Origin of the sequence: Selenomonas sputigena (assembly GCF_026015965.1) — a bacterium.
GTDB lineage: Bacteria > Bacillota > Negativicutes > Selenomonadales > Selenomonadaceae > Selenomonas.
On record NZ_CP110383.1, the window covers coordinates 1461201 to 1688822 of the forward strand.

The window sequence follows — 227622 nt, forward strand, 5'->3', positions numbered from 1 at the left end:
CGCGAGATCGCACACCGCGTCGCTGACTATAAGGAAAAGAATCCCGCAGCCGACGTCATCTCGCTCGGCATCGGCGACGTGACGCAGCCCCTGCCGCCCGCCTGCATCGCCGCCATGCACAAGGCGGTCGACGAGATGGCTGCAGCCGAGACCTTCCGCGGCTACGGGCCCGAACAGGGCTACGACTTCCTCATCGAGAAAATCATAGAAAACAACTTCCCGGGACTCGGCATCGAGCCGGACGAGGTGTTTATTTCCGACGGCGCCAAGAGCGACTGCGGAAACATTCAGGAAATCTTCAGCGAAAAGGCGAAAATCGCCATCACCGACCCCGTCTACCCCGTCTACCTCGACACGAACGTCATGGCTGGACGCACGGGCGCACTGCAGAAAAACGGACACTTCTCGGGCGTTGTCTACCTGCCCTGCACGGCGGAGAACGGCTTCCTGCCCGAACTGCCCACGGAGCATGTCGACATCATCTATCTTTGCTCGCCGAATAACCCGACGGGCATGGCGATGACGCGCGAGTCTCTCTCCCGATGGGTTGCCTACGCGCGAGAGAACGAGTCCGTCATTCTCTTCGATGCCGCTTATCAGGCCTTCATCACCGAGGACGATTTGCCGCACTCCATCTTCGAGATCGAGGGCGCGAAGGACGTCGCCATCGAATTCCGCTCCTTCTCGAAGACAGCGGGCTTCACGGGCACGCGCTGCGGCTACATCGTGCTGCCGAAGAGCGTGCAGGGCAGGAGCGCCGACGGCACGAAGAAGAGCCTCAACCCGCTCTGGAATCGCCGCCACACGACGAAGTACAACGGCACCTCCTACATCATCCAGCGCGGCGCAGAGGCCATCTTCACACCCGAAGGGAAGCGAGAGACGGCGGCTGCCATCTCCTACTACCTCGAAAACGCCCGACTCATCCGCGAGGGCCTCGAATCCATCGGTCTTGAGGCATACGGCGGCATAAACGCGCCCTACATCTGGCTCAAGACACCGCACGGACTCTCCTCGTGGGACTTCTTCGACCGCCTTCTCACAGGCGCGGACATCGTCGGCACGCCGGGCGCAGGGTTCGGTCCATGCGGCGAAGGATATTTCCGCCTCACGGCTTTCGGCAACCGAGAGAATACGAAGCGAGCGGTTGAGCGCATCAAGGAAAAACTGACGTTCTGACGAGAGGAGAAAGACATGCTCAAACCTCGCCTGCAGGAACTCTGCATCTGCCGTCCCATATTAGAGGATACGCTCATCGGGAAATTCCTGTGCTTTCTGGAAAATCCCGAGAACACTTCGCACGCTTACGATTTCACCGCAGGGCTCATCGAGAAGGCGGAATTGCTCGGCCTTTCCGGAAATATCCTGCGCTCCTATTTTCTCCATGTGCTCGCTCATGTGGAAAACACCTTCGCATGCACGGTGGAACAATCTTCCGGCAATGTCGGCAAGAGTCTTCGCCGCGCCTTCGTGCGCGATATGGAAATCCTCGCCGACGTCTTTCACGAGCCGCCAAGCGCCATGCTGCCATGCGACCTCCTTGACGACTACGAACCGACGAAGCGCTGCACGAGCGAAGCGTCCTCCTTCCTCCACGAACGCATGGCATCTGCGGCATCGGCAGAGGAAGTCTCAGACGCCTTCCTCGATTTTTACCGGCGCTACGGCTGCGGCGAGATTTCGAGCTGCAAGGCGTTCTCTTGGAACGACAAGGAGCACAAGCTTCAAGGCGTCGAGCACTTCGAAGCGCTCCCTCTCACTGACGTCATCGGTTACGACCGCCAGAAGAAGCAGCTGACGGACAATACGGAAGCCTTCCTTGAAGGGCGTCCTGCCAACAACGTCCTTTTGATCGGCGCGCGCGGCACGGGCAAGTCCTCCTCCGTCAAGGCTCTCGCTCACGAATACTATGGTCGCGGTCTTCGGCTCGTGCAGCTCACGAAATCGCAGCTCGGCGAACTGCCGCGCATTCTCGCGGCGCTTCGCCGATTTCCCTCCAAGCGCTTCATTCTCTTCCTCGACGACCTCTCATTTGAGGCATTTGAGACGGAGTACAAGTATCTGAAATCCGCCATCGAAGGCAGCGTCGAGGCGCGTCCCCAAAACGTACTCATCTACGCGACATCCAACCGCCGCCACCTCATCAAGGAAAGCTGGCGCGACCGCGATCAGGCGCAAGACGAACTCTATCGTCAGGACAGCGTGAACGAGACAGTCTCCCTTTCCGACCGCTTCGGTCTCATCATCACCTTCCTCGCCCCCAACCAAGAGCAATATCATGCTATCATCGCCCACTACCTTGAAAAAGAGGGCGTCCGCCTCGCCCCCGAGGAGCTTCGCATCCTCGCGCATCGCTGGGAGCTTGAGCACTCCGGACGCAGCGGCCGCACGGCGCAGCAATTCGTCGTGCACTATCTAGGACAAATGCGGAAATGAAGAATCCCCCTCGCTTCTCTCAAAAGAGTCGCGAAGGGGATTCTTCTTCCTGTGGGGCGCACGGAGCAATGCTCCATAGCTTCGGCTTTATCTGCGATCGTAAGTGCAGTAGCCGTTCTCGTCACAGTAGGGGCCGCTCTGTTCGCTGTCGCGATAGTATCTGCTGCCGCAGCAATTATAGCGCTGCACGCCTGCCGTATCTTTCGCCGATGACATCGAAGCCGCAAAAACAGGAGCCGCACTCACCGCAAGCATAGCCAGAAGGGCGGCGCAAAGCATCTTCTTCATGGAATCACCTCCTATTACTATTATACCATGGAAGCATCTTCATTACAAGGGAAGCTATGATGCGCAACAAAACGGGACAGCCTTGCAGCTGTCCCGTTTTGTATATGTATCCTTTTCAGATTCCCGCAGCTTTCTTCAAGGCATCCGCCTTGTCTGTCTTCTCCCACGGCAGATCAGCATCGGTGCGGCCGAAGTGTCCGTAGGCCGCCGTCTGCTCGTAGATCGGGCGGCGCAGGTTGAGGTTGCTGATGATCGAGGCCGGACGCAGATCGAAGTTCTCGTGCACAAGCTTTTCGATCAGAGCTTCGTCCACCTTGTTCGTGCCGAACGTATCGACCATGATCGAGACGGGACGCGCGACGCCGATGGCGTAGGCGAGCTGGATCTCACAGCGATCGGCGAGTCCTGCGGCGACGACATTCTTCGCCACATAGCGCGCGGCGTAGGCAGCGGAGCGATCGACCTTCGTGGGATCCTTGCCCGAGAAGGCGCCGCCGCCGTGACGTGCCATGCCGCCGTAGGTGTCGACGATGATCTTGCGGCCCGTGAGACCCGAATCGCCCTGCGGGCCGCCGATGACGAACTTGCCCGTCGGGTTCACGAAGTACTTCGTGTCCGCCGTCAGAAGTTCTGCCGGAATGATGACCTTGATGACCTTTTCAATCATATCCTTGCGGATCGTCGCCAGATCGACTTCCGGATCGTGCTGCGTGGAGATGACGACGGTATCGACGGCGACGGGCTTGCCGTCCTCATAGCGCACCGTTACCTGCGTCTTGCCGTCGGGGCGCAGGTAGCCGAGTTCGCCGTTCTTACGCACCTCTGCAAGGCGACGTGCCAGACGATGTGCGAGTGCAATCGGCAGCGGCATGAGCTCAGGCGTCTCGTTCGCCGCATAGCCGAACATCATGCCCTGATCGCCCGCGCCGATGGAGTCGGCGACATCGGACTCACCCTCCTTCGCCTCAAGCGCCTTGTCAACACCGAGTGCGATGTCGGCAGACTGCTCATCGAGCGATACGAGAATGCCGCACGTCGCTGCATCGAAGCCATACTTCGCACGCGTGTAGCCGATCTTCTCCACAGTCTTGCGGATGATGTGTGGGATGTCGATGTAGCACGAAGTCGAGATCTCGCCGACGACATGCACCTGCCCCGTCGTCACCAATGTCTCGCACGCCACGCGCCCCTGCGGATCTTTTGCGAGGATCGCATCGAGAATGGCGTCAGAAATCTGATCGGCCATCTTGTCGGGATGACCTTCCGTCACCGACTCGGAAGTGAACAACATCGTTTTGCTCATGGTATGCTCCATTCCGCCGCTGCCGCCTGCGGCAAATATCTGAAAAACAAGGTGCGACCTTCCCTGTCCGGCGGCCTCAAAGCGCCGCTTTCATGAAATCGTCCGCGAAACATCTTCAGCAGAAGCCGATTCGCAGCATACATCATCCATCAAAAAAGACTCTCTTCCTACGAAAAGAGAGTCTTCCTTCGCTCCCATCTCATAGGCAATACCTATAGGAATTGGCACCTTTTTGGCCTACGCCAACGGTTGCCGCAGTTTCATAGGGCCAGTCCCTCCACTGCTCTTGATGAGTGATATTCGATTCGGCTTTATTATACGAGAAAACATTTCAATTGTCAACTATTTTTGTAGGGATTCGATGCGGTCGAGGAGAACCTCTGCCACCTTCTGCTTGCTCATCAAAGGAACTTCCTCGACGGAGCCGTCACGCGCCACGATCTTCACGAGATTCGTCTCCGTATTGAATCCCGCGTCGGGGCACGTCACATCGTTCGCCACGATGAGGTCAAGATTCTTCTTTTGGAGCTTCGCCTTCGCATAGTCGAGGAGATTCTGCGTCTCTGCCGCAAACCCCACAAGGATCTGCTTCTCCTTTTTTCGGCCGCCCAGTTCCAGCAAAATATCGGGATTCTTCTCCAAGACAAGCGTGAGTTCAGCGTCGTTCTTCTTGATCTTCTGCGCTTGCCGCGTCTTCGGGCGATAGTCGGCGACGGCGGCCGCCTTGATGACGATCGCAGCGTCCTCGGCTTCCTGCAGCACGGCATCGCGCATGGCGAGCGCCGATTCCGTACGCAGGACGCGCACACCGTCGGGATCGGCGAGCGCGACGGTGCCGCCCGCGACGAGCACGACGTCAGCGCCGCGCCGCGCCGCCTCCTGCGCGATGGCATAGCCCATCTTGCCGCTCGAACGATTGCCGATGAAACGTACGGGATCGATGGCTTCAAGCGTGCCGCCCGCCGTCACGAGCACTTTCTTGCCGGCGAGCGTCCTGCCGCGCGCGCCCGCTTCTTCCAGCTCGCGCACGATGTCCTGCGGTTCCGGCAAACGCCCGACGCCCGAGACGCCACAAGCCAAGTATCCCGCTGCCGGCTCGATCTTATGCCAGCCACGCGCTTGGAGCTTTGCCATATTTTCCTGCGTCACGGGATTTTCGTACATCGCGCTGTTCATCGCCGGAGCGAAGAAAATCGGCGATGTGACAGCAAGCAGCGTCGTCGTCAGCATGTCGTCAGCTATGCCCGCCGCCGCCTTGGCAATGATGTTCGCCGTAGCGGGCGCGATGAGCACAAGATCCGCCAGACGCGCCAGAGCGATATGTTCGACGTTCCAATGCGCAGGCTCTTCCCACATGTCGAGCGACACGGGCTGTCCCGTAATCTCGCGAAAGGTCAGCGGCGTGACAAAATGGGCGGCCTCTTTCGTCATGACGACGTGAACCTCCGCCCCTTTCTTGCGCAGGCGGCTCGCAATCTCCACCGCCTTGTAGGCGGCGATGCCGCCCGTGACGCCTAAAAGGATTTTCCTGCCCGCAAGAACCATTACTTTATGCCGCCTTTGCTGCGTCGATAAAGGATGTCGCCTTCAGAAATCTCTTCCAGAGCAATCGTCACATCTTTCGAGGACTTCGCCACCACCTTCGGCTCATCGCCGCTCAAAAGCTGACGCGCCCGCTTCGCCGCCAAGACGACGAGCGTGTAGCGGCTGTCGACTACCTCCAGGAGTTTGTTGATCGAAGGATCTGCCATGCTCATATCGGATCTTCCCTTCCCTTTTCTATTTCGTCAAAAAGCTCTCCATTGCGTGCGACAAGGCGCCTCTCCGCCGCAAGGATGGCGCAGACGGAATCGACCGCGCCATCGACCTCGTCGTTCGTGACGACGTACTTGTAGCACTTTCCCGCTTCAATCTCATCGATCGCCGCAGCGAGGCGCTTCTGCAAGACCTCCTCCGTCTCCGTATCGCGTCCGCGGATGCGCCTTTCCAGCTCGGCGAGCGACGGCGGCAAGATGAAGATGTAGACGCCCTCAGGAAACTTCTCGCACACCTTCATCGCGCCCTGCGTGTCGATCTCAAGCAAGATGTCCTCGCCCGCCGCGAGCTTTTCCTCCACCTTTTTCAATGGCGTTCCGTAATAATTGTCGTAGACCTTTGCCCATTCGAGCAATTCGTCCTTTTCGATCATTTTCTCGAACGCCTCGACCGAGAGGAAATAGTAGCTCTCGCCGTCGACCTCGCCCGCACGCGGCTTTCGCGTCGTAGCGGAAACGGAGTAGGCAAGCGGCGTCTTTTCCAAGAGCGTCTGACAGATCGTGCCCTTGCCCGCACCCGACGGGCCGGAAACGACGACCAAAAGTCCTTTTCTCATTTTCCGTCCTCTCTTCCTTTCGTTTCCGGAGTGTCTGAATCAAGAACGCGATGCGCCACGGTCTCCGGCTGCACGGCAGAAAGAATCACATGATCACTGTCCATGATGGCAACGGCACGCGTCCGTCTGCCGTAAGTGGCGTCAATGAGCCTGCCGCCGTCGCGCGCCTCCTGAATGATGCGCTTGATTGGCGCCGATTCAGGGCTGACGATCGCCACGACGCGGTTCGCCGAAACGATGTTGCCGAACCCGATATTGATGAGCTTGATGTCCATATTGACCCCTCACTCGATGTTTTGCACCTGCTCGCGCAGCTTCTCGACCTCACTCTTGATCTCGACGACAAGTTTCGCCGCCTGCGTGAAGTTCGCCTTCGCACCAATCGTGTTCGTCTCGCGATTGATCTCCTGAATCAGAAAGTCGAGCTTCCTGCCGATGGGCGCTTCCTCCACCTCGATCGTCTCACGGAACTGAGCGATGTGGCTCTTGAGGCGCACGACCTCCTCGTTGTAGCTGATGCGATCAGCGTAGAGCACCGTTTCCTGCAGGATGCGCATCTCATCAATGCCCTGCCCCTTGAGCATTTCGCTGAGGACGTTCCTCAGGTGCGTGCGGTAGCGCTCGACGATCTCCGGTTCGAAGGCCGAGAGTTTCTCGATTGCCTCGACGAGAAACGCGAGGCGCGGCTCGAAGTCGAGGCGCGTATGCTCGCCCTCCTTTTTTCGCATTTGGGCGAAATGCTCCAAGGCGCTTTCCAAGGCGTCAAAGACGAGTTCGCGGGCGTCAAGCACATCGCGGCTCTCCTCGTGCACGCGCAGGACGTCGGGATACAAGGCTATTTTACATACATCGGCGGGCGGTGTCAAATGCAGGAAATCGCCAAGTTCGTAAAGCGCCGTCTGATAGGCGCGTGCCAAGTTCTTGTCAACGACGATGGTCGCTTCCTTTTCACGCTTGTCATGAAAGGCGATGTTCACATCGATCTTGCCGCGCGCCGAGAATTTCTTGATGGCATGGCGCATATCGTTCTCAAAGACATTGAGAGCGCGCGGCATGGAAAACGATATGTCCAGATACCGCTGATTGACCGATTTCACTTCCACATGAACCTTGTAATCCTCATTCTCCCGGCCCGCCGCGCCGAACCCCGTCATGCTCTTCATGCCAACAGCCCCCCATTCCTGCTCATTCAGGGAACCGCCAATCTCCTCAGCGTTTCCTTCATTTTGTTATATCAAGGTATTCTACCACACTTTTCGCCTCTTCGACAAGGCTTTATGCCTCCGTACGGTCGACGGGTACGGCATGAAGCAGGAGGTCGGGATTGTTCTCCGTGATCCAGCCGAGCGCCCATTCGTTGCTCACGAGCAGCACGGGATTGCCCCGGCGGTCGCGCACAAACATGCCGCGGTCTGCGCCGCGCAGGGTTGCGGGCGTGATTTCGCGCCCATCGGCGAATGTCATCCAACGCGCGACCTCGTAGGGCTGCATCTGCAGCACGATATCGACATTGTACTCGTTCTTCAGACGGTATTCGAGCACTTCAAACTGCAGCGTGCCGACCGTGCCGACGATGTATGCGTCCGCGCCCGCGCCCTCCTGCATGAAAAGCTGGATCGCGCCCTCCTGCGTGAGCTGCTCGACGCCCTTGACGAACTGCTTGCGCTTCATCGTGTCCTTCGCCGAGACGCGTGCAAACTTCTCGGGCGGAAACACGGGAAAATCTTCGTACTTGAACTTGTGCGAGGCGTCCGTCAGCGTATCGCCGATCGAGAAGATGCCGGGATCGAAAAGCCCCACGATGTCGCCCGGAAACGCCTCGTCGATGATCTGCCGATCCTGCGCGAGGAACTGCTGCGGCTGCGCGAGCTTGATCAGCTTTCCGCTCTTTTCGTGCCAGACGCTCATGTTGCGCTCGAACGCGCCCGACACAATGCGAATGAAGGCGAGGCGATCGCGGTGCGCGGGATTCATGTTCGCCTGGATCTTGAATACGAAAGCCGAGAAGCGCTCGTCCGTCGGCTCGATGATGCCATCGGACGAAGCGCGAGGCGCAGGCGCGGGCGCGAGTCGCAGATACTCTTCCAGAAAATTCTTGACGCCGAAATTCGTCATGGCAGAACCGAAGAACGTCGGCGTCAATTCGCCGCGATCGACCTTCTCGCGGTCAAAGTCCTCGCCCGCCGCATCGAGAAGCTCGATGTCGTCGGCGAGCGTCCGGCGCTCCTCTTCCGTCAGCTGTGCCATGAAAGCCTCGTCGTCGATCGAGCCGCAGACGGAGACGCGTTCTGTCTGCCCGTGGCTCATATCGGCAGCGAAAAGCTCGACCTCGCGCTTCGCGCGGTCATAGACGCCTTTGTAATTGCCGTCCGTACCGACCGGCCAATTCATCGGATAAGAGCGAATGCCCAAGACATCTTCCAGCTCCGCCATGAGGTCGAGCGGCGCCTTGCCAAAGCGGTCGAGCTTGTTGACGAAGGTGAAGATTGGAATATGGCGCTCGCGGCAAACCTTGAAGAGTTTCTTCGTCTGCGCCTCGACGCCCTTCGCCACGTCGAGAATCATGACCGCGCTGTCGACCGCCATCAGCGTGCGGTACGTATCCTCACTGAAATCCTGATGCCCGGGCGTGTCAAGGATGTTGATGCGGCAACCGCCGTAGTCGAACTGCAGCACGCTCGACGTGACGGAAATACCGCGCTGCTTCTCGATCTCCATCCAATCGGACACGGCATGGCGCTGCGTCTTGCGCGACTTGATCGATCCTGCGAGATGGATTGCCCCACCGTAGAGCAGGAGCTTCTCCGTCAGTGTCGTCTTTCCCGCGTCCGGGTGCGAAATGATGGCGAACGTGCGCCTCTTCTCTATTTCCTTCTTCAATTCTTCCTGCGACAAAATACATCCTCCCACACCGTTGTCATTTGAAAAAAAGACTGCTGCAGAATCTCTGCAGCAGTCTTGCCTATCGTTTTGGAGGCGACACCCAGAATCGAACTGGGGAATGAGGGTTTTGCAGACCCCTGCCTTACCGCTTGGCTATGTCGCCGTATGGAGCGGAAAACGAGGCTCGAACTCGCGACCCCCACCTTGGCAAGGTGGTGCTCTACCACTGAGCTACTTCCGCATGAAGTGGCGACCCGAAGGGGACTTGAACCCCTGACCTCCGCCGTGACAGGGCGGCATTCTAACCAACTAAACTACCGGGCCATCCATCGCCTTCCGTAAGGTCGGCAACAAGTAGTATTATACAGAGCGATGGGGGGCTTGTCAAGGAATCTGAAAGAAATATTTCAACCTTCCGTTTCCCGTGAGTGCCTGCGCTCGCGTTTTAGCTAATTGCTCGACGCAAACCCGCATAGCCTTTCAGAAATGACCGAGCAAAAGCAACTGAATCATAGTTGCATACAGCACCCCATTCTGCTATAATCTCCTTGAGGTGAAACCATGCCTACAAAAGATATACTGCTTGAAAAGATCTGCAGGAAACCCGCACCCGCGAATTTCACGGTGCGTGAGCTTGACGCCTTGATGAAGAAATGCGGCTGTGAAAAATTCCAAGGCGGAAGAGGCTCCGGCATCGGTTATTTTCATACGGCAAGCAAGCGCATCCTGCAGTTTGACGGCCCGCATCCCAGAAAGGAACTTTATCGGTATCAAATCAAGAAAGTCCTTGCGTTCTTGAAGGACATCGAGGAATTTTAAGGAGGATTCATCATGAATCTGTTGGAATACAAAGGCTACCATGCGAAAATTTCGTTCGATGCACAAGACTCTCTCTTCATAGGCGAAGTGTTCGGCATCAATGACTCTCTGAACTTTCATGGCGCGAGCGTCGCCGAACTGAAAGATGCTTTCCATCATTGCATTGACAATTATTTGGATGTCTGCAAAAAGATTCAAAAGAATCCCGATAAGGAATTCAAAGGCAATTTCAACATCCGCATCCCGAGCGAGCTTCATCGAAAGCTGGCGCTGGAAGCGACGAGGCATGATGTGTCTTTGAACCAATTTATCAAGGATGTCTTGACGCAGGCAACGACGGTGCCGCAGGCATGAACTGTCTCTCTAGGAAAACCCATGATGCTTCCATACGACAAGAGCGCACTCCCCGGCAATCGGGAAGTGCGCTCCTTTTATCTTGGGACGATGGCGAAGAATTCGCCGCCGTTCCTTTTTTTAGTTGTTGAAGATATTCCGCAGCGCCTGCTTGTTGACGTCGCGGTTGAGCTGTGCGAGGTGCTGCGTGAGCTTGATGTTCTTCGGGCATGCCTGCTCACAGTTCTGACTGTTGCCGCAGCTCGTGATGCCGCCCTTGCCCATGAGAGCTTCGAGGCGCGTCGGGGCGTCGAACTTTCCGAGCGGATGCAGGTTGAAGAGCAGCGTCTGCACCGTCGGCGCAGGTCCGATGAAGTCGGACTGCGGGCCGACGTTCGGGCACGCCTCAAGGCAGCAGCCGCATGTCATGCAGTGCGAAATCTCGTAGGTCGTCTGCGCCGTGTAAGGATTCTGCAGCGGAGCGTCGGGGTTGTCCCAAGAGCCGTCGATCTCGATCCAGCCATGGATGCGCTTCAAGCTCTCGAACATGACGGAACGGTCGATGAGGAGGTCGCGGATGACGGGGAAGGTGCGTGCCGGCGCGAGCGTGATCGGCTGCTCAAGCTCGTCGACGAGCGAGCAGCATGCCTGACGCGCCTTGCCGTTGATGACCATCATGCAGGCGCCGCAGACCTTCTCCAGGCAGTTGCACTCCCAAGTGACCGGGGCGACCGTCTTGCCGTCGACCGTCACGGGATTCTTCTGGATCTCCATCAGAGCCGCGACGACATTGAGGCCGGGACGATAGTCGACATCGAATTCCTGCTTGTAAGGGCTGGCGTCAGGGCTGTCCTGACGCTCTATGATGAATCTTACCTTTTTCTGTTCTGCCATTTGCTATCTCCTCCTCTTACTCTTTCTTCGCTACCGCGTAGTTGCGAGGACGCGGCTTGATGAGCGAATGGTCGAACTCGTCGTAGCTGACGATCGGCTCTTCCGTCTTCGGGTCGTAGTCGACGATGGAGATGCGCATGAAGTTCTTGTCATCACGCGGCATGAAGACGAGCTCTTCGCCGTCCATCATGCGCTTGCCGTTCGCGTCGAGGGCAATCTTGGCATGGGCGCCGCGGCTTTCGTCACGGCAGCGAGCCGCCTTCGTGATGCACATCGCGTAGAGGATCATGTTGCGCAGCTGGCGCACGAACATGGCTTCCTGGTTCGCCCAATGGCCGCGATCCGTCAGGCCGATGTTGTCCCAACGCTTGAGGATTTCCTTGAGCTCCACGAGGCACTGGTCGAGGCCGTTGTTGTCGCGCTCGATGGAGACGTACTTGTACATGATGTCGCCAAGCTCGTGATGAAGCTTGTGCGCGTTCTCGGGGCCGTCCATCTTGAGGATGCCTTCAAACTGGTCGACGACCTCCTGACGAGCCTTGTCAAGCTCCGCCTGCGTGAGGGCGTCGCCAAGCTCGCCGGACTTCGCCATGCGCATGGCTTCAGGGCCGGAGACCGTGCCGGAGTAAGCGGCGGAAAGGAGCGAGTTCGCGCCGAGGCGGTTCGCGCCGTGGTACTGGTAGTCGCACTCGCCCGAGGCCATGAGTCCCTTGATGTTCGTATGATGCAGACGGTCGACCCAGATGCCGCCCATCGAGTAGTGGACGGACGGGAAGATCTCCATCGGCACCTTGCGCGGATCTTTTCCGACGAAGTCCATGTAGATTTCGAGGATACCGCCGAGCTTGCGCTCCAAGTAATGCGGATCGATATGCGAGAGGTCAAGGTAGACGCGGTTCTCGCCGTTGATGCCAAGACCCATGTGCACGCAGACCTTGAAGATGGCGCGCGAGGCGACGTCACGCGGCACGAGGTTGCCGTATGCCGGATACATGTCCTCAAGGAAGTACCAGGGCTTACCGTCGCGGTAGACCCAGACGCGCCCGCCTTCGCCGCGGCACGCCTCGCTCATCAGGCGGTTCTTGTCCGAACCCGGAATCGCCGTCGGATGAATCTGGATGAACTCGGGGTTGCCGATGTGCGCCCCCTGCTGGTAGACGGCGGATACGGCCGAGCCGTTGCAGATCGTCGAAGCCGTGCAGCGGCCAAACACCTGGCCGGGGCCGCCCGTCGCAAGGATGACGACATCGGCGGGGAACGCCTTGATCTCCATCGAGTTCATGTTCTGCGCGACGATGCCGCGGCAGATGCCGTCCTTGTTCTTGATGATGCGGATGAATTCCCAGAACTCGTACTTCTTGACGCCGCCCTTGACTTCCCAGCGGCGAACCTGCTCGTCGAGCGCATAGAGGAGCTGCTGACCCGTCGTCGAGCCGGCAAAACAGGTGCGCTTGTTCTTCTGACCGCCGAAATTGCGGAGGTCGAGGTTGCCTTCCGGCGTGCGCGTGAAGGGAACGCCCATGCGGTCGAACATCTTGATGAGCTTCGGCGCCGCCTCGACCATGCCCTTGACCGCGACCTGATCGGCGAGGAAGTCGCCGCCGTAGACCGTATCATCGAAGTGCTCATAAACGCTGTCATGCTCGCCCTTCGTGTCCATGCAGGCGTTGATGCCGCCCTGCGCACACAGCGAGTGGGAGCGCTTTACGGGGCAGTAGGAAAACAGGTCGACTTCGCCGCCGAGCTCACAGACCTTGATGGTCGCCATGAGACCCGAGAGACCGCCGCCTACAATAATGATTTTCTTCTTTTCAGCCATGTAGGTTCTCTCCTTATCTATACATCACAATCAATCGATCAATGCATGGGAACGAAGTAGCTCACCATGAAGGCAATCGTCACGAAGCTCAGAGCCACGCAGAGCAACATGGAGAGAAGCCCCGCCGTCTTCTGGGCGCGAGGCCCCTTGACGACGCCCCACGTCATGAGGAAGGTCGTAATGCCGTTCGTGAAATGGAAGATCGCTGCGAGCATGCCGATGAGGTAGAGGACGAAGACGATCGGGCTGCCCGTGACGTAGCTCTGGATCAGTTCATAGGTGATCGGCGTGCCGAGGACACCCTTGACGTAGCAGCGCAAGTAACCGACGTGCCATACGAGGAAGACGAGCAGGAACCATGCCGTCCAGCGCTGGAAAGCAAAATTCCAGTTGTTGAGGTAGCCATACTTCGTCGGGTTGTTCTTCGCCTGCATGCAGATGTAGATGCCATAGATCGCATGGAAGAGGAACGGGATGGCGACGGCGCCGACCTCAAGTCCGAGGAAGATTGGTTTCGGAATCAGCTCCATCATGGCGAGCTTGCCATTCAGGGCTTCAGCACCGCCCAGAGCCGAAGCATTAGTGAGGATGTGCTCCATGAGGAATCCTCCGAGTGCCAGCAAGCCGACCAGGGAATGCAGGCGGCGGGCGTAAAAAGTTGTGTTAATCATTCTATACCTCCTATAAATTCTTTGCGCCCCGCATCGTGCGGGGGCGGATTACAGGAAGCGCCGATAAGTTCAGCGCCTCCCATGAAAGCGCCAAACAGGCGCTTTCTATAACTTACGATACGGCGCCTGGCCAATCTCGTAGAAGTTATTCCCCTCGCAGTCGATGCCGACGATCGCCGGAAAGTCGACAACGGTCAGACGAGCCACAGCCTCCGGGCCGAGTTCCGGATAGGCGAGCACTTCGTACTTCTTGACGGACTTGGCGATCAGAGCCGCCGCGCCGCCGACGGCGACGAAGTATGTCACGCCGTTCTTCTTCATCGACTCGATGACCTTCGGGTCACGCGATCCCTTTCCGATCATGCCCGTGATGCCCTGTTCAAGCATCGTCGGCGTGTAGGCGTCCATGCGGCCGGCAGTCGTCGGGCCGCACGAGCCGATAGGATCGCCGGGCTTCGCAGGCGTAGGTCCGAGGTAGTAGACGATTTCATTCTTCCAGTCCACGGGGAGCTTCTCGCCGCGTGCCAGAGCTTCGCACATGACCTTGTGCGCCGCATCGCGTGCGCTGATGATCGTGCCTGTGATGAGCACGCTGTCGCCCGCCTTGAGCTTCTTGGACTGCTCCACGGTAAACGGTGTTTCGATACGAATCTTTTCAGCCATTTTTCTTATCCTCCCATCCCGAGCAATTAAAGGACGCGATCCTTGTGGCGCATCGCATGACAGCAGATCGTGACGGCCACGGGCAGTCCCGCGATGTGCGTCGGGCCCCATTCGATGTTGACGGCGAGAGCCGATACGGAGCCGCCTAGCTGAGGGCCGATGCCCGTCTTGTTGATCATCTCAAGAAGCTCGCCTTCGAGCTTCGCGTACTCGGGCATGGGGTTGCGCTCGTTGATGGAGCGCACGAGCGCCTTCTTCGAGTAGTAAGCGGCGCGGTCCATCGTGCCGCCGATGCCGACGCCGACAACCATGGGAGGACAGGGGTTGCAGCTTGCGTGCAGGATGATGTCGAGCACGGCCTTCTTGACGCCTTCGACGCCATCCGCAGGAACGAGCATCTTGACGCCCGACTTGTTCTCGCTGCCGAAGCCCTTGGGTCCGACCGTGATCTTGAGCTTGTCGCCCGGCACGATGCGCGTGTAGATGACGGCAGGCGTATTGTTCTGCGTGTTCTTGCGGTTGAACAGCGGCTCGGCAACGACGGACTTCCTCAGATACCCTTCCGTATAGCCCTTGGCGACACCGGCATTGACCGCCTCTTCGAGATCGCCGCCTGCGATGTGCAGATCCTGACCGATCTCAAGGAAGACGATCGTCATGCCGGTGTCCTGACAGATGGGGCGATCCTCGGCCTTGGCGATCTCCGCATTGCGGATGATCTGGTCGAGCACGTCGCGCCCTACCGGCGACTCCTCTGCCTCGCGTCCGCGCTTCAAAGCCTCGTAGACGTCGTCCGGCAGATAGTAGGCAGCCTCTTTGCACATCTCGGCAACGGCTTCCGTAATCTGTTTCGCTTCGATTGTACGCAAGATAAACCCTCCCATAAGAAATTGTAATACTCACATAGCTTCATCATATCATATTTTCATCGCACATTCAACACCGAAACCCTTGTGTTTCTTGAGTTTCTGCAGAGAAAAAGATGAATCCCGTTCGCTTTTTTGCATGCCGAAAACCGGCGAAAAAGTGACCGGAATTCCCTTCCAATATTCCTTTCGTGCACTTGCCAGCAAGCCCTCTGCCGTCAAGCTCTTCCCAAGCGGATGAGTTCGACCTGCGGCGGCTTCCCCGTCTCAAGCTCGGCGAGCATGAAGGAAGGACGCGCCTCATCGCGCGGACGCGCCACGCTTCCGGGGTTGAGGACATGAACATCTCCCGTGACCTCCTGCGCCACATGCGTATGACCGTAGACGGCAATGTCCGCCTGCGCCTCCTTCGCCGCTGTCACCAGCATTTCAAGCGTCGAACGCACGCCGTAGATGTGACCGTGCGTGAGAAAGATGCGGTGTCCTGCCGCTTCGACAACGATCTCGTCGGGCGTCTTGCCGTCGGGCCAGTCCGTGTTGCCCGCGACGTTTTCCACGCGCACCGCCGAGACGAGCGCGAGGTACGCCGCATCGGGAACGCAGTCTCCCGCATGAAGCCAGAGGTCGACCTTGCCCGCACGTTCCACAGCGCGATCGATCGCGCGGCGGTCGCCGTGGCTGTCGCTCACAATGCCGATCTTCATGTGAGATGCTCCTTCATCTGCGCCGCCATGAGACGAAGCGCTGCGCCGCGATGGCTGACCGCCTGCTTTTCAGAAACCGTCAGTTCCGCCAGCGACTTGCCGCTCGCGAGATAGAAATACGGGTCATAGCCGAAGCCGCCCGCACCGCGCGGCTCTTGGCGCACGCGTCCGACACACGTCCCTTCAGAGATGAGTTCCGTGCCGTCCGTGTCGTGCAGGACGAGCACGCAGCGAAAAGCGGCAGCAGATTCGACAGCCCCCCTCTTTTGAAGCTCTGCCACGAGCTTCTCGTTGTTCGCCGCATCATCGTGCCGCCCCGAGTAACGCGCCGAGTGAACGCCCGGTGCACCGCCCAAGACTTCGACCTCCAGTCCCGAGTCGTCAGCAAGGCACGCGCATCCCGTCCTTTCTGCATAAAAACGCGCCTTGATGCGCGCGTTCCCCTCGAAGGTCGAAGCGTCCTCAACAGCATCGGGAAGCTCCCCAAAATCCTTGAGGGTCAAAAGCTCCACGGGGAGCTTTTGAAAAGCTGCAAGGATTTCCTTCACCTTGCCCTCATTCTTCGTAGCGACTACGATCTTCTTCATCCGATTCGCCCCACTTTCCAGACGAGCTCGCCGCCAAGCGCGTCCTTTTCTCTTGCTATCAATTCGTCGATGCCCTTTTCCGCCAGCGCGAGGAGCTCCTCCATCTCCTTGCGTGAGAAGGGCCGCCCCTCGCCCGTGCCCTGCACCTCGACGAAGTCATAAGCGCCCGTCATCACGACGTTCATATCGACGAGCGCCGTGCTGTCCTCCTCGTAGCAAAGGTCGAGGATCGGTTCGCCGTCCTTCGCAAGACCGACGCTGACCGCCGCGAGGAAATCTTTGACAGGAAACGTCTTGCCCTTCTCATAGAAGCTCGCACATGCCTCTACGAGCGCGACGAAAGCGCCCGTGATCGCCGCCGTACGCGTGCCGCCGTCCGCCTCGATGACGTCACAGTCCAAGGCGATCGTGCGCTCGCCGAGCGCCGCAAGGTCGACGACGGAGCGCAGCGAGCGGCCGATGAGCCGCTGAATCTCCTGCGTGCGCCCCGACTGGCGGCCTTGGCACGCCTCGCGCGGCGTGCGCGTCGAAGTCGCGCTCGGCAAGAGCGCGTACTCCGCCTTGATCCATCCCGTGCCCGTGCCGCGCAGAAAGTACGGCACGCGATCTTCGACGGACGCAGCGCAGATGACGCGCGTGCGCCCCATCTCGATGAGCACCGAACCCGCCGGCCCCTTTTGGAAGCCGCGCATCATCTTCAAGGGACGCAGCGCGTCAGCGGCACGTCCGCGGTTTCTTTGCATAGCGCATGTTCCTCTCCTCTCACTTGAAAAGGGCAGGGCGTCAAGCCCTGCCCCAACTCAGTCGCAGCCTTCCTGATACTGCCGGAAGTTTTTTATGATGCAGATCGGCGTCTTCTGCGACGCATTGCCGAACGGGTTGTCGATGAGGAGCTTCGCGACAAGCTCGCCCTTCGTACCGTCCGTCACGCCGACGATGCGCGAGCGCTTGAGGTCGTTGACATCGGCGATGACGGCGCCGAAGCAGCCGAGCCTCTCTTTGAGACGCGCGACGACATCCTCCGGATCACGCGGCCCGTAGACGATATGCTTGTCGAAAGGCGGCATCGTCCCCGTCACATCGTCGATAAGCGCCGTCTGCTCGCCGCCCCATTTATAAAAAAGGCCGCTCTTTCCCACAAGCTTGCCCAAGGAGCCCGCGAAGAGCGCGGCGGCGACGCGCCACTTGCCCTCGACGTTCATCAAGGACTGCATGCCGTGCGGACTCGCGAGGCTGCCGACATCCGGGATGAAGCGGCAGCAGAACTGCGCGACGCGCGAAATCTTCAGATCCTCGGGACGCACGATGCGTCCCTGCGTGATGGCGACGACGCTCTCTGCCACAGAAATCACGTCATCCTCGCCGATCTTGCCGCGCGTATACCTCTCCACGCAGTCGATGATGTCATCCCTGTCCGTCAGAATGCGCGTAGGAACGGGCAGAATCTCTACTTTCTCTTTCATGTTCGCCCCTCCTCAATCGTCCGCCAGCGTCACGCCGACGAGCGCGGCAACCTCCGCCGCATGCACGGGAATCGTCACCTTCGAATAACGCCACGGCCGTCTGCCTGTCTCCTGATAGATGAGCTCCACTGGGAAATCGACCATGTGTGTGACCGCCTCCTTGATGCTCCTGCCCTTTCGTGCCGTAAGCGTCACATACGCTTTGACGAAGATGCTTTCCCCCGCTTCGATGAGCACCGCCTCGAAGTAATCATCCTCGCGCGGCGCGCCCTCTCGCTCGGCTCTGCCGCGCACTTCAAGCCCGTCGTACTGTTCGTAGGGCACGAGCGGACGCACAAGGGCGTCCATGATCGTGCCGACCTGCTTGCCGACATTGGCGAACTCCAGCTTCGTGACGAGCGTCACGCTTTTTTCATCCTGCGCCGTTACTTCGAGGGGCGTGCGCTCCGTAAGCTTCACGACGACCTCTTCCGTTCCCTCCTTGGCAAAGAAGAGTTTCACCACGATGATGCAAAGGAAAATCGTAGCGAGAACAACACCGATTGCAATATACAACTTTCAAGACCTCCCAAAGCTTCCTGGCGAACGTTCAGAGATTTTCTGCGCCCATCGGCGCATCCTCCGAAAGCGCGGCATGAAGCTTTTCATAAAACTCTGCAGGCAGTTTCGTGATGCGCCCCGTCTCTCGGCTCGTGAAGACGTTCTGCGTATGACCGAGGACGAGCAATGCGTCGTCCGCCACGCGCCGCACTTCGTAGTCGAATGCCATCTTGACCTTTGTCAGCGCCGTCGGGCGCGTGACGATGGCGAGTTCATCGTCGAACTTGCCTGAGGCGACGAATTTTGCGCTGACATCGGTCAGCGGAAAGACGTAGCCCGCCTCCATCAGATCGCCCAATGTGATGCCGAGCGCGCGCAGGAACTCGACCCTGCCGATCTCGAACCAACGAATGTAGTTCGCATGATGCACGACGCCCATGGCGTCCGTATCGTAGAAATTCACACGATGGTATGCCTTGACCTCCATGACGCTCTCCATCAGCGAAACAGGTGACTGACCGAACGATGCTCCTGTATGCTGATGAGCACGTCGCCGATAGCGTCCGCCATCGAGAGCACGACGATCTTGTCTGACTTCTTGTCGCCCAAAGGAATCGTGTCCGTGACAATCAGCTGCTTGAGCACCGACGCGTTGATGCGCTCGATGGCAGGATCGGTCAGGATCGCATGGGAACAGGCGGCGTAGACTTCTTTTGCACCAAGCTTTGCAAGTGCCTTCGCCCCCTCGCAAAGAGAGCCTGCCGTGTCGACGATGTCGTCGATGAGGATTGCCGTCTTGCCCTCGACGTCGCCGATGAGGTTCATGACCTCCGCCACGCCCGGCTGCGGGCGGCGCTTCTCGATGATGGCGATCGGTGCGTGCAGGCGGTCGGCAAGATTTCGCGTGCGCGTGACGCCGCCGAGATCGGGTGAGACGACGACGGCATTTTCGAGATTGTGCTCCTTCAGATACGCGGCGAGGACGGGAGCCGCTCCGAGATGATCGACGGGAATGTCGAAGAAGCCCTGGATCTGACCTGCATGCAGGTCGACCGTCACGACGCGCGAGACGCCCGCCGTCTCCATGAGGTTCGCGACGAGCTTCGCCGAGATCGGCTCGCGCCCGCGCGTCTTGCGATCCTGACGCGCGTAGGCGTAGTACGGCACGACGGCCGTGATGCTGTGCGCCGACGCCCTTTTACAGGCGTCCGTCATGATGAGAAGCTCCATGAGATTGTCGTTGACCGGCTGCGAGGTCGGTTGAATGATAAAGATGTCCTTGCCGCGAATGCTCTCGCTGATCATCACCTGCGTCTCGCCGTTATTGAAATGACCGACGTATGCATCACACAGCGGCACGCCGATGTGCGCTGCGATTTTTTTCGCGAGATCGGGGTTGGCGTTGCCCGTCATGATGCATAGGTTGTCAAGGTTCGTCATTTTCTGGTAGCCTCCATTTCTTCTTTGCGCTTGTCCGCCCAGCCCGTGATATTCTTCTGGTGGGCGCGCGCGATGGCGAGATCGCCTGCGGGGATGTCCTTCGTGATCGTCGACCCTGCGCCGATGTAGGCGCCGTCGCCGACGCTGACGGGTGCGACGAGGTTCGAGTTGCAGCCGACGAAAGCGCCGTCGCCGACCTTCGTGCGGAACTTCTGCCTGCCGTCGTAATTGACCGTGATCGTGCCACAGCCCATGTTGACGCCCGCACCGATGTCGGAATCGCCGATATACGAGAGATGCGGCAGCTTCGTCCCCTCGCCGACGACGGAGTTCTTGACCTCGACGAAATTGCCGATCTTGACGTGCGCGGCGATTTTCGTCGCGGGGCGAAGATGAACGTACGGGCCGAGCGTCGCACCGTCGGCGATTTCGCATTCATGCGCATAGCAGAAATGCGCCGTGACATGCGCGCCGACCTTCACGTCCTGAAAGCGCGAATTGGGGCCGATCTCACAGCCCTCGCCGATGACCGTCGCACCCTCAAGCCACGTGCCCGGATAGAGAACGGTGTCGCGGCCGACGATGACATCGACGTCGACATAGGTCGTATCGGGATCCATGAGTGTCACGCCCTCTGCCATCAGCGCCTCATTCTTGCGGCGGCGCAGGATCTTCTCCGAAGCGGCGAGCTGGGCGCGCGAGTTGACGCCGAGCGTTTCCTCGTAGTCGTCGGCCGTGGCGGCGAAAATCTTCTCGCCCTTCTTTCGGAGGATTTCGAGCACGTCGGGCAGATAGTACTCGCCCTGTGCATTGTCATTTTTGACCTCGTGCAGAGCGGCGAAAAGGTCAGGCGCTTCAAAGCAATAGATGCCCGAATTGACCTCGCGCACATTGCGCTCCTCTTCCGTCGCGTCCTTGTGCTCGACGATCCTTTCCACCGTGCCGTCTGCGGCGCGGATGATGCGGCCATATCCCGTCGCATCGGGCATGACAGCGGTCAGCACGGTCGCCTTCGCGCCTGCTGCCGCGTGTTCTTTCGCGAGCTTCTTGAGGAGCTTCCCCGTCAGGAGCGGCGTGTCGCCGCAGAGCACAAGAACCGTGCCCTTTTCCTCGCGCAGCAGCGGTTCCGCCTGCAAGACGGCATGCCCCGTGCCGAGCTGCTCTTCCTGTGTGACGAAATCCGCCTCGCCCGCAAGCGCCTTTTCCACCGTCTCGCCGCCGAATCCCACGACGACGATATTGCGCACGGCGCCCGCCTCCTTCGCGGCCGCGAGCACATGGGCGAGCATCGCCTTGCCGCCCGCCTTGTGCAGCACCTTCGGCAAAGACGACTTCATGCGCGTCCCCTTGCCCGCCGCCAATATGACTGTTGTCAGATCTGCCATTCGTTCAGCCTCCATTGCTCAAAGACATTTCCTCAGCATCGTTCTCAGGAAACTCCGCAGCCAATCCCTGCAGAGTTCTGGACGCATCCTTTCCTGCCATCTTTTAGATGCCGGCATTCTTCGCCGCCTCCATGCTCAGAAGAAGCGTACGCTCCGCCTTTTCCATATGGGCTTCCGCCGCCTGCTTCGCGCCCTGCACGTCACCCTGCGCAATCGCGTCGACGATCTCTCTATGCTCCTCAAGCGTCTCCTTGAGACGACCCGGAAACGACATCGAGGCGGAACGAAAGCGCGTGAGCTGCTCACGCAGGTTCGAGATGATGCCGACGAGACGCGTGTTGCGGCTCGCCTGATAGAGGAGGTCGTGAAAGCGCATGTCCGTTTCCACGATCTTTTCCATGTCGCCCGCCTCGATCTGTCCGCCGATGGCGACGAGGAGACGCTGCAGGCTTTCCAGCTCATTCTCCGTGATGCGCTCTGCCGCAAGGGCGCAGGCGAGCGAATCGAGCGCCGTGCGGATCTCGAAGACATCGTTGACGTCGCGAATGGAAAGGTTCGCGACGTAGGTGCCGCGCCGAGGCATCATGACGACGTAGCCTTCGAGTTCGAGCTTTCGGATCGCCTCGCGCACGGGCGTGCGGCTGACGCCAAGTTCTTCGGCGAGCTGGATCTCCATGAGCCTCTGTCCTGGCGCAAGCGTGCCGCTCTTGATCGCATCGCGCAGAGCCTCAGCAACCACCTCGCGCAGAGGCTGGTAGCTGTCGAGGCGGATCGGTGCGAGCTTTGTTTCCTGTCCCATCGTTTTTCCCCCCCGCACAGGTACGGCGCTTCAGAACATCTGCGCCCCCTGCGTCTTTGTGCAAAAGACGGCGGCATCCGTCTCTTCGCGCAGTCTCTTCGCCAGATTCTGCGCCGCCCCCTCGCTTTCCATCAGTGCGAAGACCGTCGGCCCTGAGCCGGACATCATGGCAGCGAGTGCGCCCTGCTCCAGCATCCTTTCCTTCAGACGACGGACCTCCTCATGCTCCTCTATGGTAACACTTTCGAGCACATTGCACAACTCCCGGCAAATGCGCAAGCGATCGCCCGCACCGATGGCGGCGAGCATCTTCTCCGTGTCCGGGTGCCGCACCGCCTTCTGCGCATCGTAGCGCCCGTACGCCCAGGCGGTCGAAACGTCGACGGGCGGCTTCGCCAGCACGACGGGAAAAGGCGGCAGATCGGCAAGGCGGCGCAGAATCTCGCCGCGCCCCGTCGCCAGCTGCGTACCGCCCGCAAGACAAAAGGGGACGTCAGAGCCGATCTCGGCTGCAAGCTCCGCAAGCGCCGCCTCATCCAGCCCCTTCTCAAAAAGATCGTTCATCCCGAGGAGCACGGCGGCAGCGTCCGCAGAACCGCCCGCAAGTCCCGCCGCCATCGGAATCGTCTTTTTCAGGCGGATCGCTATGCCGCCCGCCGACGGAAAACGGCGCAAAAAGAGCGCCGCCGCACGCCACGCGAGATTGCTCTCGTCTGCAGCGAGCGTCGCGCCTTCGATCTCCAAAGAAATGCCCTGCGCCGTCTTTTCCAGCTCGACCTCATCCGCGAGCGCGACGGACTGCATGACCATCTCCACCTCGTGATAGCCGTCGGGACGTTTCCCCAAGATATCGAGCGTCAGATTGATCTTCGCCCGCGCCAAAAGCTTCAGCAAAAGAAATGCACCATCCTTCCCTCATATACCGCCATAAATTCTATCAATTTTTTCTCTTTACAGCAAGCCTTAGAAAAAATTTGGTAGGAATTAACCAGCAAAAGGCGAATTAGATAATGTGAATTCTATTTTATTACACCTTGGAAAAGAGGGAATTTTATTATGGATGAAAAGTCTGCAGCACCAGAGGAGGCGGAACGCATCAAAAAGGACGTGCGCTCCTCCCTCCTCATCGTCCTGCCCCTGACGCTTCTGGCATTCGCCTTTTCGCCGGGACTGCTCGCAGCCTCCACATTTGGCATAGACCTAGGGCCGCTCTCTCCCGAGGAGGCGCCGCTCCTCTTTGCAGGAATCGAGCTCTCCCTCGCGCTCGCCATGCTGCTCGCGTGCAAATCCATCCTCGTGCGCGGCGTCCGCCTGCTCTTCAAATCGCCGTGCGCCGATTCACTCATCGTCGTCAGCGCCATCTCCGCCGTCATCGCGAGCCTCCTCCTCATGGTGCAGATGATGCTGACGGGAGAAGCGCTCTTTCACCAGCTTCTCTTCACGCCGCTCGGCCTCTTCCTGACCTTCACGCTCGGCGGCAAATACCTCGAAGTGCGCCTCGCCGCACGGAAGCTCTCGCTCGACGAGGACGAGGGCGTCATGCCGCCGGGCGCAGAGGAGATGATGGCGGAGCATGAAGCCGAGCGCCAGAGGCGCGAGGAGGAGGAACGTCGAAAGAAGGAGTCCGAGGCGCGCTACCGCGAACTCGAAGCGCTGCGCGCCGAGGAGCGCCGTCTCGCCGAGCGGGAAGCGAGGCGTGCGCGAGGCGAGGTGCTGCCCGCAGAGGAAGAGGAAGATGAGCCTGCCGCAAGCGACGCGCCCAGGCAGGAGGAAGCGGCGAAGACGCCCGAGCACACGCCGCTGCTCGCCGTCACGGACAATGCCGCCCTGCGCTTTCTCGCCTTCGGTCTGCTGCTCGCCATCGCCGATGCTGCCCTCTGGCAGACCATGGGACTCGATCTTCTGCAGACGGCGATCTTCTTTTTCTCCGTGCTCTTCTTCGCTTGCCCTGCCGCACTCTTCTTTGCCTCCTCGTTCGCCCTGCCCGAAGCGCTGAAAAAGTGCCGCGCCCAGAAGATCTTCGTGAAGAACGCCGGCGTCTTCGGCACGCTCAAGCACATCAGCGCCATCGCGCTCTCGAAGAGCGGCGGCATCACCGAAGGCAGGCCGTTCCTCGCGACCATCGTCGGCGAGGGGCTTTCCGACAGTGCGATCCTAGGACTCGCCGCGAGCGCGGAAAACGGCGTCTCCCATCCGCTCGCACGCGTCCTCGTCGCCAGCGCTGTCAGTCGGGGCGCTCGCCTCATGCGCGTTTCGGCGACGAGCAGCATCCCCGGCAAAGGCGTCGAGGCGCTGATCAACGGCAGAGCCGTACGCCTCGGCAAGCGCGAATGGCTCGAAGAAGAGGGCGTCCAGATCAGCAATTCCCTCTTGACGCAGGGCGATCAATTCGCCTCGCGCGGCAAGATCGTCATCTATCTCGCCACGGGCAAGATCGCCAAGGGCCTCCTCGTGTTCTCTGACGAGGCGCGAAGCGACATGCCGCGCACGATCCGCCTGCTGGAATCTCTGGGCGTCCAGACCGTGATGATGACGGGCGACTGCCGCACTGCGGCAAAGCGCACGGCAAAGGATGCCGGCATCTCCGTCTACCGCGCCGATCTTGCGCCCGCCGACAAGGCGAAGGAGGTGCAGATGCTTCAGGCGCACGGTCACTCTGTCGCCCTGCTCGCCGCCAAGAAGGAGGACGCGGAGGCAGCCTCGATGGCTGACGTCGTGCTCGCCATGCAGACGAGCGAGAGCGAGATCGCACCCGACATCCTCATCGCCTCAGGAGATCCCTCGCACATTCCCCAGCTCATCACTCTTTCACGGAAGATCGTCCGCGCCGTGCACCTCGCGCTTTCTCTCGCCTTCCTCGCCGCCGTCCTGGCGGCCGTCCTGCTGCATGCCTCGCTCTTCTTCCTCGGCGACCTGCGCTTTTTGCCGCTGCTCTCCGTCCTCTCCATGCTCGCGGGCATCGTCGCAGCGACGCTCGTACCGCTCGGACTCAAGGGCTTCAAATTCGCGCCGCACACGCTCGACTACTGAGCTTCAAGGAGCACGAAACATGCGAGTATATCTCCTCTTCGCGGGGGCGGCTTTCTTCAACAATTTCAAGGAAACGCTGAGTTTGCCTGAAATCCCTTAAAAAAGTACGGTGATTTCCTTATCCAAAGATTCAAATTCACCGATACACTTATGCCTTGTTTTTTGCTGTCCCTTGTTTTATAATGGACGCATAAAAAATAATTATTTTCTGAAAGGAAGGGGTATCATCCTATGAGCACGGCTGTCCTATCACAATGGCAGTTTGCCATCACCTCGACGTATCATTTTCTCTTCGTCCCGCTGACGCTGGGGCTGACATTCTTCCTGGCACTTCTCGAAACCTGTCATGTCCGCACGAAGGACGCGCAGTGGAAGAAGGAAAGCCGCAAGCTGCTGCAATTCTTCAGCACGGTCTTCCTCATCAACTTCGCCATGGGTGTCGTCACGGGCATCGTACAGGAGTTCCACTTCGGCATGAACTGGTCGGAGTACGCGCGCTTCATGGGCGACATCTTCGGTGCGCCGCTCGCCTTGGAGGCACTCTCCGCCTTCTTCCTTGAGTCGACGTTCCTCGGCATCTGGATCTTCGGCTGGGATAAATTGTCACCGAAACTTCACTGCGTGACGATGTGGCTCGTCGCCATCGGCGGCAACCTCTCGGCGCTCTGGATCATCGTCGCCAACTCCTTCATGCAGCATCCGACGGGCTATGCCATCGAAGGCGGCCGTGCCGTCATGACGGACTTCGGCGCTCTCCTCTCGAATCACTACGTCATCGGCGAGATCACGCATACGTTCTTCGCGGGCATGTCGACGGCGGGCGTCCTGCTCGCAGCGATCACCGCCTATAAGATCCTTCAGGGAGGCCCTGCCGCCGACCTCTTCCAGAAAGCCATGAAGGGCATCCTCGCCTTCACGCTCATCGGCCTTCTTGGCGTCGCGGGCGCCGGCCACATGCACGCCCAGTACCTGAAGGACGTCCAGCCCATGAAGCTCGCCGCCATGGAGGCTCTGTGGGAGACGGAAGATCCCGCGCCGTTCGCCGCCTTCGCCATCATCAACGAGGACAAGATGCAGAACGACTTCGAGATCACGATTCCCGCGATGTTCTCCTTCATGGTCTACAATAAGCCTGCCGGCGAAATCAAGGGCATCCGCGACCTGCAGGAAGAAGCCGTCCAAATGTACGGCTCGGACAACTACGTGCCGAACGTCACGGCGCTCTTCTGGGCGTTCCGCATCATGGTCGGCACGGGCGGCCTCATGATTCTCATCACGGGCGCAGCGCTCCTCCTCGCGATGCGCGGCAAGCTCGCAGACAAGCGCTGCATGCTCAAGGTGCTGCTCTACAGTCTGCCGCTTCCCTTCATCGCCAACTCCGTCGGCTGGTTCGTCACCGAATCGGGACGTCAGCCTTGGATCGTCGTCGGCCTGCAGAAGACGGTCGACGCCGTCTCCCCGAACCTCACCGCAACGGATATATGGCTGACGATCATCGGCTTCACGCTCATCTATCTCGTGCTCATCGTCTTCGCCCTCGGCGTTGCGATCCGCTTCATCAAGACCAGTCCTTCGCCGGAAAGGAGTGCAGCATAATGGATTTGAACATCTTATGGTTTGTCCTGATCGTCGTGCTCTTCACGGGCTTCTTCTTCCTTGAGGGCTTTGACTACGGCGTCGGCATGCTGCTGCCCTTCGTCGGCAAGACCGATGAGGAGCGCCGCATCACGCTGCGCACGATCCTGCCCGTATGGGACGGAAACGAAGTGTGGATGATCACGGCGGGCGGCGCGAGCTTCGCGGCCTTCCCGCACCTTTACGCGACGATGTTCAGCACGTTCTACCTCGCGCTCTTCTTGATGCTCGTCGCGCTCATCCTGCGCGGCGTCGCTTTTGAACTGCGCGGACACAAGGACTCCGCCGTCTGGCGCAGCGGCTGGGACAAGTGCATCGTCTTCGGCAGCGTCGTTCCCGCCTTCCTCTGGGGCGTCGCCGTGACCGACCTCATCGCAGGCCTTGCCATCGACGCGAACATGACGTACACGGGCGGCTTCTTCGGTCTGCTCTCGCCCTATTCCATCGTCGGCGGCCTCGCCTTCGTCTTCGTCTTCGCCTTCCACGGTGCGGCATTTTTGACGATGCGCCTCGCCGACCGCCACCTCATCATGCGCGTGCAGGACGTGGCGAAAAAGGCCGGCGCTCTCGCCGTCGTCTTCTTCGTCTTGTGCATGGGACTCACCTACGTCTATACCGACCTCTACGCGAATCCCTTCGCTGCGGGCGCTCTCGTCCTCGCCGCCGTCGTCTTCCTCGCTTCCTATGCGAATGTGATCAACAAGGCCTCGACGAAGGGCTTCGTCTGCAGCGGCCTCGCCGTCGCCCTGACGGTCGTCGCCTTCTTCCTCGGGCTCTTCCCGCGCCTCATGGTGTCGAGCCTTTCGCCCGAGTACAGCCTGACGATCTACAATGCGTCTTCGACGCCCTACACGCTGTCGATCATGACGATCGCTGCCGGCTGCCTCGTCCCGATCATACTCTGCTATCAGATCTGGACGTACTACATCTTCCGCAAGCGCGTGACGGCTGCCGACGCCAACCACCACGGCTATTGAGCAGCACATGAAGAACAGTCTGCTCTTCCTCACGCTCAAGGAAAAAAAGCATATCGTCCTCTGCCGCGCCTTGCTCGAAGCGCTCTCGGGCGTCTTCGTCATCGCGGCGGCATGGCAGACGGCTTCCGTCGTCAACGCGGTCTTCCTCCATGGCGCGGGAATGCACGAAACAGCATCAGATTTTCTGGTGCTGTTTTTGTGCGTCCTGGGCGCGGCTCTCCTGCGTCTGCCCAAAAGCAGCCTGGAAGACCGTCTGTCCGAGCACATGCGCCTCTTCTGCCGCAAGACGCTGCATCGTGCGCTTCTTGCCGAGGGGCGCGATACGCACGGCGTCCTGACCCTGGCGTTAGAACGCGTGGATGCACTCGAGCCGTGGTTTCATACCGTCGTTCCGACGGCCATATCGTTCGCCGTGCTCGTGCCCTTCATCCTCGCAGTCAGCGCCGTCTTCGATCCGCTCTCGGCATTGCTCTTTTTCGCGACGCTCCCCATCGCGCCCTTCTTGCTCATGCTCATCGGCAAGGCGACGCGCCGCGCGAGCGAGCGCCAGTGGTCGAAGATGGAGGCTCTGACCGCGGGCTTCGGCGAGATGATCCGCGCGGCGATGACCTTGAAGCTCTTTCGCCGCACGGAATCTGAAGGTGCACATCTAAAGGCAAGCAGCCGCTCCTTTTCCGAAGCATCACTCGCCGTCCTGCGCCTCGCCTTCGTCTCCTCCTTCGCGCTCGAACTCATCACGACGCTCTCGATCGCACTGATTGCCGTATCGATCGGCCTCAGACTCATCGACGGACAGATCAGCTTTCCTACGGCATTCTTCGTGCTGATTCTCGCGCCGCTCTTCTACCAGCCGCTGCGAGAAGGCGGCATCGCCTTTCACGCCGCCATGGACGCGCACACGGCAGCAAAGGCGCTCCTGCCGTGGCTCGCCGCTCCCCTCGACAGAGAAGACGGCAGGTGCGATCAGATTCTCGTGCCACCGCGCCTCCTTGCCGAAAAACTTTCCTATCGCTATCCGCTGACACAAGAAGCCGTCCTCCAAGGGCTCGATCTCAACTTTCGCGCGGGCAAGAAGACCGCACTCATCGGCGCGAGCGGTGCGGGCAAGACGACCCTGCTCAATCTTCTCGCCGGTCTTCTCACGCCGACCGAAGGAACGATCGTCCTGCAGGACGGCGCAGGCGACGGAAAGTCTTATGACCTCGCGCATCTTTCGCCTGCCTCGCGCCGCGCGCTCATCACCTATGTGCCGCAGGAAACGCATGTATTCAACGCGACGCTCGCCGAAAACATCAGCCTGTGGCAGGAGGGCGCGACGAAAAGCGCCGTGAGCGCCGCCCTTGAGCAAGCGGCGCTCGGCGGCTTCCTGGCAGCGCTTCCCCACGGGCTTGCCACGCCGCTCGGCGCGGGCGGACATCCGCTGTCCGCCGGCGAGAGGAGACGTCTCGGCCTTGCGCGCGCCTTCTTCCAAGCTCGCCCCCTCGTCATCCTCGACGAAATCACGGCAGGGCTCGACGAAGAGACGGAAAAGGCGGTTCTCGCCGCCCTCGACGATTTCTCTCACCGCCGCACCTTGATCCTCGCCTCGCATCGTCCCGCGCTCATCGCTTGGGCCGATCATATCATCGACATAGGAGGTGATGCCGAATGACGGAAATCCTGCATCTCATGCGCCTCGCTTCTCCTGCCAAAGGACTGCCCGCGCTTCTCGCGGCATTCTTCGCCGCACTCTCGGGTATCGCGCTCATCGGCGCCGCCGCGTGGATCATCGCGAGCGCCGCACTCGCGCCGCCTCTCTCGGCGCTGACGCTCGGCATCACCTGCGTGCGTGCCGCAGGCGTCGCGCGCGCCGTCTTCCGCTACCTCGACCGCCTTCTCTCGCACCGTCTCGCCTTCGCCTGCTACGAAAAGCTGCAGCTTCTGACCTACCGTCAAGCGGCAGAAAAGCTGCCGCTCAAGGAGGGCGCAATGCGCGAGGGCGAATTCCTGCACGACCTTCTGACGGGCTGCGAGACGCTGCGAAACTTCTACCTGCGCACCGTGCCGCCGCCGCTCCTCGCGGGACTCGTCGCGTTCTTCACCGCTGCCGCGCTCCTGCCGCTTTCCGCACTCGCAGCGGCCCTCGTCGCGGCGCTTTACCTGCTGCACCTCGCCCTGCCCCTCCTGCTCAAAGAAGAAAGCCTGCGCGAGGAAAGCGCTGCCTATCGGGACACGCTCCTCGACCTCGTCGACGGGCGCACCGAACTTCATCAGGCGGGCGCACTTCCCCTTGCCCGGCAGATGCTCGACGACGCTGCCAAAACCTTTCAGGAAAAACAGTCGGAAAAGCGCCAAAAGCGCGAGCGCCTGTTCACGCTGCTCGACGCCTCGCGCGTCATTCTCTGGGTTGGGCTGCTGCTGCTCCTCCTGCCCCATGCGCAGGCCGGCGAGATCAGCGGCATCGAATACGCCGTCTGGGCACTCGCCCTTGAGGCCGCTCTCGCCGAATACCGCGCTCTTCCCGCCGCCATTCTCGGCGCCTCAGCCGCACGACAAGCGGCACAGAATATCCTGCCCTCGAAAGGCGAGATGCAGCCGGAAGCAGCTCCAACGAAAGAAATGGCGACAAGAACGCCGCCAATGCCGGCGCTTCCCGCCGCCGACAGCGCCGTCCCCCTCTTGGAAGCACGAAACATCAGCTTCGCCTATCAGGCGGGACTGCCTGTGCTCGAAAACCTCACCTTCTGCATCCGACGCGGCGAGCACACGGCGATCATCGGCGAGAGCGGCGCGGGCAAGACGACGCTCGCGAGCCTTCTCCTGCGCCTCTGGGACATCGACAGCGGCACAATTTTCTATAGCGGCGTAGCCCATACTTCTCTGACGGCAGACGCAGTGCGCTCCCTCTTCGGAGTCTCCTTGCAGGGCAGCTATCTCTTCAGCACGTCGGTGCGCGACAACTTCCTGCGTCTGCACGAAAGCATCACGGAAGACACGATGTGGCAATCGCTCGAAACGGCACAGCTCGCCGATGTCGTGCGCTCCCTGCCGCAAGGACTCGACGAACCGCTCGGCGAAAACGCCTCGCGCCTCTCAGGCGGCCAGAGAAGCCGTCTCTTAACGGCACTGGCGCTCGCCGCAGACGCTCCCCTGCTGCTGCTCGACGAGCCGACGGCAGGCCTCGACGCCGCACGCGGCGCAAAACTCATCGCCGCCGTGCTCGAAACCCTCGACAAAAGGGGCGGCACGCTCATCGTCATCACCCACGACCTGCCGCTCCTCAGCCGCATGAAACAGGTTATTTCGCTCTGAAGCGTACGGATCATCAACTTGCACACCAACGAGAGTATGCTATACTAAAGGTGGCAAACATGGATAACATCAAGGCACACGAAATCCCCCCAAGCTGCCATCTTTGGGGGGATTTCTAGTCTCATTGTGCAGAAAGCCCATCGTGTCCACTGTATAAATACACAAAGGCAGAAAAAACTTGCATATTTTCTGGCTTTATACTATACTGTCAAAGTACTTTACAATTATTAAAGGAGGAATTTCTTTGTTCAGTTCCATCGGCAGAAAGTATCAGGAAACTGCCTTGATCAAGCTCATCGCCATCGGACTCGTCCTCGGCATCATCGTCGCCGTTGCCTTGCCGCAGGTCGTTCCTGCGATCTCCATCCTCGGCGACCTCTTCGTAAAGGCGCTCAAGGGCGTCGCGCCCGTTCTCGTCTTTGTACTCGTCATGAACGCCATGGCACAGAAGAACGCGGATGCCAGCGCTTCGATGCGCCCCATCGTGCGTCTCTACATCATCAGCACCTTCCTCGCCTCGATGGTCGCCGTCAGCTACTCGTTTCTCTTCCCGACGACGCTCCATCTCGCCGTCGCCTCGTCTGAGGTGTCTCCGCCGAGCGGCATCATCGAAGTTCTGCACAACCTCATCCTGAGCGTTGTCGACAACCCGCTGCACGCCATCGTGACGGCGAACTACATCGGCATCCTCGCATGGGCTGTGCTCGCGGGCGTCGCACTTCATTCAGCGAACGACTCGACGAAGGAGACGATCGCCGACCTCGCCAAAGCTGTGACGAAGATCGTGCAGTGGGTCATCCGCTTCGCCCCCTTCGGCATCTTTGGCCTCGTCGCGAACGCCATCGGCGAAAGCGGCATCGCTGCCCTCATCGGCTACGCGCAGCTCCTCGCCGTCCTTCTCGCCGCATTCTTCTCCGTCGCGCTCATCATGAACCCGCTCATCGTCTTCCTGCACATCCGCCGCAACCCCTTCCCGCTCGTCTGGACGACGCTCCGGGAAAGCGGCATCTACGCCTTCTTCACGCGCAGTTCTGCGGCGAACATCCCCGTGAACCTCTCGCTGTGCAAACGTCTCGGACTGTCGGAGGACACCTATTCGCTCTCCATCCCGCTCGGCGCGACGATCAATATGAGCGGCGCCGCCATCACGATCGCCGTCCTCTCGCTTGCTGCCGCACACACGCTCGGCATCGAGGTCGACATGCCGACGGCGCTGCTCCTCTGCGTCATCTCGACCGTCGGCGCCTGCGGCGCCTCGGGCGTTGCCGGAGGCTCGCTGCTCCTCATCCCCGTCGCCTGCTCGAGCTTCGGCATCCACAACGATGTCGCTATGCAGGTCGTCGGCGTCGGCTTCATCATCGGCGTACTGCAGGACTCGTGCGAAACGGCTCTGAACAGCTCCAGCGACGTCCTCTTCACCGCCACCGCCGAATTTGCCGAACGCGCCAAGGAAGGCACCCTCGAATCCACTGACCTCGTACCGCATCACGAAAGCTGAACGGCATACATACGAAAAGACCTCGGACTGCAAGTTCAAGTCCGAGGTCTTCTCATTTCATTATCGTTCCACACGAATGTCCTTGATGCCGTAATACTGACAAAGGCCATCCTTCGTCACGCCGTTGTCAAAGTCGACGAAGAAGACGTGGCGCAGAGCGCGATTTTTCAAAAGGATGGGTTTCATATAGGCGATCTCCTCGCCATTTTCTGCTGCCTGCTTGACGATGGCGAGGCGCACGTCGTTCTCCTGCTGCATCGCCGCCGTAATGAAGAGCGCAGCGGTCATCGTGAAGAGGCCGATGGATAGAGATGCCACCAGGAGCGTCTTCTTCGCGCGATTCCACAGGCAGTCGCGGACGACAGGATCGCGCAGCACGGCACAGGCGGCGATGAGGATCATGGCGACGGAGCTGAAAGTCGCCCGCGCCGGAAATGTCGGCGCGGCAATCATGACAAAGTTGTTGAAAAGCGCCAGCGCGATGAGGAACGTCGCATAGCGTGCTGCAGGAAAAGCATGGAGCACACTGCGCCACGGAACCGTTCGAGCACTGGCAAGCGTTTCATGCGAGAAACCCAGAGCACGCTTCAAGAGACTGTAGAAGAAGAAGATCGCGAGCCAATAGATCGCCATCTCCTCGAATCCTGCCATGACATTGGTAAAGTGCTCGACGGTGCGTGGCTTATCAAGCCCCAGCGGTGCGAGCACATGGGCGACGAGAAAATCGCGCAGCACATTGGCAAAGAAGCTGCCGTTGAAATAAGAAACGACGAGCAGAACAATGACGGCAAGGCAAAGCATCCTGCCCCAGCCAAAAGCTTGCCCGGAAGGTTCCGCCGTCTCACCGCCAGCCCTTGCATCCTCCGCAAGATGCAGTCGATAGATCCGTCCCGCGGCGATCAGCAGCAAGATGACGGGCAGGAGATAAAGTACCATCTCACCGTTTCCCGCAAACTGGTTGCCGATATGGGTGAAGATTCCTTTGCCGCTTCCCTGCGCGTCGTAGCGCACGAAATTACCGGGCGCCGCCACGAGCAGCACGAGTCCTGCGAGTGCGCCGAAAGCCCCCGCCGGCATCCAAAGGGGCAAGTCGCCCTTGCGCCTCGCCCACCAAGAAAGTCCCGCCGCCAATACGAACACCGTAACGGCAAGGTTTTCCACCGACCAACCCGCCAGGACGCCAAGCGCAAACATCGGCGCGATGAGCCAATGTCTTGCAGGCGTATCTCCCTTATCGATTGTTTTGCAATGAAGATTGTACGGCACGAGAAAGAGGGCGGCAAAAACAGACGACCAAAGGTAAACCGTCGACCCGCTCTTCCACACAGCTACTTCTCCAAAATGAGGAAGCGCGAGCCAGGCGAGAATTCCCATGACAGCTAGGAGCCCCGGCTCCTGCCAGAATCTCCAATCGCGTCGGGCATGAATCACAAGCAGCACAATAAAGGCAAGAAACACCAACGCATTGGCAAAATCAAAGAGCCCCTTCCCGCCCCACAGGAACAGATCGAGGCAGAATACCGTCACCATACGTCCACCGTGAAAGAGATAGTGACGCCAAAGAGATTCCACTACATCGGAAAAGGATATGATATGCTCATGCGTCAGCCAAATCATCGAGTAGTCATAATCATCACGATGCAATGGCATCAGATGATTGAGTCCATACATCAGCAGGAAGATAACAGCTGCCACGAGCACAGTACGCCAAAATTCATTACGTCTCATCCGAGCGACTCCCTTCCTCCCAAGAACTCGCGATCTGTCTCTCCAGAGGATCTGACGGCGTATACAAGATTTTTTTGCCATCGGCTTCTGCAACGAGATAAATCGGGCGTTGCTTGCTCTCCATAAAGACACGGCTCAAATACTCTCCCATAATTCCAAGGGAAAGCAACTGCACTCCGCCCAAAAAAAGCATCACCGTCATCAGCGTCGGATAACCAGCCACGGGATCGCCATAAAGCAGCGCATTGATAAGGACGACAAACATATAAGATATAGCGAGAAGCGAGACGGCCAGTCCCAAAAAAGTCGTCATACGCAAAGGCGCTGTTGTAAACGAGGTCAAACCTTCTACAGCGAGATTATAAAGTGCAAAATAATTCCAAGTCGTCTTTCCTGCCGCCCTCGGCTGCACATGGAACGAGAGTTCCTTCTTGCGAAAACCAATCCACGTGAAGAGCCCTTTCGTAAATCGCTGATTCTCGCGCATAAGGCGCAATGCAGCAACGCAGCGGCGATCCAAAAGGCGGAAATCTCCCACATTGCGTTGTATCTCACAGCGGCTGACAGCCTGAAGAATACGATAAAAAAGATTTGTCATCGTACGCTTAAAAACAGTCTCATCACTTCGATCCGTGCGCTTCATGCATACATCGTCATAACCCTTGCGCCACCAAGAAATCATCTCGGGAATACGCTCTGGCGGATGCTGGAGATCTGCATCCATGAGGATGACAGCATCTCCCTCGGCAGCATCAAGACCAGCCAGCATTGCTGACTCCTTACCAAAATTGCGTGAAAGACTTCTATAGTGAACATTCGGATCTCCTGCGGAAAGTTCCCGCAGGATCTGCAAGGTATCATCCGTACTTCCATCATCCACAAAAAGGCAGGAAAAAGAACAATCGTGCAAATCCCGCAGCACATTCGATAGCTTCGCATAAAACTGCCGCAAAACCTCTTGCTCATTGTAACAGGGAACAACGATCACGATCTTGTCCATGAATCTATATCATCCCCTTTCCCAATGCCTGAAAGTTCACGATCTCAACGCCCTCTTCTGCCGCCAGCTTCGCGACCTTCGGCGAGAGGATCGCGCCAAGCTCCGCTTCGAAGTCGTGCTGCCAACCCGAGGCGCGCACGATTTCCTCATTCGCCGTGCCCGGATGCATCATGACCTCGGTCACACCCTCTCGAAGGTTCTTGATCGCATGAAGCAGCTCCGTCTCATCGACGGCCTCGCCCGCGACGATGCCCGCAAAATGATTGGGCACAAAAATCCCCGCCTTCCTCGCCAGACTCGCGGCGTTCCTCGCGAGGAGCGCAAGTCCGGCGCGGCCTGCGAACTGGCCGATGCCGCCGAACTTTCCGGCAAAGAGCGGCGCAAACGGTGCGCGAAGCGCGGGGATCCCCGCCTCGCGGCAAAGCCCGATGACGATTTCGATGATTCCCGGCAGGACGTGCATGTGCTGATGGCTGTCGGCATGATCGAGCGAAAGTCCCGCCGCCTCAAACTTTTTCAACTGCGCGGCAAGCTCGGCGCGCACCTCCGCCAGGTGCACGCCGCCCTTCGCATAGCGCTTGGAAAAAGCGCCATAGTTCGGCAAAAAGACGCCGCTTTCATCGACGAGTGACGGAATCTCCTCGGGTGGCAGGACGGGAAAACCATCGACCAGCGTGAAGTGTATGCCAAGACCGAGTTTCGGCAGGCGTCGCACGCGCTCCGCTGCGTCCTCGAACGCCGCGCCGCCCGCCATCAGCGTCGCCGAACGCAGCACGCCCATCTCGACACCCTTTTCCACCGCCTCATTGATGCGCACATGGCGACCGAAATCATCGGCATTGACGATCATCCGCTTCAATATTTCCTCACATCCATTCATACAGGACAGATTTTTTCCTTCGTACATCTTGATTATACCGCAAGAAGAAGATGTTTTGCAAACGGCAGGGAATCGCAGGCGAAGGTCGAATATAAAAAGGTCGAATATAAAAGTGTATATGAGAGATTCAAGGGAGGATTCATCCGTGACAAAAGAGGATTTTGATGCGCTCGTCGCCCTTGTGCTCGCGAGCAAGAGGAAACCGCCCGAGGCGCTTTTTGCGAGCGGCTTCGGCGACTGGCATGCGCGCGCACGGCTCGGCCATTTTCTTGCCATGCAGGAAATCGGCAAAGCCCAGGAGGCGCGGGAGCTTTTCTGCTCCGTTCTCGATGAGGACGTCGACGAGGGAAACAGCGAGGATATCGAAGAAAAGATCTTCGCCCTGCAGCGCCTCAGCGAAATCGAGCATGCGGCGAAGGAGAACGAAGATGCGCTCACCCATATAAACCTCGCGATCGAGCTTGCTGAAGAGACGGACTATCTCTACAAGTTCATCCTGCGCGGCGAGCTTTGGGCAGCGCGTTGGAACATCCTGCACGCGATGGGACGCGCCGCCGAAGCCGAAGCCGAATGTGATGAGCGCATCGCCGCCTACGAGAATATTCCTGTCAAGCACAACAGCTATCTCTATTACGGCTACCGCTTCAAGGCACAGCTCGCCGCCGAGCGCGGCGTCGTCCTCGTCGCAAAGGACTACATGCACATGGCGCTTCACGAGATGGAGATTCCCGCAGAATACGAAGACGCACTCGAAAAGGCGTTCTCCGCCACGCATGAGAACGCCTCTTGGATCTTGAACGAAATTGACCGCGCAACACCGCGCCCCGAGCTTCTTGCCTGGGATATTTAAGAAAGCATCCGATTACTCGGGCGCATCGAACGCTTGATTCGCACGATTCTTCAAAGCACTGCTTTTTTGCGCCGCTGCCCGAAGAATCGCTTCATGATGGCTCTGCATTCGTCCTCTAGGACGCCTGCACGCATCTCCAGCTGATGGTTGAGCGCGGGATGGCAGACGATGTTGAAAAGCGACTCGCACGCGCCCGCCTTTGCATCCGTTGCACCGTAGACGACGCGATCGACGCGGCTCATGACGAGCGCGCCCGCACACATCGGGCAAGGCTCGATCGTAACGTAGAGCGTCAGCCCCGAAAGGCGCCAGCGGCCAAGCTTCTTCGCCGCTTCCTGCAGAGCGATGATCTCGGCATGTGCCGTGCCGTCGTGCCAAGTTTCGCGCATATTGTGCGCACGCGCGACGACCGTGCCAGCCGCATCGACGAGCACGGCGCCAATGGGCACCTCGCCCGCTTGGAAGGCCTCCTGCGCCTCCTTGAGCGCCTCCTTCATAAAAGTGACGTCATCCAGCATGAATTCGACTCACAAGCCCGCGCAGGTCAAGCGCCTGCCGGTTCCGATAGAAGAGCGACTGCGTAGCGCGGTGCACATCGAGATGATAGGCGTCTTGCTCCGCCTCTTTCTCCCTTTCCTCGCGATTCTTCTTATTCTTCTCCATCGCCGACTCGAGCATGCGCTTGAAGTTTTCCTTCTTGTTCCCGCTCTCGCCGTCCTTCGCCTCGCGGCGACGTACATCATAGACGGCGCCCTTCATGCGTGCGATCTTTTCAACCTTGTCAATCATGGCGGACACCTCCTGAAAATGAAAAAGGATTCCATCAAAGGAAAATCGTTTTCCCTTATGCCCCTTATATCGTTCAAAATAGTCTGCACCTTAATAAAAAACCTACGTTTTTTAGGCTTTTTGTCTTATTAGATTTCTCCAAGAAAGGAGTCATTCATGACCACAGTTCAACCACAAAACACACTTCCTGCCAATACGGCGCAGCTTACCTACCGTTTCCTCGCGGCAGTCTGCCTCATCGTCTTCCTGCTCTGGCTCGCAGGACTCGTCTTCCTTGAGCCCGATCCCTACGCGCTCTACATCTTCACAGGAATCATTCTCGCCGTCGTCACGCTGGCCGCCGGAAGCAGTGCACGCGGACCGAAGGCGGCCACGATGAAAAGTTCGGAAAAAGTCGAATTTCTCAAGAGTCTGCCCGAATCCTTCCAGATCTTCACGAACGTGAGCATCGGCGTGCGCACGAACCTCGATGCTGTCATCGTCGGAGCGAACGGCGTCTTCATCGTCGACGTCAAGACGCGCTCGGGCAAGATCGAGCCGACGGCAGGCAGCGACTGGATTCGTCACAAGGTCGGCAGCAAGGGCACGCCGTATCGCGTGCCGATGAAGAATCCCCTGCAGCAGATGAAGCGCAACATCCGCGAACTGCAGTCGTACCTCGCCTCCTGCGGCGTTCGCCCGTGGATCGACGGCAGCGTCTGCTTCACGCGTGCAGAATTCGAAGAACAGATCGAGGGCTGCTACACGTCGGAAGAGGCGGTGCTCGAGCATATCAAGAGCTTCCCCGACGAGCATCCGCTGTCCGATGAAGAACAGAAAACGGTTGCCGCAGCGCTCGCGGAACGACTGTAACCTGCGCACGCCAGCACTCGCTTTGCGTGCAGGAAAAAAGGAGCCGACCGGCTCCTTTTTTCATATCCCTTTCACACTTTCCGGCAGATGGAACTTCATCACGTCGCCTCCGCCTGCAGGCTGGATCGTCAGCACGGAGGGATGCTCGTCCGCATCGAGCTTGAAGACGAGGCTCGCCGTCGCCGCTGCCCCCGGTGGGATGTCGACGGCGTTGAACACGGGCGTCTGTCGCGCAGCGAGAGCCGCCATACCGTCCTTCGATACACTGTGACGCTCCTGATCGCTGTCCGTGAGCGATATTCCCTGCGGCACGACGCTCACGGGCTGCTTGTCAGCATTCGCGATCGAAGCCTTGACGATGAGGAATGGCCCATCCTCCTTCGCGCCCTCGATCGATTCGGCGCGCTTCGCCTCCACGATCATGACCTGCAGCGAATACGGACTCTTACCTTCCTTCTTTTCCTTTTCCTTGTCCGCTTCTTCCTTCGCCTTTTCCTGCGCTTCCTTCACGTCCTTGGCGTCCACAGCGGCCGCTTCGCCGCCCTTCGCCGCCTTCCCTTCCTGCGCCTTCTCCTGAGACGATGTGCTCGCCGCCTGCTGCGAACTGCCTGCAAGAAGCCTTGCACTGCCGCCCGCAAAGAAGAACCAATAGCCGCCAACGCAAAGGACGACAGCCGCCAGCGTGATGGCGGCGAATCTCCCTGCCAAAGCCTTCATACATCCACTCCCCTTTTTCCACTCTTATGACATTATATCGTCAAAAAAGCCATTTTTCCAAAGAAAAAGCTCCCGCAAGATGCAGGAGCTTTTTTGACGTATGAGAGATTACTTCAGCGCATCGCCGAGCTTCGAGTTCGTGTTGCGTGCAGCAGCGACGCTCTCCTCGAACTTCGCCTTCTCCTCGTCGGAGAACTTGACCTCGATGATCTTCTCGCAGCCGCCCTTGCCGAGGATGACAGGCACGCCAATCGCGAGATCCTTCTCGCCGTACTCGCCGTCCAAACCGACGCAGCACGGGATGAGCTTCTTCGCATCGAGAGCGATCGCCTCGACCATCATCGCCGCCGCAGCGCCCGGAGCCATCCATGCGGACGTGCCGAGGAGCTTCGTGAGCGTTGCGCCGCCGACCTTCGTCTTCTCGACGACGTCCGTCAGCGCTTCCTTCGAGAGGAGCTGCGTCACGGGAACGCCGCGCAGCGTAGCATGGCTTACGAGCGGAACCATCGTCTTGTCGCTGTGGCCGCCCAGAACCATGCCGTCGATGTCCGTCGGCGTCGCAGGATAGCCGGCTTCCGTCAATGCGACGGAGAGGTAATAGCGGAAACGGCTGCTGTCGAGCATACCGCCCTGACCGAGGATGCGGTTGCGCGGCAGGCCGGAATCCTTCAGCGCCAAGTACGTCATGGCGTCCATCGGGTTGGAGATGATGATGAAGTACGCATCGGGGGAGAACTTCAGAGCCTGATCGACAACGCTCTTGACGATCTTTGCGTTGACGCCGATCAGATCCTCGCGGCTCATGCCCGGCTTGCGCGGCATGCCGGACGTGATGACGACGACCTCGGAGCCCGCCGTAGGAGCATAGCCGTTCGGATCGTCCGGCAGAGCCGTGACGCCCTTCACCGTCGTGTCAAAGTTCAGCATGTGAGCCGTCTGCATGATGTCGATGGCCTTGCCTTCAGGCACGCCTTCCTTGATGTCAACGAGGACAACCTCGCTGCAGAACGCCTTCGTCGCAAGAACGTTCGCAACGGTAGCTCCGACATTACCTGCACCAACAACTGTTACTTTCATGTAAAATCTGCCTCCTTTGAAATTCGGCGAGACATCCCCCACTTGCCGGGACGCATCTCCAGTGCTTGGATAATAAGTAAAACCCAAGTTCATCGCCTTTGATTATACCAAAATTTACAGAAATAATCAATTTGTTTCATGCAAATTTTGATGAAATCATTACTCCCATTTATCAGTATGCGCAAAGGCTATGCTTGTTCTTCAAACATATCCTTGCCCACACCGCACAAGGGACAGACGAAGTCCTCCGGCAGATCTTCAAACTTCACGCCCGGAGCGAGATCATAGTCGGGATCGCCCTTCGCCTCATCGTACACCCAGCCGCAGACCGTGCAAGTCCAAGTTTTCATAAGAAATTCCTCCTTGTCAGAATGAAATCTTCGGGGCAGCGCCCCGCTACGCTCCTATGATACTATGCACGGTCAGACAAAGCAAGCGTTTTGAAAATCATATTTTGAAATTCTTGATGTCGTCCGTGAACGACACGGCGATCTTTTGGAAATCTTGGATCTTTTCCATCATGTCCTGCAGCTTCCCGTGATGGTCGCTCACCGTCTCGTTGACGGACTTTGCTGCAGCGGAATTCTCCTCGGAAAGACCTGCGACGTTTTTCACCTGCCCGATGGCGTCATTCATGCGTCTCATCTCGTCGTTGAGACGCTCTATGATGCCGCCGATGCTCGCCGACACCTCGCGGATGTTCGCGACGAAAGCGTTGTTGCTCTCGACGACCTGCACGAGTTCGCCGCTCTCCTTGCCGAGCGCATGGTATTCCGTGTCGATGCTCGCGACGACGTCATTGATGATGCGCGTGATGTTGCGCACGTCGGATGTGATCGTGTCCGCCTGATCGCGCGATTCGGCGGCGAGCTTGCCGATCTCCTGCGCGACGACGGCAAAGCCCCTGCCCTGCTCGCCGGCGCGCGCCGCTTCGACCGAAGCGTTGAGGGCGAGGAGATTCGTCTGCGAGGCGATTTCCGTCACCATGTTGGCGATGGAGATGATCTTCTCCGTCTCGCTCTTCAAGGAGTCGGCAGCGTTGCGCACGGCGGCGAAGTTTTCCATGCTCCTGCCCAGCGCATCGCTGGAGGCGCGCACGCCGTCGAAGCCGCGCGCCACATTTTCCACGGCTTCCGCAAGGCTCCGATTGTTCTTCTCCTGCGAGGAGACGACCTGCTGCAGCGCCTCGACGTTTCGGTTCAGAACCTCGGCCACCTGCCCCGTCGAAGAAGCGCTCTCTGTCGTCGCTTCCGACACGCTGTCGACGACCTCCGCGATGTGGGCGGAGGCATGACTCATGTTGCTCGCCAGTTCATTGAACTTGCCGCCATAGGCGATGAGCTCATCCCCCATGCCGCGAAATCCAGTGAAGTCTGCACGCACCGACTTCTTGTAGGCGTCGATCAGCGCCCCCAGCTCCTCAAATTCATCGCGCGAGGTCAGCACGAGATCAGCGGAGAAGCGATGCTCGGCGATGTCCGCAAGCTCGCGGCGCAAAAGACGCAGCGGTGCGAGCAGCAAAAACGCGCCGGCGCCGCCCACGACACCCATGAGAAGAGGAAAGGCGAATACGACAGAAGATGTGCCGAAAAGCCAAAAGAGCACGCTGAGCACGAGCGAAGCGGCGAAAGACATGACGGCGAACTTGACGGGCAACGAGCGAGAAAACAGGCCAAGCGCACAGCTGAACGAAAATCTCCGCTTTTCCAATATGCGCTCCTTGAAGCGCAGCCGCAGGCGCACGACGCCGTTCCCTTCCTCCACTACCTCGACCTCGACCGGTTCCTTGAAGTAGTCGATCGCGCCCTTCAACAGGCCGCGGAAGTACGGGATGAGGCTGCGCTTCGACTTGTAAAGAAGCTCCGCCTCGTGCTCGGACAGCGGCGTCACCTTCAAGAGCGGCGGATTCGCGCCCGGAATCTTCTTGACGATTTCCACATGCACATTGTAAATGGACGCGAGGAACGTATAGATGTTCTTGCCTTCAAAAAAGGACGGATATACAGCAGCAAAGGTCAGGATGTTGTCGCGCCCCACTTCGTACCAAACATCATCCGGCGTCTGCCCCGTATGCCTTGCCAGAGCATCGACAAAGGTGCGAATCTCACTGTCCGGCACATCTTCCAACGGGGTGAAGATGCGGCCCGGCGCCCATCCCGCCTCCCGGCATGATTCTTGGACGGCCGTTCCATCCCAAAGCTTCTGCGCCGTATCCATCCACGTCGCCACAACAGTTCCCTTCATGATCCGCTCCTCTTCTTTCATCATATCCTGCGGCGCATTTCCTTTCCTCTCCTGCCCTTCTTATGCTATACTGACAACAAACAGCAAGGGGAGGATTTTCATGTCCGCATTTTCCAAGACGATGCGCCGTCACTTCTTCACACGCGAGTTCCTATTGTTTCTCGCCGTCGGCTGCCTCAACACGTTCAACGGCAGTCTGCTCGCCAAAATTTTCGAGCTTCTCGTCGATACGAATCTCGCGTTCAACATCGGCTACATCCTCGCAAACATCATCGCCTACGCGCTCAACAGCCGCTTGATCTTCCACGAACCGATGACGCTTGAAAAGTGTGTGAAGTTCGCGATTTCCTATATTCCGAACTATGTGATTCAGAACGTCATCGTCTTCCTCTTCTACAACCAGCTCGGCTTTCCCAGTCTCGCGGCTTTCATATTAGCCGCCGTCCTCGGCGTGCCCATCACCTTCCTCGCCGTAAAGCTCTTCGCCTTCGGCAGGAAGTGAGCCGCCCTCAAAAAGCTCCTTCATTCGCCTTCGTACCAGCAAAAGATCGCCTGCGTGCCGCAGTCTTCCATGCCTCGCGCGGAAAGCTCCTCGTAGAGCTTCTTGGCGAGTTTGAGCCCCGGAAGGTCAAGCCCCATCTCCTCAGCCGATTCGACGGCGATGCGCATGTCCTTGAGGAAATGCTTGATGAAGAAGCCCGGCGACCAGTCGCCCGCGAGCATCTTCGGCGCGAGGTTCGTCAGCGACCATGAGCCTGCCGCGCCGCCTGCAATCGTCTGCTGCACCGCCAGAGCGTCCAAGCCGCTCTTCTTCGCATACGCCATGGCCTCGGCGACGCCGAGCATGTTCGAGGCGATGGCGATCTGGTTGCTCATCTTGACGAACTGCCCGCTGCCCGCCGCACCGAAATAATGCGCGGTCTTTCCCATGGCGGCGAAGAGGTCTTTGCACCTCTCGAATGCTTCTTGCTCTCCGCCGACCATGATGGCGAGCGTCGCGTCCCTCGCGCCGATGTCGCCGCCCGAGACGGGCGCATCGAGCGCGGCGACGCCCCTTTCCTTCGCCGCAGCGAAAATCTTCTTGGCGAGCGCAGGGCTTGACGTCGTCATGTCAATGACGATGCCGCCCTCCTTCGCTGCGAGGACGCCTTCAGCGCCCAGGTAAATCTCCTCGACGTCCTTCGGGTAGCCGACGATGGAGATGACGATGTCCGCCTCCTTCGCCAGTTCTTTCGGCGAGGCCGACCAAGCCGCCCCTTCCTCAATGAGTTTTTTTGCCTTTTCCTTCGTGCGCGTGTAGACGCTGACGGGATAGCCGGCCTTCATGAGATTCCTCGCCATACTGCTTCCCATGATGCCCGTGCCGATAAAACCGATGTTTTCTCTTACCATACGATTCATCCTCCCTTGAAAAGCGCGGTTACGTCCCGCACTTTCCTGGACGCTTCTTCCTGTTTCCTACATATTGCAAATCCCCGCCGCCTGCCGCTGCTGCGGAGTGTCGTGGATTCTTCTCTCCTCTCACGAACGGAAATACGGACTCCGCCTGCGCTGCGCCTTGGGACGCCCGATGATCTCGGCGAGCACGACCGCCTGCAGCAGGCCGGCGGGCGCAAGATCGAGCGCGAGGGCACGGGGGCGCGCCGCCTCTTCCGGCGAATTCTGCAGCTTTTTCCCCCTGCTTTCCGCATGGCGCAGAGAAGCGGGCGAGCGGGCAGCAGAAGCAGACTCGATTTCGGAGAGCGCCTCGCTCGGTACATCGCTCGTCTCAACCGCTGCCGCCCGCTCATCCAAGAAGCGGCGCAGCAAATCCCGCACCTCTGCGGGATTCTCGGCCATGACCTGCGTCGTTTCAGCCGTTCCTCCCATTTCGTCCGGAGATGCCGAGGATTCGGGCGCTTTCTGCCGACGCGCCTCTTTTTTCTTCTTGTCCAACAGACTTTTTACGAGGAGGAATATGACGAAGAGGACGATGCCCGTGACGCTCATGCCGACTGCCTCCTTCCCTCTTCCATCTTACTTCGCCGTATGCGGCGGATTCGCGCCCGCCTCGCTGATCGCCGTGCGCATGTCGGTGTCCGCCTGCACGTTGCGCAGGTTGTAGTAGTCCATGACGCCGAGGTTGCCGCTCTTCAAGGCTTCCGCCATCGCGTGCGGCACTTCCGCCTGCGCCTCGACGACCTTCGCTTCCATCTCCTGCGTGTAGGCCTTCATCTCCTGCTCCTTGGCGACCGCCATGGCGCGGCGCTCCTCGGCCTTCGCCTGCGCGATGCGCTTGTCGGCCTCGGCCTGATCGGTCTGCAGCTCCGCGCCGATGTTGCGCCCGACATCGACGTCTGCGATGTCGATCGAAAGGATCTCGAACGCCGTCCCTGCGTCAAGCCCCTTGCCGAGCACGGTCTTCGAGATGACGTCGGGATTTGCGAGCACCTCGCCGTGGCTCGCCGAAGAACCGACCGTCGTGACGATGCCCTCGCCGACGCGTGCGATGATTGTCGGCTCGCCCGCGCCGCCGACGAGGCGGTCAATGTTGGCGCGCACGGTCACGCGCGCCTTGATTTTCAGCTCGATGCCATTCATGGCGACGGCGGAGACGATCGGCGTCTCAATGACCTTGGGATTGACGCTCATCTGCACGGCGTCGAGCACGTCGCGTCCCGCAAGATCGATGGCAGCCGAGCGCTCAAACGGCAGGGGAATCTGCGCGCGGTGCGCGGCAATCAGGGCGTCGACGACCTTGTCGACGTTGCCGCCCGCAAGGTAGTGCGCTTCGAGCTGGTTGACCTGCACATCAAGCCCCGCCTTGTTCGCCTTGATGAGCGGCATGACGATCTTGCCGGGCGGCACGCGGCGCATACGCATGCCGATGAGCGTGATGATGTTCACGGGAACGTTCGCCGCAATCGCCGAAATCCAAAGCCCAATGGGCACGAAATGCAGGAACACCATGACGACGAGGACAGCGACGACGAAAAGAAATGCCAATGCTATGACGCCTTCCATAAAGAACCCTCCAATCAATCCTTTTCCCTGACGCGGCGCACGACGATGCGGCTGCCGTGCACCTCCGTCACACAGACGCGCTCGCCCTTCTCGATGTAAGCGCCCTCGGAGACGACATCGACGGGCACGCCGTCGACGAGGATCGATCCGGCAGGACGCACGTCGGTCAGAACAAGAGCTTCACGTCCGATGAGATCCGTGCGCTCCTCAGCGCTCACATAGCCCTTTGCACTCGTCGAAGCGTCGTGCAGCACGACCCTCTTCCAAAGGCGGCTCTCGGGCAGAAAGCGCGCGATGAGTGCGAAGAGAAAAAGCGCGAGCGCGAATGCGGCAAAAAGCGCGTAGACGGCATTGACGTCGCCGCCAAGCGCGAGAACGACGCTGTAGAGCATCGCCGCGACGCCGAGAGCGCCCAAGACGCCCGTAGCAGGCAGGAGCACCTCGGCTACGATCAAAAGGATGCCCACGAGAAAGACGGCGACCTCGTAGAGACTCACGAGTCCCTTCACATACTGACTGCTGAAGAAGACGCCCGCCGCAATGAGTCCGAGCAAGACGCCGAATCCCGTGCCGCCCGTCTTGACCTCCATGAGCACCGCAAGAAAGATCACGGCGACGAGGAGCACCTGCAGGGCGGGAGTCCCGCCGACAAATTCCATACGATCACATCCTTTCTCACGAACCTTCTCCCTATATCTATTCCATGAAGAAACACAAAAACCTGCCGAAAATCCTTAAAATCACAGGAGAAAATGCCCAGTACAAGCCAACGGAAGAATCATTTGCCTGTCGACTTTCGTAGGCGTATAATGGCAGAAAGGAAAATCTTCCGACAAAAATCGTTCTGGGAGGCTCACTTTCTATGGCAATTTCTACAACACAGCTTGCACTCATGCTCGCGACCATCGCACTCGTCCTCGCGAGCGGTCTCTATGCCGCCCGCTCCATCCGCTCGGCGGAAGGCTTCAGCCTCAATGGGCGCAGTGCTGGTGCGCCGCTCGTCGCAGGCACGATCGCCGGCACCTGCGTCGGCGGCGGCGCGACCGTCGGCACGGCGCAGCTCGCCTACTCGCTCGGGCTTTCCGCGTGGTGGTTCACGCTCGGCACAGGAATCGCTCTCGTCGTCATGGGGCTTTTCTATGCGAGACCCTTGCGGCGCACCTCGCTCGAAACGATCCCCGAGTTCCTCGGCATCCGCTACGGCAAGAGCGCGAGTGTCTTTTCGAGCCTCGTCTCCTCCGTCGGCATCTTCTTCAGCGCCGTTGCAAGCATGCTGCCGGGGCTTCATCTCATCTCCACGCTCTTCGGTGTCGGCTACGGCACGGCGGCATTCGCCCTCATTACCCTCGTTGCCTGCTACGTCTTCTTCGGCGGCATGAAGAGCGCCGGCGTCGGCGGCATCTTGAAGATGATCGTCCTATGGCTGAGCCTTTGTCTCGCAGGCGTCACCGCCTGGCGCGGTCTTCCCGCGCTCACAGCGGCGGCGCCGCTCGCGTCCGGTACATGGAGCCTCGGACATGCCGGCGCCCAGAGCATCGCCGCCGGACTCCTCTCACTCATCGTCGGCATCATCTCCACGCAGTCCTACATCCAGGCCATCTTCTCCGCCGCCAACCCACGCACGGCAACCGTCGGTGCATTCACCGCCGCGCTCATTGTCATCCCCGTCGGGCTGCCGAGCTCGATCATCGGCATCTACATGCACGCGGCCGCGCCCGACATCGCGCCCATCCTCGCACTGCCCACCTACCTTTTTACGCACGCGGGAACGCTCATCGGCAGCATCGCCATGGGCGGCATCGTGCTTTCCCTCGTCGGCAGCATCGGCGGACTCTCGCTCGGCATCGGCACAATGCTCTCGCACGACGTATTCGCACCGCTCCTCGCCGTGAAGAGCGAAGGTCGGCTTCTCCTCTTAAACCGTCTCATGGTGCTCCTCGTCATGGCGCTTGCCGCCCTCTTCGCCATCTGCTTCATCGACAGCGAGGTGCTCGTCTGGAACTACCTGTCGATGGCGCTTCGCGGCGGCGGCATCTTCCTGCCGCTGACACTGGCGATTTTCTTTCCTGAGCGGCTTTCCCCTCGCTGGGCCATCGCCTCCATGCTGCTTTCTACGGCAGCCGCTACGGCGGCAGCCGCCTTTGAAAGCGCCATCCATCCGCTCTTCATCGGGCTGATCGTCAGTGCGGCACTCATCCTGCCGGGAATTCGTAAGCTTTAAGGACATACACGGAGGAATCTCTCATGACAACTACAGCCATACCCACAGCGGCAGAAGAACTGCTCGGTTTCATCCAGTGCTCGACCTCCCCTTTCCACGTCGTAGCGGAGAGCGCCAAGAGACTTCTTCATGCGGGCTTTCAAGAACTCAAGCCCGCGGACTCGTGGCGTCTTGCCGCCGGCGGACGCTACTTCCTGCGCGTCTACGGTTCGACGCTCCTCGCCTTCGTCGTCGGCAAGAAGCCGCTCAAGAGCCACGGCACGCCTCTCCTTATGGCGGCGGCGCACACGGACTTCCCGTGCTTTCGCCTGAAGCCCGAGGCAGGCATGACACGCGACGGCTGCGGCACGCTCAACGTCGAAACGTACGGCGGACTCATCCTGCGCACCTGGCTCGACCGACCGCTCTCGCTCGCGGGCAAAATTGTGCTGCGCGGCAAGGACGCCTTTCATCCCGAGGTGCGGCTCGTCGACTTTCAAAAGCCGCTCATGACGATCCCGAGCCTCGCCATCCACATGGATCGTGACGTCAACAAAGACGGCGCGCTGAACGCGCAAAAAGACATGCTGCCGCTCGCCGCGCTCCTCGGTAAGGACGCAGAAGAGGACTTCTTCCTCGCTTGGCTCGCCGAAGCCTGCGAAACAGAGCGGGACGCCATCCTCTCCTACGATCTCGGCGCTTACCCTTGCGAGACGGGCTGCACCTTCGGACTTCGCGACGAATTCATCTCCTCGCCGAGGCTCGACAACCTCACCTCCGTGCTCGCCTGCCTCAAGGGCATCGAAGAAGCGCATCCCACACAGGGCATTCGCCTCATCGCGCTCTTCGACAACGAGGAGGTCGGCAGCCGAACGAAGCAGGGTGCCGGTTCCGCCGTGCTCGGCGATGTGCTGCGCCGCATCTATCAAGACCTTTCGGGCGAAAGCGACGCCGTCTGCCGTGCGCTCGCCGACGGCTTTTTGCTCTCCGTCGACGTGGCGCACGCCGTCCATCCTTCGCACGCGGCGAAGAGCGATCCCGTCGTGCGTCCCGCGCTCGCAGCAGGCGTCGTCCTCAAGCAGGCGGCGTCGCAGAGCTATGCGGGAGACGCCGAAGCCTCCGCCGTCGTGCGCGCGCTTGCCGAAGAGCATGAGATTCCCTGGCAGAGGTTCGTGAACCGCGCCGACAGCCGCGGCGGCTCGACGCTCGGCGCCATCGCTTCCTCCTTCGTCCCCGTTCGCACGATGGACATCGGAGCGCCCATGCTCGCCATGCACTCGGCGCGCGAGACGATGGGCGCTGCCGACCAAGAATCGCTTGAACGGCTTCTCAAAGCGTTTCTCGCTTGAAGAAGCAAATACCATCCTGCGCGAAACCGCAGACACGAAAAGACGCCCCCGAAAGCCATCCTCGGCTCTCGGGGGCGTCTTTCGTCGCGGTCTTGTACCATGTTCAAATGCCAAGCCCGCGTTCCAAATACTTGCGCTGCAGCAGGAAGATACATCGAACGAGCTGGTTCTGCTGCCTCTTGTCAAGATATGCCGCGAAGTGTGCGCCGATATGATAAACGGGCGTCGCAAGCGCCGTGCGGTCGAGCGAGCGCATGACGATGGCCGTCGTCTTCAGCTCGCCGACGGCGGGCAGATCCGGTATGGCGATCTCGATTTCCATGCCGTCTTCCAGCGGCTCTTTCCACACGAAAGAAACGCCGTTGCCGCTGATGTCGACGAGCGTCGTGTCCTTCGCCTTGTTCTTGCCGCCGTAGAGATTCGACAAGGTCACCTGCATGGGAAGCGGCACGGGCACGCGCACGAAATCGCGCTTCTGCTGGCGCTCGACCTCCGCCGGAAGTTCCATGTACCAGATATGATCAGGCAGGGGGCTGCTCGCGCAAAACACCGAAGAAAAGCGATAGGTGCATTTCTCACTCGGCATGGCACAGTGAAAACGTGCACCAGACTCAGGGCCGTGCGCATACTCGGCATCCGTCAGGCGCATCTCGACGATCAGACGGTCTGCCGTCATCTCCTTGAGAATTCCTATACGCGTCTTCTTTCCGCCCTCCTGCAAAAAATAAATCTTCTCCTCCAGCACGAGCACTTCTTCGGGCGCAAAGCATTCTGCCGCCATACTCTCCGTCGTCATATCTCCTCTTCTTCCTGTCATCACTTCCGCAAACTCACTTCATCGACAAGGCTTCCGTCGGGCAGGAAGCACGAAAAGCGCAGATGCTCCGCCGACGCCTCCAATGTCATATAATTGCCGCGCTCAGGCTGGGCAAGCACCTTCTTGTCGAAACGCGCATTCACAGGCACATCGTAATAGCAGTTGCCGCAGTTTCCCGTATCGATATAGAAAGGCCCTTCTTCGCTCGGCGCAAAATTCACGATAGACCCTAGCCGCCGATACGTATGCTGATGCGCCGTCAAAACGACATCGGGACGCAATTCATCGAAGAGCGGCATGAGAAGCCGCCCCGTCGCACTGATGTCACCCGTGACGGGATCGCTCAAATCGGGGTAGTCGTACTCGATGACGTCCTTGTGCATCAAGACGATCTTCCACTTCTTGCGGCTCGCCGCCATGTCGCGGCGCAGCCAAGCCATCTGCTCCTCCAGGAGTCCCGCACGCAATGCCTCGACTTCCTCCCACTGCGTGTTGAGCGCGACGAAGTGGCACGGCCCGTAATCGAAGGAATAGTACCAATGCGAGAAGCGCAGACTGCCGTTGCCGGGCACGGGAAAGTAGCCGAGCCAAGCCAAGGGCAGGCGACATTGCCAGTCGAGATCATACGCTTCATGATTGCCCATCAGCGGAGCGCACGGCAGACGGCTCATGATTCCCGCCGCCCCCTCGAACCACTGCCGCCACTGGTAGGCGGCCTCCCCGTTGTCGACGAGATCACCCATCATGATGAAGAAGTCCGCGTCCGGGTGCTGCACCGCCGCACTTTCCGCCGTCTTCTTCCATGTGCGATATCCGTCCGAGCACTGCGAATCGGGAAAGATCAGCGCCTTGAATGCGCCGTCCCCCGCCGTTCGCAGAGAAAACCAAGGCGACGATGTATCGCCCGTGCGCAGGCGGTACTCATACGAAGCGCCCGGCGAAAGCCCTGTCAGAAACGCCTCGTGAGAAAACAGCCGCTCGCCGCCGTCATCGAGAAGTTTCTCGTTCGCAGCGAAAGAAGAAAACCCTGCTGCACCCACAAGTCGCAGATCGACGACAGCCTGCACCTCACTCACCGTGGACTCCCAGGCAATCATGCGCGAGGTTCGACTGTCCTCGGTGACGATCTGCCGCACGAAGAACGCTTCCAGCCCCTCAGCGGCAAAAGCCCTGCGCCAGCGCGCGGGGAACAGACTGCCGATTCCCAGCGAGAACAGCGTCCGCAGCGATATTTTCAAAAACCCGCGGCGCGACAGCGCCGGTAAAGAGGCGGACAGCATGGCGAAACCTCCTTCGCACCATCCGATGCAGGCCTTCTGCATCCGTTGCCCTCAAAAACGCTTGCTCTCTGCCGCGTCAAGCAGCGCCTCATACGCCTCGGCTGCCCGTGCCGCAAAAATTTTGCGCACGGCGGCGTTCTCTCCGATGCCCTTGAGAATCGTCTGCACGCAAAAGCCTTCGCGCTCCAAAAGCGATTTGTGCGAATCCGGCTCGTCGCCCGCCATATCGTTCGTCGCATGATCGCCTGCCACGAGCATCAACGGGGCGAGCGTGACCTTCCTTATGCCCGCCTCCTTGAGCTTCGGCACGACATCATCTAGATGAGGCCGCCCTTCGACGGTGTAGATGCAGACGCGCTCTTCACCGAGATTTTCCAAGCGCTCCTGCATGACAGCGTAGTAGGCATTTGCCGGATGCGGCGTACCGTGCGCCATGAGGAGCACGGCTTCGTCTTCTGCACGCGCCGGCAACTCCCTCACAACGGCCGCCATGACCTCTGCGACATCATCGCGCTTCTCCTCCTGCCCTTGCCAATAGACGAGCGGTGTGCCGAGCGTCATACGACGAAACCACGGCTTACACTCGTCGAAGACTTCCCGCTTATAGGCATACTCGATGCCTGGGATGATGTCGAGCGAGACGAGAGCGACGCGTGTACAGCCCTCTTCCTTGAGCTTCTGCAGCGCCTCTTCGGGCGTTGGATAGCGGACGCCCTCGTTCTTTTCCACACGCTCGATGACGATGTGCGACGTGAAGGCGAGCATGACCTTGACGGCGGGATGCATGCGCCGCACCTCCTCCGCCACGGCGTCAATCGTCTTCTCGCGCGTCTCCTTGAACGTCGTGCCGAAACTCATGACGAGGATGGCATCACGTTCCTCACCAGCAGCGAGCGCGGCATTGTCCGCCACAAGCACGCCGAGGCTTGCGGCTCGCCGCAAAGCGGCGCCCGCCGTCTTGACCTCCTCGTGGAGCTTGTAACCTGTATGTGCCATAGATTTGCCTCCTTTCTTCCATCATAATTCTCTCAAGAATTCCCTGTCGAATCGCCGTTCTCCGACAAATCCTTGACAAAGCTCACGGTGTCCTTTATAATTTCTTTATTGCGCGATGCGATACATCGGCATTTTCGGGGCATGGCTCAGTTTGGTAGAGCACCTGGCTTGGGACCAGGGGGTCGCAGGTTCAAATCCTGCTGCTCCGACCATCGCGTCAGTAGCTCAGTCGGATAGAGCAACGGCCTTCTAAGCCGTGGGTCGGGGGTTCGAATCCCTCCTGTCGCACCATGAACATTGCAGGGCTTGGCATTTTGCCAAGCCCTTTTGTTTACTATGAAAGTCCAAGAAGTCAAGCCCGAAGGGCGCAGACTGATTGGGTAACTTTCATTAAGGGCGGCACACAATGTCCACAAGGTGGACGTTTGTGCGTGTAGTTTACTCTTCGTGCGCACGCTTTTCCATGTGACGAACGAGTTCGATGGCGCCGAGTCCAAGTCCCAGTCGCTGAGAAATTTCCTCCGCGCTCATTCCTTGGCGCAGGAAGGCACGGATCTGTTCTTGCTGACGGCTCGGAGGCACATCAGGCGACGGGCTTTTCACATCGTCTGCCTCGTCCGCTTCCTGCACAGCGGTCAAATCCTCGTCCGAAAACTCCGGCGGCTCTTCCTCGTCCGCCGGTTCGTCCTCTTCGTATTCGTCCGCCTCTTCTTCCATCACTGCCTCTTCGTCTTCTTCCTCCGACTCGTCTTCCTCGTACTCCTCGTACTCATACGCCTCATCATCCTGCGTCTCATCGGGCATTTGGGCCGTCGACAACGCAAGAGATGCGGCATCTTCTTGGACGGGAATCTCCCGACGCATATTCTCCTGCACCGCCTGAGTGCCATGCGCGATGTTCGCCGCCGCGTCCGTCTCCATTTCCTCAGGCGGCAGCTGCAAATCCACCGCACCGCCAATCGGGCTTCCGGCCATCTGCTTCATCAGGGCTGCCTGAAAGCTCGACGCCGTCTCTCCTGCACCGACGGTGGAAGCCGCAGCGGGCGCAATGGCTGCAGCGGACGGTGCGGCAACTTCGACGGCAGAAGGGGCGGAAACAGCGGGCGCCGCAGTGACGGGAGAAGCAGTCGGAGGCGCCTGTGTCGCCGTGCGGGGCGCAGAAGACGCGAACTCCATCTGCTGCGGCAAAGCACCGAGCCGTGCGCCGTAGACCTTCTCCCACTGCGCGAGGGCAGCGAGGCGCTCATCCAAAGCCGCCTTCTGCGCGTTCGCCTCCGCCAAAATACGCTCCAATCGTTCGACATGGATCTGCATCCTACCGATGACGGCGTCACCCGATCGCTCGATCTCATAGCGCAGACGGCTCGCAGAAACTTCGACCGACTCCTTCTCCTTGGCCTTTCCCTTGCTTAAAAGGCGTCGCATGATGAGGACGAGCACCGCCCCCAAGACAATCAATGCGCCCAGAATTTCCGTGATCACTTCTCGCAGCTCCCCTTATCTCCAAGAATCGCTGACTTCAGCTTTCCCCTCAAAATGGGGCTGTCATATGAGTCGACTACGACTTATGACAGCCCCGTTTCATTACCTACGTAGATATATCGATATTGCGTCCGCGGAACACATCGACGGCGAACCTCTCTGTTGGCGCTTCCTCCTCCTGCTCGGCATGCCTGTCGCCGCCAGAGCCTCGCCGGCCGCGCCCCTGCTTTTTGCGTCGATCGGGATCGTCCTTGATGCGTTCTTCTTCTGCCTGATCCTTCTTCCTGACCTGCGTCTGTTTCAACGCCGTTTCCTGCTTGTCACGCACGGCCTGAAAATCCTGCTGCACAGCCGACTGCTGATTCATGTTATGCTGTACCTGCGTCGCTTCGGAAGTGCGCGGCACGATTGCTTGCAAACTCATCGGGGTTACATCCATGCATCCCACCATCCTTTCCAAGCGCAGTCAAGGGGACACGATCTGCAAGAACGTCGCTCGTATCAATAAGCGCCCGTGCGGATCTGATCGCCTTCCACGCTCAACGTGCAGCGTTTCTCCTCCGAATGAACATTCTTGATGACGTTGTTGATCTTGAGCTTCACGCCTGGATATATCGTATCGGCAGCACGAATACGGCCGCGCTTCATGCTCTGAATTTTCTCCTCAAGTCCGTCCATCTCTTCCAGAAGACGCTCCAACTGGCCCTCTACTTGGAAGCGCACCTTCCCCAACTGTACGACCATTTCCTGCCTCTCGGGCGGCAGTTTGCTGATATCAACCTTGCCGAGCGTCGCGAGCGTCTTCTTGATCTCATCGAGCTTTTTCTTCGTATCGCCGTACTCCTGGCACACTGCCTTGTACTGACGCTGCACCATCGGATTGACGCCGACTTCAAGTTTCGTCGCGACATTCGCGGGATTGCCGATCTGCGTCGCCTCGATTTCTTCCCCGGCGAACGTCGATCCTCCCATGATCTGCCCGCGCCTGCCGAGCACTGTGACCTTTTTGCCTGCGCGCACCTGTGAATTCAGTACAACGTCAGCAATCGTGACATTATGTCCCGCTTCGATCTCTGCATTTTCTGCAAAAAATGCCATGAGCGTCCCCTTCGCCTTGACGAAGCCGCGATTCATGCCCTGGATACCGCCCTTGACGAGAATATTATTTCCCTCGACCTCGGCGCCCGAAACGATGCCGCCGACCTCGATGTCGCCCGTAGCCTTGACGACGAATCCCGCCTGCACGCTTCCCTGGACAGCGACCGCCCCCGTGAAGTCGATGTTGCCCGTGCCGACACCCACATCCTCCTTGATGACGAGGCGAGGGTCGACGCCGATGACTTTTCCCGTATCAACAATTTGACCGTCGATATCGGCATAGAGGAAATTCTCATCGCGAATCGAAGCGTTTTTCCCCGCCTTGAATACGAGCGGCCTCCCCTTCTTTTGGTTGACCTTGCCACCGAGCACGTTCATGCCCGGCTCTCCGTCCGTCTGCAGAACGCGTTCAGCGAGAAGCTCGCCCTGCTTCACGAGCACGAAGAGGTTCATATTCTTGTAGTCCGCACGATCATATTCGTCGGTCTTGGGGCGTCCCTTGACCCCGAGGTCGTAGTTCTTCTTCAGATAGGCATCCTCGCCATGCTGAGGCTCCTTGCCAAGCGCCGCTTCGAAATCCTGGCCATCCTTCGCGCCCTGCTCGATCGCCGCCTCGTCGAGGCCGAATACGACACCCTTGTCCTGGAGCGCCTTCTTGATCATCTCGGCCGTCGGATATGCGTTGGAATCCGTGTGGTCAAACCCGACCGTAGCCACCATCTTGTCCGAACTGACATGGATATTGATCTTGCTGTAGACTGGACGCTCTCCGTCAACCCTTTCCTGTTCGCTCATGCCCTTTTTTGCCTCCTTCTTGCCTCACTCCATGAGGCTTTTTTTCCATCTCGCCAAAAAGCCCCGAAGCCGAAAGACAGCCTTCGTATGGAGCTGAGAAATCCGCGCCTCCGAAAGATGCAGGATGAGGCTGATTTCCTTTAAGGTAAGTTCCTCATAATAATAGAGAGAAACGACCGTGCGCTCCTTCTCCGGAAGCTGGTCGATTGCTTCCGCTAAGGTGTCACGCAATTCGTTTTTCTCGGCATTTTCTTCGGGATCGATCGTCTGTGAGGACGGGGATTCCGTGCGGACATACTCTTCAAGCGGAATGACCGTCGCGATATTCGTCTGCGAAACGAGATCGTGCAGCTCCTTCTTCGATATCTTGAGTTCCGCGGCAAGTTCGTCGTCCGTCGCCGAGCGCCCCAGGCGGCCTTCCAATGTCGTCACCGCCTGCTCATAGCGCCGAATCTTCTGCCTTTTCGATACGGGAATCCAATCCATCGTACGCAAATAGTCAAGCATGGCGCCGCGAATGCGCACGCCGCCATACGTTTCAAATTTGTTGCCGCGCTCGACGTCGTATCGCTCGATTGCGTCAAGCAAACCAAAAAAGCCGCTCGAAACGAGATCGTCCCGATCAACATGTGCGGGCAGGCCGACGACGACACGTCCCGCAATGATATTGACGAGCGGCAAGTACTTTTCGACAATCTTGTCACGAACTTCCGGTGCGCGCGTTTCCCGGTAAAGCGCCCAAAGATCTTGAATTTCTGCGGAGGGGGTCTCTGCCTTTTTCATCAATCAGCCGCCTCCTCGTCTAGTCATTCTCCGCGGGGAACCGCAGCGGCGGGCTCTTCCATGACCTCAAAATCCGCATCCTGCTCTTGACCGTCCGCTTGCGCGTCTGCTGCTTCCCCATCTTCTCCGGCATTTTCCGAGCCTTCCGACTCCTCTTTATCATTCGCCGTCTGCGTCGCTTTTCCCTCTTTCCTCGTTGGAATTTCCTCCGACTGCGCTTGCGCAAAAAGGGCAGGGAACTGCTTTTCCAAAAAAAAGGCAACGAGAAAGATGAGCGCGGTGACGACGAGAAACACCGCAAGGCTTCTCCCCGCTGCAGTAGAAAACCGTGCGCCTGCCGAAACGGCGGTCAGAACGGTGAGGAAGGCAGCGAGGACGCCCGTGACGAGTGCTGTTCCAATCTTAAACAAAGTCCATCCCCCGTTAAATAATCTTTTCCCCGCGATCGATCGTCTTGACCTTGTAATCTCCCGTTGCCAAATCGACTTGTACCGTGCGGCCGTACGTGCCGCCCGTATCCTCGGCAACGATGCGTATGCCTTCCTTGGCGAGCGCCTTCTTTGCAGCCTCCGCATTTCTCAGACCCACGCGCATGACGTCGGACGCATTGGCGAACGAGAACATCTGTGCGCCTCCCGCGATCTTCGCGACGAGACGGTTCTTCGCCGCACCGAGTTTCAAGACCTCGCCGAGCAACAAAGGCACGCCCGTATCAGCAAACTTCGCATGATTCTCGTGCGCTCTCGCCTGCGTGCTGTCCGGCAGCATGATGTGCACGAGGCCGCCGACCTTCGTCTGCGGATCGTAGAGGGATATGCCGATGCAGGAGCCAAGACCGTAGCTGATGATCTGCTGCGGAGCCTTACCGACCTTGTAATCCGCGATTCCTACGCGTAACATATCAGCCATGTCATCCAACCCCCACTGCAGAAAGAATCATTTCCATGGAGCCTGGATCCGGTACAAGGAAGAAGTGCCCGCGCAACTCATCATCTTCGGCAAGGAACTCCGTCTCGATGACCATGGCGTGATCGCCCATCTGGCCGAGCTGTACGAGCACGACGTTCAAGATGGCGCCTGCCATATCCATAGCGAGCGCCGGAATCGACGGAATGAGCGAGAGGTTCGTGAAGCTGTAGAGCGCATTGAGGTAAGCTCCTGCCAAGATGTTGCCGATTTCCATCAAGGCGGACTCTGCCATCATGTCGAGATGCGTCGTCTCTCCCGACTCCTTGCCCATGAGGGCGTCGACAAGGTAGAAAGCGCTGTCCTTCGGCATGAGGAACAGAATGTTGCTCGGCGCCTTGCCATAGACGCGCAGAAAAACACCGACGACGATCGTCTCCGGCCCGCCGACGAGGTCGGGAACCTCGTCGAGAGGGACGACCGAAACCTTCGGCACATTCATATCAATGCGGCGGTTGATGAGCTGCGACAAGGCCGTCGCAGAGTTCCCCGCACCGACATTTCCTATCTCCCGCAGCACATCAAGCTGTACCGGGGAGAGATCGATAATATCTTCCGTCATAACTGCACCTCTAGCATACTGGCATGATCCGATAGAAATATCCATCTCCCGTCCTGCCGGGCAGGAGAAGGAAGCAACTTCTTATTTCATATCTTCCGGCAGGTCAACGATCTCATCGAGATTCAGCATGATGATCAGTCGTGCATCAATGTTGCCGATGCTGCTGACAAAGCGGTTGCTCGTGCTGTCGCTGACGTCCTTCGCCGGATTGATGTCACGTCCGGAGATCGTCAGCACTTCCGTCACAGCGTCGACGATCATGCCAATGGAGAACTCGCCGATCTTCATGATGATGATGCGCGTCGCATCCGTGTAGGGAGCGTCCTCAAGACCGATGCGGCGCTTGAGGTCGATGACGGGAAGGACGCTGCCGCGCAGATTGATGACGCCCTTGATGTAGTCGGGGGCGAAGGGCACGCGCGTGATGTCCGTCAAAACCTTGATTTCCTGCACGTTCAGGATGTTGACGCCGTACTCTTCCTTCAAGAGCTTGAACGCGGCCACCTGAACGTCTTCCATGATTGTCTTCTTTTCCTTAGCCATGTCTAATCCTCCCCCTTACTGCTGCACGACCGTACCGACATCCAAAATCAAGGCGACACGGCCATCTCCGAGCACGGTGGCTCCGGAGAAGAGCTTGAGTCCGGAAAGGAGTTTTCCGAGCGTCTTGATGACGATTTCCTGCTGACCGATAAGGTTGTCTACGACGATACCCGCCTTACGCTCGCCGACATAGACGACGACAACGAAGATGTCGTCGTTGTCCTCGTCCGTCGTGCGCGGCACCTGGAGCGCCGTGCTGAGGTTGATGATCGGGATGATCTGCCCGCGCAGTACGATGACCGCTTGATTCTGCACCGTCTTGATGTCGTCCGGATGAATGTTGATCGTGCTGTCGATCGAGCCGAGAGGAATCGCATACATCTCCTCCTGCACCTTGACGAGGAGAGCCTGGATGATGGCGAGCGTCAGAGGCAATTTGATTTTGAATACCGAGCCTTCATCAATCTTCGTCTCAACATCGACGTGACCGCCCAACGACTCAATCTTGCTGCGCACGACGTCCATGCCCACGCCGCGGCCCGAAATGTCCGTGATGTGATCGGCCGTGGAGAATCCTGGCGCAAAGATGATGCGCACAGCATCCGTATCGGAAAGTGCGTCAGCTTCCTCCTGCGTGTAGAGACCCTTCTCCACAGCTTTTGCGCGAATCTTTTCGGCGTCGATGCCCGCACCGTCGTCCGTGACCATAATGACGACGTTATTTCCCTCGTGACGCGCGATGAGTCCGACCTCGCCCGTGCGCGGCTTGCCCTTTTTCTCACGGTCGTCAGGATGCTCGACACCATGATCGAGCGAATTTCTCAGAAGGTGCATCAATGGATCGCCGATCTCGTCGATGACCGTGCGATCGAGTTCAGTCTCCTCGCCCTCGACCGTGAGGTTGATGTCCTTGTTGAGCTCCTTGGCGATATCGCGCACCATGCGCGGGAAGCGGTTGAACACCTGGCTGACAGGAACCATGCGCACCTTCATGACGACGTTCTGCAAGTCCGTCGTCACGCGATCCATCTGCTCCAACGTCTCCGTCAGTTCCGGCATGCGGTTCGTCGTGCCGATCTGCTCAAGGCGCACCTTGTTGATGACGAGCTCGCCAACGAGGTTCATGAGGTTGTCGAGCTTCTCAATGTCAACGCGCACGGACTGGCTCGCATGATGCTTCTTCTCTGCGGGCGCGTGCTTTGCCGCGGGCTTTGCTGCCGGTTTCGCCGTAGGCTTTGCCGCGGGCTTCGCCGCAGGAGCTGGTGCTGCGGGGGCGGGAGCGGAAGCCTTCGGCGGCTCTGCTGCTGCCGGAGCAGGCGCAGGCGCTGCGAGATTGTCGGGGTCGACTTCCTCGATCTTCACCTCTTCCAATTCAGAAACGGGTGCAAGCGCATCGGAAACCGCCTGCGTATCGGATGTCGTTACGAGAACGAGATCGAAATCATGATCGAACTTTTCCGCCTCCAGATCTTCCGCCGGCGGAACCGACTTGATGACGTCGCCGATCTCGTCGAGGGCATTCATGACCATGTAGGTGCGCGCTGCCTTCAAAAGGCATGTATCGGCGAGACGGATGTGTATGTGAAAGACAGCCATGCCGCCCTGCTTCGCCGCGCGCATCGCATCCTTGTCATCCTCGGTATAATCGAGCGAGGATGCGGGCGCTGCCTCAGCCGCCGGCGCATCCGCTGCGGCCGGCGCCGCTTGCGCCTCCGGCTGCGGCTCGCCCTTGGAAATGGACGAGAGCTTCTTCACGAGATCGGAAACGTCGACGAGATCCTCGGGGTCGCCGTTGCCGACGTTCTCGATCATCTCCTGCAGGGAGTCAAGGCACTTGAAGATCGTCTCGATGATGTCCTCCGTCACCTTGAGCTGGTTGTTGCGGATGAGGTCGAGGACGTCTTCCATCTCGTGCGTAAGTTCGGCGATCTTGTTGAACCCCATCGTCGCCGACATGCCTTTCAGCGTATGCGCGTTACGAAAGATCTCGTTGACGACGGACACATCGTTCGGGTCATTCTCGAGGCTCAGCAGACCATCGTTCAAGGACTGCAGATGTTCGCGCGACTCGTCCAAAAACATGTCCATGTACTGATTTGTTTCCATTTCAAATCCCCCTGTTTGTTTTCTGCCGCCTCCGGGCGTCTTGCTCATTGCAGTATCTGCGCAAGAGGCACAGCAGCCTGTCAGTTTGCTCCGCAACCTTCGCCAAGAGCCCTGGTACCAGCCAGGCAGAACGCGAATCGCGAATCACTTGCATCATTCTTTAATATTCTTCGCCGTCACCGCTAAAAATCCTGCTTTTATTCCCGAGCGGGACTGTCAGGGTGCAAGGTGAGTTGGCGGCGCAGTTCACTGAAAACGAAGTGAACAATTTTATTCATTGTTCCCCGATCAAGCTCCAGAAAGTGCGCCCCTAGCTGCCAGCCGCGATCGCTCGGCTCAAGCGGTAGGGAACGTACGATGCGAGCCATGACGGACAGCGTGCCGATATTTGGGAAGTTCGTAAACACGATGGACGCACGGCTGTTGACCTTGACGTGACGCGGCACAATGAAGGAAACACCGCCGCCACTGACGTCCGTAGTGTAAAGCTTCATAAGCTCGCTCTCGCGCCCCTCCGTATCGATGATCCGCACCTGAATCGGCAGGCGCACCATTGCACGCACAAAGCTGCGGTTCTGATGGCGCTCGACGACTTCCGGCTTCGTGATCATCCAGACAGGAATCGGATCGCGCGCCTTCCCCTTGAATACGGAAAAAAATCGGTAGCGACATGCCTCGCCCACAGCGAGGCCATAGAGCTGCTCACCCGCCGCCGGTATGATGGGGCGGCGCCTTTCGTCCACGGGCATGGCGACGATCAATCGGTCTGCAGTGATATCTTCTATGCGGCTCGTATATCTTATATCGTCATCTTCCAGGTAAAACTCAACCCTCTGCCCAATTTTCAACACCGTTGCCGCATTCATCAAATCGCCTGCCATGGCAAGGCACCTCCCCATCATCGTGTAAAATCAAGGAAATATTGCAGAAATGATTTCCAACCTTTTTTGATAAAGACCTTTTCCCCATAGAGCATGGATCTCGCAATCGCCTTGATGCACTTTGCCGCAAGCGCGTCTGGATACGCCTCAAGAATCGGCTTCTGCTGACGCACCGCCTGGATCATCGTGCGATCCTCGTAAATCGCCCCGAGGGATTGGATTTCCATGTGCAGGAAACGCTCCGCCGTCTTCCTGAGCTTTTCCGCCACTTCGAGACCTTCTGCCTCGTCGTAGACACGATTGACGACGAGGCGCATGTTCGGCTTCGCCGCATACATGCTGTACGCCTTCATGACGGCATAAGCGTCGGTCATGGCCGTCGGCTCGGGCGTCGTCACAAGGATCACCTCATCCGCCGCCAAGATAAAATCGAGGACGTTTCTGCCGATGCCTGCACCTGTATCGATGAGGATGACATCGGCTAATTCCCCGCAGCCTGTGAGTTTTTCTTCGAGCAAATCCCGCTCGGCGGGCGTGAACTCGCCCGCCTGTTCCATGCCCGAGCCGCCCGAGATATAGCGAAGCCCATAAGGCCCCTTCAAGATCACGTCGTCGAGCACGACATCCTCATCCAACAGATGCAGAAGATTATATTTCGAAGAGGTTCCCAAAAGGACGTCGACATTCGCCATGCCGAGGTCAGCATCGATGACAAGCGTCTTCTTTCCCTCGGCAAGAAAGGCGAGCGCAAGGTTCACGGTCAGGTTCGACTTGCCAACACCGCCCTTGCCGCTCGTGACGGCAATGATACGTGCACCCTCCTTTGGCACAGGGCGCGCCGCACTCGGCTCTGGCCCCTCCCGGGCAGCGTCCGTGCCGGAATCCGCAGCGGCAGAGTCCTTTTTGTTTTCTACGAGCTTTCGAAGGCTCGCTGCCTGGTCCTGCATAATCTACCTCAAAAAAAGTTCCGCAAGCTTTCCGGCCTCTGCCGGTACAATGTCATCGGGAACGCTCTGTCCGTTCGTCAGATAGGAGAGCCGCATTTCCTTCCTGCGCAAGATGTTCAGAATGATGCCGAGGCTCTTCGTTTCATCCGTCTTCGTGAAGATTACCTTGTCTGGCTTGCAGACGGAGAACTTGTCGATGATGTCTTTCGCATCCTCATTCTTCGTCGTGGCACTGAGGACAAGATACTTCTCAATATTCTGGTTAACGGCAAGAAATTCCTTGAGTTCCGCCATCTGACGACGGTTGTGTTGACTGCGCCCCGCCGTGTCAATGAGAATCAACTGCTTCTGACGAAATTTCTGTATGGCTTCCTTGAGTTCATCAGGCGTATAGACGATGGCGATGGGAAGTCCGAGGATATCGGCATACGTCTTGAGCTGCTCGACCGCCGATATGCGATACGTATCCGCCGTGATGAACGCCGTGCTGATGCCCTTTTCCAAGACGCACTGCGCGGCGATCTTCGCGAGCGTCGTCGTCTTGCCGACGCCCGTCGGCCCCAAGAGAGCCGCGATCTTTCGCTTGCGGCTCTTGAGTTCAAGTCCATCCGCCATCTGCACGTTGTCGGCGAGATACTTCTTCAGCCCTTCTAAGGCAAGCGGCGTATCCTTGTCGGCCAGAATGGCTTCAGCGGGAAGCTGCAGTACGACGTCGTCGATGATGTCCGATTCGACCTCTTGCTGCTTCAACACCTGCTGCAGGGACATCTCGTCCTCGGGCGTCTTCTCCTTGCTGACGACCTGGACGAGCATCGCCTTCATTTGAGCCAGCTCATTTTGCAATTCCTCGATGGTTTCGCGCTGGCGCTCTTCCTCACTCTTGGAAGACGGCGACTCGTCTTCTCGCCGCTTTTCCTGTGAAGATGCGGCTGCCTCGTCCTCCTCACGCTTCCCCCTGCGCGAAGATGACGCCTCCCTTTCCACCTCTACTCCTGCAGTTTCTTTCGCCTCCGCTGCATGCACTTTTCTTCGCTTTGGCTGTGCAGGCTTCCTGCGCCGCGCCTTGCGTACGGGCGGTTCTTGAGGGGCTTCCCCGGCAGACGGCACGAGCGGTTGAAAGGGAGCTTCCGGCGTCTTTCCCGAAGGAAACGATGGTACGAACGACTCAGCCGAAGCATCACCATGCGCGACGGGCGATGCTGCACGCGCCTGCCTCGCAGCCTCAGCAACCGCAGCTTCCGTGCCTGCCGTTCGGTAGCTTTTGGCCGCGCTCTGCGAAAGCCGAGGCTGCTGCATCGGCTGCTGTGACTCGATCGGCGGAGGCTGCTGCATCGGCTGATGTGACTGCATAAGCGGCGGCACAGGAGCGACCGGCGAACCTGCAGGAACTGGGACAGGCGCCTGCTGGGCGGGAGCAACAGGCGCCGCTTGCGTCAGTGCAGCCGCATGACCTTGCGGCAGCGGCACCGCGCTCTTCGGCTTCGTTTCTCCGCCCGCTGCCTCAGCCTGCAGTTCGGCAAGCGTCGGCAAACGCTCAGACCGCTTCTTGGGGGGACGCCGCGTCACCTCGTCGAGAGCCGCCGTCACCTCGAAAATCTCTTTTGCACCATAGCCAAGGATGCCGCCCTTCTTTATTTTTTTTGTATGCAGAATCACCGCGTCGTCGCCAAGCTCATCTTTCACCTGAGCCATGGCATCCTTCATTGTGGCGGCCTGAAACACCTTGATGCGCAATTAAATTCTCACCGTCCCAAGAATCTGAAGTTCAACCGTCTGCTCAATTTCCGCATGCGAGAGTACGACGAGCCCCTGTACGGAACGTTCGACAAGCTGTCGGAAGTAGGTGCGCACGGCGGGGCTTGTTAGCACGATCGGTTCGTAGCCCATGTTCGTGAGCTTCGGCAATTCCGCATTGAGCGACGCCAAGAGGCGCTGCATCGCATCGGGATCGAGGCTGACGTAAGAGCCGTGCTCCGTGCGCTGCACTGCACCGGCGATTTTGTTCTCCAATCCCGGGTCGAGCGTGATGCAAGGCAGCACGTTGTTCTGCACATACTGCTGCGAGATCTGCCGCGCGAGTGCATGGCGCACATACTCGGTGAGGATGTCCGTGTCCTTTGTCGCGCGCCCGTAGTCGGAGAGTACTTCGAGAATCGTCTCCATGTCGCGTATGGAAACGCGTTCCGCCAGGAGGTTTGCGAGAACCTTCTGCACCTCGCCAACGACGAGAACCTCGGGCACAACCTCGTCGACAAGCGCCGGATTCGTCTTTTTCAAGTTGTCGAGGAGGTTCTGCGTCTCTTGACGTCCGAGGATCTCCGCAGCATGCATCTTGATGACTTCCGTCAGATGCGTCGCGAGCACAGATACGGCATCAACGACCGTATAGCCGTTGAGCTCTGCCTGCTCACGCTGATCTTCAGCAATCCACAGCGCGGGAAGACCGAAGGCCGGCTCCGTCGTCTCGATGCCCGGTACTTCTTCGAACACCGTACCCGAGTTCATCGCGAGGTAGTGATCGAGCATGAGTTCGCCGCGTGCTGTTTCGATTCCCTTGAGCTTGATGATATAGTTGTTCGGCTTGATCTGTATGTTGTCACGTATGCGAATCGTCGGCACGACGAGTCCGAGTTCCAACGCGCACTGCCGTCGGATCATGACGATACGTTCCAAAAGATCGCCGCCCTGCCCCGTGTCGACGAGCGGTATGAGACTGTAGCCGATCTCAAGCTCCATCGGATCAACCTGCAGCAGATTGACGATGTTCTCAGGCTTCGTGGCGTCCGCCTTAGCCTTCTCCGCCTTCTTCTGCTCGGGCACTTCCTCAACCACCTTTTCCGAGCCCTTGAGGCGGCGAGCCGCGATGAAGCATAGGACGGCAAGCGCCCCGAGTGGGATTCCCGGCATGCCCGGAACGATGGCGAGGAACAGCAGCACGCCGCTGACGATGTAGAAGATGCGGCTGCGGTTGAAGAGCTGCAGCGCCACGTCGAGTCCGAGGTTGCCCTTCGAGGATGCCGAGCGTGTGACGAGTATACCCGTTGCCGTCGAAATCATCAGCGCCGGAATCTGACTGACGAGACCTTCGCCGACCGTCAGCAGCGTGTAACTCTGCAGAGCCTGCAGCGCCGTCATGTTGCGCGTCAGCATGCCGATGACGAAACCGCCCGTGATGTTGATGATGATGATGATGATGGCCGCGATGGCATCGCCCTTGACGAACTTCGAGGCGCCGTCCATCGCGCCGTAGAAATCAGCCTCCTGCTGAATCTTCAAGCGCCTCTTGCTCGCCTCGGCGTCCGTGATGGCGCCCTGGTTCAGATCAGCGTCAATCGCCATCTGCTTGCCCGGCATCGCATCGAGAGTGAAGCGCGCCGACACCTCTGCGACGCGCTCCGCGCCCTTCGTGATGACGATGAACTGAATGATGATGAGGATTACGAAGATGATGAAGCCGACGAGTGCGTTACCGCCGACGACGAAGTTACCGAACGCCATGATGACATCGCCCGCATAGCCGTTCAACAAGATCAGCCTCGTAGCGGATATGTTGAGCGCCAGCCGAAAGAGCGTCGTCACAAGGAGCAGCGATGGAAAGACCGAAAAATCAAGAGCCTCCACATTGTAGATCGTCACCATGACGATGACAAGCGCCAGCGTGATATTCACGCAGATCAACAAATCAAGAAGAGCCGTCGGCAACGGGATGATCATCATGACGACGATCGTGACGATTGCCACAGCTATGAAGATGTCGCTGTATTTCGTTATGAAGCCATTGGAAAGCGTCGGATTTTCTGTCGCCATGCTGTTCTTGCTCCTCTATCCCTGGGAAACTTCTCCTCAAGCAAATTTTTTCTTTTTCAATCGGTAGACGTAAGCGAGCACCTCTGCAACCGCTTGGTAAAGTTCGGGCGGCACGATGCCTCCGACCTCCACCGCCGCATAGAGCGCCCGCGCCAGAGGCTTGTTTTCCACGATCGTCACGCGGTGTTCTCTCGCGATATCCTTGATCTTCTGCGCGACGAGATCCTGCCCTTTGGCAACGACTTCCGGCGCCTTCATGCCCGCCTTGTACTTCAAGGCGACGGCGTAATGCGTCGGGTTCGTCACGATGACGTCGGCTTCCGGCACTTCCTTCATCATGCGATTCATCGCCATCTGCTGCTGCTTCTGGCGGATCTTGCCCTTGATCTGTGGATCGCCTTCCGTCTGCTTGAACTCTTCCTTGATGTCCTGCTTGCTCATCTTGAGATCCTGCGTCGTCTGCCATTTCTGATAGGCAAAATCCGCTGCCGCCATGACGAAGTAGACAATGATGATCTGAAATACGAGTGAGAAAATGATGTCGCCCATACGCGCCATGCTGCTCTTGAGATCGAGATAGATAAACTCCGGCATGTGCATGATCTCTCCGGACAAGTAGACGTAGAGAAACGCGCCGATGATCGCAATCTTCAAGAGGGACTTCAGCAGTTCCACGAGCGAGCGCTTCGAGAAGATGCGCCCGAATCCCGTGATGGGATTGAGCTTGTCCAGTTTGAAAGAAAGCGGCTCCGTCGTGAACATGAAGCCAACTTGGTAGAAATTGATGGCTAGCCCCATGACGAGAATGGCGATCATCACAGGAAACGCCGTCTTCGCCAGAACGATCATCCCATCGATGATGAGGCGCATGACCGTTTCCGCATCGATCGTCTGGTTCATGTTTGCATAGATATGAATCGTGTACGTCTCGATTTCTGTTAAAATCGTGCTGCCGAGCGCGCGCATCACGAAGAATCCCGCCAAGAGCACGAAGGCGCCGCTGAGCTCCTGGCTTCTCGCGACCTGCCCTTTCTGCCGCGCATCATTGCGCCGTTTCGCCGTAGGCTCTTCCGTCTTCTCTCCGGCAAAGAGCTGAAGGTCGAAGACGAACTCGGGCATTTCGCTATTGTATTGCATGGAGGGCGGTAGTGATCTGCGCATACGTTTCATTGAACAACACATCCAGAAACAAGACGTAGAACGGCATGAGGATCGAGAGAACGAACATGCCGATGACAATTTGAAGTGGCAGGCCGACGACAAAGATGTTGAGCTGCGGCATCGTGCGCGCCAAGATACCAAGACCGACGTTCGTCAAGAGTATGGAGAACGTCACGGGCATCGCCAGCTTCATGCCCGTAACGAAAACGCCGTTGACCAGATTGACAGCAAACCCCGCAAGGTTCGACGAAGGAGAAAGCCCCATCATCGGCACGGATTGAAAGCTCTCAAACAGCGCCGCAATGAGCATATGATGTCCATTGACGACGAGAAAGACGATGATCGCCAAATTATAAAGAAAACTTCCGATAAGCGGAATTTGCTGACCGGAAGTCGGGTCCATCACATTGACCATTGCGAATCCAACCTGCATATCCATGACCTTGCCGGCGAAATGAATGGCCGAAAAAGTCACATATGCCACAAAGCCGATCAACCAGCCAACAAAGAGTTCTCCTGCTGCTGCCGCCGCATAAAGGAAGACATTGTCCGGCGCCGACACAGGGCCGTAGCTGTCCACGATGGGGAACAGCACGAAGGAAAACGCAACAGCAGTCCCCACACGAATATGCGCGGGAATGTTCAGACTGCCAAAAAAAGGCGCGATGACGAAAATTCCCGTAACGCGCGTCAGAACGAGCAGATAAGCTGCCGCATGACCCTGGAGCAGGGTGTAAAAATCCACGGCGCATCTCCCCTCGTTATCCGATATAGAGCGGCAAGTTCACGAAAATATTCGTGAAGTATTCCACGAGGATGCTGAGCATCCACGGCCCAAAAATCAAGATGGCGACAAACACCGCAATGATCTTCGGAATAAAAGCAAGCGTAGCCTCCTGAATGGACGTGGTCGCTTGAAAGACGCTCACAAGGAGTCCAACAGCAAGACCGAGGCCAAGCATGGGGGCGGACACCAAGAGCACGATCCAAAGGGCGTTCTGCCCGATCTGTATGATGAGATCGCTGGACATCCGCGTCCCTCCTACCTAAAGCTCATGATGAGCGACTTAATCAGAAGATGCCAGCCGTCGACCATGACAAAGAGCAGGATCTTGAACGGCAGGGAAATCATGACAGGCGGCAACATCATCATGCCCATTGACATCAAGGTGCTCGCCACGATCATGTCGATCACGATGAACGGGATGTAGATCATGAAGCCGATCTGAAACGCTGTCTTGAGTTCGCTGATGACGAAGGCCGGTATCAAGGTCGCCGTCGAGACGTCCGCCTGCGACTGAGGCCGCTCGGCATCGGAAAGATTGACGAAAAGCGCCAAATCCGACTCACGCGTCTGGCGGAACATGAACTCCCTGAGAGGCGCAAGCGTGTTGTCAATCGCCTGCTCCTGTGTGATCTGCCCTGCAAGGTACGGCTGAATTCCCTGCTGATTCGCCTCGCTCCAATACGGCTGCATGATGTAGAACGTCAGAAAGAGCGACAGGGCAAGCACCACCTGATTCGGCGGCACATTCTGCGTCGACATGGCGTTCCTCAAAAAGCCGATGACGACAACGATGCGCACGAACGAGGTCGTCATGACCAAGATCGACGGCACAAGCGAAAGGATCGTCAGAAGCGCCAGAACCTGCAGGGAGGCCGCGACGTCCTGCGGCCCCGCCGCCTCGCCGACACTGACGCTGAAACTTGGAATCAGAGGCGCCGCAAGAGCTTCCTGTGCAATGAGCAGCAAGGAAAAGAAAAGGAAGCTTCCCAGCAAAATCGGCCGCTTCTCCATCAACGCTTCACAACTCCTCTACTTCCGAAATACGTCATTCTTGAATATCGTCGGGATTCTTTCGGCCAGCTTGTCAAGAGAGCCAAACTGCCGCTCAAACCCCGCTGTGCTGGGAAACGGCGTTGGCGACGCCTCCATGCTCTTCTTCAAGATTGCCTCCGCCTCCGCCGCATCCTCAACCTCTCCCAAGAGAGTGATCGTATGTTCCGTCACGCCGAGTAGCAAAATTCTGCCCGCCAACTCAATGACACAAGCAGAGCGGCCAGGGCCAAGTGGAAGATTTTCCAGCAAGCGCCCGCCGCCACCTGACATCGCACGCCCGAAACGTCCACCCAAGATCTTGGAAACGTAATAGGCAAGACCAGCCACGAAGAGAAACACGACAACGAGGCTCGCGACATAGGCGATGGTAGACCACCATGAAACACCTGGTGTACCGTTCGGCGCCGGATCCTGGTTTTCATAGCCCGAAAGATATCCTCCGCCGTCTGCGGCCAAGCCGACGGATGGAAGGACAAGGGTAAAGAAAACCCACAGGAGGAGGCAAAGGAAGTACCCCTTTCTTCCCAACATCAGCCAAGCGCTTTACGCACGGCCTCAAGGACGCGATCCGCTTGGAACGGCTTGACGATGAAATCGCGTGCGCCCGCTTGGATCGCCTCGATGACCATCGCCTGCTGGCCCATGGCGCTGCACATGACAACTTTCGCATTCGGGTCAACCTTCTTGATTTCCTTGACCGCACTGATGCCATCCATCTCAGGCATCGTAATGTCCATCGTCACGAGATCGGGTTTGAGCTCCTGATACTTCTCCAAAGCCTTCATACCATTTTCCGCTTCACCAACGATCTCATAGCCGTTTTTGGACAAGATGTCCTTGACCATCATTCGCATGAATGCCGCATCATCCACCACTAAAACTCTGCTTGCCATAAATATCTCTCCTCATCTGATCTATATGCCTGTTTTCCACGCGCAGATGCCGTTCATGCACATCCGCGTTGGACTGCACAAGAGCCGCCCGCGGCTTTTGGCGCAGTCTGCGATGCAAATCACATCGTATATCCTATTGTATATGAATCACCCGAAAATGTCCAGTGAGGGACACGCTTATTGCAGTTGCTGCGCCCTTTCCGCCGGACTTACGATGTCGGTGATGCGCACGCCGAAGTTTTCGTCAATAACGACGACTTCGCCCTTTGCTAAGAACTTACCGTTGACCATGATGTCAACCGGTTCGCCTGCGAGCTTATCAAGCTCGACAATGGAGCCGTTCGTAAGTTCCAGAATATCCTTGATTGTCTTTCTCGTGCGTCCTAGCTCCACGGTTACCTGAAGCGGCACATCGAGAATCAAGCCGATATTCGCATCATTCACTTGCACGGGAGCTGTCGAAAGCGGTGCAAACATCGCAGGCTGTACGGGCACATTCGACGCCACATGCGGCGTCGGTGGCGCACCGTAGGCCGGAGCGGCGCCCGTCATCGGCGCTGCCGGCGGCGGAGCCGCTGCTGCCGACGTTGGCGTGGGTGCTGCCGGTGCCGGTGTTGGTGCTGGCATTGGCTCTTCCTCCTCTGCTTCGTTGTTCAACAAATATCCCACCATTTCCTTCGCGACAGGAATCGGCAGAATTTGCATAATCTCACTGTCGATCAGACCGTCGACTTCCATGCGAAACGAAATCTTCGCGATTGGGTCATCCGCCGAAACGATCTCCGTGACCTTATCTTCCGATCCAAGATCAATCATATTGACCTTCGGCGGTGAGATATCAATCTTCTTGTTGAACATCGTCGACAACGATGTGGCGACCGATCCCATCATCTGGTTCATTGATTCGCCGACGGCGCTCATATGAATCTCATTGAGTTCCTGCGTCGGGCTGGTGCCGTCGCCGCCCATCATGAGATCGGCAATAATCGATGCGTCCTGCGCCTGGATGGCGAGCACGTTGTTTCCGTCGATGCCGACCGTATAGCCGACCTCCACGATGAGGTAAGGCATCGGGTACTGGTCTTTGATCGAGGCCAGCGTATCCACCGACACTGTCGGTGTCGTGATCGAAACCTTGTGTCCTAAGAGAACCGAGAGCGTCGTCGCCGCGCTCCCCATGGAAATGTTGCCTATTTCTCCGAGCGCGTCGCGCTCCATATCCGTCAGAGCATCCCCTTCTTGAGATGGAGAACCTTCCGCGGGCGCCGGGTTATCCGCCGGGGCATCGGCTGCTGCCGTGCTGTCGCCGCCGCCGTTTAATAACGCATCAATTTCCTCTTGCGAAATTAAATCATCACTCATCCGTATCTTCATCCCCTTCAAAGGCTACTTGTGTAATCTGGACTGCCGAACGCTTGCCTTGAGTGCCCGGCCGGCAAAGGAACTTGGGCTTCTGCCCGACGAGGATCTTCAGTTCATCCTTGACCTTCGTATCGAGCTGCAGCACATCGCCGAAGCCCAAGGTCAAGAACTCGCGAATCGTCATATTGATGGTGCCAAGTTCCACAATCAAAGGAATCGGCGACTTATGAATCTTCTTCTCAAGCGCACGAATCTTGTCCGGATTATGATCCTTCGCAACGGAAGCCGCCACCCAGAAAGAAGTCGAGAGCTTCGACATGACAGGCTCCAAGACAAGGTACGGTATGCAGAGGGTCATGAAGCCCTCCACCTCACCGATCTTGACCTGCACAGTAACGATGATGACCATGTCGCTCGGCGGCACGATCTGCACGAATCCTGGATTCGCCTCGATTGCCTCAAGAATCGGATTGATCTCAGTCACATTCGACCAAGATTCCTTGAGAAACTCGCTCGCCTTCGCGATAAACTTGCGCATGACCGCTTCTTCAATCTCCGTGAGGATGCGTGGCTTTAGCGTGTTCTCACCCAAGCCTCCAAATACGCGGTCGATGTAGGCAAAGGCAATGCCCGTGTTGACCTCCATGATGACGTTGCCCTTCAAAGGCGGCAACGCCATGACGCCGATGACACTCGGATTGCTCAAAGACTGCAGGAATTCCTGGTAAGTGAGCTGCTCCACGGAAACGACTTCCACGTTGACCATCGTCCGCAAATGGGTAGATAGGTGGGTGTTCAAGAGACGCGCGAAGTTCTCATAGAGCATATTCAGCGTGCGGATCTGGTCTTTCGAGAACTTGTCCGGCCGCTTGAAGTCGTATGTCTTGACCTTCCTCTCTTCCTCCTCCGCCTGCACTTCTTCGGCGGAAACCTCACCGGTCGACAGAGCTGAGAGAAGTTTGTCTATCTCGTTTTGTGACAAGACATCTTCTGCCAATCTTCCTCCTCCTTTCTCCCATGCTCAGATGACCCATCACTGCATGAGGAAGCTCGTGATGTAGACCTCATACACCGACCCTTCACCCAATGCCTTGTTCAGGCTATCGCGCAAGGTCGTCTTCAACTCATCCTGCTTGCCCGCATCAAGTTCCTCCACCTTCAGGGAGCGCAGCGTCTGCAGTGTCACATCCATGACCTTCGTCTCCGCCGGCGCCAAGAGCTTGCCATCGGCAATATTGTCCTTCTTGCCAGGGTTCATCTCCAGGACAATGCTCGTCTTCAAGAAGCGCCCCGCTTTGAGGCCGCCGACGTTGACGAGTATACCATCCTTGGGATCGCCGAGCTTGATGAAGACGCCTGGATCGTGGCTCAGCCTCGAGGGGCCGCCGTCACCAGCATTGTTCGCCATCATATGCTGCGTGATGAAAAAGGAAATACCGACTGCCGCGGCCAACGCCACGACGACGATGACAACGATCAGGATGATCGGGGACTTCTTGCTCGGCTCTGGAGCAATGGCCTGCACTTCTTTTTCTTCCGCCATGAAACTTCCTCCTCCTAACTCTTCTCTCTATCATCAATCATCCGAGAAAACCCCGGAATCACAAACCATGCACGCCGCGGCGGTATTCCATGACACGCCGCACGATCTCCTCCATCGATTCTTCCACGATGAGTTTCTTTCCATTCGTGAGGGTGACGACCGTATCGGGCGTTTCCTCCACCGTTTCTATTATTTCGGCGTTGAGGACGAATTCCCCTTTTTTGTGCGCCTCCGACTTGAACTTTGTCAGTTTGATCATTCGCCCATCCTTTCGCCGTAAGAAGTACGGGCAGAAATCCAGCCGTGCTCCTTAAGAATAAGTGCGGGGACAGGGCGGAGGGAAGATCCCCACCTCCCTGTCCTTATAAGAGCTGAGATGCCGCGTACACTGCGGCCTCTCAGTTCAGACTGTCATCAACGCTTCATATTGATGACGGTTTCAAGCATCTCATCGCCGACCGTGATGACCTTTGAGTTGGACTGGAAGCCTCTCTGCGTCACAACCATGTCAGCGAACTCGTTAGCGATGTCGACATTCGACATCTCAAGCGCCGACGGCGTGAGCGTCAGCCCCAGGGCACTGACCGTCTTGATGTTCGCTGTGCCCGAGTTGTTCGACTCGCTGTAGAGATTCGCCCCTTTCTTCGTAAGGCCCTGTGCATTATCGAACTGCGCGACGGCAACCTGTGCCAGCGAGCGCTTCTCACCATTCGTGTAAGTGCCCGTCAAGATGCCGCTCTGATCGGTGTTAATCTCCTTCAGCGTACCCGCAGGATGTCCATCGTAATCTGCCTTGATCGTATCACTGCCGCTGTACTGTGTGAGATTCGTAAGGTCCACCGACACATTCATCTCGTTAGAGGCACTCGGGCTAAGTGGACCGGAACCTGCGCCATTTTTCAAGGTCAATGTCGGATTGCCCGAGCCATCTCTGTATTTGCCATTTTGATAAAATCTCAGCACTTGCGCCTTCATCGTCACAGTCGTGTTGCCATCAACTTCCTTGATTGTGCACTTGCTGTCCGTAGTGGCCGCCGGGTCTGGATTGTAGGGATCAAGCTTTCCTGCAGCATCCGTTCCCGGACTCAAGGTGACACGCCACTTATCGACGCCCAGCGGCGAAGATGAAGTGTCGGGAATCTTTGTAAATAGGAGTGGCACCTTGTGTTCGTTGCCCAAGCTGTCATAAACCGTCGAAATCGTCGTGATTGGCAGACTCTCACCAACCTTGTAGCGGTAGCTACTCTTTGCCGTAATCGTACGCGTCGTACCGTCTGATAACGTCAAAGTAAGGGATGTGCTGCCCGTTACACCCGTAGGCAAAGAACCGCTGGTAAAATCAGTAGCCTGCGCCACGACTGCCTCTCCCGTGATCGAAGTTCCTGTCTGATCGACAATCTTCGTAATCGTCGGCACCGACGAGTTCATATTACCCTTGTAGGTGACCGTCGTCGTCTTCCGCGCCCCCATGCTGCGCATCGCATCCTTGATCTGGATGCCCTCAGGCGTGCTCTTCGTATCGATGTTGCCGTCTTCATCGGCGTTCCACCCAACGACATGATGCCCCGAGCCAGGGACAACATAGTTGTAATTCGCATCAAAGGAAAACGCTCCTGCGCGCGTATAATACTTGTCTTTGCCACCCTTATCGGTCGAGACAACAAAGAGTCCGTTGCCCGACAAAGCAAGATCCGTATTCTTTCCCGTCGACTGCGTCGAAGCGTCATTGAAGAGCAAGTCAATGCTTGCAACGCCGACGCCGAGGCCGATCTGCTTGGGGTTTGTACCGCCGACAGTATCCGTCGGCGCGGCAGCGCCCGTCTGCGTCTGATAGAGCGTGTCCGCAAATGTCACACGGCTCGATTTGAAGCCGATCGTATTGACATTCGCGATGTTGTTGCCTATGACGTCCATGCGTGTCTGGTGGCTCTTAAGCCCCGATACGCCGGAGAAAAGAGAACGCATCATAATGTATCAATCTCCTTTATTTGGTGCAGCTGGAAAGGCGGGCGAATCCGCCTTCCCCGGCTCGCTTCTGTCAGTCGGCGAGCAAAAGCCTCCCGAAGGACCAGCTCAGAGAATCGCTGCACTGTCGATGTTCGTGAAAATATTGTCCTTGGCGCTCATGCCGTCCATGGCCGTGATGACCGTCCTGTTCCTGATACTCACGACGAGCGCGACGTCGTTCATATAGATCAGGGATTCCCTTGCCCCCTTCGAAGCCATCTTGTTGACGGCGTCGCCAAGCCTTGAAAGTTCTTCATCGCTGAGGTCGATGCCACGCGCTCTCATGCGTTCTGTGGCATGAGCCGAAAAGCTGACCTCGGATTTGGCCTTCTCAAGCTCGGCAGCAAAGGAAGGGGCATTCTTCTGCGATGCCGGCTGTTTTGCAGCAGGCATCTGCGGCAGGAGCGGCTGGGACGGAAGGTAAATTCTTGCGTCAGCCATATTCTCCTCCGTGCTTCATGTTCCCGATGCGGAGGCTTTCTTCGTCGGCGGATCGGCAATCGCTTCAATTTCCGAAACCTCGACCTCATGCAGCTTGCCCTTCGCATCCTGTGCGACGACCATCGGCTTGCCGTTCAAAACCTTGACGCCTCGGACATTTCCTGCAAAGGTTTCCGAATTGGTTTTGGGATTGCCCTCCGCATCCTTCGTCTTCGTCACATGTGTCCACTGGATGTTCTTGCCGATCATATTGCTCAAAGAGCCGACGAGCACGGAGCTGTCGATGTTCGACACGAGTTTCGATACATTCTCGAAGCCCTTGACCATCTGTGTCATCTGCTCAAGCGACGAGAACTGTGCGAGCTGGGCGATGTACTGCGTATTGTCGTCCGGGCTCAGAGGATCCTGATGCCTAAGCTGCGTCACGAGAAGCTGCAGGAAGGCGTCCTTGCCGAGCGAGTCGTTCTTCTTTGCCGTTTTCGTCTGAGACGCTTCATACTTGGCACGATCGTACTTCACACCGTCGACCGTGACGGTATTCAGATTCGTTCCGTTCATACCTTTCTCCTTTCTTCATTGTCTTAAAATCATCAGATGCGATAGTCCACGCCGTCCTGCGCGAGCACGCCCTGCTGCGCACCTGCCGCGAGAGCCTGCTGCTCCTCTTCAAAGGATGCAAGCGCCTGCTGGGCGTCGCGTCCCTGGCTGCTGCCCTGGCCGCCGTGCTGTGCATAATGAGCATCCGCGTCCTGCTGACCGTTCATCATGGAATGTTCTCCAAGACCTGCGTAGACGCCAACGTTGTCCACCTTCAGTCCCTGCGCCTGCAGTTCGTGCTTGAGCTGGATCATCGAGGTTTCGATGATGGCACGCACGGAAGCATTGTCCGTATGGAACGCTGCATTGACCGCGCCGCTTGCGGCGACGGAAACCTTGAGCGTCAGTTCGCCAAGGTGCTCGGGCTTCAGACGGATGACCATCTCTGTCTGTTCGGGCATGCGCAGAAGCCTTGCCTGTTCGACGATCTGTTTCGCCACCTCGTAGTCTTTCTGCGGGGCTGCGGGTGCTGTCGGCTGCGCTTCGGCAGTTTCCTGCAATGCGGTCTGGAACGTCACGCCGGGATTCGCCTGGGAAGCATGACCCACCTCCTGGCCTCCTTGCGGAGTCTGTGCGGCTTCTGTAAAAAGCTGCATGGCAGAACTCGCCTTCGGTTTCGCTGCGCTTCCACCCAATGTCTGTGTTGCTGCAGTCTGGAAAAACGCATTGTTTTCCTGCGCCCTGTCATCCTGCGATGCCTGTTGCTCGTTAAAGAACCCGGCAAAGTTCCCATTCGAAGAACTTTGTGTCAGATCTTGCCCCCCTTCTGCCAGATTAGCAGACTGTATCGGAGCGACCTTGGTGTCCACAGTCGAAACAGGCAACGGCGTCGCTTCTCCATTCAGAGTCGAGGAAGCTGCAGTCTGACGCGAGTTTTCTACTGTCCCCGTCGTGACCGAAGCCATCGGCTGTCGGGCCAAGGTACGCAAAAGCACATCGGGCAGTTCCGCGTCAGCTTCCACCATATTTAGATCCGCCGGCAGAGAAGCCTCTACCGATTCCGCAGTGAAGATGTCTGCTTCTATCTGCGATGGATATTCTGTCGCTGCAAGCACTCCTGCTTGCGACGTCGGCAACAAGGTTCTGTGAGGAAGCGCTCGGAGCAAGTCCTGTTCCGTCCTTTCGCTGCGTGAAAGCAGTGCAGCAAGATGGTTTATATCCGCAGCCTTGTTCTGTGGCACCTCCTGCATCTTCGCAGCGCCGTCACCGGCCTTGTCCTGCGAAACTGCCGCCTTTGTTTCATCCACGGGCATCTCGTCCTGCAGCGAAAGTTCCACGTCCCCTTGTTGTATTGCAGCTTTATCCAACAAAGCGATTGAGGCAGGGTCCGTTGTCTCCTCCACGGAGGCAGGCAACACCACCAAGACGGACGTTTCCGACTGTGCGGCTTCGCCAACAGCAGCGACATTCTTCACCGAGGCATTTTTAACGGCCTCCACGGTTTCCACCGCTTCTGCCGAATTCCCAGTACTGAGATCTGCTTGTTTCGTTTGCTGCGAAGCAGCAAGCGATGCGGCCAAAGGATCCTTTCCCACAACTTCTACCGCCTCCGCAAGACTCTGTTTCAGCGTCTTGAGCTTTGCAAGCGTCCTGTCGAACGACGGATTCTTCGCCCCACGATCAGCCGTCGTCCCCGCCTGACTTGCAGGACGCACAGCCTCGACGGCGTTTGTCTTCACCGTCGTATTTGGTGCCGGTGCAACGTTCATGAGATTCACCTGTACATCATTCATCTTTATCACCTCCTTTCAAATAAGCTTATATAGCATCAGGCAGAGCCTGCTGCTTACCGTCTTCACTGCGCCGTCTCATCTGTCGTCTGACTTTCATCCGCTGCATTCTGTGGATTCTGTCCTTGACGGTCGAGCGGCGAGATGACCTTCTTCGGCACACCTGTATACATAAGTTTCGTCAAGCGAGCCGACTGGTCGGCATCCATCGCAGCAAGCGTTTTCGCCGCCTGTGATTCATCCATCTTCTGCAGGATGGCGACGGAGAGATCGTCGTCGAGATCTTTCATGACCTCGGCCGCCTGCTGCGGTTTCATCTCGTTGTAAACGCGCGCGAGCTTCGAGACACGCTTCTTTTCCTGCGCCTCGCGCTCCTTCATCTGCTTCTCAATTTCTTCCTTCGTCAGCACTTTGGGTTTCGATGTCCCCTTATCCTTGTCTTTGTCAGGATTCGGCTTGCTGTCCGTCATTTCTTCCTTCGTCTTTCCCACCGCCTCTTCCTTCGGCGTCTCTCCCGTCTCAGGCGCAGGCTTTACGAAGAATTCCCCGATGATAGGCATATCGTATAATTTCAGTTTCTCATTCATCGTACTCGCATCAAAGATCTGCAAGTACACGCCGAGCAGGAAGCCTCCCACGACAAGCACGAGCAGCAATATTGCGGCGAGTGCGATTTTGACCATCTTCTTCATTTCGGGCTTCTGCTCCTTTCGGGACTGCGCAGGACTCTCCCAGCGAAAAGTCCCTCCTTCATTCCCCGCATCTCTTTATCGATAGAGGTCGAGAACCTTATTCACGTAATTCTGCGTCTCAGCGTAAGGCGGTACGCCGTCGTAGTCCTTAACTGCCTGAGGGCCTGCATTGTAGGCAGCAATCGCTTTCTTCATGTCGCCGCCGAAAGTGTCAAGCATCTGCTTGAGGTAATGCGCACCGCCCTCGATATTCTGCTTCTCGTCGTAGGGATTGACGCCGAGCGCTGCCGCCGTATCTGGCATCAGCTGCATGACGCCAACGGCTCCGACGTCGGACACCTCACTCTGATTGCCGCTTGATTCCGCTTCTGCGACAGCAGCGACGAGGCGCGAGTCAAGTCCGTACTTCGCCGCAGCTTCCTGGATGAACCGCGTCGTCTCATTCGATGCGCCAGAAAGCTGTGTGGAAGCCTCGGTGGGCGTCACCTTTGCGGCATCCGTCTTTGTTGTCGCTCCCACCCCAGTCGTCTGCGGCGGGGTCGCGCCGTCGTTCTTCTTGAGTTCAGCATCCAATGCTCGCTGGAAGCCAACCGCCGTGCCGGGCACGGGGCCTTCAATGCCGAATCTCCTCTGGATTTCAGATATTCTCGCCTGTATTGCCTCAACGCCCGAGAGTTCCATCACGTTCATTCTCCTTATCCTACATGTTTATGCCCCGCATATAGAGCTGCAAGCCAATCTCATCCAAAAGCTTCTGCTCCTCGAGAAGTGCCTCTTCCTTGTATTGCTGAAGCCGCTTCGTCTTGAGCTGCTCGATGCTCTTAAGCTTGTTCATAATCAGCAGGAGCGCTTTGAGTCTTTTTTGCCGTTCTGCGCGGCTTCTGAGAATCTGCTCCTGTTGATTTTCAATCTGTCCCCTTTTCCATTCGAAGAAACTGTTGAATGTCAAGAGCCGTCCGAGAGAAATCGTATGCCCATCCGTCAATCGATCATAATCCTTCTTGCCTTGCTGCATTTCCGCCAGAAGTTCGCCGAGCTTCTCCTTGTCTGCTTCGAGCCTCCTCGACGCCTCAGCAAACTGCACTTCAGCCTCTTCCTTTTTCGAACGCGTGACCTTCAGCAGGGTTTCCAATTTGAAGCGAAATCTCTTCATCAGGCGCACCCCTCATCAGATTGCTTCCAACGCCTTTTCCGTCTCTTCGTAGGAACTCTGCTCGAAGATCCCTTGGCAGAGAAAGTCGTTAATCGCATCGATCTTCGCGACTGCTGTATCGATCTTTTGGCTCGACCCCTTGACATAGGCACCGATGTGAATGAGATCCTCCGCCTCCTTGTAGACCGCCATCAAGGCACGCAAGTTCTGCGCCGCCTTGAGGTGTGCATCATCGACAACCTCGTTCATGACGCGCGAGACACTTGCGAGCACGTCGATAGCAGGGAAATGGTTCTGTGCGGCAATGGCACGCGACAGGACGATGTGACCATCAAGGATACTGCGCACGGCGTCAGCGATTGGCTCGTTCATGTCATCGCCATCGACGAGCACAGTGTAGATGCCTGTGATCGACCCCTTGCGGCTCGTCCCTGCACGTTCCAAGAGGCGCGGCAGGAGCGCGAACACCGACGGTGTATAACCGCGCGTCGCCGGCGGCTCACCAATTGTCAGACCGACCTCGCGCTGTGCCATGGCGAAGCGCGTGACGGAATCCATCATGAGCACGACGCGCTTGCCCTGGTCCCGGAAGTACTCGGCGATGGCGGTCGCCGTCATCGCGCCCTTGATGCGTACGAGCGCCGGCTTATCCGACGTAGCGACGACGACGACGGAGCGCTTTAAACCCTCCTCGCCGAGGTCGCGTTCAATGAACTCCTTGACCTCGCGCCCGCGCTCGCCGACGAGCGCAATGACGCTGATGTCGGCTTCCGTATTGCGCGCGATCATGGAGAGGAGCGTCGACTTGCCAACGCCCGACCCCGCCATGATACCGATGCGCTGCCCATCGCCGAGTGTGATAAGTCCATCGATAGCACGCACGCCGACGTAGAGCGAGTCTTGTATGCGCGGCCGTTCGAGCGGCGACGGTGGATCGGCCTGCAGCGGATAGTCGCGCTTGCAAAGGAGCGGCCCCTTGCCGTCGATCGGCTCGCCGAGTCCGTCGAGGACGCGGCCCAGAAGTTCCGGGCCAACTTGCACCTGCAGAGTCCTCTGCGCCGAAACAACCTCGCAACCAGGACCGATTCCCTGCATCTCGCCGATGGGCATCAAGAGCACATGTCCATCGCGAAAGCCCACGACCTCTGCCGGTATCGGTTCGACATGCGGGAAGCGTGACTTCACATAGCAAAGTTCGCCCATGCTCACGTTCGGCCCCGCAGATTCAATAACGAGTCCGATGACCTGCACGATCTTGCCGCTCATTTTAATTGACTCACAGGTACTTACGGCGTCGAGGAACTTTTGCACGTTGATGCGCAGACGCCCATCGCCCGTCAGGACGGCGTCGCCTCCGTCGTCAAAGACGACAGGCTGCACCTCGTCCTCCCATGATGAAGTTTCCCATTCAGAAGTCCCGCGAACTTCCTGCAAGTCATTCATAAACACACTTCCTGTATTGCTTTCTTCACCAATTCAATCTGCGTCGCCAAACGCGCATCAACATTGCCATTCGGTGTCTCAAGCACGCAGTCGCCAGGTTTGAGTCCGGCATCCGACTTGACGAGGAGCACCGCCTGTCCTTCAAGCATCTGCTGAAACTCCGACTGTGCCATAAGCACGAATTCGTAGGAGTCCGGTGCGACGTAGACAACGACTTCCGCCTGATCGCGTACCTTCATCAAAGCCTTGCGCACGAGAGGCAGGACGATCTGCGGCGCATCGATGAAATGCTGCGGCAGAATCTGCTCGACGACATGCATCGCTATACTTGTGACATCCTCTTCTGCCATTTGCAGATAGATTTTGCGAGCCTCAAGCGCCGCGTTCATCAAGGCGCCCGCCTTATCGTTCGCTGCTGCAAGGATGTCCTCGCAGTCTTCTGCGGCCTTCTTCATCCCCGCTTTGTGCCCTTCTTCGAAGCCCTCCGCTTTGCCCGCTTCGTGCGCCTCTTCCTTGATCTCCTCGGCGAGATTGCGCGCATCCGCCTCGCTGCGTTCGCTCGCATACTCGGCATCTTGCACCATCATCGCACACTTCTCGCGCGTCTCCTCAAGCAAGGTATCCGCCTTCAGCTCCTTTTCCCTTACATAGGCAAGGCGCTCAGCAAGCGATTCCTCCGTGACATCCTCTAGTTCCTTGGGGAGCACCTTGGGCTTCGGCGGCGGAGGCGGTGGCTCAACGATGCGAGCTTCTTCCTGCCACATCGTGGTTCTGATTATCCTAGACAATCATCTCGTCACCCTTTCCGCGTGCAACGACGATCTCACCCTTGTCCTCCAAGCTGCGGATGACATTGACAACCTTCTGCTGCGCCTCTTCGACGTCGCGAATCTTGACAGGCCCCATAAACTCGATTTCTTCACGCAGCATATCGGCTGCACGCTTCGACATATTCTTGTAGAGCTTGTCGGCAACCTCTTTCGGCGTAGCCTTGAGGGCGAGTGACAAATCCTTCGTGTCGACCTCTCTGAGCACCATTTGCAGCGAGCGATCGTCGAGTACAACGATGTCCTCGAAAACGAACATGAGGCGTTTGATCTCTTCCGTAAGTTCGGGGTTGTCGACCTCGAGTGTTTCCGTGATCGTCTTTTCCGTCGTACGGTCGACGCGATTCAGGATCTCGACGACAGCCTTTACGCCGCCCGCCGAGGTGAAGTCCTGCGTGACGAGCGAGGACAGTTTGCGCTCCAAGACCTTCTCCACCTCTCGTATAATGTCCGGGGACGTGCGGTCCATCGTCGCGATGCGCTTCGTGACCTCCGCCTGCTTGTCGGGCGGCAGAGATCCCATGAGAATCGCCGCCTGATCGGGATCGAGGTAAGCCATGATCAGAGCGATCGTCTGCGGATGCTCGTTCTGGATGAAATTCAAGAGCTGACTCGGATCGGTCTTGTGCAGGAAGTCGAAAGGACGTGCCTGCAGACTTGCCGTCAGGCGACTGAGAATGAGCTTCGCCTTCTCTGCACCAAGAGCCTTTTCCAAGATGTTCTGTGCATACTCAAGGCCTCCAGCCGACAAATAGCTCTTCGCCATGAGCATCTGATAGAACTCACTGATGACCGCTTTTTTCTGGTCGGCTGGCACTTTCTTCTGATTCGCAATCTGCAGCGTTACAGACTCTATTTCTTCCTCATTCATATGTTGAAAGAGGAGTGCCGAACTCTCGGCGCCAAGTGCGATGAAGAGGACTGCCGCCTTCTGTCGCCCCGTCAAGGGCGGATTCTTCTGTTCAGCCATATCAATCATCCCCCGCCAGCCACTGCTTGACCAACATAGCCGCGTCTTCCGGTGTATGCATGATCATCTCTTCAATTGCCTGCATCTCATTGAGCTGGCGCTGCTCTTCTTCCGTAAGCTCTTCCTCCGTAACCTCGCCTGCCTCGATCTGCGCAGCACGTTCCTCGGCGAGGCGTTGTCTCTCGAGCTCTTCCTGACGACGCTGCTCTTCGATGGCCTCCTGCTCCAAACGCTTCTTGCGGCGATACATGAGGATGCTGCCAACGATCAGCGCAATGACGAGGAGGAAAGCGGCGAGCTGCAGGTAGAACTCGCGATCAAGTCGATCACGTTCCGCCTGTTCGTCGGCAAGCTTCTTGTCACGTGCCTCGGTGCTGAACGGCAGCGGCTCGACGGAGACCGTATCGCCTCGGTCAGGATTGATACCGGCCGCGGAACGCACGGAGCGCAGGATACTCTCCTGCTGTGCTTGCGTCACATCGTCGTTGACGAGGACAGCGACCGTCAAGCGGCGAATTGAGCCGGGCGAAGCGACAATCTTGCGCTTCTCCTCGTTGACCTCGTAATTCGTCGTATTTTCCTTGCGCTCATACTGTGCCTGCGAGTTGTTGTTCTGCTCCACATAGCCAGGCACATTGGACTGTGTGCCGGCAGGGCCGCCGGGCTGCGTCGATGTGCCCGCATAGCTCTCGCTCGTGGTCTGCTGACTGCGTACGATGCCCGACTCATCTACGACAGGCGTGTAAGTTTGCGAATCCGTCGTCTTCTGATCGAAGTCAAGCTCGACGCTGATGCGCACGAACGACTTTCCCTCACCGAGCGACGCGTCGAGGAGGCTCTGGACATTCTTCTGCAGATTGTCCTGAACTTTCTTTGTCATCTCCATCTGCGTCAGCGTCTTCTGTCCCACGCCATCATCATTGTTTTCATCGGGGTCATTCAAGATCTTCCCCGACTCATCGACGATCGTGATATTTTCGGGCGTCAGTCCCTGCACGCTGTGCGCAGCAAGATTCACAATACCCTTGACCTCTTTCTTGGACAGCTGCATGTTCGCCTTGAGCTTCAACATGATGGATGCCGTCGCCGGCTTTTCATTTTTCTTGTAAAGGCTGTCCTCCGGCAGGACAATGTGTACACGCGCCTTCTCAACCGCGTCGATCTGTTCGATCGTGCGCGTAAGTTCACCTTGTAGCGCCTGCAGGTAATTAACCTTGTTTTGGAACTCCGTCACGCCGAGCTTACTGTCATCAAAAAGTTCGAAGCCCTTATTACCTCTGGGCAGACCTTCGGCAGCCAAATCCAGGCGCGTGCTGTCAACGCTCTTCGCAGGAACGAGGATTGTCGTACCCTGCCCGCCTTCCTGTATCTCGTAATTCACCTTGTTCTCTTTGAGCTTCGCCGCGACTTCGCCGGCATCCTTCGCTTCCATATTTGTGAACAAGGGCACCATGTCCGGCTTACCGCCATAAATGATGCTGCCGGCAACAATGGCAATGAATACGAGAGCTGCGGCGCCGATGATCATGTATCGCTGCCGCTTGCTGTAATTATTCCAGAGCTCCAGGTAGCGCTCTTTCCACTCTGCCATTTCCTCAATCCCTTCGCCTCAATATGCTTGCCGAAGCCCTGCCTGGCTTTGGCTGATCGTTCCTGCCCAAGGCTCAGACCTGCATGCGCATAATTTCCTGATAGGCCTCAACCGCACGATTCCGCACCTGCATCGTGAGCTGCGTGGCAATGCCCGCTTTCTCACTCGCAATGACGACTTCGGACACATCGGTGATGCGTCCTGCCGCAAGTTCCATATTGAGTCGTTCGGACTCCTTGATCAGTCCGTTGACCTCGCCAAGGGAATCCGTAAGGAACTCATGAAAAGGCTTCACTTCCCTCTGTTCGGTCTCCCCCAGATGACTTTGGCCAGTCATCTGCACTGGCGTCATTTGCAGCGCTTCCACCTGCATGTTCTTTCCACCTCAATCCGTAACCGCTTACTGTTTTCGGCGCACACGTCGTGCAGCCTTCTCTTTACTTGCCGATATTCAGCGCATTCTGCGCCATGCCCTTGGCGGCGTTGATCGCCGTCACATTCGCCTCGTAGGCACGCGAAGCCGTGATCATATCCACCATCTCTTGCACGATGTTGATGTTCGGGCGCTCGACATAGCCATCCGCATTCGCATCAGGATGACCAGGGTCGTAAACCAGTGGTCCCTGTGACCGATCTTCTTCAATCTTCATGGCACGCACACCATTTCCTGCCTGATTATCGAGCTTCTGGCGCAAGGTAGAAGCGAAGTCCTCCTTACCCCTCTCACGCGGCTGAAAAACGACGTAACGCCTGTGATACGGACCGCCCTCAACTGAACGTGTCGTGTTCGCATTCGCGATATTGTTTGAAATCACGTCCATGCGCAGACGCTCCGCCGTAAGTCCGGAAGCGGAAGCATCGATTCCTCCAAACATGCTCATTTTTCTACTCTCCTTGCATCATCCGAAATCTCGCATCACACCCCCGGCGAATCACTGCCCGGTAATGACGCTTCTCATCTGAGAGAACCCGGCTCCGACCTGCCTGGCCAAAGCGTTAAAGTACAGGCTGTTCTTGGCCAAAGACGCCATCTCGACATCAATATCCACATTGTTCTTGTCGTAACGCATGGAAGACGACTGGTCCAGTTCAATCTTCGCCAAAGCCCTACCCCGGAAAGGAATGGGCATGTGGCGATCATGCGTACGCACGATCTTGAGCCCGCCCTCAGCATCGAGATCAAGCTCCTTCGCAAGAAGATCCTCGAACACGACGTTGCTCTTCTTGAAATTCGGCGTGTTAACATTGGCGATGTTGTGGCTGATGACCTCCTGTCGAAGGTTCGCCGCCCCCATACCGCGCTGCATAACGTCGAGCGCCCTGTTGCCTACGATTTGCTCCAGCATTGCGGTGTTCCACATCCTTTCCCTATAACTCTCTCTAAAGTTCGACGAAATGAGAAAAAATCCTTTCCCGCCGAACTTCTTTTTTCAAAAAGGCGAAGCAAAAAGCAAATGTGCTTCGCGTACAAGCTGAAAATCATTGCCCAAATCCATACATCATGATTAACAAATTTATCCATCGTGATTTTGCACTTTCTATTCTACCATAAAATCGGAAATGATTCACTCCATTTCTCAGTTTTTTTTAACGACTGTAAAATAGTCCTATAAGGGGCAAGAAAAAAGGGGCGGGTTCATGCCTCGGCATGTCCCAGTCCCCTTCCTTGCTTCTTCAGTTTTCCACCCGTTGAAGTTCTTCGAGCAAATAAGGATTGAGCACCTTGATGTGCGTTCCCTTCATGCCGAGCGACTTCGATTGAATGAGCCCCGCCGACTCGAATTTTCTCAGCGCATTGACGATGACGGAGCGCGTGATCTTCGCGCGATCCGCAATTTTCGAGGCGACGAGCAGTCCCTCGGATCCTTCCAGTTCGCCAAAGATGCTCTTCGCCGCCTTGACCTCCGAGAAGGAGAGTGTCGCCAAGGCGATCTGCACCGTCGCCTTCTTGCGTGCCTCGATCTCGATCTGCTGCGTGCGGTCGCGCAGCATCTCCATGCCGACGACCGTCGCACCGTACTCGGCAAGGATCAGATCGGCTTCCGTAAAGTCCGTATCATACTTCGCGATGATCAATGTGCCGATGCGGTCACCTACACCATAGATCGGCACTATCGTGGTATTCTTTCCCTCAAATCGACAGTCCGTATCCTCCGTGAAGGCACAGATTCCCGTCTTCGACTTCAAGTTCGGCGAAGTCTCGTCCATCTTCAGCAGCCAGCTCACATACCTCTTGGGAAAGCTTCCTTGCTGCACGACGTTTGCAAGCATCAGGTCGCACTCGAAATCATCGATGAAGGCATGTCCGAAGATCTTGCCCGCCTTGTTCACAATATAGACATTCGCATCGATCACCGCACTCAAGACGCGCGATATGCTGTCGTACTCGACGCTTTCCGCGCGCTGCAGCAGACGGTTGATTTTCCTCGTTTTCTCCAGTAATGTCGCCATGCAAACTCCATTCCTTTCTCCACGGCAATACGACTTCCAAATTCAGGCTATTGCCTACACCTTCATTTTAACACATTTTTCTAAATAATCAAAGATGCGGGAAAGAAATGTTGAATTTTTCTTGATTTTTTCGTCAATAGCACGAGAGAAGGCCCACACTTTCATGTCAGGCCGACCATCACCTCGCGAAACACCTCACCCAAGGAATCGTGAATCACGAGATCCGCCCTTTCGTCCGCCTTCGTCGCCGTCTTGTTGACGAGCACGAGATGCCTGCCTTTGAAACAGCGCAGAAGTCCCGCCGCCGGATAGACGACGAGCGATGTACCGCCGACAATGAGGAGATCCGCCGCAGCAATCGCGCGTACGGCAGCATCGAGCACATCGGCGTCGAGGCTTTCCTCATAGAGCACGACATCCGGCTTCACGATACCACCGCACTTCGTGCAATGCGGTACACCCTCGCTCGCCTGCAGAAATCTTTCATCGTAAAACGCACGGCAGTCCATGCAGTAACTGCGCCGGATCGATCCATGCAGTTCCAGCACGCGCGAAGAGCCGGCTTCCTGGTGCAGTCCGTCGATGTTCTGCGTGACGACGGCCTTGAGCTTTCCCATGCGCTCAAGCGCGGCGAGCGCCTTGTGGCAATCGTTCGGTTTCGCTTCCATATAAACGAGGCGCTTGCGGTAAAAATCGAAAAACTCCTCAGGGCAGCGCTCGAAAAACGTATGCGAGACAAGCTCTTCGGGAGAAACGTGCTGTGCGAGCATCTTGCTGTAGATTCCCGTGGCGCTGCGAAAATCGGGAATGCCCGATTCCGTCGAGACGCCGGCGCCGCCAAAGAATACGATATTGTCACTTTCCTTCAATAAATCATGAAACACGGCGATCTTTTCATCCTTCATTGCTTTCGCCCCCTCTTCTGCCATTTTCCGTGCATCCTGCAAATTCAAACGTCCTCAGCAATCTCGCGGTATATATCTTCCAAGTCCTTCATATAGCCCTTCGCATCCATCAGTGGCGAGGCTTCCATGCGCGCGCGCAGGTCGCGATGCAGGCGGCGCAGGATGTCGGGCGCGTCCGCAAGCTCCACGGCTTTTCGCACGTATTCCATATCGCCTCGTGCCACGAGCTGTGAAAGCCCCGCATTTTCCAAGATGCTTGTCGAAAAGCGCGAGCCGTGCGTGCCGCCCGCTTTTGTGATGACGGGCACGCCCATGTAGAGCGCCTCGCACGTCGTGACGCCGCCCGTATAAGGGAAGGTGTCGAGCACGATGTCGATGTCCGTGTACTGCTCAAGATAATCGGGGCTGTACGGGCGAAGCTCGACCTGTGCGAGCGGTATGCCGAAGCGCTGCAGACGCTCCTTCACGATCTTCCTGCCCGCCGCAATGCTGCAGATCTTGCTCTTGACGACGAGCCGCGCCCCCTTCATGCGCTCAAGCACGCCGCGCCACAAGGCGAGCATATCGTCCGACACCTTGGAGAAGTTGTTGAAACTGCCAAACGTGATATAGCCGTTCTTCACAAACGGCGCCTCCCCGCCGCTCTTCGGCATATCGCGCAGCACGGGCGCATAACAGAGGTGGCTGTGCGGCATGCGCAGCACCTTCTCTGAAAAGCCGCGCGCGCCCATGTCCCACGGCGAGCAATAGATGTCGGAAAGGAAATAGTCGACCGCACGAAGCCCCGTCGTCGCCATGTAGCCGATCGCCGTCATCTGCACGGGCGCAGGCCGCCGGGCGAGCACGGGCAGACCGCTTCCCTGCGTGTGCCCGGCAAGATCGACGAGGATGTCGATGCCGTCCCTCTCGATGAGGCGCGCCGCATCCCTAGCCGAGAGGCGCGAGACATCCTTCCACTGTACTCTTTTCTGGCGAAAGAGCGAGGTCACACGGTCGCGCTTGCCCCGCGCATAGCAGGTGACCTCGAACGAAGCGGCGTCAAAATCGCGCACGAGCGGCATGAAGAAATACGCCGCTGCATGAAGGCGGAAATCGGGCGAGATGTAGCCAATGCGCAATTTGCGACTGAAGGTACGCGTGCGTTTCTCTCCCACAGGCGGCGCCGTCGGCTGGATGCGGAAAGCCGCCATTTGAGCTCTCGGCACCGGAGACGGCGAAAGGTGTGCGTTACTGCCAAAAAGCGAGGCAACGCGCGCCTCTCGCCGCGTCTTGCTTCTTCGCTCCTCTTCCAATTCTTTCTTGAACGCCTCGTACTCCTTTTCCTCTTCCATGCGCCTTTGATTTGCCCGCGCTTCCCATGCCCAGAGGCGAAGTGAATCCTCATACTGCGGCTTCGGCAAGGCCTTCTGCACGAGACGCGAAAGAGGCTCGCGTTCCTGCTTCGCCTGCTGTGCCACAAGCGCCGCACCGCGCCGCTCATGATCGGCTTCCGCTCTGGCCGCCGCCATGGCCTCCCCGACGGAAAGCGTCGCCTTCGGCTGCAATGCCCCAGCCTCTGCCGCCTCGGTGCGATACGGATGACAGATCTTGACGCCTTCGAAAAATTTTTCGTAGCCGCGATGGAGACGCAGGGATTCGGCGGGCGTCCTCGTGCGGTAATTCGAGCAGAAGAGCGCCTTGCTGTAGCACTCCGCCGCCTCCTCGCCCGTCAGCATATCACTCGCTGCCAGAAGCGTGTTCATGGCAAACTCCGGCTCCGCCGCGAGAAGCCACGCGTCAGAGAGCCATGCAAGCGCCTTGAAGCGCACGTAGCGAAGCGACTGCGTCCAAAGCGATTCAGCGACCTTCTCCGTCGCCTGCACGATGGAGAGAAGCTCCTTGATTTCCTCCTCCAAGGCGAAGTCCGTGGAGAAGAATGCGGCGCGTACGAGACGCGCACGCAAGTTCCCTGGCTCGCGCTCTTCGGCACGCGCCATGTACTCCTTCGCCTGCTCGCGCTCATCCATATAGAAAGACGCCTCTGCCATGATGGCATAGGCGTCCGCGTCCTCCGGCACGATCTGCAGAATCTCCTTCGCCGAAGCGCGCATGCCGCGAAAATCGCCCTGGTTTGCAAATCGGTTGGCTATTCCGATCCAATTCTCTTTGTCGTCCATAAAGCACACGCTCCAACAAGTATAGTCTAAACCTCCGGGCACAATTCTGTGCCGTACTCTCGGAGAAAGATCTTCTGATACTCCTTATAGCTTTTGGCGAGCGGCTTCTCCACGGGACAGTGGATGCACCAAAAGCCCGCCTCCTGATTCGGCACGACCGTCCGAAACCCTCGCCTGGAGAATTCCTTGCACTGCGACGTGTCGTAGAGATGCCAGCCCGTGAAAAGATCTTCGCGCCAGAGCACGTCGTACTGCGTCGCAAGGAAGAGTCCGTCCGCCGCTTCGACATCGATGCTCTCGCCGTCCGGCTCCTTCATGTGCGTGTCGACGATGCTCTCCGCCTCGCACGCATGAAGCACGCGTCCATAGCAGCGAAACCCATCCCACCACACGCCGCTTGCGGGCAGCGAACGGCAGCCGATGACGCCGATCATGCCGATGCTCTCATCTGCAAAGATATTCAACATCGCCCGTGGAAAATCCTTGTTGACGAGCAAGGTGTCCTGATGCAGATAGACCTTGTAGCGCGCCCGCGACCTCGCCATACCCTCGTTGTACCCCGCCGCCATCGACGCGGCGCCGCGCACGGCGATATACTCGGCGCGAAAGCCTTCGGGCAAACGCAGATGGCGCAGGTAGAGCAGACACTCTGCGTACCATGCCTCATCGTTGACGCAGGTGATGAAGGCGATCGCCCTCTCATCCTTCATCTTCCGCCGCTCCTTTCACACTTTCCGCCGCAAGTTCCTGCAAGGCCTCCCGCACCTCGCCGCACGGAAGCCTGCGTCGTGCCGCCTCGGCAAGCTCTCGCGCCAGCTGCGGCTCTGCCGTCTGCAGGAGCGCGCGCAAGAGATCCTTCTGATGCACGATGGTCTGCGCGGCAAAGTCCACGAGGTATTCGAGGAAGATTCCTTCCTCACGGCAGAGCTGCCAGAGCGCCGCTGCATTTTCTTCCACCTCTATGCCGTACTCAAGGCGGCGCAGGAGCGTCACAAGAGTTCGGCGCACAGCGGGCGTGAAGCACTCCTTCAGAGGTGCGACCTCGTCCGATGTGCGCCGCGCACGGCAGAGCCAAAACTTCGCTTCCAAGTCGCGCCCCGAATTTTCAAAACCCGCCGCTTCCAACCGCTCGATCACGCCCTGCGGCGCTTCGCGCCATACAGGAAGAAAAGAAACCTCCTTATAAAAGGACGCCGCGAGCAGCGTCTCCATCTCAGGGCGAGCGAAGAGACGGCGCACGATCGCATAGAAATGCCCCTCGCGCAGATCCTCGATGACGCTCCAATGGCGCACGTTCAAGAAGCTCGTCAGGAGATAGCCCGTCGGCCGCAGGAAGAGTCCGAACCCCGCAGCGATGTCCTGCGGATTTCCCGCCGTTTCCAAACAGCGGTCGGCAAGGATATAATCGAAGCTCTCTCTCTCAAACGGCAAAGGTGTATCGCGGTAGTCCAAGAAGGACCAGGAGACATCCAGTCCCTGCAGTTCGGGTGCATCGGCATCATCCAGTTCCGCCGTCACGGCGAAGAGCGCGGCGGCAGGCATCATCTCGCGCAGTTTTGGCAGATAGGCGAGGCTTTCCACGACGAGCACGGAGAGTGCGGAGCGCGTCGGCGCGAGAAAGCGCAGCAAGCCACCGCCATATTCCATGAGATCGCCTCGCTCTTCACCCGCGTCCCTCAATGCATCTTGCGCGCCATCTCGCGCGCATTCTCCTTGAGTTCATCCGGTGTATGACCCTTGAGCCGCCACAGGCGTGTCGTCGCGTGCAGAGCGATCACGAGTTTCGTCATCTCCTCTTCTGCCGCCTCATCGTCAAGCTTGCCCAACGTTTCCAAAAACGCGGCGACGTCCTTCATGCTGCCGCCGTTCTGGAAGAGCAGGAGAATCTTTCCGACGGCTTCCGCTGCCTGCAGAACCTCCATCGAGAGCTTCGCCATGAAGAACTGCGCGAGCTTCTTGTAGGCGAGCGTCGCCTCGATATAGCCCTCTTCTCCCGCATCGTAAACCTTGCCGTAAGGAATCTCGGCAAAAGGAAGATCCTCCTTCTCCTTCTGCTCCCTTTCGAGCCACGGTGCACTCAAAAGCGTATGATACGCCAAGCCTCGCTCCGTGCCAACGACTTCCTTGTGCCAGCAGGAGCCGTTGAGCATCACGCCCATGAAGGCGGCGAAGTCAAGGCGCTGACCCTCTTCGAGATAAGCGTTGACCATGGCGAAAAGCTTATCGTAGTCGAGGAAGCCATAGTAGAAGAGAAGTCCTGTCGCGAGGCGCATGATCTCCGTATTGAGACGCACGGCATCCTCATAAGCTGCGGAATCGAGCTTCTTAAAGATTTCGGTCATCTCCTCGGGCATGTACCAATAGAGCTTTCCCTCATCCGCACCGACCGCCATGATGCCGAGTCCGCACAGGTAATCGATGCGCACATCGTCCTCGCGGAAGTCATCGGCAAGCCCGCCCTTGTCCTGTATATGGCGAAACGCCTGGTACTGCTCCTCAAACGCCGACGGCAGCCAGCGCTCGGCAAACTGCACGGCGGCAGGCAAAAGAGTGTCGATGAGCGCAGGCAACGTCATGTCATCCGTCTCCTCCAGGCAGAGGTTGTACGCCAAGTCGTCCAGTTCTTCGCGCGACAGGCAGCCCAGAGCCTCTCTGAGCGTGCGGTTTTCGGGCAGTGCGCGGCGATAAAAGCGCTTTCTGCGCTCCTCCTCGCCCATCAGGATTCCATCCAATCTCGCCTTCTTCTCCATGAAATCTTCCTTTCTCAACGTGGCTTTCCCACCGCAGCAGGTGCATCCCATCTCATTGGAAATACTCGGCAATTCCCGCCGCGATGCCCTGCGCGGCATTCTCCACGCCTTCCTCCGAATTCATCATCTGCTCCTCGCGCGGATTGGAAACAAAGGCTGTCTCCAGGAGCATCGCGGGCATATCCGTATGACGGCACACATAGAAGGCGCACGGCTTCGTGCCGCGGTCGAGCGTACCGAGACGGCGCAGCACGCCGCGCTTGACGCAGTCGGCAAGGCGCGTGCTGTCAGCCGATCCCATCTCGTAATAGTAGCCCGTCGTGCCGTGCGCTTCAGGCCCGGAGAAAGCATCGAGATGTATGCTGAGGAAGATGTCCGCCGAATTTTGATTCGCGATGTCACAGCGAGCCTGCAGTTCCTCCACATCCGTCGCCTTCGCCTTCTTCGGCGAAACCTCCGTGTCCTCCGTGCGCGTCAGAATGACCTCTGCACCCTCAGCTTCCAAGAGCGTCTTGAGTCTTTTCGCGATGCGGAGCGCGATGCTCTTTTCCGTCACGCCCGTCGGCCCGATGGCGCCCGTGTCGCTGCCGCCGTGCCCGGGATCGAGAACGATGCGTTTGCCGTCAATGCCTGGCGCTGCGCTGCTCTGGCTTCTCGGACGCGCCGGCACGGAGGCCGCCCCTGCGGAAGACGCATCATCCGATCCCCCCGCCGAGTCCGCTTCTCCCGACGGATTCCTCCCGCGCTCGAAATCGATGTTCGAGCCGCCCGAAGAAGCTCCTCCTGCGGAAGACGCGCTGCTGCCCGAAAGATTGCCAAAGTCCATGACCACGCGGTACGGCACAGGGCCGCCTTCCAGAGAGAACACGTCGTAATTACCGCTGCTCTTGTACATCTCTGTCTCCACGACGATGCGCACCGTAGTCGGATCGAACTGCCCGAGGCGCACCTTCGTCGCGAACTGGCTCTCGATCTTCTGGCTCTTTGCAACAGAAGGCGAGAGGCGTGCGCCTGAGAGGTCAACGACGACACGCCCGGGCGAGGCGAGCGTCATCGACTTGTAGTCAACCTCGCCGTCCGCATCGACGACGATGCGGACCTTCTCCTTGTCCGCATGGACGCGCACGTTCTTGATCTGAGCCAAAGGCGCCGCCTGCGCTGTCGGAAATGCCGGGAAGCTCAAGAAAAAAGCGCCCGCAGCGAAAACGAAAAAGAAAAGCCAACGAAACGACACGTTCATGCGAACCCCTCCTGTCAAACCTCAAAGCATGTTGCGCAGGAACGCCTGCGTACGCTCTTCCTGCGGCTGTTGGAAAAGGTCTCGGGGCTTCCCCTGCTCCACGATCGTACCGTCCGCCATGAACACCACTTGCTGCGAAACCTCACGCGCGAACGCCATCTCATGCGTCACGACGACCATCGTCATGTGCTCTGCCGCCAACTCACGCATCGTCTTCAAGACCTCGCCCGTGAGTTCAGGATCGAGCGCCGACGTCGGCTCATCGAACAGCATGATCTCAGGACGCATGGCAAGCGCGCGCGCGATGGCGACACGCTGCTGCTGCCCGCCCGACAGGCGCGCAGGGTAGGCGTCTCGCTTGTCAAAAAGTCCGACCTTTCGGAGAAGTTCCTCCGCCGTCGGCAGGATTTCCTCGCGCTTCATACCCTTAACCTCGACAGGTGCCTCCAATAGATTCTGCAGCACCGTCATGTGCGGAAAGAGGTTGAACTGCTGAAAGACCATGCCCATCTTCAACAAAAGGGTGCGGCACTTCCCGCTCGAAGCGTACTCCGTATGACCGGCCTCGTTCTCCGCAGCGAGGAAATCCCCATCGATCTCGATCGAACCCTTGTCGATGTCCTCGAGCCGATTGATGCAGCGCAGCAGCGTCGACTTGCCTGAGCCTGAAGGCCCGATGATGGAAAGCGTCTCGCCGCGTTTCGCCACGAGGTCGATGCCGCGCAGTACCTCGTTTGCCCCGAAGCTCTTACGGATGCCGTGCATGCGAATTGCCGGCTCATTCATCGTACTTGCCATAGTACGCCTCCAATTTCTTGAATCCCCACGTAAGAACGAACGTCATCGCGAGATAGAAGACAGCCGCCACGAAGAACGGCGTCATGTCGAACTCACGCTGCACGATCGTGCGCGCCACGCGCAGGAGATCGTTCATCGCCAGAATGTAGATGAGCGACGTATCCTTGACGAGGTTGATCGTCTCGTTGCTCACAGGCGGCAGAACATGGCGGATCATCTGCGGCACGATGATGCGCCGCATCGTCTGCGTGTACGTCATGCCGAGCGACTTCGCTGCTTCATACTGCCCGCGCCCGATCGACTGGATGCCCGCGCGGAAGATTTCCGCGAAGTACGCTGCATAGTTGAGCGTAAACGCGAGGAGCGCCGCCGCGATGTCGGGCAGACGTATGCCGACCATCGGCAGGGCGAAGTAGACGAAGAGAAGCTGCAGCATCAGCGGCGTGCCGCGCATGAGCCAGATGTAGAACTCCATCAAAAGGCGCAAAGGCCCGAGCTTCGATATGCGGCAGAGCGCGACAAGAAGCCCCAAAGGCAGTGACAAGAGGAGCGTCACGCAGAAGATTTCCAGCGTGATTTGTGCGCCCTCCATCATCAAGAGCGCCGTCCCCATGATTTGTTCCATAGATTTCTCTCCTTATTTTCGGAAGCATCGCTTTTTGCGCCGCTCCAACGATTGCCCCTCTATCTTATCACAAATTTTCCCTTTCGCCCATATTTTTAGGAGAAAATAGATATGCAGCATAGGAAAACATACGAAGTGCCCGCCGTCCGCATGGACTGTCGCAAGTATGCCCATGCGCACATTTTATCGCCAAAACATATCATCTGCGGACATATCCCAAGCCGTCGGCACAGCAATCGTCCCGCCTCTTCTTCTCTGATGGATAAAATATTTTTATAAAAGCAACATTTTCTTTTGACCCATATGCGCATAATATGTATAATATAAATAGGAGGAGGGACCGCGATGAGATTCAAGGAATTTGAACGAATCATCAAAAAGGACGGTTGGTATTTCGACAGCTCCAACGGCTCGCACATGCACTACAAGCATCCAGAGAAGAAGGGAAAAATCACGATACCGAATCACCCTGGCAACCTCGACCCAAAAACCGTTAAATCTGTCTTGCGGATGGCAGGCTTGCAATAACAGCCCGTCTCCGAAAGGAGGCTTCTATATGAACCTGGTATATCCCGCCGTATTTTATCCCTGCGAAGTGAATCCTGGCTTTACCGTCATCGTCCCCGACCTGCCCGGCTGCATAAGCGAGGGCGGTTCTCTCTCCGAGGCCATTGCCATGGGCGAGGATGCCGCCTCGGGATGGATTCTCGGCGAGCTTGAGGATGGCAACGAAGTGCCGCCCGCAAGCAATATCGCGGACATTCATCCCGATCCCGAGATTGGTGAAGGCTTCGTCAGCCTACTCTCGCTCGACATGGATGCCTACGCCGCCAAGTACGGCAGCAAATCCGTCCGCAAAAATCTCACGATTCCCGCATGGCTCAACACCTTCGCCGAAGCCGAGCAGCTCAACATCTCCAAAGTCCTGCAAGACGCGCTCACTGACCTGTACGAGAAGAGAGGATTTCGCACATAAATCAAACGCTCGGCGTTATATCGCTCAACTCATGCAACAACCCCGTTTCTATTCCTAAAAAAAGAAGCCGCCCCGCAGGACGGCTTCTTTTTTCGGAAGTGCAACAGCATCTTCCAACAATATCACATATAATCGACCGGCGTCTTCTTCTTCGCCTGCTTGAGCATGCCGAGCTTCGCGGCAATCCATTCCACGATGACGTAGAACACGGGGATCAAGAACACGCCGAGAATCGTCGCGAAAAGCATGCCGCCAACGACGGCGACGCCCATGCCGTTTCTCGCAGAAGCGCCTGCACCCGTAGCAAAGGCCAGCGGCAGGCAGCCGATGATGAACGCGAAGCTCGTCATGAGGATCGGGCGCAGGCGCAGACCCGCCGCCTCGATCGCCGCCTTGACCGGCTCCATGCCTCGGTCGACGCGCACCTTCGCGAATTCGACGATGAGGATCGCGTTCTTCGCCGCCAGACCGATGATCATGATGATGCCGATCTGCATGTAGATGCTGTCCTGCAGCCCCGAATTCATGTGGTGGAACAGGATCATGCCGCCCATGCCGAGCACGTACTCGGAAAGGAGTGCGCCCAGGATGCCCGTAGGCACTGTCAAAAGCACGGCAAACGGCACGCTCCAGCTCTCGTAGAGAGCTGCGAGGCACAAGAACACGAAGACGAGGCACAAGGCGAGCACGCGAAGCGTCGAGCTTCCCGCCGTCTTCTCCTCGCGGCTCTGCCCCGACCACTCGATGTTGAAGCCCGCGGGAGCCACTTCAGAGACGACCTCTTCCGCCGCACGCATCGCGTCGCCCGAGCTGTAGCCCGAGGCGGCGTTGCCCTGGATCTGAACAGCACGCGCCGAGTTGAAGCGCGAAATGATCGGTGCGCCCGTGCCGCGCTTCGGCTTCAGGAGCGTGTCAAGCGGCACCATCGTGCCCGCGCTCGACCTGACGAAGATGAAGCGCGTCGCCTCCACCTCCGAGCGATACGGCATATCCGCCTGCATCATGACCTTGTAGGTACGGCCGAACTGGTTGAAGTCATTGACCTGATAGCCGCCGAAGTTGACCTGCAGAGCCGTGAACACGTCGCTCATCTGCACGCCGAGCTGCTTGACCTTCTCGCGGTCGATCTCGAAGTCGTAAATCGGCGAATTGACGCTGTACGTCGTCCGCACACCCTGCAGCTCGGGACGCTGGTTCATCGCCTGCACGATCTGCTTCGTGATCGTATCAAGCTCCTCGTCCGTATGCCCCGACATATCCTGCAGCTGCATCGTCCAGCCGCCGACCATGCCGAGTCCCGGCAGCGCCGGCATGTTGAACGCGATGACCTGCGACTCAGGCGCGACCTTCGCGCCAATGCCGAAGGTCTTGCCGATGAGCATGTTGATATTCGTCTCCACCGTCGTGCGCTCACTCCACGGATCGAGTCCGACGAAGATCGTGCCTGCGCTCGACTTCGCGCCGAAGGACAGGATATCGAAACCGTTGATGGCCATGACCATATCGACGCCGGGCAGTTCCTTGAGAGAAGCCTGGACTTTATCTATGCTCTCCTGCGTGACGTTGGTCGACGTTCCGGGCGGCAGACTTACGGAAACGATATAAAATCCCTGATCCTCATCGGGCACGAAGGTCGACGGCATGTGCTTGTAGACGATCGCCGTAAGGGCGCAGACAAGCACCATGAAGAGAATGGCGAAACGCGACTTGCGGATCATCTTGGCGACAATGCCCAAGTAGCCGCTCTTCGTCTTGTCAAACCATCTATTGAAGCCGGTGAAGAAGCGATCGAGAATGCCCTCCTTGTCTGCCTTGTCCTTCGCGTGCGGCTTCAAGATCAAAGCGCAAAGAGCCGGCGTCAAGGACAGGGCAACAAAGGCCGAGATTGCCATGGAAATGGCGATGGTCAAGGCGAACTGCTTGTAGAGCACGCCCATCATGCCGCCCAAGAAGGCGACGGGGACGAAGACGGCGGCGAGCACGAAGGCGATCGCCACGACAGGCCCCTGCACCTCGTCCATCGCGCGCTCCGTCGCATCGATGACGTTCAGCCCCTCCTCCATGTGGTGCTCGACATTCTCGATGACGACGATGGCATCATCGACGACGAGACCGATGGCGAGAACCATCGCGAAGAGCGTCAATGTGTTGATGCTGAAGTCAAGCGCGATGAACGCGATGAACGTGCCGATCAAGGATACAGGCACAGCCAGGAGCGGAATCAGCGTCGCGCGCCAGCTCTGCAGGAACACGAAGATGACGAGCACGACGAGAAGAAGCGCCTCGACGAAGGTGTGGACGACTTCCGTGATGGACTCACGGATATAGTTCGTGCTATCGACGATCGTATCGCAGCGCATCTCGGGCGGGAAGTTCGGCCGCGCCTCGTCGATGACCTGTTTGACAGCGGCGACCGTCTGCATGGCATTGGCGTCGCTCGTGAGCTGGACGCCCATGGCAAGCGCCGGATGTCCGTTCGCTTTGGCAACGATGTTGTTCGTCTTCGCGCCCGTCTCGACGCGCGCGACATCCTTGAGGCGCACGAAGCTGCCATCACCTGAGGCGCGCACGATGATATTGCCGAACTGCTCGGGCGTCACGAGACGACCGTTGACCTTGCCCGTCGCCTGCTTCTCCTGCATCTCGGGCACAGGCATCGCGCCGATCGTACCCGCCGGCGCCTGCATGTTCTGCTCCTTGATCGCGGCTGCGACATCGGAGACCGTGAGCCCGAGCTCTGCGAGCTTGTCGGGATTGAGCCAGACGCGCATCGAATAGTCCGAGCCGAAGATCTGGACGTCGCCGACGCCATGCACGCGCTTGATCTTATCGAGGAGATAGATCGTCGCATAGTTCTTGAGGAACGTGCTGTCGTAGAGGTCGCTATCCGAATAGATGGAGACCATCATCGCCATGTCGTTCGACGCCTTCTTCGTCGTGACGCCGACCGTCTTGACGTCGTCGGGCAGGCTCGCCGTCGCCACGGCAACATTGTTCTGCACCTTGACCGAATCCATGTCGCCGTCCGATCCGGTCTCGAACGTGACCGTCAAACTGTAGCGCCCCGTGTCGTCCGAGTTGGAGCTCATGTAGTCCATGCCCTGCGTGCCGTTGACCTGATCCTCAATGATCTGCGCGACCGTCTGATTGACGACGCTCGCGCTCGCACCCGTGTACGACGTGCCGACGGTGACCGTCGGCGGCGAGATCTGCGGGTACTGCGCGATCGGCAGCTGAAGTCCCGCGATGACGCCGCAGATGACGATCAAAAGCGCGATGACGATGGCAAAAATCGGCCGATGGATAAAAAACTTTGCCAAGCTTATGCCCTCCTATGCCTATTTGCCCAACGTGCTCACACTGGAATCAAATGCCTTCATATCGTTTTCGAGCGAGAAGCCCATGTCGGCTGCCGTGACCTCCGTCGGAGAAAGCTCGACACCCTCCTGCAGGTTCGTCAGACCTTCGACGACGACGAGATCATTCGCGGAAATGCCGTCCTTGATGATGTAGAAGCTGCCCACCTTGTCGCCGAGCGTCACGGTGCGCGCCTTCGACTTGCCGTCCTCCATGACCATCACGAAGGACTTGTCAAGAAGCTGCTGCACGGCGCGCTCGGGCACGAGGATGGCGTTCGGCACCGTCTGTCCCGAGATCTTCACGCGTGCAAACATGCCGGGCAGCAACAGGCCGCCGGGATTGTCGAAGAGCGCCTTGATCTTCAAGGTTCCTGTATTGTCCTTCAAGGCGCGGTCCGTCTCGACGATGCGCCCGTCGATCGGATATGCCGTGCCATCCGCAAGCGTCAGCGACACGCGCGCCGAAGGAGCGCCTTCGCCGCGCATAGCGGCGCCCATGAACTTCAAGTAATCCGTCTCACTGATGCTGAACGTCGCGTAGACGGGATCGTTCGTGCCGACCGTCACGAGCGTCGTATTGCCCGCCGTGACGAACGTGCCGACGGCAACATCGTCGACGGCGAGCTGCCCCGTCATCGGCGCGTAGATCGTCGTATCGGCAAGATCCTGCTGCGCGCGGCGAAGGAGCGCGGCATTCGCCTCAGCCGCCGACTCGTAGGCGCTGACGTTCGCACGCTGCGTCGCCACCGTCTGTTCGGGAATCGCCGCTGCCTCGTAGAGAGCCTCATAGCGCGAGAGATCGACGCGTGCGTTGCTCAGCGTCGCCTCCGTCTGCGCGAGCGCTGCCTGTGCCTGCCAGACAGCGGACTCGTACTGACGCGAGTCGATGCGATAGAGCGCCTGCCCCGCTGTGACGAAGTCGCCGCCCTTCACATACTTCTCGACGACGGCGCCCGAAACCTTCGACTGCACCTTGACCTCGTCCTTGCCTGCAATCTGCCCCGCATACTCGCTCGTGATTGGTGCATCCTGCTGCATGGCCTTCATGACCTTGACCTGCGCCGGTCCCTTCTGCATGCCCTGCTGTCCGCCGCAGCCGCTCAAGAGCACGGCGAAAGAGAGAACGGATGCCACTAAAAGCATGGAAAAACCGACCGTTTTCTTCTGTAGGAAAAACAAGATTCCTCTGCCCCCTTCTTCCCCTCGCCTGCTTTCCGAGACTGCGGGGCGCTTCAAAAAATTTTCATCTTTCGGAAGGGCAAACCCGCCCTTATAACTCTCAATAGTATATGAAAGAAATGGAAAAGTCAAGAAAAAGAAAGGGCAGGGAAAGCCGTGAAACGACTGTCGCCCTGCCCTGAGGAAGCGCGAAGAAATTCCGTGCCAATCGGACGGCCTTCCCTCTTTCGCACCTCTCCGAGAAGTCCTTATTCCTCCTCGACTTTCCGTTCTTCCATCATCTTCTGAAGACGCTGCATGTCCTCCATCGTCGGCATGCCCTGGATGCCGACTTCCTTCGCGAACTCCTTGAGCACCTTCAAGGACGGCATACCGCCCTTCGCCATCTTCTGCATGCGCTGCATCATCTCAATGGACGGTACGCCGTTCATGCCGACGCCGTGCATTTTTTCCTTCGCTTCGCCATGCTTCTTGTCCTGCGCCGCGATGCGCTCAACGCTCATCTCGTTCTCGCCCGTCAGCAGGTACTGTATGCACTCGACCGTCGTCTGCGCGATATTGACCTCCCAGAACTTGCCCGCGACCGTCAGCTCGTACTGCACGCCGTTGAAGGTGACGAGTCCACGCTCTGCCCAAAGCTCATAGAGCCAGTGCAGGTCTTCGAGACGCGCGTCCATCGCCGTGAGGCGCGAGACATCCATCCAGCCGTATTCCAACATGTTGACGGCGCAGTTGGAAAACGGCTGGATCTCCGACTGCTTGACGAGACCCATGATGGGCTTCTGATTGCTCGCCACGAGCATGGCGTATGGCTGCAACACGCGATGCAGCATGACGGCATAGCCTTCGAGGAAGCCGCCCGCGCTGCTGCCGAAGGGGAACATCGGCGCGCCCTTCTTCGCAAGCGCGTTGTAGAGGCTGCGCTCGCGGTTGCTGCTCGCCCAGTGGCACATGCTGAGCTGACGCCAGCCGCGCTTCTTCATGTAGTCGTGCGCGAAGGCGTACATCTTCGCCTGCTCCTTCGTCGTCGCCGCAGGAGCGAGCTTGCCCTCGGCGATGCGCTTGTTGAGGTCGCTTCCTTCATAGACGTTAAGCTGGTAGAAGTCCGCGCCGTCGATACCCGAGGCGATGAGGTCGTCGAGATCGTGCTGCCAGACCTCTATCGACTGACCGGGCAGGCCGAAGATGAGGTCGAGCACGACCGAGCACTGCTCGTAAGACTTCAGAAGTTTGAGCCGTCCGAGGACTTCCTCCCTCGTCTCGATCCTGCCCTGCGACTGACGCACCTTCGTATCGAAGGACTGCACACCGAGCGAGATGCGGTTGACGCCGTTCGCGAGCCACGCCTCGATCTTCTCGGGCACGAGGTCATGGATGCGGCCTTCGAGCGTCAGCTCGTAGTCGTTCGCCAAGGGCAGAACGCGGCGCAGCGTGCTGAGGACGCGCGCGGCGTTTTCCGCCGAAAGCGACGTCGGCGTACCGCCGCCGATGAAGACGGCGTGTATGAGGCCGCCCTTGAGGCGCGGCGCGTCCGCGGACGCCTCGATCTCCTCGATCAGAGCCTCGACGTAGTCGTCCTCCGCCGACTGATGCGCGGCGTTCTGAAAGAAGCCGCAGTAGAGGCACTTCGTCTTGCAGAACGGAATGTGGATGTATGCCGTCTGCACCTCGCCCTTTTTCGCGGGCGTGTTCATGATGGTGCGCCACGTATCCTGCGCCTCAGCGGGCGGCACGACCTCGCCGCGCACGCCCGCATGGACGACGCGCTTTCTTGGGAACGCTTCCGTCAGCGGATCGCCCGACGCCCTGCCGAACTGCAGCTCGCGCTGCTCCTCGGTATCGGCATCAAACATATCTTTCAATTTATAAGCCATTACGCTTCACCTCATGAAATCTTCGCCATCGTCTCCTCGGCGAACTTCTTCGCCGCCGCCAAGTCCGCCTCATCGGGATGCTTCGCCGCCTCGGCATGAAGCGCATCGCGTTCGGGCGACTGCCCATGGGCATGCCCTTTCGGATACATCTTGTACATCATCTCGATGACCTTGGGATCGACAGCGCCCTGGCAGATAAACTTGCCGACAGGCGTCTTGCCCTCGGGCAGAAGCTCTGCCGCCTTGTCCAGGCTCTCGGCTGCATGGGGCGACTTCGGATTCGCACCGAGCGTCGCGAAGAGCGCCACATGCTTATTCCTCAGCTTCGGCAAAAGATCCGCCGTCGCCTTGTCCGCCGTGCCGCGGTCAACCCAGAAGCCGACGAATACGCAGTCGTAGTCGGCGAGATCGGCGGGCACGTCCTTGACGGAGACCGCCTCGGTTCCTGCAGGCAGACCACTCGCAATCGCCTCACCGACCTTCTTTGTGTTTCCTGTAAGGGACGAATAAATTACTATTGTACGCATATAGACATCTCCTTTTCTGTTCCATTCTGTAAAAACTCTTTGATCTTCAGGGCATATGTTCAGCCATCATACGAAGCGGCATGACGCGCTTTTTCACCCACTTCCCATGACAACGCCATATACACTGCTTTCAGCACACGGAAAAATCCGCTCGCTTCTCATGTTCTAATTCAAATTAAATCGTACAGGAACTGTAATCGGAACATCGTGACCAGTGGGATTCGGATAACTCCCGACAGCTCGTACAGCTGCAACGGCTGCATCATCAAGCATATCATACCCCGATGAAGCGTTTAGAAAAACGCCGACAACACTTCCACCAGTCGTCACGGTGCATCCTACCGAAGCAGACCCTTCCAAATGTCGTTTTATTGCCATATACGGATATTCTTTGTTTGCATCCACTGCAGCCCAGAAGCCAGATTCATCAAAGGGCGCAGTCCCCGTCCCAGCGACATTAGCGTCACCGCTGCCCTGTCCGTTGCCCGAGCCATTGCCCGTACCATGTCCCGAGCCGGTTCCGTCACCGCTGCCTGAACCGCTGCCCGTACCATCGCCCGAGCCGCTGCCGGAGCCGCTGCCCGTACCGGAGCCGCTTCCATCACCACCGCCGGAGACAGCGCTCGAACCCGCCGAAGCAGCTGTGCTGGACGTATTTGCCGCCGGCGTCGCATCGGAAGCCGAAGTCGTCGCCGGCGGAGGCATCTGCACAGCTTCCGGCTTGGTCACGGCTTCCGCTTCGGCAGCAAACGTCTGCGCCTGCTGCACAGTTTCCACACGTTTCGTCATCTCTTCTTCCTTCAGAGGCTCTGGGAAGGCCGCAAGGGAGCCACCTCCTCCGCCACCCTCATGTCCACTGCCCTGGCTGAAATCCGATGTGGCAAGATCGACGACATAGGTTTGCTGCTCCTTTTCTGCAACGACTTGCGCCAACCCCAAGGCAAAGAACAGAGCAATCACGATGTGAAGCAAGATGGAAACACCATACGCTTTTATCCATGAAAGATTTTGCTCCATATTCCATCCCTTCCGTCATTTCTGTTCTGCAGCGATCGACAGGCGTTTTACTCCCGCTTGCTTCAGCATATCCATGACAACTACGACCTGCCCATGCGCCGTGCGCTTGTCTGCCTGTAAAACGACAGCCGCATTCGCATTTTCCTGCATATGCCGTTTCATAATATCCGAGGATTCCTGAATGCTCACGGGCTTATTGTCGATCGTGATGTGACCTTCCTCGTCGAGCGTCATAATGATCGGCATTTGTGCCGGCGCCGACGCGCTCTGCGCCTGAGGCAGCTGCACGGCAAGCGCCTTCTGCGCGACCGTCTGCAGGCTGTTCATCATGAAGAACACGAGCAGGAAGAAGATGATGTCAATCATCGGGATGATCATAAAGACCGGCTTTTTTCCCTTACGATGCTTGCTGAAGTTCATGCCTCATCCCAACTTTCTTTTTTCGCCCCGAGGACCGTCGAGCAAAGGCGCTCCGTGTCCGTGACGAGCGTATCGAGCTGATGATCGAAGTACGTATAGAAGCAGAAGGCGATGATCGCCACGCAAAGTCCGCTCGCCGTCGCAACAAGCGCCTCGCCGACGCCGCCCGTGATCGCTCCTGCACCACCGCCGTTATCCAGCACACTGAAGGTCTGAATCATACCTGTGACCGTGCCCAAAAGCCCCAAAAGAGGCGCGATCGTGACGATGGCGCTGAGATAGTCAAGGTAGCGATGGAAGCTGATCGACTCCATCGACATACGATCCTCAAACGCACTCTTCATCGCTGCTTCCGACTGATCATGCGCCATGCCCTGTCCGATGACGCGGCTCAAAGCCGATGGGAACTCCGAACAAAGCTGGCGCACGACATCCCAATCCTTCGCCGCAGCCGCATGATAGACGCCGTGGAAGAAGGTCTTCGATCCCTTGCGATTATTGCGGAAATAATAGAACCTCTCGATCGCAATCGCCAATGTGATCAGCGAGAGGATGAGCAACGGATACATGACGAAACCACCACTATTAAAAAGATGAATAAAATTTTCCATTTCTCAACCACTCCTTAAAAATCAAAAATATTCTTGGCCGCTGCATGAAGTCAAGCTTCGCTGTAAATCATGCAGCGCCCCTTGCCAACTTAAAACATCAGAAAGTCATTCTCATGCCGAGACGGTAGATGCGCCCGCCTAGGCCGAGATAGGGATCGTACGTGTTGAAGACATTCGTGATGCCCGCATAGACCGTCGCGTTCTTCGTGACGTCCTTTTCAAACATCAGATTCCAAACACCGTAGTTCTTTTCTCGAGCAACCTTTTCACGCGTGAAGTCGTGCTGAATCCCGCCCTTCACATGGGTATTTGCCTCAGTTTCCGTGGGGAAAAGATGATACACTTCGCCCGTATTGGGATTCTTAAATGTATAATGAGACGTCTCCGTGATTGTATTGCCATTTGCATCCAGCAGCCGTCCCGTAATGATGCGGTCACGAATATCAAGGTAGTTTCGCGTATAGTCGCCCCAGAAAGTAGCACGCCAACCGTTCTTGCGATCGTTGTAGTTCAGGGCGAGGTTGAACATGTGACGGCCACGCCCTTCAAGGCGCTTTCCCGACTGACGATCATAAGCGTCGAGATAGGTATAGCCCGCCTTGATACTGAAATTGCTCGAAAACTCGTGTGTCACCTCCGCTTCAATGCCTTGCGTACGTGCCTTGGAGATATTCTTGTAGGTATAAACATCGTCGGTAGCAGGAACGTTTGACACCATCGACATTTCATCTAAGATATTGTCCTCAATGTACTGCCAGTCGGGAGCGGATTCAACCATGGCTACTAGGGTGTCATAGTCATAAAATCCATATAGGCTCGGATAAAGTGTCAGCGGATCATAATATGTGCGGCCATAGAGGTTCTTGCTCTGCTTCTCTCCTATATACATGATCTGCATATAGTCCTTATAATCATTGCGGAAGAGCGTGAGCTTCGCGCTCGTCTTCTTGCCAAAATCCTTTTCGACAGAAACATCCATATTGACCGCCTTTTCCGGCTTGAGTTCGGGATTGCCCTCAAACAGCCAGCCGTTGCGGATCGGCGGCTTCGGATTCAGCGACGGCTCGTACATCTCCCAGTCATGGTAAAGCTCGGCGATGCCTCCCGTCGCGAAGCTCGTACCGATGTTCGCCTTGACGCGCAAATCGGGGCGCACCTTGTACGTCGCACCGATGGACGGTGAAAGATTCACGCCGAAATGACTGTGATTCGTATAGCGCAACGAGGGTACGACGAGAAGGTTCTTCCCGACCTGCCAACTGTCCATGACATAGGCGCTGTAGTAGTTCAGCGAAGTTTCATAAATATTGCCAGTATGGGAACGTATATTGGGATCCGACGGATCGTCTGGATTCGGAAAGCTATATTTTCTTGTTTCCTGACGAGCCGCCTGTCCATCTATTCTGATACGCGTTCCCTCTCCGCTTTCATCATGATAATCCGCGCCGACAGTCACATAGTGCTTGTCATTCGCCATGAGACCGAGCGACGCCTCCAGAACCCTGTCCTTACGATTGAAAACATCAAAATAGAAATGATGATAGGAAATGCCCCTGCCAAAGACACGATAAGTTACGTCGGAATCATGTTCTGTCGAATAGAGACGTATGCGATAATCCGCACGACTTGTCTGCTTCTTCCAGTCAACGCTGAAGTTATTGCGCCATGCATCCTCTGCCGCCATCATGTCGATCACTCTGCCGCGCGTGAACCTTCCGAGTGTCGTATCCTTCTTCAAATCCTCCGTCTGATGATCCGCAGAAATCGTAAGCGTTTCATCCTTGCCAAGCGTAAACTCGACGCGTGCCCCCATCGGATTACGCTTGCCATAGTACTGCATAGATGTCCCATCGTTATCGTAGAGAAAAGGGGCGGTCTTGTTCTGTCCATAGAAGAAGTCCATGTACGTCCCGCCTCCGAGATCGCCCGTAGCATAACTAATGTTGTGGTTATACTGGCTGCCGCCCTGATCGAGCCACGAGCCTTCCGTCATCAGTTTGACGCCCGCCTTATGCGGCATCTTCGTAACGATATTGATGACGCCGCCGATGGCGTCGGCGCCATAGCGTGCCGTGCCCGAGCCGCGGATAACCTCGATGTGATCGATATTGTCGACACCGATGCGGTTTGCCTCGTCCGTCGCACCGTAATACTTGCTGAGGCCGCCTGCAAGCCGCCTGCCGTCGACGAGGATCAGCGTATGCCGCGCTTCCGCGCCGCGAATCGCGATCGTCTTGCGCCCCATGTTGTCCGTGCCCATCTGAATGTCCTGCTCGGCAGCCAGCGCGTCGGAGAGCGTGCGCGCCCCCTTGCGGTCGAGATCCTCTCGCGTGATGATGGTCTTCGTCTCCGGTTCCTCCTTGAGAAGTTCCTTCTCATAGTTCGCCTCGACATCAACTGTTTTCGTCGTCACATGTTCAGAAGAAGAACTATTATCCCCTTCCGCTGCACAAAGCGCTGAAGATCCCCAAAGCATCCATATCGCTGCACCAAGTGCCGCATACCTGCGCTTTCTCAGCCTGTTCCTCATTCTCATTCCATTGCCTCCATTCGCAAAAGTGAACGGCGTACATCCTTGAACGCCATTCATTATTATAAATATCATTAATGATATGCTGTAATTCTAACAATATAGAAAAAGATTGTCAATATCTTTATTTCACTTTTTTAGAATAATTTTCGTCGTATTTAAAAATTATAATAAATGATAAAATCCCTATTTCTCTTGCAGCATAGAGATATGAGATCAATTATATAAGAAGCGCTGAAAATATATTTATTTCAAATTCCAATTATAAAAATGAACCTATTTCATTTATGAATAAATTTCATTTATGTATACCTATTATCTTGTTTCAATGCAAACAAAAAAGCTGCACACAGGTCTTTCCAGACCCATGCACAGCCCCTTCCTTCAGATATTTATAGACTTTTCAAAGCTTCTTCATCTTGCGCAGCGCTTCTCGCGCAGCGCCTTGCTCGGCTTCCTTCTTGTTGCGACCCTTGCCCGTGCCGTAGACCGCATCGTTAATGCGCACGGCAAACTCAAAAGTCTTGTCGTGGTCGGGTCCCGTTTCCGTCAGAAGCTCGTAGGCGATCTTGCTGTCGACGTGCTTCTGCACGACTTCCTGCAAGGTCGTCTTGTAGTCTTTCATGTTCTCGCCGCTGTCGATGGTCAGAAGTTCATCGTGCAGCTGCTTGAGGACGTAGTCGTATGCTGTTTGCCAGCCGCAGTCGAGGTAAATCGCACCGATGACCGCCTCGAAGGCGTCGGCGAGCATCGACGGGCGATGTCCGCCACCCATCGACGCCTCGCCGTGACCGAGCAGCAGGTATTCGCCGAGCTTCAATTCCGCCGCGCGACGCGAGAGCGTCGCCTCGCGCACGATGGAAGCGCGCGCCTTTGTCAACTCGCCTTCCGGCCGCTTGGGAAAGCGCTCGAAGAGATAAGTGCTCGTCGCCAGCTCCAGAACCGCATCTCCCAAGAACTCCAGGCGCTCGTTGTGTACGACGCCCTTGTTCTTCGACTCGTTCGCGTAGGAGGTATGCGTAAGCGCCTCATGCAGCAGCACGATGTTTTGAAACTCTATGCCGAGATGGTCGGAAAGCTCTAGAAGAGCCTCCCGGCGCGTTTTGGACAAAACCTCCGACGCCTTCTTCATGACGGAAACTTCTTCAGTACGAGGCAGGCGTTATGACCGCCGAAGCCAAAAGAATTGGAAATCGCCGCGCGCACCTTTTTCGCCTTCGCCTTGTTCGGCACATAGTCAAGGTCAAGCCCCTCGTCAGGGGTTTCATAATTGATCGTCGGCGGCAGCATGTCGTTTTCAACAGCGAGCGCCGTCGCAATGCACTCGACGCCGCCGGCAGCACCGAGGAGATGACCCGTCATGGACTTGATGGAACTGACGGAAACGTCCTTCGCCGCTGCGCCGAACGTCGTTTTGATCGCCTCCGTCTCGCCCTGGTCGTTCATATGCGTCGACGTGCCGTGCGCATTGACGTAGTCGATGTCCGCAGGAGAGAGTCCCGCATCCTCTATGGCACGCGCCATGCACTTCGCCTGATATTCGCCGTGCGGCGCAGGGCTTGTGACGTGGTAGGCATCGGCGTTCGCGCCGTAGCCGACAAGTTCGGCGTAGATGTGCGCACCGCGCTTTTCGGCATGCTCCAGGCTTTCCAGGACGACGAGACCCGCGCCCTCGCCCATGACGAAGCCGCTACGGTTCTTGTCGAAGGGGCGCGAGGCGTGCGCTGGATCGTCGTTGTGATCGGCGCAAAGAGCCTTCATCGCACAGAAGCCCGCGACGGCGGCCTCCGAGATGCTAGCCTCCGTACCGCCGGCGACGGCGACGTCCGCCTTGCCGATCTCGATGGCGCGGAACGCATGACCGATGCAGTCCGTACCCGTTGCGCAGGCCGTCACGATGCACGCAGAAGGACCGTGCAGGCCGTAAGTGATGGCGACCTGTCCAGCTGCCATGTTCGCAATCATCATCGGGATGAAGAACGGGCTGATCTTCGACGGTCCCTTGTCAAAGAGTTTCTGATACTGGCTGTGCATCGTCTCGATGCCGCCGATGCCGGCGCCAATGAACGTGCCGATGCGCTCCCTGTCCTCTTTTTCAAGATCGAGCTTCGCATCCTCAATGGCAAGCTTCGCCGCCGCGACGGCGAACTGCGTATAGCGATCCATACGCTTCGCTTCCTTCTTGTCGATGTACGCGGCAGGATCGAAGTCCGTGACCTCGCCCGCAATCTGCGCGTGGCAGCCCGATGCATCGAAATGCGTGATCTTATCGATGCCGTTCTTTCCTGCAAGAAGCGCCTGCCAGAAGGCTTCCTTGCCGATGCCGATCGGCGTGATCGCACCCAGACCCGTTATGACTACACGATTGCTCAAGCTATGACACCTCACTCTGTCTTTCCATAAAAACTATTTCCTCTGTCTCATGAAACTTCCTAACCGATGGCCGCAACCTCGGCGGTCAACCGGTGGAAGATCTCCTTGACCGAAAGGATCTCCTTGATGCGGGAGATGTACTCGCCCGTGAATACGAGTCCTGTTTCCACATCGCCTTGTTCGGCACGAATGAGCGCACGAATGATGCAGAAATTGTGCGCACATTCCTTGAGACAGTTGTCGCACTTCTTGGGCGGCACATTGCCCTTGAGGATGCGCTCCGCGAAAGGATTGCGGACAGCTCGCCCCGGCAGCCCCACGGGGCTGTGGATGAGGACGACGTCCTCGGGCTGCGCCTTCAAGTAAAACTCCTTCAATGCGGGAGCCGCATTCGATTCCTCGCTCGCGGCGAAGCGCGACCCCATCTGCACGCCGTTGGCGCCCATCTTTATGAGATCAACAATGTCCTGACCCGTGAGAACGCCGCCCGCCGCTATGACGGGGATGTCTACGGCTTTGCGGACGTCGGGTATCAGTTCGCGCACGGAGGTGTCCGTACCGAGGTGACCGCCGGCTTCCTTGCCTTCGACGACGATCGCCGAGGCGCCAAGACGCTGTGAAATTTTCGCAAGTTTAACAGAGGAGACAATGGGCACGATCGGCGTTCCCGACTCCTTGCCCAGACCGAACACGTCGCGCGAAAAGCCTGCGCCTGCCACGACGAGGTCGATGCCCTCGCTGATTGCCGTCTTCACAACCCGGGCGAATTCCCGCGCCGCCACCATGATGTTAATGCCGATGACGCCCTTCGTCAAAGAGCGCGCCAGTCGGATCTCATAGCGCAGTTCTTCATCGCTCAAGCCCGAAGCGGCGATGAGGCCGATGCCCCCCTGACTGGCCACAGCGGCCGCCAGTTTTGCCGTCGATAGGCGAATCGCCATGCCACCTTGGATGATGGGAATCTTTGCTATCTTTTCGCCAATTTTCAGCTCCGGAAGCTTCAACTTCACTCCTCCAATCGAGGGAAGGTCTGATATCTGAGCTTCCCTAGAATATTTCTCTTTCTTGCGGAAGCTCCGATAAATTCAGCCACCCATCTTCGCACATCTGCACTGTCCTCTCGTCGTCGACAAATCCTCGACGTAGCACCGCTACGCCTGCGGTTTGTCTCCTCGATAGATACAGCGCATCTGTGCAAATCTGGGCGACCTCATTTTATCATCGCTTCCTTGAGAAAATCCCGTGAAGAAACTTCACGGGATTTTCTTCAAGAAAGGCAAGACGAGCATAAGAATTTACTTGCCCTCGTCTTCTTTGTGCTGGTCAATGTAAGTTACGACATCCTGAACGGTCTTGATCTTTTCCGCTGCCTCGTCCGGAATCTCGATCCCGAACTCCTCCTCGAATGCCATGATGAGCTCAACGATGTCAAGGGAATCTGCTCCCAGATCGTCAATAAAAGTAGAATCGATGGAAACCTCATCCGCCTCGACGCCGAGCTGCTCCACAACGATATCTTTCACTTTATCAAAAGTCGCCACTACAATTCACCTCCCTCCGTTGCCTCTTCTCGGGATTCACTGCCTTTTTCAATGTTTCCCTCTATATTTATATCACATGACCATGCCGCCGTCTACATTGACGACCTGTCCCGTGATATAGGACGCTTGATCCGATGCGAGGAAAAGGACGGCACTCGCCACGTCCTCCGGCTCTCCCATTCTGCCGAGCGGGATGTCCGTGAGCATCTTCTCCTTGACGGATTCCGGCAATCCCGCCGTCATATCCGTACCGATGAAGCCCGGCGCGACGACGTTGACCGTGATACCGCGCGACGCGAGTTCCTTCGCCGCCGACTTCGAGAAGCCGATGACACCAGCCTTTGCTGCCGCATAGTTCGTCTGTCCAGCGTTGCCCACGAGGCCGACGACGGACGCCATGTTGACGATGCGGCCCGAACGCTTCTTCATCATGAGCTTTGAGATCGCCTTCGTGCAGTAGAACACACCCTTGAGATTCGTATCCAGAACCTTCGCGAAGTCCTCATCCTTCATGCGCATGAGCAAGGTGTCGCGCGTGATACCAGCATTGTTCACAAGGATGTCGATCGTGCCGAATTCCTTGACCACATTGGCGACCATCGCCTCGACAGCCGCGCTGTCCGCAATATCCGCCTGGCAAAGGATCGCCGTGCCGCCCGCCGCCTCGATTGCAGCCTTGACTTCCTCGGCGGCCTTGACATTACCCGCATAGTTGATGGCAACGCGTGCGCCCTCAGCCGCGAGGCAGAGGGCGATAGCGCGTCCGATGCCGCGCGACGCGCCCGTCACGAGCGCCGTCTTGCCGTCTAAAAGCATATTAGCGAACCTCCCTGAAATAGTCAAGCGTTTTTTGCAAAGTTTCCAGATTTTCGACGTTCATGCTCGTGAGTTTGCGGTCGATGCGCTTGTTGAAGCCACAAAGCGTCTTGCCGGGACCCGCCTCGACAAAGGTGTCCGCGCCGAATTCCTTCATCTTTAAGACGCAGTCCTCCCACTTCACGGGACTTGCTGCCTGCTTGACGAGACTCTCCTTGATGTCCGCCGCCTTCGTGAGGATCTCAGCCGAGACATTGGCGACAACGGGGATCTTCGCATCGCGAATCTCGACCTTGTCAAGTTCTGCAGCGAGTTTTTCTGCTGCCGGCTGCATCAAGGTGCTGTGGAACGGCGCACTGACGGGCAAGATTACGCTCTTTCTCGCGCCCGCCTCATCCAAGAGAGCCGCCGCCTTCTCGACGCCCGCCATCGTTCCCGCGATGACGATCTGCCCGGGGCAATTGAAGTTGACCGCCTGCACGGCGCCGACGTCCGCCGAGACCTTCTCGCAGACCTCGACGATCTTTTCGCGCTCAAGCCCCATGACGGCTGCCATGCCGCCCTCGCCGACCGGGACGGCTTCCTGCATGAAGGAGCCGCGCTTATGGACGAGGAGTACGGCATCGGAGAAGTCGAGCACGTCGGCTGCGACGAGCGCCGAGTATTCGCCGAGACTATGTCCGCCCGTGATCTCGGGCTGGATTCCATGCTCCTTGAGGATCTCGTTTGCGATCACGCTGACGGCAAGGATCGCCGGCTGCGTGTTCGCCGTCAGGCGCAGATCCCCTTCCGGGCCATTGAAGCACATCTCCATGATGGAGTAGCCGAGCGCCTCGTCCGCTTCGCGAAACAATTTCTTCGCCACATCATACTTCTCGTAGAAATCCTTGCCCATGCCGACCTGCTGGGCGCCCTGCCCCGGGAATACGAATGCGAGCTTGTTCATCGAACCGACCTCTCTTTCCTTTAGGAATGGCTGATACATTCAGCCAGCCACCTTCACGCACCTGCGCAAATCTGGGCGGCTTCATTTTATCAGCACTTCCTTAGCTGAACACCTCTTCTTTGCCTTTATTTGCAATGCGCCTCGGCGCTTTTGACGGCACCGGGCAACCCCTCCACGATGTTATGGATGATGTCTGCGACGGGCAAAATATCATTGAGCATGCCCGAAATCTGTCCGATCATCACGGAGCCGTTCTCGACGTCGCCCTTGTGCGTCGCGAGGTTGAGCTTGCCTACACCGAGCTTGTCGAGCTCTTCCGTCGAAGCGCCTCTTCGTTCCATCTCTTCGAACTCGCGCGTGAGCTTATTCGCAAGGACGCGCACGGGATGCCCCGTCGAGCGCCCCGTGACGACCGTCGAGCGATCGCGCGCCTTCAGGACGAACTTCTTGTAGTTTTCGTGCGCGATACACTCCTTCGACAGTACGAAGCGCGTGCCCATCTGCACGCCCCATGCACCGAGGGCGAACGCCGCCGCCATGCCGCGCGAATCACCGATGCCGCCCGCCGCGATGACAGGAACATCGACGGCGTCGACGACCTGCGGCACGAGCGCCATCGTCGTGATCTCGCCGACGTGCCCGCCCGACTCCGTCCCCTCAGCAATGAGCGCGTCAACCCCCGTCCTGACGAGGCGTTTGGCAAGCGCGACGGAAGCGACGACGGGGATGACCTTGCTGCCGATCTCCTTGAGCGCCGGGATGTACTCACCGGGGTTGCCCGCTCCCGTCGTCACGACGGGCACGCGTTCATCGACGACGACCTGCATGACCTCCTTGACGAAGGGCGACATGAGCATGATGTTGACGCCGAACGGCTTCTCGGTCCAGCCCTTGCACTTTTGAATTTCCGCGCGCAGGACGTCGGGCGGCATGTGTCCGGCGCCGATGATGCCAAGCCCCCCGGCGTTGGAGACGGCAGAAGCAAGCTCCGCCGTGCCGATCCAAGCCATGCCTCCCTGGAAGATTGGATACTTTATCCGCAGCATCTGACAAATACGATTTTCTTCAAACATCCCTGATCCTCCTATACACCCATCTCACGACCGGACGGCTTCTGCGGCCGGCCCTTCCCCGTTCGCCGCAGGACACTTCCCACCGTCGTCCAAAGCCTCTTCACGTGCCAGATTCTCCTTGATATGAGCGAGGACGTCGCTCTCCACGTAGTCCTTGGCGACACGTATGGCGCTTGCGATGGACTTCGCGTTGGACGAGCCATGCGCGATGAGGCAGCAGCCGCGCACGCCAAGAAGCGGCGCACCGCCGTATTCCGACACGTCGATCGTCTTGCCGAGCTTCTTCAGCGCCGGCAGCAATAGGAACGCGCCGAGCCTCGCGAGAATCCCGCCGTTCTTCACGGCATCCTTCGCGAGACGCACGAGCGTCTTCGCCAACCCCTCCGCAAATTTTAGCACAACATTGCCGACAAATCCATCACAAACGACGACATCGAAATTCCCCTTGGGAATGTCGCGCCCTTCCGCGTTGCCGCAGAAGTTCACCGTCGTCATGGACTTCAATAGCGGGTACGTCGCCTGCGCCTGCTCATTTCCCTTCGTCTCTTCCTCGCCGATGTTCAAAAGACCGACGCGCGGCTTCGCTATGCCGAAGACATGCTCGGCGTAAAGCGCGCCCATGATGGCGCCCTGCACGAGATGCTTGGGCTTGCTGTCGACGTTCGCTCCCGAATCGAGGAGGAGCGTCACGCCCTTTGGCGTCGGCATCGGCGTCGCGATTGTCGGGCGATCCGCGCCAGCAATGCGTCCGAGAATAAACTGCGCTGCCGCCACTGCGCCGCCTGTCGAGCCAGCGGAAAGCACGGCGTCGCAGGCACCTTCCTTGACGAGCCGCGTCGCGACGACGACGGAGGAGTCCTTCTTTTTGCGCACGGCAGTGACGGGATGTTCCCCCATCTCTATGACCTCGCTCGCGTGCAGCACAGAAATGCCCAAGTTCTGCCAGCCTTCCTCTTTGGCAAGGACTCGCATGATCTTCTTCTCATCCCCGACAAGAACGATCTCGCAGCCATATTCCTTCGCAGCCCGAACTGCACCGAAGACAATTTGCTCCGGCGCATAATCCCCGCCCATGGCATCCACTGCAATCTTCACGAACGATCTTTCCTCCCCAGACACATGCCTCATTCTAGTATCTTCGCTGTATTTGCGATAATTCCTTTTAAGAATATAAAATAAAAGAATGAGCAGGACATAATCACTTACATCCTGCTCACCCCAAATTTCTTACTCGTCCGCAGCAACGACTTCTCTGCCATCGTAGTAACCGCACTCGGGGCAAACACGATGGGGCATCTTCGGCTCATGACATTGCGGGCACGAAACGAAGCCGGGAGCTGTGAGCTTCCAATTCGCACGGCGCGAATCGCGGCGGGCTTTCGACATCTTACGCTTAGGTACTGCCATTCGGGAAACACCTCCTTACTGTGTGCATCAAATCTTCTGCTTCTTCAAAAGCTGCTCCAAAGCCGCAAGCCTCGGATCAGGCACAGCACGGTCACAGCCGCACTCACCCTCATTGAGGTTTGCACCACATTTTGGGCAAAGCCCGAGACAATCCGGCCGACAAACATTGTGAATCGGCTGAGCAGCAAGAAGCGTATCCCGAATCAGCGGCGAAATGTCCATCTTGTCGTCAACGATAGAAAGACCGCTTTCGTCGTCCGTTCGTCGGACTTCTTCATCAAACGCATAACTCTCCTTAGCAGAGAAATGCTCAAGGCATCGATCGCAGACGGCGTTTCTTTTGCAGCGCACACAGCCCGTGAGCCGGTAGGCCTCGCCCGTGCAGAGAATTTCGCCCGTGATCTCGACAGGCCCTTCTATGCGGCAATCCTCCGGCTCGGCGTCAAGCGCTTCTGCCGTCGTGACAAACGAAAAAGAAACGCCCCTGCCCATCGCGGCGTTTGCATCAGCAATACAAACCATCATCATTCTGCATCGACCTCAAGGTATTATAGCAAGGCGTATTTTATTTGTCAAGAAAATGCCGGGAGACCTTCCGCTTTCCACTCCTGCGGATGCCTGCCGCTCATTCTTCCTCAATCTCGCGACTCGTCAGCAGATACTCGACCTTGACATCTGTGCGCAGGTTGAGATCCATAAACTCGCCATCCATCGTCTGCACGACGGGAAGTGCCGCGAGGCGTGACTCGTCGATGTAAATGATCTTGCCCGCTTCGCCATTCGAAAGCTTGACCCAATTTCCGTTCAAGGAATGGCAGACGCGGCGAATGAAACGGAAGCCGAATTCCGTGTCGAGCTGCCCATTCATGATGTCGTCCGACAAAATGTTAAACACTTCGAAAGGCGAGCGTTTCTTCGCGTAGGAGCGGTCCGACGCCATCGCATCGTACATGTCCATGATGGCGAGGACGCGTGCGAATTTGCCGATCTCTTCCTTGACGAGACCTCTCGGATAGCCCGAACCATCACCTCTCTCATGATATTGCAGCACAGCCTCGGCGATCTCCTTGTCCTCGCCCAAGCCTCCCGCCATGATCAGCTCATGTCCGAACTTCGGATGTTCCTGCATAATCTTGCGCTCATCAGGCGTCAAGACGCCCTCCTTGTCGAGCATCGCCTGCTCGATGCGCAAATTGCCAATAAGGATGAGAGAGCCCGCCGTAATGAGGCGCAGCTGATCTTTCTGCGGCATCTTGAGCCACTTGCCCATAAGCCCTGCCAAAATAGCCACATGGAGGCTATGATGGATGGTGTACTCGCCTTTCGCCGTCATGTTGTGGATGTGCGCGACAGCTTTCGCACCCGAACAAAGCGGCAGGATGTTCTGTGCCAGAGTTTCTGCTGAATCTTTGTCGACAGAGCCGTGCGCCTTCGTGACTTCAAAGAGGGATTTCAGCTCGATGAAGCAATCGCCATAGTCCTTGACGTACCCTTCGTCGAGAATCGGCTCCTTCAGCGGAATGATTTTCGCGGCTTCCCCCTGCACTCCCTGCGGCTTCTGAGGCATGGGAGATGGACCTTCTTCCCCGCCTTCTTCCCGAATTTCCACGGAGACAATGTTCCTCTCAGACAGGGAGTCGATCATCTGCTGATTGAGCACCGTACCCTCTCCCAAGAGGACAGACATATCTTCCTTATAGACTGCCTGTCCGACGACCATGCCTTCCTTGAGCTGGTCTACTGTATACTTCTTCAGCATTCCGCCTGCACTCCTTCGCTTGAAAACCAATTCTTACATCCCTAGGTTCACAGTCCCAATTATAACATAAAAATTTTTCTAATGCTACAAATCCTTCATAGATTATGAAAAAATTCCATGTGCGAGCTTCCTTAATATGATTCATTTGCAGCCACCTATGCAATCTGCTATGATGAGGACATACGCATAGATCCTGCAAGCAAAGGAGGCAATTCTCCATGAAGACGCGAATAAAACTCCTACTCTTCTCTCTCATGCTGCTCGCAGCGGGGAGCGGCGCGTACCTCTATCATGCGCACGAATCCGCCATGCAGCACGAACGTGCAGCGCACCTCAAGCTCTCAGGCAACGTCGACATCCGCGAGGTCACGCTCGCTTTCCGTCCGAGCGAACGCATCTCCGAAATCCTCGTGGACGAAGGCGACTCCGTCGAAGAAGGCCAACTTCTCGCACGGCTCGACTCGGCGGAACTTGCACTGAACCTGCAAAAAGCAAAGGCGCAGACTAAGGCGCAGGAGGCCGTCTTGGAGAAGCTGAAAAACGGCACGCGCAGTGAAGAGATCCTCCAGGCGCAGGAAAACGTGCGCGCCGCAGCGGCCGCTTCCGCCAACGCCAGGGGCATCTACGCACGCATGTTGGAAATCTACGAGACGAGCGAGGGCGTCAGTCTGCAGGAGCTCGACAACGCGCGCGCCGCAGCCGAGTCCGCCGAAGCGAAGACGAGAGCCGCCGAAGCCGCACTCGAAGAAGCGCGCACAGGCGCGCGAAGCGAAGATATCCGACAGGCGGAAGCGACGCTTGCCGCACTCCGCGCAGAAGAGGAGCGCCTCGCCCACCTGCTCACGCAGTACGAGCTTCGTGCGCCGTCGGCGGGCGTCATCCGCTCGCGCCTCCTCGAAGTCGGCGACATGGCTTCGCCCGCCATGCCTGTCTTCAAGCTCTCCCTCATCGAGCGCAAGCAGGTGCGCGTCTATGTATCGGAAGCCGATCTCAGCCGCATCCACGAAGGACAGAATGCGCTCATCACGACGACGAGTGAAACCGACAAGCCGCTCACCGGGACGGTCGGCTTCATTGCATCAACGGCGGAGTTCACGCCCAAGACGGTCGAGACCGAGGATCTTCGGACATCCCTCGTCTACGAAGTGCGCATCTCGGTCGACGATCCCGACAACCGCCTGCGCCTCGGCATGCCCGTGAATGTGCAGGTCGACCTATGAAAGGCAAAAACGCGCCCGTCGTAGAGGCCACGACACTCGTCAAGACCTTCACGCCGAAGAACGCCCGCACCGTCACGGCGCTTACGGGCATCGACTTCTCGGTGTCCGCAGGCGAGCTTACGGCGCTCGTCGGCCCGGACGGCGCGGGCAAGACGACACTGCTGCGGCTCATCGCGGGGCTGCTCGACAAGACGGCGGGCGATCTCCTCGTCCTCGGACACGATGTCGCGAAAGAGCCGCAGAAGGTGCAGAGCCGCCTCAGCTACATGCCGCAGAAGTTCGGTCTCTACGAAGATCTGACCGTCGAGGAAAACATGCAGCTCTACGCCGATCTGCACGGCATAGCGCAAGAGGAGCGGCAGACGCGCTTCCCGCGCCTCCTGCACATGACGGGACTCGCCCCGTTCACCGGTCGGCTCGCGGGCAATCTTTCGGGCGGCATGAAGCAGAAGCTCGGGCTCCTCTGCACCCTCGTGCGCTCGCCCGACCTCCTGCTGCTCGACGAGCCGACCGCCGGCGTCGACCCCCTGTCGAGGCGCGAACTGTGGGAAATCCTCCAAGAGCAGGCGAGAGAAGCCGGCCTTTCCGTTCTCTGTGCGACCGCCTACATGTCGGAGGCGGCTCTTTGTCAGAAGGTCATCCTCCTCGATCGCGGGCGCATCCTCGCCGCCGGGACTCCCGACGAGGTGCGCCGCCCCCTGCACAGCATATTCGGCACATCGCCGACAAGCGTGGCACAGGCGCAGTTCGAAAACACCGCTTCGGGAGAAAAGCGCTCCGCCATCATCGAGGTGCGCGACCTCGTAAAAAAATTCGGCGACTTCACGGCCGTCAACAACACCTCGTTCCAAGTGTATAAAGGAGAAGTCTTCGGCCTCCTCGGACCGAACGGCGCAGGCAAGACCACGACCTTCCGCATGCTTTGCGGACTCTTGCCCGCGACATCGGGCAAACTGCGCGTGGCGGGCGTCGACCTCGCGCGCGCACGCACGGAAGCTCGCGCACAGATCGGCTACGTCGCGCAGAAGTTCTCCCTCTATCAGAACCTCACGGCACTCGAAAACCTGCGCTTCTTCGGCGGCATTTACGGGCTTCGTCCCAAGGCTCTTGCCGCACGCATCGAAGCCGTCCTCGCCGAATTCGATCTGAAAGAGCGCAAGAACGACCGCGCAGGCGATCTTCCCGGCGGCTACAAGCAGCGGCTCGCCATGGCGGCGGCGCTCCTGCACGAGCCGCCGCTCCTCTTCCTCGACGAGCCGACGAGCGGCATCGACCCGCGTGCGCGCCGCCTCTTCTGGCAGAAGATCGACGCGCTTTCAAAGAGGGGCACGACGGTCATCATCACGACACACTTCATGGAGGAAGCCGAATACTGCACGCGCATCCTCATCCAAGATCACGGCACGATGCTCGTCCTAGGCAGCCCCGCTGAGATACGCGCGCGCATGAAGATGCCCGCTGCCGACATGAACGACGTCTTCATCCGCATCGTGGAAGAAGCGCGCAGACGGGAGGAGGCAATAAGATGAATCTCCGTGCTTTTCTTCGGCGGCTCTTCGCCCTCACGCGCAAGGAATTTCAGCAGATGAAACGCGACCGAGGCAGCATCCTGCTCGGCGTCGTCCTGCCGCTCGCCCTCATCCTCATCATCGGCTACGGCCTGTCGCTCGACGTGAAAAACGTGCGCACCGCCGTCGCCCTGGAAGACAGCTCGCCCACGGCGCGCGCCGCCGTCCGTTTTCTCGACGGCAGCGACTATTTCGCCCCCTCTTACGTTCACTCGAAACAGGAAGCGGAAGCAATGATGCGGCGCGGCGAAGTCGACGCCGTCCTCATCATCCCCACGGATTTCAGCCGCAATCTTCCTCGCGGCACGGCCAGAATTGAGCTGCTGCTAAACGGCATCGAGGCGACGACTGCCGCCTCGGCACAGGGCTACTTCGAGTCGGTCGTGCTGAAAAAAGCGGCAGAAAGCGCCTTGGCGAAGCAAAATGTTGGGCGCGCCGAGATCGTCAGCCGCGTCTGGTTCAACGACGCCAACACGAGCACATGGTTTTTCGTTCCAGGTCTCTTGATGCTCGTCCTGACCATCGTCGGCGTCTTTCTCACCGCCGTCGTCATGGCGCGCGAATGGGAGCGCGGCACGTTCGAATCGCTCTTCGTCACGCCCGTGCAGCGTCTCGAACTCATTCTCGCCAAGATGATTCCCTACTTCCTCGTTGCCATGACGGGCATGATCCTGTGCCTGATCACAGGACACCTGCTCTACGAGCTTCCCATGCGCGGCTCCCTCATCTTGATTCTCGGCACGACGATGCTTTACCTCGTCATGGCGCTCGGTCTTGGACTCGTGATTTCCGCCATGACGAAGAATCAATTTCTCGCATGCCAGATGGCGCTTCTTCTAAGTTTCCTGCCCACGATCATGCTGTCGGGCTTCCTCTACGATCTGCATACGGCACCGCTCGGCATCCGCATCATCAGCCGTTTCCTGCCCATGCCCTACTTCCTACAGATGTTGAAGTCTCTGCTGCTCACAGGAAACTATTGGCCGCTCATCATCAAAAACACAGCCGTGCTTGCGGGCTTTGCCGCACTCTTCGTCGGCGCTGCCTTTCATCTGACGCGAAAGAAGGTGGGAGAATGAACATGCAGCGCATCCGCATTTTCTTTACGCATCTCTACTACCTCGGGCACAAGGAACTCCTGGCCATTTTGAAAGATCCGCGCATGCGCATCGCTCTGATCGTGCCCGTCTTCACCCAGGGGCTGCTCTTCGGCTACGTCGCCAACTACAATCTCGACTCCGTACCCTACGCCGTCGTCGACACTTCGAGAAGTGAAGCCTCGCAGAGCCTGCTCGCGCACTTCGACGGCTCGCCCGCATTTTCGCGCACGGCGACGCTTGCCGTCCCTGCCGAGATTGAGCCTTTGATCAACTCCGAAACCATTCTCATGGCGCTCATCATCCCCACAGACTTTGAAGCGCACATCGCACGCGGCGAGACCGCCCCCGTCGAGGTCATCACCGACGGCCGCAACGCGCTCACATCGACGCTCGCCACAGGCTATGCAGCAGCCATCATCGCGCGCTGGAACGCAGAGAGACTGCATGCCATGCCCGCCATCACACTGACGAGCCGCACATGGTACAACGAGAACCAGATCACGCGCTGGACTTTCCTGCCGAGCATCATCGCCATGATCTCCTTCGTGCAGGTCATCATGCTCGCCGGACTCTCCATCGCCAGAGAGCGCGAACAAGGCACCTTCGATCAGCTTCTCGTCACGCCGCTCGCCCCCGTGGAGATCCTCATCGGCAAAGCGCTTCCGCCCATGCTCATCGGACTTGTGCAGAGCACGCTTCTCCTGCTCATTTCCCTCTTTTGGTTCGAGATTCCGTTTGCCGGCTCCTTCCTCACGCTCTATCTGACGCTCTTCCTCTTCATCCTCAGCTCGACGGGCATCGGGCTGTGCGTCTCCGCCGTCGCACGCAGCATGCAGCAAGTCCTCGTCTACCTCTTCGTCCTCCTGCTGCCGCTCGCCCTTCTCTCAGGGATAGCGACGCCCGTCGCCAACATGCCGCGCATCCTGCAGATCCTCACCTACATCGACCCTCTGCGCTTCGCCGTCGAGGCCGTGCGGCGCGTCTACTTGGAGGGCGCCGTCGCCGCCGACCTCATCGGCGACTACATCCCCCTGCTCCTCATCGCCGCCTTCACGCTGCCCCTCGCCATGCGACTGTTTCGGAACAAGACAATGTAAGCTGCGTACCAGCCTCCACCTACGGTCATTATGCGTACAGCTTACAGCAAGCAAAATATTGTGCACGCGGATCTTTCTCATCGTCCTCCAGCTCGATATCGCTGTACTTCCTGCGGCCGATGTACTTCTCCTGCACCTCGGTCGGCAGGGCGCGCTGCCTTGATCTGCGCTTTCTGCTTAATGTACAATGGAATGACCAAAAGCCAGCGAAGATGCTATAATATGAACAGCAAGAGGAGACATGGCAAGCGCAGGGTCGCCGGCCACAGGAAAGGAGCGTCGTCATGAAATACATATCAGGACTTCATGCGCTCAATATTCCCTGCCGTTTGGAAACTGTGCGAGACAACACACTGGACAGACATCGACCGATTCATGGAAAAAGAGTATCGAATGAAGTGGGGTCTTTTCAGAAAGGAGCAGGAAGCGAATGGATGCCGCACAAATGCGCCATATAGGATCGATAAGGACGCATTGGCAGGACTTTATCTGAATATGTTCGAGAAGCTGGATCTTCTCTATTCGGAGGAGGAAGCAGAAACTCTTTCCGTAAAGGAAAATGTCGCAAAAAAAGAAAACGATGACCAAGAAGAATGAAGCCGCTGAGACCGGCGGGCAGAAGATTTCCTGTCGCGCTTCTGTACGACGGCCGCCCCATCGAAGGCGATACGCTCAAAGAACTGCAGGCATTGATCGAAAAGTGTCGCTGGGAGGGCGGCCTTCATCTGCAGTTCGGCGCAAACATCCCGCATGACACCTGGTCATAACGCAAACGAAACACTCCCCCGCCTGCGGCAAAAGCCTGTCGGGGGAGTTTTCTCGTTTATTTTTGCTACACCGCTTACGCCTTTTCGGGCTGCAGCGCGCCGTAGTGGAAGGAAGCCGTCGCGCCGCCGTCGATGAGAAAGGTCGCGCCCGTGATGAACCGGGCGCGCTCAGGCAAGGGAAGCGCTGATAAAATGAATTCGCCCAGATTTGCACAGATGCGCTGTGCCTATCTAGGAGACAAACCGGAGGCGTAGCGGTGCTACGTCGAGGATTTGTCGACGACGAGAGGACAGTGCAGATGTGTGAAGATGGGCGGCTGAATTTATCAGTGATTCCCAAGATTCCGCTTCGCCCAAGCGGCGACTGCTTCTTCCGACTGCGCGGCTTCCGCGCCCTTGACGGCAAGCCCCTCGCCGACTGTCGCGCCCTCGCAGTAGCTTTTAAGCGCCGAGGCGCTGCCGGCCAGCCCCGAGCCTTCGTGCGTCATGACGGGGAACACGCGCTTGCCATGAAAATCGAGCGCTTTTAGCTGCGTGACGACCGCCATCGGATAGGTGCCCCACCAGCAAGGTCCCGCCACGACGATGTTGTCATACGTTGCGATGGAATCGAGCATACGCACGAGCTCCGGCAAAGCGTGCGCCTTGAGCTCCTCCTTCGCCTCCCGCGTACATTCATTGTAGTCCGCCGCATACGCTTTCTTCGTCTCGATCTCGAAGATGTCGGCGTCCACCGCCTTTTGAATAAATTCGGCGACGATCTCGGTATTGCCCTTCGTCAGCTTTTCAATCCTGCCGTTGACATAATTCTCGCCCTTGCGCGAGTAGTAGATAACGAGTGTCTTTACCATTTCCAATTTCCTCCCACAGTTCCCTCGGTTTGCTTCTGCAAACCTCTGTCTTTCATTTTACTTCTTGAAGTCAACTTCAAGTCAATGCGTATGGAGTCAAACTTTCTCAGGCGAGCGTTTTGTCGAGCAGCGCGGCGAGGAAGTCCGGCTCTTCCTCGAAGCCCTGCGCGTACCAGTCCGCTTTCAGCTGATAGAGTCCGCCTATAAGGAACGATTTCATCAGATCGAACTCACGCTCGGAAAGCGCCGCGAAATGCGGGCGCAGGATGTCGAGCTTCTCGCGCATGATTTCTCCGTAGCGCGCGATAAGCCACGATTCGACGTGCCCTTCGCAAACGATGCGCAAAAAATCCGCATTCTCGCGCCAGAAGGAGAGATACGTCGCAAAGATCTCGCGGCGCGTCGGCTGCTGCAAGCTTTGCAGACGCTCGGTCACGCCGTCGGCGATCCTCTGCAGCATGGCGGCAAGGATCTCGTCCTTCGAGCGAAAATGGCGGTAGAATGTCTGACGCGACACGTCCGCCTCCTGCACGATGCGCAGGATCGTGATCTCGCCGTAGGGCGTCGTGCGCGTGAGCGCGGCGAAGGCGTCGAGAATCATCCGACGGTAGCGCAGCGCGATGGGATTGGCGGTTTCCTGCATAAATCCACTCCTTTCCTATCCTCCATTATAAGCCTTCTTTCAACATGTTACAAGAGTAACACTTCGCACAAGCCCATCTGTGACAAAGCGCCGCCTTTGTATCACTTGCTCGCATACCATTGACACATGTAACACCTTGCCGCTATAATAAAGTCAAGATGTTACATGTGTAACACGAACGAAGGAGGATTCTCATGCTAACATTGCTGACGCTCGCATTCGGTTTCTATTGGAGCTCGCGCAGGTCGAGCATGACCTGCTTGAAGCGCGCGCTGTGTACCGCACGGTCAAGCGCATCTTTCTGCTGAACGGCGACGCTTTTTCGCTGGGCTTTTCACGCCTTGAGGCCATCGGCAAGAAGATCATCAAGATCTTCCCCGAGATCGAGACGATCGCTTCCTATGCCTCCATCGAGAGCATCGCGCGCAAGACGGACGAGGAACTGCAGGAGCTTCGCCACCTGCGCTTCAACGGCATGAACGTCGGCCTCGAATCGGGACATGCGGAAACGCTCACGCTCCTCGGCAAGAACTACACGCCCGAGAAAGCGGAGCGCGAACTTCTGCGTGAGGACTTCCTCGCCGCACGTCCCAAGCGCGGCATGGAAGGACGCTACGTTTCTTAAGAACTCACGGATACATTCAACGCTTCCTATAGAAAGGAGTTTCTCTATGGATTTTCAAAGCGTTTTGGAAAAGCGCCGCAGCATACGAAAGTTCGATACGCGCCCCATCCCGAAGGAGATCGTCGAGGCGATCCTCGAAGCCGGCAGGCGCGCCCCCTCGGGCAGCAACATCCAGCCCTGGCGCTTCGTCGTCGTCGAGGACGAAGCCGTGCGAAAGCGGCTCAAGGAAGCCTCACCGCTCTCCTTCTTCGCCGAAGCGCCGCTCCTCATTCTCGCATGCTTCGACCGCGAGGCGATCAAGAAAATGCCCGAACGCTTCGCCGAACTTACAGCGTCCGACGCCTTCGAGGACGTTACAATGGACGCGGGCAAGGTGGAAGCCCTGCGCGCTCAGCGCGCCAACGACGAGGTGGAAAAGGCGTCCTACGCCGTCTACAACACGGCGATCTCCGTGACGCACATGGATCTCACCGCCGTCGCGCACGGCCTCGGCACATGCTGGATCGGCATGTTCGACAAGGAAAAAGTGCGTGAAATCCTCGGCATCGACACGCGCTTCGGTATCGTCTGCGCCCTGCAGATCGGCTACGCCCTGCAGTCCCCGCCGCCGCGCCCGCGCCTTTCGATGGACGACATTGTTTTGCAGCGTTTCTGATACGCTGTATTTATAAGTACCTCAGAGAAGCAAGAAAGAAAGATTTCCATGACAGAATCCATCAAGACCCCCATGCCCGATACGGCGGAGTGGAACGCCTTTTTCCCCTCGCCCTACTCCCTGTCCGTCTACACCGCCGCAAAGACCGACTTCGACGGCGCAAAGTACGATTCGCGCTACGGCGGCAAGAAGAAGGTGCTTGTCATTCTTTCGGATGAGCGCTACCTTGCGATGGAAAACGGCAAGCTTTTTTCGACCGGCAACCACCCCGTCGAAACGCTTCTGCCGATGATGCACCTCGCGGCGGCGGGCTTCTCGTTCGATATCGCGACGCTTTCGGGCAGGCGCGCCAAATTCGAGCAATGGGCGATGCCCTTGGGCGACGACGCCGTCATGGCCTTCTACGAAGAAGTCCTGCCGCAGATGGAAGAACCGCAGAAGCTTGAAGAAACGCTCAAAGCCATGACGGAAGCGGCGGACGTTCCCTACGCTGCCGTCTTTATTCCCGGCGGTCACGGCGTACTCAATGCCATCCCCGAAAGCCGCGAGGTGCATGACGTCCTGCACTGGGCGCTCGCCAACGAAGTGTTCATTATCAGTCTCTGCCATGGTCCCGCCTCGCTTCTCGCGGCGAACGATGCGAAGGGCTTCCCCTTCGCCGGCTACGAGCTCTGCGTCTTCCCCGACAGCCTCGACGAAGGCGCGAACATCGCCATCGGCTACATGCCGGGGCGCTTGAAGAAGCTCGTCGGCAAAAATCTCGCGGCGCTCGGCGTGAAGATCCTCAACTCCGACATCACCGGCAAGGTGCATCGCGACCGCACGCTCCTGACGGGAGACAGCCCGCTTGCCTCCAATGCCCTCGGCAAACTGGCGGCAGAAACCCTGCTCGCGGAAGTCAAGTAAATCCATCGAAGGAAAGAGGCGATACCCATGAAAGCTGTTTTGATCGGCGCGACGGGCGCGGTCGGCAAGGACTTGCTGCAGGCGCTTCTTGAGGATGCGCGCTATACGGAGGTCATCGCCTTTGCGCGGCGCGCGCTCGGCGTACAGCACGAAAAGCTCCGGGAGCATACGATCGACTTCGACGCGCCCGCGACGTGGCAGGAGCTTGTCAAAGGCGACGTCCTCTTTTCGACGCTCGGCACCTCGCTCAAGCAGGCAGGCTCCAAGGAAGCGCAGCGCCATATCGACTACGATTACCAGCTCACCTTCGCGAAAGCCGCCAGGGCAAACGGCGTGAAGAGCCTCGTACTGCTGTCCTCCATAGGCGCGAACAGCAAGTCGAGCATCTTCTATCTGCGCCTGAAGGGCGAGCTAGACGACGCCATTCAGTGTCTTGGCTTCGATTCGCTGAGCATCGTGCGTCCGCCGAGCCTCATACGCGCGAAAAGCAAGCGCTTTGGTGAGACCGCCTCCGTCAAGTTCCTTCAGGCCGCCAATGCCATCGGCCTCGCCAAGCGGCTCGCGCCGATGGAAACCGCCGTCGTTGCGCGCTCGATGGCCGCGTTGGGTCTGGATTCCGCGAGCGGCACAAGAATCATCGAAGGGCAGGATGTCCGCGATTTCGCGTAAAAAAGATGCCCCATAAGCCATCCATGCGGCTTATGGGGCGTCTTTGTCTTATTTGGGAGCACTATGCCCATCCAGCTATACGTTGCTCAATCACTGTTCTCATGCGCAGCTGCACGCAGATAGTCAAGTTTATTATCTCTTCGCTCTACAGATTGAAACTTCGACAACGGCATATAGTATTCATCCGTATCCTTCTTATAGCGGAACACGACGGTATGCTGCGGCTCTACCGTCATCTCGCCGATGCGGCTGTCCCACACGACGGCAAAGGAGAGGAACGCGAAGTCTTCGTAGTCCTCTCCCTCGCTCATGATATAGGCTGAACTTACATCCGCCACCGATTTCACATGAGAGCCGCAGTCCCATACGATGAAGTTCGGATCGCCGTCGTAGCTGTAGATGCCGGGAGCTACATCGGCTTCAGGCAGATCGGCAAAAGCCGTCGATGTGCAGATCGCAAGGCAAAATGCAAAAACAACGGCAAGAACTTTCCTGCTGAGATTCAGATTCATACAAATCCCACCTTTTCTCGAAGAACCTTACAAAATAAACTGACTCAAATCGCGGTTGACGGCGATGTCCTTGAGCTTCTTGTCGACGTAGGCGGCATCGACGCGGACTTCCTTTTCTTCCATCTCGGGAGCGTCGAAGGAGAGATCCTCCAAGAGCTTTTCCAAGATCGTATGCAGGCGGCGCGCGCCGATGTTCTCGGTCTGGGCGTTGACGTCGCAGGCGAGCTGCGCGAGGCGCTCGATGGCGTCGTCCGCAAAGTCGAGCGCGATGCCCTCAGTCGCGAGAAGCGCCTTGTACTGCTTCAAAAGAGCGTTCTGCGGCTCGGTCAGGATGCGCTGGAAGTCTTCCTTCTGCAGCGACTTCAGCTCGACGCGAATCGGGAAGCGTCCCTGCAGCTCCGGAATGAGATCGGACGGCTTCGCCGTGTGGAACGCGCCCGCCGCAATGAAGAGGATGTGATCGGTCTTGATCGGGCCGTACTTCGTCATGACGGTCGAGCCTTCGACGATCGGCAGGATGTCGCGCTGCACGCCTTCACGCGAGACGTCGGGGCCTGAGCCCTGCCCCTTGACGGCGACCTTGTCGATCTCGTCGAGGAAGACGATGCCGCTCTTTTCCGCCGCGCGGATGGCGGCGTCCTTGACCTCCTCCATGTCGACGAGCTTCGCGGCTTCTTCTTGTTGAAAGAGCTTGCGCGCCGCCGCCACGGAGACCTTGCGCTTCTTCTGCTTCTTCGGCATGAGGTTCGCCATCATGTCCTGCAGATTGTCGCCCATGCTCTCAAGGCTTGAGCCTGCGAACATGCCGACCATCGGCTTGCCCGAGTCTTCGATCTCGATCTCGATGACTTCTTTTTCCAGCTCGCCCTTCGAGAGGCGCTTTCTGACCCACTCGCGCCCCGCCACATACTTCGGCTCTTTATTTTCCTCCGACGATTCCTTTTCCTCGTCGTCAGAGCCGCCAAAAAGCTTGCCCAAGGGGTTCTGCGACTTCTTCGGCTGCGGCACGAATACATCGAGGATGCGCTCCTCGGCCAGCTCGGCTGCCCTTTCCTGCACCTTTTCCATGCGCTCCTGGCGCACCATGCGCACGGCCGTCTCGGCGAGGTCGCGCACGATGGACTCGACGTCGCGCCCCACATAGCCGACTTCCGTGAACTTCGTCGCCTCGACCTTGATGAACGGCGCCTTGACGAGTCTCGCCAGACGACGCGCGATCTCGGTCTTGCCGACGCCCGTCGAACCGATCATCAGAATGTTTTTCGGTATGACATCGTCCTGCATGGCGACGTCAAGCTGTCGGCTGCGCCAGCGGTTTCTGAGCGCGATGGCGACGGCTCGCTTCGCTTCCTTCTGCCCGACGATGTAGCGGTCAAGTTCCTCGACGATCTGGCGCGGCGTCTGCTCGTTCAGCATGCTCTCTTCCATTTCGACCTTTTCCTGCAAGTCAATCCAGCTCCTCTACCTTGATGTTGTGATTCGTAAAGACGCATATATCGGCGGCGAGCGTCAAGGCTTCCTTGGCGATTTCCGCCGCTTCCATGTCCGTGTGCTTGACGAGGGCGCGCGCTGCCGCGAGCGCGTAGAAGCCGCCCGAGCCGATCGCCGCAACGTCGCCATCCGGCTCAATGACCTCGCCGCCGCCCGAGATCATCAAAAGCGTCTCGGCATCGGCGACGAGAAGCAGCGCTTCGAGCTTTCGGAGCACGCGATCCGTGCGCCACTCCTTGGCAAGCTCGACCGAAGCGCGCATCAGGTTGCCGTTGAATTCCTCCAGTTTCGCCTCAAACTTCTCGAAGAGCGTGAAGGCGTCGGCGACCGAGCCGGCGAAGCCCGCGACGACCTTGCCGTGGTAAAGGCGGCGCACCTTGCGCGCCGTCGATTTCATGATGGCGCTCTGTCCGAACGTAACCTGACCGTCGCCCGCGATCGCCGTCTTTCCCTTCTGACGCACGGCGACGATGGTCGTCGCGTGAAATGTCTGTTCCATAGCTTGTCCTCCTACTCCATCTCGCCGCGAAAATCTTCAAGCGCGCAAAGCGCACGCTCGGCGAGCATTTCCTTCTTGCGCTTCTTGTCGCGGATGCGTCCCTCCAAGGGAGGCAACAGCCCGAAGTTGACGTTCATCGGCTGGAAGTGACGCGAATCTGCCTCCGTGATGTAGGCAGCGAGTGCGCCGTGGCACGTCTCGCGCGGAAACACGAGCGGCAATTTCCCCTTTGCGAGCCGCGCGGCATTGATTCCTGCGACAAGACCCGAGGCCGCTGACTCGACGTAGCCCTCAACGCCCGTCATCTGTCCGGCGAAGAGAAGTTCCGCCTCCTTCTTGAGCTGATACGTCGGCGCGAGAAGGCGCGGCGAATCGATGTATGTGTTGCGGTGCATGACGCCGTAGCGCATGAACTCGGCATTTTCCAGTCCCGGGGTCATGCAGAAGACGCGCCGCTGCTCGCCCCATTTCAAATGCGTCTGAAAGCCCACGATGTTGTAAAGCGTGCCCGCGGCATTATCCTGGCGAAGCTGCACGACGGCATGCGGGCGCACACCCGTCTTCGGGTCTTCGAGGCCGACGGGCTTCAAAGGGCCGAAGAGCAGCGTGCTTTCCCCGCGCGAAGCCATGACCTCGACGGGCATGCAGCCCTCGAAGAACACGGGCTTTTCAAAGCTGTGCAGCTCCGCCGTTTCCGCCGTCGTCAGCGCCTGCCAGAAGGCGCGGTACTCCTCTTCTGTCATCGGGCAGTTGATGTAGGCAGGCTCGCCCTTGCCGTAGCGCGAAGCGCGATAGGCCTTCGTCATGTCGATGGATTCGAGCGTCACGATGGGAGCCGCCGCATCGTAAAAGTAAAAGGACGCATCGCCCATCATCTCGCGCAGGCAGGCGGCGAGCGCACCGTCCGTCAGAGGGCCGGACGCCACGATGGTCACGGCATCCTCTTCTCGCGGAATCGTCTCGACGCGCATCCGCACGACCTCGACGCGCGGGTGCGCCGTGAGCTTCTCAGTAATAAAGCGCGAGAATCCCTCACGATCGACGGCGAGCGCACCGCCCGCCGGCACGCGAGTCGCGTCCGCTGCTGCCATGACGAGAGAGCCGAGACGGCGCATCTCCTCCTTGAGGACGCCGACGGCGTTCTCAAGACCCGCGCCGCGCAGAGAATTGCTGCAAACGAGCTCGGCGAAGCCCGCCGTCTTGTGCGCGGGACTTGAGTCGGCAGGGCGCATCTCATAGAGCGTGACCTGAGCGCCGCTCTCGGCCGCCTGCCATGCAGCTTCGCTGCCCGCAAGTCCCGCGCCCACGACAATGACCTTCTTCACGTTGTTGCCTCCGCTTCCGCCGCCTTTTCCGCCGCTGCAGCTTCCTTCGCCTTCTTCGCTTCCAAGCGTGCGCGGCTCCTCTCAATCTCCTTGTTGATCGGGTGATCGATGCGCGTCTTGCATTCCTCGTTGCTGCAGTAGGGCAGGATTCTTCCGTTCTTGTAGCGATGGCGCAGCATGAAAGCGCCGCATTCCGGGCACTTTTCCGTCAATGGCTGGTCCCATGTCACATAGTCGCACGCGGGATAATTTTCGCAGCCGTAGAACGCCTGCCCGCGCCTTGAGCGGCGCTCGACGATCCTGCCGCCGCACTTGGGGCACGGCACGCCCGTATCTTTCAAAAGCGGCTTCGTGTTGCGGCAGTCGGGAAAGCCCGGGCAGGCGAGGAACTTGCCGTAGCGTCCCTGCTTGACGATCATGTTCCTGCCGCACTTCTCGCAGATGACGTCGGAAACCTCCTCGGGGATCTCTACCTCGCCAATCGCCTCGTCCGCCTCTTCGAGCGTCTTTTCAAACGGCTCGTAAAAGCCGCGCAGAAGGTCGTTCTTGTCCACCTTTCCCTCGGCGATTTCGTCAAGCTCGTTTTCCAGTCCCGCCGTGAACTGCACGTCGACGATGTCCTTGAAATGTTCTTCGAGCATGTCGTTGACGAGGAAGCCGAGGTCGGTCGGCTGGAAATGCTTGTCCTGGCGCACGACGTAGCCGCGCGCCAAAATCGTCTCAATGATCGGCGCATAGGTGCTCGGACGGCCGATGTCCTCTTCTTCAAGTGTCTTGACGAGCGACGCCTCATTGTATCGCGGCGGCGGTTCCGTGAAGTGCTGCTCGGGCAGGAGATCCAAGAGGGAAAGCGCTTCCCCTGCCGCAAGTTCGGGCAGGAGCACGTCCTTTTCCTTCTTGTTGTCGGCATAGACGGCGAGGAAGCCCGGGAACTTCAGCGTCGAGCCGGAAGCGCGCGCGATGTAGCGCTCGCCTGCCGCCACGCTGACGCTCACCGTATCGAAGACGGCGGGCGTCATCTGGCTCGCGACGAAGCGCTGCCAGATCAGGGTGTAGAGACGAAGCTGCTCACGCGACAAATATTTTTCCATAAGCTCGGGCGTGTTCTCGACACTCGTCGGCCGAATCGCCTCGTGCGCGTCCTGCGCCTTCTTGCCCGCCGCATAGATATTGGGCTTTTCAGGCAGGTAATCCGCGCCGAACGACGTGCCGACGTAGCCGCGCACCTCATCGAGCGCGAGGTCGGAAAGACGCGTCGAATCCGTGCGCATGTAGGTGATGAGGCCGACGGGGCCGCGCCGGCCAAGTTCGACGCCCTCATAGAGCTGCTGGGCGATCATCATCGTGCGGCGCGACGTGAATCCGAGCTTCCTCGATGCGTCCTGCTGCATGCTGCTCGTCGTAAAGGGCGCGACAGGATTGCGCCTGCGTTCGCGCTTTTTGACCTCCTTGACCGAAAAACTCTGCTTCGCCATATCCTTGACGAGAGCTGACGTTTCTTCTTTCGAGTGCAGCGCGAGCTTCTTGCCGTCGACGGTCGCGAGTTCAGCGGCAAACTGTGCGCCGCGCCCCTTCTTGAGCTTCATGCCGACCGTCCAGTATTCCTCGGGCACGAACGCCTGAATCTCCTTCTCGCGGTCGCATATAAGTTTGACCGTCACCGACTGTACGCGGCCGGCGGAAAGCCCCTTCTTGATCTTGCGCCAGAGGAGCGGGCTGAGCTTGTAGCCGACGATGCGGTCGAGCATGCGACGCGCCTGCTGCGCGTCCACGCGGTCGAGGTTGATCGGGTACGGCTCCTTGACCGCCGCCTGTATGGCGGGCTTCGTAATCTCGTTGAAGACGATGCGGCAATTCTCGTTCGGGTCGATGCCCAGAATGTGCGCGAGATGCCAAGCGATCGCCTCGCCTTCGCGGTCAGGATCGCTTGCCAGATAGATCTTGGCGGCGCGCTTCGCATCCTTCTTCAGCGCCTTGATGAGATCGCCCTTGCCGCGGATATTGATGTACTTCGGCGCAAAGTCGTTCTCAACGTCGATGCCGAACTGGCTCTTCGGAAGATCGCGCAGATGCCCCATGGACGCCCGCACCATGTATTTCTTGCCGAGATACTTCTCGATCGTCTTCGCCTTCGCCGGCGACTCGACAACGACCAAGGTCTGCGGAGCTTCCTTCTTCGCTGCAGTCTTTTTCGCCGCGGTCTTCTTCGCAACGGTCTTCTTCGCAGCAGTCTTCTTCAGCGCTGACTTTTTTGCGGCAGGCCTCTTCTCAGCGGCAGATGCCGTCGCGGCGGACTTCTTCGCAGCGGATTTCTTGGTCGCCGTCTTCTTCGCCGAAGCCTTCTTTACGGCAGCCTCCTTCGCTGCCGGCTTTTCCACGGCGGCTGTCTTCGCCGCACCCTTTCCAGCGGCTCTCTTCCCTTCTTTTTTCTCCGCTTGCCCTGCGACTTCCCTATTCTTCTCTTGCGGCGTCTTTTTCTGCGCTGTCGGCAAGATCGCCCCTCCTCAACTACTTAGATACTCAAACACTCTTCCCCTTGGCGCTGCGTATGTATGTGCGCATGGGCGTCTCCTCGACAAGTCCCTTGACGCGCAGCCCCAGCAAGAGGAATGCGACGTTCGCGGCCTTGCCCTGCAGGCGGCAGATCAGCTCGTCGAGAGAAAGCGCCGCCTCACGCGAAAGGAGCGCGTAGACCGTCGCTTCCTCCTCCGTCAATTCCTGCGAAGGCGATGCGTTCGTTCGCGGCGCGCCGTCCTCGTACTCAGCGACAACGTCCGCCGCCGAGACGACAAGCCGCGCCCCCTGCTGAATCAGGCGATGGCAGCCACGGCTCGTCGCCGAGTAGATGCTGCCGGGCACGGCAAAGACGTCGCGCCCCTCGCTCAGGGCGAACTCCGCCGTGATCAAAGAGCCGCTCCGCTCCGCCGCCTCGACGACGATTGTGCCATGCGCAACGCCGCTGATGATGCGGTTCCGCGCGGGGAAGAACGCCGCGAGCGGCGCCGTGCCCGGCGCATACTCGGAAATGACCGCACCCTTCTCGGCAATCTCCGCCAGAAGCCGCGCATTCTCGCGCGGATAGGCGACATCGACACCGCAGCCGAGCACGGCGACCGTCTCGCCCGCCTGCAAAGCGCCCTTGTGCGAGGCCGTGTCGATGCCGCGCGCCGCGCCGCTCACGACGACAAAACCGCGCTCGGCAAGACCGAGCGCGATGTCCTCCGCCGCCCCCTTGCCATAGGCGCTCGCGTGCCGTGCGCCGACCATGGCGACGACGGGATGCTTCAGGCAATCGAGCGAGCCGCGGCAAAAGAGCGTCTGCGGCGGATTGTAGATTTCCTTCAACAGAGCGGGATATGCCTCATCTGACGGAACGAAGAGCGAGATGCCGCCCTTTTCGCACGCAGCCGCAATCTCCTCGGGCAGAGCTTCGTTCCTGCGGCAAAAATCATGCAGCGCCGCCGCACGCTCGGGCGAAAGATGCGCTGCACGAAGCGCCTCGGCGCGCGCGTGCCACGCGTCCTGCGCCGACCCAAAAACGCGCACGAGGGAGGCCGCCACACGGCTCCCCACGCTCGGAGCACGGCAAAGAGCCGCGAGGAAGAATCGCTCCATGAAGTCACTCCTCTCCACCTCTTTGCGCCTTCATGCGTCACGAAAATCCCGCGAAGGCGTCCTTACGCCCTGCGCGTGACCTCGACCTCGACGTAATCCAACGGGCCATGGATGAGCACGGCATGCTTGCGCACGCGTGTCGTAACCTCAACGACCTGCGGGAACTTCTTCAAGATGCAGTCACCCGTCTTCGCCGCAAGAGTCATCAAGAGGTTGACCTTCGTCTCCTCCACAGTGTCCTCGATCAGAGGATAGACCGCCGCTGCATCAATCGCACCGTCTTCGATCCGATCCGTATCGCAGGCCTTGTCGTCGCGCGTCACCATCTCGACATCGACGTTAAGCTTCGCGCCCTGCTCCTTCTCATATTCATAAACGCCCTGAAAGCCATAAAACATCATGTTCATCATTCTGATCTTTGCCATGAAAATCCTCTCCTTCTCCCACGTTTTACATCTCCAAAAGCGCCAGGATATCGCGCGCCAAGACGTCAAGCCCCCACGGCTGACGCAGAAGCACGGCGGCGGCCGCACGGTACTGCGCGAGCGTCGCGAAGAGCAGTACATCCGTGCGCTCCTCGCTGAGGTCGACGGCATGGCGCGATACGGCGGCGTCCGCCCCCTTCGACAGGAACGTCTGCTTGACGACGTTCGCCGCCTTCGTCGGCATGTCATGCACGCGGATCACGCAGAAGACAGCCTTGTCACGCATGATCGCGACGCCCGCTTCCGTGCAGCCGATCTCGCGCATGGCCGCCGCCGCCGTCTCCCTGCCCCAAGGCTCCATGCGCTCAAGCGCAAAACCTTTCCGCTCCACGAAATCCCCCCTTGCGCTTCATTTCCTCTCATTGTATCATAAAGAGAACGGAAAAGGTACGAAAAATTTGCAAAGCAGCGACAAACGGGGTGAACTCCATGAGCGACGTCTTCCTGCTCTTTCTCATCTTCCTCATGCTCGCCTATACATTCTGGGACGAGCTTTTCACACGGTAATCATGCAAGGCGGGTCTGTGCGCACAATGAAGTGCGCACAGGCCCGTCCTGCCGTTTTCATGAGAATCACCCGATACATTCAAAGATACCGCCCCGTGACACTCTGCGGCTCCCTGTGGATGTCCTCGTGCGTGCCGCAGGCGACAATCTCGCCCCCTGCATCCCCGCCGCCCGGCCCCATGTCGAGGATGTAGTCGGCGTTCCGGATGACATCGAGGTCATGCTCGATGACGATGACGGTCGCGCCGCTCGCCAAGAGTGTCTGAAATACGCCGAGCAGTGTCTCTACATCGAGCGGATGCAGACCGATCGTCGGCTCATCGAAGACGAATACGGAGCCCTCCTGCCCTCTTCCCATATCGCTCGCGAGCTTCAATCGCTGTGCCTCGCCACCCGACAGCCCCGGCGTCGCTTCGCCGAGCGTCAAATAGCCTAGACCGAGATCGTGCAGGATCTGAAGCCGCCGCTGCACCGCCTTCAAATCGCCGCAAAGTTCCAGCGCCTCATCGACGCTCAGCGACATCAGCTCGGGCAGAGAACAGGCCTGCTTCCCCTTGCGCTGCACGCGAAGAAGATCGGCGGCTTCCCTGCAATAGCGCGAGCCGCCGCAGTCGGGGCAGTCAATCGTGACATCGGGCAGGAATTGGACATCGAGGCTGATCGAGCCTGTTCCGTCGCACGTCGGACAGCGAAGTTTCCCCGTGTTGTAGGAAAAATCCCCCGCCTTATAGCCATGCGCCTTCGCCGCCTCCGTGCGCGCATAAATCTTTCGCAGCTCGTCGTGTACGTTCGCGTAAGTGGCGACGGTAGAACGCACGTTGGCGCCGATCGGCACAGCGTCGATCAGCCGCACCTGCCGCACGCCGTCGGCGGCGATTTCTCGAACGTGCGCGGGAAGCGCCGTGCCGTTGATCTGCGCTTCGAGCGCCGGAATGAGGCTTTCGAGGATCAGCGTCGTCTTGCCCGAGCCGGAAACGCCGGTCACGACGCTCAGTCGTCCCAGTGGAAACACGGCGTGAAGAGGCTTCACCGTATGGATCTGCTCCGTTTTGAGCTCGATCCTGCCATGCCGGAACATACCCTCAGCCGGCGCAGGCGTATGGACGCGCACCTTTTTTCTGCCGGACAGAAAGGCGCCGATGCGCGAGTTCTCGTTCTTTTCCAGCTCCGCGAGCGTCCCCTGCGCGATGATCGTGCCGCCGCCCGCTCCCGCCTCCGGCCCCATCTCAATGAAGTGATCGGCGCTCTTCAAGATCTGCACGTCATGATCGACGAGAATGATGGAATTCCCGTCAGCCATGAGTTCCTGCATGACATGCAGCAGGCCTTCGATGTTCGACGGATGAAGTCCTATGGACGGTTCATCGAGAACGTAGAGCACGCCCGTCGTCCGATTGCGCACGGCGCGCGCGAGCTGCATGCGCTGCCGCTCTCCCGTCGAGAGCGTCGACGCCGCGCGATCGAGCGCGAGGTAGCCGAGACCGAGTTCCATGAGGCGCGCCGCCGTATGCCGGAACGTCTCGCAGATGCTTTGCGCCATCAGAACCATATCCTGCGGCATCGCCCGGGGAACATCCGCGACCCACGCCGCAAGCTCCGTCAGCGTCATGCGGCAGACATCCGGCAGGGAAAGTCCCGCGAGGCGCGGCGCACGCGCTGCATCCGAGAGGCGCGTGCCGTGACACGACGGGCAGATCTCCTGGCGCAGGAATTTTTCCACGCGCTTCATGCCCTTTTCATCCTTGACCTTCGCAAGCGCATTTTCTACGGTATAAATCGCGTTGAAATAGGTGAATTCCATCTCTCCCGCCGCACCAGTCTTTTTGAGCTGATAGACCATATGCACTTTGTCGGGCGGCCCGTGAAAGACGATGTCCCTCTCTTTCGCGGTAAGCTCGCGGAACGGCACGTCCGTCCGCACGCCCAACTTCTGCGCAATCTCCTTCATCAGCGACCACATGAGCGTCTGCCACGGCAGCACCGCGCCCTCGTCGATCGAGAGAGATTCGTCGGGCACGAGCGTCGACTCATCGACGACGCGCACGATTCCCGTGCCGCCGCACGCCTCGCAGGCGCCGCCGCTGTTGAATGCCAGCTCCTCCGCACCTGGCGCGTAGAAATGCACGCCGCACGTCGGGCAAGTGATCTCCTGCTCCGCTGCGACCCTGCGCGTCGGCGGCACATAGTGACCGTTCGGGCAGCGATGGCTCGCCAGACGCGAGAACATCAGCCGCACGACGTTCAGCAGCTCCGTCGCGGTGCCGAACGTGCTGCGCATCCCGGGCACGCCCGGGCGCTGATGCAGCGCGAGCGCCGCCGGAATATAGCGCACCTCGTCGACACGCGCCTTCTCCGCCTGTGTCATGCGCCGCCTCGTGTACGTCGACAACGCTTCCAGATACCGCCGCGACCCTTCGGCGTAGAGCACGCCGAGCGCGAGAGAGGACTTGCCCGATCCCGAAACGCCCGCAATGCCGACGATTTTATGCAGCGGAATGTCGACGGATATATTCTTCAAATTGTGCACGCGCGCCCCTCGGACTTCGATCGCCAATGGAGCCGCCCGGCTTTCGCTTCGTTCTTTTATCATTTCGTCTCCCATCTTGCCGGCCTTGGCTACTTTCTCCTTCCTGCAACATCTTCCCGTTCCTCGCAGATGGGATTCTCGGCAAAAAGCCGATTCACCCTCTCGATAAACAGAGCTCTGATTTCTTCAAACGAATGATGCCGAAAGTAACTAGGAGACAGATCTTCCAACGCTTTTCGCTTGATTTTACGGAATTTTTGGCGATTCCTGTATAAAAAATCCGCCGCACAGTTGACTTCATAGTAGGTTTCGTATTTTGTTCTCTCGTCGAATCTTACGATGGTGCAGCAAGAATTCCATTCTATATTGTATCGGTTGATAATATATTTTTTGCAAATCAATTCATGCCAGATCTCACTGCCGATAACAGACATATCAATAACCATCGTGCTTCCTCCGGGATGATTTCCGTCACATGACCCTCCGGTGAAGATACAACAAGCAGATATGGCTTTGATGTAACGGGCGATGAAGCTATCGAGGCATGATACGCCGACTTTCCATGCATGCTCCCGGCGTTGGAAGTACTGCCAGTTATAGCCATTGCACCACGACTCCCCTCCATACGGAGGACGAGCGTCGAACAGATCTTCAAAGGCGGCAACGTTCAAGTCAGACGAAGGGACGATCTCGCTTCCGCAAAGACTGCCGCATTCGGATTCAGCCAACAGCCTATTCAAATAACGGGCATCATCCATATACCTTTCATCATGTAAGCAGGAATTATCACTGAGGCATGGTTTGCCATCTATGATTTCCACTAAAAAACCGCGGGCTTTGATCAATGCGATCAAATAATCCTGTTCACTTTTACAGCTTTGCCGTATTCTTGCAAAAAAGTCCGCTCTATTCACGATACCCTCTCCCTATATAATCTTAGATCCGCTTACCCGTCTCTACGTTGATTCATTGCCGTTTCCACGCCGGCTCTGTTGTCCTTGGAATATGCAAAGATTGAAATCTTAAGTTTATTATAAGATATTCACAAACAATGTCAACATAAAGCAAAACAGCGATTTGCATGAATACGGCAAATCGCTGTTTCTTCTCAACCCTTCTCCTCAGGCCAATCCTTGCAGGAAGTTCCGCATGATCTTCTCGCCGTCGGGCGTCAGGATGGACTCGGGATGGAACTGGATGCCCTCGATGGCATACTCCTTGTGGCGCACGCCCATGATCGTGCCGTCTTCCAGCTCGGCGGTGACGGCGAGGCAGTCGGGCAGAGATTCGCGCTCGATGATGAGCGAGTGGTAGCGGCCGACTGCCACTTTCTCGGGCAGCCCTGCGTAAAGGTCCTGCCCGTCGTGGCGAATCGGCGAAGGCTTGCCGTGCACGATCTCCTTGGCGCGCACGATGCAGCCGCCGAAGACTTCGCCGATTGCCTGATGGCCGAGGCAGATACCGAGGAGCGGCACTTTGTCCTTCGCCGCTTCGATCAGCGCTTCAAGATTGCCCGCATCCTTCGGCAGCCCCGGCCCCGGCGAGAGGATTACGGCCTCGTAGTGCGCCGCCAACACGTCCTCGGGCATCACGTCATCGTTTCGCACGACCTCAACCTCTGCGCCGAGGGAAGCGAGAAGCTGATAGATATTGTAAGTAAATGAATCGTAGTTGTCAAAAAGCAACAACATCGTTTTCCACCTCCTCGACAACTTCAAACAGCGCCCGCGCCTTCTGCAGAATCTCCCGATATTCGTTTTCGGGCACGGAATCCGCGACGATGCCCGCCCCCGCTTGGATCACGGCGGTTTCGTCGTTTTCGATGCGCATCGTGCGCAAGGTGATGCACATGTCCATATTGCCGTAGAAGTCCATATAGCCGACCGTGCCCGCATACGTGTTGCGCTTTACAGGCTCAAGCTCGCGGATGATCTCCATGGCGCGCAGCTTCGGCGCACCGCTGACCGTGCCTGCGGGAAATGCCGCCGCCAAGACGTCCAGAGGGCGGCATTCCTTCTTGAGCCGTCCGACGACCTCGGAGACCATGTGGAGCACATGGCTGAACTTCTCGATCTTCTTGAGCTTCGTCACGCGCACGCTGCCCGCCTCGCTGATGCGCCCGATGTCGTTGCGCGCGAGGTCGACGAGCATCGCGTGCTCGGCACACTCCTTCGCGTCCGCCTTGAGCTCGGCAGCGAGCGCCGCGTCCTCCTCGTCGTTCCTGCCGCGCCGGCGCGTGCCCGCGATCGGATAGGTGAAGATCTTGTCTCCCGCCACCTTCACGAGTATCTCGGGCGAAGCGCCGACGAGTTTGACGCTGCCGAAGTTCAGATAGAACATGTAGGGCGACGGATTGACCTGTCGCAGGCGGCGATAGAAGTGGAAGCTCGGCTTCGTGATCTTCTCGCGGAACTGGCGCGACGGCACGACTTGGAAGATGTCGCCGGCGAAGATATGCTCCTTCGCCTTTTCGACGGCGGCAATAAAGTCACCGGAATCGCTTTCATACTTCGCGAGGAAGTCGAGCGGCTTCCTTCGCTTCGCAGCCGTTTTGGCGGCAGGCGTGACGGGCGCGCGCAGCCGTTCTGCAATCGTTTCCATCTTCCGCTCCGCCTCTTCGTACACAGCATCTGCCGTTTCCTCCGTGACGCGCGCGAGATGGATGAGCCGCGCCGTATTTTTCAAAGCGTCGAAGACCACCAGGTGACGGCAGACCATGAACTGTCCGAGAAGTTCATCTTCGTCGAGCATCATTGTGCGCACGCGGTCGAAGGTCGCGGCGATTTCGTAGTTCAGATAGCCGACCATGCCGCCGTTCGCCAGCGGCAGCTCCTCATCCTCCACCGCAGGGCGGAAGCCTTCCATATATTTTTTGAGCGTTTCCTGCGGCGTGCCGTCGAAGCATTTCATCAAATCGTTTTCGCGAATCATCAGGCGCTCCTTGAAAACCTGCAGGCGAATGAACGGCTCGGCGCCGATGAACGAATAGCGCCCGAACTGCTGATGCGTCGTGTCGACGGATTCGAGGATGAAACCCTCCGCCTCACCGACGAGCTTGCAAAAGACGGAGACGGGCGTATCGAGATCCATGGAGATCTCCGCCGTGACGGCGATGAGATTCGCCGCCTTTGCCAATTCCTTAAAACGCGCCAACGATGGCTGCAAAGTCATCATTTTCTGCACCCCCTCAGCCATGATACGCCGCGTCGAGAGCTTTGCGCATCGCCGCGATCAACTCCGCCGCCTCGTCCCGCCTGTCCGCGAGCAGGAGCTTGACGACGGCGCTGCCCACGATGGCGGCGTCGGCTTCCGCCGCCGCTTCGACAGCCGCCTCGGGCGAGCCGATGCCGAAGCCGACCGCCAGCGGCGTCTTCGTATAGGCGCGCGCTCCCTTGACGATCTTGCCGATCCGGCTGTAGTCGACCTTCTTGACGCCCGTGACGCCGTTGTTGGACACGCAGTAGATGAAGCCTGCAGCGCTCGCGCACGTCTCCTGCATGCGCTCGGGCGTCGTGCCCGGCGTGATGAACTCCATCAAGGGAAAGTCGTGCGCCGCGCAAATTTCGCGCATCTCACCCGACTCCTCGTGCGGCACATCGGGGATGATGACGCCGTCCATGCCCGCCGCCTTAAAATCCTCAACGAAACGGGGGAAGCCGTAGTGCAGCATGTTGTTGACGTAGCCCATGCCCACGAGCGGCATCTCGGAGAAACGGCGAATCGCCTGCACGATTTCACGCACTTTCGCGAGCGTCATGCCTCCCTTCAAAGCGGCGACGGAAGCCGTCTGGATGACAGGACCGTCCGCCATCGGGTCGGAAAACGGCAGCCCGAGCTCTATGACGTCGGCGCCCGCCTCTTCTGCACGGCGCACCGCATCGATCGTGCCTTCCGCATCGGGCATGCCCGCCGTCAGATAGATGATGAGTCCTTTCCTGCCCTTTTCTTTCAGACCGTTCAATACATGATTCAAACGCGTGCTCATTCGCTTTCCCTCCCCAATGCTTTTGCGACCATCTGCACATCTTTGTCGCCGCGCCCCGAGAGGCAGACGACGACGACCTCATTCTCCTTCGTCCCAGGCATCAGTTTCTCAAGATACGCGAGCGCATGGGAGCTTTCCATGGCGGGCACGATGCCTTCCAGGCGGCAAAGCCGCTGAAACGCCGCGAGCGCCTCCTCGTCCGTGACCGAAACGTACTCCACGATGCCTTGATCCTTGAAGTAGGAATGCTCGGGACCGACGCCCGGATAATCGAGCCCTGCGGAAATGGAATACGCCTCGACGACCTGTCCGTCTGCGTCCTGCAGCAGGTAACTGTAAGCGCCGTGCAGGACGCCCGGCTCGCCGGCGCCGCTCAAGGTGCGCGCGTTGTCGACGGGAGCCTCGCCGCGCCCGCCGGCCTCGACGCCGTACTTCTTGACGGAAGCCTCGTCCTTGAAATCATAGAACGTGCCGATGGCGTTGCTGCCGCCGCCGACGCAGGCGACGAGCGCATCGGGCAGCTGTCCGCACGCCGCCTTGACCTGTGCGCGGATCTCCTCGCCGATCATCTTCTGGAAGTCACGCACCATGCTCGGGTACGGGTGCGGCCCGACCGCCGAGCCGATGATGTAGTAGGTATCCGTGATATTCGTCGCCCAATAGCGGATCGCCTCGCTCGTCGCGTCCTTGAGCGTGCCCGTGCCGCTCGCGACGGGAATGACCTTCGCGCCCAGAAATTCCATGCGGAAGACGTTGAGGCTCTGGCGCTTGACGTCCTCCTCCCCCATGAAAACATGGCACTCCATGCCGAAGAGCGCCGCGACCGTCGCCGAGGCGACGCCGTGCTGCCCTGCACCCGTCTCGGCGACGATGCGCTTCTTGCCCATGCGCTTTGCGAGCAGCGCCTGCCCGAGCGCATTGTTGATCTTGTGTGCGCCCGTGTGCAGAAGATCCTCGCGCTTGAGGAAGATGCGCGCCTTGCCGTAATGCTCGGTAAGCTTCTCGGCAAAGTACAATCGCGTCGGACGGCCTGCGTACTCTTGCAGATAGCGGCGGAACTCCGCTTGAAACTCCTCGTCCTCCCTGCATCTCGCATAGGCGGCTTCCAATTCCTGCAGCGCCGGCATGACGATTTCCGGCACATACTGTCCGCCGTATGCCCCGAATCTTCCCTTCTTAGCCATGTATTTCCCTCAACTTTCTTCTACCGTCAAAACAAAAATCTATTTTTTTCGCCCTGCTCATGCGCTCTCCTTGGCGAGCGCGCACGGCTCCGCCAGGCGCCGCGTCATCTCTGCAACATCATCGGCACGCACGAGCCCCTCGCCCACGAGAATGCCGCCGCAGCCCGCCTCCTGCAGGCGGCGCGCATCCGCAGCGCTGAAAATGCCGCTCTCGCTGATAAATGTACGGCTTTCCTCCGCCTTCGGCAAAAGCTCCAAGGTGTTCTCGATCGAGGTCGTGAACGTCTGCAAATTGCGGTTGTTGATGCCGATGAACTCGGCCGGCGTCGCCAGGGCGGCCTTCATATCCGCCTCATCGTGCACCTCGACGAGCACATCGAGGCCGATCTCCCAAGCGCGGAACACATACTCCAGAAGCTGGGCGGGCGAGAGGATGCGCGCGATCAGGAGTACGGCGTCCGCGCCGAGCATGCGCGCCTCGAAGATCTGGTACTCGTCGATGATGAAATCCTTGCGCAGGAGCGGCAGATCGACGAGCGAGCGCACGCGCGCCAAATCTTCGTTCGCGCCTAGGAAATGCGGATCGGTATGAACCGACAGCATCGAAGCGCCGTTCTCCGCGTAGATGCGCGCGAGTTCATCCACCGTATGCGTGCGGCACAGCCTTCCTTTGGCGGGCGACTGCAGCTTGCACTCGGCAATGAGATTCCAGTCGCGCGCCTGAAAGCGCTTCGTCATATAAAAGCCACCGCAGCGCTCCCTCGCCCTCGCCTTGAGCTCGGCAATGGGCAGCCGTCGCTTCGCCTCGGCCACCAAGTCACGCTTCTTTTCCACGATTTCCGCTAAAATATCTTTCATTCCGGAACCCTCCGTTTCTGCACAACTGCCATAAATTCTCGTATCTTCTCTATGGATTTCCGCTTCTCGATCTCAAGACTGCCCGAAACATCGACGCCGTAGGGGCGGAAAACCTCTTCTGCCTCCCGCACATTGCCGCTCGCAATACCGCCCGCGACCAACAGGGGCTTTTCGAGACGCGCCGTTTCCTCCGCAGCCTCGCGCCAGCGGAAGCGCTGCCCCGTGCCACCGACAGCGTCCTTGGAAAAGCTGTCGAGCAGGATGATCTCCGCCGGATAGTCGTTCGCTTCCTCCAACGAAAAGTCGTCGCCCCAGCGAAACGCCTTGATGACGGGGCAGCAAACCGCACGCGCATAGGCGGCGCTCTCATGCCCGTGGAGCTGCACGAAGTCAAGACTGCAGAAATCTGCGGCGGCATTGACCTCGTCGAGCGGTGCATCGACAAACACCCCGACCGTCTTGGCGCGCTGCACATGCTTCGTCAGACCGCGCACCTCTTCCGGCAAAATATGGCGATGGCTCTTCTCGTAAAAGATAAAACCCAAAAAGTCCGCCCCCGCGTCCTCCGCCGCAAACACCGCCTCTTCTGTGCGCAAGCCGCAAATCTTGACCTTCATACCACTCACTCCTTCAAAAAAATCGCCCCTTGCAGGAATCACAATCCTGCAAGGGGCGAAATATTTCGCGGTGCCACCCTTTTCAAGTCAAGTTCGGAAAACAAAAAAGCCACTTCGCCGCCTCGGGACGAAATGGATTCGCAGCCACCCTGAAATTGACCTCTCATTTCGGGTACAGGAAAAACCGATACCCTAGCCCTCTAACGGTGGCAGCCGTTCCAGCCTACTCGGCACAGCCTTTCGGTGGACTCTCACAGGACCATTCACCATGCGCTTCCCGCCGATCATCACACCTCCCCGAAGGGTCATCGGCTCGCTGTAGGAAAGTTTTCAAGGCTACTATTTCCTGCTCTACGATTTACATATATACACCTGACGATTCGAAAATCGATGTTGCCATTATAAAACAGAGCTGCACACTCTGTCAAGCACTTTATCCCATTATTTTTCTATGAAACCCCAAGAGGTAAAGCCGAAGGAGCAAAGCGATTGGCGAGATTTCATTAAGGGCGGCGCACAATGTCCACGAAATGGGCGTTTGTGCGTGTAGTTTTCTATGCTTCTCGTATTTTCCGAGACAAAGAAAAAGCATGACGCGCACCGCCATGCTTTTTCTTTTCCAGCTCCTCTGCCCTTACGCCTGAATCGCCGCATATCGCTCGCTTGCCAGCACCTTTTCCATATACTCATACGGCGTGATGCGATCCTCCACCACCATGGAGAATACGCTGGGACTGCAGCCGGAAACGAGCATGACGCCTTGCTCGTTCATCTTGACGGGCTGCTGCTGACGGCGGCTCTGCACGTTCCAGAACACGATGCGCGGCAAGCGATAGCCCGCTTCGGCAAACATCTTCTTCGCCTGCTCAAAATTTGTCACAGAGGCATTTTCCGTACAGGCGTCAAACTCCATGTCCGTGATGATGTAAAGCACCTCGGGCATCTCCTGCTGCGACACGCCGCCCGAAACCGCCGCATGTAGCAGAAGGCGGAAGACGCCTTCGAGATTCGTATTTGCCACCTCGTTAAACGTCCTGCAATAGCTGACCTTGTCCGCAATCGTCGTGCCCTTGATCTGAAGGATGCGCGGTTTACGAGAAAACGTGATGAAATGATCGCGGAACGCGCCCTCATTGCGCTCTGCAAAATAGACGGCAAGCGAGAGCGCGACGCAGGCCGGCAAAGGCTCTCCGCCCCCATACATGGAAGCGGAACCGTCGAGCACGACGAGCGCATTCTCCCCATGCGTATAGTCGGGAAGCGCCTTCCATGTGATGTCGAGGGTACGCGAAGCCTCCTCCGAAAGACCTCTTTCACTCTCCCATTCGCAAAGCGGACGAATGACATCGTAGGGATAGAGCGTCCCCGTATGAAGAGTCTCCTTCCCGCGCGCCACACGCTCCAAGAAAGCCTCGTAGCGCTTCGCATCGTTGCGTCGAAAAGCCTCGCGGTACTTGAACATCGCCCTGGACGGCTGCTTCGCATAATCAAAGCTGTAGTCCTTCGTGCGCAAATGGTCTTCGATAATCCGGATGCAGCGGCGCAGACGGACGAGCATCTTTCGATATTCCGCCTCCTGCATCCCGAGCGACGCCGCCAAATGACGCGCCTTAGCACGCGCCTCACGCGACGAAGTATTGACGGACGGCAGCCACTTCGCGAGGAGGGAGACGTCCTCCCCTTTTTGCGACGCGCCGAGGTCGCTTTCCAGCTGCTTGCGAATCAAGCGAACGGCGGCAGACTCCAAAGGTGTGCCGAGAAGTGCGAGCACATCGTCCCAGCGCCCGTACTCGGGGATGAGCGGCAGATTCTTCTCCACGCACGCAGGCGCATACGCGGCAAGATGGCGCAGAAGCACGCGAAAGACGCGACGCTCGCCCAGTCCGCCGCGAACATCACGCGCATAGAAGAGCGTGCGCAGCGCACGCACAGAATCCTCGGCAAAAGCGCGCGTGAAGCGCACGACGATTTCAGCCTCCTTCGCAGAGCGCAAGGCACCGACCGCCGCAAAGAAGTCGAGCACGTCCGAGCCTGAACTGGCGTAAGTCGCGGCATCGTTCTCCGTTCGCGTGTACGTCTTATTGCTTTCCTCTTTGAGCAAGTCGAGCATCGTGCTTCCTCCTTCGCGCAAAAAGCCCGGCGCAAAGTGCAGATGCAAATGTGCCGGACAGATTCATTCTCCTCAGCATACGCCGGGAACATATACAAAAACAAGATGCCGCGGACGGAAACGGCAAGCCGCTCCGTCCTGTGAGGTCGTGCCTCACTATTGTGACTATACGGATCAAGATTGCTGTTGGCATCTTTTTGCGAGACGCCTTTCCGGGGGTGCCCGCAACGGGGTACCCACGGCCTCCAAGAATAGCTGTACGCGTCTCCTGTATATGATACCATGATATACAGCATCACACAACAGCTTTTCCAATATTCAGACGATAACTTCATCGAACTGCAGCTGGGATTCTTCCTTTCTTTGCTCCATAATGAAGGAAATGTACTACGAAACAGTCAATACCTGAAAATTCACCATGCGAAAGGAAGTATCCCCATGCAGTACACAGCTCAGTCTCATCACAATCGCCAGCTTGACGCTCGAAGGCGTAGATATGACGCGGTTCTTTCTACCTTAATTTTCGTAAATACTGAGCATGACATAGCTTCCATCCAGTCCGAAGGAAAGATTCTCGCCGGGAGTGATGCGATAAACTGCAATGCTGCTTCTCGACGACTCCTCAGGAATTTGCGGCAGACGGTAGGCGCGGGCGTACGCCTCCCGCGAATCGTTTACCCCGAGGCCTGAGCGGTCAAAGTGCAGCTTGCTCCCCCGGAGAAGCACGAGCCCTGTCACGATTCCGTTTTCGTGGAAAATGATGAGCCTCTTATCCGGATAATATAGGCCCTGGGAAAAGCTCATGTCACCTGCATGACAGGACTCCTCCCGACGCAATTCCTTCCCCACTCCGAGAATCTCCTGCACGGCACTCATGCGCATACCGAAATGAATACCGCTGACAGACTCAAAGTAGTCCGGAGTCAGCGTGCGCTGCAATGCATCGCCGCCCGCCAGCGCGATATAGTCCCCCGCACCGCCGAAAAGCTTCCAGCCGATATGAAGCGTGCGCTCCCCGCCCGCTTCTTTGACGCGGAACTCCGCGCCGCCGGATTCAACACCGCCTACCCATTGTCCCCAGCCGACGACTTCGCAGCCGTTGATCGTACGCTCCCCGATCGTGAGCGCCGCGCCTCCGTCTTCATCGTACCAAGTGCCCGCCATGCGCTCCAAAATCACATCGAGATCGTCGCGTGGCTCCGCCGCCGCACTCTGTCCTAAAGCGAGCAGCACGAACGCACATAAGGCGAGCATCGCCAAACCTTTCATCTCGCACCTCCCAATCCTGCAAAGATTCCACTATCCCCAAAAATCAATACGCCACAGCGCTGAACCTGACATAGCTCCCATTCTTTCCGAACGAGAAGAACTCCCCGGGAGCGATCTCATAGAACGCCAGCGGATTGTTGTACGTCCTTTCCTCAGGGATCTCGGACATCTTATAGGCGCGCGCGTATGCCGCCCGCCCGTCGTTTGCCCCGAGGCCGGAGCGGTCAAAATACAGTTTGCTCCCTGGCAGCAGAACAAGGCCTGTCACGATACCGTCTTTATGGAGAACGATAAGCCCCTTGCCCGGATAATACCAGCCGTAAGCAAAAGTATCATCGCCTGCACGGCAAATATTTTCCCTGCTCAATTCCTGCCCCGCACCGAGCCTTTCCCGCACGGCGCGCGTGCGCATACCGAGGCGAACGCCCTCGACGGATTCGGAGCAAGCAGGATTCAGCGTACGCTGCAGCGCTTCCCCATCGTTCAGTCGGATGTAGTCCCCCGGCCCGCCGAAAAGTAGCCAACCAATACGCAGCGTGCGCGTGCCGGCCGCCTCTCGAATGCTGAAGTCCAGAGAGCCGCTGCCGGGTCCGTTTGCCAGTCGATCGCCGCCGACAACCTCGCAGCCGTTGATCGTATTGCCCTCAATCGTGAGCACCACACGCCCCTCTTCATCGTACCATGTGCCTGCCAGACGCTCCAAAATTCGATGGACTGAATCCGGCGAAATTCCCATCGCTGCCTCGCTCTGCCCCGAAACGAGCAGCACGAGTGCGCATAAAATAAACAAAGCAAATCGTTTCATCTCGCACCTCCATAAAAACAAAAATGCATCCATTCAGAAGCTTCGCTTCATGAATGGATGCGTTTTTTCGAACATTCACTTGCGATGCAAAGGATGTCCCCAAAGTTCTCCGTAAATCCTCATATCAACCGAATGCACCGCAGTCTGCCCCATATCTTCCTTACATTTATATCCAATCATGAAACACATATAGGCATTCCTTGATGTACTCAAAGAATCCGTCTCATGTCTGTACGGCAGAATTGAGACTAAACATATTCCTTTACGCGCTTCAAATCCGTAAGCAGAAGCGGATTATCTTGCCGCATGCGGTCTACAAGCATTTTTCCTCTTGCAACCGTCGGTTCTTCACACAGCCAGTCAAGCTCCTTTTGCGTAACGCCCACCATTTGCAGGAACTCCACCCTGCCATGCACGGTATCCATCCCACCCAACTGCGGATCGGGAGCCATGATAATCCCCACCAATTTCGTATCCGACTCCAATCGTATTGGTGAGTTCGCAGGCATGAAATGATACGCCTCGAAGTAATTTCCTGTATCGTATACATATCTGGCAATATTCTGCATCAAGTTGATCACCCAGCGCGGCTCATTATGTGCCATGCTTCCATCCTTATTTTCCGCATCTTTATCATCTACAAAAGGCACGATGCGCATGGTAAATTCGCATCCCCAACCGCTGAATTCCTTGTTCGTACTATCGGGATCATAATACAAATCCGACATACCGTAGCTTACAACATGACGATGAAATTCCTGCTCACTGTTGTCATATATACTGATTCCATCAAGCGGATCCTTGCCGCCCAACATAAATTTGATGATCGTACCGTAATGCCTTGCCTCTGTATTCGGGTAGATCTTTTTCAAAGCAGCATCAATCGCATCCCAGCCCGGCGCCGCATCATCCGCACCGTCATACCTCTCGACATACTCCTTTTTATTGGGCAAAATCTTTTCCTCCTTCCTATCGTCTTCACTCGATTCATCCACGATGCCATCATCATTTTCCTGATCTTTGTTGTTTTCCTTACTGTTAAGGCAATACCGATAAATTCAACCGCCCATCTTCAATCTTCTTTCCATATGATATCATGATATATAGTATTGTTCAACAGAATTTCAATAATATTCAGACGATATTCTCATAAAAATACAACTGGGCTTCCTCTCATCTTTGCTTTATAATAATTAGAGAACATTGCGTCAAAATATCTGAAAATTCCACTATACGAAAGGAAGCATCTCCATGCAATACACAGCACATTACAATTCGCCATTCGGCTCCATGACCCTCGCCAGCGACGGCACGGCGCTCGTCGGCCTTTGGTTCGACGGGCAGAAATACTTCGCCGCTACGCTCGAAGAGGAGCACAAACAAAAAAGCCTCCCCGTATTTCAGGAGACATGCCGCTGGCTCGACCTCTACTTCAGCGGAAAGAAACCCGACTTTCTGCCGTCGCTCGCACCGAAAGCCACGCCGTTTCGTCAAAAAGTCTGGGATGTCCTGCTCTCAATCCCCTATGGCGAAACGATCACCTACGGCGAAATCGCCCGCCGCATCGGCATGGAAAAAGCAGCCCACGCCGTCGGCGGCGCCGTCGCGCACAACCCCATCTCAGTCATCGTCCCCTGCCACCGCGTCGTCGGCACGAGCGGCAGTCTCACAGGCTACGCCGACGGCATCGACAAGAAGGTGCAACTCTTGACGCTCGAAGGCGTAGATATGACGCAGTTCTTTATGCCGTAAAAAAGCCTCTCATCAAAAGATGACGGGAGGCTCGTTGAATCCTACTCGTTTTCATCACTCGAACTCAATTCTTATATTTTAGCTGCTCTTGTGAAGCCTTATATTTCAAGGCTTCCCGTTCTCCCCATTCCTCTCATTCTCCTTATTATGCGCCTTTTTGAGATTTTTGGGGGTTATACGGGGGGCACGCTTCCGTCCGCTCTTATCGTTCTGCACCTTGTTCACTCTCATGCTTAACGCCCATAACACGCCCTTTCTTCCGAACAAGCACTCCTGTTGTCTTGCCTGTTTCTTTCTCCAAAACCCGTTTCAATGCCGGTAGTAAAATTTTTTGATACCGTAGCTCAAGACTGCGTTTGAGATACGTTTTATAAACCTCAGAAATCACCGGCGTCGTTTCTATAATTTTAGAAATATCTCCCTGTTGTTTTTCTATCTTAGGCACAATACGAAGAATCGCTTCCTGCAAATCTTTATGGGGATTTTTCAGATATTCGGAAAAAAGAATCCTCTTGCGATCCTCCCGATAACACGAATAGACATTGAATTCCTCTCGTTTGAATTCCTGCCCTCCATTCAATCGCTGCTGCATGAGTTCTTCAGGCAGCAACGCCGACAAAGATGAACCACAATCATAGATGGGTGCAAACGAAAGCTCATTTTCAGCATTCAACACGCCACCCCAATTATCCATATTTCGATCTCGGTTATTGATATACCCATCAACAATGAACATATCCCAAAACTTTCTTTTAAATTCTTCCTTGTCAACAATTTGCTTTGTTTGCTCAATGACCATCATCACATTATCCACGTTAGCCTGCGTTCGCAAACTGTCGCTTTCCACCTCCTGTAAAACAAGCTTGTGGAACTCAATCAATTTCTTTCCGTCTTGCGTGAAATCCTCGCAGGCAACAACAATCTTCTCTTCTCCATTCGGCATTTTATAGGTTGCCAGAAAAGTATTTTGCGTTTCAAACCCCAATGTCTTGAATATCTTGCAGCCGATATCCTCAGAGAATTGATTGTTCATGTAGCTCAAAGAATTATGAAGCTCTCTCACTGGATCAGGAAATTTCACCATGTATATCCGATGATCATAAAGAATTCTCTTCTTTTTCTCTGATCCTCCAAACGTGTTGATGATCTCCTGGCAATGCGTCAAATCAATCATGGACAAGCCCCCAAAAAAAGCGTTGGATTTCCTGCCCCTTGATCGGATCGATCTCACGGAATTTGACAGCTTCCTTCACGCTCCAATGAACGTCAGCCACCGCTCCATATAAAGAAAGCTGATTGTCCTGCTCGGCCAACTCATAAGCGCGATTCATATCATACCGCAAACCCGCTTCATAGTCATCCGGATTGTATCTTCGCTCAACTTTCATCTTCTGCTGCCCTCCCCGTATTTAATTGTCGCCCAAACAAAATTCCTTTCCTCGCACATACTTTGCGGCTTTTTGACAATCATTCGAACTCGCCAAGTGGAAACTCAATCTAAACTTTTTGTATAGACCATTTGATTCCATTTGGCTTTATTTGATACCAGTTATCCAAATCCTATGGGGCACCCGACTTTTTGCTATCAAAAGGCCATCAGGGAATGCTATCAATAAAAATAATCAGAGGTGGGTGATATGGATAATTCCTGTCGATACCAATGCTAGCGGAAGATAAAACCAGAGTTCGGTTTTTGAAAAAACGCAACTACAAAAGGTACAGGTTGAGTCAGTAAATTCCTTAGACGATGCTTTCATTGAAAAGTCTATTTTATCATCTGGCAACAATCTTACTTTGTCATACAAAGCTCGGTAGAGGCGTTCTTGTAGTAAATAATAGGAATCTAACCCCCAAAACACAATTATGGGTATATATGCCACAAGAAAGTACAGTTTGTCTGTGTCTTTTCCAGCCAAAGCAAAGATTCCTGCTACAAGCGTAACTGCCCACCCCTTTAATGCAAAGGAATTAGAAGCCATACGATTAATTACACTTTGAATCATTTCTAAGTGGCTTAACTTTTTGCCCATAAAGCAACTCCTGTTCACTTACTTGTCATGAATCTTCGCAGCTTTTTCAATCCACGTTCCCATATTATCATATCCATTATCTGCAACATAATCGTAGATGCCATCAGCAATGCGATCAAAGTACGCTGGAGAATTATCGTTATAATATCCTATTACCTCGTGAGTATTACTTCTAAAGGATGTAGATAAAGTATGCATATCCTTAATAGCATTTATATGTACGCCTATTACAGCATTGCCCCTTTGCAAGCTTTTACAAATTTCATATTGCACAAAAGGACGTTTCAAAGTTTCGGTTCCAATCAGGACTACTGTTACAGAGGTTCCTTTAAGTTGCTTATCAATCCACTTATGAACAGCCGTATCTCCCTGTCTCTTAATTTGCTCAAAATCTGCCTTATCAATGAAGCCAACAGCTTCTTTACCCTGAGTAACCCAACTATTGCGGACAACCATTGAACGATTAATGTCGTTATCGTAATGAAAACTAAAAAACACTCTACGCGCCACAGATATTCTCCTTTCTATTTATCTTGTTGAAAACCAGTGTGCCAATGTCTGGTAGTTCAACTTTCCATTTTCTGGTGTTACTGTGTAATATCCTTTTTGAATATAAGTACCATTATCATATTTGTCGTTGCCATCTTCATAACAGATATATGGATATAATGACAAATACTCTGCGCCTTTATAAAAACCATCATAACTGCCCTTTGGCTTCAACGGGAACAGTGCGATATGGGCTTTAAATTTTTGAGCATCACCATATCCAAGTTCCCAATTACACCACTTGGAGTCTATTGCAGCATTTGTAGCAAGCAGAATAAATTTGTCACATTTTTTAATTCGATCCTTCAAATTAGCCGCGGTCGCTGCTGTGGTAATTGGGGACATTGAGGTGTCTTGGCTGTCGATATAGGCTTTTACATCGTATTGCTCTTGCAAAAAACCAAGTACGCCTTTAAGTTCTTGGAGGTCATCATGCTTATGTGAAATAAAAACGGTGGTCTTTCTCTTTCTAGTGTATAGTGCGCATTCGTTAATATTTGACATTGCTTCATTTAAACGAACATCCGCATACGCTTGAAACGAGCCTTGCTCAATCAACTTTTCCATCTTTGCATCCTCTTTATCATCTTGGTTCTAAAAACTTATCTCCGTTCAAATTCATCTTTTCCCTCGCACATATCGCGAAAGCGTCGAGACGCTCAGGTTCGTTACAGCAGCCACATCCTTATAGGAACGTCCTTCGCGCAGCAGGGCAAGCGCATGTTCCTTCCTCGCCCTATCGATCGGAGGCCTGCCCTCACGAAACCCCTGTTTCGTCCTGGCAATCGACTTGCCTTCCTGCATACGTTCCAGAATCATGCTCCGCTCAAGCTCGGCCACCGCAAGAAGCGTCGTAATAAAGAACTTGCCCATGGGCGTCTGGTCGAGCAATCCTACATTTAAGACATTGACTTTCACGCCTCGCTCAATCAGAGAACGGATCACATGGATTCCCTCCTCCACGTTGCGGGCAAGGCGATCCAGCTTTGTCACAATCAAAACGTCGCCCGCTTCCATGCGGCCAAGCAGACCTTGAAGCTTCGGCCGCTCCATGGATGCTCCGGAAAACTGCTCCACCGTAACCGAAGAGGCTCCATTTTCTCTCAGGCGTTGCTCCTGTTCCTCCAAGGAATTTCCATGAGCCTTCTGCCCCTTTGTCGATACTCGAGCATAGCCCCAAACCGTCATTTCAATCCCCCGTTTTGACCAAAAGTTTTGATTATCCTTTCCCTCTGATTCTACCATAAAAGTTTAAACCGGTCAAAACTCTTAGGTTTTGACCGGTTTAGGTGTCCATCATGGACACCTTTCAACATGACGGGTTCTTCCGCTTCATTCCCTCCCCTTGCTCTTGTCCTCGTCCGTTCTTCCTTTCAACAAGACTTTCCGCTTCGGGTACTTCTCCTTCGGCATCTCCTTTATGGTTTCTCTCATGAGCCCTGCCATGAAACGACTGTCAACTGCGCCCAGGATAGCTCTTGCCATGAGCTTTTCTCGATCGACATTTGCCATGTCCAACTCATAGCCGGCATTCTTCGCCACTTGGTAGATCAACATGTGCTGCGTCCTGCCGTTTCCCTCTCGGAACGGATGCAGCATGTTCAGATCGCAATAGAGATCGGCGGCCTTTTTGCAAAACCTCTCAGCATCGAGTCCCTGTAGATTGTTGTCCTTTTTCAGTCGTTTGAAGATGTCCGCGCCCTGTTCTTCAAGATATGGGCAATGGCAGAATACAGTACCCTTTTTTGCAATGTCCACGGTACGGAATTTCCCGGCCCAATCGTAGACATCCTGAAACAGCTCGTAATGGATTTTCTTCAACGTACTCAAATCGAACTCTCGAAAGGTTTGCTTCTTCAAGTCAATATATCGCGTCGCCGCAAAATTCTTCTCGTAATCCAAGAGTTCATGTCCATCCTGTATCCCCAGCTTGTTCCGCAGCACCCCGTTGGGTTGAAGATATGGATCCCTTGCACTCATACGATTTCCGCCTCTTTTTTCCCCGCCAGCTTCTCACGGAATATCTCTCTTGCCTCCTCTGTCGTAATCTCGAGATTCGCAATGCGATCGAAAACCGCCAATTCTTCCTCCGTGAATTTGAATCCTTCCAACTCATGCACCTTGATTGCAGAATCCACACTTTTCCGCATTTCTTCCTTAGACACCATATCCATTCCCTCACATTTCATACAGCAGAACTACTTATATCATGTCTTATATTATACCATATATTGCCGAAAAATCGAGTTTAAAGCGTATCTCATGTATATCTCCACAAGAATATCCCTGCATAATACCTTATTTAAAGTTTATATTCTCAGGGCGTTCCCTTCGGGACGGGCGGTCGTGAACAGAGCCAGCTTCGCTGTCTCTGTCCTTCGGGCTTCCATCCCTAACGCAAAACCATTTGAAATGATGGCAAGAGGAATTTGCACCGTTATCTTTCTCGTTCCGCTTCCGCATTGCTTCACAGCGCTTCATGATATTCCACTTCTGTTCCGCAATGCACGCTCCACGAAAAACATCACGAGAGCGTGCAAATCCCTCTTGTCTTGAACAACAACGCCGCAGGCACAAGCCAAGAACTAAAGTTCATGGCCTATGCCCGCGGCTTGCTTACCACCACCCCAACCACCACCGCAGGAGGCTTCGTCCCCTGCACCCCTTTCATCGGTCTCGCCGACAAGGCAGGAGGGGGAAGGAGCACCCTTTATATGCAAAAATCCCTTGCAGCACATAATACTTTTTCGGTTTGAAAGACAAAATATCTTTTTCGCGCTGCACGACTAGCGCCAGCGTCGGCACTTTCACACGGCCAATCCGATATGTCCCATCATGTCCGGCTTTTCTCGCATTAACCGTATATGCACGCGACAGATTCATGCCGATGAGCCAATCTGCGCGGGCACGGCCAAGCCCGGCTTCATACAGACCATAGAAATCTCTGTTGTCACGCAAGGAAGAAAATGCCCTTTTCAAAGATTCATCATCCTTCGCATTGATCAAAATACGCCGGACTTCACCCTTGTAATGCAGAAAATCCAGAATCTCATCAATCAGAAGCTGCCCTTCCCTGTCGGGATCCCCCGCATGAACAACAACATCGGCCTCTTTGATCAGACCCTTGATTATATCCAGCTGCTCCTTTTTTTGCGGATCGGGCTTCATAAGCCAAGTGCTCGGCAAGATGGGATAGTTGCTCCATACCTTATATTCTTCTCCGTAAAGCTCGGGCGTTGCCATGCCAAGAATATGCCCGAATGCCCATGTAACGGCAATATCCCCTTTCCAAAAACAACCTTTCCCCTTTTCCATACCGCCATCCGGCCAGAGATACGCAGCCACAGCTCTTCCTATATCCGGCTTTTCTGCGATGTAAACGGTCTTTTTCAACATCATCACTCCTTGTTGTTTTATTGTATATATAGTATTATTAAGTAAAAAATAAGTGGCGGTGTATTTTATGGATTTGAAAATATTTTCCACAAAACTAAAATACCTACGAAAAAAAGCAAATCTCACACAAGTGCAGCTGGCAGAAATGCTGCATATTTCTCAGGCACAAATATCGCGGTATGAAACCGGCTTGGATGAACCCTCGGAAGATTGTTTGCAGGCTTTGTCCGCTGCCTTCGAGATCGACGGACAATCTGCTGCTCTGTTCTGGTCATCGCCTCTACCCGACATCCCCAAAGGTTCTTCAGACGGCACTTCAGAAAACTTTGCTCGTCGCCTCCGTGCCATACGGCAATATCACGGCAAATCACAGAAAGACTTTGCTCAATTCCTAGGCATCAGTCAATCCCTCATGTCCGCTTTAGAAATCGGGAAAGCAACGCCGGATCTCGTGCTGATCCAAAAACTCGGCAAAATGGGGTTCGATCTGGAATGGCTGGTCTTTGGCTCACATGCGCGAGACTCCCCAAAAGAAATCCTTGATGATCTGATGCCTAAACGTACCATGCAGCAAATTCAGCAAATACTGAGAAAAATGCCGCCGCAACGTCTTGACTTTATCCGCCAATTCCTAGCGCTTATTCTCACAGACATGAAAAAATAAAAGGTGTTGTGGTCAAGCGTTTTTGTAACACGAGTGTCCAATCAACTTATGTCGAATACCTCGCTTCGAATGGCGTACGATAGCCGTTATAAGAATGCGGTCGTACATGGTTGTATGTGGTATAAGCAATCCACTGCGCGATAGAGAGATTCCTCATCTCGATACTCATGAAGATAAATTTCTTCGTTCTTCAGCGTATTGAAATAGCGCTCCATAGGGGCATTATCAATCGTACAGTTATATCGAACATCGCCTCCATGGAGAAATAAATAGGTGAAATCTGTCGCCCATTTTTGATTGATTTGTGGTGCTGTAAAATCTTGCTTGAGCAGATTTTCGAACTTCTTATGTTGCGTGCCCCCTTGATATCTCGGAGCTTTTCGTCGCACAATGGAGCGCAGCCCCAGTTCCGTATTCATATACTTATGAACCGTGAGGCAGAAAGATCGATGCCCTTGCGTGCCAAATAAATCCGCATCCTGCGATATCCGACAGATTTTCTTTTCTCGCTTCTGCAAGTTTTTCGCGTAAGCGACGGTTCTCCTTCATAAGCTCCAGATCATTCTGGGCGGTTGGTTTTTTTGAGGCGTTTTGCTGGCATTCTTCGCTGAATTCTTTGCACCATTTGCAGATGCTTACTTTGGAAACTCCATACTCTGCCGTTAGGCTTCGGTATGTGCGTCCCTCGTCGATATGAAGACGGACAATCTGTTGCTTGAATTCTGGTTCATAGTGTTGTTGTGACAAGAATCGAATCTCCTTTCATTCGATGTTTTTCTTTAGACACTTCTGTTACAATTTTAGTTTATCACAACATCTCATGGCAAAAACCGCGGAAAAAAACCTGGCTGAATTAATGTAGCGCCTGGAAGGTGAAAAGCGCAACACGGTCATCTTCTCTGAACGATTGCCCAAGGCTTTAACCCGCCGCATGAAACTCTATGGAAAAGAACGTATAGGCAATCTGAAATTCCGTGTTTTGCAAGGACAATCGTTCGCAATCTTGCCAAATAAAAAAGACGAACAAACGAACATTATATTCGCTGTGCGTCTGGGAGACAATATAAAGGATGGATGCGTCCCTCTTTATGAACTACGAGAAACATCTTCCGAAAGGACAGGGAACTCTCGTCTCGCTGCCTATCGGACAGACAAAAAGATGCCACTATACGATGCAAACAAACCCAAGAAAGCCAAAGAAACAACAATCTCTTCGTCTCCAACACTTGAAGCTGCAAAGAGGCATCAGTATGCAGAAATTCAAAACAAAGTGTCTTCTATCGTGAGCCATCTGACAAAAGCTCAAGAACCTGTCGGAAAACTGCGTGCTCATTGGGAGGAAGAACAGCTGCATGACAAAGCCGTGCAACAAGAAGAAAAAATGTATCGCGGTTGGTCGATGTAACTCATATACTTTATGCTCTAAACTTTGAAATATGATATACTATCACTGCCACGGCCCTCATCAAGCCAATCCGGCTAGGAGGGAGGTTGACACAATGTCATTGATTGATTTCATGGTTTCCCTGCTCATCAGTATCCTTGGGAGCATCCTCGGGACGCTGATCCTGCAGATGCTGGCGCAGTAGAAACCAGCTGCGATGTGGCACCAGCAAGATGCGCCTCATCAGCGCACCAAAAAGCCCCTTCGGGTCATCACTCCCGTCGGGGCTTTTCGGTTGGTTGACGTATGTCATCAACTGATTTCTTTAAGCATTTTATCACTACCGAAAACAGAAGTCAAGATATGAATATGCAGTTCCATGGATGGTCACGATGCAAAACAAAACGCCGCAACTCCTTTCATATCAAGGGTTTGCGGCATTTTTGCAACTACTCGAACTCAATCGTCCCCGGCGGCTTGCCAGTGCAGTCGTAGAGCACGCGGTTGACGCCCTTGACCTCGTTGACGATGCGGCTCGTGACCTTCTGCAGGACGTCCCAAGGGAGAGGCGCACTCTCGGCGGTCATGAAGTCGCTCGTGAGGACGGCTCTGAGCGCGATGGCATGGTCGTACGTCCTGCCGTCGCCCATGACGCCGACGCTTCTCATATTCGTGAGCGCGGCGAAGTATTGGCCGAGGGTCTTGTCGATGCCAGCTCTGGCGATCTCTTCGCGATAGATGGCATCGGCCTCCTGGACGATCTTGACCTTCTCCGCCGTGACCTCGCCGATGATGCGGATGCCGAGGCCGGGGCCAGGGAACGGCTGGCGATTGACGAGATGCTCGGGGATGCCAAGCTCGCGGCCAGCCTTTCGCACCTCATCCTTGAACAAGAGGCGCAGAGGCTCGACGATCTCCTTGAAGTCAACGCAGTCGGGCAATCCGCCGACATTGTGGTGGCTCTTGATGACGGCGGACTTGCCGAGGCCGCTCTCAATGACGTCGGGATAAATCGTCCCCTGCACGAGGAAATCGACCTTGCCGATCTTCTTCGCTTCGGCTTCAAAGACACGGATGAATTCCTCGCCGATGATCTTGCGCTTCTTCTCCGGCTCGGTCACTCCCTTGAGCTTTTCATAGAAACGCGCCTTGGCGTCGACGCGAATAAAGTTCAAGTCATACGGGCCTTCCGCGCCGAACACGGCCTCGACCTCGTCGCCCTCATCCTTTCTGAGAAGGCCGTGATCGACGAAGACGCACGTCAGCTGCTTGCCGATCGCCTTCGAGAGCAAGACCGCCGCCACGGAGGAGTCGACGCCGCCCGAAAGCGCACAGAGCGCCTTGCCCGCGCCGATCTTCTCGCGCAGGGCCTCGACCGTCGTCTTGACGAAGGACGACATCTGCCAATCGCCCTTGCACAGCGCGACGCGGCGCACAAAGTTTTCAAGAATCTTCGTGCCGTATTCCGTGTGCATGACCTCGGGATGGAATTGCACGGCATAGAGCTTTCGTGCCGCATCTTCCATCGCCGCGACGGGGCAGTTCGCGGTCTTTGCCGTCACGCGAAAGCCTTTGGGCGCTTCGGCGATGTAGTCGGTGTGACTCATCCAACAGACGCTCTTTTGCGGTACATCAGCGAAGAGCACGGACGCCCCGTCCGCAACTTGAAGCTCCGTCCTGCCGTACTCGCTGACAGGCGCTGTCTCAACCTTGCCGCCAAGTTTGTGTGCCATGAGCTGCGAACCGTAGCATATACCGAGGACGGGCACGCCAAGGGAGAAAATTTCCTCGCTGTACGTCGCGGAATCCTCCTTATAGACGCTCTCAGGGCCGCCCGTAAAGATAATCGCCTTGGGCGCGAGCGCACGAAGCTTCTCCAGCGGGAGCGTATGCGGATGCACCTCGCAGTAGACGCTGCACTCGCGCACGCGGCGTGCGATCAGTTGGTTGTACTGACCGCCAAAGTCCAGTACGACAATCAATTCATGGCTATCCTTCTGCAAGGCAAATCCTCCTTCAATCCTCTTCCTCTTCGGTGAAGTCAGCGACGGCGGCGCGGCAGACGGCAGTCGAGAAGCCGCGCCGATAAAGATGCTGCAGCATCTTCTGCGCATCGGCATTTTTCTTGAAATGCAGGACGAGGCATCGTCCCGCCGCATCCCGCTCGCGCTCAAATGTATCGCCCGGCACGCACTCGGCGATGAGCGCCGCGGAAAACCCCTTCTGCATGAGTTTCGCCGTAATCTGGCGCACACTCTGGCGGCTCTCTTCGTAAAGAAACGCAAACTGGTGGCGGCACGCCTCTTCGTCGTCGAGATAGCCGCGCTCCGTCAAGGTGGCGAGCGCCGCTTTGATTTCTTCCTCCTCATAGCCGCGCTGTGCGAGTTTTCGCGCGAGATGCGCCGTGCTGTGCTCGGCACGCGCGAGGAGGTCGACCGCCTTCATCAGCGCCGTCTTCTCAATCTTCGTCCGCTGCCGCTTCCGACTGTTTTCCTGCGGTTTCTCGCTCATTCTCGTCATCGGGGACACGCTCTACCTCCCCATCTTTTGCTGCCGTCGCCTGCTCCATGAGCTTGGCACGCACCTTCTCCTCGATCTCAGCGGCCAGCTCGGGCTTTTCTTTCAGAGCCTTCTTCGCATTTTCCTTGCCCTGGCCGAGGCGCGAACCGTCGTAGGAATACCACGAGCCGCTCTTTTCGATGATGTCAAAGTCTGTCGCGATGTCGAGCACCGTGCCGACGCGCGAGACGCCCTCACCATACATGATGTCGAACTCTGCCGTCTTGAAAGGAGGCGCAACCTTGTTCTTGACGACCCGGACTTTCGTGCGGTTGCCGATCATCTCCTGCCCCTGCATGATCTTGTCCGTCTTACGCACGTCGAGGCGCACGGTCGAATAAAACTTCAGGGCGCGGCCACCCGTCGTCGTCTCGGGGCTGCCGAACATGACACCGACCTTCTCACGAATCTGGTTGATGAAGACGGCGACCGTGCGCGACTTGCTGATGAATCCCGTGAGCTTTCGCATGGCGCGGCTCATGAGACGCGCGTGCATGCCGACGACCTGATCGCCCATATCGCCGTCGATTTCCGCCTTCGGCACGAGTGCCGCCACGGAGTCAACGACGATGATGTCGATCGCGCCGCTGCGCACGAGAGCGTCAACAATGTCAAGCGCCTGCTCGCCCGTATCGGGCTGCGAAATCAAAAGCTCGTCGATATTGACGCCGAGCTTCTTCGCATAGACGGGATCGAGCGCGTGCTCGGCGTCGATGAATGCCGCGATGCCGCCATTCTTCTGCGCCTCAGCGATCATGTGCAAGGTGACCGTCGTCTTGCCCGAGCTTTCAGGGCCATAAACCTCGACGATGCGCCCGCGCGGCAGACCGCCGACACCGAGCGCGACGTCGAGCGGCAGAATGCCCGTCGGAATCGTCTCCACGTTCATGTTTGCCGACGCCTCGCCAAGGCGCATGATCGATCCTTTGCCAAATTCTTTCTCTATATGCTTTAAGGCATTTGCCAAAGCTTCTTCTCTATCCATAAAAGTATGATCTCCTCCTTCGATTGACTCTTCCTCCTATTATATAGAACAGCGATTCTTTACGCAACGTCTTCAAAAAAGAAATCACTCGAAACGCAGTGATATGCACTATTCCTCCCCCGCAAGCATCTTCTCCTGCGCGAGGAAGAAATTCTTCACGGCCTCCGCTGCAGGAAGCGTCATACCGTCGACGGCGGCAAGCTCCTCGACGCTCGCCGCCTTGATCTTCGCGATCGTGCCGAAGTGATTCCAGAGCGCCTTGCGCCGCTTGGGGCCGATGCCCGCGATATGGTCGAGCACGGAGACGAGGTTGCGCTTGCCGCGCAGTTTGCGGTGGTAGGTGATGGCGAAGCGGTGCGCCTCGTCGCGGATGCGCTCAATGAGGTAGAGCGCCTGACTGCGGCGCGGCAGGATCACGGGATCGGAACTGCCCTCGGTGAAGATGTACTCGAACTGCTTGGCAAGCCCGACGACGGGTACATCGAGATGCCCCGCGCCGCGAATGATCTCCAGCGCGGACGAAAGCTGTCCCTTGCCGCCGTCGATGATGATGAGGTCGGGCATTTCGTCTTCCGCGAGCTTGGTGTAGCGACGCTCCGTCACCTCGCGCATCGAGAGGAAATCGTCGGGCTTTCCCTCGGCGCTTCGGATCTTGAAGCGCCGATAGTCGGACTTCTTCGGCAAGCCGCCCTCGAAGACGACCATCGAGGCGACCGTCTCCGAGCCTTGATTGTGCGAGATGTCGAAGCACTCCATGCGCATCGGCTCTTCCTTGAGTCCGAGATAGCGTCCAAGCTCTCGAACCGCGCCGAGCGTCTGATCGTTCGCCTGCTCGATGCGCGCCGCCTCGTCCGCGATGTACTTTTCAGCGTTGGAACGTGCCATTTCGACGACATCGTGCTTCGTGCCGCGCTGCGGTACGGCGAGCGCCACCTTCGCCCCCTTACGCTCAGCGAGCCAACCCTCCAAAAGTTTTGTCTCCTCGATGGGAAACGGCAGCAGGATCTCGCGCGGTACGAATGCCGCGCGATGGTAGTACTGCTTCAAGAATGCCGTAAGAAGCGCCTCGTCCGTCTCCTCCTCACTGCCCGAGAGCAGGAAGTGCTCGCGCCCGACCATCTTGCCCGCGCGTATGAGAAAGACCATGACGACCGCGCCCAGCCCCGATCGCGCCATGCCGATGGCATCCTGGTCGCCCGAGCCCGTCACGATGTTCTGCTTCTCCGCCACCTTGCGCACGGCGGCGAGCTGATCGCGCAGACGCGCCGCCCGCTCGAAGTCGTAGTCCTCCGCCGCCTCCGTCATGCGGCGCGAAAGCTCCTTCTCCATCTGCTCCGTCCGCCCTTCGAGAAACAGGCAGACCTCGCGGATCATCGCGCCGTACTCCTCCTTGTCGACCGGCTCGCAGCACGGCGCAAGACAGCGCTTGATGTGATACTCCAAGCATGGACGCTCGACCTTCATGTTCTTGCATGTGCGCAGCGGGAAGAGTCTCTTCAGGAGCTTCACGCTCTCGTGCATCGCGCCCGCCGACGTATAGGGGCCGAAGTAGCGCGAGCCGTCTTTCGTGACGCGCCGCGTGACCACGACGCGCGGATACTCATCGGCCAGCGTGACCTTGAGGTACGGATAGCTCTTGTCATCCTTGAGGCTGATGTTGTAGCGCGGGCGGTGCTTCTTGATGAGGTTGCATTCCAAGATCAGCGCCTCGACCTCCGAATGTGTGAGAATCGTCTCGAAGTCGGCAATCTTCGCGACCATAGCTCGCACCTTCGGCGCTTGGTGCTTGCCGCTCTGGAAGTACTGCCGCACGCGGTTCTTGAGGACGACGGCCTTGCCGACGTAGATGATGCGCCCCTTCGCGTCCTTCATGATGTAAACGCCGGGCGAATCCGGCAGCAGCTTGAGCTTCTCTTCCACGATTTCCGTCACTTGCTTCCCCCTCACTTTCCGCGTGCGCTCTTTGATCTTGACAGATTTCTATTCGCCGCACGGCAGGAAATTCCTGCCGCAGCAGAGCTTCGTGGACAAAAGTGCGCCGCCCTTAATGAAAGTTACCCAATCAGTCTGCGCCCTTCGGGCTTGACTTCTTGGACTTTCATAGTAAACTACACGCACAAACGTCCACTTTGTGGACATTGTGCGCCGCCCTTAATGAAAGTTTGCCAATCAGTCTGCGCCCTTCGGGCTTGACTTCTTGGACTTTCATAGTACTATATAAATACAACATTAGTGGGGAGGCTTGAATCATGGGCTTGGAAATGCTGCTCTTCATCTGCATCATGGGCTTCTTTTCAGCGTTCATCGACGCTGTCGTCGGCGGCGGCGGGCTGATCTCTATCCCTGCGCTGATGATGACGGGGCTGCCGCTCCTAGAGGTGCTCGGCACGAACAAGGCGGCTGCCGTCATGGGCGCGTGCACGAGCTTCATCTCCTTCATCAAGAGCGGAAAGGTCGATATGAAGCTCATCCGCCTGCTCTTTCCCATCACGCTCCTCGGCTCCGCCGTCGGCGTGCTCGTCGTGCGGCAGGTGCCGCCCGACTTCCTGCGCCCTCTCGTCGTCGTCATGCTCGCACTCGTGCTCCTCTACAGCATATTCCGCCGCGACTGGGGACGCGAGAACAAGTACCGTGGCATGACACGCCGCGTTCTCCTGCTCTCCGCCGTCGTCGCCTTCACCTTCGGCTTCTACGACGGCTTCTTCGGACCGGGTACAGGCTCCTTCATGCTCTTCGCCTTCCTGCTCGTGGGCTTCGACTTTCTCGGCGCGGCGGCAAACGCGCGCGCACTGAATTTTGCGAGCAACCTCGCCGCCGTCGTGCTCTTCGCCTACTTCGGTCTCGTCGATTTCACCTACGCCATCCCCATGGGCATATCCATGATCGTCGGCGCCTGGTGCGGCGCGCGCCTCGCCATCAAGAAGGGAAGCTCCTATGTACGGCCGCTCTTCATCGCCGTGACGACCGTGCTCATCGGCAAGCAGCTCTTCGACCTTTTTGACAAATAACGGAGGATTCCCATGATACACGCAATCATCGACATCGGCTCCAACACCGTGCGCATGGCGGTCTACCAAATCAAGGACAGCGCCGTGGAGCAAATCATGAAGAAAAAGGACACGACGGTGGGACTCGCCTCATTTATGCACGACAACGTGCTCGAAGAGCGCGGCATCAAGCGGCTCGTCTACGCGCTCGAAGATTTCCAAAAGTTCCTTGCGGCGCTGCACATCGAGAACGTCTCGATTTTCACAACGGGCGCTCTGAGGAACGCCGCGAACAGCCGCGAGGCAATCGCGGAAATCAAAACACGCACAGGACTGGATATTTATGTAATACGCGGCGAAGAAGAAGCGGAGCTTGACTTCATCGGCGCGACGCACGACCTTGCCGCTGAAGAAGGACTGCTCTTCGACATCGGCGGCGCAAGCACGGAGATGGTTCACTACAAGGCGCAAAAAATCGTGCGCAAGACGAGCCTTCCCGTCGGCTCTCTCTACCTGCACACGAAATTCACGAAAGAGCTCCTGCCGTCTCGCGAGGAAGTCGCGAAGATGCGCACGGACGCCGCACGCATCCTCGATTCCGCCGCAGATTTCACAGGACTCCAGGGGCTTCCCGCCTGCGGCATCGGCGGCACTTTCAAGGGCGCAGCGGCGCTCTCTGCCGCTCTCTTTTCTGCCTCGGACGGCCGGACGATCACACGCGCGGCAATCGATGCGCTGCTCGCGCGCTTCCTGCGCGATCGCCATCTCACAGAAGATGACGCCGTGCATCTCATGCGCACCGTTCCCGACCGCATGCACACGCTCCTGCCCGGCCTCGTCATCGCCGGCCTTCTCACCGAACGCTTCGCACTTTCTTTCATCGCCTACAGCGACTCGGGCGTGCGCGAAGGCTACATCTACGACCGCATTTTGAAGGAATCAAGCAGGAGAACGATATGAATCGAAGGAGAGACATGACCGATGGCAAAAACAGGCAAGGCAGCAGAAGACACGGAAAGCATCCTGGAACGCCTGAGACGCGAGAGCTTTTCGAGTGAAGCGGCGCTCGAAGAAATGCTGCTCCCTTCGGAAAAAGCGAAAGAACCACCGACAGACGACAGCGATGGCTCTGAGGATATAGACGAGCTGGACAGACTAGACGGGCGAACCGACACGAACAGCCTTGACACGACAGAGATATCGGCAGAAAGACAGACACAGGCAGAAAAAGACGGCATCGAGGAAAGAACACCGCCGAGCGGCGAAGCGCGGCCGCGCCAAAGTGCCGCCGAACTCTTGCAGGAATTGCTCGCAGACGAGGAAAAGCGCAGCGAGATGGCAGCCGAATTGGAAGAAGATGTGAAGCCGCCGCCGCGCGGCGGCTTCCTGCAGGGGCTTTTCGAAAAATGGCTCTCGCCCGAAGGCCGCATGGGGCAAAAGCTCTTCGTCCTGCACCTCATCGGCAGTCTGCTCGCGGCGGCAGGCCTCGCCGCGCTCGTCACGGGTGTGACGGCTGCCGTCCTCTCATGGCTCGGCGCAGGCCGCCCCATGCCGTCGGAAAACATCTCGCTCGCGGCCGCTTTCGCCGCCATCCTCCTCATCAGCGTGCCTCTTGCACTTCTGCTGATCGTATTCTTGCGCGCGGCCATGCGGCGCTGGCATGACCTCGGCTACGGCGATACAGCATGGCTCATCGCCGTCATCTACCCGCTCATTATCCTCGCGCTCGCCGAAGAGGGTCGTATACTGCTCCTCTTCCTCGATCTGCCGCCGCTTTTAGGCGTCGCTCCCGATCATCTGCTGCTCAAGAGCGCCCTGCCCTATGGGGGCGCGGCACTCGCCCTGCTCATCCTCCTGCACGTCTATCTGATCTTTGCCGAAGGAGAGTTTTCGAGCAATGCTTCCGGCTCACCCGAGAGCGCCGCTGATTTGCACCCCCATATCGCGGAGCGCCCCAAGGAGGACTATCCGTTCTTCCTGCGCATGCTCCAACTCAAGGGGCGCATGAACCGCAAGCGCTTCTTACTGCGCCTGCTCTTCCTCCTCTTCTTCGTCTCGCTGCTCGTCTTCGTCGTGCTGGAAACGGCGGAGCGCCTGCCGCAGCCTCTCGGCAATCTCGTCGCTCTCTACGGCACATCGGTCTCCTGCGCCCTCGCTGCCATCCTGCCCATCGGCATCGTCACACAGCGTCTGCACGACATCGGCAGAAGCGGCTGGCTCGCAGGCATGCCGCTCGTGCTCACGCTCGCTTTCATCGGCTGCCTCGCATTCTTCGGCGGCGACCCTCGCATCCTCGCACGCGAACCGTTCGGTCTCGAAATCATCGCCGCCGCCTTCGCCCTCGAAATCTACGAAGTCTTCCTGCTCGCCGCCCTCGTCTTCGTCAAAGGCTCCGTGACCGTCAACGATTATGGCGAATCGACGCTGGAGCGGCAGTAGGCAAAAAGAGAAGCACAAACCTTCATAAAAAGGCTTGTGCTTCTCTTTTTGCCAACATGTCGCAGATCTCATTGTACTTATGCCCCGCATGACCCTTGACCCAGCGGAAAATGATGCTTCGCCCGGCAATCAGGCCATCGAGTTTCTGCCAAAGCTCCTGATTGAGGACGGGAGTCCCATCCGCTTTCTTCCAGCCGCGCCGCTTCCAACTGAAGATCCACTTCGTGATGCCGTTCTTCAGATACTGGCTGTCCGTCGACAGCACGATCGGCTCTCGCTTGGGCAGATGACGCAGCGCCTCGATTGCCGCCGTCATCTCCATGCGGTTGTTCGTCGTCGAAGGATTGCCGCCTGAAAGCGTCTCCATCTCCTCGCCCGGGCGCACGATACAGACCGCCCAGCCGCCCGGTCCGTTCGGATTCCGAAGGCACGAGCCGTCCGTATAGACATGGCAGAGAGATGCATCGTCCGCCGCTTCATTCGCTGCGCCGCCCCTTGCGGCGCTTTTTTTGCGCACAGGCGCACGGCGCGTCGGCGCGGCTCCCTCTTCCTCGAAGAGCGCCGATAAAGGCTGCGCCGCCGTAAGCCAGGCACGGGCTTCCTCCTCCGTCGGAAAGCTCTTGTATCGTGCGCCGCGAAAGCCTTCCACCTGCGCGCGGCAGTCCTCCCATGTAAGAAAGATTCCCGTTGCACGTCCCGCACGCACGGCATAAAATTTTTGAGCCATTTTCTTATTCACACCCAAACCTTGTTTCCACTTCTTCCGAAAAGCCGTTCCGTCAAGACTTCGCAGTCTCCTGTTCTCTATAGGACATCGCCAAAGCCGCAAGTTCCGGCTTCCTCCTCTGCAACTCCGGCACATCCATGTGCAGGGAATACATCGTGAAGAACGCCTCCAATTCCCTCTCCATATTCTGCTGCAGCAACTGCAAGAACGACGTAAGACGCCCGCCCACGGAGTACTCTTCCAAAGCAGCGAAATACGCGCCTCGATTCTTCAACTTGATGGAAGTCGGCGGAAAACCCTGCGCCAGTAAATGATAGTTCATAAGAAGGCGCGCCGTCCGCCCATTTCCATCTTGAAACGGATGAATCCTGACAAACTCCGCATGAAGCCATGCCGCCTTTTCGAGCGGATCGGCAAAATCGTCATGCTCCATGCGATAGGCGAAATCCTTCATCGCCTCCCACACCTTGCGCGGATTCGGCGGCACATGACGCGCACCGCGGATATACACGGGAATATTGCGATAAATGCCGCCGACGCCCCGCGCGGGAACGACTCTTTCATGAATATCCTTGATGATGCCTTCCGTCAAAGGAACGTGCCGCTTCACGCAATCCTTGACAAACTGCCACGCTTCTGCGTGGCCGCGCACTTCATCCAATTCGCGCAGTGTCGTTTCCGTCGGAACAATCTTGTCGGCAAGAATCATCTTCGTTTCAATCAATGTCAGGGTGTTTCCCTCGATGGAGGTCGAATCGTGCGTAAATTCCACGAGAAAATTTTCTTCCCAATCCTCCTTCTCAAAGTCGCTGAGTTTGGGAAAGACCTCGCAAAAAAGCTCGATCTTCTTCTCCAAACTTCCCATCACGCCTCACCTCCGTCTCTTGCATCTCACAACTCCAGACATATCTCCCACATTGGTTTTCATTTAGGCAAAAACAACCAATTCATTGCTTCTCCACAAATTTCCCCCAACTCCCTGTGGATAACCAGTGAATGATTGAGCGTATTTCAAGGTTTATCCACAGGGTCACCTTTTTTATCCACAAAAAAATGTGTATAACGGCGATTTTTTTACTTTTCAGGGCTAGTCAAAGGACAAAAAATCGTGTATAATACATCTTATGTTCAACCCAATACTGCTCATGTAACTCAGTTGGTTAGAGTGTCACCCTCACATGGTGGAAGTCGGGGGTTCGAGTCCCTCCATGAGCACCAGAATCTTCGCCGCTGCGCCTCGCGCAGCGGCTTTTCTTTTATATCCGACAGGCTTTGCTATCCTTGCGCCGCCCGATAGAGCAGAAGCGCCTGCCGCACGGTCTGCCTGAGATTGCGGCACGCCGTTTCTTCCTCCATCGCTTCTGCGACCGTCATCGGCAGGTGGAGAATCGGGAAGTAGGCGTCAATGCCTTCTTCGTTCACCGCCTCGGCATCAGGCAGGGCGCAGCCGCACAGCGCAATCGCCTTGAGTTTCGGACTCTTCATCTTGGCGAGCTTGGCGACGCCGACCGGCGCTTTTCCCATCGCGGTCTGCCGATCCATGCGCCCCTCTCCCGTCAGGAGGATGTCTGCGTCCGCAAGCGCCTTCTCTATGCCCAGAGCGTCGAGCACGAGCGTGATACCGGGCTTCAACTCCGCCTTGAGAAACGAGTGAAAAGCAAAGCCGAGCCCGCCCGCCGCTCCCGCGCCGGGCACCTGTGCACCCTCGATGCCAAGTTCCCTTTCCGCCAATCCGGCGAAAGCCCGGATCGCCGCATCCATTTCCTCGACGATCTCAGGCGTCGCCCCCTTCTGCGGACCGTAGACATGCGAGCAGCCCAAGGGGCCATAGAGCGGATTCGTCACGTCGCAGGCGACGTGGATGCGGCACTCCTTGAGCGCAGGATGAAGCCCCGCAAGATCAATGCGCCGCACGGCGGCAACATCGCCGCCCGTCCTTCCCACAACCTTTCCCGCCGCATCGAAAAAGCGTGCGCCGAGCGCCGTGAGCATGCCGAGTCCGCAGTCGTTCGTCGCACTGCCGCCGATGCCGATGATGAAGTCACGGCAGCCGCGATCGATGGCGGCGAGCATGAGTTCGCCGAGTCCGTACGTCGTCGTACGGCGCGGATCGCGCTCGTCTTCGGGCACGAGCGGCAATCCTGCCGCATCTGCCATTTCGATGACCGCCGTATGCAACTCGGGCAGGAAGCCGAAGCGGCTCTCGACGGGCTTTTCCAAAGGACCCGTGACGGCAAGATGCACGACCTCGCCTGAAAGTCCCTCGACAAGCGCATCGACCGTGCCCTCGCCGCCATCCGCCAGCGGAAAGACCTCCACCTTGGCCTCGGGAAACACCTCGCGTGCCGCCTGCGCCGCCGTCTCGCCTGCCGTAAGAGAGGAAAGACTTCCCTTGAAAGAATCAATCGCCACGATGATTTTCATAATTTCCCGTCCCATTTCATTTGATGCCCTTCGCCTTGCCCCAGTCGCTGATCTTCTTGTAGAGCGGCACGGGCACATGATAGCGCTCGCCGAGAGCAACGATGCGGTTCACGAGTCCGTCGAACTCGGAAAGTCCGCCCTTTTCCACATCGCGCTGCATGCTCGTCTTGAGTCCTGGCTCGAACGCATCGATGAAGGCGATGCCCGTCGCCACGAGGTCTTTCTCGAAGACAATCCCCATCGCCTTGCCGAGCGCCTCGACCTCACGAATCAGGCCGAGATATGTGTCGCGCACCGCGCCCTCCTTCTGAAACGCCTCGCTCGTCGCATCGTGATAAAGCCCTGCCGCGCCCATCGGCGAGACAAAGCCGAACTTCGTCAGCGCATCGCGGCGGATGTCGAAGCTGTAGTGTCCGCGGATGTCAGCATCCTGCAGGAGCTTTTCGAGCGCCTTTGCCTTCGCCTCCAAGCGTTTATCCTGATCGGGACGGAAGCCGAAGATCACGCGCAGGATCTTCTGCGGCTGCTCCAATACGCCCGGCGCCTTGAGATTTCCGAAGATGTAGATGCAGCCGTCGAGCACGGTCAACCCCGGCAAATCCTTCTGCATGACCTCGCCCGTGCCGAAGACGTTCAAGATCGGAATGATGAGCGTATCGGGGCCTGCCGCACGCTTCGCGAACGCGATGGCGTCGGGAAGCGCGTAGTACTTGCAGCAGACGAAGAGCACATCGGGCGTTTCATCGTAAGCCTCCGCCGTCTGCGCCTTCACGTTCTTGATATGGAGCGTGCCTCGGTGCGCCGACTCGATCGTCAGACCGTCCTTCTGAAGAGCCTCCAAGTGTCTGCCGCGTGCAATCAGCGTCACATCATGCCCCGCGAGCGCGAGATAGCCGCCGAGCACCCCGCCCGTGCCACCCGCGCCGAACATCGCAAATTTCATTGTAAATGCCTCCCTCCGTATAGTAGGAACCTGCCTGCAAACTCCTTTGATTATATCATAAATCATCCAATAGAAAATCAAGAATATTCACATTGCGGATTCCATTGAAATCCTTGATGTACGACTTGTCCATCGTCAGAAGCGTCTTCTCGTACTGATCGGGAATCGCGGCAAGGGCACGCAGTTCGCGCTCTCGCGTCACTTCTTCCAGCGCCGTGGCAGCCACTTGGAAATACTGCTTGCGATCGGTGCGCTGCGCCACGAAATCCACCTCCATCCGCCCGATCTTGCCGACGCCGACCGTATAACCGCGCCGCAGAAGTTCCAAATAGACAATGTTCTCCAAAATGTGCCCGTAATCGCCGTCGCGAAAGCCCAGCAAAGCGTTGCGGATGCCGTTGTCGACGATATAATATTTCTCCTGCGTCTTCAAATACAGCTTTCCCTTGATGTCATAACGCGGCGCACGATAAAAGATGAACGCACTCTCCAAGGTGTGCAGATAATTGTCGATGGTATATGTGCTGGCCTTCCTTCCATGGCTCGTCAGATAACCGCTGATGCGACTGCTCGAAACGGGATTGCCGATATTGTCCGCGAGAAAACGAAGCATATGCGAAAGGAGCGCCGGGTCGCGCACAGCACTCCTTTCCACGACGTCTTTCAACAAGACCGTATGATAAATCCCCGACAAAAAGAGTTCGATCGTCTCATCCTGCTGCGGCAGCCCGGGAATCGCAGGCAAGCCGCCGTAGCGCAGGTACTGCGCGAAAGCAGCGTCCCGATCCTTTTCGCCCTCGGGCAGGAAATCCATGTACTCGCGAAAGGACAGCGGCAGCATCTGAATCTCCACATAGCGTCCCGCTAGAAGCGTAGATATTTCCGAAGAGAGCAACTTCGCGTTCGACCCCGTGATGTAAATATCGGCGACGCCCTCGACAAAAAGCGAATTGATCGCCTTTTCCCAATGCTCTACCTGCTGCACTTCATCGAGCAGCAAATACACCTGCTTCTGTGTACCGATTTCTTCCTGCACCCGTCGATAAAGTTGCCGATAATCGTGAACGTCATCAAACATCATGGACTCGAAATTCATGCGAATCACTTGCTCTTGACGCACACCATCCTGCAATAGCCGCTCCGCCAGCATGGTGAGCAACGTGGATTTTCCCGCGCGCCTCATGCCTGTGATCACCTTGATGATGGGTTGGCGCACAAATGCGAGCAATCGATCTAAGTATAGCTTACGAATAATCATGTTTTATCACCTTTTTTCCATTATACTGATAAAACTTTTATTATTCAAGGTTTTTTTCAATATACTTTAGAAATATGTACCAATTTTTCTCCTTGCTCATATTTTCCCTCTTCCTGCCCTTGGGAAAATTCAATTCTTATGGTATAATAAAAGACGATTAGATAATGCAGGGAGGCTTTTGTCATGGGAGAGATACCACAGGCCGCTTGGGTCGTCATATCGATCATCGGTTTTTTCGTCGGTCAGTACGTCGTCATGGCGGTGCTACACCATTTCGGCTATTCCATCCGCGTGCTTTCCTCAGGGAAGATGAAGAACACGTTCGTGCTGGGCTTCGCCTTCACGATGCTCGCCGCGTGGCTGCCCGTTGCCGTCCTCTGGATCTTGGGGCCGCGCTTCGTAGAAGCGACGGGATATCCGCATTCCTTCATCGCGATCACGGCAACGGCGCTGACGATCACACTCCTCTACATCGCGTGCCGCCGCACGGAAGGCGCTGTAGAGATGGTGGATGAAGAGGAACTTGCCGCCTTCAAGGCGCGGGCAGTCGCGCGCGCGCGCGAAGAGAGGAAGAAGCGTGACGCCATGATCGCCAAGGTCAGAGCGCTGCAGCGTTGAAAACGCACTGCAAAAAAATACGGCAGAGGCTTCGCAAAAGCCCCTGCCGTATTTCCTTTTCATCAGAGTGCCTTGAATGCCTGCTCCAAATCGTAGAGAATGTCGTCAATATGCTCCGTACCGATGGAAAGGCGGATCGTACCGGGCGCGATGCCGCTCTTTTTCAATTCCTCCTCATTCATCTGGGAGTGCGTCGTGCTCGCCGGATGGATGACGAGCGACTTCACGTCGGCAACATTGGCAAGCAGGCTGAATACCTTGAGATGGTCGATGAACTTCTGCGCCGCCTTGCCGCCGCCCTTGACCTCGAAGGTGAAGATGGAGATGCCGCCCTGCGGGAAGTAGCGTTCGTAGAGCGCATGATCGGGATGCGAGGCGAGCGAGGGATGGTTGACCTTCTCGACCTGAGGATGTTTCGCGAGATAGTCGACAACCTTCAAGGCGTTCTCCACATGGCGCTCAACGCGCAAGGAAAGCGTCTCAACGCCCTGCAGCAGGAGGAACGCATTGAACGGCGAGATCGCCGCTCCCGTGTCGCGCAGAAGGAGCGCACGCAAATAAACGGCGAAAGCGGCGGCACCGACGTCCTTCGCAAAGGAAAGTCCATGGTAGCTCGCGTTCGGCTCAACGAGCCACGGGAAGCGCCCCGATGCCGTCCAGTCGAACTTGCCGCTGTCGACGACGATGCCGCCGAGCGTCGTGCCGTGTCCGCCGATGAACTTCGTCGCCGAGTGAACGACGATGTCCGCGCCGTGCTCGATGGGACGCAGCTGATACGGCGTCGCAAACGTCGAATCGACGACGAGCGGAATGCCGTGCTTGTGCGCAACGGCGGCTACCGCCTCGATGTCGACGAGGTTCGCATTCGGATTGCCGATGGACTCGATGTAGATGACCTGCGTGTTTTCCCGAATTGCCGCCTCGAAGGCCGCCGCGCCGCCTGCCGGATCGACAAACGTCGTCTCAATGCCGAAATCAGGGAAGGTGTGCGCAAGGAGATTGTAGGTGCCGCCATAGATCGTCGTCTCGGCGACGATGTGCTGCCCCGCATGAACGAGTCCCTGCAGTGCTGTCGTCACGGCCGCTGCACCCGAGGCAAAGGCGAGCGCCGCGACGCCACCTTCAAGCGCCGCCACGCGCTTTTCGAGCACGTCCTGCGTCGGATTCATGAGCCTGCCGTAGACATTGCCCGCATCCTTCAAACTGAAACGATCCGCCGCATGCTGCGAATTGCGGAACACGTACGACGTCGTCTGGTAGATCGGCACAGCGCGCGAATCCGTCGCCGGATCAGCTTCCTCCTGCCCAACATGGAGCTGCAGGGTTTCAAACTTATACTTTCTCTCGTCGCTCATCAAAATCTCCTCTTTCCTCGGGCTTGCCCGCAATACAAGAAAACATACCTGATTCGTAGGTTAGGCTTATTATAGCATAATATCATACTTTGTCAATAGGTTTTATAAAAGCTAACAACTCTATGTCCATACAAGAGAAAGAGACGACACATGTATCAAACCGATTCATGTATCGCCTCTTCTATCCTATTTCCTTAGAAACGGAAATTCAACTGTGCCATGACGTTATGACTGTCGGAATCGTCGCTGTGGCGATATTGGTAACCGATTCCCCATGACATCGTCTTGCTTTCAGCATTCACACCGATACTGCCGGAGATTGTCGAGTGGTCATAGATATCGTAGTGAACAACGCCCGATGCGCCGTTGACACCCGGAACAGATACGCGCATATCAGCTTCCGTGCCACCGAGAGCGGCGATGTAGGAAAGGTCGGCGTAGAACTTGTGCGTCCAGTCCTTCGACTTGGAAACACTTTGGATACCGACACCCACGGGAAGCGTCACGAGACTCTTGCGACCCGGCTCATAACGGAGTGCCATCTGACCATCGCAATAACCGTCATAAGCTCCCATATCAACGCTTGTCCAACGCAGGCCAATGTGCGGGATGATCACTTGATTTCCGCTTGCAATACGCGTTTCATGCGTGACACCGAGCGTAAAGAGATCGAGATCGGCATCGGCAGAAACGAAGCCATCCACCTCGTTCGTCGCCTTGTAAGCGCCGATATCGAACAGGAGGTTGTTGTTGCCGTTTCGCAGGCCTGCATAAGCATGTACACCGCCCATGCGCAAATCATTATTCTCCACCCGGCCTGAGGTCGAACCTTTCACATAGCTCGCCGCAATTCCGCCGCGTAGCTTATTCTTTCCTGCAAAATCGTAACCAATCGTGATACTGTTTGTATTACCATCAAAATTGGCATCCATGCCCTCAAGATTAAGTCCATCGACGTTAACGTGACTATGTCCATATTTGACCCATAAACTCTGCGGAACTATTTTATCGTCCGCATTGAGGAAGGACAGGCGCTGCTGGGCATCTGAGGCAAGATCGAAGACAGAACGCGTCGCCATATAGGAAACACCTGCCGCCTCGGCAGGCTGCACACCTGCATTGGCGACTACATCAGAGTAGCGAGGATTGGTGGCAACCGAGACAAATTTTCTGGCGCCAGCATAGTAAGGGCTTGTGCTCGATGTAACCGCCGATACGGCATCAACGATATTAGTAACAGCACGATTTCCCTGCGGCATTGCCTCGACAGCAGCCACGCGCCGGAAAACCAACTTATCCGCATCGGCTGCTTCTGTGCTGAAACGATAATTCTTCGGCAGGATGACATTCTCCTCACGTGGCTTCGTCAACCAGTTATTTACTGTTGGATCAGCATTTTTGATCGTAGTACCGTTGATAATATTGTACGCGATTCCCGGTGTGAGTATACCCGTCAGCTGCAAGCGCGAAGTCGGATCGACGGATATGGTCGTCGTTTCCGTGCCAGTGACAAGTGAGTTGGAAGGACCTGTAAACGCAGCGGCATCGGCGATCAAGAGCGACTTTGCCTTGAACGTGATATTTCCCGCTGTCGCGAGGTCAGCCAAAGCAGTGCCTGTCGCAAGGGAGCCGTCGACTTTGACACCGCCCGTCGCATTGATCTTGAGTTGCTTACCGAGGTAGAGCGCCGCCGTAATCCCTTGTTCACCCCACGTTTTTCCTGACTTCTCGAAAGCCTCTTCAGCGACTGTTTCATTGTCAGCACCGAGCGAAGCTACAGAGTTGCGTCCAACGGTCAAACGGTAGTCAAGCTCAGCACTTGGATTGACGAATTTGGAAGCATTTTCGATATGGTTTGGCGCATTATTAATCCAATTCGGGTCGAGGAATACATCGGCATTCGTAAGCTTTGATCCTTGAGCGAGGAGCAGTTTACCAGCGTTATCATTATTACCAATATTGATTTTTACACCATCATCGGCATTGACCACAGTATCGTATATGCTTCCTTCGATATCGAGCGTAGCATTCTTTTCCAGCGTAATGCCGTTTTTCACCTTGAGTAGTGCATCTTTGTCAACTGTCACACTCGTATTTTCCTTCGCTTGAACAGAGCGCACTGTTTGCTGCCCACTCACAACTTTCAATTTCGCCTTCGAAGCACCTATGCCCGCTTCACTGGCAGCGAGCGAGATATCGGCATTTGTATTGCCGATGAGCGACTTGTCGCCACGCCCGAGTGTCAGCGTGCCGCCACTCTCTATATCAACAGATACGCTCGTCGCAGCATCATCAGACGGCGTGCTGCCGCTGACCGTGATGAAGTCACCGCTCGCATCCTTATAGCCGAGGTTTAGCGTCGAACTGTTAGCGACGGTGATTTTATGCGGCTTCGTCGCATCCGTGAAGTCAATGGTCTGGATATGGTGTGTCTTGCCTGCCGCCGTCTGGATGTTCTGCTCCGTCGTGTGCGCAGCAGGTGGTGCGCTCGAAGCAGCAGCGTCCGTGCCCAGTGCATCAGACCACTGCGCATACTGCAAAGACTTCCTTGCACCGTTCCACATCTCAACCGTCGCATTCGAACTTTGCGCCTGAATGATCCCCTTTGCCTTTTCGAGGTACACATCGTTGTAGAAGCTGTCATCGAGCACAAGTCTGCCGCCGTTGATCGTGACATTATCGGTAAAGTTTTTGCGCAGGCTCTCGGGATTTTCATTCGTTCCCACGGCATTAAGGCCCTTTGTAAAAAAGAGCTTGGATTTCCCCATGAGCGTGCCGTTGGGATTCAGCTGAATGGGGGCTTTATTCCCCGCTGCCTTCTCCTGGAAGTCGGAATCTCCCACCATGTGCAAAGTGGCATGCGTTTGCATCCCCGTGCCATACTTTTCGGTATTCTCGGGCGCAACAATATCACCGGGCGCGACCGTGACGTTGAAGCGTCCCTGTCCGCTCTTAAAGTTCTTCGGCTCCGCTTCGATCGTGCCGTTGATGAGGTCGATATTGCCGCTCTCAAGATGGAACGTCACATCCTTCAGATCAGCAACAGCATCCGTATCCTGCACCGTATTTTGGATGGCACCCGAACCTTTTCTCCAATCGGGCGAGCCAAAATTCAATGTGATGGAGCCGCCCTCACTTCCCTTCGGCCCCGCACCTGCTCCGACAGCAAGATCCAGCTGTTTTATCTTGTCGCCATCTTTGAGATCAAGAGTCGTCCAACTATAACCCCGATCGCGGATCCTCAGGATGCCGTCCTTTTTGATGTCAGAAGCTGTGAAATGTTCATGATGAAAATATTTTATGTCCCAAGGCTGCGGAATACCGTCCTTCACGGGGCGTTGGGTAGCCACATGGCGGATGCTTTTCTTCTCACCCAAAATCGTACGGATTGTAATCTCTCGGTCCTTAAGCAAATCGCTCGCCTTGAGGAGATACTCGTCATTGTGATGCAAGTCATTAAGGGCAAGCGTACCGCCGTTGAAATCGAGAGCATTTTGGGCGTCGTCGCGCATCGCCTCGGGATTTTCCTGTTTGCCGTCATCTCCGAGCCCCTTTTGAAAAATCAAGGAGGAGGGCACCTCAAGCGTGCCTGTCTTATTCACATGGATAAAACGACTTCCAAAATATGGATTACCTGCTTCATCCTGCCAGTTACCATTAAACTTTGAATCCGAATCGGCGACGAGTTTCAGCGTGGCGTGCGTCTTTTCCAGAGCCGTACCTATTTCATTGGGATTATCCTCCGGTCGAGCTCCGATATCGAAGTCGCCGTGACCTTGACCTCCATAGATATTCTCGGGGCGGGCAATGATCGTGCCGTTATAGTGGTGGAAACCGCCTCGATCCGCTTTGAAGATCACATTCGTCATATCCGCGACGGCAGTCGTATCCTTAAGACCGCTTGGATCATTCGCGGCAATTTTCTCATAGTCGGCACCGAAGCTGAATGTCATTTCACCGCCTTCGTTAGAAACGGTCACATTTCCATTTGCATCGATGTTCTTATCACTTGTCCTGAGTTCCATGGCATTCGCTTTGTCACCATCTGCCAGATCAACGGAAATCCATCCCTGACCGACGACGCGAGCCTGCTTTATGCCCTCTTGATTAAGCCTGTTGACAGTCACACGGCTAGGGCTTCCTTCTTTATTCGTTTCTCTGTAATCGACAAACACCTTGCCTTCTGCCAGCGCCTGCTTGTACTCGTCGAGCGTCATCGCCGAGGCGTCGTTCGCTGTCAGCATGCCTGTCATGGAGCCGGCGGCTAACCCTGCCAGGACGGCGCGCGCAATCCTTTGTTCCTTTCGCTTCACTTTCTCCATCTCCTTTGAATGTCTTCCCTGTGAAACGCCGTTGCGAGCCATAAAGATTAAAATAACCTAGCTTATACTTCGACATCCCATTAGAAGTTCCCCACTAAAAATTAAAATTTAATAAAAATTTTAATTTGCAGCAATTTTTCACAACAGCACCCCTGCCAATGTACACAAACGCCCGTACATGCAACATTTATGTCACATGTACGGGCGTTTGTGTTTTGGGAGCAAGGCCCCCTTCTCACTTCACAAGCAATTCATCAGAGATGATCAAACGGCTTGTCCGGCAGATTGTCCATCGGGAACGCGCCGCGCGTGGCGGCATTTGCGGCTTCGATCGCCTGATGTGCGAGGTCGATCGAGAGGCCGAGCGTCCTCATGCACTGGTCGGGATTGTGGAAGCCGACGCCGTTTTCGGCTTCGACGTAGTCCCAATACCACTGCGCTTCGCGAATCAGCTCACGCGCGGGAGCGAGCTGCTCGTCCGTCGCGCCGGCTTCTGCCGCCGCCTTGATGGCGAGATGCGCCTTGGCGCACGTGATGCCCGCCGTCCTCTGCAGCTTGAAGGTGTTGTCGTGGATCGTCTTGACGCGTGCGATGAGCACTTCCTTGCTTTCATCGTGGCACTTGAGGCATGCGTCCTCGACGTACTTCAACGGGCTGGAAATATAGTGCGACGTGTACTTCTGCCCATTCTTGCGCATGTACGGCATGTGGCAGTCGATGCAGGTGACGCCCGCGTCCGCATGGACGCTCGTCTTCCAGACATCGTAGTCGGGATGCTGCGCCTTGAGCATCATCGCGCCCGAGTCGGGATGCTTCCAGTCGCCCTTGAAGCCGCCCGGCAGATCGGTGCGCTTGTAGTACTCGTACATCTGCTCCGCTGTGTAGCCGTTGTCACGCGGGAACACGACGCGGCCCTTCTTGCCCTGCTCGAAGTAATACTCCGTATGGCACTGGCCGCAGACGAGGGCGCGCTTGTCGTTGTCGCTGAGCTCGTCCCATGTCTTGCCCCAGTTGCGCTCAAGATCTTCGATCTGCGCAGGAATGACGAGACGCAGCTTCATCGTCTTGACGTCGTGGCACGTCGCGCAGGCGATCGAAGCGTCGTTCGGCACTTGATCGGCAAGCTCCTTGAAATCCTTCAGCGTGTAGTCCCAGCCCATCGTGTCGAAAAAAACGTCTTTCGTATAGGCGCTCTTACAGGTGATGCAAGAGCCCGACTGATTGACCTTGGTCGTGCGCAGCGAGTTCTTGACGTCCTCAAGCGCGTAGACATGGCCGCGGTCATCGTCATACTGCAGGGAAAAGGCATAGCCCTTCCAGTTTTCGATCATCTCGGGTTCGTCCATGAGCCTCGAATGGACGCCAGAACTGCCGTAGCCCGTCGGGGTCGGCGAATCGCTCGCCGTCATCTGATACGATTCGTATTCGAGCGGATATGCCTCCTTGAAGGCTTCCATGCCGAGATGGGCATTGTTCTCCGTCGGTATCTGAGCGAGCTTGACGGAACTCGATGGCTGGGCGATGCCGATGCGCACGATGACGAAACCGAAGAACGCAACGCAGACGACGATGACGCCCAGCAAACACTTTTGCAGCTTACTCAACTTTGATCCCTCCTTCCAGGTGATTGGAGCCATGTGCCACACTCCTGTGGCACTTCAGGCAATCGGTATTGGCGTCCATCGGACCTGCGTGGACGACTGCCATCGTCGCGCTGTGGCAGCGCAGGCAGTTGCCGTTCACGATCTTTTCTGCGTCTTCCGAGATGCGGATCTTGGCAGGATAGTCGCGCTTCAGCTCGTGGTAAACGTCGATCATGCCGCTTCGTCCCTTCTCGACGAAGTACGCCGTCATGCTGTCGTGCGGCAGGTGGCAGTCCACGCACTCGCGCTCCCGGTGCGACGATTCCATGAACGTCGCCTTCTCCATCTTCATCGCATGGCACTGTCCACAAAATGTGGGAGAGCCGGAAAACGACAGCCCCGCCGAAGTGCAGACGGAAAAGATGACGCCTGCGGCGAAGCCTCCGATGATGCACTTCAGCGTGTTCTTCTGAAAGAATTCCTTTGCTTCCAATCCCCTTCCCTCCTTTCCATAAACAAAGGGGTTCGTCTCCTCAAAAATATATGCCTAGCATCTCCTCCTTAGGGCGCACGATGTGCCGAAAAAGGTGAATGCCGCACCGAGCCACAGAAGCCAGAGCAGTGGCTTGTTGCTGACGGACGCCGTCAGCGGCAGCCGTGCTTCCTCCTCGATTGCCGGCAGTATTTGCAGCATGATGCTCTTCTTGTCCTCGGAGATGCCCAAGAGGCGCAATCGCCTCTTGCCATTGAGAACGGCAAAGGATTCCGTCGCCGCCTTCATGCCTGCAGCCGTCAAACTGACTTCGGCGAGGTCGACGGTCTCGCCGTCAGTGACGGCGATGTCCGCGAGAAAGAGGCGGCGGCCCTCATCATCGGGCTCTTCTTCCACGACATGCTCCAGACGGTAGGCTACATCCCCCTCCAAAATGGCCTTGCCGCGCTGCAGCACGATCTCGTGACCGACGGCAGCAGGCGAGGGAGCAATGTAGATGTCGCCCGCCGCGCCGTGCGCGATAGCAGGCTCTCTCGCCGCATCCTCGCCGCTCGCACTGAGTTTCGTCAAGGCGCGCACTTCCTCGCCGTCGACGCGGAACACATACTCCTTCTCCCTGCGGCTTTCAGAAAGATCCATGCCCTCGTAGAGAATCGAGTTTCTGCCGAAGGACTGCGGCTCATCCGGCACAAACTCAAGTGTCGTGCTCGTTCCCGCCGCGGCGAGCGCTATCGTAAAAAGAGCCAGAGCCGCGCCCGCGTGTGCGACGGCTGCGGCAAGGCGAAGTGCACCGCCGCGCCAGGCGAGAACACTCGCGAAGACGGCGGCAGCCGCAGCGCCCGCGAGGACGAGCGAGGAGACTTCTCGGACGCCTGCGAGTCCTGCCGCCGCCGCACCCGCGAATATAGCACCGATGAGAGCCTTTGGCAGCGATGCCTGACCCTCGCCATAGTGCAGCAAGGAGCCAACTGCCATCGCAAGCAGCATACAGATGGCGAGCGGCAGGCTCGTCTTGACGTAGAAGCCCGTGTCGACGGCGGCGGAATCGCCGCCAAGCCCTGTGAGAAGCGGCATCGACATGCCGATGAATACGATGATGGCGAGAAAGGTCAGGGCAAGACAGCCGAGCAAGAGGAAGAATTCGCGGCTTCGATGCACCGGGTACGGGGAGCCTTTGGGGAACTTTCCCGCACGCCAGACGAGAAGCGAAAGCCCCGCCAGCGCTACGATCGCATCGACGGCGACGAGCCAGAGGCCGACGCCCGTGCCGCTGAAAGAATGCACGGAGAAGTCGCCCAAAAGGCCGCTTCGCGCGAGGAACGTGCCGTAGAGCGCAAGCGCATAGGAGAAGATAGCAGAAAGGTGAGCGAGTGCGAGATTCGTCGGGCGCACGCGAGCGGCAGAGAGCAGGTGGACGAGGACGCCCGCCGCGAGCCACGGCACGAGCGAAGAGTTCTCCACGGGATCCCAGCCCCACCAACCACCCCAGCCGAGCACCTTGTACGCCCAGAAAGCGCCGACGAAGATACCCGCGCCGAGGAGCGCCCATGCAGCGAGCGCCCAGCTTCGCGCAAGCGCGAGCCACGCCGTGCTGTCCGCCTTTTCAGATAGCAGCGCCCCCAAGGACGCCGCATACGGCACGGCGAGCAGCGCGTAGCCAAAGAACACGAGCGGCGGATGAATTGCCATCCATGGGTCTTGCAGGAGCGGATTCATTCCCGCACCGTCAGCAGGCGTATAGCCCTCCGTCACAGCAAACGGACTGTAGAAGAGGACGAGCGCCGCCAAAAGAGCCTGCAGAAAGAAGAACACGGCCTGACCTGCATTCCCGAGCCGTGCGCGAAGGGCAAGCGCCGCGCCCGCCGCCGCATGGAAGAAAAGCCACAAGAGGAATGAGCCTTGCTGCCCTGCCCAGAAGGCAGAAACCTTGTAGACGAGCGGCAGATCGAGCGAGGAATAGCTCCACACATAGTCGATGTCGAAGCGATCGTGCAGAATCAGCCAGAAGAGCCATGCGCTCGCCAAGGCCGCCGCGAAGAAGGAGGCGAGTGCGAGCGCCTTGCCCGCCGCCGCCTTTCCGCGCCCCCACGAAACTGCCGCCGCCAGCGCAAAGATGAGCGAGAGTACGAGGAATGCCGTGCCGGCTGTCATAATGAACCGCCTTTCATCTTTTCATACTTCGACGGACACTTGATGAGCAGCCGATCCGCCTCGAACGCGCCGTCCTTGTACGAGCCGACGGCAACGATGTGATGCGCCGAGCGGAATTGGTCAGGCTCCGTGCCGTGATAATGCACTTCCATCTTTTCTCCCGATTCATCGACGAGTCCGAAGACGAAATTCTTCCCCTTCTGTGCGGGTGCCGGAGCATCCGGATCGAGAAGCCCCTTGACCTGCACGGAGCCGTGCGCCGACCGCGCCTCGGCGATGTCGACATAGGGCGTGATGCTGTCGGCGAACGCCCAGCCCGCATAGAGGACGAAGAGGGCGATGAGTCCGAAGAGCACATACGATTTTTTCATGCGTCAGTCCTCCTTGACAGACCGAAAGAGCAGTGCGAAATAGAGCAAGGTCGCGTCGACAAGGCCGAGCGCGAGCACGCCGATCATCAACGGCTCCATCGCCACATGTGCGCCGCTATTCAGAAGAGGCTCGGGATGCAGCGAGAAGTAGAGGCGCGGCAAAAGGAAGACGAGGAACGGCACGGTCAGAAAGGAAAAGAGCGAGTAGACCGCCGAGACGAGCGCGCGCCCACGGTTTTCGGGCACAGCCGAGCGCAGCGTGAGATATGCGCCGTAGATAAGGATGAGTACGAAGATCGTCGTCTGGCGCGGATCCCAATTCCACCATGCGCCCCACGAAAGGCGGCTGAAGAGCGCGCCCGTCGCCGTGGCGAAGATCACGAAGAAGAAGCCGAGCTTTGCCGAGCGTGCGCTCAAGGCGTCGAAGCGTTCCCTTCGGCATCGCAGGAAGCGAAGCGCCCACCACGCGCTCAGAAGAAAGGCGAGAACCGAGACCCACGCCGCCGGGACATGGAAGAAGACGAGGCGCACATAGTCGCCTAGGCCTTCTGCGGGCGGCACGAGGAAGAACACAGCGGCGAAGAGCGCTGCTGTCAGCACGATGATGAGGACGCGAAGCATAGATTCACCCCTTGTTCTTGAAAGAATCGGCGAGCATTCTTTTTCGCCGCCGTTTCAGATTTCCTGCCATACGAAGTCGAAGAGCCACGAGGCGCCGAGCGTCAGGATCATGTCGTAGAGCGCCATCGCACCGAGCAGGGAAGAGGACGGCAGGAGGGAGCTGAAAAGCTCTCCCGTGAGATTGAGCGCGGGCAGGAACACGGGCAAAACGACGGGCAGCAGCAGCACGGAAAACAGTCCGCTCTTCGCGCCCGCCCCGACCGTCAGCGCCGAGACGATGACGCCCGCCGCCGCCAAACCCCAGATGCCCAAGAATACGACGAGGAGAAAGACCAGGGCGGCGAAGAAGTCCGCCAGCGAAAAGCCGAGAAAGACTTGAAAGAGCGCTAGGTCAAAGACGGCGAGCGCCGTGAGCATGAAGAGCGTGTAGCAGAATTTGCCGACGAACACCGCCTGCGCTCCGGCATAGATGCGCAGGGCGAGCAGCGTGCCGCTCGCCGCCTCCTCGTAGAACGCCCGGCCGACGCCCGCCTCCGCCGAGAAAAACAGCACGACCCACAAGAGTCCCGCCGCTACCTGCGGCTCAGGCGGCGCACAACGAAGCGCAAAGGAAAGCGCCGCGATCGCCGTCAACGAAAACATGAACATCGCCGCCCAGGAGGAGCGGCTGCGCATGGCACAGGCGACCTCCCTACGAAAGATGAGCCGCGCCCCCTGCAATGCAGATCCTTGCATCGGCAGCCACCTCCTCTTTTTGCTCGTTCGTCGCCCAGAGCACGAGCCGGCCTTCTGCCGCCGCTTCGCGTGCGAGCGAGGCGAGGAGCGTGCGCCCTTCCTCATCGAGGTTCGCGCCAGGCTCGTCGAGCAGCCAGAAGGGCGCATCCGCGCCGAGCAGCACGGCGAGCTTCAGACGCTGGCGCATGCCCGTCGAGAAGCTTGCCGTCTGCATCCGCCAGGCCTCTGCCCCCTTGAGTCCCACGCGCGCGAGGAGCGTCCGCCGCGCCGCATCGGAAAGCGCAATGCCGCGCAGTCCAAGGAAGAAGTCGAGGTTCTCCGCCGCCGTCAGCAGCGGGTAGAGCGAAAGCTCGGGCGAGAGATAGGCGAGATTCGCCTGCCACATCGCTCCCTCGGCCTCTCCCGCCGCCGTCCGCAGCGCGACACGCCCTTTTGTCGGACGCAGAAGCCCCGCCGCCAGGCGCAGGAGCGTGGACTTGCCGCTGCCGTTCGCCCCGCGCACGCTGGCGACGATGCCGCCCGCAAGCTCAAAGGAAAGTCCCCGAAGTACGCTACGACCCGCGAAGGATATGCCCGCATCCTCGAAGGAAAGCGTCAAGGATTTTTCCAACGGCAGCACTCTCCTTCGCACTTCGTCACAATAAGAAATGTTATCGATTTAATTTATCTTATGATATGAATATATTATATCATAATTTTTTCCATACGCTAGCAATTTTTTATGATTCTTTATGATTTTGTATCAAAAAACCGCACTCTTGAAACAAATGCATCGCCGAAGCTTATGCAAATTATTTCAAGAATGCGGTATTGTCAATCGTAGTGACCTTTACAGGACAAAATCTCCAACGAATCTCGCGACACCCGATAAAGCAGACGGTTCTTCTCGTCAATTCTCCGACTCCAAAAGCCGCTCAACTCTCCTCTGAGCGGCTCAGGCTTGCCGAGTCCCTCGAACGGGTGACGTTCGACATCCTTAAGCAGCAGGTTGATCCGTTTCAAGGTTTTCTTGTCCTGCATCTGCCAAGCAATGTACTCTTCCCACGCATCGTCCGACCAGACCTTATTCATCGTCTGCAACCTCGATCAAATCGTGCTGCACGCCTTTTCCAGCATCAAGCTGCGCAATGCCGCGACGCAAACGTGCCAGGCTCTTCTCCGAATAGAGCGAATCCGTCAGAGGAGCGGCTCTCAGTTCAAACGGAATCCTGCGCTCCCGCGCGACGCGCCGCGCAAAGATCAAGATAGCGGAAGGCGCAGAAAGTCCGATATCCGCACACACTTCTTCAAAATTCGATTTCAAATCATCGTCCATGGATACAACAATATCCTGTGCCATTCGACGCACCTCCATAAGCTTTATTTCTTTCATTATATACCATTGCCAATGAATCCTCAAACGAAATTCCTCGCGAATTCTGCGGCTGAGAACTGGACGCAGATGCGTTTCACGCTTATAATATAGGGAAAGACGGATTACATATCGGTTAAAGACGAGGACGATGCTTTATGAACAAAAATTTCTTCCAAGCGGCGCGAGAGACGGATCTCGCCGAGAAGCGGCGGCTGGATCGGCGCGGACAGCTGCTTTCCTGGCTGCGCCTCACGACGTTCTTCCTGTGCCTTCTCGCGCTCGCCGCCGCCTGGGACACGGGCGCACTTGAGATATATCTCGTCGCCGTCGCGCTCGCCTGCTGCTTCACCGCGCTCCTGCGCCGTCACGGCAGGCTCTTCGAGCAGCGCCTGCTCTTGGAGAGCCACATCGCCGCGCTTTCAAACTTCCTCGCACGATTTTCGGGAGAGTGGCACAACTTTCCTGTGACGGGCGCGGAATATCTGAGGGACGAATTGCCGCAGGCGCAGGATCTGAGCCTCTTCGGCGCTGATTCCATCTACCAGTACCTTTGCGCCGCACGCACGAAGGCGGGGCGCGACCGCCTCGCCGACGCGCTCTCCCCCTTCCCTGCCGATCTCACGCTTGCGAGGAAGAGGCAGAAAGCCGTCGAGGAACTGATCGCCCGCCCCAGGCTCGTCCTCGACCTCACGGCAGCAGCCGCCCTTCTGCCCGACGGGCACGATACGAAGCCGCTCCTCGCAGCGCTGCAAAGAAATACAGAGAAGCCCTACGCGGGCACGGCCTTCATCGCGTGGGTTCTTCCCGCCGCCCTCGCGCTCGCCGTCGTCGGCGCATCGCTTTCCCTCATCGGCTGGACGATGCCCGCCATGCTCGTGCTGCTGCAGTTCCTCATCGCCTTCGCGCTCGGCAGGCGCACGGCAGCCGCGCAGAAGCCGCTCGCCGCCATGCACCGCGAATTGCGCCTCTACGAGCGTCTCTTTTCGCGCCTCGAAGATGCGACATTCCAAAGCCCGCACCTTATCGCACTGCAGGCGCAGCTCAAGGCGGGCGGCGCCGCGCGCTCCCTGCGCCGCCTCGCCGCCCTCGCCGATCATGCGCACACGCGTCACAACCTCATCTTCCTGCTGCTCGCCAACGCCTTCTTCCTCAGCGACCTGCACTTCGCGCACCGCATCGCACACTGGCAGGAAAAGGCCGCCGCGCACCTCGGCGACTGGCTCGCCGTCTGGGCGGAGACCGAAGTGCTCCTCTCCCTCTCGACCGTGGGACTCGTGCGCGAAGTGTACACGTTCCCCGAACTCCTCGAAGACGCTTCGCCGCGCCTCGAAGCCAAGAACTTGACCCATCTCCTGATTCCCGAGGAAAAGGCTGTGCCGAACGACATCGACGCGACGGCAAGCACGCGCATCATCACGGGATCGAACATGTCGGGCAAGACGACGTACCTCAGAACCGTCGCAAGCGCCTGCGTCCTCGCCTACGCGGGCGCCCCCGTGCCGGGCGAACGCTTTCGCCTCTCGCCGCTTCACATCTTCACCTCGATCCGCGTGACGGACGACGCGGCGCACGGCCTCTCCACCTTCTATGCCGAAATCCTGCGCATCAAGAGCATGATGGCGTTCAAGGAAAAGAGCCTGCCCATGCTCATCGTCATCGACGAAATCTTCAAGGGCACGAACAGCGCCGACCGCCTCATCGGCGCAAGGGAAGCCATTTCGCGCCTCACAGGCGCGGACTTCATCACTCTCGTCTCCACGCACGACTTCGAGCTTTGCGAGATCGAGAGCGACGCCGCCCCCGTAACGAACTGGCACTTTGAAGAAAGCTACGAGGATGACAAACTCCTCTTCGACTACAAGATCAAAGAAGGACGCTGCACGACGCGCAACGCTCAGTATCTGCTGAAGATGGCGGGCATCATGGAGTGATGCGGGAAAAGCCTTGCCAACCGCGCCTTCGTCTGCTATGCTTATAGCCTGCACGCACGCTCCCCGCTTTGCGGACACTCGTGCACGGCCTTATCTTCACTCTGCTTGTTGGGAGGAATCATCATGGAAATCCTGCGCTCGGTCTGTCCCTACGACTGTCCCGACTGCTGCGGCCTTCTCGTCGAGGTCGAGGACGGGCTGGCACGAAAGGTCAAAGGCGATCCCGCACACAGCTTCACGCGCGGCACGCTCTGTCCGAAAATGGCGCATTACGAGCGCACCGTCCATTCGCCGCGCCGTCTCCTCACACCGCTCAAGCGCACGGGAAAGAAGGGCGCAGGCGAGTTCCGTCCGATTTCCTGGCCCGAAGCGGTGCAGGAAATCGCCGCACGCTGGCAGGAAATCATCGCGCAGTACGGCGCGGAGGCCATACAGCCCTACTCCTACGCAGGAACGATGGGACTCTTGCAGCACGACGCCTATCACGCGCTCTTCCGCGCACTCGGAGCGGCAGAGCTTGACCGCACGATCTGCTCCCCCGCAAAGCGTCATGGCTGGAACTCCGTCATGGGAGCGACCCTCGCCATCCGCCCGCAGGAAGCACAGCAAAGCGATCTCATCATCCTCTGGAGTCTCTCCATGCTCGCGACGGACATCCACTTCGCGCACGATGTGCAGGTGGCAAAAAAGCGCGGCGCCAAAATCTGGTGCGTCGATACATACGAGACGGCAACGGCGCGCCAGGCCGACCGCGCCTTCTTCGTGCGCCCCGGCACGGACGGCGCACTCGCGCTCGCACTGCTCCACGTGCTGGAAAAAGAGAGCCTCACAGACGAGGCTTTCCTCGCCGCGCATGTCCAAGGCTGGCAAGAACTGAAAAAAGATGTCCTGCCGCATCATACGCCGGAAAGCGCCGCTGCCGTCACGGGACTTTCTCCCGAGGCCATACGAGAACTCGCCCTCGCCTACGGCAAGGCGCGCGCGCCTTTCATCCGTCTTGGCAGCGGCTTCTCGCGCTATACGAACGGTGCGATGACGACGCGCCTCCTGCTCGCTCTGCCCGCCGCCGTCGGCGCATGGAAGAAGCCGGGCGGCGGCCTCCTCTCCTCCGTGCCGGGCAGCCGCGCCTTCAGCAAGGACATCGTGCAGCGCCCCAACCTGCGGAAAAACGTGCGCCTCGTCAACATGTGTGAAATCGGCAACGCCTTGACCTCCGCCTCGAAGCCGCCCATCAAGAGCCTCTTCGTCTACTCCTCGAATCCTGCCTGCACCGCGCCCGACCAGAAGAAAGTGACCGAAGGGCTTCTGCGCGATGACCTCTTCACCATCGTGCACGAACGCTTCCTGACCGACACGGCGCTCTATGCCGACATCGTGCTGCCGGCGACGACCTCGCTCGAGCACAGCGACATCTATGCAGCCTATGGACACTACACGATCCAGCGTGGCGAAGCCGTTATTCCGCCCGTCGGCGAGTCGAAGCCGAACTGGGCAGTCGCCTGCCTGCTGGCCGATGCCTTAGGGCTTGACGACCCGTTCTTCAAAAAAAGCGAGGATGAACTCATCGACGAGCTGATCGCCTCGACCGACGCCTGGCCGCTTCCCGTAGACAAGGCAGCACTCGCCACAGGACTGCCCGTCGACCTTCCTCTGCCCGAGAATTACAAGCTCGACTTCAAAACGCCCTCGGGCAAGATCGAACTGCTGAACCCGAAGGAAGAGCCGCCCCTGCCCGACTACTTCCCCGCCCACGGCGACGACGAACCGTTCCAATTCATCAGCGCTCCCGATCCACGCATCCTCGACTCCTCTTTCAACGAGCGCGAAGAACTCTCGCGCGGCAAAGTCATGGAACTGCTGATGCACCCCGACGATGCAGAAAAGCTCGGGCTTGCGGACGGCGATCCCGTCGTATGCAGCAACGAGCGCGGCGCGGCCGGCTTCACGCTCGCCCTGAGCCGCCGCGTCCGCCCCGGCACGCTCGTCAGCGAAGGCGTCTGGTGGCGTGCCTACTGCAAGGGAAGGCGCGGCCTCAACATGCTGACCAGCCAGCGCCTGACCGACAAGGGCGGCGGCAGCACCTTCTACGACGTAAACGTCCGCATCGAGCGGGAGTCGTAAGTCCACGACTCCCTGCCCTGCAGAAACTTCACGAACTGCGATGACATCCCCGCCGCCCTCACGGGCGGCTTTTTATTGCCACACGACAGTTGTGCTTGTTTTTTGATTACTTTTATGTTATCATTTTATTATCCAATCCGAAGGAGTCATGCGAATGAATCCACTTTATGAAATCCTTATGACAGAAGAGGTCGATGACTATATCGCCTCATTGGACGAACACGCCATGACAAACAAAGAGGTAAAGCAGCAACTGAAACGCCTTTATTATCAGCTGGAATTATTGGAACAGCTCGGAACCCGCGCACCAAAGAAAATCTGCCGTTATTTGCGGGACGATCTTTGGGAACTGCGTCCAGGCGATGATCGAATCATTTTTTTCGTCTGGCAGAACGGCACGATCGTCTTGCTGCACACCTTCTCAAAAAAGTCACAGAAGACGCCTGTGCAGGAAATCCGTACAGCATTACGAAAAAAACAACAATGGGAAAAAGATTTTTCATCACGCTAAAAATCTACAGCTAAAAGGAGTCCTTATCATGCGTAGTTGGCAAAGCAAAAAAAAGGAAATTCAATCCTTGACGGAAACTGAAAAAAGTGAACTGTCTCTTGCCGCAAGTCTGGTTGCGCAAATCATCGAAACTCGCGAGAAAAAGGGATGGACGCAGAGAGATTTGGCACAAAGATCAGGCATTGCACAATCTTCCATTGCTCGTTTTGAAAGATGCGGTGCCATGCCGAGGCTCGATACTTTTGCCAAAATTTCCAACTGCGTGGGACTTCGCCTCGCCTTAGTAGAAAATCCATAAAGAGGCCTGTCCGTTCGCCGCCTTCACGGGCGGCTTTTTGTCGTTTTCTTTTGCAAAAAGAGTTCATGTGTTATATAATACTATGAGATGTGTATTGATCGGCTAAAACTTGCTGGACGTATGTTCAGCTATCACACAGGACACGAAAGGAAGATCTGATATATTCAGCGCTTCCTAAAACAAAATTTTCGGAGGTGTATATTTTTTGGCTTCAAATTCTTCAAACACACATTCTGCCAATCATTCGGCCAACGCAAAAAAATTACAGGTCATCCCCTTGGGCGGACTCGGGGAAATCGGCAAGAACATGACGGTATTGCGCTTCGGCAATGATATCCTCGTCATCGACGCGGGACTGATGTTCCCGACGGAGGACATGCTCGGCATCGACCTCGTCATCCCGGACATCACGTATCTGTTGGAAAACCGCGACTGTATCAAAGGCATCGTGCTGACGCACGGCCACGAGGATCACATCGGCGCTCTGCCGTACGTCCTCACGCAGATCGACGTGCCCGTCTACGGCACGCCGCTGACGCTCGGCATCCTCAAGGGACGCTTGGAGGAGCGCGGCGTTTCGACGCAGAACCTCCATCCCATCATGGCGGGCGATCAGCTGCGACTCGGCTGCTTCGCCATCAAGTTCGTGCGCGTGAACCACAGCATCCCCGATGCCGTGGCGCTCGCGATCCGCACGCCGCTCGGCACGATCTTCCACACGGGCGACTTCAAGATGGACTACACGCCCGTCGACGGAAAACTCACGGACTTCAAGACGCTCTCAGAAATCGGCAACAAGAGCGTGCTGCTCATGCTTGCCGACAGCACGAACGCCGAGCGCACAGAGCCTGTACCGAGCGAAGCGACCGTCGGCGTCGCCTTCGACCGCGTATTTCGGCGCGCACGCGGGCGCATCATCGTCGCGACCTTCTCCTCGAACGTCTCGCGCATCCAGCAGATCATCGACTCCGCCGTGCGCTACCGCCGCAAGGTAGCGATCCTCGGCCGCAGCATGGTCAACGTCACGAACATCGCTATGGAACTTGGCTATCTGACCGCGCCCGAGGGAACGATCGTCGACATCGACGAGATCGGCCGCTACAACGACAACCAGATCGTCATCGCGACGACGGGCAGCCAAGGCGAGCCGATGTCCGCCCTGACGCGCATGGCGATGAGCTCACATCGCAAGGTCAACATCACGCCGATGGACACCATCATCATCTCGGCGACGCCGATCCCCGGCAACGAACGTTACGTCGGCAAGACCATCGATCTTCTCCTGAAGCTCGGCGCTGACGTCGTCTACGGCAGGAGCGAGGGCATCCATGTCTCCGGTCATGCCGGCCAGGACGCCTTGAAGCTCATGCACAATTTGATCCGCCCGCGCTACTTCATGCCCGTACACGGCGAGTACCGCATGCTTGTGCGCCATGCCAAGCTTGCAGAGAGCCTCGGCATGCCCAAGGAGAACATCTTTCTCAACGAAAACGGTGGCATTCTTGAATTCACGCGCAACTCGGCGAAACTCAACGGCAAGGTGCAAGCAGGCATCGTGCTCATCGACGGCCTCGGCGTCGGCGACGTCGGCAACATCGTCCTGCGCGACCGCCAACAGCTCTCGCGCGAAGGCGTCATCATCGTCGTCGTGACAATCAACCGCTCTTCCGGACGCATAGTCTCCGGCCCTGACTTCGTGTCGCGCGGCTTCGTCTACGTGCGCGAATCCGAAGAACTCATGGATACCGCCAGAAAGCGCGTGTTCAGCGCCCTCAAGAAGTGCGAGGATGAGCACATAACCGAATGGTCCTCCATCAAGACGACCATCCGCGACGTTCTCGGACGCTTCATCTTCGACGCCACGCGCCGTCGCCCCATGATCCTGCCGATCATCATGGAAGCGTAACCATCGTACACACAAGACAAAAAAGGCGTACAGACCAAAACCCACGGTCTGTACGCCTTTTCTATCTCTTACAGATACTCCTCCAACTTCTCTCGATCCAAGATATGAATCGTGCGCGACTCCACTGCGAGGATGCCCTCCTTCTGCATGGCGCTCAGCTCGCGCGAAAGAGCGGGGCGCGACACGGCGAGATAGATCGCCGTGGACTCGCGGCTCTCCGATAAGCAGATCTTACCGTCCGCCTTCTGCGGCTGCAACATCAGATAGCGTGCGATTTTGCCGCGCAAAGAGCCGCTCGCGAGCACCTTAAGCATATTGTTCATCTGGTACGCCTTGCGTGCGAAATCGCGCAGAAGATTGCGCTGCAGGAGTCCTTGCAGGCGCACGCGCTGCGCTCTTTCCGGATCGTCTGCCTCGCCGAAATCGTCCTCCGCAGCGCCCTGTGTCAACATGTGGCTCGAAATCTCCAAAAGCTCTGTCGCTGCGAGCGCCTGTGTGAACATATCGTAGGCATGACGCTCGATGAAGAGATATACCTCGCCGAACATCACGCCCGGTTTTCGTATCTCCCCTAGAAAGATCTGCCGCCCCGAATACGTGTCCTTCAGTATACGCACAGCACCTGAGACGAGCAGAAAAAGGCGCTCGGGCACATCACCCTCGTGAAAGATGATCTCGCCCTTCTTGTAGTGTACGAGGCGCACTTGGCTCGACGCGAGAAGCGCCTCGACATCATCATCCGTCATGCCGCGCGCAAGGCTCGTCCCCTTGAGCTGCTCCTTGATTTCCTGCCGCATGTCTGCCTCCCAGAACTCTTAGACGCGGACGAGAACCTTCTCGATCTCCGCCACATACATCGTGTGGTAATCCTTCTCCGGATACCACTTCACATCACATTCGCGCTCAATGAAGCACTCGGGCTTCATCTCCTGCGCATAGAGCTTGCGGCAAAAAAGCGCCAGACGCGACTCCGAAAAGTAGGTGAATCCCCCTTCCGAAAGCGGCGTAAGTCCCGCCTGCTCGATCTTCGCTTCATCGCGCCCCGACACCGTGCCGAGGTAGTTCAAAACCTTGCGCTTCGACTCGTCGAGCACGGAAAGCGTGAAGCCTTTCGCCCCATCGACGAATTCCTTCGTATAGCGCTGCGGACGGATGAAGATGAAGACGACAGGCTTGCCCCAGAGCACGCCCATGCCGCCCCAAGAAGCCGTCATCGCGTTCGCCTTGCCATCCTTCTCGCCGCAGACGACGAGCCAATCCTTACCGATCAGCGTAAATACATTATCCTGCAAATCCTGCGGCTGAATCTCCTTGAATGCCATATTGTGTTCCTCCTCCATTGGTTCGGTCAGGCTCTTGTATGCCATTTCCCCCTACACCTGACCTTTGCTAAAATGGGCGTTTTTATAAAGATGAAAGCTTGATGTTTATAAAAATGCCTATTTCTATAAACGTCAAGTTTCCATCACAGCCATCTCTCCCGCAGCTCCTCCGCCAGCTGCTCGAACATTGTGATGAACTTCTCCTGGCTGTCACGAATGATGGAAAGCGCGATCGGTTCACTGTAAGATTGCGCCACATTGTTACGCGCCTGTAAGGCCGCAAGCCAAAGTTCTTCATCCTGGACCATCCGCGCCTGATACGCCAGCTTGATGACGCTCTTCGGCGAGCCGCTCTTATGCTCGCCATAGGCGCTCGCCTCCAACTGCTCCTTCATCGCCTTCCATGCCTGCTCAAAGCATATCTCGAAAAGCGACGCCATGCCCGCCGTCGCAATCGTATCATAGGGAGGATTCTTCCCCTCGATCTCCTTAAGATTCTGTAGCGCCTTGAAGAAATTCTCTGCCTTTTTCATAAAGCAAAACACCATCCCTCTGAATCTCTTCCAAAAGCTCCGGCTGCACAGAACCATCCAAGTTGACGACATCGAACATCAAAAGCGTCGGCAGCTCTTCGTCCACATCGAGCGAGAAGCGCACAACGTCGCCGCCTGCAACCGCGAGATCGACATCGCTGCGTTCCCAGTTGTCCCCGCGCGCCCGCGAGCCGAAGAGCACAACGCGCGATAAACCGTATCGAAGCGCCAAGCGCACGATACCCTCTTGGATGTGATTCGGCAGATTCATCAGAACTCCTCCCGCGCACCATCAGCCCTGCATGTATAAACTTTCAAGGCATATATCCTTACACCCTTACAGAAAGCTCACCGCTCAGTCCGCGCCTTCGTCTTGACCTCTCGGGATTTCATGGTAATATCGCTGCTTCCTGCTTCTCGGCGTTTCCGGCAAGGTCATGCGCAAGGCGCCTGAAAGAAGCAAGGGGGCTATGTATCGTCGCTGCACATACCCCACGGTGGCGATCCCCAAGAACGCCGCGATCTCCGCCCGCGTCCGCGGAGTCTCGCAAAAAGCCAGCAAATCCCGCTCAGAGGGGTCGACTGCTTCGCCCTTCGCTCCTTCCGACCGCCGCGCATTGAAAAACGTAACGATGAAAGCATTGCGCCTGTTTTCAAATTGCGGATCTGGCAATCCGAAAGTCCGCATCTCCCGATACATCGTCGGAATCCCCGAATTGCGGATCTCCGCCTCGGTAAGCGTCTCCGCCATAACAGCCAGCGCCGGATTGCGCAAATCCAACTGCGTCTTCCCCAACTGTTCGATCGTCATCCGCCCGTAAAGACTCCCCGGGCTATGAATCTCCAGCCGATCAGCAAACATATAAAGCTGGATCGGCGACCCTTCCGTATATCTGCTATAATCGCGATGAATCAGCGCATTGAGTACAGCTTCACGAATCGCGGTGACAGGATATTCCGTCCGATCGTAGCGAGCACCGGTCTTCCTATCGATGCTCACCTGCATCCTCATATTGCGGCGACAAAAAGTCAACGCCTCGGACAGCATCTCAGAAAGCGTCCCCTCCATGCGCTTATTATCCAAAAAGCGCGCATGATTTTCATCCGTCTCACCGATTTCTGTACCTGAAACGACGACTGCCGTAATGCCGTATTGTGCGAAAAACCCTTGTGGATATATGCCGAAATTCATCAAGGCCGCCAATGTCGGCTTGCCATCCCGCAGCACATGCAGCAACTCATAAGCACGCTCTTGAGGAACCTGTGCAAATCCCGGCCTCTCCCTGCGCCTCTCCTGCCAATACGCCTCAACGGCTTCCATATGCAGATCCTCGCGTCCGGCATTCTCTACTGCCCGCTCATCATCGTGCAAATGCTTGCGGAATGCCTCGAAACTGTAAAGCTCATATTCCGACATACAGAAATCGGCATCCCCGACCCGCACATAAGAGCCTTTCACCCGCCCCCTGCCTTTATAATAGCAAGGCCGCTCCGACAAGTCCAAGCCAGGAATCTCAGCGGCACAGACATCAAAGCCGTCCACCTCTGCCACCGTGAAAACAGCACGCACAGGAGGCTCCATCTGCAAGCATTGTTCCCCTACCTTTTTCTCCAAATCATGCAGATCGTACACACCGACCAGCGAGAATCCCCGCGACTCATCCACCCCGAAGAGCAAGATGCCGCCGCCATCCTGATTGGAAAAGCTGGATAAGGTATCATACAGATTGCGCGGGCACCCTTCGTGCGCACTCTTGACCTCCAACCCCTGCGTTTCCGTCTTCTTCTGCAAGACCCAGCGCGTCAGCGTCACCAGTTCTTCAACAATCATCTCACAAACCCTCCATTTACGAAAATGATAACAGAAGAACCCTGTTTTTACAAGAGCACTTATATAAATTCTATTATATTTTATAAATATCCGTAAAATATTGTAACAAATCCGCTCTTTCTATTATATTATACTCTATATTCTATCACATTTTATAAATCATTTTGCAAAAGATAACAAACTCACTCAATAAGGTAACAAGCAAGTATCAAATCAATTCTTCCCATCGCGCCGCAACTTCTTCATCGAGCGCTGCCAACATTGCAAAATACTTCCCTTTCACAGCCGCATAAATCACCTGCGCCGTTTGCTCGTTGTATGTATGTGCAGACAAATTCCTCTTTTCGAGCATATCGAGCCACGCTTCCGCCTCTTGCACCAGCCCCTGCTTCCAACCCTCGCGTATGCTGGCCCGCGGACTGCTGACCTCGATTCCCTCGTAGGAAAGCACCGCTTTCATCAGCTTCCATGCCAGCTCAAAGCAAAACTCGAAGCGTTGAATCGTCGCGTCGAGGTACAAATCATCCACGTCCGGCTCTTTTCGGAGCGCTGCCTGCAAGCGCTGCAACGCTCTATGATAGTCCTCCCACTTCAAGCAAATCTGTGCTTTTGTCATAAGCTGGTCACCATCCTCTCCTATTTCCAGCAGCAATCTCCCTTCAGCATCAATCGCCTGCCGCAATCTCTCATTCGCTTGGCGCTCATAATCGACAAGGTCGAACGTATACGGCAGGCCACTCTGCTCGAAAGCATCACACAAAAACCCGCACACTTCCGGCGCTCCCGCAAAGGCAAGATCAACGTCAGAAGTCGTCCGCGCCTCCCCCCGCGCTCGCGAACCGAAGAGCTTCACCCAGCGAAGCCGCGTCTTTTGCGCGTAGAAGATGCGATAAATCACTTTCCAATGCTCTGATGGCAGACCATACACGCCTCTCACCTCGACCGCAACATCTTCCCCATATTCTCCGCAATCTGCGCGTCCACATCATCTAAAAAGGCAAACCGCCTGCGATAGACGGCGCGCTTCCTCGTCGGCACTTCCTCCATCGTCTTTCGCATCTCGACGAGCGGAAGTTCATAGAAGCGTGCATCCGCCAGCACATGGCCGCCCGCTTCCTCCCAGAAAGCTCCGAAATCCGTCTTGAGTTTGCGATCACGACGGATATGATTGTTTGCGTAATAGCCCTCATTCGATACGGCATAGATGTGCTTAAGCCCCAAAGATCTTGCGACAGCCTGCGCCATATAGAGAATGAGATTCTTCGTGCGGTAGGCATGACACGCCTTCGTCACCTGCTTGACGACATCCTTGGCATTCTCCATATTCGGCCCCTGCATCGCGCCGATCCACATCGCCATCTCGCCATTCGGCGCTTTATTCAGCCAGAAGATGATCTGATAGAGCGCACTTTCTCCCAAGCGCAGCATGACGGAAAGAAGTCCCTCCTTGCGCTGTCCTGGAGAAAACATGAGAAACGCCGCAAACTCTTTTTCCATACACGACTCGCCACGCCAAAGAAGCATCTGCTCATGCCGATACAAGGCAAGCAAAACATGCTCGTCCAACACATCGCATAAAAATCCGATATGCGCCTCAACAAGCGCGGCGCGTTCCTTGAACGTAGACTTATGATAAAAAAATGCCCGCGTCGGCTGCTCATAAACGAACGGACACACATCCGCCACCTGCTGCAAGACTGCATCCCGATGGAAAAAATCATCAATCTGCCGCATCCGCGAGCGATTCGCCATCGCACGCGCACAAAACACCACGCAGCGACGCGCTTCGCGTGGGTTTGACATATTGTATATTTTCTTTCCTAATCTCCAAAAATTTTGCACAGCTTGTTCTCCTCATGATGCGAACAGCAACTGTTATCAGATGCCCTTATGCAAGGATAATTTTTCCAACCGTAACCATTGTAGACATAACGCAAGGAGTAACCAATATACTTTCATCACAAACGATCTTCCCAGATTATACTCGGTTAATCCTTGCAAAAAACTACCTAAAAAAACTGCTAAAAATACTAGGGCTGCAACACTTCGCATTTTTCTCCACGAAGCAACGCCATAGGAGAACCACGTCAACCAAAAAACCAACAAGGCTAATACTCCTATAATACCGCACTCAGCGAGCATATGCATAATATTATTATGTGCATGATCGAGATACGGTTCCTTTGCTTCAGGCAAAATATAGCCACCTTGATATTCCTCACGAAAACGTGAAAGCCCAACCCCCACAATAGGATGATCCTCAAACATATGAAAGGCACTTTTCCATAGAAGAAGCCTTTCCGAATTGCTCTGACACTGCATATCCCCGATCGTTGCAAGACGACCAGACAGGATCGGAGAAAAAGAAAAGATACCGCCGAAAACAAATACGGCGACCAACATCCCAAGGAGAAATCTCTTTTTTCTCTGTACTGCCATAAAACCTACCACAGTGCAGGAAACTGCAACAGCAATCCATGCACCGCGCGTCCCATTCAACAGTAAGGAGACAATCCCCAGAACTGTTAAAACTCCTAAAAAGAGCCGATATTTTTGCGTCACTTTTCCCGCCATACATAACAAAATCAATGCAGGAACAATCATCGACAAAAATCCGGCAGTCGTCATAGGTTCAGCAAAGCCATCAGCACGATAATTTTGCTGAACGATCCCTTCGTATAAGATCGCAACGCCATTAATAGCAAAAGAAGCTGCAACACACAAAGCAATGCGCAAAAGTCTCTCTTTCTCTCGGATCATTAAAAGCACAGCATAAAGCGGCAGCATGTGATACCCATAATAATCAACGACTTTGCCTACCTTCAAAGGATCGACCGAACACAGCGCCGAAAGTGCCGTAGCACATATTAAAAGCAGCAAAGCAATCGTCAGTCTCCTATCTGGCAACGCTAGACGCCAATCGTCTCGCTTGTTGATTATGCGCAAAAAAAATACTAAAACAAGTGGAACAAGAAAAATATTTCCTCCAGCAATCGTCAAATTACTAAACAAAGCGAAACCACAGAGCAAATAATATCCCCATTTGTCCAATTTGTCTACGCTGGGAAGACCTATGCAACTTTTCATTTTCCATCCCCCTGTATACACTATCGGGAATTAAAATTAATCCTTAGCAGTTTGAACCTCATTCTTTTATAATAGCTATAATTCGATGAACGAACTCTCTCGGACTATAAACGTCAGCTGCTTTCTGCAGTTCTGCTATATAGTGAAGGGATTCATCATCATACCCATTAACAAAAAGTTCCAATGTTTTACGTAACAACATAAGACTACCACTCGGGAAGAGCTTGCCGATGTCATACGCTGCAAAAACCTCGGGATTCATATCATCGCTCGTCACGACCGGCTTTTGAAAACCGATTGCCGTAAAGAGCATGCCGCCCCAGTGATAGCGATAGCGCGGCGCGGAATACGGCAGAAGGAGTGCATCCACCGAAGCGATGGCACGCTGCCACTCAGCGCCGATCAGTCCTCGATGCAAGAATCTAATACCGCCCTTGCCGCGATACTTCGCAATGATGCGCTCGAAATCTGCCGCGTCTTCGGGATGCATTGTCGCCCCCTGTACGAAAAGCTCGACCGGGCGCGTATAATGACCGCCGAGATACGCCTCCAAAAAGTCCTCCAACCGCTTTTCCCGCCGATACTGACCGAAGAATCCCAATACAAGCGGCTTCTTTCCTCCCGCTTCAGGCACATGAGAAGCAATCTGCAAAAATTCATCTGCTGGCGGCGGCATCCCCGGCTGCCATGCTATATCGCGCGGCACGAATGTCGGCGGATAGATCAGCCGCACATTCGCCCGCTTCTCGCCAAAAATGCTGTCGCCAAAAGAAAGTACCGTGGGTCGGATATTCAAGCAATCTGCGAGCGAATCCGCTTCCCGCAAGAACTTCGGCGCTTCCTTGGGATTGATGCCATGCAAAATGAAGAGCACAGGCACGGGCGACTTTCTGAGGACACTCCGTTTCAAAGCTCTGAGATAGCGATACGTCGAAGTCGGCACGATGAGCGCATCGACTTCTTCGCGCTTCGCCGCCTCGTAGAGCTGCCGATACCAGCGCAGGCGATGCAGCTCGCGCCGCACCGTGCGAACAAGCTTCCTGAATCCCGTCACTCCCGTATAAGAAACAACGCCGCCGCGAAGTTCCCGCACAGGCACATGATAGTCCATGGCAAAGCGAAAGCCCTCAGGCACATAGAAGCATACCTCATGCCCCAAGGCTTGAAGCTCTTCGACAAGAATGCGGTCAAAGTCCACCTCATGTCCACCCGGCGTCATGATGTTTTCAAAAATCCCGATGCGCATTATCTCCCCCCTTCCCATTCACACACTCATCCAACAATTCTTCCCACTCTGCCCAGATCACGGACGCCTTATACTTTCGCATGGATGCTCTTGCTGCTTTTCCCAATCTCACTCGCAACTCTTGATTTTCCATCAGTGTTTTCATGCTTTGCGCCAATCCGTTTGCACCATCTTCGGCAAGAAGACCATTGATGCCGTCTTGAATCAATTCATTCACAGAAACACCATTTTTATAACCAATCGCCGGAAGCCCCATGCTCATCGCTTCGGTCAAAGCTAAGCTAAAGCCTTCAAACGCACTGGGAAAAACAAATATATCCCCCGTCTGCAAAACCGAAGCAACATCATCTGTCGTTCCCTTAAAAAAGATCCGCTCGGACAATCTCTTGCGTCTTATCAATGCTTTCATCATCCACTGATACGACTTGTTCGAACCATCGCCCCAAATTTCCACGATCCAATGCGGAAAGGTATCTGCCAGCTTAGAAAATGCCTCGATCAGCAAATGCGGCCTTTTTATCTTTTTCACCAATCGTCCGATAAAGAGAATCTTATATTGCTCCTTCGCACGTGCCAACTCTGCTGCTTCTTCATACTGAGGCACAACATTGCCAACAACCGCGATCTTCATTTTAGGAAATCGTTTTTTTATCGGTTCCGCAAAAATCGGCAGCAAGACTTGACATGCTGCACTCTTCCCCAATGCTGGTATTTCTGCCTGTGGATAGATATGAAAAATATCCTCCGTAGTACCATGATTCATCGTGATTACAGGGATCTTTGTCTCTAAATCACAAAGGAACAACTTGCTGGCAGCTGGCTGAAACGAAATGATAATATCGGGGCTAAACTTATGCAAGATACTATTTGCTGATTTCAATAAATATTCCTCAACAAATTCATTATTCACCGCACGGGCTCTTTGAGTGCTGAAAGCTCGGATAATTTCCCGTTTAACTTTCAAACACTTTGGAAAAAGGATGTCCGTATCTTCGTAGTGCTGTAAATTATACAACTCAACACCATCATCCACAGGAAAAAACGGCTTGCCAATCTTATCATCGCAAAATACCATACCCACATCATGACCGCGCCGCTTCATCTCGTTCGCAAAGCTGCAATGCACCTTTGCCAAGCCTCCGGTATCATCCACCATATCCGATAGGTTTGCCAATAAGAGCTTCATGAGATTATCCGCCTCATTTCTTTTTTCAGCATCACAAACATTCTTCCAACCAACTGCTCCAGATGATTCTCTAAAGCTCCAACGGACATTCGTTCAAGCAACATATCACGCCAGCTTTTTTTACACAAGCACTTTGATTTTGACTCCTACCTTGACCATAAGTAGATTTTTCTTTGATTGCGTTCGGCGTATTCTCCAACTGCAAAAAGCGTCTTTGATAACCTCGCCTTTAAGTTCTATGAGATGCACATCCGGTTCCTCGATGATGCCAAAAGCGGATTCTTGGCTCAACATCAATATCTAGAGTTGGTTGAGCTTGAGCAGAAACAAAAGTTCTTTTTACTCCAACATCCCCAGCACACCTTCCACCACCCCCAACAAACTTCCGCCCTCATACCGCACGCCCCGCACACCTGCTCTTTTCGCACATTCCATATCGCTTTCACTGTCGCCGATGAGGACGGCACGCGTTCGGTCTATGTCATACTCTGCACAGGCGGCGTCGATCATGCCTGTGGCGGGCTTTCGGCAGCTGCAGTTTTTTGTGTACTCGGGAATCTTGCCGTCAATATGGTGCGGGCAATAGAAGAGGGCGTCCAAGTGTGCGCCCTCTTTTTTCAGTTCTTCATTCATCCAGTCATGTAGGCGGCGGACGTCCTCTTCCGGGTAGTAGCCGCGCGCCACGCCCGATTGATTCGTGACGACGATGGTGAGGATGCCGCACTCGTTGAGGCGGCGGATGGCGTTGGGCGCATCGGGCGTCCAGATGAAATCCTCAGGACGATGCAGGTAATGAATATCGACGTTCAGCGTGCCGTCACGGTCAAAGAATACAGCGGGGACGCCCTTATTCTTCATAGCGGAAGTAGCCTCCGTCCTCAAGGAAGTCGACGTATTCCTTGACGGCGGCGCGGAAGTCGTGGAAGCCTCCGTCGTAGCCAGCCTTCAGGAGCTGCTTCGGGTCGGCTTCAGTGAAGCTCTGATACTTGCCTTTGAGCACTTCGGGAAAATCGCGGTAGCCAATATATCCCTTGCCCAAGGCAGCGATGACGGCATCGGCGGCTTCGTTGTAGGTATGTGCCTTGCCCGTGCCGCAGTTGTAGATGCCGGACGGCCCTTTCTTTTCCCAGAACCAGAGGTTGACTTTGACGACATCTTTGACATAGATGAAGTCGCGGCGCTGCTCGCCGTCGTCGAAGCCGTCCGTGCCGCGGAAAAGACGCGCTTCGCCCGTTTCCTTAAGCTGGCGGTAGAGTTGGTAGAAGATTGACGCCATCTTGCCCTTGTGCTGTTCCTGCGGGCCGAATACGTTGAAATAGCGCAGACCGACGATCGGACTGCGGCTCTCGCGCATGACCTGACGCACATAGCGGTCGAAGGCGAGCTTGCTGTAAGCATAAGGATTCAGCGCATCCTCCGCCGCGTCGTTCTCGGTGAAGCCGTGGCGGCCTGCGCCATACGTTGAGGCGGACGAGGCGTAGAGGAACGGCACGCGGTGCAGCAGGCAAAAGTGCAGCAGCGTCTTCGAGTATTCGTAGTTGACCTTCATCATATAGTTGACATCGTATTCCATCGTATCGGAGCAAGCGCCCTCGTGAAAGACGGCGTCGATGTCGCTGCCGCCGAACTCGTCATCTTCGATGCTCTCCAAAAAGTCATCCTTGTGTCGGTAATCAATGAAATGAAGTCCGCGCAAGTTCTTGTAGTTCTCCCCATCCTTGAGGTCATCGACGATGAGGATGTCATTTCTGCCCTTGCGATTGAGTTCCTTGACGATATTGCTGCCGATGAACCCGGCGCCGCCTGTGACGATGATCATGAAGATCCCCTCTCTCTTTTCATGTAAGGCGCGTGCGAAATGCGCCCTTCAAACTCATGCTTCTTCGCGCGGCAGTTTCCGCAATTCTTCCTTCAACTCCTCGCGGCTCACGGCGTAGGTGCCGAGCTTTCTTACGACGACACTTGCGGCGAGGTTTGCAAGGAAGGCAGCGTCCCTGCCCTTGAGTCCGCCCGCAAGGCCTGCGGCGAGGACGGCGATGACCGTATCGCCCGCGCCCGATACATCGAAGACTTCCTGCGCTCGCGTCGGAATATGCACCTCTTCACCCTCGCGCACGAGCGTCACGCCGCTTTCCGAACGCGTCACGAGCACATTCTTGATGCGGTACTTGCGCATGATGTAATGGGCGGCCTTGAGCACCTCGGAATTCGTATTCTTGATGGGGTCGATGAGGATCTCGTTAATTTCCTTGACGTTCGGCGTGATGTAGTCTGCGCCGCGATACTTCGTCCAGTTCGCGCCCTTGGGGTCGATGATGACGGGAACGCCGTGCGCGTGCGCCGCTTCGATGATCGCCGTCGTCGTGACCTCGCTGCACGTTCCCTTCGCATAGTCGGAAACGACGATGGCGTCGATGCTCTCAGCGAGCTTGCAGCGCACGAAGGCGAGGAATTTGTCGATGTAGATCTTTTCAAGCGGCTCAGTGCTCTCAAAGTCGAGCCGCATCATCTGCTGATGTCCGCCGATGATGCGCATCTTCGTCGTCGTCGGGCGGTTCGTCGGCACGAGTCCCGCATGGTCGATGCCGTTTTCCACGAGCTTTTCTTTCAAGGAACGGCAATGGTAGTCCTCGCCGACAAAGCCCGCGAGAAGCGTGTCGCAGCCGAGGAGCGCGAGGTTGTGCGCAACGTTCGCCGCGCCGCCGAGCGTCTCCTTCTGGCGCGTGATGTGATTGATCGGCACGGGCGCTTCGGGCGAGATGCGCGTGACTTCGCCGTAGTAGTATTTGTCGAGCATGACGTCGCCTGTGACGAGAATCCTGCAGCGAGAAAGGCGCTCCTCGACGAGGGTGAGCATTTTTTCGATGTCCATAGAAAGCTCCCTTCCAACGAGATGATTTCTCTTATAATTCTACAACCTTGCAGCAATATTGTCCATCGTGCGCGGGGATATTGCCGACTTTATTTTCATACTCATGCAGAAGTTCCTCCGCATAGCGCAGCACTTCCTTGACGGGGATGTTCTTCATGCACGCCATATGTTCTGCCCCCGCTCTCGGACATTCGTGCTTGCCGCACGGATGGCAGGCTTCGGGCGTCTTGAGCAGGATGTCCTTGGCATCGTAGGGGTAAAACCCCGGCACGGGGCTTGCGCCGAACATCGTGACGATGGGCACGTTCATCGCGACGCCGACATGCATGGGGCCGGAATCCGTCGTGACGAAGAGCGCACACCGCTTGAGGAGCGCTGCAAGTTCTGCGAGCGTGACGCGCCCCGTGAAGGTCTGCAGCATCACATGATCGCCGTGGCGCATCTTGGCACGGCAGGCGCAAACGAGTTCTTCGTCCATCGGGCCGCCGAAGAAGGCGATGCCGTAACCTTTCTCCAGAAAATAGTCGGCGGTTTGTGCAAAATAGTCGTCAATCCAACGCTTCGTCTTCCAACTCGCGCCGATGTTCAAGGCGATGACCTTCGCTCCCGCAGGAAAGGCGTCCTGCCAGAGCTTTGCCGCGCTTTCTTCTGCGCCTTCGGGAAGCCACATCTCCAAGCCGCCATCGTCGATGCGCTCGATGCCGACGGCTTCTTGCAGCACGTCGAAGTGGGAATGGATCTGGTGCTTGATCGCCTTCTTGTTTTCCATGACCTTGTCGAAAAAGGCGGAAAAGAGGGGCTTTGCATAGCCGACGATGCGCCCTGCACCCGAGAAGGCGGCAAGCGCCGAAGCGCGTTCGTTGCGGTGCAGGTTGATGACGAGATCGAAATGCTCGCGGCGAACGCGGCGGATAAAGCGCAAAAAAGCGAGCGGATGATTATCCGCTCCCTTCTTGTCAAGCAAAAGACAGCCGTCGATATGCTTGTTGCAGACGACGAGATCGGCGAGCTTCTTGTCTGCGAGAAGCGTGATGCGCGCCTTCGGGAAGTTCGTGCGAAGCGTCCGGAGGACGGGCGTCACAAGCATGAGATCGCCGATGTGCATGAGGTTGATGACGAGGATGTTGTCGTAGTTTTTCTGCTGCATAAATGATTCCTTATGATGACTGGCGGCAGGCAAGAGATTTTTCTTTGCCTGTCATATTACCGTTTTCACCGTGCCAGAACCGCCCGAACCTTCGCCTTTACCTCCTCGACGGAGAGGATCGCGAGGCAGTCGAGTCCCTTGGGACATCTCCTCTTCCAGCACGCCTTGCAGGAGCGTGGAATCTCCATGGCGTTTTCCTGCTGTCCGTAAGGGCCGTTGCGGTTGGCGTCGGTCGGGCCCATGAGCATGACCGTCTTCGTGCCGAGTCCTGCGGCGAGGTGGACGGGGCCGGTGTCGCCGCCGAGGACGAGGTCGGCGCGCTTGAAGATGTGCGCAAGTTCCTTGAGGCTCGTTCGTCCGACGAGGTTGACGGGCGGCACCTCGGTGAGCGCCTCAATGTCGCACACGAGGCTTTCGTCGAGGCGACCGCCGCCGACGAGCACAGGGATGAGCTTCTCGCCGTAGAGCCAATCGGCGAGAACGGCGAAGTACTTGACGGGCCAGCGCTTGTTCGGCCAGTTCGCGCCGATGGCGAGAACGGCGAAGCGATGGTCTTCGCGCACGCCCTCGGCGGCAAGCAGAGCGTCCGCCGAAGCGGCTTCCGCAGGGGAGACGGCAACGGGAAAACGCACCTCATCAACGCGGCAGCCAAGGGCGCGCGCGACGTCGAGGTAGCGCTCGACGATGTGCCCCGAGGCGTGTGCCCCCTTGATAGGGTGGCTCACATAGGCAGAGCCTTCGCGCATGTTCGCCGTGCCGAGGCGCAGTTTCGCGCCTGACTGCGCGACGATCGCCGCCGACTTGAAGAGTCCCTGCAGGTCGAGCGCCGCATCGTACTTTCTCGCACGAAGCTCATGGCGGAAGGGGCGGAATTCTTCGAGGAAGCCGCGCACGGTGCGGAAACGCTTCTTTTCAAAGAGGATGATGTTGTCAATGAAGGGATTGCCCGCCAAGATGTCATACGCTGTCGGCTCGACGACCCACGTCAAATGCGCATCGGGAAACGTCTCCTTGATGGCATAGGAGACGGGAAGCGCATGGATGACGTCGCCGATGGCGCTGAGCTTGACGACGAGGATGTTTTTCATGCAGCTTCCCGCCTTTCTCCTGCAAGCCTGTTTCTATCTCTGATGAATCTTCTCAATGATCTTTGTCGTCGAACGCCCGGGCACGAGGTCGATGAAATGCACCTCACCGCCGTATTTTTCGACAATCTTCGCCTCAGGCAAAGTCTCGCGCGTGTAGTCGCCGCCCTTGGCGTAAACGGCAGGGCGCACCTTCTCTATGAGCGTTTCCGCCGTCGGCTCATCGAAGAGCACGACGTAGTCGACGGCGGCGAGCGCACCCACGACCACTGCACGGTCAAGCTCCGTGTTGACAGGGCGTGTCTCCCCTTTCAAGCGGCGCACGGAAGCGTCGGTATTGAGTCCGAGCACGAGGCAGTCTCCCAAGGCACGCGCCGCTTCCAAATAACGCACATGACCTGCATGCAGGATGTCGAAGCAACCGTTCGTGAAGACGACGCGCTGCCCCGCTTCGCGCAGCGTTGCGCAGAAGTCCTCGATCCTTTCCTTCGGTATCAGCATGTGAATCCCCCCAAGATCTTAGACGGAAAGCTCCCGTACCTTCCTCGTAAGTTCCGCTGCACTGACCGTCGCCGTGCCGAACTTCCGCACGGCGATACCTGAGGCGATGTTCGACAGCTGTGCCGCCGCGAGCGGCGAGGCGCCGCCCGCAAGCGCGAGGATGAACGCCGCGACGCACGTATCGCCCGCGCCCGAGACGTCGTAGACCTCGCTCTTGTCCGACACGGGAATCTCATGCCTTGCGCCGTCCGCAAGAAAGAGCATCATGCCCTTTTCGCCGCGCGTGATGAGCGCCCCCTTCGCGCCGAGTTCAGCGATAAGCTCGCGTGCCGCCTCTTCGAGCGCATCTTTCGTATCGAAGTGACGCTCGAAGGCGGCGGCAAGCTCTGCGTCGTTCTGTTTCACATAGTCGACGCCCGAGAAGGATCGCACGCTGTAGCGCGAATCAACGATCGTCGGGATGCCGCGCTCACGGCAGGCGGCAAGAAGGCGCTCGCGAATCCCCTGCGTAATCGTACCCGAGCCGTAGTCGCTCAAGACGACGGCATCGACGTGCGCCAACGCCTGCAAGAGCCGCTCTTCCAACTCCTCTGCCAGCGCAGAGGAAAGCGGCTCACGGCTCTCCTTGTCGATGCGCACGATCTGCTGGCTGACCGTTGCCCTGCCGCCCGCGATGACGCGCGTCTTAGAAATCGTCGGTCGTTCAGAAGTAGCCAGAAGTCCCGCCGTATCGACACCAGCATGAGAGAGCACCGAGGCGATCCCCGCACCGCCCGCATCTTCGCCCAAGATGCCGAAAGCGCATACCGCGCCGCCCAAGGTCGCGGCGTTGTGCGCGACGTTCGCCGCGCCGCCCGCGACGACACGCTCGCCCATCTCCTCCAAGACGAGCACAGGCGCCTCCCTCGAAATGCGCGAAATGCGCCCGTCGAGGTAGATGTCAGCCACCATATCGCCGAGGACGAGCACGCGCGCGCCCTTCATGCAGCCCACTGCCGATGCTGGATCATTTATCGATGCTGCCATTTCCACACTCCTTCGCTCACCACGGCGTGAAGTTCAGACGGACGCTCCAACTGTTGCGCTTCGCACGGTAGCGCGTAATGAGCTGCACGCAGTGCATGTCGTGATACCAGTAGTAGTCGACATCGCCCACGGTATGGCGATCGATGTCATACGCCGTGCCGCAGACGAAGCGATCGCGCTCCGTCAGCTGATAGCTGAGTCCCGCGTAGAGGGCTCGGCTGTAGTCCGAAACATTGTAATCAAAGAGCGAGTTCCCTGTATAAAGCTGTGCGTAGCTGTACCTGCCGTAAGTCGTCAGACGATCATTGAACTTCTTCACGAGTGTCGCCGACCAACTGAGGCCCGAGACTTTCGAATGATTGTACGATTCCTTCGTCACGGAATAGTCCGCCGCCAGGGAAAGCGACGCGCCGCCACCCAACGGAATCGGATCGTGGTAGACATTGATCTTTCCATAGGTGTGTGTACTCTTGATCCCGTCGTTGTACCAGCGTCCGTAGTCTGCTTCGATTCCCCAGCCGATTGGCGCATCCTTGAAATGGTAACCAAACTCGTAATGCAGGCTTGGCTCACTGCGAATCCACCTGTCATCGTTGTCCTGCCAATAGCCATACTGCAGGCTCAGCGTCCCATAGCGCCCTCCATAGCGAAGTTCCGCCCTGCCATGCACGCCTTCCTTCGTCGATACCAAGAGCGTCGGGATAAAGTCTAGACGATTCGCTACAGGAAACGCGAAATCCTGCTCGATAATGAGCCCGTCCGACTTCGTGTAGCGCACCGAAGGGAAAGGCGGCATATCCTTATGATCTGGTCGGATGTCCGCCGTATACTTGTCGCGATGACCGACGCGCGTCTTCTTGAGCCAAAAATCGCTGTTGTAGAAGATGATCTTGTCGTTCGGATAAATCTCAATGCGCTCGGCACTCACGCTGTAGTCTGGCGTCTTCGCATGGCATTTCGTCGCGCGTCCCTCGTGGATGATGACCTTGTCGGGATAGACCTCGATGCGCTTGCCTGAGACGTACTGATGGTTAACCTTTCCCGAAGCATCCTCGATCTTGCCGATGCCCGTGCCGTAGTTGTAGGAGAGCTTCCAGCCACGAACATCCACTTGCGCCATGTCCGGCGTCACCTGCAGGATGTGCGCCTCGTTCTCGACGACCACGTCCTGCGTGAGAGCGTTTCCCTTGATCTCATCGGAAAGCACGCGGCGATTGTCGATCTCCGTGACCTTCACACTGCCGCGCGCGAAAAACTCGCCCGTCACCTGGTCATAAAACAGTTCGTCGCCCTCGAAAGCCGTGGGCAGAGGCTTCAGGTGGTCTTCCATGGGCTGGCGCAGATGCGCCTGCATCGCTGCCGTATCTCGGACGAGCTGTTCCTGCGCTTCCGACAGGCGATTCTCCCTTGCCGCACGCCGCTCGTTTTCGATGTAGTCGAGGACATCCGCCGCCGTATCTGTCGACGAATGGTACTCCGCAAACGCCGCCGAAGGCAGACAGGATGCCGCAAAGGCTACGGTCAAAAGGACAATTCTTCGAGGGAAAACGCACCGAACCATCATCTTCATGAAATTTCCTCTCACTTTTCCGTCGTCGGTATCGCATAGAGGACGGTCTCATCCTGCGTCTGGATGAAGAGCTCCGTCCCTTCCGGCAATTCGATATTCTTCCCCTTGACGAACGCGCCACCGATGATGCCAATCGGCCCTAAGAGCAACATACCCGCAACACTCGCGCCGGCAGCCATGGCGTAGCTCTTCATCTCCTGCTTCGATTCCTCGCCGACGAACGTCTTTACCTCAGTGCCGTCCATCGCCTTCGTCGTATGGAAGTCTACATCGATCTCCGCATCGCGGCCGAAGTTGCGCGCCTGCGTGACCTTTTTCACTGTGCCCACGCCTGGCTGCCCCTTGGCGAATACGAGCATACCACCCTGCACGACATCCTCCGCGACCTTGTAGCGGATGGTATCTCCCGCCTTGAGGTTCTTCGCGTTGACCTCCTGCGTCAAGGCGATCTTGAGCACCGTGTTCTTCGGCACGGTCACCTGCTCAAGCGGCACGCTGTAGCCGCCAAAAGCCGCCGTTCCGAGATCTTGGATGCGCTTCTTGTAAGTGCCTGCGCTCGTCTTTCCTGCGACCGCCATCTCCATCTCCGTCACGCGCTTATCCACCGCCTTGGGGCTGACTTCGTGCATGAGTCCCCATTCGACGGCATTGAGCTGCGTCAAGAGGCCGGGTCCTGTCGTGTTGTCGTAGATGTCATCGTAGACGATATTGACACGGTCGAGCATGGAGCCTTTGTTGTGTTTTCCAAGATAGTCCTTCTCCAAATGATTGATGCGGTCGAGGAACGCGCCCGTCTGCTCTGCGCCCCACGTTTCCGTCTCAACGGCGGCGAGTTTTCCCTGCACCGTCTCCTCTGCGGCGCTCGCCATACCGACCTGCGTCACAAAAAGCGCGGCGCAAAGAGCCGTGCTCATGATTTTTTTCAAGAACATGGAAGTTCCTCCTTTATGACAGCCATGAATTTCCATACGAAATAGAATTTCTCTTATGCCTTATTCTGCAAACAGCGGGGAAATCCTCCCTTAAAAGTCCACTAAACTCGCATAAGCGCGTATTCCTCTGTCGAAAGACGATCGACACATCCCCTTGCATTTTCCCATCCGCTATGCTATCGTAGGGGAGCGAAGATGATATCCTCAAGGAATCGTACTTCGCTGTATTTACCGTGCAGGTGCGAGCGACGCCCGCCCTGTTTTATGTCCTGCCACAAATGAATACCGCAGCGGTAAACATCTGCTTAGATCCCTCGGGACTGAGACAGCAAGGTTTCGCACAAGATTACAGCGCACACGGTACATAGCCGTGATGGTTCTGCATGCATTTCGGCCTTTCTGTCTTTTGGCAGGAAGGCTTTTTTGATGGGAGGAATCCATTTGCAAAACATCGGCCGCTTCATCGTCAAGAACATGGTCTGGCTCGTCGTTCTCGTCGGCGCGGCGGGTGCGGTCTTTCCTGCGTCGCTCTCTTGGATTGCGCCGCAGGTGCCGCTTCTCCTGGGGATCGTCATGTTCGGCATGGGCATGACGATCGAGTTCAAAGACTTTCGCCACCTGGCGCGCCACCCGTGGGATGTGGGCATCGGCGTACTCGCGCAGTTTACCATCATGCCGCTCGTCGCCTATCTCCTTACCCAAGCGTTTTCCCTGCCGCCCGATCTTGCCGTCGGTGTGATTCTCGTCGGCACCTGCCCGGGAGGCACGGCGTCAAACGTCATCACCTACCTTGCCAAAGGCGACGTAGCCCTGTCGGTCACCATGACTATGGCGACGACGCTTCTCGCCCCCTTCGTCACACCGTTTCTGACGCTCCTCTTAGCGGGTGAAGAGATCGCTGTCAACGCTCCCGCGATGATGCTCTCCATCGCCGAAATGGTGCTTCTGCCCGTCCTCTTAGGCGCGGCACTCAATCATTTCTTCCGCCGTCGTGTCGCGTACGCGCTGACGGTTCTGCCGCTCATCTCCACCCTGCTCGTCGCCCTCTTGGTCGGTGTCGTCGTCTCCATGAGCGCACCGCGCCTCGCCGAAGTCGGGACGCTCGTCGCCCTCGCCGTCGTCCTGCACAACGGATTCGGCCTCGCACTCGGCTACGCACTCGCCAGGCTGCTTGGACTTTCTGCACCGAAACGACGCGCCATCGGCATCGAAGTCGGCATGCAGAACTCCGGCATGGCGGCATCGCTCGCGCTCCTCTACTTCAATCCCGCCGCCGCGATTCCCGCAGCGCTCTTCAGCGTCTGGCACAATATCTCCGGCTCGCTTGCGGCGAACTGGTTCACGCGCCATGATGCAGACGAAAGCAAGATTTCCGCCGATGTTTCTCTCTGACAAGCCACAGGAGGCAATCTGATGAAAATCCTGACCACACCGAAAGAACTCCAATCCTATGCGCAAAGCGTCAAGAACGCAAAGGAAACGATCGCCCTCGTACCAACGATGGGAGCGCTCCACGCAGGCCACCTCTCACTCGTCGAAGCGGCGCGAAAGAGCGCCGACCGCGTCATCGTTTCCATCTTTGTCAACCCCGTGCAGTTCGGTCCGAACGAGGACTTCGCGGCCTACCCGCGCACCTTTGAAGCCGATGCGGAGAAGCTCGACGCTGCGGGCGTCGACGCCGTCTTTCACCCCGCCCCCGAGGCGATGTACCCCGCAGGCTATGCGACCTATGTCGAGGTCACGGGCACGCTCACGGAAAAACTTTGCGGTGCAAAGCGTCCCGGGCACTTTCGCGGCGTGGCGACCGTCGTCTTGAGGCTCCTCTTGCTCTCGCACGCAGACCGGGCTTTCTTCGGACAAAAGGACGCGCAGCAGGTCGCCGTCCTGCGCCGCATGGCCGCCGACCTCGGCGTCACGACCGAGATCGTCATGGCGCCCATCGTGCGCGAAGCATCGGGCCTTGCGCTCAGCTCGCGCAACACCTACTTATCGCCCGATGAACGCACCGCCGCCCGCGTCCTCTCGCGCAGCCTGCGAGAAGCACGCGATGTCTACGAAACAGGCGAAAAGCGTACGAAAGTACTCAAGGAGATCACCGCCGTTGAGCTTTCCAAAGAACCCTTGGCAAAGATCGACTATGTAGAGCTTTACTCCTTTCCGGAGCTTGAAGAAATCGAGACAATCGAGGCGCGCGCGCTCCTCGCCGTCGCCGTATACATCGGCAAGACGCGTCTCATCGACAATATCATCTTGGGGGAAGAAACATGCTGCTGAACTTGATGAAATCCAAAATCCATTGTGCGACCGTCACGGAAGCAAATCTCGCCTACATGGGCAGCATCACCATCGATGAAGCGCTCATGGAGGCAGCGCACATCCTGCCGCACGAACGCGTGCAAGTCGTCAACAACAACAACGGCGCACGCCTCGAAACGTATGTCATCAAGGGCGCACGCGGCTCCGGCGTCGTATGCCTGAACGGAGCTGCCGCACGCTGCGTGCAGCCCGGCGATATCGTCATCATCATGTCATACGCCATGATGACCGAAGAAGAAGCGCGCGCCCACACCCCCATCGTCGTCATACTCGACGAAAAGAATCAGCAGAAAGAATTGCGCGGCGCAGAAGAGCACGGCACGATTGCATAGAGAATGACGGCTGCATGCCGCACTTTCTGAGCAGAAAACTCCCTGCGAGGACAAGTTTTCCATCGCAGGGAGTTTTTTCTCTTTCAAAGCCTTTACAAATCAAGGTAAGTTATGATACCATAAAATTCGTTATTTTATATGTACTATTGTCCTTTGTCAATGGAGGGAATTTTATGGAAAATCTAATACCTCTTCTCAATTCCATCGATTCGGTGCTTTGGGGACCGCCTCTCATCACCCTGCTCGTGGGGACGGGCATCTTCCTTACCGTACGCCTGCGTCTCCTGCAGGTCGTGCACCTGCCGCTCGCACTCTCCTTAATCTTCCGCGCAAGGAATCGCGGCGAGGGCGACGTGTCGAGCTTCAAGGCTCTGTGCGTCGCGCTCGCCGCGACCGTCGGCACGGGCAACATCGTCGGCGTTGCGACAGCGGTCAAGGCGGGCGGCCCGGGCGCGATCTTCTGGATGTGGATGGCGGCCTTCTTCGGCATGGCGACGAAGTACGCCGAAGGACTGCTCGCCATCAAGTACCGCACGACGGACAGTCACGGCGACATCGCGGGCGGCCCGATGTTCTACATCGAAAAAGGTCTCGGGCGCTCGTGGCGTCCCATGGCAATCTTTTTCGCGTGTGCCTGCGTGCTCGTCGCCTTCTTCGGCATCGGCACCTTCCCGCAGGTCAACGCCATCGTCGACAGCGTCGAGATCTCGTTCGGTGTGCCGCGCTGGGCGACGGACTTCGCCATCACGGCGCTCATCGCCGCCATCACGCTCGGCGGACTCAAGAGCATCGCGCGCGTCGCCGCCGCCATCGTTCCCTTCATGGCGCTTTCCTACATCGCGCTTTCTCTCGTCCTCATCGTCATGAACATCGACGCCTTGCCGCACGCCATCGCCCTCATCCTGCAGAGCGCTTTCACGGGCGAGGCGGCCGTCGGCGGCTTCGCCGGCTCGACCATCATGATGGCAATGCAGAACGGCATCGCGCGCGGCGTCTTCTCGAACGAATCGGGACTCGGCTCCGCGCCCATTGCGTCGGCCGCCTCGAAGACGAAGCGTCCAGCTGAGCAGGGCCTGATCTCCATGACGGGCACCTTCATCGACACGATCATCATCTGCACGATGACAGGGCTAGCTCTCGTCCTGACGGGCGTCTGGTCGGGGGATACGGCGGGCGCCGCCATGACGAGCGCCGCCTTCTCGGTAAACTACGGCGCAATCGGCAGCCACCTTCTGACGATCGCCCTCGTGCTCTTCGCATTCACGACGATCCTCGGCTGGAACTACTACGGCGAACGCGCAATTATCTACCTCTTCGAGCGCAAGGGCGTGCTGCCGTATCGCCTGATTTTCATCGCACTCGTCGCCTCGGGCGCATTCTTGAAGCTCGAAGCGATCTGGATCCTCGCCGACATCGTGAACGGTCTCATGGCGATTCCGAACCTCATCGCGCTCCTCCTGCTCTCAGGCGTCATCGTGCGCGAAACGAAGCTCTACATGGAATACGTCAAGCGCCATTCGAGAATCAAGCACTCGTAAAGATCGAACCGAACCAAGAAGCGCCCTCGTGATACCAAAAAGAATGGTATCATGAGGGCGCTTCTTGGTTTTTGCAAAATCAGAAGATCAGATGCGCGACGACGTAGCCTACGCAGCAGCCGGAGATGACGCCGATGAGACCGGGGATCATGAAGCTGTGGTTCAGCAGATACTTTCCGATGCGCGTCGTACCCGAGCGGTCGAAGCCGATGCACGCAAGATCCGACGGATACGTGGGCAGGAAGAAGTAACCATAGCACGCAGAGATGAACGACATGATGAGCACGGGATCGACGCCGACGTTGAGCGCCATCGGCACGACGATAGCAATGGCCGCCGCCTGCGAGTTGACAAGCTTCGACGTGAAGAAGGCTATGATGGCATAGGCCCACGGATACGCCTGCACGGTCGTGCCGAGGAACTCCTTGAGGAGCGCCATGTGTGCGCTGAAGTACGTGTTCGCCATCCAGGCGACGCCGTAGACGGAGAGCAGCGCGACCATGCCCGAGCGGAAGACCTGGCTGTTGCCGACTTCTTTCGCCTTCACCTTGCAGAAAACGAGGATGGCGGCGGCGATCAGGAGCATGATCATCTGGATGACCTCGGTCATGTCGATCGCCTTCATCTCGCCGAGCTTATCGGGAAAGTGCGGCAGAAGATCGGGATCGTTGCCAAGGATCGCGATGACGAGGATGCCGAAGAAGAAGATGAACATCGCATGGTAATACGAGCGCGGCAGTTCCTGCCCCTGCAGACTCTCCGAGTCGCCGTAGACATACTCCTTGTTCTTCGGATTCTTGATGAACTCTTGAAACGCCTCGTCCTTTTCCAGATCCTTGCCGCGGTGATAGCTCCAGAGCGCCGCGCAGATGACGCCCGTCAACGTCGCCGGGATCGTCACGCCGAGCACCTGCAGCACCGAGACGTGGTGCCCCGCCTGCGCCATGAAGGCGATGATGGAAACGACCGCGACGGAAACGGGCGAGCCGCATATTCCCATCTGCGCCGCGACGGAAGAAACCGCCATGGGGCGCTCGGGGCGGATGCCCTGCTTGATCGCCACGTCGTAGATGATGGGGAACATCGTGTAGACGACATGCCCCGTGCCGCAGAGCACCGTCAGAAGCCACGTCGTGACGGGTGCGAAGATCGTGACCTGCTTCGGGTTGTTGCGCAGGAGCTTCTCCGCGTACTTGAGCATGACCGTGAGGCCGCCCGAAGTCTGCAAAAAGCCCGCGCATGTGACAACTGCGAGAATCGTCAGCATGACGGAGATCGGCGGCACGCCCGGCTGGTAGCCGAAGACGAAGGTGTAGACGGCAAGTCCGATGCCGCTGATGACGGCAAGCCCGATGCCGCCGTGATGCACGCCAAAGAGCAGACAGCCGAGCATCACGAGAAAACCGAGAACCATTTCCATAAAGATTCCTCCTAAAATCCCACGGGAGCGGTGCAAGAAGACGCCTTCCCAAACAGCCTTGATCGGAGAAACCAAAATCCTTCCCTCCGTATGGAATTTCAGAAGCCTTGCCGATCATATAACACGATTATAATACAATAATCGTATACAGGCAACAAAAAAGGGCGCGAAAGCGCCCTGAAGAGGAAGATTTTTCCTCAATACTTGCGATGTTCCTTCACATAGTCGACGGGACGGCTCCAATCGACGTGGACGTCCGTAGCTTCCCAAAGACGCGTCAGAGCTGTCTTGAAGCTCTCGACATCGGCCGTCGGGTCGATCATTTCCTTGCTGAAATCGCGCAGATTCTCGTGCGGCACGCCAATCTCATGCTTCTCGGCCAGATATTTTTCCACAGCGCAACGGCCGTCCTCATCATCCAAGACGACGGTCGCCGCCTTCTTTTCCGCATCATATTCGATGTAGCCGAGATCCTTCTTGTACTGAATCGCTACGCTGTAAGTCGTTGACACGCTTTATCACCTTTCCTTATCTTCGTTTTTCCGCTATACTATATATACGATAGAAAATCCGCCGGCTCAGCGGCAATGTTCTCTCCATCAACACAAAGAAGGTGCTCTTCATGTATTCCGAATACCTCATGCTGCTCCTGATCCTCGCCCTCGGCATCATCGGTCACAATACGACGGTCGCCTATGCCGTCATCATCGTGCTCGTTCTGAAGCTTCTCGGACTGACGGCAATGCTCGACATCCTTTCCGTCAATGGGCTGAACTGGGGCATCGTACTCCTTTTGGCTGCCATCCTCGTGCCGATTGCGACAGGCGACGTGACCATCGCCAACATGATCGATGCCTTCAAGAGTCCCCTGGGCATAGCCGCCATCGTCTGTGGTGTTCTCGCTGCCATGGCGGGCGGCGGCGGCGTCGAGCTGCTGAAAAATGATCCGCACATCGTCGCCGCACTCATCATCGGCACGATCATCGGCGTGTGCTTCTTCAAGGGTGTCGCCGTCGGGCCTCTGATCGCGGGCGGCATGACCTACGCACTAATGAAGCTTTTCGCCTCTATCAAATAGCTCGCTCACCTCAGCCAAGCTGCATCCCGGCACATTCTCACTACCTAAATCATACGGCTTTCATTCCAGCAATTTGCGCATCGCCTTGGCATTTTCCTTGGCGGTGCGCTTCTTGTCGTAGAGGGCGACCGCCTTGTCCTGTTCTGCCTCATCCTTTGCGAGCACAAGCTCGACGCGCTCGCCGAGGATGCGTTTCGCCTGGCGTAGCACAAGCTCCATTGAGGAATCACTCGCAACGATCACATACGTTCGCGCGAGGTCGCTGTGCGCCGCGTGCAGGAGTTCCGCTACCGACGGGCATTCCTCGCGCCTGCCCGGCACGATGACGTTCGCGCCGAGTTCCGTCAAGCGCAGGCCGCGCGCTGCATCCGACGCGACGGCGAGGAGCGCGACGGGCAGCAGCGACTCATAGTCCGCCGTCAAGGCATGCGCCTCCGCCATGTCTGTCACACGGAACGACTGCAGCTTGCCCCAGCCGATCGCCTGCTCGACGACGGCGCCCGGATGATCGGTGTGCACATGGACGAGCAGGGAGCGCTCATCGTGCACAACGGCGACGAAGCGGCAATCCTCCTGCAGGCGATGCTCGACGTCACGCGCACGCGCCTTGCTTCCGACGATACGAAACGTCACGCAGTACGGGCGCACGAGGTCGCGGCGCGGGTCGGGAATCGAAAGCCGATCTTCTCCCATACCGAGCGACAGGCTCACAGCCGGCGAGACGAAGTGCCCATCGAGTCCCTTCATACAACCCTGCAAAAACGTCTGCATGACGAGCGCACCCGGCTCTTCGCGCTTTTCCTCCGCCAGAGCCTTCCGTCCCTCGTCAATCGCCGTCTGCAGGATCTCTGCGATCGGAAGGTTTGCGCGCACCGCATGGTACGCGCCCTTCGCCACTGCCTTGGCGGCGGCGACAAGCACCGTTTCCACTGTCGGAGGCAGTACGCGCTGCGCGTAGAGAATGCCGTACTGGAACGCCTTGCCGAATTCTGACGAAGTCGCGTCATTCTTTCCCGACAGCCCCTTCGCGATGCCGCGCAGGAGCTGTGCGAGCACGACGCCCGACGTACCTCGCGCGCCGAGCACCGCCGCACTCGCTACACGCCTCGCAAGGCCACCGATGCTCTCATCTTTCACGTCGACGAGCGGCATGACCGCCGCGCCCATCGTGCGCAGCACATGCGTACCCGGAAGCGCTGAGCGCTCCCCCTGCCTCTTTCTTGAAAGCGCGTCAATGCCCTCATATTCCAGAAGAAACTCCCCGTAAGCGCCGCTCAACATGCGTTTGAAATCGCTTCCCGTAATGACTTCTCGATTGCCCGTCATAGGATCCCTTCTCTCCATTTAAATAATTTGTAGAAAATTTCCTGCAAGAAACAGGATTCTTTTATAGTATTCGCGAAATAAGAGAATTAACCTTCTATAAAACTTCAATAAATCCATTTCCGCAATTAATTTACCATGAAAGTCCAAGAAGTCAAGCCCAGAGGGCGCAGACTGATTGGCTCTTTCATGTAAGGGCGGCGCACAACGTCCACGAAGCGGACGTTGTGCGTGCAGTTTAGCGCGAAAGGCGCAGGAGAAGCACTGGCAAATGCCTGCGCCGTGCGGAAGCGAGAAGAGCAAAGGAGTCATTCGATGCCTAGAACAAGAAAGACCTCGGCGAAAACAAAAGAACTGAAAGGCCTCGCCACGGAAGCCATTGTTTCCGAAGCCGCCTCAGGCGAGAGCATCCCTCCAAGCGAAACGGAAACTGCGGGGACGCAGACCTCTGCACTCTCCGCACCGGATGCGGCAAAGACACGAGAAGAAACCGCTGCCAATGCAAACGATACGGCAGCGATCGTCGCAAAGGACGAAGCGAACAACGCTGCAAATGAAGCGCCTATCGATACGGTAAAACCCGCCGCCAAGAAGCGCGGCAGGAAGCCCGCCGCCAAGACGACGAGGAGCACGCGCGCCAAGAGCACGAAAGCCGCCGCCAAGAAGACGACGAAGCGCACCGCCAAAAAGAATACTGCCGAAACCACGACTGCAGGAACGAAGAAGAAGCCGCACGGCGAGCCGATCTTCGCGCTCGACATCGGCACGCGCAGCATCATCGGCATCGTCGCTGAAAAACTCGACAACGAGCAGATGCGCATCCTCGCGACTGTGCGCCGCGAGCACAAGACGCGCGCCATGCTCGACGGCCAGATTCACGACGTGCCGCAAGTCGCCGACCTCATCCGCGAGGTCAAGCGCGAGCTGGAAAAGACGACAGGGCCTTTGAAGTCCGCCTCCGTCGCCGCTGCTGGCCGCGCCCTCTACACCATGACCGCTGAAGCCTCCGTCGAGATCAACGGCGTCATCACCGACGAGCAGCAGCGCGCCCTCGACTTCTCAGGCGTGCAGGCAGCGCAGGCGAAACTCGCCAGTTCCAAGGACATCGAAGACCCTGGCCGCTACTACTGTGTCGGCTACAGCACGATCCAGTACACGCTCGACGACATCCCCTTGAAGAGCCTCGTCGGTCAGCGCGGCAAGATCGCCAAAGCGACCGTCATCGCCACCTTCCTGCCACGCCAGGTCATCGACTCCATGCAGTCGGCTCTGCGGGACGTCGGTCTTGAGATGCACGCGCTTACCTTGGAGCCGATCGCCGCCATCAATGTCCTCATTCCGCCGACGATGCGCCACCTGAACCTCGTGCTCGTCGACATCGGCGCAGGCACGTCCGACGTCGCCATCACGAAGAACGGCTCCATCATCGCCTATGGCATGGTGCCTCTGGCAGGCGACGAGATCACCGAGGCCATCAGCCAGCGCTACCTTCTCGACTTCAACGTGGCAGAAGAAGTCAAACGCAACGCCTCTGCTGGGCGAGAATCAAAATTCACCGATATCCTCGGCACGGAATACGACCTCGGTCCCTCCGATGTCATCGGACCGATCATGCCGAACATCCAGAACCTCGCCGACTCCATCGCACGTCAGGTGCTCGAACTCAACGGCGACTCGCCGCAGGCCGTCATGCTCGTCGGCGGCGGCTCGCAGACACCAGGCCTTGCCGCGCTCGTCGCCAAGGCACTCTCCGTGCCCGAGAATCGCGTCGCCGTGCGCCATCCTGAAAGTGTCATCGGCGTCGAGGCCATCCCGGAAGAACTGCAGACGCCCGATGCCGTCACACCCCTCGGCATCCTGAAGATCGCCTCGATCAACCTGCTGCACTTCCTCTCCGTCTACGTCAACGAGCAGGAGATCAACCTCTTCAACTTCCGTGACCTCACCGTCTCCGACGCACTTTTGAATGCGGGCATCCAACTCAAGAAATACAACGGCCGTCCCGGCCTCGGCCTCATGGTCACGGTCAACGGCGAGAAGAAATTCTTCCCCGGCTCACTTCCTTCCATGGCGATCCTGAAACTCGACGGTGAGGACACGACGCTCGACACACTCGTTAAGGCGGGCTGCCGCATCACCGTCGCGCACGGCAAGGACGGCGAGACGCCCGAAGTGCGCCTCACCGACGTCCTACAAATCGAGCCGGACTTCCCGCTGGAAATCAACGGCAAGGAGACGCACATCCACCAGGCCGCCTACGTCAACGGCGAAGCCGCCAAGCCCGATCGACTGCTCGCCGACAACGACATCGTCGAGAGCAAGGAACCGCGTACCTTGGGCGAGGCTCTGAAAGCCGCCGGCTACCCACCGACGGGCCGCAAGATCCGCTACACGCTCAACGACAACAACGCGCAGTACGTCGTATCGCCCGAAATCCTGCTGAACGACGCACCCGCGACGATCTCCGAGCCGATTCACGAAGGCGATCGCATCGAATATCAAATGACAGCAGAGCCGAAACTCAGCGACGTGCTCGACATCTCGCGCCTGCAGTCCGCCGTCACCATCACCTACAACGATCAGGAATACGAGATCCCCTCCGCCTCCCTGGAACTTGAGGTCAACGGTCACAAGGCGTCGCCCGGCACCTACCTCGAAGACGGCAGCGTCGTCTACTACAGAATTTCCGAAAAAAAGGCAACGACCGTCAACGAAGCTCTGCTCGCTGTCGGCTTTGAGCCGCCGCCAGCCACGAGCCGCGTCAGCGTCTCCATCTTCGTCAACCGCCGTCCCGTCGTCTTCACCGACCCCATCAAGAACGGCGACCGCCTCGACATCGTCATCAAGCCCCTGCCTGCACCTACAACTCCCGCGAGCTTCAGCAACACCCCAAGCACAGCCGCGCAGTCGTAAAGCGGCGCGCAGTCCGCACGCGGCGAACCCCTCTGAAACTCCCCCTTGCCACGCCTATCAATCTGTGATACAATACTTTGCGTAGCGTTCGCGGGCATAGTTCATCGGTAGAATACGAGCTTCCCAAGCTCGGGAGGTGGGTTCGATTCCCATTGCCCGCTCCATGCGAGTACCTAGAGCTGTCGGAAACGGCAGCTCTTTTTGTATAGAACTCGCACACTAAAATGCAGGCTTTGTGATCATTCCGCACCGCATTTGCCAGAACCCAACCAAGCCTCAAAAAGGAGCAACCCAATGAAGCAGACAGAAGTTCCGGCATCGTCTCGTGATGCCAAGCATTTTTACTGGAAGCTCTTTTCTTCCACCTTCGTCATCAGCGCCGTCACCATCGGCGGCGGCTTCGTCATCATCCCGCTGTTGAAGGCAAAGTACGTCGACGAATACGGTTGGATTGACGACAAAGAGGCTCTCGACATGGTCGCCATCGCGCAGTCCATGCCGGGCATCGTCGCCGTCAATGCCTGCATCATCCTCGGCTACCGCATGGCGGGACTCGCAGGCTCCTTGACGGCGCTCCTCGCGACGGTGCTGCCGCCCCTCATCACGCTTTCTGTCATCGCTCGCTGCTACGACGCTTTTGCCAGCAATCCGACAGTGCAGCTCGCATTGAAAGGTATGCAGTGCGGCGCGACAGCTCTCATCCTAAAGGTCGCCATCGACCTCTTCATCAAGCAGGCGAAGACGCGCCTCCTGCTGCCCATGGCGATCATCCTCGCTACCTTCGTCGCCAACGTGTTCTTCGATGTCAACATCATGCTGCTCGTCATCATCGACGGCATCATCGGCCTCGTCCTCATGCAGGACAGGAAATTCGGCTGAGGGGGCGCAATCATGATCTATCTTCAGCTCTTCTTCGAGTTTGCCAAGGTCAGCATCTTCTGCGTCGGCGGCGGCTACGCTTCCATGCCGCTCATTCAAGCCGCCGTCGTCGATGAGCGCGGCTGGCTGACACTCGCACAGTTCATCGACATCTTCACGATCTCACAGATGACGCCCGGCCCCATCGGCATCAACGCTGCAACCTTCGCAGGCATGACGGTCGCGGGCACTGGGGGCGCCGTGGCAGCGACGGCAGGCTTCGCCTTTCCGTCGCTGATCCTCGGCATCGCGCTCGCCAAGCTCTTCTTCAAGTATGGCGACATCGGCTCGATCCGCGGCATCTTGAACGGCCTGCGCCCCGCCGTCATCGCTCTCATTTGCGGCGCGGCGATCGACTTCATCCTGCTCGCCGTCTGGAACACAGAGAGCCTTCCCACAAGCTTTGATGCAACCGAATGGAGCAGCATCGTCATCATCGCTTTCGCCCTGATCGCCATGCACTATAAATATGGCGTCATCACGATCCTCGCCGCCTCCGGCGTACTCGGCGTGCTCTTTGGCATATTGAAGAACGGCGGCATGTAGTCAACCATAAGAAAAGGCACTCGCCGTACCGAGCGAGTGCTTTTTCTTATGGACTCTTCCAGTCTAGTCAAATTTCCTATCGTAGAGCAACGCCGCGATCAGGACGACGAAGCACGAACCGGCATTGTGCACGAGCGCGCCCGTCGTAGGATTGAGCTCCTGCATGAGCGACAGGACGATGGCGGCGAAATTGATGCACATCGATAGCGTGATGCTGAGCTTGATCGTCGTCGCCGTGGCATTAGCGAGGCGCTTGAGGTAGGTCACCTCGCCAACATCGTCGCGCATCAGCGCTATGTCGGCGGCTTCGACGGCGATGTCGCTTCCCATCGCGCCCATAGCCGCGCTGACGTCAGCACACTTCAAAGCGGGTGCGTCGTTCACGCCATCGCCAATCATCAGAACTTTGCGCCCCTTTTCCTGCAGTTTCCTGACATGTGCGACCTTATCTTCGGGCAGAAGCCCCGCATGAACCTCGTCGATTCCGACTTGGCTCGCAAAGTAGGCGGCGGCTTCCTTGTTGTCGCCCGTCAGGAGCACGGTGCGCACATCCATAGCGTGCAGGCGCTCGACCATCGCCTTCGCCTCGGGGCGCAGCGTATCGGAGAGGGCGAGCGCACCGATGCACCGCTCCCCTTCCGCCGCGAGCACGAGCGCCTTGCCTTCGGCGCGCAGACGCTCCAAAGCTTCACGCATCGGCGCTTCCAACATGACACCGTTTTCCGCGAGGTAGCTCTCGCTGCCGCATAAGAGTTTTCGCCCTGTGACCTTTGCAGAGACGCCCCTGCCCGCCGTCATGCGAAAATCTTCCGACGGCGCAAGCACGATGTCCTGCGCCTTCGCATGGGCGACGATCGCCTTGCCCAGCGGATGCTCGCTCCTCGCCTCAGCGGAGGCGACGATTTGGAGCAATTCCTCTTCTTTGACAGTTTCAGCAAAGGGCAGGACATCGCTGACGGAAAGTTTGCCACAGGTCAATGTGCCCGTCTTGTCGAAGGCGATCGTATCGACCTTGCCCATCTTTTCCAAGGTCTCGCCCGATTTGATGATGACGCCGCGCTTCGTCGCCTGACCGATCGCCGCCATGATCGCCGTGGGCGTCGCTAAGACGAGAGCGCACGGACAGAAGACGACCATCAGCGTGACGGCAATGATGATGTTCGCCGTCACAGCATAGGCGCCGACGGCGAGCACGAGCACGATGGGCACGAGCCAACTCGCCCAGCGGTCGGCGATGCGCTGCATCGGCGCCTGCTTCTCCTCGGCTTCCTGCACCATGCGGATGAGCCTTTGCAGAGAACTCGATTCGCCGACCTCCTTCACTTCGACATCGACCGAGCCGAAGCAGTTGAGCGTGCCGCAGAAGACCTCTTCGCCCATGCCCTTGTCGACAGGCAAGGATTCGCCCGTCATGACGGACTGATCGACGGAAGTCTCGCCTGCGAGAATCGTGCCGTCCACGGGAATCCGTTCGCCGGGCAGGATGCGCAGCACATCGCCGCGCACGATCTCTTCGAGCGCGATCATTTCCTCCATGCCGTCTCGGATTCTCCGGCCCTGCGTCGGCGAAAGCGCGAGGAGATTCTTCAGACCTTTCTTCGCACGCTCCGTAATCGCCTCTTCAAGAAGTGCGCCGAGCGCCATGATGAAGGCGACCTCGCCCGCCGCGAAGAGATCACCGATGGCGATTGCCGCAAACATCGCCATCGAGATCAGAAGCGCCGATGAGATCTTGCTGATGCCGCGATTGTAAATGATGCGCCAAACGGACAGATAGAGCAGCGGAATGCCGCAGATGACGACCGTAACCCATGCGGGGTCGAACGGCAAAATCTGCATGGGCGCCGCTTCCGCGCCGAACTCCTCCATCACATGCGGCACGAGATCGAGCAGCAGGAACGCTGCCGCCACGAGCGTCATGGAAAGGCTCGCGAGAAAATCGTTGAGCTTCTTGAGAAGCGCCGCCGCACTTTGCAGTCTGGAGCAGCCATAGCCGCTTGGCTGCAAAGGTTTCTTTCCCTGCACCGCATTCGCCTCTGCCATAAAGATCCCCCATTTCCTTATTCCTTGACAAGGTGACATCCTCTTTCGTACAATAAATGCAATAAAGAACATAGTGTTCTTTATTATTCTAAGCAAACGTCCGCAAGAAAACAACGGATGATTGAAGCACCGCGTTTCTTACGGAACATCTCGATAGATTTGTACGGCGAGGGGGATTTATGGACAGACGACAGAAAAAGACGAGGGCGGCGATCTTTGCCGCTTTCAGCGAGCTTGCAGCGAAGAAGCGCTACAACAAGATCACGGTGCAGGAGATCATCGACAGCGCCGACATCGGACGCACGACTTTCTACGCGCACTTTGAGACGAAGGACGATCTCCTCAAGGCTCTGTGCGAGGAGCTTTTTGGTCACATCGTCGGCAGCGCGATGGACCGCACGCACACGCACGGGCTGTACTCGGACAGCGATGCGCCCCACTCCGTTTTCCTGCACCTCCTGCAGCATCTC

At 57.3% G+C, this 227622-nt stretch carries 227 protein-coding genes, 7 tRNA genes, 1 pseudogene and 1 riboswitch (2 of these 236 running past the window's edge); of the genes and pseudogenes, 52 read left to right on the plus strand and 183 right to left on the minus strand.

Annotated features, from left to right (window positions below):
* Both OL236_RS07100 and OL236_RS07105 read left to right on the plus strand, forming a co-directional pair.
* Positions 1 to 1179 carry the 3' portion of an LL-diaminopimelate aminotransferase gene (locus OL236_RS07100; RefSeq protein WP_265070089.1) on the plus strand. 51 nt of this gene lie to the left of the window's left edge, so 1179 of the gene's 1230 nt are visible here — the last part of the coding sequence; its start codon lies beyond the left edge, outside the window; it ends in the stop codon at positions 1177 to 1179.
* A 15-nt stretch (positions 1180 to 1194) separates the two neighbouring features.
* A complete protein-coding gene (locus OL236_RS07105) occupies positions 1195 to 2436 on the plus strand; it encodes an ATP-binding protein (protein ID WP_265070090.1) in 1242 nt (413 codons plus the stop codon).
* Positions 2437 to 2523: 87 nt separating this feature from the next.
* Here OL236_RS07105 and OL236_RS07110 read toward each other — a convergent pair whose 3' ends face one another.
* The 11 genes from OL236_RS07110 to OL236_RS07160 all read right to left on the minus strand — a co-directional run bounded on the left by OL236_RS07110 (position 2524) and on the right by OL236_RS07160 (position 9605).
* Positions 2524 to 2724 (minus strand): conotoxin LiCr95, encoded by a 201-nt coding sequence (locus OL236_RS07110; protein ID WP_264918669.1) that lies wholly within the window; start codon positions 2722 to 2724, stop codon positions 2524 to 2526.
* A 115-nt stretch (positions 2725 to 2839) separates the two neighbouring features.
* A complete protein-coding gene (gene metK / locus OL236_RS07115; protein ID WP_265070091.1) occupies positions 2840 to 4027 on the minus strand; it encodes a methionine adenosyltransferase in 1188 nt (395 codons plus the stop codon).
* A 191-nt stretch (positions 4028 to 4218) separates the two neighbouring features.
* Positions 4219 to 4323: riboswitch (SAM riboswitch) on the minus strand.
* Between the two features lie 46 nt (positions 4324 to 4369).
* Positions 4370 to 5572, minus strand: a complete 1203-nt coding sequence (gene coaBC / locus OL236_RS07120; RefSeq protein ID WP_265070092.1) for a bifunctional phosphopantothenoylcysteine decarboxylase/phosphopantothenate--cysteine ligase CoaBC — start codon at positions 5570 to 5572, stop codon at positions 4370 to 4372.
* Positions 5572 to 5784: a DNA-directed RNA polymerase subunit omega gene (gene rpoZ, locus OL236_RS07125; RefSeq protein ID WP_006191407.1), complete on the minus strand. Its 213-nt coding sequence runs from the start codon at positions 5782 to 5784 to the stop codon at positions 5572 to 5574. The genes coaBC and rpoZ overlap by 1 nt, the downstream gene beginning before the upstream one ends.
* Positions 5781 to 6398, minus strand: coding sequence for a guanylate kinase (gene gmk / locus OL236_RS07130; RefSeq protein ID WP_265070093.1), 618 nt, complete (start codon positions 6396 to 6398; stop codon positions 5781 to 5783). Before gmk ends, rpoZ begins: the two co-directional genes overlap by 4 nt.
* The gene (remA, locus tag OL236_RS07135; protein ID WP_265070094.1) at positions 6395 to 6673 is read right to left on the minus strand and encodes an extracellular matrix/biofilm regulator RemA; all 279 of its coding nucleotides are present in this window, start codon (positions 6671 to 6673) and stop codon (positions 6395 to 6397) included. The genes gmk and remA overlap by 4 nt, the downstream gene beginning before the upstream one ends.
* Positions 6674 to 6682: 9 nt before the next feature.
* Positions 6683 to 7561 carry a YicC/YloC family endoribonuclease gene (locus tag OL236_RS07140; protein ID WP_265070095.1) on the minus strand — a complete coding sequence of 293 codons (879 nt, stop codon included), beginning with the start codon at positions 7559 to 7561 and terminating at the stop codon, positions 6683 to 6685.
* 112 nt (positions 7562 to 7673) lie between these two features.
* Positions 7674 to 9293, minus strand: a complete 1620-nt coding sequence (locus OL236_RS07145; protein ID WP_265070096.1) for a peptide chain release factor 3 — start codon at positions 9291 to 9293, stop codon at positions 7674 to 7676.
* A 76-nt stretch (positions 9294 to 9369) separates the two neighbouring features.
* Positions 9370 to 9444, minus strand: a tRNA-Cys gene (locus OL236_RS07150).
* Between the two features lie 3 nt (positions 9445 to 9447).
* Positions 9448 to 9522, minus strand: a tRNA-Gly gene (locus tag OL236_RS07155).
* A 6-nt stretch (positions 9523 to 9528) separates the two neighbouring features.
* Positions 9529 to 9605 (minus strand) — tRNA-Asp (locus OL236_RS07160).
* A 237-nt stretch (positions 9606 to 9842) separates the two neighbouring features.
* Here OL236_RS07160 and OL236_RS07165 point away from each other — a divergent pair.
* Both OL236_RS07165 and OL236_RS07170 read left to right on the plus strand, forming a co-directional pair.
* On the plus strand, positions 9843 to 10100 hold the full coding sequence (locus tag OL236_RS07165; RefSeq protein WP_265070097.1) for a type II toxin-antitoxin system HicA family toxin: 258 nt from the start codon (positions 9843 to 9845) through the stop codon (positions 10098 to 10100).
* A gap of 12 nt (positions 10101 to 10112) precedes the next feature.
* Positions 10113 to 10454 carry a type II toxin-antitoxin system HicB family antitoxin gene (locus tag OL236_RS07170; RefSeq protein ID WP_264918662.1) on the plus strand — a complete coding sequence of 114 codons (342 nt, stop codon included), beginning with the start codon at positions 10113 to 10115 and terminating at the stop codon, positions 10452 to 10454.
* A 120-nt stretch (positions 10455 to 10574) separates the two neighbouring features.
* Here the strand turns inward: OL236_RS07170 and sdhB are convergent, their stop codons facing one another.
* The 16 genes from sdhB to ispE form a co-directional block, all read right to left on the minus strand.
* Positions 10575 to 11327, minus strand: coding sequence for a succinate dehydrogenase iron-sulfur subunit (sdhB, locus tag OL236_RS07175; RefSeq protein WP_265070098.1), 753 nt, complete (start codon positions 11325 to 11327; stop codon positions 10575 to 10577).
* 16 nt (positions 11328 to 11343) lie between these two features.
* Positions 11344 to 13146 (minus strand): succinate dehydrogenase flavoprotein subunit, encoded by a 1803-nt coding sequence (gene sdhA, locus OL236_RS07180; RefSeq protein ID WP_265070099.1) that lies wholly within the window; start codon positions 13144 to 13146, stop codon positions 11344 to 11346.
* Between the two features lie 38 nt (positions 13147 to 13184).
* Positions 13185 to 13817, minus strand: a complete 633-nt coding sequence (locus OL236_RS07185) for a succinate dehydrogenase (RefSeq protein WP_265070100.1) — start codon at positions 13815 to 13817, stop codon at positions 13185 to 13187.
* Between the two features lie 105 nt (positions 13818 to 13922).
* A complete protein-coding gene (locus tag OL236_RS07190; RefSeq protein ID WP_009645610.1) occupies positions 13923 to 14480 on the minus strand; it encodes a Fe-S-containing hydro-lyase in 558 nt (185 codons plus the stop codon).
* A gap of 26 nt (positions 14481 to 14506) precedes the next feature.
* Complete coding sequence (locus tag OL236_RS07195; RefSeq protein WP_009645595.1) at positions 14507 to 15349, minus strand: fumarate hydratase; 843 nt, start codon at positions 15347 to 15349, stop codon at positions 14507 to 14509.
* A gap of 48 nt (positions 15350 to 15397) precedes the next feature.
* Entirely contained in the window at positions 15398 to 15568 is a 171-nt protein-coding gene (locus tag OL236_RS07200) for a hypothetical protein (protein ID WP_009645598.1), read from the minus strand.
* A complete protein-coding gene (locus tag OL236_RS07205) occupies positions 15565 to 16050 on the minus strand; it encodes a metallophosphoesterase family protein (RefSeq protein ID WP_265070101.1) in 486 nt (161 codons plus the stop codon). Before OL236_RS07205 ends, OL236_RS07200 begins: the two co-directional genes overlap by 4 nt.
* Positions 16047 to 16637 carry an RdgB/HAM1 family non-canonical purine NTP pyrophosphatase gene (gene rdgB, locus OL236_RS07210; protein ID WP_265070102.1) on the minus strand — a complete coding sequence of 197 codons (591 nt, stop codon included), beginning with the start codon at positions 16635 to 16637 and terminating at the stop codon, positions 16047 to 16049. The genes OL236_RS07205 and rdgB overlap by 4 nt, the downstream gene beginning before the upstream one ends.
* On the minus strand, positions 16634 to 17380 hold the full coding sequence (gene rph / locus OL236_RS07215) for a ribonuclease PH (protein WP_265070103.1): 747 nt from the start codon (positions 17378 to 17380) through the stop codon (positions 16634 to 16636). Before rph ends, rdgB begins: the two co-directional genes overlap by 4 nt.
* A 57-nt stretch (positions 17381 to 17437) precedes the next feature.
* Entirely contained in the window at positions 17438 to 18100 is a 663-nt protein-coding gene (locus tag OL236_RS07220; RefSeq protein ID WP_265070104.1) for a coenzyme F420-0:L-glutamate ligase, read from the minus strand.
* 12 nt (positions 18101 to 18112) lie between these two features.
* Positions 18113 to 18655, minus strand: a complete 543-nt coding sequence (locus tag OL236_RS07225; RefSeq protein ID WP_265070105.1) for a hypothetical protein — start codon at positions 18653 to 18655, stop codon at positions 18113 to 18115.
* Positions 18656 to 18689: 34 nt separating this feature from the next.
* Positions 18690 to 19127 (minus strand): acyl-CoA thioesterase, encoded by a 438-nt coding sequence (locus tag OL236_RS07230; protein WP_265071802.1) that lies wholly within the window; start codon positions 19125 to 19127, stop codon positions 18690 to 18692.
* A gap of 11 nt (positions 19128 to 19138) precedes the next feature.
* Positions 19139 to 20080 (minus strand): ribose-phosphate diphosphokinase, encoded by a 942-nt coding sequence (locus tag OL236_RS07235; protein WP_265070106.1) that lies wholly within the window; start codon positions 20078 to 20080, stop codon positions 19139 to 19141.
* Positions 20077 to 21465 (minus strand): bifunctional UDP-N-acetylglucosamine diphosphorylase/glucosamine-1-phosphate N-acetyltransferase GlmU, encoded by a 1389-nt coding sequence (glmU, locus tag OL236_RS07240; RefSeq protein WP_265070107.1) that lies wholly within the window; start codon positions 21463 to 21465, stop codon positions 20077 to 20079. Before glmU ends, OL236_RS07235 begins: the two co-directional genes overlap by 4 nt.
* 103 nt (positions 21466 to 21568) lie before the next feature.
* Entirely contained in the window at positions 21569 to 22264 is a 696-nt protein-coding gene (locus OL236_RS07245; protein ID WP_265070108.1) for a GntR family transcriptional regulator, read from the minus strand.
* A gap of 30 nt (positions 22265 to 22294) precedes the next feature.
* A complete protein-coding gene (gene ispE / locus OL236_RS07250) occupies positions 22295 to 23158 on the minus strand; it encodes a 4-(cytidine 5'-diphospho)-2-C-methyl-D-erythritol kinase (RefSeq protein WP_265070109.1) in 864 nt (287 codons plus the stop codon).
* Positions 23159 to 23320: 162 nt separating this feature from the next.
* On the opposite strand from ispE, the gene OL236_RS07255 reads away from it, so the two are divergent.
* The 6 genes from OL236_RS07255 to sstT all read left to right on the plus strand — a co-directional run bounded on the left by OL236_RS07255 (position 23321) and on the right by sstT (position 32695).
* The gene (locus OL236_RS07255; RefSeq protein ID WP_265070110.1) at positions 23321 to 25294 is read left to right on the plus strand and encodes an HAD-IC family P-type ATPase; all 1974 of its coding nucleotides are present in this window, start codon (positions 23321 to 23323) and stop codon (positions 25292 to 25294) included.
* Between the two features lie 231 nt (positions 25295 to 25525).
* Positions 25526 to 26890 (plus strand): cytochrome ubiquinol oxidase subunit I, encoded by a 1365-nt coding sequence (locus tag OL236_RS07260; protein WP_265070111.1) that lies wholly within the window; start codon positions 25526 to 25528, stop codon positions 26888 to 26890.
* The gene (gene cydB / locus OL236_RS07265; RefSeq protein WP_006191383.1) at positions 26890 to 27906 is read left to right on the plus strand and encodes a cytochrome d ubiquinol oxidase subunit II; all 1017 of its coding nucleotides are present in this window, start codon (positions 26890 to 26892) and stop codon (positions 27904 to 27906) included. The genes OL236_RS07260 and cydB overlap by 1 nt, the downstream gene beginning before the upstream one ends.
* Before the next feature lie 7 nt (positions 27907 to 27913).
* Entirely contained in the window at positions 27914 to 29557 is a 1644-nt protein-coding gene (gene cydD, locus OL236_RS07270; RefSeq protein ID WP_265070112.1) for a thiol reductant ABC exporter subunit CydD, read from the plus strand.
* Positions 29554 to 31197 carry an ATP-binding cassette domain-containing protein gene (locus OL236_RS07275; RefSeq protein ID WP_265070113.1) on the plus strand — a complete coding sequence of 548 codons (1644 nt, stop codon included), beginning with the start codon at positions 29554 to 29556 and terminating at the stop codon, positions 31195 to 31197. The genes cydD and OL236_RS07275 overlap by 4 nt, the downstream gene beginning before the upstream one ends.
* Before the next feature lie 244 nt (positions 31198 to 31441).
* Positions 31442 to 32695, plus strand: coding sequence for a serine/threonine transporter SstT (gene sstT / locus OL236_RS07280; RefSeq protein ID WP_265070114.1), 1254 nt, complete (start codon positions 31442 to 31444; stop codon positions 32693 to 32695).
* 60 nt (positions 32696 to 32755) lie between these two features.
* Here sstT and OL236_RS07285 read toward each other — a convergent pair whose 3' ends face one another.
* Genes OL236_RS07285 through hpnK form a run of 3 tightly spaced genes read right to left on the minus strand, consistent with a single transcriptional unit; the run spans position 32756 to position 36273 of the window.
* Complete coding sequence (locus OL236_RS07285; RefSeq protein WP_265070115.1) at positions 32756 to 34423, minus strand: DUF6056 family protein; 1668 nt, start codon at positions 34421 to 34423, stop codon at positions 32756 to 32758.
* Complete coding sequence (locus tag OL236_RS07290; RefSeq protein ID WP_265070116.1) at positions 34413 to 35423, minus strand: glycosyltransferase family 2 protein; 1011 nt, start codon at positions 35421 to 35423, stop codon at positions 34413 to 34415. The genes OL236_RS07285 and OL236_RS07290 overlap by 11 nt, the downstream gene beginning before the upstream one ends.
* 4 nt (positions 35424 to 35427) lie before the next feature.
* A complete protein-coding gene (gene hpnK, locus OL236_RS07295; protein WP_265071803.1) occupies positions 35428 to 36273 on the minus strand; it encodes a hopanoid biosynthesis-associated protein HpnK in 846 nt (281 codons plus the stop codon).
* Between the two features lie 175 nt (positions 36274 to 36448).
* On the opposite strand from hpnK, the gene OL236_RS07300 reads away from it, so the two are divergent.
* Positions 36449 to 37153 carry a hypothetical protein gene (locus tag OL236_RS07300; protein WP_009647063.1) on the plus strand — a complete coding sequence of 235 codons (705 nt, stop codon included), beginning with the start codon at positions 36449 to 36451 and terminating at the stop codon, positions 37151 to 37153.
* A 50-nt stretch (positions 37154 to 37203) separates the two neighbouring features.
* Here the strand turns inward: OL236_RS07300 and tadA are convergent, their stop codons facing one another.
* The gene (gene tadA, locus OL236_RS07305; RefSeq protein ID WP_265070117.1) at positions 37204 to 37671 is read right to left on the minus strand and encodes a tRNA adenosine(34) deaminase TadA; all 468 of its coding nucleotides are present in this window, start codon (positions 37669 to 37671) and stop codon (positions 37204 to 37206) included.
* Positions 37661 to 37942, minus strand: a complete 282-nt coding sequence (locus tag OL236_RS07310) for a rubrerythrin (RefSeq protein ID WP_265070118.1) — start codon at positions 37940 to 37942, stop codon at positions 37661 to 37663. The genes tadA and OL236_RS07310 overlap by 11 nt, the downstream gene beginning before the upstream one ends.
* A 156-nt stretch (positions 37943 to 38098) precedes the next feature.
* On the opposite strand from OL236_RS07310, the gene OL236_RS07315 reads away from it, so the two are divergent.
* Complete coding sequence (locus OL236_RS07315) at positions 38099 to 38794, plus strand: nuclease-related domain-containing protein (protein WP_265070119.1); 696 nt, start codon at positions 38099 to 38101, stop codon at positions 38792 to 38794.
* Positions 38795 to 38854: 60 nt separating this feature from the next.
* Here OL236_RS07315 and OL236_RS07320 read toward each other — a convergent pair whose 3' ends face one another.
* The 4 genes from OL236_RS07320 to OL236_RS07335 all read right to left on the minus strand — a co-directional run bounded on the left by OL236_RS07320 (position 38855) and on the right by OL236_RS07335 (position 42832).
* Positions 38855 to 39511: a DUF4352 domain-containing protein gene (locus tag OL236_RS07320; RefSeq protein WP_265070120.1), complete on the minus strand. Its 657-nt coding sequence runs from the start codon at positions 39509 to 39511 to the stop codon at positions 38855 to 38857.
* 108 nt (positions 39512 to 39619) lie between these two features.
* Positions 39620 to 40588 carry a malate dehydrogenase gene (locus OL236_RS07325; RefSeq protein WP_009647064.1) on the minus strand — a complete coding sequence of 323 codons (969 nt, stop codon included), beginning with the start codon at positions 40586 to 40588 and terminating at the stop codon, positions 39620 to 39622.
* Between the two features lie 188 nt (positions 40589 to 40776).
* Positions 40777 to 40938: a rubredoxin gene (locus OL236_RS07330; RefSeq protein WP_009647070.1), complete on the minus strand. Its 162-nt coding sequence runs from the start codon at positions 40936 to 40938 to the stop codon at positions 40777 to 40779.
* A 97-nt stretch (positions 40939 to 41035) separates the two neighbouring features.
* Complete coding sequence (locus tag OL236_RS07335; RefSeq protein WP_265070121.1) at positions 41036 to 42832, minus strand: heme NO-binding domain-containing protein; 1797 nt, start codon at positions 42830 to 42832, stop codon at positions 41036 to 41038.
* 100 nt (positions 42833 to 42932) lie between these two features.
* Here OL236_RS07335 and OL236_RS07340 point away from each other — a divergent pair, with 100 nt between their 5' ends.
* Positions 42933 to 43334, plus strand: a complete 402-nt coding sequence (locus OL236_RS07340; RefSeq protein ID WP_009647066.1) for a GtrA family protein — start codon at positions 42933 to 42935, stop codon at positions 43332 to 43334.
* A gap of 20 nt (positions 43335 to 43354) precedes the next feature.
* On the opposite strand, the gene OL236_RS07345 is transcribed toward OL236_RS07340, so the two are convergent.
* From OL236_RS07345 to OL236_RS07360, 4 genes are all read right to left on the minus strand, one after another.
* Positions 43355 to 44233, minus strand: coding sequence for an NAD(P)-dependent oxidoreductase (locus tag OL236_RS07345; RefSeq protein WP_265070122.1), 879 nt, complete (start codon positions 44231 to 44233; stop codon positions 43355 to 43357).
* A 120-nt stretch (positions 44234 to 44353) separates the two neighbouring features.
* The gene (locus OL236_RS07350) at positions 44354 to 44821 is read right to left on the minus strand and encodes a dihydropteroate synthase (RefSeq protein ID WP_265070123.1); all 468 of its coding nucleotides are present in this window, start codon (positions 44819 to 44821) and stop codon (positions 44354 to 44356) included.
* Between the two features lie 27 nt (positions 44822 to 44848).
* Positions 44849 to 45835 (minus strand): flotillin-like protein FloA, encoded by a 987-nt coding sequence (gene floA, locus OL236_RS07355; protein WP_009647073.1) that lies wholly within the window; start codon positions 45833 to 45835, stop codon positions 44849 to 44851.
* Positions 45836 to 45849: 14 nt separating this feature from the next.
* Positions 45850 to 46494 (minus strand): NfeD family protein, encoded by a 645-nt coding sequence (locus OL236_RS07360; RefSeq protein ID WP_009647068.1) that lies wholly within the window; start codon positions 46492 to 46494, stop codon positions 45850 to 45852.
* A gap of 203 nt (positions 46495 to 46697) precedes the next feature.
* Here OL236_RS07360 and OL236_RS07365 point away from each other — a divergent pair, with 203 nt between their 5' ends.
* Both OL236_RS07365 and OL236_RS07370 read left to right on the plus strand, forming a co-directional pair.
* A complete protein-coding gene (locus OL236_RS07365) occupies positions 46698 to 48056 on the plus strand; it encodes a sodium:solute symporter family protein (RefSeq protein WP_265070124.1) in 1359 nt (452 codons plus the stop codon).
* A 23-nt stretch (positions 48057 to 48079) separates the two neighbouring features.
* Entirely contained in the window at positions 48080 to 49384 is a 1305-nt protein-coding gene (locus OL236_RS07370) for a M18 family aminopeptidase (protein ID WP_265070125.1), read from the plus strand.
* A 103-nt stretch (positions 49385 to 49487) separates the two neighbouring features.
* Here OL236_RS07370 and OL236_RS07375 read toward each other — a convergent pair whose 3' ends face one another.
* The 3 genes from OL236_RS07375 to OL236_RS07385 are packed head-to-tail and all read right to left on the minus strand — an operon-like array spanning position 49488 to position 52477.
* Complete coding sequence (locus OL236_RS07375; protein WP_265070126.1) at positions 49488 to 50180, minus strand: flagellar brake protein; 693 nt, start codon at positions 50178 to 50180, stop codon at positions 49488 to 49490.
* Between the two features lie 20 nt (positions 50181 to 50200).
* Positions 50201 to 51481 carry a purple acid phosphatase family protein gene (locus tag OL236_RS07380; RefSeq protein WP_265070127.1) on the minus strand — a complete coding sequence of 427 codons (1281 nt, stop codon included), beginning with the start codon at positions 51479 to 51481 and terminating at the stop codon, positions 50201 to 50203.
* Between the two features lie 51 nt (positions 51482 to 51532).
* On the minus strand, positions 51533 to 52477 hold the full coding sequence (locus OL236_RS07385) for a sirohydrochlorin cobaltochelatase (RefSeq protein WP_265070128.1): 945 nt from the start codon (positions 52475 to 52477) through the stop codon (positions 51533 to 51535).
* 135 nt (positions 52478 to 52612) lie between these two features.
* Here OL236_RS07385 and OL236_RS07390 point away from each other — a divergent pair.
* Together OL236_RS07390 and OL236_RS07395 are read left to right on the plus strand one after the other, a co-directional pair.
* Positions 52613 to 52689, plus strand: a tRNA-Pro gene (locus OL236_RS07390).
* A gap of 2 nt (positions 52690 to 52691) precedes the next feature.
* Positions 52692 to 52768: transfer RNA gene (locus tag OL236_RS07395), tRNA-Arg, on the plus strand.
* 147 nt (positions 52769 to 52915) lie between these two features.
* On the opposite strand, the gene OL236_RS07400 is transcribed toward OL236_RS07395, so the two are convergent.
* The 46 genes from OL236_RS07400 to OL236_RS07625 form a co-directional block, all read right to left on the minus strand.
* Positions 52916 to 53959, minus strand: a complete 1044-nt coding sequence (locus tag OL236_RS07400) for a DUF6115 domain-containing protein (RefSeq protein ID WP_265070129.1) — start codon at positions 53957 to 53959, stop codon at positions 52916 to 52918.
* 106 nt (positions 53960 to 54065) lie between these two features.
* The gene (locus OL236_RS07405) at positions 54066 to 54383 is read right to left on the minus strand and encodes a hypothetical protein (RefSeq protein WP_009644907.1); all 318 of its coding nucleotides are present in this window, start codon (positions 54381 to 54383) and stop codon (positions 54066 to 54068) included.
* Positions 54384 to 54460: 77 nt separating this feature from the next.
* The gene (locus OL236_RS07410) at positions 54461 to 55852 is read right to left on the minus strand and encodes a DUF342 domain-containing protein (protein WP_265070130.1); all 1392 of its coding nucleotides are present in this window, start codon (positions 55850 to 55852) and stop codon (positions 54461 to 54463) included.
* Between the two features lie 24 nt (positions 55853 to 55876).
* Entirely contained in the window at positions 55877 to 56635 is a 759-nt protein-coding gene (locus OL236_RS07415; protein WP_009644937.1) for a FliA/WhiG family RNA polymerase sigma factor, read from the minus strand.
* A 23-nt stretch (positions 56636 to 56658) separates the two neighbouring features.
* Positions 56659 to 57045 (minus strand): hypothetical protein, encoded by a 387-nt coding sequence (locus OL236_RS07420; RefSeq protein ID WP_009644942.1) that lies wholly within the window; start codon positions 57043 to 57045, stop codon positions 56659 to 56661.
* Positions 57046 to 57058: 13 nt separating this feature from the next.
* Positions 57059 to 57544 carry a chemotaxis protein CheD gene (locus OL236_RS07425; protein ID WP_009644990.1) on the minus strand — a complete coding sequence of 162 codons (486 nt, stop codon included), beginning with the start codon at positions 57542 to 57544 and terminating at the stop codon, positions 57059 to 57061.
* 1 nt (position 57545) lies between these two features.
* On the minus strand, positions 57546 to 58163 hold the full coding sequence (locus OL236_RS07430; RefSeq protein WP_006191336.1) for a chemotaxis protein CheC: 618 nt from the start codon (positions 58161 to 58163) through the stop codon (positions 57546 to 57548).
* Positions 58164 to 58244: 81 nt separating this feature from the next.
* Positions 58245 to 58706 (minus strand): chemotaxis protein CheW, encoded by a 462-nt coding sequence (locus OL236_RS07435; RefSeq protein WP_009644993.1) that lies wholly within the window; start codon positions 58704 to 58706, stop codon positions 58245 to 58247.
* Positions 58707 to 58721: 15 nt separating this feature from the next.
* On the minus strand, positions 58722 to 60812 hold the full coding sequence (locus OL236_RS07440) for a chemotaxis protein CheA (RefSeq protein ID WP_265070131.1): 2091 nt from the start codon (positions 60810 to 60812) through the stop codon (positions 58722 to 58724).
* 197 nt (positions 60813 to 61009) lie between these two features.
* The gene (locus OL236_RS07445) at positions 61010 to 61693 is read right to left on the minus strand and encodes a flagellar brake protein (protein ID WP_009644924.1); all 684 of its coding nucleotides are present in this window, start codon (positions 61691 to 61693) and stop codon (positions 61010 to 61012) included.
* A gap of 17 nt (positions 61694 to 61710) precedes the next feature.
* Positions 61711 to 62640, minus strand: a complete 930-nt coding sequence (locus OL236_RS07450) for a MinD/ParA family protein (RefSeq protein WP_265070132.1) — start codon at positions 62638 to 62640, stop codon at positions 61711 to 61713.
* Between the two features lie 3 nt (positions 62641 to 62643).
* Complete coding sequence (flhF, locus tag OL236_RS07455; RefSeq protein WP_413777371.1) at positions 62644 to 64332, minus strand: flagellar biosynthesis protein FlhF; 1689 nt, start codon at positions 64330 to 64332, stop codon at positions 62644 to 62646.
* A 42-nt stretch (positions 64333 to 64374) separates the two neighbouring features.
* On the minus strand, positions 64375 to 66447 hold the full coding sequence (gene flhA / locus OL236_RS07460; RefSeq protein WP_009644973.1) for a flagellar biosynthesis protein FlhA: 2073 nt from the start codon (positions 66445 to 66447) through the stop codon (positions 64375 to 64377).
* 36 nt (positions 66448 to 66483) lie between these two features.
* The gene (gene flhB, locus OL236_RS07465; protein WP_265070134.1) at positions 66484 to 67584 is read right to left on the minus strand and encodes a flagellar biosynthesis protein FlhB; all 1101 of its coding nucleotides are present in this window, start codon (positions 67582 to 67584) and stop codon (positions 66484 to 66486) included.
* Positions 67571 to 68353 carry a flagellar biosynthetic protein FliR gene (gene fliR, locus OL236_RS07470; RefSeq protein ID WP_009644969.1) on the minus strand — a complete coding sequence of 261 codons (783 nt, stop codon included), beginning with the start codon at positions 68351 to 68353 and terminating at the stop codon, positions 67571 to 67573. The genes flhB and fliR overlap by 14 nt, the downstream gene beginning before the upstream one ends.
* Positions 68354 to 68369: 16 nt before the next feature.
* Positions 68370 to 68639 (minus strand): flagellar biosynthesis protein FliQ, encoded by a 270-nt coding sequence (fliQ, locus tag OL236_RS07475; RefSeq protein WP_006191321.1) that lies wholly within the window; start codon positions 68637 to 68639, stop codon positions 68370 to 68372.
* Between the two features lie 11 nt (positions 68640 to 68650).
* The gene (fliP, locus tag OL236_RS07480; RefSeq protein ID WP_037369275.1) at positions 68651 to 69406 is read right to left on the minus strand and encodes a flagellar type III secretion system pore protein FliP; all 756 of its coding nucleotides are present in this window, start codon (positions 69404 to 69406) and stop codon (positions 68651 to 68653) included.
* A gap of 18 nt (positions 69407 to 69424) precedes the next feature.
* Positions 69425 to 69979 (minus strand): flagellar biosynthetic protein FliO, encoded by a 555-nt coding sequence (fliO, locus tag OL236_RS07485; protein WP_037369277.1) that lies wholly within the window; start codon positions 69977 to 69979, stop codon positions 69425 to 69427.
* Complete coding sequence (locus tag OL236_RS07490) at positions 69979 to 70341, minus strand: response regulator (RefSeq protein ID WP_006191318.1); 363 nt, start codon at positions 70339 to 70341, stop codon at positions 69979 to 69981. Before OL236_RS07490 ends, fliO begins: the two co-directional genes overlap by 1 nt.
* Positions 70342 to 70518: 177 nt before the next feature.
* Positions 70519 to 71703 (minus strand): flagellar motor switch phosphatase FliY, encoded by a 1185-nt coding sequence (gene fliY / locus OL236_RS07495; RefSeq protein ID WP_265070135.1) that lies wholly within the window; start codon positions 71701 to 71703, stop codon positions 70519 to 70521.
* A complete protein-coding gene (gene fliM, locus OL236_RS07500; protein WP_265070136.1) occupies positions 71696 to 72700 on the minus strand; it encodes a flagellar motor switch protein FliM in 1005 nt (334 codons plus the stop codon). Before fliM ends, fliY begins: the two co-directional genes overlap by 8 nt.
* A 36-nt stretch (positions 72701 to 72736) precedes the next feature.
* Positions 72737 to 73246, minus strand: a complete 510-nt coding sequence (locus tag OL236_RS07505) for a flagellar basal body-associated FliL family protein (RefSeq protein ID WP_006191312.1) — start codon at positions 73244 to 73246, stop codon at positions 72737 to 72739.
* Positions 73247 to 73304: 58 nt separating this feature from the next.
* Complete coding sequence (locus OL236_RS07510) at positions 73305 to 73505, minus strand: flagellar FlbD family protein (protein ID WP_265070137.1); 201 nt, start codon at positions 73503 to 73505, stop codon at positions 73305 to 73307.
* Positions 73506 to 73660: 155 nt separating this feature from the next.
* The gene (locus tag OL236_RS07515) at positions 73661 to 75214 is read right to left on the minus strand and encodes a flagellar hook protein FlgE (protein WP_009644948.1); all 1554 of its coding nucleotides are present in this window, start codon (positions 75212 to 75214) and stop codon (positions 73661 to 73663) included.
* A 105-nt stretch (positions 75215 to 75319) separates the two neighbouring features.
* Positions 75320 to 75694, minus strand: a complete 375-nt coding sequence (locus OL236_RS07520; RefSeq protein ID WP_265070138.1) for a TIGR02530 family flagellar biosynthesis protein — start codon at positions 75692 to 75694, stop codon at positions 75320 to 75322.
* A 15-nt stretch (positions 75695 to 75709) separates the two neighbouring features.
* Positions 75710 to 76252: a flagellar hook capping FlgD N-terminal domain-containing protein gene (locus OL236_RS07525; protein ID WP_265070139.1), complete on the minus strand. Its 543-nt coding sequence runs from the start codon at positions 76250 to 76252 to the stop codon at positions 75710 to 75712.
* 32 nt (positions 76253 to 76284) lie between these two features.
* Positions 76285 to 78024, minus strand: a complete 1740-nt coding sequence (locus OL236_RS07530; protein WP_265070140.1) for a flagellar hook-length control protein FliK — start codon at positions 78022 to 78024, stop codon at positions 76285 to 76287.
* Positions 78025 to 78086: 62 nt separating this feature from the next.
* Positions 78087 to 78713: a MotE family protein gene (locus tag OL236_RS07535; RefSeq protein WP_265070141.1), complete on the minus strand. Its 627-nt coding sequence runs from the start codon at positions 78711 to 78713 to the stop codon at positions 78087 to 78089.
* 75 nt (positions 78714 to 78788) lie between these two features.
* Positions 78789 to 79394, minus strand: coding sequence for a lytic transglycosylase domain-containing protein (locus OL236_RS07540; RefSeq protein ID WP_265071804.1), 606 nt, complete (start codon positions 79392 to 79394; stop codon positions 78789 to 78791).
* 19 nt (positions 79395 to 79413) lie between these two features.
* The gene (fliJ, locus tag OL236_RS07545; protein WP_265070142.1) at positions 79414 to 79866 is read right to left on the minus strand and encodes a flagellar export protein FliJ; all 453 of its coding nucleotides are present in this window, start codon (positions 79864 to 79866) and stop codon (positions 79414 to 79416) included.
* Between the two features lie 15 nt (positions 79867 to 79881).
* Positions 79882 to 81309, minus strand: coding sequence for a flagellar protein export ATPase FliI (fliI, locus tag OL236_RS07550; RefSeq protein WP_009644896.1), 1428 nt, complete (start codon positions 81307 to 81309; stop codon positions 79882 to 79884).
* Positions 81306 to 82073, minus strand: a complete 768-nt coding sequence (locus tag OL236_RS07555) for a FliH/SctL family protein (RefSeq protein WP_009644986.1) — start codon at positions 82071 to 82073, stop codon at positions 81306 to 81308. The genes fliI and OL236_RS07555 overlap by 4 nt, the downstream gene beginning before the upstream one ends.
* Positions 82074 to 82089: 16 nt before the next feature.
* A complete protein-coding gene (gene fliG, locus OL236_RS07560) occupies positions 82090 to 83106 on the minus strand; it encodes a flagellar motor switch protein FliG (RefSeq protein WP_265070143.1) in 1017 nt (338 codons plus the stop codon).
* 1 nt (position 83107) lies between these two features.
* Positions 83108 to 84697, minus strand: coding sequence for a flagellar basal-body MS-ring/collar protein FliF (gene fliF, locus OL236_RS07565; protein ID WP_009645016.1), 1590 nt, complete (start codon positions 84695 to 84697; stop codon positions 83108 to 83110).
* Between the two features lie 73 nt (positions 84698 to 84770).
* Positions 84771 to 85070 (minus strand): flagellar hook-basal body complex protein FliE, encoded by a 300-nt coding sequence (fliE, locus tag OL236_RS07570; protein WP_006191290.1) that lies wholly within the window; start codon positions 85068 to 85070, stop codon positions 84771 to 84773.
* A gap of 64 nt (positions 85071 to 85134) precedes the next feature.
* The gene (gene flgC, locus OL236_RS07575) at positions 85135 to 85578 is read right to left on the minus strand and encodes a flagellar basal body rod protein FlgC (protein WP_006191289.1); all 444 of its coding nucleotides are present in this window, start codon (positions 85576 to 85578) and stop codon (positions 85135 to 85137) included.
* Between the two features lie 51 nt (positions 85579 to 85629).
* Positions 85630 to 86043: a flagellar basal body rod protein FlgB gene (gene flgB / locus OL236_RS07580; RefSeq protein WP_009644944.1), complete on the minus strand. Its 414-nt coding sequence runs from the start codon at positions 86041 to 86043 to the stop codon at positions 85630 to 85632.
* A gap of 328 nt (positions 86044 to 86371) precedes the next feature.
* On the minus strand, positions 86372 to 87148 hold the full coding sequence (gene codY, locus OL236_RS07585; RefSeq protein ID WP_009644954.1) for a GTP-sensing pleiotropic transcriptional regulator CodY: 777 nt from the start codon (positions 87146 to 87148) through the stop codon (positions 86372 to 86374).
* Between the two features lie 161 nt (positions 87149 to 87309).
* Positions 87310 to 88077, minus strand: coding sequence for an NAD-dependent protein deacylase (locus tag OL236_RS07590; RefSeq protein ID WP_009645026.1), 768 nt, complete (start codon positions 88075 to 88077; stop codon positions 87310 to 87312).
* Positions 88078 to 88097: 20 nt separating this feature from the next.
* Positions 88098 to 90209 carry a hypothetical protein gene (locus tag OL236_RS07595; RefSeq protein ID WP_265070144.1) on the minus strand — a complete coding sequence of 704 codons (2112 nt, stop codon included), beginning with the start codon at positions 90207 to 90209 and terminating at the stop codon, positions 88098 to 88100.
* Between the two features lie 26 nt (positions 90210 to 90235).
* Positions 90236 to 90919 (minus strand): glycosyltransferase family protein, encoded by a 684-nt coding sequence (locus OL236_RS07600; RefSeq protein WP_265070145.1) that lies wholly within the window; start codon positions 90917 to 90919, stop codon positions 90236 to 90238.
* Complete coding sequence (locus OL236_RS07605) at positions 90909 to 91889, minus strand: hypothetical protein (protein ID WP_265070146.1); 981 nt, start codon at positions 91887 to 91889, stop codon at positions 90909 to 90911. Before OL236_RS07605 ends, OL236_RS07600 begins: the two co-directional genes overlap by 11 nt.
* Positions 91886 to 92977 carry a hypothetical protein gene (locus OL236_RS07610; protein WP_265070147.1) on the minus strand — a complete coding sequence of 364 codons (1092 nt, stop codon included), beginning with the start codon at positions 92975 to 92977 and terminating at the stop codon, positions 91886 to 91888. The genes OL236_RS07605 and OL236_RS07610 overlap by 4 nt, the downstream gene beginning before the upstream one ends.
* 34 nt (positions 92978 to 93011) lie before the next feature.
* Entirely contained in the window at positions 93012 to 94199 is a 1188-nt protein-coding gene (locus OL236_RS07615; RefSeq protein ID WP_265070148.1) for an N-acetylmuramoyl-L-alanine amidase, read from the minus strand.
* 21 nt (positions 94200 to 94220) lie between these two features.
* A complete protein-coding gene (locus OL236_RS07620) occupies positions 94221 to 94997 on the minus strand; it encodes an amino acid ABC transporter ATP-binding protein (protein ID WP_265070149.1) in 777 nt (258 codons plus the stop codon).
* Complete coding sequence (locus OL236_RS07625; protein WP_009644920.1) at positions 94978 to 95622, minus strand: amino acid ABC transporter permease; 645 nt, start codon at positions 95620 to 95622, stop codon at positions 94978 to 94980. The genes OL236_RS07620 and OL236_RS07625 overlap by 20 nt, the downstream gene beginning before the upstream one ends.
* Positions 95623 to 95967: 345 nt before the next feature.
* Here OL236_RS07625 and OL236_RS07630 point away from each other — a divergent pair, with 345 nt between their 5' ends.
* Both OL236_RS07630 and OL236_RS07635 read left to right on the plus strand, forming a co-directional pair.
* Complete coding sequence (locus tag OL236_RS07630) at positions 95968 to 96150, plus strand: type II toxin-antitoxin system HicA family toxin (RefSeq protein WP_265070150.1); 183 nt, start codon at positions 95968 to 95970, stop codon at positions 96148 to 96150.
* Positions 96151 to 96178: 28 nt separating this feature from the next.
* Positions 96179 to 96598, plus strand: a complete 420-nt coding sequence (locus OL236_RS07635; RefSeq protein WP_265070151.1) for a type II toxin-antitoxin system HicB family antitoxin — start codon at positions 96179 to 96181, stop codon at positions 96596 to 96598.
* A 122-nt stretch (positions 96599 to 96720) separates the two neighbouring features.
* On the opposite strand, the gene OL236_RS07640 is transcribed toward OL236_RS07635, so the two are convergent.
* The 19 genes from OL236_RS07640 to OL236_RS07730 all read right to left on the minus strand — a co-directional run bounded on the left by OL236_RS07640 (position 96721) and on the right by OL236_RS07730 (position 118030).
* Positions 96721 to 99918 (minus strand): efflux RND transporter permease subunit, encoded by a 3198-nt coding sequence (locus OL236_RS07640; RefSeq protein ID WP_265070152.1) that lies wholly within the window; start codon positions 99916 to 99918, stop codon positions 96721 to 96723.
* 18 nt (positions 99919 to 99936) lie between these two features.
* Entirely contained in the window at positions 99937 to 101100 is a 1164-nt protein-coding gene (locus tag OL236_RS07645) for an efflux RND transporter periplasmic adaptor subunit (protein WP_265070153.1), read from the minus strand.
* 284 nt (positions 101101 to 101384) lie between these two features.
* A complete protein-coding gene (gene hutW / locus OL236_RS07650) occupies positions 101385 to 103010 on the minus strand; it encodes a heme anaerobic degradation radical SAM methyltransferase ChuW/HutW (RefSeq protein ID WP_265070154.1) in 1626 nt (541 codons plus the stop codon).
* 11 nt (positions 103011 to 103021) lie between these two features.
* Positions 103022 to 103537 (minus strand): flavodoxin family protein, encoded by a 516-nt coding sequence (locus tag OL236_RS07655; protein WP_265070155.1) that lies wholly within the window; start codon positions 103535 to 103537, stop codon positions 103022 to 103024.
* A gap of 165 nt (positions 103538 to 103702) precedes the next feature.
* On the minus strand, positions 103703 to 104554 hold the full coding sequence (locus OL236_RS07660) for a TonB family protein (protein WP_009645001.1): 852 nt from the start codon (positions 104552 to 104554) through the stop codon (positions 103703 to 103705).
* Between the two features lie 15 nt (positions 104555 to 104569).
* Complete coding sequence (locus OL236_RS07665; RefSeq protein ID WP_265070156.1) at positions 104570 to 104974, minus strand: ExbD/TolR family protein; 405 nt, start codon at positions 104972 to 104974, stop codon at positions 104570 to 104572.
* Entirely contained in the window at positions 104971 to 105585 is a 615-nt protein-coding gene (locus OL236_RS07670; RefSeq protein WP_009644946.1) for a MotA/TolQ/ExbB proton channel family protein, read from the minus strand. The genes OL236_RS07665 and OL236_RS07670 overlap by 4 nt, the downstream gene beginning before the upstream one ends.
* 97 nt (positions 105586 to 105682) lie before the next feature.
* Positions 105683 to 108121, minus strand: a complete 2439-nt coding sequence (locus OL236_RS07675) for a TonB-dependent receptor plug domain-containing protein (RefSeq protein ID WP_265070157.1) — start codon at positions 108119 to 108121, stop codon at positions 105683 to 105685.
* Positions 108122 to 108518: 397 nt separating this feature from the next.
* The gene (rnc, locus tag OL236_RS07680; RefSeq protein WP_265070158.1) at positions 108519 to 109247 is read right to left on the minus strand and encodes a ribonuclease III; all 729 of its coding nucleotides are present in this window, start codon (positions 109245 to 109247) and stop codon (positions 108519 to 108521) included.
* Positions 109244 to 110488: a beta-ketoacyl-ACP synthase II gene (gene fabF, locus OL236_RS07685; RefSeq protein WP_265070159.1), complete on the minus strand. Its 1245-nt coding sequence runs from the start codon at positions 110486 to 110488 to the stop codon at positions 109244 to 109246. The genes rnc and fabF overlap by 4 nt, the downstream gene beginning before the upstream one ends.
* 59 nt (positions 110489 to 110547) lie before the next feature.
* Positions 110548 to 111492: an NAD(P)H-dependent flavin oxidoreductase gene (locus OL236_RS07690; RefSeq protein WP_009644958.1), complete on the minus strand. Its 945-nt coding sequence runs from the start codon at positions 111490 to 111492 to the stop codon at positions 110548 to 110550.
* Positions 111493 to 111783: 291 nt separating this feature from the next.
* Complete coding sequence (locus tag OL236_RS07695) at positions 111784 to 112029, minus strand: acyl carrier protein (protein WP_006191257.1); 246 nt, start codon at positions 112027 to 112029, stop codon at positions 111784 to 111786.
* A 72-nt stretch (positions 112030 to 112101) separates the two neighbouring features.
* Positions 112102 to 112845 (minus strand): 3-oxoacyl-[acyl-carrier-protein] reductase, encoded by a 744-nt coding sequence (gene fabG / locus OL236_RS07700; protein ID WP_009644971.1) that lies wholly within the window; start codon positions 112843 to 112845, stop codon positions 112102 to 112104.
* A 1-nt stretch (position 112846) separates the two neighbouring features.
* Positions 112847 to 113791, minus strand: a complete 945-nt coding sequence (gene fabD, locus OL236_RS07705; RefSeq protein ID WP_265071805.1) for an ACP S-malonyltransferase — start codon at positions 113789 to 113791, stop codon at positions 112847 to 112849.
* Positions 113792 to 113916: 125 nt separating this feature from the next.
* The gene (gene fabK / locus OL236_RS07710) at positions 113917 to 114864 is read right to left on the minus strand and encodes an enoyl-[acyl-carrier-protein] reductase FabK (RefSeq protein ID WP_009644914.1); all 948 of its coding nucleotides are present in this window, start codon (positions 114862 to 114864) and stop codon (positions 113917 to 113919) included.
* A 24-nt stretch (positions 114865 to 114888) separates the two neighbouring features.
* Entirely contained in the window at positions 114889 to 115959 is a 1071-nt protein-coding gene (plsX, locus tag OL236_RS07715) for a phosphate acyltransferase PlsX (protein WP_265070160.1), read from the minus strand.
* Between the two features lie 132 nt (positions 115960 to 116091).
* Complete coding sequence (rpmF, locus tag OL236_RS07720; RefSeq protein WP_009644988.1) at positions 116092 to 116271, minus strand: 50S ribosomal protein L32; 180 nt, start codon at positions 116269 to 116271, stop codon at positions 116092 to 116094.
* A 27-nt stretch (positions 116272 to 116298) separates the two neighbouring features.
* Positions 116299 to 116799 carry a YceD family protein gene (locus tag OL236_RS07725; protein WP_009645031.1) on the minus strand — a complete coding sequence of 167 codons (501 nt, stop codon included), beginning with the start codon at positions 116797 to 116799 and terminating at the stop codon, positions 116299 to 116301.
* Between the two features lie 97 nt (positions 116800 to 116896).
* Positions 116897 to 118030: an HD-GYP domain-containing protein gene (locus OL236_RS07730; RefSeq protein ID WP_265070161.1), complete on the minus strand. Its 1134-nt coding sequence runs from the start codon at positions 118028 to 118030 to the stop codon at positions 116897 to 116899.
* Between the two features lie 218 nt (positions 118031 to 118248).
* Between OL236_RS07730 and OL236_RS07735 the strand changes: the two genes are divergently transcribed.
* From OL236_RS07735 to OL236_RS07760, 6 genes are all read left to right on the plus strand, one after another.
* Positions 118249 to 119250: an efflux RND transporter periplasmic adaptor subunit gene (locus tag OL236_RS07735; protein WP_265070162.1), complete on the plus strand. Its 1002-nt coding sequence runs from the start codon at positions 118249 to 118251 to the stop codon at positions 119248 to 119250.
* On the plus strand, positions 119247 to 120779 hold the full coding sequence (locus tag OL236_RS07740) for an ATP-binding cassette domain-containing protein (protein WP_265070163.1): 1533 nt from the start codon (positions 119247 to 119249) through the stop codon (positions 120777 to 120779). The genes OL236_RS07735 and OL236_RS07740 overlap by 4 nt, the downstream gene beginning before the upstream one ends.
* Positions 120776 to 121897 (plus strand): ABC transporter permease, encoded by a 1122-nt coding sequence (locus OL236_RS07745; RefSeq protein WP_265070164.1) that lies wholly within the window; start codon positions 120776 to 120778, stop codon positions 121895 to 121897. The genes OL236_RS07740 and OL236_RS07745 overlap by 4 nt, the downstream gene beginning before the upstream one ends.
* Complete coding sequence (locus OL236_RS07750; RefSeq protein WP_265070165.1) at positions 121894 to 123015, plus strand: ABC transporter permease; 1122 nt, start codon at positions 121894 to 121896, stop codon at positions 123013 to 123015. Before OL236_RS07745 ends, OL236_RS07750 begins: the two co-directional genes overlap by 4 nt.
* A 375-nt stretch (positions 123016 to 123390) precedes the next feature.
* Positions 123391 to 123612: a hypothetical protein gene (locus OL236_RS07755; RefSeq protein WP_232208142.1), complete on the plus strand. Its 222-nt coding sequence runs from the start codon at positions 123391 to 123393 to the stop codon at positions 123610 to 123612.
* Complete coding sequence (locus OL236_RS07760; RefSeq protein ID WP_265070166.1) at positions 123609 to 123782, plus strand: hypothetical protein; 174 nt, start codon at positions 123609 to 123611, stop codon at positions 123780 to 123782. Before OL236_RS07755 ends, OL236_RS07760 begins: the two co-directional genes overlap by 4 nt.
* A gap of 326 nt (positions 123783 to 124108) precedes the next feature.
* On the opposite strand, the gene OL236_RS07765 is transcribed toward OL236_RS07760, so the two are convergent.
* A complete protein-coding gene (locus OL236_RS07765; protein ID WP_265070167.1) occupies positions 124109 to 124633 on the minus strand; it encodes a flavodoxin in 525 nt (174 codons plus the stop codon).
* Positions 124634 to 124739: 106 nt separating this feature from the next.
* Complete coding sequence (locus OL236_RS07770; protein ID WP_009644980.1) at positions 124740 to 125276, minus strand: TetR/AcrR family transcriptional regulator; 537 nt, start codon at positions 125274 to 125276, stop codon at positions 124740 to 124742.
* 229 nt (positions 125277 to 125505) lie between these two features.
* Here OL236_RS07770 and OL236_RS07775 point away from each other — a divergent pair, with 229 nt between their 5' ends.
* Genes OL236_RS07775 through OL236_RS07790 form a run of 4 tightly spaced genes read left to right on the plus strand, consistent with a single transcriptional unit; the run spans position 125506 to position 128131 of the window.
* On the plus strand, positions 125506 to 125901 hold the full coding sequence (locus OL236_RS07775) for a hypothetical protein (RefSeq protein WP_265070168.1): 396 nt from the start codon (positions 125506 to 125508) through the stop codon (positions 125899 to 125901).
* Between the two features lie 46 nt (positions 125902 to 125947).
* Positions 125948 to 126556, plus strand: coding sequence for a nitroreductase family protein (locus tag OL236_RS07780; protein ID WP_265070169.1), 609 nt, complete (start codon positions 125948 to 125950; stop codon positions 126554 to 126556).
* A gap of 48 nt (positions 126557 to 126604) precedes the next feature.
* A complete protein-coding gene (gene hchA / locus OL236_RS07785) occupies positions 126605 to 127462 on the plus strand; it encodes a glyoxalase III HchA (RefSeq protein ID WP_265070170.1) in 858 nt (285 codons plus the stop codon).
* Between the two features lie 27 nt (positions 127463 to 127489).
* Positions 127490 to 128131, plus strand: a complete 642-nt coding sequence (locus OL236_RS07790) for an NAD(P)H-binding protein (RefSeq protein WP_265070171.1) — start codon at positions 127490 to 127492, stop codon at positions 128129 to 128131.
* A gap of 86 nt (positions 128132 to 128217) precedes the next feature.
* On the opposite strand, the gene OL236_RS07795 is transcribed toward OL236_RS07790, so the two are convergent.
* The 20 genes from OL236_RS07795 to OL236_RS07890 form a co-directional block, all read right to left on the minus strand.
* Positions 128218 to 128643 (minus strand): hypothetical protein, encoded by a 426-nt coding sequence (locus tag OL236_RS07795; RefSeq protein ID WP_265070172.1) that lies wholly within the window; start codon positions 128641 to 128643, stop codon positions 128218 to 128220.
* A gap of 27 nt (positions 128644 to 128670) precedes the next feature.
* A complete protein-coding gene (gene hslU, locus OL236_RS07800) occupies positions 128671 to 130071 on the minus strand; it encodes an ATP-dependent protease ATPase subunit HslU (protein WP_265070173.1) in 1401 nt (466 codons plus the stop codon).
* Positions 130072 to 130090: 19 nt separating this feature from the next.
* Positions 130091 to 130633, minus strand: coding sequence for an ATP-dependent protease subunit HslV (hslV, locus tag OL236_RS07805; RefSeq protein ID WP_009644931.1), 543 nt, complete (start codon positions 130631 to 130633; stop codon positions 130091 to 130093).
* An 11-nt stretch (positions 130634 to 130644) separates the two neighbouring features.
* Positions 130645 to 131958 carry a methylenetetrahydrofolate--tRNA-(uracil(54)-C(5))-methyltransferase (FADH(2)-oxidizing) TrmFO gene (gene trmFO, locus OL236_RS07810; RefSeq protein ID WP_265070174.1) on the minus strand — a complete coding sequence of 438 codons (1314 nt, stop codon included), beginning with the start codon at positions 131956 to 131958 and terminating at the stop codon, positions 130645 to 130647.
* The gene (topA, locus tag OL236_RS07815; RefSeq protein ID WP_265070175.1) at positions 131955 to 134450 is read right to left on the minus strand and encodes a type I DNA topoisomerase; all 2496 of its coding nucleotides are present in this window, start codon (positions 134448 to 134450) and stop codon (positions 131955 to 131957) included. The genes trmFO and topA overlap by 4 nt, the downstream gene beginning before the upstream one ends.
* Before the next feature lie 28 nt (positions 134451 to 134478).
* Positions 134479 to 135573, minus strand: coding sequence for a DNA-processing protein DprA (gene dprA, locus OL236_RS07820; protein ID WP_265070176.1), 1095 nt, complete (start codon positions 135571 to 135573; stop codon positions 134479 to 134481).
* A gap of 62 nt (positions 135574 to 135635) precedes the next feature.
* Entirely contained in the window at positions 135636 to 135998 is a 363-nt protein-coding gene (folB, locus tag OL236_RS07825) for a dihydroneopterin aldolase (RefSeq protein ID WP_009644917.1), read from the minus strand.
* Between the two features lie 25 nt (positions 135999 to 136023).
* Positions 136024 to 136389, minus strand: coding sequence for a dihydropteroate synthase (locus OL236_RS07830; RefSeq protein WP_265070177.1), 366 nt, complete (start codon positions 136387 to 136389; stop codon positions 136024 to 136026).
* A 255-nt stretch (positions 136390 to 136644) separates the two neighbouring features.
* Complete coding sequence (locus tag OL236_RS07835) at positions 136645 to 139155, minus strand: excinuclease ABC subunit UvrA (protein WP_265070178.1); 2511 nt, start codon at positions 139153 to 139155, stop codon at positions 136645 to 136647.
* Positions 139156 to 139181: 26 nt separating this feature from the next.
* Positions 139182 to 139946, minus strand: a complete 765-nt coding sequence (locus OL236_RS07840; RefSeq protein WP_265070179.1) for a hypothetical protein — start codon at positions 139944 to 139946, stop codon at positions 139182 to 139184.
* A gap of 267 nt (positions 139947 to 140213) precedes the next feature.
* The gene (locus tag OL236_RS07845; protein WP_265070180.1) at positions 140214 to 140783 is read right to left on the minus strand and encodes an anthranilate synthase component II; all 570 of its coding nucleotides are present in this window, start codon (positions 140781 to 140783) and stop codon (positions 140214 to 140216) included.
* On the minus strand, positions 140767 to 142263 hold the full coding sequence (gene trpE, locus OL236_RS07850) for an anthranilate synthase component I (protein WP_413777393.1): 1497 nt from the start codon (positions 142261 to 142263) through the stop codon (positions 140767 to 140769). Before trpE ends, OL236_RS07845 begins: the two co-directional genes overlap by 17 nt.
* A gap of 16 nt (positions 142264 to 142279) precedes the next feature.
* The gene (gene trpA / locus OL236_RS07855; protein WP_265070182.1) at positions 142280 to 143077 is read right to left on the minus strand and encodes a tryptophan synthase subunit alpha; all 798 of its coding nucleotides are present in this window, start codon (positions 143075 to 143077) and stop codon (positions 142280 to 142282) included.
* Positions 143074 to 144261 carry a tryptophan synthase subunit beta gene (gene trpB, locus OL236_RS07860; protein WP_265070183.1) on the minus strand — a complete coding sequence of 396 codons (1188 nt, stop codon included), beginning with the start codon at positions 144259 to 144261 and terminating at the stop codon, positions 143074 to 143076. Before trpB ends, trpA begins: the two co-directional genes overlap by 4 nt.
* 57 nt (positions 144262 to 144318) lie before the next feature.
* Complete coding sequence (gene trpC / locus OL236_RS07865; protein ID WP_264918546.1) at positions 144319 to 145119, minus strand: indole-3-glycerol phosphate synthase TrpC; 801 nt, start codon at positions 145117 to 145119, stop codon at positions 144319 to 144321.
* Positions 145116 to 145736 (minus strand): phosphoribosylanthranilate isomerase, encoded by a 621-nt coding sequence (locus OL236_RS07870; RefSeq protein WP_265070184.1) that lies wholly within the window; start codon positions 145734 to 145736, stop codon positions 145116 to 145118. Before OL236_RS07870 ends, trpC begins: the two co-directional genes overlap by 4 nt.
* A 634-nt stretch (positions 145737 to 146370) precedes the next feature.
* The gene (locus OL236_RS07875; RefSeq protein WP_265070185.1) at positions 146371 to 147846 is read right to left on the minus strand and encodes a DUF2828 domain-containing protein; all 1476 of its coding nucleotides are present in this window, start codon (positions 147844 to 147846) and stop codon (positions 146371 to 146373) included.
* Between the two features lie 516 nt (positions 147847 to 148362).
* Positions 148363 to 149115, minus strand: a complete 753-nt coding sequence (locus OL236_RS07880; protein ID WP_265070186.1) for a hypothetical protein — start codon at positions 149113 to 149115, stop codon at positions 148363 to 148365.
* Between the two features lie 43 nt (positions 149116 to 149158).
* Positions 149159 to 149920 (minus strand): hypothetical protein, encoded by a 762-nt coding sequence (locus OL236_RS07885; RefSeq protein ID WP_265070187.1) that lies wholly within the window; start codon positions 149918 to 149920, stop codon positions 149159 to 149161.
* 248 nt (positions 149921 to 150168) lie between these two features.
* On the minus strand, positions 150169 to 150915 hold the full coding sequence (locus OL236_RS07890; RefSeq protein WP_265070188.1) for a suppressor of fused domain protein: 747 nt from the start codon (positions 150913 to 150915) through the stop codon (positions 150169 to 150171).
* A gap of 256 nt (positions 150916 to 151171) precedes the next feature.
* On the opposite strand from OL236_RS07890, the gene OL236_RS07895 reads away from it, so the two are divergent.
* The gene (locus OL236_RS07895) at positions 151172 to 151672 is read left to right on the plus strand and encodes a methylated-DNA--[protein]-cysteine S-methyltransferase (protein WP_009644976.1); all 501 of its coding nucleotides are present in this window, start codon (positions 151172 to 151174) and stop codon (positions 151670 to 151672) included.
* 202 nt (positions 151673 to 151874) lie between these two features.
* On the opposite strand, the gene OL236_RS07900 is transcribed toward OL236_RS07895, so the two are convergent.
* The 9 genes from OL236_RS07900 to OL236_RS07940 all read right to left on the minus strand — a co-directional run bounded on the left by OL236_RS07900 (position 151875) and on the right by OL236_RS07940 (position 157773).
* A complete protein-coding gene (locus OL236_RS07900; RefSeq protein WP_009644893.1) occupies positions 151875 to 152846 on the minus strand; it encodes a HipA domain-containing protein in 972 nt (323 codons plus the stop codon).
* Positions 152839 to 153060, minus strand: coding sequence for a hypothetical protein (locus OL236_RS07905; protein ID WP_265070189.1), 222 nt, complete (start codon positions 153058 to 153060; stop codon positions 152839 to 152841). The genes OL236_RS07900 and OL236_RS07905 overlap by 8 nt, the downstream gene beginning before the upstream one ends.
* Before the next feature lie 234 nt (positions 153061 to 153294).
* A complete protein-coding gene (locus OL236_RS07910) occupies positions 153295 to 153702 on the minus strand; it encodes a hypothetical protein (protein ID WP_265070190.1) in 408 nt (135 codons plus the stop codon).
* 18 nt (positions 153703 to 153720) lie between these two features.
* Positions 153721 to 154212 (minus strand): TIR domain-containing protein, encoded by a 492-nt coding sequence (locus tag OL236_RS07915; protein ID WP_265070191.1) that lies wholly within the window; start codon positions 154210 to 154212, stop codon positions 153721 to 153723.
* 18 nt (positions 154213 to 154230) lie between these two features.
* The gene (locus tag OL236_RS07920; protein WP_265070192.1) at positions 154231 to 154818 is read right to left on the minus strand and encodes a toll/interleukin-1 receptor domain-containing protein; all 588 of its coding nucleotides are present in this window, start codon (positions 154816 to 154818) and stop codon (positions 154231 to 154233) included.
* 51 nt (positions 154819 to 154869) lie between these two features.
* Positions 154870 to 155496 carry a recombinase family protein gene (locus OL236_RS07925; RefSeq protein ID WP_265070193.1) on the minus strand — a complete coding sequence of 209 codons (627 nt, stop codon included), beginning with the start codon at positions 155494 to 155496 and terminating at the stop codon, positions 154870 to 154872.
* Positions 155497 to 155583: 87 nt separating this feature from the next.
* Positions 155584 to 156081: a Fic/DOC family protein gene (locus tag OL236_RS07930; RefSeq protein WP_265070194.1), complete on the minus strand. Its 498-nt coding sequence runs from the start codon at positions 156079 to 156081 to the stop codon at positions 155584 to 155586.
* 146 nt (positions 156082 to 156227) lie between these two features.
* Entirely contained in the window at positions 156228 to 156419 is a 192-nt protein-coding gene (locus OL236_RS07935) for an antitoxin VbhA family protein (RefSeq protein ID WP_265070195.1), read from the minus strand.
* A gap of 499 nt (positions 156420 to 156918) precedes the next feature.
* Complete coding sequence (locus OL236_RS07940; protein WP_265070196.1) at positions 156919 to 157773, minus strand: DNA topoisomerase; 855 nt, start codon at positions 157771 to 157773, stop codon at positions 156919 to 156921.
* Positions 157774 to 157777: 4 nt separating this feature from the next.
* On the opposite strand from OL236_RS07940, the gene OL236_RS07945 reads away from it, so the two are divergent.
* Positions 157778 to 158311, plus strand: coding sequence for a helix-turn-helix domain-containing protein (locus tag OL236_RS07945; protein WP_265070197.1), 534 nt, complete (start codon positions 157778 to 157780; stop codon positions 158309 to 158311).
* A gap of 46 nt (positions 158312 to 158357) precedes the next feature.
* Here OL236_RS07945 and OL236_RS07950 read toward each other — a convergent pair.
* Positions 158358 to 159058: pseudogene (locus tag OL236_RS07950) on the minus strand (transposase).
* A 160-nt stretch (positions 159059 to 159218) separates the two neighbouring features.
* Here OL236_RS07950 and OL236_RS07955 point away from each other — a divergent pair.
* Positions 159219 to 159716 carry a hypothetical protein gene (locus OL236_RS07955; protein ID WP_265070198.1) on the plus strand — a complete coding sequence of 166 codons (498 nt, stop codon included), beginning with the start codon at positions 159219 to 159221 and terminating at the stop codon, positions 159714 to 159716.
* A 428-nt stretch (positions 159717 to 160144) separates the two neighbouring features.
* On the opposite strand, the gene guaA is transcribed toward OL236_RS07955, so the two are convergent.
* From guaA to uvrC, 4 genes are all read right to left on the minus strand, one after another.
* On the minus strand, positions 160145 to 161698 hold the full coding sequence (gene guaA / locus OL236_RS07960) for a glutamine-hydrolyzing GMP synthase (protein ID WP_265070199.1): 1554 nt from the start codon (positions 161696 to 161698) through the stop codon (positions 160145 to 160147).
* Between the two features lie 13 nt (positions 161699 to 161711).
* Complete coding sequence (locus OL236_RS07965) at positions 161712 to 162215, minus strand: regulatory protein RecX (protein ID WP_320109794.1); 504 nt, start codon at positions 162213 to 162215, stop codon at positions 161712 to 161714.
* Positions 162154 to 163239: a recombinase RecA gene (gene recA, locus OL236_RS07970; RefSeq protein WP_009644930.1), complete on the minus strand. Its 1086-nt coding sequence runs from the start codon at positions 163237 to 163239 to the stop codon at positions 162154 to 162156. The genes OL236_RS07965 and recA overlap by 62 nt, the downstream gene beginning before the upstream one ends.
* A gap of 108 nt (positions 163240 to 163347) precedes the next feature.
* Positions 163348 to 165171, minus strand: coding sequence for an excinuclease ABC subunit UvrC (gene uvrC, locus OL236_RS07975; protein WP_265070200.1), 1824 nt, complete (start codon positions 165169 to 165171; stop codon positions 163348 to 163350).
* 317 nt (positions 165172 to 165488) lie between these two features.
* On the opposite strand from uvrC, the gene OL236_RS07980 reads away from it, so the two are divergent.
* Genes OL236_RS07980 through OL236_RS07990 form a run of 3 tightly spaced genes read left to right on the plus strand, consistent with a single transcriptional unit; the run spans position 165489 to position 168665 of the window.
* Positions 165489 to 166247 (plus strand): TSUP family transporter, encoded by a 759-nt coding sequence (locus tag OL236_RS07980; protein WP_265070201.1) that lies wholly within the window; start codon positions 165489 to 165491, stop codon positions 166245 to 166247.
* Between the two features lie 12 nt (positions 166248 to 166259).
* Positions 166260 to 167186, plus strand: a complete 927-nt coding sequence (locus OL236_RS07985; protein ID WP_265070202.1) for an exopolyphosphatase — start codon at positions 166260 to 166262, stop codon at positions 167184 to 167186.
* Positions 167187 to 167207: 21 nt separating this feature from the next.
* Positions 167208 to 168665 (plus strand): DUF805 domain-containing protein, encoded by a 1458-nt coding sequence (locus tag OL236_RS07990; RefSeq protein ID WP_265070203.1) that lies wholly within the window; start codon positions 167208 to 167210, stop codon positions 168663 to 168665.
* Positions 168666 to 168687: 22 nt separating this feature from the next.
* Here OL236_RS07990 and rnhA read toward each other — a convergent pair whose 3' ends face one another.
* The gene (gene rnhA / locus OL236_RS07995; protein ID WP_265070204.1) at positions 168688 to 169392 is read right to left on the minus strand and encodes a ribonuclease HI; all 705 of its coding nucleotides are present in this window, start codon (positions 169390 to 169392) and stop codon (positions 168688 to 168690) included.
* Positions 169393 to 169444: 52 nt separating this feature from the next.
* Positions 169445 to 170257, minus strand: coding sequence for a Fic family protein (locus OL236_RS08000; protein ID WP_265071807.1), 813 nt, complete (start codon positions 170255 to 170257; stop codon positions 169445 to 169447).
* A 276-nt stretch (positions 170258 to 170533) separates the two neighbouring features.
* On the opposite strand from OL236_RS08000, the gene OL236_RS08005 reads away from it, so the two are divergent.
* A tRNA-Val gene (locus OL236_RS08005) sits at positions 170534 to 170610 on the plus strand.
* Positions 170611 to 170667: 57 nt separating this feature from the next.
* On the opposite strand, the gene OL236_RS08010 is transcribed toward OL236_RS08005, so the two are convergent.
* The 3 genes from OL236_RS08010 to OL236_RS08020 are packed head-to-tail and all read right to left on the minus strand — an operon-like array spanning position 170668 to position 174017.
* On the minus strand, positions 170668 to 171816 hold the full coding sequence (locus OL236_RS08010; RefSeq protein WP_265070205.1) for a glycerate kinase: 1149 nt from the start codon (positions 171814 to 171816) through the stop codon (positions 170668 to 170670).
* Positions 171817 to 171832: 16 nt separating this feature from the next.
* On the minus strand, positions 171833 to 172759 hold the full coding sequence (locus OL236_RS08015) for a ketopantoate reductase family protein (RefSeq protein ID WP_265070206.1): 927 nt from the start codon (positions 172757 to 172759) through the stop codon (positions 171833 to 171835).
* A 55-nt stretch (positions 172760 to 172814) separates the two neighbouring features.
* Entirely contained in the window at positions 172815 to 174017 is a 1203-nt protein-coding gene (locus OL236_RS08020) for an ATP-binding protein (RefSeq protein ID WP_265070207.1), read from the minus strand.
* A 183-nt stretch (positions 174018 to 174200) separates the two neighbouring features.
* Between OL236_RS08020 and OL236_RS08025 the strand changes: the two genes are divergently transcribed.
* Positions 174201 to 174635 carry a hypothetical protein gene (locus OL236_RS08025; RefSeq protein ID WP_009644940.1) on the plus strand — a complete coding sequence of 145 codons (435 nt, stop codon included), beginning with the start codon at positions 174201 to 174203 and terminating at the stop codon, positions 174633 to 174635.
* Between the two features lie 62 nt (positions 174636 to 174697).
* On the opposite strand, the gene OL236_RS08030 is transcribed toward OL236_RS08025, so the two are convergent.
* The 11 genes from OL236_RS08030 to OL236_RS08080 all read right to left on the minus strand — a co-directional run bounded on the left by OL236_RS08030 (position 174698) and on the right by OL236_RS08080 (position 187605).
* Positions 174698 to 175990 (minus strand): O-acetylhomoserine aminocarboxypropyltransferase/cysteine synthase family protein, encoded by a 1293-nt coding sequence (locus OL236_RS08030; protein WP_265070208.1) that lies wholly within the window; start codon positions 175988 to 175990, stop codon positions 174698 to 174700.
* 194 nt (positions 175991 to 176184) lie between these two features.
* Positions 176185 to 180312 carry an autotransporter domain-containing protein gene (locus OL236_RS08035; RefSeq protein ID WP_265070209.1) on the minus strand — a complete coding sequence of 1376 codons (4128 nt, stop codon included), beginning with the start codon at positions 180310 to 180312 and terminating at the stop codon, positions 176185 to 176187.
* 254 nt (positions 180313 to 180566) lie between these two features.
* Complete coding sequence (locus OL236_RS08040) at positions 180567 to 181916, minus strand: ammonia-forming cytochrome c nitrite reductase subunit c552 (protein ID WP_265070210.1); 1350 nt, start codon at positions 181914 to 181916, stop codon at positions 180567 to 180569.
* A complete protein-coding gene (locus OL236_RS08045) occupies positions 181909 to 182388 on the minus strand; it encodes a cytochrome c3 family protein (RefSeq protein WP_009645019.1) in 480 nt (159 codons plus the stop codon). Before OL236_RS08045 ends, OL236_RS08040 begins: the two co-directional genes overlap by 8 nt.
* 54 nt (positions 182389 to 182442) lie before the next feature.
* Complete coding sequence (ccsA, locus tag OL236_RS08050; RefSeq protein ID WP_265070211.1) at positions 182443 to 184539, minus strand: cytochrome c biogenesis protein CcsA; 2097 nt, start codon at positions 184537 to 184539, stop codon at positions 182443 to 182445.
* Entirely contained in the window at positions 184536 to 184910 is a 375-nt protein-coding gene (locus OL236_RS08055) for a cytochrome c maturation protein CcmE (protein WP_009645009.1), read from the minus strand. Before OL236_RS08055 ends, ccsA (OL236_RS08050) begins: the two co-directional genes overlap by 4 nt.
* Before the next feature lie 3 nt (positions 184911 to 184913).
* Positions 184914 to 185531, minus strand: coding sequence for a cytochrome c biogenesis protein CcsA (gene ccsA, locus OL236_RS08060; RefSeq protein WP_265070212.1), 618 nt, complete (start codon positions 185529 to 185531; stop codon positions 184914 to 184916).
* A gap of 54 nt (positions 185532 to 185585) precedes the next feature.
* On the minus strand, positions 185586 to 186266 hold the full coding sequence (locus OL236_RS08065; RefSeq protein ID WP_265070213.1) for a heme exporter protein CcmB: 681 nt from the start codon (positions 186264 to 186266) through the stop codon (positions 185586 to 185588).
* Positions 186223 to 186876 (minus strand): heme ABC exporter ATP-binding protein CcmA, encoded by a 654-nt coding sequence (ccmA, locus tag OL236_RS08070; protein WP_320109795.1) that lies wholly within the window; start codon positions 186874 to 186876, stop codon positions 186223 to 186225. The genes OL236_RS08065 and ccmA overlap by 44 nt, the downstream gene beginning before the upstream one ends.
* 203 nt (positions 186877 to 187079) lie before the next feature.
* Positions 187080 to 187337 (minus strand): Txe/YoeB family addiction module toxin, encoded by a 258-nt coding sequence (locus OL236_RS08075; protein ID WP_009644941.1) that lies wholly within the window; start codon positions 187335 to 187337, stop codon positions 187080 to 187082.
* Complete coding sequence (locus OL236_RS08080; RefSeq protein WP_009644895.1) at positions 187330 to 187605, minus strand: type II toxin-antitoxin system RelB/DinJ family antitoxin; 276 nt, start codon at positions 187603 to 187605, stop codon at positions 187330 to 187332. Before OL236_RS08080 ends, OL236_RS08075 begins: the two co-directional genes overlap by 8 nt.
* Before the next feature lie 170 nt (positions 187606 to 187775).
* Here OL236_RS08080 and OL236_RS08085 point away from each other — a divergent pair, with 170 nt between their 5' ends.
* The 5 genes from OL236_RS08085 to OL236_RS08105 all read left to right on the plus strand — a co-directional run bounded on the left by OL236_RS08085 (position 187776) and on the right by OL236_RS08105 (position 194387).
* Entirely contained in the window at positions 187776 to 189551 is a 1776-nt protein-coding gene (locus OL236_RS08085) for a MutS family DNA mismatch repair protein (RefSeq protein WP_265070215.1), read from the plus strand.
* A 123-nt stretch (positions 189552 to 189674) separates the two neighbouring features.
* On the plus strand, positions 189675 to 191672 hold the full coding sequence (locus tag OL236_RS08090; RefSeq protein ID WP_265070216.1) for a molybdopterin-dependent oxidoreductase: 1998 nt from the start codon (positions 189675 to 189677) through the stop codon (positions 191670 to 191672).
* Between the two features lie 154 nt (positions 191673 to 191826).
* Positions 191827 to 192183: a type II toxin-antitoxin system RelE/ParE family toxin gene (locus OL236_RS08095; protein ID WP_265070217.1), complete on the plus strand. Its 357-nt coding sequence runs from the start codon at positions 191827 to 191829 to the stop codon at positions 192181 to 192183.
* Between the two features lie 28 nt (positions 192184 to 192211).
* Positions 192212 to 192481, plus strand: coding sequence for a helix-turn-helix domain-containing protein (locus tag OL236_RS08100; RefSeq protein ID WP_006193394.1), 270 nt, complete (start codon positions 192212 to 192214; stop codon positions 192479 to 192481).
* 205 nt (positions 192482 to 192686) lie between these two features.
* Positions 192687 to 194387 (plus strand): ribonuclease J, encoded by a 1701-nt coding sequence (locus OL236_RS08105; RefSeq protein WP_265070218.1) that lies wholly within the window; start codon positions 192687 to 192689, stop codon positions 194385 to 194387.
* Between the two features lie 68 nt (positions 194388 to 194455).
* On the opposite strand, the gene OL236_RS08110 is transcribed toward OL236_RS08105, so the two are convergent.
* The 19 genes from OL236_RS08110 to OL236_RS08200 form a co-directional block, all read right to left on the minus strand.
* A complete protein-coding gene (locus tag OL236_RS08110) occupies positions 194456 to 195184 on the minus strand; it encodes a Crp/Fnr family transcriptional regulator (protein WP_265070219.1) in 729 nt (242 codons plus the stop codon).
* Positions 195185 to 195202: 18 nt separating this feature from the next.
* Positions 195203 to 195709 (minus strand): flavin reductase family protein, encoded by a 507-nt coding sequence (locus OL236_RS08115; protein ID WP_265070220.1) that lies wholly within the window; start codon positions 195707 to 195709, stop codon positions 195203 to 195205.
* Positions 195710 to 195852: 143 nt separating this feature from the next.
* On the minus strand, positions 195853 to 196242 hold the full coding sequence (locus OL236_RS08120; protein ID WP_265070221.1) for an HI0074 family nucleotidyltransferase substrate-binding subunit: 390 nt from the start codon (positions 196240 to 196242) through the stop codon (positions 195853 to 195855).
* Positions 196199 to 196513 carry a nucleotidyltransferase domain-containing protein gene (locus OL236_RS08125; RefSeq protein ID WP_265070222.1) on the minus strand — a complete coding sequence of 105 codons (315 nt, stop codon included), beginning with the start codon at positions 196511 to 196513 and terminating at the stop codon, positions 196199 to 196201. The genes OL236_RS08120 and OL236_RS08125 overlap by 44 nt, the downstream gene beginning before the upstream one ends.
* A gap of 84 nt (positions 196514 to 196597) precedes the next feature.
* Positions 196598 to 198073 (minus strand): ATP-binding protein, encoded by a 1476-nt coding sequence (locus OL236_RS08130; protein ID WP_265070223.1) that lies wholly within the window; start codon positions 198071 to 198073, stop codon positions 196598 to 196600.
* A 208-nt stretch (positions 198074 to 198281) separates the two neighbouring features.
* Complete coding sequence (locus tag OL236_RS08135) at positions 198282 to 198971, minus strand: HI0074 family nucleotidyltransferase substrate-binding subunit (RefSeq protein WP_265070224.1); 690 nt, start codon at positions 198969 to 198971, stop codon at positions 198282 to 198284.
* Between the two features lie 35 nt (positions 198972 to 199006).
* Positions 199007 to 199876 carry a VirK/YbjX family protein gene (locus tag OL236_RS08140; RefSeq protein ID WP_265070225.1) on the minus strand — a complete coding sequence of 290 codons (870 nt, stop codon included), beginning with the start codon at positions 199874 to 199876 and terminating at the stop codon, positions 199007 to 199009.
* Between the two features lie 75 nt (positions 199877 to 199951).
* Complete coding sequence (locus OL236_RS08145) at positions 199952 to 201160, minus strand: O-antigen ligase family protein (RefSeq protein WP_265070226.1); 1209 nt, start codon at positions 201158 to 201160, stop codon at positions 199952 to 199954.
* 58 nt (positions 201161 to 201218) lie between these two features.
* Positions 201219 to 202406: a glycosyltransferase gene (locus tag OL236_RS08150; protein WP_265070227.1), complete on the minus strand. Its 1188-nt coding sequence runs from the start codon at positions 202404 to 202406 to the stop codon at positions 201219 to 201221.
* On the minus strand, positions 202387 to 203592 hold the full coding sequence (locus tag OL236_RS08155) for a glycosyltransferase (protein ID WP_265070228.1): 1206 nt from the start codon (positions 203590 to 203592) through the stop codon (positions 202387 to 202389). Before OL236_RS08155 ends, OL236_RS08150 begins: the two co-directional genes overlap by 20 nt.
* A 339-nt stretch (positions 203593 to 203931) precedes the next feature.
* Positions 203932 to 204450: a D-glycero-alpha-D-manno-heptose-1,7-bisphosphate 7-phosphatase gene (locus OL236_RS08160; RefSeq protein WP_265070229.1), complete on the minus strand. Its 519-nt coding sequence runs from the start codon at positions 204448 to 204450 to the stop codon at positions 203932 to 203934.
* Positions 204440 to 205411: an ADP-glyceromanno-heptose 6-epimerase gene (gene rfaD, locus OL236_RS08165; protein WP_265070230.1), complete on the minus strand. Its 972-nt coding sequence runs from the start codon at positions 205409 to 205411 to the stop codon at positions 204440 to 204442. Before rfaD ends, OL236_RS08160 begins: the two co-directional genes overlap by 11 nt.
* Positions 205412 to 205465: 54 nt before the next feature.
* On the minus strand, positions 205466 to 206464 hold the full coding sequence (rfaE1, locus tag OL236_RS08170; RefSeq protein WP_265070231.1) for a D-glycero-beta-D-manno-heptose-7-phosphate kinase: 999 nt from the start codon (positions 206462 to 206464) through the stop codon (positions 205466 to 205468).
* A 31-nt stretch (positions 206465 to 206495) separates the two neighbouring features.
* Complete coding sequence (locus tag OL236_RS08175) at positions 206496 to 207611, minus strand: glycosyltransferase family 9 protein (RefSeq protein ID WP_265070232.1); 1116 nt, start codon at positions 207609 to 207611, stop codon at positions 206496 to 206498.
* Positions 207612 to 207676: 65 nt separating this feature from the next.
* Positions 207677 to 208699, minus strand: a complete 1023-nt coding sequence (locus tag OL236_RS08180; protein WP_265070233.1) for a glycosyltransferase family 9 protein — start codon at positions 208697 to 208699, stop codon at positions 207677 to 207679.
* 33 nt (positions 208700 to 208732) lie between these two features.
* Complete coding sequence (gene rfaE2 / locus OL236_RS08185; RefSeq protein WP_009647201.1) at positions 208733 to 209197, minus strand: D-glycero-beta-D-manno-heptose 1-phosphate adenylyltransferase; 465 nt, start codon at positions 209195 to 209197, stop codon at positions 208733 to 208735.
* Between the two features lie 18 nt (positions 209198 to 209215).
* The gene (locus OL236_RS08190) at positions 209216 to 210223 is read right to left on the minus strand and encodes a bifunctional heptose 7-phosphate kinase/heptose 1-phosphate adenyltransferase (protein ID WP_265070234.1); all 1008 of its coding nucleotides are present in this window, start codon (positions 210221 to 210223) and stop codon (positions 209216 to 209218) included.
* Positions 210224 to 210239: 16 nt separating this feature from the next.
* Positions 210240 to 211793 (minus strand): Tat pathway protein, encoded by a 1554-nt coding sequence (locus OL236_RS08195; RefSeq protein ID WP_265070235.1) that lies wholly within the window; start codon positions 211791 to 211793, stop codon positions 210240 to 210242.
* Between the two features lie 11 nt (positions 211794 to 211804).
* A complete protein-coding gene (locus OL236_RS08200; RefSeq protein ID WP_265070236.1) occupies positions 211805 to 212725 on the minus strand; it encodes a hypothetical protein in 921 nt (306 codons plus the stop codon).
* Between the two features lie 426 nt (positions 212726 to 213151).
* Here OL236_RS08200 and OL236_RS08205 point away from each other — a divergent pair, with 426 nt between their 5' ends.
* The 4 genes from OL236_RS08205 to OL236_RS08220 all read left to right on the plus strand — a co-directional run bounded on the left by OL236_RS08205 (position 213152) and on the right by OL236_RS08220 (position 216911).
* Complete coding sequence (locus OL236_RS08205) at positions 213152 to 214117, plus strand: bile acid:sodium symporter family protein (protein ID WP_265071808.1); 966 nt, start codon at positions 213152 to 213154, stop codon at positions 214115 to 214117.
* Positions 214118 to 214138: 21 nt separating this feature from the next.
* A complete protein-coding gene (panC, locus tag OL236_RS08210; protein ID WP_265070237.1) occupies positions 214139 to 214999 on the plus strand; it encodes a pantoate--beta-alanine ligase in 861 nt (286 codons plus the stop codon).
* Entirely contained in the window at positions 214990 to 215373 is a 384-nt protein-coding gene (panD, locus tag OL236_RS08215; RefSeq protein ID WP_265070238.1) for an aspartate 1-decarboxylase, read from the plus strand. The genes panC and panD overlap by 10 nt, the downstream gene beginning before the upstream one ends.
* A 173-nt stretch (positions 215374 to 215546) precedes the next feature.
* Complete coding sequence (locus OL236_RS08220) at positions 215547 to 216911, plus strand: alanine/glycine:cation symporter family protein (RefSeq protein ID WP_009647190.1); 1365 nt, start codon at positions 215547 to 215549, stop codon at positions 216909 to 216911.
* 79 nt (positions 216912 to 216990) lie between these two features.
* On the opposite strand, the gene OL236_RS08225 is transcribed toward OL236_RS08220, so the two are convergent.
* A complete protein-coding gene (locus OL236_RS08225; RefSeq protein WP_265070239.1) occupies positions 216991 to 218331 on the minus strand; it encodes an anaerobic C4-dicarboxylate transporter in 1341 nt (446 codons plus the stop codon).
* 197 nt (positions 218332 to 218528) lie between these two features.
* Positions 218529 to 218843 carry a hypothetical protein gene (locus OL236_RS08230; RefSeq protein WP_264919716.1) on the minus strand — a complete coding sequence of 105 codons (315 nt, stop codon included), beginning with the start codon at positions 218841 to 218843 and terminating at the stop codon, positions 218529 to 218531.
* A 110-nt stretch (positions 218844 to 218953) separates the two neighbouring features.
* On the opposite strand from OL236_RS08230, the gene OL236_RS08235 reads away from it, so the two are divergent.
* On the plus strand, positions 218954 to 219409 hold the full coding sequence (locus OL236_RS08235; RefSeq protein ID WP_009647197.1) for a DUF441 domain-containing protein: 456 nt from the start codon (positions 218954 to 218956) through the stop codon (positions 219407 to 219409).
* Between the two features lie 60 nt (positions 219410 to 219469).
* Here OL236_RS08235 and OL236_RS08240 read toward each other — a convergent pair whose 3' ends face one another.
* A complete protein-coding gene (locus tag OL236_RS08240) occupies positions 219470 to 220735 on the minus strand; it encodes a DAK2 domain-containing protein (RefSeq protein ID WP_009647178.1) in 1266 nt (421 codons plus the stop codon).
* 312 nt (positions 220736 to 221047) lie between these two features.
* On the opposite strand from OL236_RS08240, the gene OL236_RS08245 reads away from it, so the two are divergent.
* The 4 genes from OL236_RS08245 (at position 221048) to OL236_RS08260 (ending at position 225109) form a co-directional block, all read left to right on the plus strand.
* Positions 221048 to 223645, plus strand: coding sequence for a cell division protein FtsA (locus OL236_RS08245; protein WP_265070240.1), 2598 nt, complete (start codon positions 221048 to 221050; stop codon positions 223643 to 223645).
* A gap of 90 nt (positions 223646 to 223735) precedes the next feature.
* Positions 223736 to 223809, plus strand: a tRNA-Gly gene (locus OL236_RS08250).
* 130 nt (positions 223810 to 223939) lie between these two features.
* Complete coding sequence (locus OL236_RS08255; protein ID WP_265070241.1) at positions 223940 to 224524, plus strand: chromate transporter; 585 nt, start codon at positions 223940 to 223942, stop codon at positions 224522 to 224524.
* Between the two features lie 12 nt (positions 224525 to 224536).
* Positions 224537 to 225109: a chromate transporter gene (locus OL236_RS08260; protein WP_265070242.1), complete on the plus strand. Its 573-nt coding sequence runs from the start codon at positions 224537 to 224539 to the stop codon at positions 225107 to 225109.
* Between the two features lie 63 nt (positions 225110 to 225172).
* Here OL236_RS08260 and OL236_RS08265 read toward each other — a convergent pair whose 3' ends face one another.
* On the minus strand, positions 225173 to 227152 hold the full coding sequence (locus OL236_RS08265; RefSeq protein ID WP_265070243.1) for a heavy metal translocating P-type ATPase: 1980 nt from the start codon (positions 227150 to 227152) through the stop codon (positions 225173 to 225175).
* A 179-nt stretch (positions 227153 to 227331) separates the two neighbouring features.
* Here OL236_RS08265 and OL236_RS08270 point away from each other — a divergent pair, with 179 nt between their 5' ends.
* Positions 227332 to 227622 carry the 5' portion of a TetR/AcrR family transcriptional regulator gene (locus tag OL236_RS08270; protein WP_265070244.1) on the plus strand. It continues 270 nt past the right edge of the window, so the window shows 291 of its 561 coding nt (coding positions 1-291); the start codon lies at positions 227332 to 227334; its stop codon lies off the right edge, out of view.

Excerpts from the sequence above, each read along its gene's own strand:
- folB (WP_009644917.1), bottom strand. The coding sequence starts at position 135,998 with ATGGCAAAGATCAGAATGATGAACATGATGTTTTATGGCTTTCAGGGC.
- OL236_RS07315 (WP_265070119.1), top strand. The coding sequence starts at position 38,099 with ATGACCACAGTTCAACCACAAAACACACTTCCTGCCAATACGGCGCAG.
- fliO (WP_037369277.1), bottom strand. The coding sequence starts at position 69,979 with ATGTTGGGAAGAAAGGGGTACTTCCTTTGCCTCCTCCTGTGGGTTTTC.
- OL236_RS08155 (WP_265070228.1), bottom strand. The coding sequence starts at position 203,592 with ATGAAGCTCTTATTGGCAAACCTATCGGATATGGTGGATGATACCGGA.
- OL236_RS07360 (WP_009647068.1), bottom strand. The coding sequence starts at position 46,494 with ATGGAATTTGTCGGCGGGACTCCCGCCCTGCAGGTGCTCCTCGTCGCC.
- OL236_RS07845 (WP_265070180.1), bottom strand. The coding sequence starts at position 140,783 with ATGTTGTTGCTTTTTGACAACTACGATTCATTTACTTACAATATCTAT.
- fliQ (WP_006191321.1), bottom strand. The coding sequence starts at position 68,639 with ATGTCCAGCGATCTCATCATACAGATCGGGCAGAACGCCCTTTGGATC.
- trpB (WP_265070183.1), bottom strand. The coding sequence starts at position 144,261 with ATGGCTAAGAAGGGAAGATTCGGGGCATACGGCGGACAGTATGTGCCG.
- OL236_RS07645 (WP_265070153.1), bottom strand. The coding sequence starts at position 101,100 with ATGCTTTTAGTGGCATCCGTTCTCTCTTTCGCCGTGCTCTTGAGCGGC.
- glmU (WP_265070107.1), bottom strand. The coding sequence starts at position 21,465 with ATGGCAGATCTGACAACAGTCATATTGGCGGCGGGCAAGGGGACGCGC.
- OL236_RS07895 (WP_009644976.1), top strand. The coding sequence starts at position 151,172 with ATGCAATACACAGCACATTACAATTCGCCATTCGGCTCCATGACCCTC.
- fliJ (WP_265070142.1), bottom strand. The coding sequence starts at position 79,866 with ATGAAGAGATTTCGCTTCAAATTGGAAACCCTGCTGAAGGTCACGCGT.
- OL236_RS08200 (WP_265070236.1), bottom strand. The coding sequence starts at position 212,725 with ATGTTCTTGAAAAAAATCATGAGCACGGCTCTTTGCGCCGCGCTTTTT.
- OL236_RS07675 (WP_265070157.1), bottom strand. The coding sequence starts at position 108,121 with ATGAGAATGAGGAACAGGCTGAGAAAGCGCAGGTATGCGGCACTTGGT.
- OL236_RS08025 (WP_009644940.1), top strand. The coding sequence starts at position 174,201 with ATGGGAGAGATACCACAGGCCGCTTGGGTCGTCATATCGATCATCGGT.
- OL236_RS07590 (WP_009645026.1), bottom strand. The coding sequence starts at position 88,077 with ATGGCAGAAGAGGGGGCGAAAGCAATGAAGGATGAAAAGATCGCCGTG.
- OL236_RS07450 (WP_265070132.1), bottom strand. The coding sequence starts at position 62,640 with ATGCAGGACCAGGCAGCGAGCCTTCGAAAGCTCGTAGAAAACAAAAAG.
- OL236_RS08205 (WP_265071808.1), top strand. The coding sequence starts at position 213,152 with ATGGGAGGAATCCATTTGCAAAACATCGGCCGCTTCATCGTCAAGAAC.
- trpE (WP_413777393.1), bottom strand. The coding sequence starts at position 142,263 with ATGACTTTGCAGCCATCGTTGGCGCGTTTTAAGGAATTGGCAAAGGCG.
- OL236_RS07380 (WP_265070127.1), bottom strand. The coding sequence starts at position 51,481 with ATGCTGTCCGCCTCTTTACCGGCGCTGTCGCGCCGCGGGTTTTTGAAA.
- trpC (WP_264918546.1), bottom strand. The coding sequence starts at position 145,119 with ATGAAAGATATTTTAGCGGAAATCGTGGAAAAGAAGCGTGACTTGGTG.
- OL236_RS07910 (WP_265070190.1), bottom strand. The coding sequence starts at position 153,702 with ATGGGCAAAAAGTTAAGCCACTTAGAAATGATTCAAAGTGTAATTAAT.
- OL236_RS07780 (WP_265070169.1), top strand. The coding sequence starts at position 125,948 with ATGGATTTTCAAAGCGTTTTGGAAAAGCGCCGCAGCATACGAAAGTTC.
- OL236_RS07140 (WP_265070095.1), bottom strand. The coding sequence starts at position 7,561 with ATGAAGAGCATGACGGGGTTCGGCGCGGCGGGCCGGGAGAATGAGGAT.
- OL236_RS07925 (WP_265070193.1), bottom strand. The coding sequence starts at position 155,496 with ATGGTAGAATCAGAGGGAAAGGATAATCAAAACTTTTGGTCAAAACGG.
- OL236_RS07260 (WP_265070111.1), top strand. The coding sequence starts at position 25,526 with ATGAGCACGGCTGTCCTATCACAATGGCAGTTTGCCATCACCTCGACG.
- OL236_RS08225 (WP_265070239.1), bottom strand. The coding sequence starts at position 218,331 with ATGGAAATGGTTCTCGGTTTTCTCGTGATGCTCGGCTGTCTGCTCTTT.
- OL236_RS08010 (WP_265070205.1), bottom strand. The coding sequence starts at position 171,816 with ATGAAAATCATCGTGGCGATTGATTCTTTCAAGGGAAGTCTTTCCTCT.
- OL236_RS08075 (WP_009644941.1), bottom strand. The coding sequence starts at position 187,337 with ATGAATAAGGTCTGGTCGGACGATGCGTGGGAAGAGTACATTGCTTGG.
- OL236_RS07740 (WP_265070163.1), top strand. The coding sequence starts at position 119,247 with ATGAAAGGCAAAAACGCGCCCGTCGTAGAGGCCACGACACTCGTCAAG.
- OL236_RS07430 (WP_006191336.1), bottom strand. The coding sequence starts at position 58,163 with ATGACGGAAGATATTATCGATCTCTCCCCGGTACAGCTTGATGTGCTG.
- OL236_RS07835 (WP_265070178.1), bottom strand. The coding sequence starts at position 139,155 with ATGATAAAAGAACGAAGCGAAAGCCGGGCGGCTCCATTGGCGATCGAA.
- OL236_RS07920 (WP_265070192.1), bottom strand. The coding sequence starts at position 154,818 with ATGGAAAAGTTGATTGAGCAAGGCTCGTTTCAAGCGTATGCGGATGTT.
- OL236_RS07875 (WP_265070185.1), bottom strand. The coding sequence starts at position 147,846 with ATGCTCGACTTGCTCAAAGAGGAAAGCAATAAGACGTACACGCGAACG.
- OL236_RS07660 (WP_009645001.1), bottom strand. The coding sequence starts at position 104,554 with ATGGAGCAAAATCTTTCATGGATAAAAGCGTATGGTGTTTCCATCTTG.
- rpoZ (WP_006191407.1), bottom strand. The coding sequence starts at position 5,784 with ATGAGCATGGCAGATCCTTCGATCAACAAACTCCTGGAGGTAGTCGAC.
- OL236_RS08030 (WP_265070208.1), bottom strand. The coding sequence starts at position 175,990 with ATGAGCGACGAGAGAAAGTATAAGTTTGAAACCCTGCAGCTCCATGTT.
- OL236_RS07670 (WP_009644946.1), bottom strand. The coding sequence starts at position 105,585 with ATGGAAAATTTTATTCATCTTTTTAATAGTGGTGGTTTCGTCATGTAT.
- OL236_RS07555 (WP_009644986.1), bottom strand. The coding sequence starts at position 82,073 with ATGTGGCAGGAAGAAGCTCGCATCGTTGAGCCACCGCCTCCGCCGCCG.
- OL236_RS07230 (WP_265071802.1), bottom strand. The coding sequence starts at position 19,127 with ATGGAGGTCAAGGCATACCATCGTGTGAATTTCTACGATACGGACGCC.
- flhB (WP_265070134.1), bottom strand. The coding sequence starts at position 67,584 with ATGCAATACAATAGCGAAATGCCCGAGTTCGTCTTCGACCTTCAGCTC.
- OL236_RS07535 (WP_265070141.1), bottom strand. The coding sequence starts at position 78,713 with ATGAAGAAGATGGTCAAAATCGCACTCGCCGCAATATTGCTGCTCGTG.
- fliP (WP_037369275.1), bottom strand. The coding sequence starts at position 69,406 with ATGGAGAAGCGGCCGATTTTGCTGGGAAGCTTCCTTTTCTTTTCCTTG.
- OL236_RS08160 (WP_265070229.1), bottom strand. The coding sequence starts at position 204,450 with ATGAAGAATAAGGGCGTCCCCGCTGTATTCTTTGACCGTGACGGCACG.
- OL236_RS07630 (WP_265070150.1), top strand. The coding sequence starts at position 95,968 with ATGAGATTCAAGGAATTTGAACGAATCATCAAAAAGGACGGTTGGTAT.
- OL236_RS08145 (WP_265070226.1), bottom strand. The coding sequence starts at position 201,160 with ATGAAAAGTTGCATAGGTCTTCCCAGCGTAGACAAATTGGACAAATGG.
- hpnK (WP_265071803.1), bottom strand. The coding sequence starts at position 36,273 with ATGATCGTCAATGCCGATGATTTCGGTCGCCATGTGCGCATCAATGAG.
- OL236_RS07370 (WP_265070125.1), top strand. The coding sequence starts at position 48,080 with ATGACAACTACAGCCATACCCACAGCGGCAGAAGAACTGCTCGGTTTC.
- fabD (WP_265071805.1), bottom strand. The coding sequence starts at position 113,791 with ATGAACAAGCTCGCATTCGTATTCCCGGGGCAGGGCGCCCAGCAGGTC.
- OL236_RS07980 (WP_265070201.1), top strand. The coding sequence starts at position 165,489 with ATGGGCTTGGAAATGCTGCTCTTCATCTGCATCATGGGCTTCTTTTCA.
- cydD (WP_265070112.1), top strand. The coding sequence starts at position 27,914 with ATGAAGAACAGTCTGCTCTTCCTCACGCTCAAGGAAAAAAAGCATATC.
- coaBC (WP_265070092.1), bottom strand. The coding sequence starts at position 5,572 with ATGGTTCTTGCGGGCAGGAAAATCCTTTTAGGCGTCACGGGCGGCATC.
- OL236_RS07235 (WP_265070106.1), bottom strand. The coding sequence starts at position 20,080 with ATGACGAACCTTGACAACCTATGCATCATGACGGGCAACGCCAACCCC.
- OL236_RS07190 (WP_009645610.1), bottom strand. The coding sequence starts at position 14,480 with ATGGCTGAAAAGATTCGTATCGAAACACCGTTTACCGTGGAGCAGTCC.
- OL236_RS07770 (WP_009644980.1), bottom strand. The coding sequence starts at position 125,276 with ATGCAGGAAACCGCCAATCCCATCGCGCTGCGCTACCGTCGGATGATT.
- OL236_RS07540 (WP_265071804.1), bottom strand. The coding sequence starts at position 79,394 with ATGGAACTCTCGGGCGTTGAGGCAATACAGGCGAGAATATCTGAAATC.
- OL236_RS07365 (WP_265070124.1), top strand. The coding sequence starts at position 46,698 with ATGGCAATTTCTACAACACAGCTTGCACTCATGCTCGCGACCATCGCA.
- ccsA (WP_265070211.1), bottom strand. The coding sequence starts at position 184,539 with ATGACAGCCGGCACGGCATTCCTCGTACTCTCGCTCATCTTTGCGCTG.
- OL236_RS08180 (WP_265070233.1), bottom strand. The coding sequence starts at position 208,699 with ATGAAAAACATCCTCGTCGTCAAGCTCAGCGCCATCGGCGACGTCATC.
- OL236_RS07170 (WP_264918662.1), top strand. The coding sequence starts at position 10,113 with ATGAATCTGTTGGAATACAAAGGCTACCATGCGAAAATTTCGTTCGAT.
- OL236_RS07755 (WP_232208142.1), top strand. The coding sequence starts at position 123,391 with ATGGAAAAAGAGTATCGAATGAAGTGGGGTCTTTTCAGAAAGGAGCAG.
- flhA (WP_009644973.1), bottom strand. The coding sequence starts at position 66,447 with ATGGCGACAGAAAATCCGACGCTTTCCAATGGCTTCATAACGAAATAC.
- codY (WP_009644954.1), bottom strand. The coding sequence starts at position 87,148 with ATGGCGACATTACTGGAGAAAACGAGGAAAATCAACCGTCTGCTGCAG.
- OL236_RS07525 (WP_265070139.1), bottom strand. The coding sequence starts at position 76,252 with ATGAACGGAACGAATCTGAATACCGTCACGGTCGACGGTGTGAAGTAC.
- OL236_RS07255 (WP_265070110.1), top strand. The coding sequence starts at position 23,321 with ATGGATGAAAAGTCTGCAGCACCAGAGGAGGCGGAACGCATCAAAAAG.
- fliE (WP_006191290.1), bottom strand. The coding sequence starts at position 85,070 with ATGCAGGTGGAAGCGCTGCAAATGACGCCAGTGCAGATGACTGGCCAA.
- OL236_RS07530 (WP_265070140.1), bottom strand. The coding sequence starts at position 78,024 with ATGAATGATGTACAGGTGAATCTCATGAACGTTGCACCGGCACCAAAT.
- OL236_RS08120 (WP_265070221.1), bottom strand. The coding sequence starts at position 196,242 with ATGAAAAAGGCAGAGAATTTCTTCAAGGCGCTACAGAATCTTAAGGAG.
- OL236_RS08240 (WP_009647178.1), bottom strand. The coding sequence starts at position 220,735 with ATGACGGGCAATCGAGAAGTCATTACGGGAAGCGATTTCAAACGCATG.
- OL236_RS08245 (WP_265070240.1), top strand. The coding sequence starts at position 221,048 with ATGCCTAGAACAAGAAAGACCTCGGCGAAAACAAAAGAACTGAAAGGC.
- metK (WP_265070091.1), bottom strand. The coding sequence starts at position 4,027 with ATGAGCAAAACGATGTTGTTCACTTCCGAGTCGGTGACGGAAGGTCAT.
- OL236_RS07275 (WP_265070113.1), top strand. The coding sequence starts at position 29,554 with ATGACGGAAATCCTGCATCTCATGCGCCTCGCTTCTCCTGCCAAAGGA.
- OL236_RS07440 (WP_265070131.1), bottom strand. The coding sequence starts at position 60,812 with ATGGAAACAAATCAGTACATGGACATGTTTTTGGACGAGTCGCGCGAA.
- OL236_RS07595 (WP_265070144.1), bottom strand. The coding sequence starts at position 90,209 with ATGGACGACAAAGAGAATTGGATCGGAATAGCCAACCGATTTGCAAAC.
- OL236_RS08190 (WP_265070234.1), bottom strand. The coding sequence starts at position 210,223 with ATGGCAGCATCGATAAATGATCCAGCATCGGCAGTGGGCTGCATGAAG.
- OL236_RS08195 (WP_265070235.1), bottom strand. The coding sequence starts at position 211,793 with ATGAAGATGATGGTTCGGTGCGTTTTCCCTCGAAGAATTGTCCTTTTG.
- OL236_RS07735 (WP_265070162.1), top strand. The coding sequence starts at position 118,249 with ATGAAGACGCGAATAAAACTCCTACTCTTCTCTCTCATGCTGCTCGCA.
- OL236_RS07415 (WP_009644937.1), bottom strand. The coding sequence starts at position 56,635 with ATGAAAAAGGCAGAGACCCCCTCCGCAGAAATTCAAGATCTTTGGGCG.
- OL236_RS07505 (WP_006191312.1), bottom strand. The coding sequence starts at position 73,246 with ATGGCGGAAGAAAAAGAAGTGCAGGCCATTGCTCCAGAGCCGAGCAAG.
- rfaD (WP_265070230.1), bottom strand. The coding sequence starts at position 205,411 with ATGATCATCGTCACAGGCGGCGCCGGGTTCATCGGCAGCAATATCGTC.
- OL236_RS07900 (WP_009644893.1), bottom strand. The coding sequence starts at position 152,846 with ATGATTGATTTGACGCATTGCCAGGAGATCATCAACACGTTTGGAGGA.
- rdgB (WP_265070102.1), bottom strand. The coding sequence starts at position 16,637 with ATGAAGAAGATCGTAGTCGCTACGAAGAATGAGGGCAAGGTGAAGGAA.
- hutW (WP_265070154.1), bottom strand. The coding sequence starts at position 103,010 with ATGGCTTATAAATTGAAAGATATGTTTGATGCCGATACCGAGGAGCAG.
- OL236_RS07165 (WP_265070097.1), top strand. The coding sequence starts at position 9,843 with ATGCCTACAAAAGATATACTGCTTGAAAAGATCTGCAGGAAACCCGCA.
- OL236_RS07655 (WP_265070155.1), bottom strand. The coding sequence starts at position 103,537 with ATGCGTACAATAGTAATTTATTCGTCCCTTACAGGAAACACAAAGAAG.
- sdhB (WP_265070098.1), bottom strand. The coding sequence starts at position 11,327 with ATGGCAGAACAGAAAAAGGTAAGATTCATCATAGAGCGTCAGGACAGC.
- OL236_RS07385 (WP_265070128.1), bottom strand. The coding sequence starts at position 52,477 with ATGGCACATACAGGTTACAAGCTCCACGAGGAGGTCAAGACGGCGGGC.
- rfaE2 (WP_009647201.1), bottom strand. The coding sequence starts at position 209,197 with ATGCTGATACCGAAGGAAAGGATCGAGGACTTCTGCGCAACGCTGCGC.
- OL236_RS07405 (WP_009644907.1), bottom strand. The coding sequence starts at position 54,383 with ATGAGTTTGCAAGCAATCGTGCCGCGCACTTCCGAAGCGACGCAGGTA.
- OL236_RS07765 (WP_265070167.1), bottom strand. The coding sequence starts at position 124,633 with ATGGTAAAGACACTCGTTATCTACTACTCGCGCAAGGGCGAGAATTAT.
- OL236_RS08065 (WP_265070213.1), bottom strand. The coding sequence starts at position 186,266 with ATGCAAGGATCTGCATTGCAGGGGGCGCGGCTCATCTTTCGTAGGGAG.
- OL236_RS08020 (WP_265070207.1), bottom strand. The coding sequence starts at position 174,017 with ATGATTATTCGTAAGCTATACTTAGATCGATTGCTCGCATTTGTGCGC.
- flgC (WP_006191289.1), bottom strand. The coding sequence starts at position 85,578 with ATGAGCATGTTTGGAGGAATCGATGCTTCCGCTTCCGGACTTACGGCG.
- rnc (WP_265070158.1), bottom strand. The coding sequence starts at position 109,247 with ATGAAGAAGGCGTCGGAGGTTTTGTCCAAAACGCGCCGGGAGGCTCTT.
- panD (WP_265070238.1), top strand. The coding sequence starts at position 214,990 with ATGCTGCTGAACTTGATGAAATCCAAAATCCATTGTGCGACCGTCACG.
- OL236_RS07330 (WP_009647070.1), bottom strand. The coding sequence starts at position 40,938 with ATGAAAACTTGGACTTGCACGGTCTGCGGCTGGGTGTACGATGAGGCG.
- fliG (WP_265070143.1), bottom strand. The coding sequence starts at position 83,106 with ATGGCTGAACAGAAGAATCCGCCCTTGACGGGGCGACAGAAGGCGGCA.
- OL236_RS07725 (WP_009645031.1), bottom strand. The coding sequence starts at position 116,799 with ATGATGATGGTTTGTATTGCTGATGCAAACGCCGCGATGGGCAGGGGC.
- dprA (WP_265070176.1), bottom strand. The coding sequence starts at position 135,573 with ATGGAGCGATTCTTCCTCGCGGCTCTTTGCCGTGCTCCGAGCGTGGGG.
- OL236_RS07205 (WP_265070101.1), bottom strand. The coding sequence starts at position 16,050 with ATGAAGATCGGCATTGTGAGCGACAGCCACGGCGACCGCCGCGCGATC.
- OL236_RS07600 (WP_265070145.1), bottom strand. The coding sequence starts at position 90,919 with ATGAAGGATGAGAGGGCGATCGCCTTCATCACCTGCGTCAACGATGAG.
- OL236_RS07435 (WP_009644993.1), bottom strand. The coding sequence starts at position 58,706 with ATGGCTAAGGAAAAGAAGACAATCATGGAAGACGTTCAGGTGGCCGCG.
- OL236_RS07985 (WP_265070202.1), top strand. The coding sequence starts at position 166,260 with ATGATACACGCAATCATCGACATCGGCTCCAACACCGTGCGCATGGCG.
- OL236_RS07885 (WP_265070187.1), bottom strand. The coding sequence starts at position 149,920 with ATGAAACGATTTGCTTTGTTTATTTTATGCGCACTCGTGCTGCTCGTT.
- OL236_RS07620 (WP_265070149.1), bottom strand. The coding sequence starts at position 94,997 with ATGGCAAGTACGATGAATGAGCCGGCAATTCGCATGCACGGCATCCGT.
- trpA (WP_265070182.1), bottom strand. The coding sequence starts at position 143,077 with ATGAGCACGCGTTTGAATCATGTATTGAACGGTCTGAAAGAAAAGGGC.
- panC (WP_265070237.1), top strand. The coding sequence starts at position 214,139 with ATGAAAATCCTGACCACACCGAAAGAACTCCAATCCTATGCGCAAAGC.
- flgB (WP_009644944.1), bottom strand. The coding sequence starts at position 86,043 with ATGCTGGAGCAAATCGTAGGCAACAGGGCGCTCGACGTTATGCAGCGC.
- OL236_RS07935 (WP_265070195.1), bottom strand. The coding sequence starts at position 156,419 with ATGGTGTCTAAGGAAGAAATGCGGAAAAGTGTGGATTCTGCAATCAAG.
- OL236_RS08265 (WP_265070243.1), bottom strand. The coding sequence starts at position 227,152 with ATGGCAGAGGCGAATGCGGTGCAGGGAAAGAAACCTTTGCAGCCAAGC.
- OL236_RS08115 (WP_265070220.1), bottom strand. The coding sequence starts at position 195,709 with ATGGCATTCAAGGAGATTCAGCCGCAGGATTTGCAGGATAATGTATTT.
- rnhA (WP_265070204.1), bottom strand. The coding sequence starts at position 169,392 with ATGGCTCAAAAATTTTATGCCGTGCGTGCGGGACGTGCAACGGGAATC.
- OL236_RS08015 (WP_265070206.1), bottom strand. The coding sequence starts at position 172,759 with ATGAAATTTGCGATGTTCGGCGCGGGTGGCACGGGCGGGGTGCTCGGC.
- OL236_RS07285 (WP_265070115.1), bottom strand. The coding sequence starts at position 34,423 with ATGAGACGTAATGAATTTTGGCGTACTGTGCTCGTGGCAGCTGTTATC.
- OL236_RS07515 (WP_009644948.1), bottom strand. The coding sequence starts at position 75,214 with ATGATGCGTTCTCTTTTCTCCGGCGTATCGGGGCTTAAGAGCCACCAG.
- OL236_RS08260 (WP_265070242.1), top strand. The coding sequence starts at position 224,537 with ATGATCTATCTTCAGCTCTTCTTCGAGTTTGCCAAGGTCAGCATCTTC.
- tadA (WP_265070117.1), bottom strand. The coding sequence starts at position 37,671 with ATGCTGGATGACGTCACTTTTATGAAGGAGGCGCTCAAGGAGGCGCAG.
- OL236_RS07750 (WP_265070165.1), top strand. The coding sequence starts at position 121,894 with ATGAACATGCAGCGCATCCGCATTTTCTTTACGCATCTCTACTACCTC.
- gmk (WP_265070093.1), bottom strand. The coding sequence starts at position 6,398 with ATGAGAAAAGGACTTTTGGTCGTCGTTTCCGGCCCGTCGGGTGCGGGC.
- OL236_RS07990 (WP_265070203.1), top strand. The coding sequence starts at position 167,208 with ATGGCAAAAACAGGCAAGGCAGCAGAAGACACGGAAAGCATCCTGGAA.
- sdhA (WP_265070099.1), bottom strand. The coding sequence starts at position 13,146 with ATGGCTGAAAAGAAGAAAATCATTATTGTAGGCGGCGGTCTCTCGGGT.
- OL236_RS07880 (WP_265070186.1), bottom strand. The coding sequence starts at position 149,115 with ATGAAAGGTTTGGCGATGCTCGCCTTATGTGCGTTCGTGCTGCTCGCT.
- rph (WP_265070103.1), bottom strand. The coding sequence starts at position 17,380 with ATGCAAAGAAACCGCGGACGTGCCGCTGACGCGCTGCGTCCCTTGAAG.
- OL236_RS07905 (WP_265070189.1), bottom strand. The coding sequence starts at position 153,060 with ATGAAAGTTGAGCGAAGATACAATCCGGATGACTATGAAGCGGGTTTG.
- hchA (WP_265070170.1), top strand. The coding sequence starts at position 126,605 with ATGACAGAATCCATCAAGACCCCCATGCCCGATACGGCGGAGTGGAAC.
- OL236_RS08125 (WP_265070222.1), bottom strand. The coding sequence starts at position 196,513 with ATGAATCTGCCGAATCACATCCAAGAGGGTATCGTGCGCTTGGCGCTT.
- OL236_RS07490 (WP_006191318.1), bottom strand. The coding sequence starts at position 70,341 with ATGGCAAGCAGAGTTTTAGTGGTGGATGATGCGGCATTCATGCGAATG.
- OL236_RS07510 (WP_265070137.1), bottom strand. The coding sequence starts at position 73,505 with ATGATCAAACTGACAAAGTTCAAGTCGGAGGCGCACAAAAAAGGGGAA.
- OL236_RS07625 (WP_009644920.1), bottom strand. The coding sequence starts at position 95,622 with ATGGAACAAATCATGGGGACGGCGCTCTTGATGATGGAGGGCGCACAA.
- OL236_RS07745 (WP_265070164.1), top strand. The coding sequence starts at position 120,776 with ATGAATCTCCGTGCTTTTCTTCGGCGGCTCTTCGCCCTCACGCGCAAG.
- OL236_RS07790 (WP_265070171.1), top strand. The coding sequence starts at position 127,490 with ATGAAAGCTGTTTTGATCGGCGCGACGGGCGCGGTCGGCAAGGACTTG.
- OL236_RS08085 (WP_265070215.1), top strand. The coding sequence starts at position 187,776 with ATGAACAAAAATTTCTTCCAAGCGGCGCGAGAGACGGATCTCGCCGAG.
- OL236_RS07310 (WP_265070118.1), bottom strand. The coding sequence starts at position 37,942 with ATGATTGACAAGGTTGAAAAGATCGCACGCATGAAGGGCGCCGTCTAT.
- OL236_RS07185 (WP_265070100.1), bottom strand. The coding sequence starts at position 13,817 with ATGATTAACACAACTTTTTACGCCCGCCGCCTGCATTCCCTGGTCGGC.
- OL236_RS07345 (WP_265070122.1), bottom strand. The coding sequence starts at position 44,233 with ATGAATCGTATGGTAAGAGAAAACATCGGTTTTATCGGCACGGGCATC.
- OL236_RS08235 (WP_009647197.1), top strand. The coding sequence starts at position 218,954 with ATGTATTCCGAATACCTCATGCTGCTCCTGATCCTCGCCCTCGGCATC.
- OL236_RS08220 (WP_009647190.1), top strand. The coding sequence starts at position 215,547 with ATGGAAAATCTAATACCTCTTCTCAATTCCATCGATTCGGTGCTTTGG.
- rpmF (WP_009644988.1), bottom strand. The coding sequence starts at position 116,271 with ATGGCAGTACCTAAGCGTAAGATGTCGAAAGCCCGCCGCGATTCGCGC.
- OL236_RS07760 (WP_265070166.1), top strand. The coding sequence starts at position 123,609 with ATGAAGCCGCTGAGACCGGCGGGCAGAAGATTTCCTGTCGCGCTTCTG.
- OL236_RS08150 (WP_265070227.1), bottom strand. The coding sequence starts at position 202,406 with ATGCGCATCGGGATTTTTGAAAACATCATGACGCCGGGTGGACATGAG.
- OL236_RS07730 (WP_265070161.1), bottom strand. The coding sequence starts at position 118,030 with ATGCTGAAGAAGTATACAGTAGACCAGCTCAAGGAAGGCATGGTCGTC.
- OL236_RS07870 (WP_265070184.1), bottom strand. The coding sequence starts at position 145,736 with ATGAAGGTCAAGATTTGCGGCTTGCGCACAGAAGAGGCGGTGTTTGCG.
- OL236_RS08175 (WP_265070232.1), bottom strand. The coding sequence starts at position 207,611 with ATGCAGCAGAAAAACTACGACAACATCCTCGTCATCAACCTCATGCAC.
- OL236_RS08055 (WP_009645009.1), bottom strand. The coding sequence starts at position 184,910 with ATGAAAAAATCGTATGTGCTCTTCGGACTCATCGCCCTCTTCGTCCTC.
- OL236_RS07105 (WP_265070090.1), top strand. The coding sequence starts at position 1,195 with ATGCTCAAACCTCGCCTGCAGGAACTCTGCATCTGCCGTCCCATATTA.
- fliI (WP_009644896.1), bottom strand. The coding sequence starts at position 81,309 with ATGAATGACTTGCAGGAAGTTCGCGGGACTTCTGAATGGGAAACTTCA.
- fliY (WP_265070135.1), bottom strand. The coding sequence starts at position 71,703 with ATGAGTGATGATTTAATTTCGCAAGAGGAAATTGATGCGTTATTAAAC.
- OL236_RS07290 (WP_265070116.1), bottom strand. The coding sequence starts at position 35,423 with ATGGACAAGATCGTGATCGTTGTTCCCTGTTACAATGAGCAAGAGGTT.
- OL236_RS07340 (WP_009647066.1), top strand. The coding sequence starts at position 42,933 with ATGTCCGCATTTTCCAAGACGATGCGCCGTCACTTCTTCACACGCGAG.
- OL236_RS07615 (WP_265070148.1), bottom strand. The coding sequence starts at position 94,199 with ATGAACGTGTCGTTTCGTTGGCTTTTCTTTTTCGTTTTCGCTGCGGGC.
- OL236_RS07220 (WP_265070104.1), bottom strand. The coding sequence starts at position 18,100 with ATGAAAGAGAAAGTAGAGATTCTGCCCGTTCCTACGCGCATTCTGACG.
- OL236_RS07110 (WP_264918669.1), bottom strand. The coding sequence starts at position 2,724 with ATGAAGAAGATGCTTTGCGCCGCCCTTCTGGCTATGCTTGCGGTGAGT.
- OL236_RS08090 (WP_265070216.1), top strand. The coding sequence starts at position 189,675 with ATGGAAATCCTGCGCTCGGTCTGTCCCTACGACTGTCCCGACTGCTGC.
- OL236_RS07325 (WP_009647064.1), bottom strand. The coding sequence starts at position 40,588 with ATGAAAGTAACAGTTGTTGGTGCAGGTAATGTCGGAGCTACCGTTGCG.
- fabG (WP_009644971.1), bottom strand. The coding sequence starts at position 112,845 with ATGCTTTTAGACGGCAAGACGGCGCTCGTGACGGGCGCGTCGCGCGGC.
- OL236_RS08035 (WP_265070209.1), bottom strand. The coding sequence starts at position 180,312 with ATGGAGAAAGTGAAGCGAAAGGAACAAAGGATTGCGCGCGCCGTCCTG.
- OL236_RS07375 (WP_265070126.1), bottom strand. The coding sequence starts at position 50,180 with ATGACGACGGAGAGTATGGCGGCAGAATGCTTTGCGCCCGAAGAAGTG.
- OL236_RS08130 (WP_265070223.1), bottom strand. The coding sequence starts at position 198,073 with ATGATTGTTGAAGAACTGGTGACGCTGACGCGCTGGGTCTTGCAGAAG.
- flhF (WP_413777371.1), bottom strand. The coding sequence starts at position 64,332 with ATGGCTCAGGTGAAAGATGAGCTTGGCGACGACGCGGTGATTCTGCAT.
- ccsA (WP_265070212.1), bottom strand. The coding sequence starts at position 185,531 with ATGCTTCGCGTCCTCATCATCGTGCTGACAGCAGCGCTCTTCGCCGCT.
- OL236_RS07445 (WP_009644924.1), bottom strand. The coding sequence starts at position 61,693 with ATGGCAGGCGATTTGATGAATGCGGCAACGGTGTTGAAAATTGGGCAG.
- OL236_RS07335 (WP_265070121.1), bottom strand. The coding sequence starts at position 42,832 with ATGAAGGGAACTGTTGTGGCGACGTGGATGGATACGGCGCAGAAGCTT.
- OL236_RS07795 (WP_265070172.1), bottom strand. The coding sequence starts at position 128,643 with ATGAATCTGAATCTCAGCAGGAAAGTTCTTGCCGTTGTTTTTGCATTT.
- OL236_RS08000 (WP_265071807.1), bottom strand. The coding sequence starts at position 170,257 with ATGGGAAGTTTGGAGAAGAAGATCGAGCTTTTTTGCGAGGTCTTTCCC.
- OL236_RS07665 (WP_265070156.1), bottom strand. The coding sequence starts at position 104,974 with ATGAACTTCAGCAAGCATCGTAAGGGAAAAAAGCCGGTCTTTATGATC.
- OL236_RS08100 (WP_006193394.1), top strand. The coding sequence starts at position 192,212 with ATGCGTAGTTGGCAAAGCAAAAAAAAGGAAATTCAATCCTTGACGGAA.
- OL236_RS07350 (WP_265070123.1), bottom strand. The coding sequence starts at position 44,821 with ATGAGCGTCACGGGCATCGTCCTCTTCGTCATATTCCTCCTCGTAAAA.
- OL236_RS08110 (WP_265070219.1), bottom strand. The coding sequence starts at position 195,184 with ATGCGGCAGGAAATCAAGGAGCAGCTCAAGGGGACGAGCCTTGCGCGC.
- OL236_RS08140 (WP_265070225.1), bottom strand. The coding sequence starts at position 199,876 with ATGTCAAACCCACGCGAAGCGCGTCGCTGCGTGGTGTTTTGTGCGCGT.
- OL236_RS07520 (WP_265070138.1), bottom strand. The coding sequence starts at position 75,694 with ATGGCTGACGCAAGAATTTACCTTCCGTCCCAGCCGCTCCTGCCGCAG.
- OL236_RS08095 (WP_265070217.1), top strand. The coding sequence starts at position 191,827 with ATGAATCCACTTTATGAAATCCTTATGACAGAAGAGGTCGATGACTAT.
- OL236_RS07635 (WP_265070151.1), top strand. The coding sequence starts at position 96,179 with ATGAACCTGGTATATCCCGCCGTATTTTATCCCTGCGAAGTGAATCCT.
- OL236_RS07320 (WP_265070120.1), bottom strand. The coding sequence starts at position 39,511 with ATGAAGGCTTTGGCAGGGAGATTCGCCGCCATCACGCTGGCGGCTGTC.
- OL236_RS08080 (WP_009644895.1), bottom strand. The coding sequence starts at position 187,605 with ATGGCACAGGATATTGTTGTATCCATGGACGATGATTTGAAATCGAAT.
- OL236_RS07965 (WP_320109794.1), bottom strand. The coding sequence starts at position 162,215 with ATGACGAGAATGAGCGAGAAACCGCAGGAAAACAGTCGGAAGCGGCAG.
- cydB (WP_006191383.1), top strand. The coding sequence starts at position 26,890 with ATGGATTTGAACATCTTATGGTTTGTCCTGATCGTCGTGCTCTTCACG.
- hslV (WP_009644931.1), bottom strand. The coding sequence starts at position 130,633 with ATGGAACAGACATTTCACGCGACGACCATCGTCGCCGTGCGTCAGAAG.
- OL236_RS07245 (WP_265070108.1), bottom strand. The coding sequence starts at position 22,264 with ATGGGACAGGAAACAAAGCTCGCACCGATCCGCCTCGACAGCTACCAG.
- recA (WP_009644930.1), bottom strand. The coding sequence starts at position 163,239 with ATGGATAGAGAAGAAGCTTTGGCAAATGCCTTAAAGCATATAGAGAAA.
- fliF (WP_009645016.1), bottom strand. The coding sequence starts at position 84,697 with ATGGCAGAGTGGAAAGAGCGCTACCTGGAGCTCTGGAATAATTACAGC.
- fabK (WP_009644914.1), bottom strand. The coding sequence starts at position 114,864 with ATGTTTGAAGAAAATCGTATTTGTCAGATGCTGCGGATAAAGTATCCA.
- rfaE1 (WP_265070231.1), bottom strand. The coding sequence starts at position 206,464 with ATGGACATCGAAAAAATGCTCACCCTCGTCGAGGAGCGCCTTTCTCGC.
- OL236_RS07410 (WP_265070130.1), bottom strand. The coding sequence starts at position 55,852 with ATGAGCGAACAGGAAAGGGTTGACGGAGAGCGTCCAGTCTACAGCAAG.
- OL236_RS07425 (WP_009644990.1), bottom strand. The coding sequence starts at position 57,544 with ATGGCTGATATGTTACGCGTAGGAATCGCGGATTACAAGGTCGGTAAG.
- OL236_RS08255 (WP_265070241.1), top strand. The coding sequence starts at position 223,940 with ATGAAGCAGACAGAAGTTCCGGCATCGTCTCGTGATGCCAAGCATTTT.
- remA (WP_265070094.1), bottom strand. The coding sequence starts at position 6,673 with ATGGACATCAAGCTCATCAATATCGGGTTCGGCAACATCGTTTCGGCG.
- hslU (WP_265070173.1), bottom strand. The coding sequence starts at position 130,071 with ATGGAAGAGAGCATGCTGAACGAGCAGACGCCGCGCCAGATCGTCGAG.
- floA (WP_009647073.1), bottom strand. The coding sequence starts at position 45,835 with ATGGAAGGCGTCATAGCATTGGCATTTCTTTTCGTCGTCGCTGTCCTC.